Annotated in this window: 214 protein-coding genes and 4 tRNA genes (2 of these 218 only partly in view); 122 read left to right on the top strand and 96 right to left on the bottom strand. The window is 39.7% G+C overall.

Translation table 11 applies throughout. The features are described 5' to 3' along the window. Window positions 1-262, top strand: partial view of a TonB-dependent receptor domain-containing protein gene (locus KTV93_RS07305; protein ID WP_218248302.1) — the end only. Its footprint begins 2,411 nt before the window's first position; the window shows 262 of its 2,673 coding nt (coding positions 2,412-2,673); its start codon lies beyond the left edge, outside the window; its stop codon occupies window positions 260-262. A gap of 20 nt (window positions 263-282) precedes the next feature. Further along, window positions 283-756: a hypothetical protein gene (locus tag KTV93_RS07300; protein ID WP_218248301.1), complete on the top strand. Its 474-nt coding sequence runs from the start codon at window positions 283-285 to the stop codon at window positions 754-756. 51 nt (window positions 757-807) lie between these two features. Here the strand turns inward: KTV93_RS07300 and msrB are convergent, their stop codons facing one another. Then, window positions 808-1,338: a peptide-methionine (R)-S-oxide reductase MsrB gene (gene msrB / locus KTV93_RS07295; protein WP_218248300.1), complete on the bottom strand. Its 531-nt coding sequence runs from the start codon at window positions 1,336-1,338 to the stop codon at window positions 808-810. Window positions 1,339-1,411: 73 nt separating this feature from the next. Between msrB and KTV93_RS07290 the strand changes: the two genes are divergently transcribed. Further along, window positions 1,412-2,656 carry a DUF445 domain-containing protein gene (locus KTV93_RS07290; protein ID WP_218248299.1) on the top strand — a complete coding sequence of 415 codons (1,245 nt, stop codon included), beginning with the start codon at window positions 1,412-1,414 and terminating at the stop codon, window positions 2,654-2,656. Window positions 2,657-2,699: 43 nt separating this feature from the next. Then, the gene (locus KTV93_RS07285; protein WP_218248298.1) at window positions 2,700-3,200 is read left to right on the top strand and encodes a hypothetical protein; all 501 of its coding nucleotides are present in this window, start codon (window positions 2,700-2,702) and stop codon (window positions 3,198-3,200) included. A gap of 38 nt (window positions 3,201-3,238) precedes the next feature. Here KTV93_RS07285 and KTV93_RS07280 read toward each other — a convergent pair whose 3' ends face one another. After that, the gene (locus KTV93_RS07280; RefSeq protein ID WP_218248297.1) at window positions 3,239-4,249 is read right to left on the bottom strand and encodes a quinone-dependent dihydroorotate dehydrogenase; all 1,011 of its coding nucleotides are present in this window, start codon (window positions 4,247-4,249) and stop codon (window positions 3,239-3,241) included. Between the two features lie 202 nt (window positions 4,250-4,451). Between KTV93_RS07280 and KTV93_RS07275 the strand changes: the two genes are divergently transcribed. From KTV93_RS07275 to KTV93_RS07265, 3 genes are all read left to right on the top strand, one after another. Beyond that, window positions 4,452-5,993 carry a glycine--tRNA ligase gene (locus tag KTV93_RS07275; protein WP_218248296.1) on the top strand — a complete coding sequence of 514 codons (1,542 nt, stop codon included), beginning with the start codon at window positions 4,452-4,454 and terminating at the stop codon, window positions 5,991-5,993. 89 nt (window positions 5,994-6,082) lie between these two features. Beyond that, a complete protein-coding gene (locus tag KTV93_RS07270) occupies window positions 6,083-7,219 on the top strand; it encodes a serine hydrolase domain-containing protein (RefSeq protein WP_218248295.1) in 1,137 nt (378 codons plus the stop codon). Between the two features lie 67 nt (window positions 7,220-7,286). Further along, complete coding sequence (locus KTV93_RS07265; RefSeq protein ID WP_218248294.1) at window positions 7,287-8,507, top strand: aminotransferase class V-fold PLP-dependent enzyme; 1,221 nt, start codon at window positions 7,287-7,289, stop codon at window positions 8,505-8,507. A gap of 4 nt (window positions 8,508-8,511) precedes the next feature. On the opposite strand, the gene bcp is transcribed toward KTV93_RS07265, so the two are convergent. Together bcp and KTV93_RS07255 are read right to left on the bottom strand one after the other, a co-directional pair. Next, window positions 8,512-8,961, bottom strand: coding sequence for a thioredoxin-dependent thiol peroxidase (gene bcp, locus KTV93_RS07260; RefSeq protein WP_218248293.1), 450 nt, complete (start codon window positions 8,959-8,961; stop codon window positions 8,512-8,514). A gap of 110 nt (window positions 8,962-9,071) precedes the next feature. Beyond that, the gene (locus KTV93_RS07255; protein WP_218248292.1) at window positions 9,072-9,575 is read right to left on the bottom strand and encodes a hypothetical protein; all 504 of its coding nucleotides are present in this window, start codon (window positions 9,573-9,575) and stop codon (window positions 9,072-9,074) included. 155 nt (window positions 9,576-9,730) lie between these two features. Here KTV93_RS07255 and nth point away from each other — a divergent pair, with 155 nt between their 5' ends. After that, the gene (gene nth, locus KTV93_RS07250; protein ID WP_218248291.1) at window positions 9,731-10,351 is read left to right on the top strand and encodes an endonuclease III; all 621 of its coding nucleotides are present in this window, start codon (window positions 9,731-9,733) and stop codon (window positions 10,349-10,351) included. Window positions 10,352-10,354: 3 nt separating this feature from the next. On the opposite strand, the gene KTV93_RS07245 is transcribed toward nth, so the two are convergent. The 3 genes from KTV93_RS07245 to KTV93_RS07235 form a co-directional block, all read right to left on the bottom strand. After that, a complete protein-coding gene (locus KTV93_RS07245) occupies window positions 10,355-10,714 on the bottom strand; it encodes a response regulator (RefSeq protein ID WP_218248290.1) in 360 nt (119 codons plus the stop codon). Between the two features lie 9 nt (window positions 10,715-10,723). Beyond that, the gene (locus KTV93_RS07240; RefSeq protein WP_218248289.1) at window positions 10,724-12,967 is read right to left on the bottom strand and encodes a PAS domain-containing sensor histidine kinase; all 2,244 of its coding nucleotides are present in this window, start codon (window positions 12,965-12,967) and stop codon (window positions 10,724-10,726) included. Window positions 12,968-13,114: 147 nt separating this feature from the next. After that, window positions 13,115-14,908: a DUF885 domain-containing protein gene (locus tag KTV93_RS07235; protein ID WP_218248288.1), complete on the bottom strand. Its 1,794-nt coding sequence runs from the start codon at window positions 14,906-14,908 to the stop codon at window positions 13,115-13,117. Between the two features lie 174 nt (window positions 14,909-15,082). Between KTV93_RS07235 and KTV93_RS07230 the strand changes: the two genes are divergently transcribed. The 7 genes from KTV93_RS07230 to KTV93_RS07200 all read left to right on the top strand — a co-directional run bounded on the left by KTV93_RS07230 (window position 15,083) and on the right by KTV93_RS07200 (window position 20,757). After that, window positions 15,083-15,544 (top strand): hypothetical protein, encoded by a 462-nt coding sequence (locus tag KTV93_RS07230; protein ID WP_218248287.1) that lies wholly within the window; start codon window positions 15,083-15,085, stop codon window positions 15,542-15,544. 98 nt (window positions 15,545-15,642) lie between these two features. After that, on the top strand, window positions 15,643-16,323 hold the full coding sequence (locus KTV93_RS07225) for a MotA/TolQ/ExbB proton channel family protein (RefSeq protein ID WP_218248286.1): 681 nt from the start codon (window positions 15,643-15,645) through the stop codon (window positions 16,321-16,323). Then, the gene (locus KTV93_RS07220; RefSeq protein ID WP_218248285.1) at window positions 16,324-16,722 is read left to right on the top strand and encodes an ExbD/TolR family protein; all 399 of its coding nucleotides are present in this window, start codon (window positions 16,324-16,326) and stop codon (window positions 16,720-16,722) included. After that, window positions 16,722-17,564 carry a ferric siderophore ABC transporter substrate-binding protein gene (locus KTV93_RS07215; RefSeq protein ID WP_218248284.1) on the top strand — a complete coding sequence of 281 codons (843 nt, stop codon included), beginning with the start codon at window positions 16,722-16,724 and terminating at the stop codon, window positions 17,562-17,564. The genes KTV93_RS07220 and KTV93_RS07215 overlap by 1 nt, the downstream gene beginning before the upstream one ends. 172 nt (window positions 17,565-17,736) lie before the next feature. Beyond that, a complete protein-coding gene (locus KTV93_RS07210) occupies window positions 17,737-18,975 on the top strand; it encodes a bifunctional folylpolyglutamate synthase/dihydrofolate synthase (RefSeq protein WP_218248283.1) in 1,239 nt (412 codons plus the stop codon). A 53-nt stretch (window positions 18,976-19,028) separates the two neighbouring features. Continuing rightward, window positions 19,029-19,103 (top strand) — tRNA-Val (locus KTV93_RS07205). 118 nt (window positions 19,104-19,221) lie between these two features. Then, window positions 19,222-20,757 carry a YifB family Mg chelatase-like AAA ATPase gene (locus tag KTV93_RS07200; protein ID WP_218248282.1) on the top strand — a complete coding sequence of 512 codons (1,536 nt, stop codon included), beginning with the start codon at window positions 19,222-19,224 and terminating at the stop codon, window positions 20,755-20,757. Between the two features lie 20 nt (window positions 20,758-20,777). On the opposite strand, the gene KTV93_RS07195 is transcribed toward KTV93_RS07200, so the two are convergent. Next, the gene (locus tag KTV93_RS07195; protein WP_218248281.1) at window positions 20,778-21,884 is read right to left on the bottom strand and encodes a DUF3078 domain-containing protein; all 1,107 of its coding nucleotides are present in this window, start codon (window positions 21,882-21,884) and stop codon (window positions 20,778-20,780) included. 150 nt (window positions 21,885-22,034) lie between these two features. Between KTV93_RS07195 and KTV93_RS07190 the strand changes: the two genes are divergently transcribed. The 4 genes from KTV93_RS07190 to KTV93_RS07175 all read left to right on the top strand — a co-directional run bounded on the left by KTV93_RS07190 (window position 22,035) and on the right by KTV93_RS07175 (window position 26,306). Then, window positions 22,035-22,805: a rhomboid family intramembrane serine protease gene (locus tag KTV93_RS07190; RefSeq protein WP_218248280.1), complete on the top strand. Its 771-nt coding sequence runs from the start codon at window positions 22,035-22,037 to the stop codon at window positions 22,803-22,805. Between the two features lie 28 nt (window positions 22,806-22,833). Then, on the top strand, window positions 22,834-23,943 hold the full coding sequence (dprA, locus tag KTV93_RS07185; protein WP_218248279.1) for a DNA-processing protein DprA: 1,110 nt from the start codon (window positions 22,834-22,836) through the stop codon (window positions 23,941-23,943). Between the two features lie 185 nt (window positions 23,944-24,128). Beyond that, entirely contained in the window at window positions 24,129-25,487 is a 1,359-nt protein-coding gene (gene gdhA / locus KTV93_RS07180) for an NADP-specific glutamate dehydrogenase (protein WP_218248278.1), read from the top strand. Between the two features lie 207 nt (window positions 25,488-25,694). After that, complete coding sequence (locus KTV93_RS07175; protein WP_218248277.1) at window positions 25,695-26,306, top strand: YdeI/OmpD-associated family protein; 612 nt, start codon at window positions 25,695-25,697, stop codon at window positions 26,304-26,306. 10 nt (window positions 26,307-26,316) lie between these two features. On the opposite strand, the gene KTV93_RS07170 is transcribed toward KTV93_RS07175, so the two are convergent. Both KTV93_RS07170 and dinB read right to left on the bottom strand, forming a co-directional pair. Continuing rightward, window positions 26,317-29,385: a DNA polymerase III subunit alpha gene (locus KTV93_RS07170; protein ID WP_218248276.1), complete on the bottom strand. Its 3,069-nt coding sequence runs from the start codon at window positions 29,383-29,385 to the stop codon at window positions 26,317-26,319. Further along, entirely contained in the window at window positions 29,385-30,563 is a 1,179-nt protein-coding gene (dinB, locus tag KTV93_RS07165; protein WP_218248275.1) for a DNA polymerase IV, read from the bottom strand. Before dinB ends, KTV93_RS07170 begins: the two co-directional genes overlap by 1 nt. Window positions 30,564-30,624: 61 nt before the next feature. Here dinB and KTV93_RS07160 point away from each other — a divergent pair, with 61 nt between their 5' ends. From KTV93_RS07160 to KTV93_RS07150, 3 genes are all read left to right on the top strand, one after another. Next, entirely contained in the window at window positions 30,625-31,422 is a 798-nt protein-coding gene (locus KTV93_RS07160) for an XRE family transcriptional regulator (protein WP_218248274.1), read from the top strand. A gap of 65 nt (window positions 31,423-31,487) precedes the next feature. Beyond that, window positions 31,488-32,114, top strand: coding sequence for an energy transducer TonB (locus tag KTV93_RS07155; protein ID WP_218248273.1), 627 nt, complete (start codon window positions 31,488-31,490; stop codon window positions 32,112-32,114). A 24-nt stretch (window positions 32,115-32,138) separates the two neighbouring features. After that, window positions 32,139-32,570 (top strand): nucleoside deaminase, encoded by a 432-nt coding sequence (locus tag KTV93_RS07150; RefSeq protein WP_218248272.1) that lies wholly within the window; start codon window positions 32,139-32,141, stop codon window positions 32,568-32,570. Between the two features lie 36 nt (window positions 32,571-32,606). Here the strand turns inward: KTV93_RS07150 and KTV93_RS07145 are convergent, their stop codons facing one another. The 3 genes from KTV93_RS07145 to KTV93_RS07135 all read right to left on the bottom strand — a co-directional run bounded on the left by KTV93_RS07145 (window position 32,607) and on the right by KTV93_RS07135 (window position 37,012). Beyond that, the gene (locus tag KTV93_RS07145; RefSeq protein ID WP_218248271.1) at window positions 32,607-33,365 is read right to left on the bottom strand and encodes a type III pantothenate kinase; all 759 of its coding nucleotides are present in this window, start codon (window positions 33,363-33,365) and stop codon (window positions 32,607-32,609) included. A gap of 17 nt (window positions 33,366-33,382) precedes the next feature. Next, entirely contained in the window at window positions 33,383-35,227 is a 1,845-nt protein-coding gene (locus KTV93_RS07140) for a M1 family metallopeptidase (RefSeq protein WP_218248270.1), read from the bottom strand. A gap of 117 nt (window positions 35,228-35,344) precedes the next feature. Further along, window positions 35,345-37,012, bottom strand: coding sequence for a DUF6909 family protein (locus KTV93_RS07135; protein ID WP_218248269.1), 1,668 nt, complete (start codon window positions 37,010-37,012; stop codon window positions 35,345-35,347). A 200-nt stretch (window positions 37,013-37,212) separates the two neighbouring features. Between KTV93_RS07135 and KTV93_RS07130 the strand changes: the two genes are divergently transcribed. Both KTV93_RS07130 and KTV93_RS07125 read left to right on the top strand, forming a co-directional pair. Then, on the top strand, window positions 37,213-39,414 hold the full coding sequence (locus KTV93_RS07130) for a glutamine synthetase III family protein (protein WP_218248268.1): 2,202 nt from the start codon (window positions 37,213-37,215) through the stop codon (window positions 39,412-39,414). A gap of 301 nt (window positions 39,415-39,715) precedes the next feature. Further along, window positions 39,716-40,402, top strand: a complete 687-nt coding sequence (locus KTV93_RS07125; protein ID WP_218248267.1) for a C40 family peptidase — start codon at window positions 39,716-39,718, stop codon at window positions 40,400-40,402. 228 nt (window positions 40,403-40,630) lie between these two features. Here the strand turns inward: KTV93_RS07125 and rodA are convergent, their stop codons facing one another. From rodA to KTV93_RS07100, 5 genes are read right to left on the bottom strand one after another with little or no spacing between them, the layout of a single operon-like run. Beyond that, window positions 40,631-41,860 carry a rod shape-determining protein RodA gene (rodA, locus tag KTV93_RS07120; protein ID WP_218248266.1) on the bottom strand — a complete coding sequence of 410 codons (1,230 nt, stop codon included), beginning with the start codon at window positions 41,858-41,860 and terminating at the stop codon, window positions 40,631-40,633. After that, window positions 41,857-43,875, bottom strand: a complete 2,019-nt coding sequence (locus KTV93_RS07115; RefSeq protein WP_218248265.1) for a penicillin-binding transpeptidase domain-containing protein — start codon at window positions 43,873-43,875, stop codon at window positions 41,857-41,859. Before KTV93_RS07115 ends, rodA begins: the two co-directional genes overlap by 4 nt. Before the next feature lie 46 nt (window positions 43,876-43,921). After that, window positions 43,922-44,428, bottom strand: coding sequence for a rod shape-determining protein MreD (locus KTV93_RS07110; RefSeq protein WP_218248264.1), 507 nt, complete (start codon window positions 44,426-44,428; stop codon window positions 43,922-43,924). Then, window positions 44,425-45,273 carry a rod shape-determining protein MreC gene (gene mreC / locus KTV93_RS07105; protein ID WP_218248263.1) on the bottom strand — a complete coding sequence of 283 codons (849 nt, stop codon included), beginning with the start codon at window positions 45,271-45,273 and terminating at the stop codon, window positions 44,425-44,427. The genes KTV93_RS07110 and mreC overlap by 4 nt, the downstream gene beginning before the upstream one ends. 26 nt (window positions 45,274-45,299) lie before the next feature. Further along, the gene (locus KTV93_RS07100) at window positions 45,300-46,325 is read right to left on the bottom strand and encodes a rod shape-determining protein (RefSeq protein ID WP_031501539.1); all 1,026 of its coding nucleotides are present in this window, start codon (window positions 46,323-46,325) and stop codon (window positions 45,300-45,302) included. Window positions 46,326-46,579: 254 nt separating this feature from the next. Between KTV93_RS07100 and hemA the strand changes: the two genes are divergently transcribed. The 4 genes from hemA to hemE are packed head-to-tail and all read left to right on the top strand — an operon-like array spanning window position 46,580 to window position 50,505. Beyond that, window positions 46,580-47,854, top strand: coding sequence for a glutamyl-tRNA reductase (hemA, locus tag KTV93_RS07095; RefSeq protein WP_218248262.1), 1,275 nt, complete (start codon window positions 46,580-46,582; stop codon window positions 47,852-47,854). Beyond that, on the top strand, window positions 47,841-48,752 hold the full coding sequence (gene hemC / locus KTV93_RS07090) for a hydroxymethylbilane synthase (RefSeq protein WP_218248261.1): 912 nt from the start codon (window positions 47,841-47,843) through the stop codon (window positions 48,750-48,752). The genes hemA and hemC overlap by 14 nt, the downstream gene beginning before the upstream one ends. 54 nt (window positions 48,753-48,806) lie before the next feature. Then, window positions 48,807-49,448, top strand: a complete 642-nt coding sequence (locus tag KTV93_RS07085; protein ID WP_230259130.1) for a uroporphyrinogen-III synthase — start codon at window positions 48,807-48,809, stop codon at window positions 49,446-49,448. A 28-nt stretch (window positions 49,449-49,476) separates the two neighbouring features. Further along, window positions 49,477-50,505 (top strand): uroporphyrinogen decarboxylase, encoded by a 1,029-nt coding sequence (gene hemE, locus KTV93_RS07080; RefSeq protein WP_218248259.1) that lies wholly within the window; start codon window positions 49,477-49,479, stop codon window positions 50,503-50,505. 80 nt (window positions 50,506-50,585) lie between these two features. Here the strand turns inward: hemE and KTV93_RS07075 are convergent, their stop codons facing one another. Then, window positions 50,586-51,101, bottom strand: a complete 516-nt coding sequence (locus tag KTV93_RS07075; RefSeq protein WP_317206430.1) for a GNAT family N-acetyltransferase — start codon at window positions 51,099-51,101, stop codon at window positions 50,586-50,588. Between the two features lie 103 nt (window positions 51,102-51,204). Between KTV93_RS07075 and KTV93_RS07070 the strand changes: the two genes are divergently transcribed. From KTV93_RS07070 to KTV93_RS07050, 5 genes are all read left to right on the top strand, one after another. Continuing rightward, window positions 51,205-51,474 carry a SemiSWEET family sugar transporter gene (locus KTV93_RS07070; protein WP_218248258.1) on the top strand — a complete coding sequence of 90 codons (270 nt, stop codon included), beginning with the start codon at window positions 51,205-51,207 and terminating at the stop codon, window positions 51,472-51,474. 28 nt (window positions 51,475-51,502) lie between these two features. After that, window positions 51,503-52,717 carry a GTPase HflX gene (hflX, locus tag KTV93_RS07065; protein ID WP_218248257.1) on the top strand — a complete coding sequence of 405 codons (1,215 nt, stop codon included), beginning with the start codon at window positions 51,503-51,505 and terminating at the stop codon, window positions 52,715-52,717. Next, window positions 52,674-53,438 (top strand): DNA alkylation repair protein, encoded by a 765-nt coding sequence (locus tag KTV93_RS07060; RefSeq protein ID WP_218248256.1) that lies wholly within the window; start codon window positions 52,674-52,676, stop codon window positions 53,436-53,438. Before hflX ends, KTV93_RS07060 begins: the two co-directional genes overlap by 44 nt. A gap of 52 nt (window positions 53,439-53,490) precedes the next feature. Further along, the gene (locus KTV93_RS07055) at window positions 53,491-53,823 is read left to right on the top strand and encodes a DUF6122 family protein (RefSeq protein ID WP_218248255.1); all 333 of its coding nucleotides are present in this window, start codon (window positions 53,491-53,493) and stop codon (window positions 53,821-53,823) included. 79 nt (window positions 53,824-53,902) lie between these two features. After that, window positions 53,903-54,979: a calcium:cation antiporter gene (locus KTV93_RS07050; RefSeq protein WP_218248254.1), complete on the top strand. Its 1,077-nt coding sequence runs from the start codon at window positions 53,903-53,905 to the stop codon at window positions 54,977-54,979. Window positions 54,980-55,034: 55 nt separating this feature from the next. Here the strand turns inward: KTV93_RS07050 and KTV93_RS07045 are convergent, their stop codons facing one another. Beyond that, window positions 55,035-55,418 carry a group III truncated hemoglobin gene (locus KTV93_RS07045; protein ID WP_218248253.1) on the bottom strand — a complete coding sequence of 128 codons (384 nt, stop codon included), beginning with the start codon at window positions 55,416-55,418 and terminating at the stop codon, window positions 55,035-55,037. A gap of 214 nt (window positions 55,419-55,632) precedes the next feature. On the opposite strand from KTV93_RS07045, the gene KTV93_RS07040 reads away from it, so the two are divergent. Then, window positions 55,633-56,121, top strand: coding sequence for a YkgJ family cysteine cluster protein (locus KTV93_RS07040; protein WP_218250513.1), 489 nt, complete (start codon window positions 55,633-55,635; stop codon window positions 56,119-56,121). Between the two features lie 116 nt (window positions 56,122-56,237). Beyond that, window positions 56,238-56,510, top strand: a complete 273-nt coding sequence (locus KTV93_RS07035) for a hypothetical protein (protein WP_218248252.1) — start codon at window positions 56,238-56,240, stop codon at window positions 56,508-56,510. Window positions 56,511-56,619: 109 nt separating this feature from the next. On the opposite strand, the gene KTV93_RS07030 is transcribed toward KTV93_RS07035, so the two are convergent. From KTV93_RS07030 to KTV93_RS07015, 4 genes are all read right to left on the bottom strand, one after another. Then, entirely contained in the window at window positions 56,620-57,255 is a 636-nt protein-coding gene (locus KTV93_RS07030; RefSeq protein WP_218248251.1) for a 50S ribosomal protein L25/general stress protein Ctc, read from the bottom strand. A gap of 47 nt (window positions 57,256-57,302) precedes the next feature. Further along, window positions 57,303-58,241, bottom strand: coding sequence for a ribose-phosphate pyrophosphokinase (locus KTV93_RS07025; RefSeq protein WP_218248250.1), 939 nt, complete (start codon window positions 58,239-58,241; stop codon window positions 57,303-57,305). Between the two features lie 90 nt (window positions 58,242-58,331). After that, complete coding sequence (locus KTV93_RS07020; protein WP_218248249.1) at window positions 58,332-59,849, bottom strand: SGNH/GDSL hydrolase family protein; 1,518 nt, start codon at window positions 59,847-59,849, stop codon at window positions 58,332-58,334. Between the two features lie 14 nt (window positions 59,850-59,863). Beyond that, a complete protein-coding gene (locus KTV93_RS07015; RefSeq protein WP_218248248.1) occupies window positions 59,864-61,099 on the bottom strand; it encodes an OmpP1/FadL family transporter in 1,236 nt (411 codons plus the stop codon). A 387-nt stretch (window positions 61,100-61,486) separates the two neighbouring features. Here KTV93_RS07015 and KTV93_RS07010 point away from each other — a divergent pair, with 387 nt between their 5' ends. The 5 genes from KTV93_RS07010 (at window position 61,487) to KTV93_RS06990 (ending at window position 68,560) form a co-directional block, all read left to right on the top strand. Then, the gene (locus KTV93_RS07010) at window positions 61,487-62,791 is read left to right on the top strand and encodes a PSP1 domain-containing protein (RefSeq protein ID WP_218248247.1); all 1,305 of its coding nucleotides are present in this window, start codon (window positions 61,487-61,489) and stop codon (window positions 62,789-62,791) included. Further along, window positions 62,784-63,248, top strand: a complete 465-nt coding sequence (locus KTV93_RS07005; RefSeq protein WP_218248246.1) for a gliding motility lipoprotein GldH — start codon at window positions 62,784-62,786, stop codon at window positions 63,246-63,248. Before KTV93_RS07010 ends, KTV93_RS07005 begins: the two co-directional genes overlap by 8 nt. A gap of 8 nt (window positions 63,249-63,256) precedes the next feature. Beyond that, window positions 63,257-65,638 carry a penicillin-binding protein 1A gene (locus tag KTV93_RS07000; RefSeq protein ID WP_218248245.1) on the top strand — a complete coding sequence of 794 codons (2,382 nt, stop codon included), beginning with the start codon at window positions 63,257-63,259 and terminating at the stop codon, window positions 65,636-65,638. A 72-nt stretch (window positions 65,639-65,710) separates the two neighbouring features. After that, window positions 65,711-67,255, top strand: a complete 1,545-nt coding sequence (locus KTV93_RS06995) for a protein adenylyltransferase SelO (protein WP_218248244.1) — start codon at window positions 65,711-65,713, stop codon at window positions 67,253-67,255. 12 nt (window positions 67,256-67,267) lie between these two features. Continuing rightward, a complete protein-coding gene (locus KTV93_RS06990) occupies window positions 67,268-68,560 on the top strand; it encodes a DUF6080 domain-containing protein (protein ID WP_230259128.1) in 1,293 nt (430 codons plus the stop codon). A 48-nt stretch (window positions 68,561-68,608) separates the two neighbouring features. On the opposite strand, the gene KTV93_RS06985 is transcribed toward KTV93_RS06990, so the two are convergent. Beyond that, a complete protein-coding gene (locus KTV93_RS06985) occupies window positions 68,609-69,112 on the bottom strand; it encodes a superoxide dismutase family protein (RefSeq protein WP_218248243.1) in 504 nt (167 codons plus the stop codon). A gap of 155 nt (window positions 69,113-69,267) precedes the next feature. Between KTV93_RS06985 and KTV93_RS06980 the strand changes: the two genes are divergently transcribed. Both KTV93_RS06980 and KTV93_RS06975 read left to right on the top strand, forming a co-directional pair. Further along, the gene (locus tag KTV93_RS06980) at window positions 69,268-71,487 is read left to right on the top strand and encodes a TonB-dependent receptor (protein ID WP_218248242.1); all 2,220 of its coding nucleotides are present in this window, start codon (window positions 69,268-69,270) and stop codon (window positions 71,485-71,487) included. 112 nt (window positions 71,488-71,599) lie between these two features. Further along, complete coding sequence (locus KTV93_RS06975; protein WP_218248241.1) at window positions 71,600-72,241, top strand: hypothetical protein; 642 nt, start codon at window positions 71,600-71,602, stop codon at window positions 72,239-72,241. A gap of 48 nt (window positions 72,242-72,289) precedes the next feature. Here the strand turns inward: KTV93_RS06975 and KTV93_RS06970 are convergent, their stop codons facing one another. Continuing rightward, on the bottom strand, window positions 72,290-72,826 hold the full coding sequence (locus KTV93_RS06970) for a hypothetical protein (RefSeq protein ID WP_218248240.1): 537 nt from the start codon (window positions 72,824-72,826) through the stop codon (window positions 72,290-72,292). Window positions 72,827-72,885: 59 nt separating this feature from the next. Here KTV93_RS06970 and KTV93_RS12485 point away from each other — a divergent pair, with 59 nt between their 5' ends. Both KTV93_RS12485 and mnmA read left to right on the top strand, forming a co-directional pair. Beyond that, window positions 72,886-73,014 carry a hypothetical protein gene (locus tag KTV93_RS12485; RefSeq protein WP_256118423.1) on the top strand — a complete coding sequence of 43 codons (129 nt, stop codon included), beginning with the start codon at window positions 72,886-72,888 and terminating at the stop codon, window positions 73,012-73,014. A 102-nt stretch (window positions 73,015-73,116) separates the two neighbouring features. Continuing rightward, window positions 73,117-74,304 carry a tRNA 2-thiouridine(34) synthase MnmA gene (gene mnmA / locus KTV93_RS06965; protein WP_218248239.1) on the top strand — a complete coding sequence of 396 codons (1,188 nt, stop codon included), beginning with the start codon at window positions 73,117-73,119 and terminating at the stop codon, window positions 74,302-74,304. Window positions 74,305-74,366: 62 nt separating this feature from the next. Here the strand turns inward: mnmA and KTV93_RS06960 are convergent, their stop codons facing one another. From KTV93_RS06960 to KTV93_RS06945, 4 genes are all read right to left on the bottom strand, one after another. Next, the gene (locus KTV93_RS06960; protein WP_218248238.1) at window positions 74,367-75,110 is read right to left on the bottom strand and encodes a LytR/AlgR family response regulator transcription factor; all 744 of its coding nucleotides are present in this window, start codon (window positions 75,108-75,110) and stop codon (window positions 74,367-74,369) included. A gap of 14 nt (window positions 75,111-75,124) precedes the next feature. Then, the gene (locus KTV93_RS06955) at window positions 75,125-75,415 is read right to left on the bottom strand and encodes a 2TM domain-containing protein (RefSeq protein WP_218248237.1); all 291 of its coding nucleotides are present in this window, start codon (window positions 75,413-75,415) and stop codon (window positions 75,125-75,127) included. A gap of 3 nt (window positions 75,416-75,418) precedes the next feature. Continuing rightward, window positions 75,419-76,738, bottom strand: coding sequence for a 2TM domain-containing protein (locus tag KTV93_RS06950; protein WP_218248236.1), 1,320 nt, complete (start codon window positions 76,736-76,738; stop codon window positions 75,419-75,421). A gap of 135 nt (window positions 76,739-76,873) precedes the next feature. Continuing rightward, window positions 76,874-78,994: a carboxy terminal-processing peptidase gene (locus tag KTV93_RS06945; protein WP_218248235.1), complete on the bottom strand. Its 2,121-nt coding sequence runs from the start codon at window positions 78,992-78,994 to the stop codon at window positions 76,874-76,876. Between the two features lie 135 nt (window positions 78,995-79,129). Between KTV93_RS06945 and surE the strand changes: the two genes are divergently transcribed. The 3 genes from surE to KTV93_RS06930 are packed head-to-tail and all read left to right on the top strand — an operon-like array spanning window position 79,130 to window position 81,474. Further along, on the top strand, window positions 79,130-79,894 hold the full coding sequence (gene surE, locus KTV93_RS06940; protein ID WP_218248234.1) for a 5'/3'-nucleotidase SurE: 765 nt from the start codon (window positions 79,130-79,132) through the stop codon (window positions 79,892-79,894). Between the two features lie 45 nt (window positions 79,895-79,939). Further along, window positions 79,940-80,980, top strand: coding sequence for a GMP reductase (locus tag KTV93_RS06935; protein ID WP_218248233.1), 1,041 nt, complete (start codon window positions 79,940-79,942; stop codon window positions 80,978-80,980). A gap of 47 nt (window positions 80,981-81,027) precedes the next feature. Continuing rightward, window positions 81,028-81,474, top strand: a complete 447-nt coding sequence (locus KTV93_RS06930; protein ID WP_218248232.1) for a GNAT family N-acetyltransferase — start codon at window positions 81,028-81,030, stop codon at window positions 81,472-81,474. Between the two features lie 191 nt (window positions 81,475-81,665). On the opposite strand, the gene fabG is transcribed toward KTV93_RS06930, so the two are convergent. Genes fabG through KTV93_RS06905 form a run of 5 tightly spaced genes read right to left on the bottom strand, consistent with a single transcriptional unit; the run spans window position 81,666 to window position 86,457 of the window. After that, the gene (fabG, locus tag KTV93_RS06925) at window positions 81,666-82,409 is read right to left on the bottom strand and encodes a 3-oxoacyl-[acyl-carrier-protein] reductase (RefSeq protein WP_218248231.1); all 744 of its coding nucleotides are present in this window, start codon (window positions 82,407-82,409) and stop codon (window positions 81,666-81,668) included. A gap of 2 nt (window positions 82,410-82,411) precedes the next feature. Then, window positions 82,412-83,392: a tol-pal system YbgF family protein gene (locus KTV93_RS06920; protein ID WP_218248230.1), complete on the bottom strand. Its 981-nt coding sequence runs from the start codon at window positions 83,390-83,392 to the stop codon at window positions 82,412-82,414. Continuing rightward, window positions 83,393-84,067: a 16S rRNA (cytidine(1402)-2'-O)-methyltransferase gene (rsmI, locus tag KTV93_RS06915; RefSeq protein WP_218248229.1), complete on the bottom strand. Its 675-nt coding sequence runs from the start codon at window positions 84,065-84,067 to the stop codon at window positions 83,393-83,395. Next, window positions 84,067-85,449, bottom strand: a complete 1,383-nt coding sequence (locus KTV93_RS06910; protein WP_218248228.1) for a UDP-N-acetylmuramate--L-alanine ligase — start codon at window positions 85,447-85,449, stop codon at window positions 84,067-84,069. Before KTV93_RS06910 ends, rsmI begins: the two co-directional genes overlap by 1 nt. A gap of 12 nt (window positions 85,450-85,461) precedes the next feature. Further along, window positions 85,462-86,457 carry a hypothetical protein gene (locus KTV93_RS06905; RefSeq protein WP_218248227.1) on the bottom strand — a complete coding sequence of 332 codons (996 nt, stop codon included), beginning with the start codon at window positions 86,455-86,457 and terminating at the stop codon, window positions 85,462-85,464. Between the two features lie 59 nt (window positions 86,458-86,516). Between KTV93_RS06905 and KTV93_RS06900 the strand changes: the two genes are divergently transcribed. The 6 genes from KTV93_RS06900 to KTV93_RS06875 all read left to right on the top strand — a co-directional run bounded on the left by KTV93_RS06900 (window position 86,517) and on the right by KTV93_RS06875 (window position 94,956). Further along, window positions 86,517-87,107, top strand: coding sequence for a thymidine kinase (locus KTV93_RS06900; protein WP_218248226.1), 591 nt, complete (start codon window positions 86,517-86,519; stop codon window positions 87,105-87,107). Next, window positions 87,104-89,548 (top strand): bifunctional UDP-N-acetylmuramoyl-tripeptide:D-alanyl-D-alanine ligase/alanine racemase, encoded by a 2,445-nt coding sequence (locus KTV93_RS06895; protein ID WP_218248225.1) that lies wholly within the window; start codon window positions 87,104-87,106, stop codon window positions 89,546-89,548. The genes KTV93_RS06900 and KTV93_RS06895 overlap by 4 nt, the downstream gene beginning before the upstream one ends. Then, window positions 89,549-91,714 carry a patatin-like phospholipase family protein gene (locus KTV93_RS06890; RefSeq protein WP_218248224.1) on the top strand — a complete coding sequence of 722 codons (2,166 nt, stop codon included), beginning with the start codon at window positions 89,549-89,551 and terminating at the stop codon, window positions 91,712-91,714. It begins immediately after the preceding gene. A gap of 4 nt (window positions 91,715-91,718) precedes the next feature. Further along, window positions 91,719-92,126, top strand: coding sequence for an rRNA maturation RNase YbeY (gene ybeY / locus KTV93_RS06885; RefSeq protein WP_218248223.1), 408 nt, complete (start codon window positions 91,719-91,721; stop codon window positions 92,124-92,126). Window positions 92,127-92,218: 92 nt separating this feature from the next. Beyond that, window positions 92,219-94,081: a tRNA uridine-5-carboxymethylaminomethyl(34) synthesis enzyme MnmG gene (mnmG, locus tag KTV93_RS06880; protein WP_218248222.1), complete on the top strand. Its 1,863-nt coding sequence runs from the start codon at window positions 92,219-92,221 to the stop codon at window positions 94,079-94,081. 56 nt (window positions 94,082-94,137) lie between these two features. Then, entirely contained in the window at window positions 94,138-94,956 is an 819-nt protein-coding gene (locus KTV93_RS06875) for a class I SAM-dependent methyltransferase (protein ID WP_218248221.1), read from the top strand. Window positions 94,957-95,115: 159 nt separating this feature from the next. Here KTV93_RS06875 and KTV93_RS06870 read toward each other — a convergent pair whose 3' ends face one another. Next, window positions 95,116-96,306: a phosphoglycerate kinase gene (locus KTV93_RS06870; RefSeq protein ID WP_218248220.1), complete on the bottom strand. Its 1,191-nt coding sequence runs from the start codon at window positions 96,304-96,306 to the stop codon at window positions 95,116-95,118. 594 nt (window positions 96,307-96,900) lie between these two features. Between KTV93_RS06870 and rpiB the strand changes: the two genes are divergently transcribed. The 8 genes from rpiB (at window position 96,901) to tsaB (ending at window position 103,535) form a co-directional block, all read left to right on the top strand. Further along, on the top strand, window positions 96,901-97,332 hold the full coding sequence (gene rpiB / locus KTV93_RS06865; RefSeq protein WP_218248219.1) for a ribose 5-phosphate isomerase B: 432 nt from the start codon (window positions 96,901-96,903) through the stop codon (window positions 97,330-97,332). Window positions 97,333-97,361: 29 nt separating this feature from the next. Next, window positions 97,362-99,515, top strand: coding sequence for a ribonuclease R (gene rnr, locus KTV93_RS06860; RefSeq protein WP_218248218.1), 2,154 nt, complete (start codon window positions 97,362-97,364; stop codon window positions 99,513-99,515). A 173-nt stretch (window positions 99,516-99,688) separates the two neighbouring features. Then, the gene (locus KTV93_RS06855) at window positions 99,689-100,051 is read left to right on the top strand and encodes a hypothetical protein (RefSeq protein WP_218248217.1); all 363 of its coding nucleotides are present in this window, start codon (window positions 99,689-99,691) and stop codon (window positions 100,049-100,051) included. Between the two features lie 3 nt (window positions 100,052-100,054). Further along, on the top strand, window positions 100,055-100,738 hold the full coding sequence (locus tag KTV93_RS06850; protein WP_218248216.1) for a LysE family translocator: 684 nt from the start codon (window positions 100,055-100,057) through the stop codon (window positions 100,736-100,738). Next, window positions 100,735-101,664 (top strand): S66 peptidase family protein, encoded by a 930-nt coding sequence (locus tag KTV93_RS06845; protein ID WP_218248215.1) that lies wholly within the window; start codon window positions 100,735-100,737, stop codon window positions 101,662-101,664. Before KTV93_RS06850 ends, KTV93_RS06845 begins: the two co-directional genes overlap by 4 nt. Before the next feature lie 4 nt (window positions 101,665-101,668). Continuing rightward, window positions 101,669-102,040 carry a YraN family protein gene (locus tag KTV93_RS06840; RefSeq protein ID WP_218248214.1) on the top strand — a complete coding sequence of 124 codons (372 nt, stop codon included), beginning with the start codon at window positions 101,669-101,671 and terminating at the stop codon, window positions 102,038-102,040. 18 nt (window positions 102,041-102,058) lie between these two features. After that, window positions 102,059-102,811 (top strand): SDR family NAD(P)-dependent oxidoreductase, encoded by a 753-nt coding sequence (locus tag KTV93_RS06835; RefSeq protein ID WP_218248213.1) that lies wholly within the window; start codon window positions 102,059-102,061, stop codon window positions 102,809-102,811. 46 nt (window positions 102,812-102,857) lie between these two features. After that, entirely contained in the window at window positions 102,858-103,535 is a 678-nt protein-coding gene (gene tsaB, locus KTV93_RS06830) for a tRNA (adenosine(37)-N6)-threonylcarbamoyltransferase complex dimerization subunit type 1 TsaB (protein ID WP_218248212.1), read from the top strand. A 42-nt stretch (window positions 103,536-103,577) separates the two neighbouring features. Here tsaB and porW read toward each other — a convergent pair whose 3' ends face one another. From porW to KTV93_RS06810, 4 genes are all read right to left on the bottom strand, one after another. Next, the gene (gene porW, locus KTV93_RS06825; RefSeq protein WP_218248211.1) at window positions 103,578-106,067 is read right to left on the bottom strand and encodes a type IX secretion system periplasmic lipoprotein PorW/SprE; all 2,490 of its coding nucleotides are present in this window, start codon (window positions 106,065-106,067) and stop codon (window positions 103,578-103,580) included. A gap of 91 nt (window positions 106,068-106,158) precedes the next feature. Continuing rightward, on the bottom strand, window positions 106,159-106,716 hold the full coding sequence (locus tag KTV93_RS06820) for a Maf family nucleotide pyrophosphatase (RefSeq protein ID WP_218248210.1): 558 nt from the start codon (window positions 106,714-106,716) through the stop codon (window positions 106,159-106,161). A gap of 23 nt (window positions 106,717-106,739) precedes the next feature. Next, window positions 106,740-107,258: a KdsC family phosphatase gene (locus tag KTV93_RS06815; RefSeq protein WP_218248209.1), complete on the bottom strand. Its 519-nt coding sequence runs from the start codon at window positions 107,256-107,258 to the stop codon at window positions 106,740-106,742. Next, window positions 107,248-108,000 (bottom strand): Rossmann-like and DUF2520 domain-containing protein, encoded by a 753-nt coding sequence (locus KTV93_RS06810; protein ID WP_218248208.1) that lies wholly within the window; start codon window positions 107,998-108,000, stop codon window positions 107,248-107,250. The genes KTV93_RS06815 and KTV93_RS06810 overlap by 11 nt, the downstream gene beginning before the upstream one ends. Window positions 108,001-108,104: 104 nt before the next feature. Between KTV93_RS06810 and KTV93_RS06805 the strand changes: the two genes are divergently transcribed. The 5 genes from KTV93_RS06805 (at window position 108,105) to KTV93_RS06785 (ending at window position 113,837) form a co-directional block, all read left to right on the top strand. Then, window positions 108,105-108,656 (top strand): RNA polymerase sigma factor, encoded by a 552-nt coding sequence (locus tag KTV93_RS06805; protein WP_218248207.1) that lies wholly within the window; start codon window positions 108,105-108,107, stop codon window positions 108,654-108,656. 12 nt (window positions 108,657-108,668) lie between these two features. Then, window positions 108,669-109,211, top strand: a complete 543-nt coding sequence (locus tag KTV93_RS06800; RefSeq protein ID WP_218248206.1) for a hypothetical protein — start codon at window positions 108,669-108,671, stop codon at window positions 109,209-109,211. A 13-nt stretch (window positions 109,212-109,224) separates the two neighbouring features. Continuing rightward, window positions 109,225-109,737 carry a hypothetical protein gene (locus KTV93_RS06795; RefSeq protein ID WP_218248205.1) on the top strand — a complete coding sequence of 171 codons (513 nt, stop codon included), beginning with the start codon at window positions 109,225-109,227 and terminating at the stop codon, window positions 109,735-109,737. A gap of 250 nt (window positions 109,738-109,987) precedes the next feature. Next, the gene (gene lepA / locus KTV93_RS06790) at window positions 109,988-111,784 is read left to right on the top strand and encodes a translation elongation factor 4 (protein ID WP_218250511.1); all 1,797 of its coding nucleotides are present in this window, start codon (window positions 109,988-109,990) and stop codon (window positions 111,782-111,784) included. Window positions 111,785-112,142: 358 nt separating this feature from the next. Further along, complete coding sequence (locus KTV93_RS06785) at window positions 112,143-113,837, top strand: M14 family zinc carboxypeptidase (RefSeq protein ID WP_218248204.1); 1,695 nt, start codon at window positions 112,143-112,145, stop codon at window positions 113,835-113,837. A 45-nt stretch (window positions 113,838-113,882) separates the two neighbouring features. On the opposite strand, the gene KTV93_RS06780 is transcribed toward KTV93_RS06785, so the two are convergent. After that, window positions 113,883-114,764 (bottom strand): cupin-like domain-containing protein, encoded by an 882-nt coding sequence (locus tag KTV93_RS06780; protein WP_218248203.1) that lies wholly within the window; start codon window positions 114,762-114,764, stop codon window positions 113,883-113,885. A 166-nt stretch (window positions 114,765-114,930) separates the two neighbouring features. Between KTV93_RS06780 and KTV93_RS06775 the strand changes: the two genes are divergently transcribed. Together KTV93_RS06775 and KTV93_RS06770 are read left to right on the top strand one after the other, a co-directional pair. Beyond that, window positions 114,931-117,657: a carboxypeptidase regulatory-like domain-containing protein gene (locus tag KTV93_RS06775; protein WP_218248202.1), complete on the top strand. Its 2,727-nt coding sequence runs from the start codon at window positions 114,931-114,933 to the stop codon at window positions 117,655-117,657. A 6-nt stretch (window positions 117,658-117,663) separates the two neighbouring features. Next, window positions 117,664-118,536, top strand: a complete 873-nt coding sequence (locus tag KTV93_RS06770) for a GLPGLI family protein (protein WP_218248201.1) — start codon at window positions 117,664-117,666, stop codon at window positions 118,534-118,536. Window positions 118,537-118,597: 61 nt separating this feature from the next. On the opposite strand, the gene KTV93_RS06765 is transcribed toward KTV93_RS06770, so the two are convergent. Further along, on the bottom strand, window positions 118,598-119,095 hold the full coding sequence (locus KTV93_RS06765; RefSeq protein ID WP_218248200.1) for a DinB family protein: 498 nt from the start codon (window positions 119,093-119,095) through the stop codon (window positions 118,598-118,600). A 128-nt stretch (window positions 119,096-119,223) separates the two neighbouring features. On the opposite strand from KTV93_RS06765, the gene KTV93_RS06760 reads away from it, so the two are divergent. From KTV93_RS06760 to KTV93_RS06740, 5 genes are all read left to right on the top strand, one after another. Next, complete coding sequence (locus KTV93_RS06760; RefSeq protein WP_218248199.1) at window positions 119,224-120,120, top strand: GLPGLI family protein; 897 nt, start codon at window positions 119,224-119,226, stop codon at window positions 120,118-120,120. 135 nt (window positions 120,121-120,255) lie between these two features. Further along, window positions 120,256-120,510 (top strand): FeoA family protein, encoded by a 255-nt coding sequence (locus KTV93_RS06755; protein WP_218248198.1) that lies wholly within the window; start codon window positions 120,256-120,258, stop codon window positions 120,508-120,510. A gap of 38 nt (window positions 120,511-120,548) precedes the next feature. After that, window positions 120,549-122,585, top strand: a complete 2,037-nt coding sequence (gene feoB, locus KTV93_RS06750) for a ferrous iron transport protein B (RefSeq protein WP_218248197.1) — start codon at window positions 120,549-120,551, stop codon at window positions 122,583-122,585. Window positions 122,586-122,810: 225 nt separating this feature from the next. Next, entirely contained in the window at window positions 122,811-124,193 is a 1,383-nt protein-coding gene (glmM, locus tag KTV93_RS06745; RefSeq protein WP_218248196.1) for a phosphoglucosamine mutase, read from the top strand. Between the two features lie 96 nt (window positions 124,194-124,289). Next, a complete protein-coding gene (locus KTV93_RS06740; protein ID WP_218248195.1) occupies window positions 124,290-125,660 on the top strand; it encodes a tetratricopeptide repeat protein in 1,371 nt (456 codons plus the stop codon). A 70-nt stretch (window positions 125,661-125,730) separates the two neighbouring features. Here the strand turns inward: KTV93_RS06740 and KTV93_RS06735 are convergent, their stop codons facing one another. After that, the gene (locus KTV93_RS06735; protein ID WP_218248194.1) at window positions 125,731-128,250 is read right to left on the bottom strand and encodes an ATP-dependent Clp protease ATP-binding subunit; all 2,520 of its coding nucleotides are present in this window, start codon (window positions 128,248-128,250) and stop codon (window positions 125,731-125,733) included. 157 nt (window positions 128,251-128,407) lie between these two features. Here KTV93_RS06735 and KTV93_RS06730 point away from each other — a divergent pair, with 157 nt between their 5' ends. The 4 genes from KTV93_RS06730 to KTV93_RS06715 are packed head-to-tail and all read left to right on the top strand — an operon-like array spanning window position 128,408 to window position 131,164. Further along, window positions 128,408-128,626, top strand: a complete 219-nt coding sequence (locus KTV93_RS06730) for a uroporphyrinogen decarboxylase (RefSeq protein WP_218248193.1) — start codon at window positions 128,408-128,410, stop codon at window positions 128,624-128,626. A gap of 9 nt (window positions 128,627-128,635) precedes the next feature. After that, window positions 128,636-129,733, top strand: a complete 1,098-nt coding sequence (locus KTV93_RS06725) for a glycosyltransferase family 4 protein (RefSeq protein ID WP_218248192.1) — start codon at window positions 128,636-128,638, stop codon at window positions 129,731-129,733. 40 nt (window positions 129,734-129,773) lie between these two features. After that, a complete protein-coding gene (locus KTV93_RS06720) occupies window positions 129,774-130,193 on the top strand; it encodes a SufE family protein (protein WP_218248191.1) in 420 nt (139 codons plus the stop codon). After that, window positions 130,190-131,164, top strand: coding sequence for a glycosyltransferase family 9 protein (locus KTV93_RS06715; RefSeq protein ID WP_317206429.1), 975 nt, complete (start codon window positions 130,190-130,192; stop codon window positions 131,162-131,164). The genes KTV93_RS06720 and KTV93_RS06715 overlap by 4 nt, the downstream gene beginning before the upstream one ends. A 38-nt stretch (window positions 131,165-131,202) precedes the next feature. Here the strand turns inward: KTV93_RS06715 and KTV93_RS06710 are convergent, their stop codons facing one another. From KTV93_RS06710 to KTV93_RS06680, 7 genes are all read right to left on the bottom strand, one after another. Further along, on the bottom strand, window positions 131,203-132,285 hold the full coding sequence (locus KTV93_RS06710; RefSeq protein WP_230259126.1) for a mannose-1-phosphate guanylyltransferase: 1,083 nt from the start codon (window positions 132,283-132,285) through the stop codon (window positions 131,203-131,205). Between the two features lie 2 nt (window positions 132,286-132,287). Further along, entirely contained in the window at window positions 132,288-132,878 is a 591-nt protein-coding gene (locus KTV93_RS06705; protein ID WP_218248190.1) for a SprT-like domain-containing protein, read from the bottom strand. A 4-nt stretch (window positions 132,879-132,882) separates the two neighbouring features. After that, window positions 132,883-134,223 carry a TolC family protein gene (locus tag KTV93_RS06700; protein WP_218248189.1) on the bottom strand — a complete coding sequence of 447 codons (1,341 nt, stop codon included), beginning with the start codon at window positions 134,221-134,223 and terminating at the stop codon, window positions 132,883-132,885. A 47-nt stretch (window positions 134,224-134,270) separates the two neighbouring features. Next, window positions 134,271-134,657, bottom strand: coding sequence for a hypothetical protein (locus KTV93_RS06695; protein WP_218248188.1), 387 nt, complete (start codon window positions 134,655-134,657; stop codon window positions 134,271-134,273). A 9-nt stretch (window positions 134,658-134,666) separates the two neighbouring features. Further along, complete coding sequence (locus tag KTV93_RS06690) at window positions 134,667-136,070, bottom strand: nucleoside recognition domain-containing protein (RefSeq protein ID WP_218248187.1); 1,404 nt, start codon at window positions 136,068-136,070, stop codon at window positions 134,667-134,669. Window positions 136,071-136,156: 86 nt separating this feature from the next. After that, window positions 136,157-137,200, bottom strand: coding sequence for a PA0069 family radical SAM protein (locus KTV93_RS06685; RefSeq protein WP_218248186.1), 1,044 nt, complete (start codon window positions 137,198-137,200; stop codon window positions 136,157-136,159). Window positions 137,201-137,332: 132 nt separating this feature from the next. Beyond that, a complete protein-coding gene (locus KTV93_RS06680) occupies window positions 137,333-137,527 on the bottom strand; it encodes a hypothetical protein (protein WP_218248185.1) in 195 nt (64 codons plus the stop codon). 133 nt (window positions 137,528-137,660) lie between these two features. Between KTV93_RS06680 and KTV93_RS06675 the strand changes: the two genes are divergently transcribed. The 7 genes from KTV93_RS06675 to KTV93_RS06645 all read left to right on the top strand — a co-directional run bounded on the left by KTV93_RS06675 (window position 137,661) and on the right by KTV93_RS06645 (window position 144,903). Beyond that, the gene (locus KTV93_RS06675; RefSeq protein WP_218248184.1) at window positions 137,661-139,775 is read left to right on the top strand and encodes a prolyl oligopeptidase family serine peptidase; all 2,115 of its coding nucleotides are present in this window, start codon (window positions 137,661-137,663) and stop codon (window positions 139,773-139,775) included. Window positions 139,776-139,864: 89 nt separating this feature from the next. After that, the gene (locus KTV93_RS06670; protein ID WP_218248183.1) at window positions 139,865-140,584 is read left to right on the top strand and encodes a class I SAM-dependent methyltransferase; all 720 of its coding nucleotides are present in this window, start codon (window positions 139,865-139,867) and stop codon (window positions 140,582-140,584) included. A 72-nt stretch (window positions 140,585-140,656) separates the two neighbouring features. Continuing rightward, window positions 140,657-142,417 carry a DNA mismatch repair endonuclease MutL gene (gene mutL, locus KTV93_RS06665; protein ID WP_218248182.1) on the top strand — a complete coding sequence of 587 codons (1,761 nt, stop codon included), beginning with the start codon at window positions 140,657-140,659 and terminating at the stop codon, window positions 142,415-142,417. Between the two features lie 5 nt (window positions 142,418-142,422). Further along, a complete protein-coding gene (locus KTV93_RS06660) occupies window positions 142,423-143,154 on the top strand; it encodes a rhomboid family intramembrane serine protease (protein WP_218248181.1) in 732 nt (243 codons plus the stop codon). A 30-nt stretch (window positions 143,155-143,184) separates the two neighbouring features. Further along, window positions 143,185-144,144, top strand: coding sequence for an endonuclease/exonuclease/phosphatase family protein (locus KTV93_RS06655; RefSeq protein ID WP_230259125.1), 960 nt, complete (start codon window positions 143,185-143,187; stop codon window positions 144,142-144,144). Between the two features lies 1 nt (window position 144,145). Then, on the top strand, window positions 144,146-144,523 hold the full coding sequence (locus tag KTV93_RS06650; protein WP_218248179.1) for a hypothetical protein: 378 nt from the start codon (window positions 144,146-144,148) through the stop codon (window positions 144,521-144,523). A gap of 38 nt (window positions 144,524-144,561) precedes the next feature. Beyond that, complete coding sequence (locus KTV93_RS06645) at window positions 144,562-144,903, top strand: hypothetical protein (protein WP_218248178.1); 342 nt, start codon at window positions 144,562-144,564, stop codon at window positions 144,901-144,903. Window positions 144,904-144,932: 29 nt separating this feature from the next. Here KTV93_RS06645 and KTV93_RS06640 read toward each other — a convergent pair whose 3' ends face one another. The 16 genes from KTV93_RS06640 to mraZ all read right to left on the bottom strand — a co-directional run bounded on the left by KTV93_RS06640 (window position 144,933) and on the right by mraZ (window position 163,512). Then, complete coding sequence (locus KTV93_RS06640) at window positions 144,933-146,447, bottom strand: GH3 auxin-responsive promoter family protein (RefSeq protein WP_218248177.1); 1,515 nt, start codon at window positions 146,445-146,447, stop codon at window positions 144,933-144,935. A gap of 103 nt (window positions 146,448-146,550) precedes the next feature. After that, the gene (locus tag KTV93_RS06635; protein WP_218248176.1) at window positions 146,551-146,961 is read right to left on the bottom strand and encodes a BrxA/BrxB family bacilliredoxin; all 411 of its coding nucleotides are present in this window, start codon (window positions 146,959-146,961) and stop codon (window positions 146,551-146,553) included. 198 nt (window positions 146,962-147,159) lie between these two features. Further along, window positions 147,160-147,606: a GatB/YqeY domain-containing protein gene (locus tag KTV93_RS06630; protein WP_218248175.1), complete on the bottom strand. Its 447-nt coding sequence runs from the start codon at window positions 147,604-147,606 to the stop codon at window positions 147,160-147,162. Window positions 147,607-147,611: 5 nt separating this feature from the next. Next, window positions 147,612-149,453: a cell division protein FtsZ gene (ftsZ, locus tag KTV93_RS06625; RefSeq protein ID WP_218248174.1), complete on the bottom strand. Its 1,842-nt coding sequence runs from the start codon at window positions 149,451-149,453 to the stop codon at window positions 147,612-147,614. Between the two features lie 18 nt (window positions 149,454-149,471). Next, complete coding sequence (gene ftsA, locus KTV93_RS06620; RefSeq protein WP_218248173.1) at window positions 149,472-150,845, bottom strand: cell division protein FtsA; 1,374 nt, start codon at window positions 150,843-150,845, stop codon at window positions 149,472-149,474. 20 nt (window positions 150,846-150,865) lie between these two features. After that, on the bottom strand, window positions 150,866-151,840 hold the full coding sequence (locus tag KTV93_RS06615; protein ID WP_230259123.1) for a cell division protein FtsQ/DivIB: 975 nt from the start codon (window positions 151,838-151,840) through the stop codon (window positions 150,866-150,868). A 25-nt stretch (window positions 151,841-151,865) separates the two neighbouring features. Beyond that, window positions 151,866-153,224: a UDP-N-acetylmuramate--L-alanine ligase gene (gene murC, locus KTV93_RS06610; RefSeq protein ID WP_218248172.1), complete on the bottom strand. Its 1,359-nt coding sequence runs from the start codon at window positions 153,222-153,224 to the stop codon at window positions 151,866-151,868. A gap of 7 nt (window positions 153,225-153,231) precedes the next feature. Beyond that, entirely contained in the window at window positions 153,232-154,344 is a 1,113-nt protein-coding gene (murG, locus tag KTV93_RS06605; RefSeq protein WP_218248171.1) for an undecaprenyldiphospho-muramoylpentapeptide beta-N-acetylglucosaminyltransferase, read from the bottom strand. Window positions 154,345-154,361: 17 nt separating this feature from the next. Continuing rightward, window positions 154,362-155,591: an FtsW/RodA/SpoVE family cell cycle protein gene (locus KTV93_RS06600; protein ID WP_218248170.1), complete on the bottom strand. Its 1,230-nt coding sequence runs from the start codon at window positions 155,589-155,591 to the stop codon at window positions 154,362-154,364. Between the two features lie 18 nt (window positions 155,592-155,609). Then, on the bottom strand, window positions 155,610-156,935 hold the full coding sequence (gene murD, locus KTV93_RS06595) for a UDP-N-acetylmuramoyl-L-alanine--D-glutamate ligase (RefSeq protein ID WP_218248169.1): 1,326 nt from the start codon (window positions 156,933-156,935) through the stop codon (window positions 155,610-155,612). Window positions 156,936-156,968: 33 nt separating this feature from the next. Next, window positions 156,969-158,210 (bottom strand): phospho-N-acetylmuramoyl-pentapeptide-transferase, encoded by a 1,242-nt coding sequence (gene mraY, locus KTV93_RS06590; protein WP_218248168.1) that lies wholly within the window; start codon window positions 158,208-158,210, stop codon window positions 156,969-156,971. A 39-nt stretch (window positions 158,211-158,249) separates the two neighbouring features. Continuing rightward, window positions 158,250-159,710 carry a UDP-N-acetylmuramoyl-L-alanyl-D-glutamate--2,6-diaminopimelate ligase gene (locus tag KTV93_RS06585; RefSeq protein WP_218248167.1) on the bottom strand — a complete coding sequence of 487 codons (1,461 nt, stop codon included), beginning with the start codon at window positions 159,708-159,710 and terminating at the stop codon, window positions 158,250-158,252. A 5-nt stretch (window positions 159,711-159,715) separates the two neighbouring features. Then, the gene (locus KTV93_RS06580) at window positions 159,716-161,707 is read right to left on the bottom strand and encodes a penicillin-binding transpeptidase domain-containing protein (RefSeq protein ID WP_218248166.1); all 1,992 of its coding nucleotides are present in this window, start codon (window positions 161,705-161,707) and stop codon (window positions 159,716-159,718) included. After that, window positions 161,691-162,056 carry an FtsL-like putative cell division protein gene (locus KTV93_RS06575; protein WP_218248165.1) on the bottom strand — a complete coding sequence of 122 codons (366 nt, stop codon included), beginning with the start codon at window positions 162,054-162,056 and terminating at the stop codon, window positions 161,691-161,693. The genes KTV93_RS06580 and KTV93_RS06575 overlap by 17 nt, the downstream gene beginning before the upstream one ends. Before the next feature lie 31 nt (window positions 162,057-162,087). Further along, complete coding sequence (rsmH, locus tag KTV93_RS06570; RefSeq protein ID WP_218248164.1) at window positions 162,088-162,981, bottom strand: 16S rRNA (cytosine(1402)-N(4))-methyltransferase RsmH; 894 nt, start codon at window positions 162,979-162,981, stop codon at window positions 162,088-162,090. A gap of 63 nt (window positions 162,982-163,044) precedes the next feature. Beyond that, the gene (gene mraZ / locus KTV93_RS06565) at window positions 163,045-163,512 is read right to left on the bottom strand and encodes a division/cell wall cluster transcriptional repressor MraZ (RefSeq protein WP_218248163.1); all 468 of its coding nucleotides are present in this window, start codon (window positions 163,510-163,512) and stop codon (window positions 163,045-163,047) included. Window positions 163,513-163,764: 252 nt separating this feature from the next. Between mraZ and KTV93_RS06560 the strand changes: the two genes are divergently transcribed. From KTV93_RS06560 to KTV93_RS06540, 5 genes are all read left to right on the top strand, one after another. Continuing rightward, window positions 163,765-164,529, top strand: coding sequence for an alpha/beta fold hydrolase (locus tag KTV93_RS06560; protein ID WP_218248162.1), 765 nt, complete (start codon window positions 163,765-163,767; stop codon window positions 164,527-164,529). A 54-nt stretch (window positions 164,530-164,583) separates the two neighbouring features. Beyond that, entirely contained in the window at window positions 164,584-165,204 is a 621-nt protein-coding gene (yihA, locus tag KTV93_RS06555; protein WP_218248161.1) for a ribosome biogenesis GTP-binding protein YihA/YsxC, read from the top strand. Further along, window positions 165,204-165,665: a GNAT family N-acetyltransferase gene (locus KTV93_RS06550; protein WP_218248160.1), complete on the top strand. Its 462-nt coding sequence runs from the start codon at window positions 165,204-165,206 to the stop codon at window positions 165,663-165,665. The genes yihA and KTV93_RS06550 overlap by 1 nt, the downstream gene beginning before the upstream one ends. Window positions 165,666-165,800: 135 nt before the next feature. Then, entirely contained in the window at window positions 165,801-167,165 is a 1,365-nt protein-coding gene (locus KTV93_RS06545) for a T9SS type A sorting domain-containing protein (protein ID WP_218248159.1), read from the top strand. 109 nt (window positions 167,166-167,274) lie between these two features. Then, complete coding sequence (locus tag KTV93_RS06540) at window positions 167,275-169,413, top strand: S46 family peptidase (protein ID WP_218248158.1); 2,139 nt, start codon at window positions 167,275-167,277, stop codon at window positions 169,411-169,413. Between the two features lie 83 nt (window positions 169,414-169,496). Here KTV93_RS06540 and msrA read toward each other — a convergent pair whose 3' ends face one another. The 5 genes from msrA to KTV93_RS06515 all read right to left on the bottom strand — a co-directional run bounded on the left by msrA (window position 169,497) and on the right by KTV93_RS06515 (window position 176,071). Next, window positions 169,497-170,147, bottom strand: a complete 651-nt coding sequence (msrA, locus tag KTV93_RS06535; protein ID WP_218248157.1) for a peptide-methionine (S)-S-oxide reductase MsrA — start codon at window positions 170,145-170,147, stop codon at window positions 169,497-169,499. 326 nt (window positions 170,148-170,473) lie between these two features. Continuing rightward, window positions 170,474-171,442, bottom strand: a complete 969-nt coding sequence (locus KTV93_RS06530; RefSeq protein ID WP_218248156.1) for an ROK family protein — start codon at window positions 171,440-171,442, stop codon at window positions 170,474-170,476. Between the two features lie 104 nt (window positions 171,443-171,546). After that, window positions 171,547-174,618 carry a preprotein translocase subunit SecA gene (gene secA / locus KTV93_RS06525; RefSeq protein WP_218250508.1) on the bottom strand — a complete coding sequence of 1,024 codons (3,072 nt, stop codon included), beginning with the start codon at window positions 174,616-174,618 and terminating at the stop codon, window positions 171,547-171,549. Between the two features lie 107 nt (window positions 174,619-174,725). Continuing rightward, window positions 174,726-174,947, bottom strand: coding sequence for a DUF2795 domain-containing protein (locus KTV93_RS06520; protein WP_218248155.1), 222 nt, complete (start codon window positions 174,945-174,947; stop codon window positions 174,726-174,728). Between the two features lie 98 nt (window positions 174,948-175,045). Next, window positions 175,046-176,071 carry a GDP-mannose 4,6-dehydratase gene (locus KTV93_RS06515; RefSeq protein ID WP_218248154.1) on the bottom strand — a complete coding sequence of 342 codons (1,026 nt, stop codon included), beginning with the start codon at window positions 176,069-176,071 and terminating at the stop codon, window positions 175,046-175,048. A gap of 65 nt (window positions 176,072-176,136) precedes the next feature. Between KTV93_RS06515 and KTV93_RS06510 the strand changes: the two genes are divergently transcribed. Next, complete coding sequence (locus KTV93_RS06510; protein ID WP_218248153.1) at window positions 176,137-176,928, top strand: DUF2797 domain-containing protein; 792 nt, start codon at window positions 176,137-176,139, stop codon at window positions 176,926-176,928. Between the two features lie 69 nt (window positions 176,929-176,997). After that, a complete protein-coding gene (locus tag KTV93_RS06505) occupies window positions 176,998-179,646 on the top strand; it encodes a hypothetical protein (RefSeq protein WP_218248152.1) in 2,649 nt (882 codons plus the stop codon). Between the two features lie 15 nt (window positions 179,647-179,661). Here the strand turns inward: KTV93_RS06505 and KTV93_RS06500 are convergent, their stop codons facing one another. The 4 genes from KTV93_RS06500 to KTV93_RS06485 form a co-directional block, all read right to left on the bottom strand. Then, complete coding sequence (locus KTV93_RS06500; protein WP_218248151.1) at window positions 179,662-180,003, bottom strand: hypothetical protein; 342 nt, start codon at window positions 180,001-180,003, stop codon at window positions 179,662-179,664. A 105-nt stretch (window positions 180,004-180,108) separates the two neighbouring features. After that, window positions 180,109-180,192: transfer RNA gene (locus KTV93_RS06495), tRNA-Leu, on the bottom strand. A gap of 13 nt (window positions 180,193-180,205) precedes the next feature. After that, window positions 180,206-180,278: transfer RNA gene (locus KTV93_RS06490), tRNA-Gly, on the bottom strand. A gap of 8 nt (window positions 180,279-180,286) precedes the next feature. Further along, a tRNA-Leu gene (locus KTV93_RS06485) sits at window positions 180,287-180,368 on the bottom strand. A gap of 157 nt (window positions 180,369-180,525) precedes the next feature. Between KTV93_RS06485 and KTV93_RS06480 the strand changes: the two genes are divergently transcribed. The 8 genes from KTV93_RS06480 to KTV93_RS06445 all read left to right on the top strand — a co-directional run bounded on the left by KTV93_RS06480 (window position 180,526) and on the right by KTV93_RS06445 (window position 186,810). Next, window positions 180,526-180,906, top strand: coding sequence for a DUF3127 domain-containing protein (locus tag KTV93_RS06480; RefSeq protein ID WP_218248150.1), 381 nt, complete (start codon window positions 180,526-180,528; stop codon window positions 180,904-180,906). Between the two features lie 67 nt (window positions 180,907-180,973). Beyond that, window positions 180,974-181,621, top strand: coding sequence for a leucyl/phenylalanyl-tRNA--protein transferase (gene aat, locus KTV93_RS06475; RefSeq protein WP_218248149.1), 648 nt, complete (start codon window positions 180,974-180,976; stop codon window positions 181,619-181,621). Further along, window positions 181,611-182,495, top strand: a complete 885-nt coding sequence (locus tag KTV93_RS06470; RefSeq protein WP_218248148.1) for a DMT family transporter — start codon at window positions 181,611-181,613, stop codon at window positions 182,493-182,495. Before aat ends, KTV93_RS06470 begins: the two co-directional genes overlap by 11 nt. Window positions 182,496-182,666: 171 nt before the next feature. Then, entirely contained in the window at window positions 182,667-183,320 is a 654-nt protein-coding gene (locus KTV93_RS06465; RefSeq protein ID WP_218248147.1) for a CBS domain-containing protein, read from the top strand. 3 nt (window positions 183,321-183,323) lie between these two features. After that, window positions 183,324-184,190: an NAD kinase gene (locus KTV93_RS06460; protein ID WP_218250507.1), complete on the top strand. Its 867-nt coding sequence runs from the start codon at window positions 183,324-183,326 to the stop codon at window positions 184,188-184,190. Between the two features lie 70 nt (window positions 184,191-184,260). Next, window positions 184,261-185,328, top strand: coding sequence for a class II fructose-bisphosphate aldolase (gene fbaA, locus KTV93_RS06455; protein WP_218248146.1), 1,068 nt, complete (start codon window positions 184,261-184,263; stop codon window positions 185,326-185,328). A gap of 69 nt (window positions 185,329-185,397) precedes the next feature. Beyond that, window positions 185,398-186,246, top strand: a complete 849-nt coding sequence (accD, locus tag KTV93_RS06450; RefSeq protein WP_218248145.1) for an acetyl-CoA carboxylase, carboxyltransferase subunit beta — start codon at window positions 185,398-185,400, stop codon at window positions 186,244-186,246. A 51-nt stretch (window positions 186,247-186,297) separates the two neighbouring features. Beyond that, window positions 186,298-186,810: a DUF6973 domain-containing protein gene (locus KTV93_RS06445; RefSeq protein WP_218248144.1), complete on the top strand. Its 513-nt coding sequence runs from the start codon at window positions 186,298-186,300 to the stop codon at window positions 186,808-186,810. Window positions 186,811-186,856: 46 nt separating this feature from the next. Here KTV93_RS06445 and KTV93_RS06440 read toward each other — a convergent pair whose 3' ends face one another. Beyond that, a complete protein-coding gene (locus KTV93_RS06440) occupies window positions 186,857-188,089 on the bottom strand; it encodes a PQQ-dependent sugar dehydrogenase (RefSeq protein ID WP_218248143.1) in 1,233 nt (410 codons plus the stop codon). 61 nt (window positions 188,090-188,150) lie between these two features. After that, window positions 188,151-188,531: a hypothetical protein gene (locus KTV93_RS06435; RefSeq protein ID WP_218248142.1), complete on the bottom strand. Its 381-nt coding sequence runs from the start codon at window positions 188,529-188,531 to the stop codon at window positions 188,151-188,153. Between the two features lie 46 nt (window positions 188,532-188,577). Here KTV93_RS06435 and KTV93_RS06430 point away from each other — a divergent pair, with 46 nt between their 5' ends. Together KTV93_RS06430 and uvrB are read left to right on the top strand one after the other, a co-directional pair. Continuing rightward, a complete protein-coding gene (locus tag KTV93_RS06430; RefSeq protein WP_218248141.1) occupies window positions 188,578-190,068 on the top strand; it encodes a S41 family peptidase in 1,491 nt (496 codons plus the stop codon). A gap of 93 nt (window positions 190,069-190,161) precedes the next feature. After that, entirely contained in the window at window positions 190,162-192,150 is a 1,989-nt protein-coding gene (gene uvrB / locus KTV93_RS06425) for an excinuclease ABC subunit UvrB (protein WP_218248140.1), read from the top strand. Here the strand turns inward: uvrB and KTV93_RS06420 are convergent. The 4 genes from KTV93_RS06420 to KTV93_RS06405 form a co-directional block, all read right to left on the bottom strand. Continuing rightward, window positions 192,147-192,407: a DUF3820 family protein gene (locus KTV93_RS06420; RefSeq protein ID WP_218248139.1), complete on the bottom strand. Its 261-nt coding sequence runs from the start codon at window positions 192,405-192,407 to the stop codon at window positions 192,147-192,149. The genes uvrB and KTV93_RS06420 overlap by 4 nt on opposite strands. A 2-nt stretch (window positions 192,408-192,409) precedes the next feature. After that, window positions 192,410-193,492 carry an AI-2E family transporter gene (locus KTV93_RS06415; RefSeq protein ID WP_218248138.1) on the bottom strand — a complete coding sequence of 361 codons (1,083 nt, stop codon included), beginning with the start codon at window positions 193,490-193,492 and terminating at the stop codon, window positions 192,410-192,412. A 24-nt stretch (window positions 193,493-193,516) separates the two neighbouring features. Beyond that, window positions 193,517-194,251, bottom strand: a complete 735-nt coding sequence (locus tag KTV93_RS06410; protein WP_218248137.1) for a beta-carotene 15,15'-monooxygenase — start codon at window positions 194,249-194,251, stop codon at window positions 193,517-193,519. A 67-nt stretch (window positions 194,252-194,318) separates the two neighbouring features. Next, window positions 194,319-195,041: a hypothetical protein gene (locus KTV93_RS06405; RefSeq protein ID WP_218248136.1), complete on the bottom strand. Its 723-nt coding sequence runs from the start codon at window positions 195,039-195,041 to the stop codon at window positions 194,319-194,321. A gap of 110 nt (window positions 195,042-195,151) precedes the next feature. Here KTV93_RS06405 and KTV93_RS06400 point away from each other — a divergent pair, with 110 nt between their 5' ends. From KTV93_RS06400 to KTV93_RS06390, 3 genes are all read left to right on the top strand, one after another. Then, window positions 195,152-196,096, top strand: a complete 945-nt coding sequence (locus KTV93_RS06400) for an aminodeoxychorismate synthase component I (protein ID WP_230259122.1) — start codon at window positions 195,152-195,154, stop codon at window positions 196,094-196,096. Next, window positions 196,080-196,706, top strand: coding sequence for an aminotransferase class IV (locus KTV93_RS06395; protein ID WP_218248134.1), 627 nt, complete (start codon window positions 196,080-196,082; stop codon window positions 196,704-196,706). The genes KTV93_RS06400 and KTV93_RS06395 overlap by 17 nt, the downstream gene beginning before the upstream one ends. 163 nt (window positions 196,707-196,869) lie before the next feature. Then, on the top strand, window positions 196,870-199,323 hold the full coding sequence (locus KTV93_RS06390) for a DUF5686 family protein (protein WP_218248133.1): 2,454 nt from the start codon (window positions 196,870-196,872) through the stop codon (window positions 199,321-199,323). Here KTV93_RS06390 and menD read toward each other — a convergent pair whose 3' ends face one another. Then, the gene (menD, locus tag KTV93_RS06385; RefSeq protein WP_218248132.1) at window positions 199,324-200,988 is read right to left on the bottom strand and encodes a 2-succinyl-5-enolpyruvyl-6-hydroxy-3-cyclohexene-1-carboxylic-acid synthase; all 1,665 of its coding nucleotides are present in this window, start codon (window positions 200,986-200,988) and stop codon (window positions 199,324-199,326) included. It lies immediately after the preceding gene. Between the two features lie 90 nt (window positions 200,989-201,078). Here menD and KTV93_RS06380 point away from each other — a divergent pair, with 90 nt between their 5' ends. From KTV93_RS06380 to KTV93_RS06335, 10 genes are all read left to right on the top strand, one after another. Then, complete coding sequence (locus KTV93_RS06380) at window positions 201,079-202,026, top strand: isopenicillin N synthase family dioxygenase (protein ID WP_218248131.1); 948 nt, start codon at window positions 201,079-201,081, stop codon at window positions 202,024-202,026. An 87-nt stretch (window positions 202,027-202,113) separates the two neighbouring features. Further along, window positions 202,114-203,076: a YpdA family putative bacillithiol disulfide reductase gene (locus tag KTV93_RS06375; RefSeq protein ID WP_218248130.1), complete on the top strand. Its 963-nt coding sequence runs from the start codon at window positions 202,114-202,116 to the stop codon at window positions 203,074-203,076. Between the two features lie 412 nt (window positions 203,077-203,488). Beyond that, window positions 203,489-205,609 (top strand): elongation factor G, encoded by a 2,121-nt coding sequence (locus KTV93_RS06370; RefSeq protein ID WP_218248129.1) that lies wholly within the window; start codon window positions 203,489-203,491, stop codon window positions 205,607-205,609. Between the two features lie 148 nt (window positions 205,610-205,757). Further along, entirely contained in the window at window positions 205,758-206,192 is a 435-nt protein-coding gene (locus tag KTV93_RS06365; protein ID WP_218248128.1) for an RrF2 family transcriptional regulator, read from the top strand. 71 nt (window positions 206,193-206,263) lie between these two features. After that, window positions 206,264-207,622, top strand: coding sequence for a DUF2249 domain-containing protein (locus tag KTV93_RS06360; protein ID WP_218250458.1), 1,359 nt, complete (start codon window positions 206,264-206,266; stop codon window positions 207,620-207,622). Window positions 207,623-207,634: 12 nt separating this feature from the next. After that, the gene (locus KTV93_RS06355) at window positions 207,635-208,132 is read left to right on the top strand and encodes a hemerythrin domain-containing protein (RefSeq protein ID WP_218250457.1); all 498 of its coding nucleotides are present in this window, start codon (window positions 207,635-207,637) and stop codon (window positions 208,130-208,132) included. Further along, window positions 208,129-208,959, top strand: coding sequence for a DUF2249 domain-containing protein (locus KTV93_RS06350; RefSeq protein ID WP_218250456.1), 831 nt, complete (start codon window positions 208,129-208,131; stop codon window positions 208,957-208,959). The genes KTV93_RS06355 and KTV93_RS06350 overlap by 4 nt, the downstream gene beginning before the upstream one ends. After that, entirely contained in the window at window positions 208,959-210,230 is a 1,272-nt protein-coding gene (locus tag KTV93_RS06345) for a hypothetical protein (RefSeq protein ID WP_218250455.1), read from the top strand. The genes KTV93_RS06350 and KTV93_RS06345 overlap by 1 nt, the downstream gene beginning before the upstream one ends. Then, entirely contained in the window at window positions 210,227-210,556 is a 330-nt protein-coding gene (locus KTV93_RS06340; protein ID WP_218250454.1) for a metal-sulfur cluster assembly factor, read from the top strand. The genes KTV93_RS06345 and KTV93_RS06340 overlap by 4 nt, the downstream gene beginning before the upstream one ends. A 98-nt stretch (window positions 210,557-210,654) precedes the next feature. Continuing rightward, window positions 210,655-211,143 carry a hypothetical protein gene (locus tag KTV93_RS06335; RefSeq protein ID WP_031503114.1) on the top strand — a complete coding sequence of 163 codons (489 nt, stop codon included), beginning with the start codon at window positions 210,655-210,657 and terminating at the stop codon, window positions 211,141-211,143. A 309-nt stretch (window positions 211,144-211,452) separates the two neighbouring features. Here the strand turns inward: KTV93_RS06335 and KTV93_RS06330 are convergent, their stop codons facing one another. From KTV93_RS06330 to KTV93_RS06315, 4 genes are all read right to left on the bottom strand, one after another. Beyond that, complete coding sequence (locus KTV93_RS06330; RefSeq protein WP_218250453.1) at window positions 211,453-211,989, bottom strand: hypothetical protein; 537 nt, start codon at window positions 211,987-211,989, stop codon at window positions 211,453-211,455. 52 nt (window positions 211,990-212,041) lie between these two features. Next, window positions 212,042-213,418 carry a tryptophanase TnaA gene (gene tnaA / locus KTV93_RS06325; protein WP_218250452.1) on the bottom strand — a complete coding sequence of 459 codons (1,377 nt, stop codon included), beginning with the start codon at window positions 213,416-213,418 and terminating at the stop codon, window positions 212,042-212,044. An 80-nt stretch (window positions 213,419-213,498) separates the two neighbouring features. Next, the gene (locus KTV93_RS06320) at window positions 213,499-214,119 is read right to left on the bottom strand and encodes a DUF502 domain-containing protein (RefSeq protein ID WP_218250451.1); all 621 of its coding nucleotides are present in this window, start codon (window positions 214,117-214,119) and stop codon (window positions 213,499-213,501) included. 62 nt (window positions 214,120-214,181) lie between these two features. Next, the gene (locus KTV93_RS06315) at window positions 214,182-214,763 is read right to left on the bottom strand and encodes a MiaE family protein (RefSeq protein WP_218250450.1); all 582 of its coding nucleotides are present in this window, start codon (window positions 214,761-214,763) and stop codon (window positions 214,182-214,184) included. 155 nt (window positions 214,764-214,918) lie between these two features. Between KTV93_RS06315 and KTV93_RS06310 the strand changes: the two genes are divergently transcribed. Further along, window positions 214,919-215,167, top strand: a complete 249-nt coding sequence (locus KTV93_RS06310) for a hypothetical protein (RefSeq protein WP_218250449.1) — start codon at window positions 214,919-214,921, stop codon at window positions 215,165-215,167. 39 nt (window positions 215,168-215,206) lie between these two features. Here KTV93_RS06310 and KTV93_RS06305 read toward each other — a convergent pair whose 3' ends face one another. Further along, window positions 215,207-216,298 (bottom strand): acyltransferase family protein, encoded by a 1,092-nt coding sequence (locus KTV93_RS06305; RefSeq protein ID WP_218250448.1) that lies wholly within the window; start codon window positions 216,296-216,298, stop codon window positions 215,207-215,209. Window positions 216,299-216,498: 200 nt separating this feature from the next. On the opposite strand from KTV93_RS06305, the gene rplU reads away from it, so the two are divergent. The 4 genes from rplU to KTV93_RS06285 all read left to right on the top strand — a co-directional run bounded on the left by rplU (window position 216,499) and on the right by KTV93_RS06285 (window position 219,185). Continuing rightward, window positions 216,499-216,924 (top strand): 50S ribosomal protein L21, encoded by a 426-nt coding sequence (rplU, locus tag KTV93_RS06300; protein WP_088359220.1) that lies wholly within the window; start codon window positions 216,499-216,501, stop codon window positions 216,922-216,924. A gap of 26 nt (window positions 216,925-216,950) precedes the next feature. After that, window positions 216,951-217,208, top strand: coding sequence for a 50S ribosomal protein L27 (rpmA, locus tag KTV93_RS06295; protein ID WP_218250447.1), 258 nt, complete (start codon window positions 216,951-216,953; stop codon window positions 217,206-217,208). A gap of 83 nt (window positions 217,209-217,291) precedes the next feature. After that, a complete protein-coding gene (locus tag KTV93_RS06290) occupies window positions 217,292-218,227 on the top strand; it encodes a hypothetical protein (protein WP_218250446.1) in 936 nt (311 codons plus the stop codon). Between the two features lie 112 nt (window positions 218,228-218,339). Continuing rightward, window positions 218,340-219,185 carry a UDP-2,3-diacylglucosamine diphosphatase gene (locus KTV93_RS06285; RefSeq protein ID WP_218250445.1) on the top strand — a complete coding sequence of 282 codons (846 nt, stop codon included), beginning with the start codon at window positions 218,340-218,342 and terminating at the stop codon, window positions 219,183-219,185. Window position 219,186: 1 nt separating this feature from the next. Here KTV93_RS06285 and thiL read toward each other — a convergent pair whose 3' ends face one another. Both thiL and KTV93_RS06275 read right to left on the bottom strand, forming a co-directional pair. Further along, the gene (gene thiL, locus KTV93_RS06280; protein WP_218250444.1) at window positions 219,187-220,239 is read right to left on the bottom strand and encodes a thiamine-phosphate kinase; all 1,053 of its coding nucleotides are present in this window, start codon (window positions 220,237-220,239) and stop codon (window positions 219,187-219,189) included. A gap of 30 nt (window positions 220,240-220,269) precedes the next feature. Next, window positions 220,270-220,800, bottom strand: a complete 531-nt coding sequence (locus tag KTV93_RS06275; protein WP_218250506.1) for an acyl-CoA thioesterase — start codon at window positions 220,798-220,800, stop codon at window positions 220,270-220,272. A 251-nt stretch (window positions 220,801-221,051) separates the two neighbouring features. Between KTV93_RS06275 and KTV93_RS06270 the strand changes: the two genes are divergently transcribed. Together KTV93_RS06270 and KTV93_RS06265 are read left to right on the top strand one after the other, a co-directional pair. After that, on the top strand, window positions 221,052-222,260 hold the full coding sequence (locus KTV93_RS06270; RefSeq protein WP_218250443.1) for a BaiN/RdsA family NAD(P)/FAD-dependent oxidoreductase: 1,209 nt from the start codon (window positions 221,052-221,054) through the stop codon (window positions 222,258-222,260). A 66-nt stretch (window positions 222,261-222,326) separates the two neighbouring features. Further along, a complete protein-coding gene (locus KTV93_RS06265) occupies window positions 222,327-222,650 on the top strand; it encodes a bacteriophage spanin2 family protein (protein WP_218250442.1) in 324 nt (107 codons plus the stop codon). A gap of 51 nt (window positions 222,651-222,701) precedes the next feature. On the opposite strand, the gene KTV93_RS06260 is transcribed toward KTV93_RS06265, so the two are convergent. The 7 genes from KTV93_RS06260 to rsfS form a co-directional block, all read right to left on the bottom strand. After that, complete coding sequence (locus KTV93_RS06260) at window positions 222,702-224,831, bottom strand: cation:proton antiporter (protein ID WP_218250441.1); 2,130 nt, start codon at window positions 224,829-224,831, stop codon at window positions 222,702-222,704. 3 nt (window positions 224,832-224,834) lie between these two features. Beyond that, window positions 224,835-225,398, bottom strand: a complete 564-nt coding sequence (locus tag KTV93_RS06255) for a hypothetical protein (RefSeq protein WP_218250440.1) — start codon at window positions 225,396-225,398, stop codon at window positions 224,835-224,837. An 89-nt stretch (window positions 225,399-225,487) separates the two neighbouring features. Beyond that, window positions 225,488-226,141: a phosphatidylserine decarboxylase family protein gene (locus KTV93_RS06250; protein ID WP_218250439.1), complete on the bottom strand. Its 654-nt coding sequence runs from the start codon at window positions 226,139-226,141 to the stop codon at window positions 225,488-225,490. Window positions 226,142-226,147: 6 nt separating this feature from the next. Further along, complete coding sequence (locus KTV93_RS06245; RefSeq protein ID WP_218250438.1) at window positions 226,148-227,023, bottom strand: phosphatidate cytidylyltransferase; 876 nt, start codon at window positions 227,021-227,023, stop codon at window positions 226,148-226,150. Between the two features lie 57 nt (window positions 227,024-227,080). Continuing rightward, entirely contained in the window at window positions 227,081-227,662 is a 582-nt protein-coding gene (locus KTV93_RS06240; RefSeq protein ID WP_218250437.1) for an LUD domain-containing protein, read from the bottom strand. A 113-nt stretch (window positions 227,663-227,775) separates the two neighbouring features. Further along, window positions 227,776-229,782 carry an ATP-dependent zinc metalloprotease FtsH gene (gene ftsH, locus KTV93_RS06235; protein ID WP_425256095.1) on the bottom strand — a complete coding sequence of 669 codons (2,007 nt, stop codon included), beginning with the start codon at window positions 229,780-229,782 and terminating at the stop codon, window positions 227,776-227,778. Between the two features lie 39 nt (window positions 229,783-229,821). After that, window positions 229,822-230,184, bottom strand: a complete 363-nt coding sequence (gene rsfS / locus KTV93_RS06230) for a ribosome silencing factor (RefSeq protein WP_218250436.1) — start codon at window positions 230,182-230,184, stop codon at window positions 229,822-229,824. Window positions 230,185-230,272: 88 nt separating this feature from the next. Between rsfS and KTV93_RS06225 the strand changes: the two genes are divergently transcribed. Further along, window positions 230,273-230,686, top strand: the 5' portion of a protein-coding gene (locus tag KTV93_RS06225; RefSeq protein WP_218250435.1) for a biotin--[acetyl-CoA-carboxylase] ligase. Its footprint extends 303 nt past the window's final position; only the first 414 of its 717 coding nucleotides appear in the window; its start codon is at window positions 230,273-230,275; its stop codon lies off the right edge, out of view.

The following is a 230,686-nucleotide window of genomic DNA, read 5'->3' as shown; positions in this document are numbered from 1 at the left end:
ATTACCCAATTTAAATGCAAATCCTGCAGAATTCAGACTTCCTGAATATTCTGATTCCTTTGCGACTTTGAATGCACAGATTTCAAGAAACTTCAATAAAAATATTCGTGTATATTTGGGTGGAGAAAACCTGACAAGCTATACACAGGACCAGCCGATTATTGACGCGAAGAATCCATTTGGCGATTATTTCGACGGCGGAATGGTGTATGCCCCGATTATGCCGGCAAATGTGTATCTTGGTCTGGATGTTTCGTTTTAGAAAAAATTAAATCAATTCTTATGAAAAAAATATCATTATTGCTTTTTGCAGCCGCAGCTTTTACAGTTTCGTGCAAAAACACAAAAGCAACAGAATCTCAAACTAAAGCCACGTCAGAAGCAACTGCGGCTCCAGCGGGAGAAAATACTGCTGCAACTGATGCTACTGCCCAGAATTCTGCAACGGTAACCACTTCCACAGACGTAAACAGACCCGCATTAAATCCCGCTCATGGTGAACCCTATCACCGTTGCGACATTCAGGTAGGCGCACCGCTCGACAGTCCTGCACCGGTTCAGGCCGCAGCACCTCAGGTTGTTCCGCAGCAGGCACCGGTAAGTAATAATTTCAATACCAATCCTATTTCACCTTCAGCTGCACCGGCACCATCGGTTTCCTCAACGTCAGCTTTAGGGCCAAAACCGGCATTAAATCCGGCGCATGGTGAACCTCATCACCGATGCGATCTGCAGGTGGGAGCGCCTTTGATTTAAAGATTAATTGTTTAAAATAAAAATTGCGGAATCAAAAGTTCCGCAATTTTTTTATTTTTTCTCTGAATCCCCTACGAACTCTAAACTAACAGAATTCATACAGTATCTGGTTCCTGTTGGCGGCGGTCCGTCATTGAAAACGTGTCCCAAATGCGAATCGCAACGCTTACAAAGCACCTCTATCCTTTCCATTCCGTGGGACGAGTCGCGTTTATACGCTGTTCCTTCCTTATCAGCTTCAAAGAAGCTCGGCCATCCGCAGGTGGATGAGAATTTAGAATCTGAACGGAAAAGATGATTTCCGCAAACCGCACAATAATAATCGCCTAGTTCGTCAAATTCATTGTATTTCCCTGTAAAAGGTCTTTCTGTATCGGCTTCTCTTGCAATTGCATACAAATCGGGTGAAAGAATTTTTTTCCATTCAGAGTTAGAGATCTTCAGTTTACTTCGGTCCGTCCGGGAATAATATGGATTGTTTTTTGTTGTGGAATTTTCCATTACTTCGGTATTTTGAGGTTGTTTTACCTGAGAACACATTTGCAGTGAAATGAGCATCAGCATTGAAATTATAATTTTCATCTTTTAAAAACTCTTTTTAATCATAATTAGTATTTGAGATGAATTAGAATTCAAAATTAGTAAATTTGATACAATGAACGACGAAGAGAAAAAAAAACAGCTCTGGAAATACAAGACGTTTGCGACAGGACTTTTTGTTTTGATGGCTGTTATTTTTGTAATCATGACTATTCTTGAAAAGAAAAATCCGGCTCACTGGATCGGATATATCAGAGCTTTTTCCGAAGCTGCAATGGTAGGCGCTTTGGCCGACTGGTTTGCGGTTACAGCACTTTTCAATTATCCTTTGGGTTTAAAAATTCCGCACACTAATCTGATTGAAAACAGTAAAGAACGCATTGGCGACAATCTCGGCAATTTTGTGGTCTCCAACTTTCTTTCTCCACAAAACATCCGGCCATATATTCAGAAACTGAAAATTTCACATTTCGTTGGAGACTGGCTTTCCAAACAAAGAAATCAGGAGAATCTGGTAAAGGAACTTTCCAATATCGTTTTGGATATTCTTCATAAACTCGATGATACTGTAGTAGTAAATTTCATTGGAAATAAGGCAAAAGAAATGACTGACGATCTGAAAATTAACCAGATTGTAGGCAATGGACTTGAATACGTTCTTGATAAAAACGACCATCAGAGAATGATCACCAATCTTTCAAAACAGATCAAGGATTACGTCCTTCAACATCAGGAAATCGTGAAAGACCGCGTAAAAAAGGAAAGCTATTTCCTCATTCCAAAATTTGTAGATGATACGATCGCTGAAAAAATAACCAACGGCCTTTCAACATTTTTTGAAGAAGTTGAAATTGATCAAAACCATTCTCTGCGGACTGAGATCACTCAAAAACTCTATGCTTTCTCTCATGAAATTCAAACCGAAGAAAAATGGGCCGAAGAATTCCGCGGGATTAAAAATGATTTTCTGAAAGAAGACAAACTTCATCAGTATTCGAAGGACATTTGGAATTCTATCCAAAAATCGCTGTCGAAAGAGCTAGAAGAGGAAAATTCCACCTTAAAAAAATATATCAAGAAAAACCTGTCGGAACTTGCCGACAATCTCAAAACCGACGAAAAATTTCAAAACAAAATCGATCACTGGGTTCGCGTTACGGCATATAAATATATCCTGAAAAACACGCACCTCGCCGGAAACCTTATCAGTTCAACGGTAGGAAACTGGAAAGGAAAAGAACTCAGCGAAAAGCTGGAACTTGAAGTAGGAAAAGATCTTCAGTTTATCCGCGTTAACGGGACTTTAGTCGGCGGTTTGGTGGGATTAGTTATTTATACCATCGCGAATTTTTTTATTTAACTTTCACAGCTCAGAATTTTAACTATTTTAGTAAAAAAAATTCATGGTAAAAATATTTACTTTTTTCGCAGCATTACTATTCAGCTTTTCCTTCTCACAAGAGATCAAACTCAGTAAAAGCGCTAAGAAATTCGAAAAAGAAGGAGTAAGTTATAAGCTCTCCGAGTACAAAACCAAATTTACAAATCCAGTTGCTAAAAATTATATTCAGGAAGGACGAACTTACAGAACCATTGCAAATATTATGGGCTTTAGCGGTGGTTTACTCATCGGTGCCGGACTTCCGAACGCACTGACTCAGGAAAAAAGCGCAAACATTTACAATCCTAATACGGGTAATTTCACTAAAGTAAAAACAAGTAAACCCGGCTGGACGCTGGTAGGAGTCGGCATTGGCGTTGTGGCCGTTGCGATTCCACTTGCGGTGATTGGAAAAAACAAAGTAAAAAAAGGAGTTGAAACTGAGAATAAATTTGCTCCAAAAGCGCAGTATTATCAGTTTGATTTTACCAGAGAGGGATTAGCGCTCACCTACAATTTTTAATTTAAAGTTTTTACTGAACGTTTACAGTTCTTAAATTTCTATTTAATGGTCTGCAGCAGTTTTTTGTTGATATCATGAATCAGCTGCGGGCCTTCATAAATAAATCCGGTATAAAGCTGAATTAAACTTGCTCCGGCTTCCAGTTTTTCAAGCGCATCTTCCGCAGAATGAATGCCGCCCACACCGATGATCGGGAAAGCTTTTTCACTTTTTTCTGAAAGAAATCTAATGACTTCCGTGGAACGCTTCGCTAAAGGTTTTCCTGAAAGCCCACCCGTTTCATCTTTGTTATTGGAAACCAAACCTTCACGGGAAAGTGTAGTGTTTGTTGCGATAACTCCGGCAATTTTGGTATCGTTTACAATATCGATAATATCTAAAAGCTGTTCATCTGTTAAATCCGGCGCGATTTTCAGAAGAATTGGTTTTTGTTTTTCTCTTTTTGAATTGAGTTCCTGCAGTTCACTTAAAAGTTTCGTCAAAGGTTCTTTTTCCTGCAAAGCACGGAGATTTGGCGTGTTCGGAGAACTTACGTTTACTACAAAGTAATCAACATAAGGAAAAAGTTTTTCGAAACAGATGATATAATCGTTGACGGCTTCTTCGTTTGGCGTCACTTTGTTTTTCCCGATATTTCCGCCGATCAGCACGTTTTTATTTTTCTTTAATCTTTCTACCGCCGCGTCTACTCCGCCATTATTGAAACCCATCCGGTTGATGATGGCAGAATCTTCTTTCAGGCGGAACAATCTTTTTTTAGGATTTCCATCCTGCGGTTTTTGGGTTAAAGTTCCGATTTCAATAAAACCAAATCCAAGATCTGAAAGTTCACTGAACATTTTCGCATCCTTATCAAAACCTGCAGCCAACCCAACCGGATTTTTGAATTTCAGGCCGAAAACTTCTCTTTCCAGCCTTTTGTCTTCTAATGGTTTCGGGAAAAACAGTTTAGTGAGAAATGAGAAATTCTTTAATAATGAAAAAGTAAGATAATGAACTTCTTCAGGATCGAATTTGAAGAGAATCGGGCGGATGAAGGATTTGTACATGGAGAAAAGTTTAGCAAATTTAAGGATTTGTCAGCAAACTTTCTAACGAAATCTACACCCAAATAGCCCTGATCGCAGCGGCATCCTTTTTGCGGAGCGGAGCGGAGCAAAAGATACAGCGGAGAGCAGGTTCCCGGCTCCTGAATATTCGACCCAATTTTATGAGTAAAATTCACTATTTTTGCACAAATACTTAAAAACGATGGCTAAACAGGAAGATGTTTTCAAAAAACTGATTTCACATGCGAAAGAATATGGTTTTATTTTTCCTTCGAGTGAGATATATGACGGACTATCAGCGATTTACGATTACGGACAGAATGGTGCGGAACTGAAAAACAACATCAAGCAATATTGGTGGAAAGCAATGGTTCAGATGAATGAAAATATTGTGGGAATTGATTCTGCGATTTTCATGCATCCGACGATTTGGAAAGCTTCCGGTCACGTTGACGCCTTTAATGATCCTTTAATCGACAATAAAGATTCGAAAAAACGTTTCAGAGCCGATGTTCTGTTGGAAGATTACTGTGCGAAACTTGAAGAAAAAGCACAGAAAGAAATTGAAAAAGCCGCGAAAAGATTCGGTGATGCTTTCGATAAAAATGAATTTGAAACCACAAACGGACGCGTTTTAGAATACAGAGAAAAACAGAAAACCATCCTTTCGAGAATGGCAAAATCTTTGGAAAATGAAGATTTAGCGGATGTAAAAGCTTTAATCGAAGAGCTGGAAATCGCTGATCCGGATACAGGTTCTAAAAACTGGACCGATGTCCGTCAGTTCAACTTAATGTTTGGAACGAAACTCGGCGCTTCTGCAGATTCTGCAACCGATTTATATCTTAGACCGGAAACTGCACAGGGGATTTTCGTGAACTTCCTGAATGTTCAGAAAACTTCGCGTCATAAATTACCTTTCGGAATCGCTCAGATTGGTAAAGCCTTTAGAAATGAGATCGTGGCGAGACAGTTTATCTTCAGAATGAGGGAATTCGAACAGATGGAAATGCAGTTTTTTGTACCGCCGGGAACCGAACTTGGTTTCTACGAAGAATGGAAACAAAAACGTCTGAACTGGCATTTGGCTTTAGGTTTGGGCGCAGAAAACTATAAATTCCACGACCACGAAAAATTAGCTCACTACGCAAATGCTGCGGCAGATATTGAATTCAAGTTCCCATTCGGATTTAAAGAACTGGAAGGAATTCACTCCCGCACAGATTTCGATTTAAAAGCGCACGAGAAATTCTCGGGCCGGAAATTACAGTATTTCGATTCCGAAAGAAATGAAAACTACATTCCTTATGTGGTGGAAACTTCTGTAGGTTTAGACCGTTTGTTCCTTGCGATTTTCTCGAATTCACTGAAAGAGGAAGTTCTGGAAGACGGTTCGGAAAGAACAGTTCTTTCGCTTCCACCGGCTTTGGCTCCGGTAAAAGCGGCGATTTTACCTTTGATGAAAAAAGACGGTTTAGGTGAATATGGTGAGAAAATCTTTAACGATCTGAAATTTGATTTCAACGTGATTTATGAAGACAAAGACAGCATCGGAAAACGTTACAGACGCCAGGATGCGATTGGAACGCCTTTCTGCATCACGATCGATCACGATTCTTTAGTGGACAACACGGTTACTTTAAGAGACCGCGACACAATGAAGCAGGAAAGAGTTCCCGTAGCCGATTTGCGAAGAATCATTGACGAGAAAACGAATTTCAGAAATTTGCTTTCTAAGATTTAATCGTACTAAAAATATCAAGCTGAAGTTCCGGATTTAGTCCGGAACTTTTTTTGTTTTTTAATCTTAAATTTGTGATTAAAGATTTATAAATGTTTTTGAAAATTCTAAAAGGAATCCTTGTATTTTTTGCTTTGCTCATCGCACTTACGTATTCTTTCGGCTACGATTATCTCTTCAATGGCATCCGCCAGACCTATCTCCGGGGAGAATCGGGTTCTACGATTGATGACGGCAAATATTTTCCGTCGCATACCATCGCGAAAGGAAATACTGTTTTGTGGGAAAAAGACTCTCTTTACAATAAAAAAGCGTTGCCTAAAACTTTGGTTCAGGATCTTAAAAATTCAAATACTGCATCATTTTTAATCATTAAAAATGGAAAACTTCTTCACGAAGAATATTGGGACGGCTACAGCGCAACCTCAAAAACCAACTCCTTTTCCATGGCGAAAGCCGTGACGGTTTTGCTGCTTGGTAAGGCGATTGAAGAAAAAAAAATCAGCAGTTTACATCAGCGTTATTCCGTTTTTTTTGAGAATTATAAAAATGTTGAATTTGGGAAAGATTTAACGGTCGGCGATTTGGCAAAAATGGAAGCCGGTTTGAAATGGAGCGAAGACTATAAAAATCCATTCCTTCAGAATGCCAAAGCTTATTACGGAAAATCTCTGGAGGAAGCTGTTCTGCTACGTAGCTTTAAAGAGAAACCGGGAACCGATTTCGAATACCAGAGCGGCGCAACTCAATTGCTGGGTTTTGCTTTAAGAAAATCCATGAATCAAACAATTTCCCAATATGCCTCCGAAAAACTTTGGAAACCTCTAGGAATGGAGCATAATGCTGATTGGAGTACCGATGAATTTGGGATGGAAAAGACATTTTGCTGTATTCATTCTACCTCACGGGATTTTGCGAAATTGGGACAATTGTTTTTAAATGACGGGAAAGTCGGCGATCAGCAAATCATCAGCTCAGCGTTTTTAAATGAGATGAAAACTCCGACCAAACTTTCAAAAAACACTTATGGAATGGGACTTTGGATCAATAATGATACCGCCATCAAACATTATTATTTCTGGGGATTATACGGACAGTACATCATCATCATTCCTGAGAAGAATATGATAATTGTGAGAACCGGCACTTATAAAGACCAGCCAAAGGACGAAAAAGGAAGACCGGTACAGGTAGCGTTTTTGGTAAATGAGGTTGCGAATCATTATTAATACAATCAATCGGAATACATAGTATTCAAATATAAATTCCGTAAATTTGAAGCATTCTAAATAAGTTATGTTCGATTTACAAAATATCCGCAGCCAGTTCCCGATTCTGAATCAGCAGGTCAACGGCAAACCTTTGGTTTACCTCGATAATGCCGCAACTTCGCAGAAACCAATTAGTGTTTTAGATTCCTGGCAAAAATATTATAAGGAAATCAACGCGAATGTTCATCGCGGGATACATACTTTGAGTCAGCTGGCGACAGAAGAAATGGAACTTTCCAGAAGAAAGATCCAGAAATTCATTAATGCCAAAAATGATTTCGAAGTTATTTTTACGAAAGGAACAACGGAAGGACTTAACCTCATCGCCTACTCGCTCACGAACCTGATTAAAGAAAACGACGAGATTATTATTTCTTACCTCGAACATCACTCGAATATTGTTCCGTGGCAGATGCTTTGCGAAAGAACCGGCGCAAAACTGAAAGTGATTCCGATGGACGAAAACGGAATTCTGCAACTCGATTTCTTAGATGAAAACCTCAGCGAAAAAACAAAAATTGTTTCTGTTAATCAGGTTTCAAATGCCTTGGGAATTGTAAATCCGATTGAGGAAATTATCGCAAAAACAAGAGCAAAATCCGATGCATTTATTGTTATAGACGGTGCCCAATCTGCTCCACATTTTAAAATCGATGTTCAAACGATGGATTGTGATTTTTTCGTCTTTTCCGGACATAAACTTTACGCACCCATGGGAACAGGAATTCTTTACGGAAAAGAAGAAGTTCTGAATAGAATCCAGCCATTTCACGGCGGTGGCGAGATGATCGCGACCTGTTCTTTCGAGAAAACAACGTACGCAGATCTCCCTTTTCGTTTTGAAGCTGGCACACCTAATGTTGGCGGAAACATTGCATTGGGAGCTGCAATTGATTTTATTGAAAATATTGGCCACGAACATCTTCAGAATCACGAAAATGCATTGCTGGATTATGCCCAGAAGAGACTTTTAGAGATTGAAGGTTTGAAAATTTACGGCGAAAAAGCACACCGAACCGGCGTGGTTTCCTTCAATCTGGAAGGTGTTGGAATTTCTTCGGATGTCGGGATGATTTTAGACAAGCTGGGGATTGCCGTAAGAACCGGCCATCACTGCACTCAGCCTATTATGAATTTTTTCGATATTGCCGGCACAGTACGCGCAAGTTTTGCCATTTACAATACTTTCGAGGAAATTGATGTTTTAGCGGAAGGCGTAAAAAAAGCCCAAAGAATGTTGGGCTAAATAATCAGTTTTCTAAGATTTGTTTCGCGGCTTCCTTGGTTTTCACCTTCTCGATAACGCGGGTACAGATTCCGTTTTCATCGAAAATAAATGTGGTGCGCACAATTCCCATGAATTCTCTGCCCATGAATTTTTTCAGCTGCCAGACCCCGAATTTTTCGATAATATCTCTGTTTTCATCGGCAAGTAGAGGATACTGAAATCCATATTTTGCATGGAACTTTTTTTGATTTTTTACGGGATCGACTGAAATTCCTAATAATTGATAGCCTTCTTTTTTAAGAATCGTTAAATTATCATTCAAATCGCAAGCTTCCGAGATGCAACCCGGTGTGTTGGCTTTTGGATAGAAGAAAATCACGAGTTTGCTGCCTAAAAAATCCCCGGATTTTACAACCTCTCCATCCTGGTTAACACTTTCAAATTCGGGGAGTTTATCTCCAACTTTCAACATAACGCTTAGTTTTGCACAAATTTAACCTTAATTTGCTCAGGAAATATTAACAGCCACAAATAAAAAAGTCATTTCTTTACGAAATGACTTATCCTTTGTACCATACTGCATTATAAGGATCCTGCTGCGAGCACGGCCGCTACTACTAAGGCTGCACCACCTATAATCCAACCAATTCCTCCGCCCTTTTTAAGTTCCGTAGCCGGCTGAGTCGTTTCTGCTTTTTGAATAAAATTCGGTCTTACTTCAAGCACCTTAAGATCTTTCTCTTCTACCTGACGGAAGTTTTTATAAGTTGCAGCCCACCCATATACCGTTAATTCCGTTGTTCCGTTTTTCGTAGAAGAATCAAAAGTAGGTTCCACTAAGACATCAGCATCTTTCTCCTTTAATAATTCACGTACCACAGAATTTTTAGCAGTTTCTAAAGACTGTAGATTTGTAAAAGTCATTGTCCTGGAGACTTTCTCCTGACTAACGTTTAGATCAGCGATTACAGGCTTATGAATCACCCCCGTTCCTACTATATCCATTGTTTTGGAAGTTCCGGACTGCACTGTTGAGCACGAGATTAAGGATGCAGCAACAAAAGCTAATAATAAATTTTTTTTCATAACTATTAAAATATTAATGACGGGTAAAAATATATTTCCTTTTTCACTCTTGAAAAAGGAAAACCGTAAAACGATATATTTTAGGCTAAAAAAACATCTAATACTTTTTATATTTGCGAATCATAAAGACTTCCTCCCAATAATAAATAATCGAAATGACCAAAAAACAAAGAGCACAAACCGTGATGACAGAATTGGAAAAACTTTACCCCGTAATTCCGATTCCGCTTGATCATACCGATCCGTATACGCTTTTGGTCGCGGTAGCACTTTCAGCCCAGACAACGGATAAAAAGGTTAATCAAATTACACCCAAACTTTTTGAGGTTGCAGGTGATCCTTTTAAAATGAAGGATCTGGAGGTTGATGAAATACGATATTTAATTAAAGAAATAGGCTTGGCAAATACAAAAGCCAAAAACCTGAAAAGGGCCGCCGAAATTTTAGTGGAAAAACATAACGGAATTGTTCCCCAAACATTCGAAGAACTGGAAGAACTTCCGGGAGTTGGCCATAAAACGGCTTCGGTAGTGATGAGTCAGGCATTCGGTGTTCCTGCATTTCCTGTAGACACCCATATTCACCGGTTGATGAAACAGTGGAAACTGACGTCGGGAAAAAATGTAGTAGAAACCGAAAATGACGCTAAAAGACTTTTCCCAAAGGAAGTGTGGAACCGTCTTCACCTTCAGATCATCTTTTACGGCCGCGAATATTCCCCGGCAAGGGGAAATCAGGACAAAGATTTTTTAACGAAAATGCTGTTCGAAAAATAAGATTTAGGTGGTTTTTAAAAGCTCCTGAACTTTGTGAACCAAATCATCAATTTCGAAAGGCTTTGTCAGGAAATCATCTACCCCAATTGTTTCGCTGATTTTTGATGCGTCAGGATGTGCTGACATCAGCATGATTTTAATGTCCTGCGTTTGCGGATTCTGCTTGATGTCTTTGGTTAAAGTTCGACCGTCGAAACCCGACATCAGCATGTCGGTAATGATGAGTTTAGGTTTAGATTTTTCGATAATGGTATTAAAATCCTGAGGATTACAGCACGATTGCACGTTATAGCCTTCAGAAATAAGGATGTTTTCGATAAGCATACAGATGTCCCTGTTATCATCAACCACTAATATTTCCATAGTTTTTTCTTATAAATTCGTAAAAATTGGGAGGGAAAAATAAAATTTGCTGCCCTTATTCTTTTCACTTTCGACCCAGATTTTGCCGTCGTGGCGGTCCATAATATCCTTTACAATGAATAATCCGATACCGAAGCCTGGGAAAGTTTCTTCATCATCACCCGAAACCCTGTAAAATCGTTCGAAGATTTTCTTAAGTTCTTTACCGTCCATACCAATCCCGAAATCTTCAACAGAAACAACGGCATGATTTTTTTCTACATAAAGCTTAACATTAACGACAGTTGCCAGCGGTGAATATTTAATTGCGTTGGTCAGCAGATTATTAAGAACCTGAGTAATGCGTTCCTTATCGCCATAAACCTCAACATCGGTCGTGTGTTTCAGTTCAAAATTGATTTGGTGACTCTGTTCTGAAGCTTTTATATCTTCGATCGTTTCTGTAACCAGTTTCAGAAGGGAGAATTCCCGTTTGTTCAATGGAAGTTTGCCGGATTCCATTCGCGATATATCCAGAAGGTCCCCGATTAAGACCGTAAGTTTATTCACCTGATTTTCAATCGTGTTTAGAGAATTTACGAGAAACTTGTCCTCGGAATCTCCGCGCATTTTCTTCAGAAGCTGTACGTAACCTTTTATTGTCGTAACCGGTGTTTTCAGTTCGTGATTTGCCATTTTTATGAAATCGTTCTTCTGATTTTCCTGCCTCTTCATCTCATCAATATCGGTGCTGGTGCCCACCCATTTTGTCACATTACCCAGCTCATCCAGTTCCGGATAGGCGCGACTCATAAACCATCGGTATTCATTGTGTTTATTACGGAATCTGTGTTCGTAAGCGAAAGGTTTCTTTGTTTTTACGCTTTTTTCCCAGAGTCGTAAATTTTCTTTCTGCTCCTCGGGATGCACGATTTCGAGCCAACCGTTGCCATCAATAAAATGGTTATAATCCTTGCCTGAATAATCCAGGGTTGATTTATTGAAATAAGTAAGTTTCCCGTCGGGCTCACCAATCCAAACCATCTGAGGCATAGAATCGGCAAGGAATCTGTATTTTTTCTCGCTTGCGCTGATTTTCTCTTCGAAATTCTTCAAATCCGTGATGTCGCGGACGGTTCCCGAAATGTAAGCTTTACTGCCGTTGGCGGGAGGGAGAAGTCGGCCATAGAGTTCAATCCATTTTACACTGCCATCACGTAAAACAATTTTTGTCTGGTAATAAAGGTCACCGGTTTCTTTAGCTTCCCGCAAAGCTTCAGCGCGTGTTTTTATGAAGTTTTTATGAATGTGTTTCTCTAAAATATTGGAGCCTATGGTTTCTTTAGTAGCATCATACCCGAAAATCTCGAGGAATCTTGGCGAAAAATTGTATTTCTGCAGCGATTCCGGATCCATATCGAAAGTCCCAAGTTTGGTAGCTTCCATGGCGGTATTCAGCTGATGGTGGCTTTGCTTCAGCAAAATCTCACTTTTTTTTCTTTCACTAATATCCTGCATAACGCCTAACATTCTGGTAGGCTGTCCCAGGCCGTCAAAAAATACTTTCCCATTAGTCGCCACCCATTTTTCAACACCATTTTTATCGGTGATTTGGGCTTCATACTTGTAGATTCCCGTTTTCAGAGCTTCTTCAAAAGCTTTTTCCACAACATGTATGCGGTCGTACTCGGAAAGGTGGCTGCGTAACTGTTGGTGAGACACAAGTTCGTCACTTCCGTAGCCGAAGATTTCAGAAAGATAGTGCGAATGAATGACTTCCCTCGTTAACAGATTTAGCTCCCAGGTGGCTGTGTGGGAACTTTCTGTAGCGAGACGCAAACGTTCTTCATCTTCCTTAACTTTAGTTTTAATCTCAATCATTTCGGGAACTTCCATTGCAACGGTTACAAAACATTGAAAATTACCACTCTCATTGTATACTGGATGGTAAATAAAATTAAAATATACGTCCTGCAAAATTCCATTACGGACTAATTTGATGGAGAATTCGGGTGCATGAAAAGCATTACCTGTTTTTCTTACATTTTCACAATGCGGAATTATCTGTTCGCCAGTTTCAGGAAACAGATCGGAAAATTTTTTACCAATGACTTCATCACGGGTTTTATGAGCGATTTCCAGCCAGATATCGTTGGCAAATTCAACAATATACTCACCATTCATCAACGCAAAACCGAAAGGGGTTTTTTCCAAAACATTCGTAAGGAATCCTTCGGAAAGTGATGATGGTGAGATCGGAAAATTTACGCCCATGAACTGCTGATTAATATTTATAGTACTAAAATAACAAATTTACTAAAATTTTGTGTTAGCAGATGTAAATCATTAATCATAAATAATAAGGAGCACTATTTTAGCTTAATTTACATCCTTTTAATGAAAATAGTTAATTTAAACAACTTATTGCTTCTTTGCCCAGAGTTCCATTTTCCGGTCTAAAACGTCGAGGGGAAGACATCCCTGATTCAGCACTTCATCATGAAATTTCGCCAAACTGAATTTAGTGCCCAGCTCCTTCTGATATTGATCCCGAAGTTCACGGATTTTCAGTGCGCCAATTTTATAACTCAATGCCTGTCCCGGCATCGCCATATAACGCTCGATTTCTGCAGTTGCCGCAGCTTCATCGTACGAAATATTGCTCAGAAAATATTTAATGGCTTCCTCACGGTTCATGGTTCCGGAATGTAAGCCTGTATCAACTACCAGACGCACCGCACGAAGCATCTCATCACTAAGTGAACCCATTTTCTGATAAGGGTCTGTATAAAGTCCAAATTCTTTCCCAAGTGACTCGCAATACAGCGCCCAGCCTTCGCCATAAGCTCCGAACCAGCCGAACCGCATGAATTTGGGCAGTGAAGTGTTTTCCTGCTGCAGCGAAATCTGGTAATGGTGACCGGGAATAGCCTCGTGCAAAAACAGAGACTCCATGCCTGAAGTTACATTGAATTTTGTGGGATCCGGAATCGGGATATAGAAGATACCGGGTCTTTTACCGTCGGGAGTGCCCACCATATATTCGGCGCTTGCACTGGCTTCCCTAAATTTTTCGGTTTGGCGGATTTCGAAGGGTGTTTTTGGCGTTACTGTAAACATGGTTTTCAGCTTTGGTTCGATTTTCTTTAAAATACCGTTGAAGCCGTCCAAAACTTCTTTACTGGTTTTATATGGAAATGCTTTTGGATCGGTTTTAACATGGGCGATAAATTCGTCTAAGGTCCCGCTGAACTGTACTTTTTGTCTTACCAGTTCCATTTCGGCGCGTATACCCGCAACCTGTTCCAGACCTATCTTATTGATTTCCTCTGGGGTTTTACCGGTAGTCGTCCAGCTTTTTGCGTAGTAGGCATAGATTTCTTTTCCTTTTGGCAGCGCATTGATTCCATCTGAATTTCTGGCTTTAGGGAGGTACTCTTTCTCCAGGTAATCGCCCATCTTGGTGTATGACGGGATAATTTTTTTAGAAATTAATTCTTTAAATAATCCTGTTAATTTTTCTTTCTGAGCATCAGTAAAGTTTTTCGGGAAATTCTTCACCGGCCCGAAAAAAATATTCTTATCGAAATCTGTTGAAGTAATTTCCTCTGCACGCATCTGAGGAATCATTTTTACGACCAATTTCTTTGGCAGTACATAATTATTTGCAGTTCCTTCCCGGAAGTTTTCAATAGCGGTATCCATCCAAACCGGAAATTTTTCGGCTCTTTTCAGCCAGTCATCATAATCTTTTTCAGTTTTGAATGGCTGGCTTCCCTGCCCGCTTCCCAGCAAAGGAAAATCCAGCGGAAGGCCCCCAAACTGCGTGAAGGGAATGTATTCCGGATGGTAGGCATAGCGCTCTATTTTATCTTTCAACGTGTAATCTAACACATCATACGTGGTTTTATCTTCGTCGCTCAGGCTTTCATAATCAACTTTATCCAGTTGATTCTGCACCGTGTTATAAAAAGAGATTTCGCCGGAAATAAAATCCTTGTCAATATTGATGGGTAATTGGTCGTTATACCGCAAATCTCCCTGGGCAGTGGCTTCCAGCGGATAAAGCTTCAGATACTGCTCGTAGTAGTTTGCCGCAATTGAATCTATCTCGAGCGGCGTTTCTCTGGTGATGGGTGAATCGGATTTCTTGCAGGAAGCTAAACCGGCCGATATACCGATAATTATAAGTATTCTGTGAAAAATTTTATTCATTTCTTTTCTTTTTATGAATTGCTAAATTATAGTATTTTGTTTAAAAGTTTCAATTCAAAAAACCATATCTAGGGAAATTCAAAAAAGAAACAAATAATTTTGCGCAATCAATCAATTTTTTATCTTTGTTGGGTTAGATCACAAACAATTAATTAACACTATTTTCTTAAAGAAATGAAAGGGATTTTAAAAATCTACCACCCTGAAGAAACCCTTAAATATCACCTCAGAAGCACTTACTGCAAAGCGGTTTACAGCAACAAACAACATTTTCTGGAAGTGGAGATTATTACAGATGATTCGCTGGATCATGTAGATGATGATTCTCTGCAATATCCGTTTCCGCAGTTGTCGCTAAAGATCTTCGATTTTCTTATTGATGAGGCAGAACTTAACGGTAAAACCTTTGTGATCAATGATTCCGACGACGATACTTATACCGAGGTCGACCTGTTTGATGATGAAGACGCCTATCTCTACGATAACGAATTAAAATTCGATACGGATGCCGAAGGCGAACTGCAGCTTTACTGGAAAGGAAATATCGATGATTTCTACACCGGATCCGATGAACCAATTCCTTTCAAACTCAAATGTCATTTCAAGCCAGATGAAATCATTATAGAGGAAGAGTAATTTTCTGCGCTTGCTTTATCAATTAAACTTCTATTCATCGGCATTTTTACAATATTAATTTAAAATTGCCGTTCAACTTTATAATCAAGAATTAAAAAATGTTTTTACAAACTCCTACACAAGTCATTAATACCACGACCGAAAAACATGTGTTCTCTCTTTGGGAAATTCTTTTCAGTGGCGGACTGCTCGGTAATGCCATTATGATTTCAATCTTTCTGCTAGGGATTCTGGCGCTCTATATATTTCTCGAAAGATATTTTTTCATCAAAAGATCTTCCAAGGAAACCCCAAATTTTCTGGAAAACATTAAAGATTTTGTACAGGAAGGCAAAATACAGACTGCTGTAGATTACTGCAGAACCATCGACTCGCCAGAAGCAAGAATGATTGAGAAAGGTTTGGCAAGAATCGGAAGACCGATTTCTGACATTTCGAATGCGATGCAGAATCAGGGACAATTAGAGGTTTCGAAGCTTGAGAAAAACCTGAACATTCTGGCTTCCGCTTCGGGAGCGGCTCCCATGCTTGGATTCCTTGGAACAGTAGTAGGGATGATTATGGCTTTCTTCGAAATTTCAAATGTTACCGGTGCTGTGAGTCCTAAACTTTTGGCTTCCGGAATTTATACCGCGATGGCAACTACGGCTGTGGGTTTATTTGTAGGGATTCCTGCTTATTTCTTCTATAACATTTTGGTAACCAACGTTGACAGACTTGTTCTGAAAATCCAAACTCATGTTAACGACTTTCTTGATGCCCTAAACAAACCACTGTAAATGGAACTGAAACGCAGAAATAGAGTAAATGCTGAGTTCAGCATGGCATCGATGACAGATATTATTTTCCTGTTGTTGATCTTCTTCATGATCACCAGTTCGGCAATCAGCCAAAGCGCGATTGACGTGAAACTTCCGAAAGCCGACGCTACCAATCCCAGCGTTCAGGATCCGTCAACTGTAACCATTAAGGAAGATGGCAAATATTTTGTAAACGATAAGGAGATTCCGAAAGAACAGCTTGAAAATCTTCTGGTAACAGCACTGAAAGATGTGGCAAATCCCTCTTTCACTATTCGGGCAGATGAAAACACTAAGCACAAAGATGTGGTTTTTGTAATGGGAATCGCAGAAACGCATAAATTTAATTTAGCGATTGCAACCACTCAGGAGAATTAATGAATTACACCTTACAACATAAGAAAGCGGAAGAAAGAGACAGAAGGAACAGTGCGATCATTACTTTCCTTATTTCGCTGTTGGTTTTCCTTGGAATATTCTTTTATAAATTCACTAAAATTACCGAAAAGCCCGAGGAAATCACCACGATGCTGATTAATTTCGGTGATAACCAAAACGGCGCTGATGCCGAAGAACCTCCAAATCAGGAGGGAAGTTTAGCCGCAAATACTGAAGTTGCTATTCCAGAACCCGTTCAGGAAAATATTTCCGAAACCAAACCGGAAGCCAAAACCGTTGTTACAAAACCCGTGGTAAAAGAAAAAGTTATTACAGGAAATAGCACGAAAGTTTCAGCTCCCAAAGCCGAAAAGCCTGTGAAAGCAGCTCCAGCTACAACTTCAGCAAAAAAAGCCGTAACACCAAACTCCACTACCGGAACGGGCGACGGAAAAGGAACCGCAGCTGTCGGAAATTTAATTAAAGGGCGCGGTACCAAAACCGGCACTCAGGGAACAAACGGAACTACCGGAAACCAAGGCGACCCGCTGGGTGGCGATGGGAACGGCGACAGTAAAGTGGGTATCGACAGAAATCTCGTAGGTTTCATACCGGGAACTATGGGACGTGGCGGTGCTCAGCCTTCACATAACTGTTCTGCCAGCGGAACGATCAGCATTGCTTATACGGTAGATAAAGCCGGAAATGTTACTTCAGCGCGCAGATCTGGTGGGATTTCCGATCCCTGCGTCGCTTCGACTTCAGTAGCCTGGGTGAAACAGTATGTAAAAGCCGAAAGAGCCAGCACTTCATCAACAGGAACGTACCGAATTACCTTTTAATTTTTGGACGCTAATTCCCTGCTTTCACTACTCGCTTCCCTTATTGCGGAGAGCTCATACACGCCGTTCAATCAGGAGCATGTTCAGGATTTCACAAGATTTTTCAGGAATTTTAATGACATAAAATCCTTAAAAATTTCCTGAATTTAAAAACTTTAATCAAATTTACACCATGACAAATCAGGAATATCAGGAAGCGGTTGAATGGCTTTTTGTGCAAGCTCCGAATTACCAGATCGACGGAAAAAAAGCCTACAAACCCGGCCTCGAAAATATCACGAAACTCTGTGCGTTTTTCGGTAATCCACAGGATCAAATTAAGACCATTCATATCGGCGGAACCAACGGAAAAGGGTCTACAAGTAATATGCTCGCTTCAGTCCTTCAGGAATCGGGTTACAAAATCGGAATTTACAATTCACCGCACCTCATCGATTTTACCGAAAGAATCAAGGTGAACGGAAAAAACTGTGACCAGGAATTCGTCTACGACTTCATCCGGAAACTCAAAAAACTGCCTGCAGACATTCGACCCTCCTTTTTCGAATTCACAACAATCATGGCTTTCGAATATTTTGCGCAGCAAAAAGTAGATTTCGGCATTATTGAGGTCGGACTTGGCGGAAGATTAGACTCGACAAACATCATTAAACCTCTAGTTTCAGCCATCACCAATGTGGCACTAGATCATCAGAACATCCTTGGAAACACGATCGAAGAAATCGCAACAGAGAAAGCAGGAATCATCAAAAATAACATAACCATTATCAGCGGAGACGAAAATGAAACTGTAAAATCAATCATCAGAAATAAGGCTGCAGAAAATAATTCAGATTGGGTTGATGCAACTCTAATTAATGCCGAGTTACCTTCAGACTTAAAAGGGAATTATCAGCAGAGGAACATTAAAGTAGTTTTAGCACTTATAGACGAACTTAGAATTTTAGGAATGGAAATTCCACAGGAAAAGTTAAAAAGCGGCTTGCTGAATGTCCAGCAAAATACAGGTTTTATCGGCCGCTGGTTCGAGTTCTCAAAAGATCCGCTTATTATTTGTGACACCGGACACAATCAGGCAGGTTTGGAAGAGGTTTTTGCGCAGCTAAATTCTATTCCGAAATTCAAACATATTGTACTTGGCTTCGTAAAAGACAAAAAAATTGATGAAGTTTTAAAGATTTTACCCGAGAATTCGACCTTCTATTTTGCCAAACCTTACCTCAATCGTGGTCTCCACCCATCTTTTTACGAAGATCAGCTGAAAAAATCAAAAATAAATTACAAAATTTTTGATGAAGTGAACGGTGCGTATCTTTCTGCAAAACAGAATCTTAAAAACGGAGAGATGATTTTTATCGGGGGAAGCAACTTTGTAGTGGGAGAATTTCTTGAAAAAAATTTGCAGAAATAAAAAAAGCTTGTATATTTGCAACACCAAAATTTGAGACATCAAATAACGGATAAGGGCTCTTAGCTCAGTTGGTTCAGAGCATCTGGTTTACACCCAGAGGGTCGGGGGTTCGAATCCCTCAGGGCCCACAAACTCCTCAAGAAATTGAGGAGTTTTTTTTGTGCTTAACATCCAATATTCCGCTTCAGTATAAAATTTCCCAAAAACATCTTTTAATTTTTATTAATTTTATCTCAAAACACAGATATGCTAGTAAAAATTTACGGAAGCGCCATTTTCGGAGTTTCTGCGCAAACGATTACGATCGAGGTTAATGTAGATACTTCCGGCGTAGGCTATCATCTTGTGGGACTTCCCGATAATGCAATCAAAGAAAGCAGTTACAGAATTTCAGCAGCCCTGAAGAACGTAGGGTTTAAGATTCCCGGCAAAAAAATAACCATCAATATGGCGCCGGCGGATTTACGAAAAGAGGGCTCAGCATATGATCTCAGCATCGCCCTGGGAATTCTCTCCGCTTCAGAGCAGATCAAAGCCGAAGAAATAGGAAATTACATCATTATGGGGGAACTTTCTCTTGATGGTGGTCTTTTACCCATCAAAGGAGTGTTACCCATTGCAATAAAAGCACGGGAAGAAGGTTTTAAAGGAATCATTCTCCCGAAACAGAATATCCGTGAAGCTGCTATAGTAGATCAGTTGGAAGTTTACGGTGTCGAAAATATCAAAGAAGTTATCGATTTTTTTAATGAGGGAATCCCGCTGGAAAGAACTATTATTGATACCCGAAAAGAATTTCAGGATAAAATCAACTTCTTCCCGACCGATTTTTCTGAAGTGAAAGGCCAGGAAACCGCCAAACGCGCCATGGAAGTTGCTGCAGCGGGCGGACACAACATTATTCTTATCGGACCACCGGGAAGCGGCAAAACCATGCTTGCAAAGCGGGTTCCGAGTATTCTTCCGCCATTAACCCTGAAGGAAGCGTTAGAAACTACCAAAATACATTCTGTAGCCGGCAAAATTGGCACGGAAACTTCTTTAATGACGGTAAGACCTTTCAGAAGTCCACATCATACAATTTCAGATGTGGCATTGGTAGGAGGCGGGAGTTATCCACAGCCCGGGGAAATTTCCCTTGCGCACAACGGCGTTCTATTTCTGGACGAAATGCCCGAATTCAAAAGAACTGTACTCGAAGTAATGCGCCAGCCACTTGAAGACCGTGAAGTCACGATTTCACGCGCAAAATTCACCGTTAATTATCCTGCGAGTTTTATGCTCGTGGCGAGTATGAATCCAAGTCCCAGCGGCTATTTTCCGGATGATCCCAACAATACTTCCTCGCAGTTTGAAATGCAGCGGTATATGAATAAACTTTCGGGTCCTTTGCTCGACAGAATCGATATTCATATTGAAGTTCAGAAAGTGGAATTCGACCAGCTCTCTGACAGAAGAAAAGGCGAAAAAAGTGACGAAATCCGCACCCGTGTTTTAAAGGCGAGGGAAATTCAGACCAAAAGATACCACAACGCTGACATTCATTATAATGCCCAAATGGGTCCGAAGGAAATTGAAAAATACTGCGAACTCGATGAGACCTCGCAAAACCTCATCAAAACCGCGATGGAAAAACTGAATCTTTCAGCGAGAGCCTACGACCGAATCCTGAAAGTTGCCAGAACCATCGCCGATTTAGAACTCGCCGAAACCTTAAATTCGAGTCATATTGCCGAAGCGATTCAGTATAGAAGCCTCGACCGGGAATTCTGGAATGTTTAAATCTTTAGGAAATACGCCAGTTAATCTGCGAAAGGCTTAATCAACTTCTTGTTTTTCTCTCTGTTTTCGAAACCTAAATTGTACGAAAATCCGACACCCAGCGTCTGTTTCATCTGAAGTTTCTGAAGCTGGTCGTGATCATAAAGCAAATCAAGACTGATTACGGTGGAAATAAATTTGTTGAAACGGATGTTTAAAGTTCCGTTATATGCAATATCAACCCGTTCTGGGTGGGTTACATAGTTGCTGAAGAAGTTCACCTGATTTACCAGATTGATGTCTTTATAAATTTTCAGGCGGTAAAGAATGTTCACGAGCGCACCTAATTCCGAACGAACGCTTTGTCCGTCTCTTTCCAAACCATATTTCCCCGCTTTCTGCAGAAAAGGATCGGTAACGAAAGTGAATTTCCCGTTGACGGGTCTGAAAATTACCTGGAAATTTTCGTTCGGGTTGTAGGAGATACCGAGACCGGCATTTAAATAACCTGGTGACATAAATCTGGAAACCCTGTCTTCGAATTCAGGATTGGGCGTAACCGAATAATTGTAGCCGGGAGAAAACTGCGACAAAAACTGAAAACCGGTAGAGAGATAGAAATTCTTACCGATGTCATAACCGTAATTGGTCATGAGGTTGATGTAATCCTCAGTTTTTCGGGATGATTCTCCCTGTGTAGTCACAAAACCGTAACCAAGCTGAAGGTTGTTATCAAGAAAATGTTTGCGGTTCTTATAACTTAAATTATAATTGATTTTTCCGATAATGCCAATATTGTTATTCCCCCCGGAGTTCCAGTTCGAAAAAGATGATTGGTTGAACACCAGATTATTCTGGCCGAAGTAAAACCACCGTACCGGTTCTTTAAGTTTCAGGAGGTTATAAGGCGTGATTGGTATATCTTCTGTGATGTTGGAAATCACTACTTTATCGCGGATCACAATGGTATCTTTGAAATGCACATCGAAATTGACAAGTTTAGGATTGGCAAGACTGTCTAAATCCAAAGACACAGAATCCCATCGTCGCTGCGAAATCGAATCAATTTCCTTTAAAATATTTCTGCCTTCCTGGGAATAGGCAAACACCGACATCAACAATAAAAAAAAGGCAATAAACTGTCTCATAGGCTGCAAATTTAAGGCAAACATATAAAACCTTAAAACTTCAGCATCAATTGTTTATTACTTTTTGTCTTATTTTAGTTTTTCGATTGCTAAAGATTAGCCATATTTACTTAAAAATTATTTTGGTCACAGTTTTGACGAAAGAGAAGAATGCTAAAAGAATCCCTCAATTACAAGGCGGTAATTTACGCAGCCACAATGGTTTCGGCAATGTGGCTGGGATTTTTCCTGCAATATCTTGGCTTTTTTGATGGATGCAGCGGAGCCATTGTCCCGCTGAATCCCGACGGGTTGAAGGGTATTTTCTTCTCCCCTTTCCTGCACGGCAATCTCGAACATATTTTCGGGAATTCTGTTCCCATTTTCGTTCTCATCTTTCTGCTTTTTCAGTTTTATCCGTTCATTGCGAAAAAAGTCTTTTTCCTTGGCTGGTTGGCATCCGCATTTTTGGTTTGGCTGCTGCCTCCCATTGATATAATTACCGGCGAATTCAATTACGTGTGCATCATAGGCGCCAGCGGGATCGTATATGTACTTGCTTTCTTTCTCTTTTTCAGCGGCGTTTTTCGGTGGAATATGAAACTGCTTACCGTGTCCCTTATTGTCGCTTTGTACTATGGAAGTTTAGTTTGGGGCGTAATGCCAGAGGAATTATTCTCAAAGCTGGAAGAGCCCAGCAGAATTTCCTGGCAGTCGCACCTTTCCGGAGCGGTGGTAGGTATAATCATGGCGTTTGTTTTCAGGAAAACCGGCGAAAAGAACAAGCGTTTTATATGGCAGTTCCCGAACTACTATAGCGAGAAAGATGATAAACTTTGGCAGGAATACAAAGAAAACCATCCGGATGATTTTCAGGAGCTGCCTTATCTTAAAAAAGAAGATCCCTGGGATCATCTAGACAAAATCCGTAAAAATGAATAATTTTTAATAATTTTGAGAAAAATCGCCCATGTTCTCCGAAGAAACTCTCTATTCTGTTGCGCTTCGACACTGCCCGCTGATTGGCGACATGGTCTTCAGAAAACTGGTGAGCGAAGTAGGCTCTGCAAAGGAAGTTTGGGAATTATCGAAATCCGGGCTCAAAAACATTTACGGCATCGGCAGAAAAATTTCCCTGGAAATTGGGAATGAGGATCATTTAAAATTCGCTGAAAATGAACTCAAGTTCTGCGAAAAAAATAACATTCAAATCAACCTTCGGCATCTTGGAAACCTTCCCCATCAACTTAATGAATGCGAAGATGCACCAGCAATTCTTTACCAGAAAGGCTGCTACAACACCGCTCTCAAACCGGTAAGCATGGTGGGAACGCGCAACATCACTTCTTACGGAAAAAACTTTGTGCAGGATTTTCTGAATGAAGTGAAGGACAGAAAAATAATCACCATCAGCGGTCTTGCTTTAGGAGTAGATACTGAAATTCATGAAGTTTCAATCCAGAAAAATATTGCCACCGTTGCCATTTTGGCTCATGGATTCCACACGCTTTATCCAAGTAAGAACAGAAAACTTTCGGAAAGAATACTAGAAGACAACGGCGTTCTTTTTACTGAATTCAATTCCAGCCAAAAACCCGACCGCGAAAATTTTATCCAGAGAAACCGAGTTATCGCAGGTTTATCTCCCGCAACTATCGTGGTGGAAACTGCTTTCGGAGGTGGATCAATGAGTACAGCGACTTTTGCCAACAATTACAACCGGGAAGTATTCGCACTGCCCGGAAAGATTACAGATAAATACAGCCAGGGCTGCAATCACCTTATTTTTCAGAATAAGGCAGCAGCGATTTCTACGGTTTCGTCTCTCGTAGAGCAATTGGGGTTTTCTAATGATATCGAAAAAACAGGCGAACTGTTTCCGAGTTCAGAAATAAAGATTCAACTTCCTGAATTTCAGCAAACGCTTTTGCAATCGTTGGATAAAAATATTCCGCTTTCCCTTGATGAAATATCGGTGAAACTTCAGATCCCGTCTTATAAAATATTACCCGATTTACTTCAGCTTGAAATTTTAGGATACATCAAAGCACTTTCGGGAAGACAATATCTTGCCATTTAGCATTCAAGTGTTTTTAAAAATTTATTAATTTTCTGTTAACATTCAATAATTGATATTATAAGTGTTAAAATTATGAATTTAATAAAAATAAACTCTAATATCATTAATATTTTAGTAATTATTAAAATTTTTGTTGCAAGTTTTGAAAAAAAAATTAAATTTGTTGACAATATTAATCAACCCTTATGGAGAATTATAACGTAGACCAGAAAATTCAGGAATTCATGGCCAGAATTGAAGCTAAAAATCCGAATGAACCGGAATTTCTTCAGGCCGTAAAAGAAGTTGCAGTTACTGTAATTCCTTTCATTTCAACAAGAAAGCAATACACCGGAAAAAAACTTCTGGAAAGAATGGCCGAGCCGGAGCGAACAATAATTTTCCGCGTGCCGTGGGTTGATGACAAAGGAGAAATTCAGGTAAACCGCGGTTTCAGAATTCAGATGAACTCTGCAATTGGGCCATACAAAGGCGGAATCCGTTTTCATCCTACCGTAAATTTATCCGTTCTTAAATTTTTGGCTTTCGAACAGACTTTCAAAAACTCTTTAACAACATTGCCAATGGGTGGTGGAAAAGGAGGTGCAGATTTCGATCCACAGGGAAAATCTGATATGGAAATCATGCGTTTCTGCCAGGCTTTCATGACGGAAATGTGCAAACACATTGGTCCTGAAACTGACGTTCCTGCTGGAGACATTGGTGTTGGAGCAAGAGAAATCGGATATTTATTCGGTCAGTATAAAAAAATAAGAAACGAATTTACAGGAGTTCTAACCGGGAAAGGTTTGGCTTACGGTGGTTCATTAATCCGCCCGGAAGCAACAGGTTACGGTGTGGTATATTTTGCTGAGCAGATGCTTAAAACCATTGGTCAGGATTTCAAAGGAAAAACAGTTTGTGTTTCAGGTTTCGGGAACGTAGCCTGGGGTGTGGTTAAAAAAGTAACTGAATTAGGCGGAAAAGTACTTACCATTTCCGGTCCTGATGGATATATCTATGATAAAGACGGAATTTCCGGCGAAAAAATTGAATATCTACTTGAACTTCGTGCATCCGGCAATAACAGAGCCGAAGATTATGCGAAGAAATTCCCAACTGCAGAATTCCATGCAGGAAAACGCCCTTGGGAAGTAAAATGTGATGTTGCAATTCCTGCAGCAACACAGAACGAACTTAATTTGGAAGATGCAAAAAATCTGGTAGCAAACGGAGTAATCTGCGTTACCGAAGCTGCAAATATGCCTTCAACTTTAGATGCAATTAATTATTTCCTGGAGAAGAAAGTTCTTTTCTCCCCGGGGAAAGCTTCCAATGCTGGCGGCGTTGCAACTTCCGGTTTAGAAATGACCCAGAACTCTATCCGATTAAACTGGTCATCAGAAGAAGTTGATGCGAGACTGAAGGAAATTATGATCGGTATTCACAAAGCTTGTAGAGATTACGGTAAAGAAGAAGACGGCTATGTAAACTACGTGAAAGGTGCGAATATCGCAGGTTTCGTAAAAGTGGCTGAGGCCATGCTTGCGCAAGGTGTAGTATAAAATTAAAGCCGGATTGCCTCCGGCTTTTTTCATTAAATCCTGTCCCGGGAAAATGGGTAAAAAGTAAAATGAAAGGATAAAGAGCATTGAGTTTTCAATGCTTTTTATTTTGGTGCAAACTGAGCTGCAATTTCATTTCTGAGCTTTTTTCATGTGTTGTAAATTCTGTATTCCGAAAATTATTATTTTTACTTAAACATTTAAATCATGTCTACAGCAGATCCACGAATCGATGCCTATATTGATAATGCCCAGCCATTTGCAAAACCCATTCTCCATTATCTTCGTGAAATCATCCACGAAACCTGCCCCGATGTTGAGGAAGGCTGGAAATGGAGTTTCCCGCATTTCATGTATAAAGGAAAAATTCTCTGTGCTTTCACGGCATTCAAGCAGCATTGCGGCTTTGGTTTCTGGCTCGAAAAGGAAATGAAAACCATTACGGAACTTACCAAAGATGCCGAAAGAACCGGAATGTTTACGTTAGGAAAAATTACAAGCATCGACGACCTTCCATCGAGAGTTCTACTGAAAGCGGCGATTAAAGAAGCCATGGATCTTACCGATATGGGCGTTACGCTGAAGAAAGCTGCTCCCGAAAAGAAAGCAACAGAAGTTCCGGCCTATTTTTCTGAGGCACTCAATCAAAATACTGATGCTAAAAAAGTCTTCGGAAACGCATCGCCATCCTTTAAAAAAGAATACATCATGTGGATCACCGATGCAAAGACTGAAGCCACCCGCAACAAAAGAATGGAACAGGCGCTGGAATGGATTGCTGAAGGCAAAGGACGCAACTGGAAATACGAAAAACGCTGAGTTTTTTACTCTAGCTACTGAGTTTATGACGCGGTAAACCGATTTCGTGCTCCTGAGGATAAGGTTTCCGGAACGTCATGCTTACATCTTCTTTTAGCTGCCGGTGAATATCGTATTGTTTCTCTTTGTGATAAGCATAGCGCGGATCCGGAATCATGGGCATTTTAGCCATTTTGGTAATGGTAATCGTCGGGAAATGATAATCTACCTCAACCGTTCCCAACAGCAGATAACATCCGCCACCCATAAAATCGTAGTTTCTCAGGGAATCCGGAAAATGCGCCGTGTCGAAATAATCGCCGTTCACGTCGATCCAGGTGCCGAAATACATGGTTCCCTTTTTGGTCGGCACGTGTTTTCGGGAAATGAGATATGCCAACATCTTTACCTGTTTTTTATGATTTTTCAGCAGGTCTTTCACAAAAACCGAACCTCTGTACTTAGTTTCCAGAAGATCAAACGGCGTGCAGGAAACCGGGAATCCAAGGATTTCAATCTCATCAAAAGCGTCCTCAAAAAAATCCCTTTTCAGTTCCGGAAGTTGGTATTCCTGAACAGGTTCTTCAAACAGCATTTTACCTCTGTTTTCGGGTTTGAAATTGATCAACAGTAATCTTGCTTCAATCAGAAGTTCATTTTTCTGTTTTCCTGTAAACCGGAACGCACCGATAAATATCAGAATCTGTACTCCTTCAATCCCAATCGGGATGCGTCGGATAAAGTCTTCGAGTGATTTATAATTGCCGTTTCTCTCCCGTTCTTCGGAGATAAGCTGCGCAATTTTGGAATCAAGTGACTGAAGGTGCATAAATCCCAGAAAAATGTTTTTTCCTTTCAGTGAAGTCTGAAATTCGCTTGTATTCACGCACGGATTCTGAATAATTCCGCCCGACATTTTCGCTTCATGAACATAAACTTCAGTGCGGTAAAAACCACCCTGATTATTAATGACCGAAACCATAAATTCCAGCGGATAATAAACCTTTAGATATAAACTCTGATAACTTTCTACCGCATAAGAAGCCGAATGCGCTTTACAGAAAGAGTAACCGGCAAAAGACTGAATCTGTCGGAAAGCTTCGGTGGTCATCTGCTCCGAATGTCCTTGTTTTTTACAGGATTCAAAAAAGTTGTTTTTTACTTCATTCAGTTTCTGAATTGATCTTTCTTTCCCGCTCATGGCTCGTCTCAGAATATCACCATCGGCATGACTGAGTCCGCCAAAATATTGCGCAATTTTAATCACATCTTCCTGATAAACCATGATTCCGTAGGTTTCTTTAAGATTTTCTTCAAACACAGGATGAAAATATTCAAACTGATTGGGATGGTTGTGACGGAAAATATATTCCTTCATCATTCCGCTTTGCGCCACACCGGGCCGGATGATGGAAGACGCCGCTACCAAAGTTCTGTAATCACCGCATTTTAAACGTCTTAGAAGCCCGCGCATCGCCGGACTTTCGATATAGAAACATCCTATTGTTTTGCCTACTGCTAAATATTCATTACACAACGCTTCATCTTTAGAAATAGAAGTATCGCGAATGTCAACCTCGATTCCGCGGTTTTTTTTGATGAGTTCTACCGTGTCACTGATGGTTCCCAAGCCGCGCTGCGAAAGAATATCAAATTTTTCAAGACCGATGTCTTCAGCCACATTCATATCAAACTGAACGATAGGAAATCCTTTTGGAGGCATTTCCAGGGCAGAATAATTCGTAATAGGTTCTTCCGAAATCAGAATTCCACAGGCATGCATGCTTCTCTGGTTGGGAAATTTTTCCATCAGTTTGCCATATTCGTGAACCAGTTTTACCACTTTATTGCCGTCATGAGTTTCCATGGGCTTTGTCGCAAGATCATCTAGTTCTTCTTTGGGCAGGCCAAATGCTTTCCCCACTTCCCGGAATATCGACCGGTATTTGAATTCGACATTGGTTCCGCAAAACGCAACGTGATCTTTTCCGTATTTGTTAAAAATATATTCGAGAATAGTGTCTCGGTTTTGCCAGCTCCAGTCGATATCAAAATCCGGTGGCGAAGTCCGGTTGAGATTCAGGAAACGTTCAAAATAAAGATCCAGTTCTATCGGACAGATATCGGTAATCCCGAGACAGTAACTCACGATAGAATTGGCTCCGCTCCCGCGCCCAACGTGCATAAATCCCATGCGGTTGCTGTACTGAATGATATCCCAGGTGATGAGAAAGTACGCGGAAAATTTGAGATCGCCAATTACTTTAAGTTCTTTTTCAACTCTTTTTTGGGCAGCTTCATTATCGCCATATCTTTTCTGCAATCCTTCATAAGCCAGATTTGTCAAAAGTTTCATGTCTTCTTCCTGAGAACCGGTAAAATATTTTTTGTTTTTGTTTTCGGTGCTTCGGGGTTCCTTGTAGGTAAATTCAAAGCTGCATTCAGAAAGAATCTTCTTTGTGTTTCTGATGATTTCAGGATATTGACTGAATGATTTAATTACACTTGTTTCAGGTTTCAGATATTCTGATTTGCTGCAAATGTCTTCGTCAGAAAGTTTGGAAAGCAAAGTATTGTATTCAATTGCCCTTAAAACCCGGTGTAAATTATATTCTTTTTTGGTGCTGAAAGTTACCGGATGCAGAATTACCATTTTGTCGGTTCTGCTCTTAAACTCCGGACGGATCATTAAGTTCAATTCTTCTTCACGCAAACCTATAAATTCATTCTCATTAAGCGTTTCCGGGATGTTGTTGATGGGATAAATCACAAAAACCTGCTCAAACAACGGTGCTTTTTCAGTAAGTTCCGCGCCATCACAACTATGTGCGGTCAGCACGCGGTTGATTTCTCCTATCCCGCTGAATTCCTTCGCCACAGCAATGTAGAGCAGCTTGTTCCCTTTTCTTACTTCGACACCTGCGATTGGTTTGATTCCATATTCTTCGCACTTTTTTTTGAATTCATAGATTCCGGTAACGGTATTAATGTCCGTTAAAACTAATTCTTTAGTTCCTGATTCATAAGCCTGCTGCACCAATGCATCAATGGAGAGCGTGCCGTAGCGTAAACTGTGATATGAATGACAGTTCAGGAACATTATTTACACATTTTTTGAGCATCAACATTCCCCTCAGAGAAATCAAATCCCGAAGCCCGCCTAACCGCATCGGAGCCAAAGCGGTTTTTGAGACGGTCCATGGTTTGGTAAAGATTCATCAGTTCTTCGGTATCTTCGAAAAGATTCATCTGGTGATTCCCATGAACTAATCCGGTAAAACGTAAGCCAATCAAGCGCAGGCGCATTCTGCGGGTGTAGATTTTGTTAAACAGATCCAAAGCAATCCTGGAAAGGGTATGATCTGCTGCAGTATAAGCCACCTTGCACTGTTTGGTCTCCGTATCGAAATTGGCGTAACGGATTTTGATGACCACGGTGGAAGTGAGCCATTTTTCTTTGCGCAATTGATAAGCGAGTTCTTCTGCCATTCCTGAAATCAGGCTTCTCATTGCAAACACATCCATAGTATCATTAGAAAAAGTATGTTCTTTTGAAATTGATTTTCTCTCCGAATAAGGAATGACAGGTGCCTCATCGATTCCGTTGGCTTTTTTCCAGAGCTCTGTTCCGTTCTTGCCAATCATTTGCTGAAGGGCCAAAACCGGCATTTCTGAAAGGGTTTTGATGGTCCGGATTCCAACTCTGGAAAGCAGTTGAAAAGTCGCCTCTCCTACCATAGGAATTTTGCGGATGGATAAAGGGTTTAGAAATGGGCGGATTTCTTTTTCTTTGATTTCAAGTTTTCCGCTGGGCTTAGATTCTCCGGTTCCGATTTTGGAAACTGTTTTGTTGGTAGAAAGTGCAAAACTGATCGGCAATCCGGTTTCTTTGGTTACTTCAGCGGCAATTTCCTGGGTCCACTGGTAGCAGCCAAAAAATTTATCCATTCCGGTAAGATCCAGATAAAACTCATCAATACTCGCTTTTTCCATCACAGGGACACGCTGCTGAATAATTTCGGTGACGTTATGCGAGAGTTTCGAGAACATTTCATAATCACCTTTCACCACTTTTGCATCGGGACAAAGTTTCAGTGCCATTCTGATGGGCATCGCCGACCGCACCCCGAAATAGCGGGCTTCATATGAACACGATGCCACCACGCCACGCTCGCCACCACCGATGATCAGGGGAATTCCGTTCAACTCACTGTTGTGAAGCCTGACGCAGGACACAAAAAAAGCATCCAAATCCATATGTGCAATCGCATGATTCATGACGCAAAATTAGTTACGTTTTTAAACAATTTTCGTATTTTTGTTGTTACAAATTGTAACAATGTCGATTTTTTCAGATAACATCAGGTTTTTAAGAGGTAAAAAAGAAATCACCCAACAGGAATTAGCGGATACGTTAATCATCACGCGGTCGCGCTATGTTTCCTACGAAGACGGTCGCTCGGAACCGCCAATTGAAGTATTGGTGAAAATCTCGAAATTCTTCAACATCAGTATTGATCTTCTGGTTTCGGTTGATATCCGAAAATATCCGCTTGACGAAATTCTGCGATTACCCGACAACCGAATTGTGCTTCCAGTTGTGGTAGATAAATTAGGAAACAACAGCATCGAAATCATCCCTCAGAAAGCGTCGATGGGTTATTTATCGGGCTACAGTGACCCTGAATATATTGAAAGCCTGCAAAGAATTTCGCTCCCGTTCCTCACCAACGGAAAGTACAGGGCTTTTCCGGCGCAGGGAGATTCGATGCCGCCTTTTAAAGATGGTTCATATATTATCGGAAAATATCTTGAAAGAATTGATGATTTAAAAGAGAATAAAAGTTATGTATTTGTGACGCTGAATGACGGCATTTCTTATAAACGCTTCAAGTCCAAAAACGAAAAATCAATTACGGTAACCGCAGATAATTCTTTTTATGAACCGTATGAAATTTCTTTTTATGAAATTGTAGAAATCTGGCAGTATGCTTCCGGGATTTTTCCTGAAGATTTCGAACCTTATCATTTTGAAAATCACAACTTAAAAGATATGTTTCTGGAACTGAGAAAAGACATCCGCGATCTTAACATAAAGGTTTCCGGCCTCAAAGAGGAGCAAAACTCAATCGGGTAACAAATAAAATCTTTAAAAATTGTTATCGATATTTTTAACTATTTTTACATTATATATAAACACAAGTGAGTAAAAAATTAGTTTATCTGATGCTGTTGGTCTGCGCAAATTTTTTCTTTGCACAACAAAATGATGAGTTCAGAAGTGCGAAAGACTATTTCGATTATCAGAGGTTTATGCTGAATAATGAGTTCAAAAAAAAGTTTGATAACGAGAAAAATATAGAACAGAAAATCGCCATTAAAAGAGACTTTTCCGAATTTATGGTGAAACTCGACAGCATTCAGAATACCGCATTTATAGGAACTTTAATTAAAGTTAAAAACCGCGAGGATTTAGAAAAAATTACCGTTAAAAATCTGCCCGAACTCCATTTAAATCCGAAAAAAGAAGACCTGAATAAGGAAGCCCAATATCCGGGCGGATTCGAAACTTTAAGGAAACAGGTCGCTGATCTATTTTATACCGATTCGGTTTTACCAGATCAAAAACTTCTGAAAACCAATGTGGTTTTTGTTGTAGAAAGGGACGGAAGCATTGGAAATGTGCATGCAGAAGGCGATAATTTCACTTTCAACCGCCAGGCTGAAATCGCCATGTATCTTCTACCCGAAAAATTTTCTCCCGCAATCATCAACGGAACTGCGGTTCGGTACAGGTTTCGGTTGCCTTTATCCATGAATTTTGACTGATATTTAATAACGTATTTCAGAATTATGTTTACCGACGAATATTACATGAAAATGGCGCTTCAGGAAGCCCAGACTGCTTTGGAAAAAGACGAGGTTCCCATTGGCTGCGTAATTGTCTCCAACAACCGCGTGATTGCAAAAGCCCACAACCTTACGGAAACACTGAACGATGTTACGGCGCATGCGGAAATGCAGGCCATCACTTCTGCAGCTAATTATCTCGGCGGGAAATATCTGAGAAACTGCACCATGTACGTAACGCTTGAGCCCTGTGTTATGTGTTGCGGCGCGCTGAACTGGTCGCAGATTTCGAAAGTGGTAATTGGTGCGCGCGACGAACAGCGAGGTTTCATTAACAAACATCTAACGCTACATCCCAAAACGGAAATTGTGCTTGATGTTCTTGAAGGCCAATGCTCGCAAATCGTAAAAGATTTCTTCCAGAATAAAAGATAATCTCAAATTACCATTATACAAACTTCTTTGCGAAGTTTACAGATCTCTTCCTAAATAGTAAAGACCTTTCAGCGTGTGAAGGCGGTCCGCCACATGAATTTTTTCGGTAAGCGGCTTGTAAACATGCGAAACCCCACCCGTAGCAATCACGAAACAGTCTTCCTGAACTTCTTCGTTAATGCGGTCGATAAAACCTTCCACCATTCCCAAAAATCCGTACACCATACCGCTCTGCATACAGGAAACGGTATCAAGCCCTAAAACTTTTTTAGGCTTTACCAATTCAATTTCAGGAAGTTGCGCAGTGTCATGAATAAGCGAATTAAGCGAAGTGATGATTCCCGGCGCGATGATTACGCCTAAAGTTTCGCCATTTTCATCAATACAGCTTGCCGTTAAAGCCGTACCAAAATCGAAAATAATTTTCTTCCCATCGGGATAAAGATGATGTGCAGAAACCAGATTTGCGTAAATATCCGTTCCCATTTGTCTGGACTTCGGCTGAACTCCGGAATAGGTATTTCTGTCGACAATTACCGGTTTTTTACAATGAATTTTCTGAATCGCGCGGGTAATATCGTAAGTGAGTTGCGGAACTACCGAACCAATGATGATTTTATCGATATTCTCGGCATTGATTTTATGCGTCTGATACATCATCATAAACTGCATCTGCAGTTCGTCGCTGGTACGGTAAGGTTTTGTATTTAGAATCCAGGAAATATCGCAGTTTTCATCATTGAAAAGTCCAAATCTGATATTGGTATTCCCGATGTTAATTACAATTGAAGTCATTAAAACAGTTTTAAATATTACTTAACCTCAACAATATTATCTTCAGGATTTACATCGGCCATTCGCTGCGAGAAGTCGATTCCTACTACGGAAATCTGATCTTTTGTATACGGAACGGTGATTTTGTACTCTTTCTGCGTCCAAGGCCAGTAATTAAGCGTAGTGAAATTACCGTAGATATCTTTACTTTTCCAGACATGGGTCATATTTAACGGAATATGATAATTGATCACCTTTTTATCTTTAGTCATGACGGAGAAATCTACCGGCATTGGAATTTGCCCTTTATTTTCTAAGGTGATGGTTGTTGATGCTGCACCGTACTCGATATTTTTCACCGCATAGTCGATCGTATTAGTTGTATTGATCCAGTAATGGTGAAACCACTTCAGGTCCATTCCCGAAATTTTCTGTGCAACATGCATGAAATCGCGGTCGGTAGGATGTTTGAGTTTCCATTGGCTGTAGAATTCTTTCATTACTAAAGACAGATTCTGCTCACCCATGATATAACCTAACTGTACCAAAAACAAATCGCCTTTTACATAAGACGCAATGGAATATGCCCGACCATCGTCATGATGATCTGCCAGCCACACCGCAGGTTCCTCCTTTCCGGTTTTGGCAAAGTTTACATACGATTTTATGGACCCCACAAAAGGATTTGCCACTGGTTCTTTCGGCGGGAATAACTGGTGCATCACATAATCATCATAATAACTGGTGAAGCCTTCGTCCATCCACGGTCTCACACTTTCGTTGTAGGCCAAAATCTGTTGGTTATAAGAGTGTCCGCCTTCGTGAACCATTAATCCAACCAACCCTTCAAGCGATCTTCCTTCTCCTAAAATCATGGTGCACATTCCGTATTCCATTCCGCCGTCGCCGCCCTGAATGAAGGAATAAGACGGATAAACATACTGCCCGAAAGCTGCGTTCATCAACTGGAAAAATTTAGTAACGTAAGGCTTAGACTCTTCCCAAAGTTTTGTTTTTTCCGATTTTTGGTAAACATAATACACTTTGGGTCCATCCAGAATAGTGAATTCCTCCACTGTATAATCTCTGTCGGCAGCCCAGGCAAAATCGAGGAGATTTTTAGCGGTCCACCGCCATGTTGCTTTATTCTTGCTGTCGGATTTTATATTTGCTTTAGCATCGTAACCTTTAACTTCGAGCGGGTTTTCAAGCGTTCCGCCGGCGCCAATCACATAATCTTTGTCAATTTTAATGGAGACATCGTAATCAGAAAACGGCGCATGAAATTCCCTTCCGATATAATCGAAAGTTGCCCACCCATCGTAATCGTACTCAGCGATTTTCGGGTACCACTGTGTCATTGTCATATCAATTCCTTCGCGGTTGTTTCTGCCGGCACGACGGATCTGATGCGGAATCACTGCATCCCATTCCATCGTAAATGTTGTGGTGGAGTTTGGTTTTAATGGTGTATTCAATTCCACTTTCATAATGCTTTCCTGAATTTCAAATTTCAGATTTTTGCCATTTTGTTTGATCCAATGGATATTTTGGGCACCTTCTTCCTCCTTCGGAATTGAGGCTAATCTTGAGACCCCATTGACCTGCAGTCTCGAATCTCCGTTTTTGCCTTGGTTCTGAACCCGCTGATCCATCATTGATCCAGGCTTAAAAGCATTCCAGTAAAGATGAAAATACACCACTTTCAGTTCATCGGGTGAATTATTGGTATATGTTAAGGTTTGGTTTCCTTTATAAGTAAAATTGGGTGCGTCAACATCAATATCCATTTTATACTTCGCAAACTGCTGATAGTATGGTGATTGTTGTGCTGAAAGCATTCCGAAAATAAACGCGAAAACTACGATAAGGCCTTTGTTCATCTTTAATCAATTTTTAAAAGCGAAAGATAAGAATTTTTGATTTATGGGTGAAGTGACCCAAGTAAAAGCCCTCTCAGTTCGACTGAAAGGGCTTTTTTATTAAACTGTTCTTAAGCTTTAACCGTTTTTCAGGATTTTTTCGAGAATCTTCAGGGTAATAAGATAGGTCGGTTTCACGCCGGTAAGACCTAAACCACCAGAAGATAGCGTAGAACCGGTTTCCAGCGGGTTATCTGAAGCGTAGTAAGCATACATTACAAAAAGATCTTCCGAGATGTGATGACGGATTTTTGATGCTACCTGAATTGCTTTCTGATAGTGCGCTCCTTCCATTTCAAGGCCGATTGCTTTCCAGGAAGTATCCATGAAATATCTTAAAATATCCTTGTTCTGAAGCGAGGTTCCCAAAACGGTAACCATGCCACCTTCGAAAGCCTGGAGTTCATCATCTTCGAAATCAGCAAGTGTTAATGCATTTTCGAACGGATAATTATCGGCTGTACCTTCAAAAACGTGCGAAGTAGGGATCATAATATCTCCTTTTCCACCCATTAAAATTCCGGCTTTCCCCATGATGGAAATAGATTTCACTTTCATTGTGTAGATTTCGCCGTTGAAATCGTAAGGTCGAAGAAGTTCATCCATCACCTCAAATGCCTGCTCACCAAACGCATAATCGAAAACCATGATAACATCTTCACCTGAAAATTTAAGGCCTCCAAAAGGTGTATTTTTAAGATCGGTTTTTGCAAGATCAATAATCTGCACATCGATATTACTGCCGCTTTGGTCATCTATATAAATTAAACCGGCTTTCTGAGAATGTGCAAGCACTTTTTCCTGAAGCGATTTTTTATTGGAAATCTCTTCGTAGAGTTTGAAATCGACATCTTTTGTAGGTTTCTTCCCAATTGCATCATTGGCGTAAAGCATATTCTTCACGGAGTGCATATTCGCAGAAATGATGTGCAGAGGTCTCATCTGAAGATTGTTTTCAGCTAAAACTTCTTTTACTTTATTCGCCCATTTTTCACCGAAGAAATGGTGCCCAACTCTTTCGCGGAGAATCGCAGAGAAATGAACTTCGCGTTCTCTGATTTTTTTATTATCGTTGAAACTTTCGTTTCCAAGATGATAAATAATTTTGAAAAGCCTGTCCGGATTGGCATCGTCGCCAAAATTGTTATATGCGTTCAAAGTTTCATCGAAAGTTCTTCCCAAAAGTGAAGAAAGATGAATAAGCGCAACTTCTTTTTCTTTACGGCTGAATTTTTTCTCGCCTTTCGCTACTTCTTCGATGATTCTCCAGGCGCGTGTCGGCTTGTCGTTTTCATCAGAAATAAACGCAAGATTTCTAATTTTATCTGCTTCTATATATAAGAAGGTAAGGTGAGTAAGGATATCGTAGATTTCAGAACGGCCAAGCAGCACTTCGATATTCATCTGGTGTTGATCGATCCGGTAACAGTTTCTTCTTCTTTTCTTGGGAACAATAACTTCAAAACTTCCTTTTTCGAAACCCTCATCTGAAGTCAGGTGAATGAAAGAGCATTCTTCAATTCCTTCCGGTAAACGGTCCAGAACATAAAGAAGTCCATCGAGTTCAATTTTATTCGGAACGCCCATAGTTCCGTAAATTTCGGGATTAATTGTTGTTAGCAAGGAGCGAAGACTTTCGCCGGAGATCCCGGATGGTTTGAAAAAACCGCGATAGAATAAGTGTCTCATCGAAACATAAAGCCTTTCAATAGCTTCTGTTGTTTCCCGTGCACGTGAATTTACCATAGTGTATCTTTTGGCAAATATAATACATATCTGCCGAATTTCCGAATTTGTATTATTATGATAGGATTAACAGTTTATTAATTATCTCCGTAAAACAGGGCTTAAATCACTTTTATTTTACTTACACCCCATATTTTTCTCATTTTTCCTGTTTGTTTTCTATTTTTTTGTAATTTTACCCCATCAAAAAACACCCAATTATGTCATCATTAAGATTTAAGGCTTTAGAAATGTTATCTTTTAAAGATTTTAGAAAAGATAATGCAGTTACAGTTCCTGCAAAATTATCAGAACTTTTCTGCCAGAATGTGTTTTCCGAGGAAACCATGAGAGAGTATCTTACTAAAGAGGCGTTCACGTCTATTCAGAATGCGATAAAAAGAGGGACAAAAATCCAGCGTGATGTAGCAGACCAAATTGCAGTGGCGATGAAGGATTGGGCACTAAGCAAAGGGGTAACGCATTACACCCACTGGTTTCAGCCATTAACCGGATCCACTGCAGAAAAACATGATTCGTTTTTTACGCCATTTGAAAGCGACCGCGCTATTGAAAGATTTTCCGGAGGAATGCTGATCCAGCAGGAACCTGACGCTTCATCTTTCCCTAACGGAGGGATAAGAAATACTTTTGAAGCCAGAGGTTATACCGCATGGGATCCTACTTCGCCGGCATTTATTATGGGAACTACACTTTGTATTCCTTCCATATTCATCTCTTATACAGGCGAAACACTTGACTATAAAGCTCCTTTATTGAGAGCACTTCACGCAGTAGACGAAGCTGCTACTGATATCTGTAAGTCCTACTTTGATAAAAACGTAACCAAAGTAAGTCCGACATTGGGCTGGGAACAGGAATACTTTCTTGTAGATTCTGCCCTTTATCAGTCCCGTCCGGATTTGGTTATTACAGGCAAGACTCTGTTGGGACATTCCCCGGCGAAAGGCCAGCAGCTGGATGATCATTATTTCGGATCTATTCCTACCCGAGTAATGAATTTCATGAAAGAACTCGAAATCGAGTGTATGAAACTCGGAATTCCAGTTACCACAAGACATAATGAAGTGGCACCAAACCAATTCGAACTTGCGCCGATGTTTGAAGAGGTGAATGTTGCTGTGGATCACAACTCCTTATTAATGGATATAATGGCAAGGGTGGCACATAAGCATCATTTCCATATCCTTTTCCATGAGAAGCCGTTTGCAGGAGTAAACGGCAGCGGAAAACACAATAACTGGAGCTTAGCGACAGATACGGGTGAAAACCTTTTGATGCCCGGTAAAAATCCTAAAAAGAATTTGCAGTTCCTCACCTTTTTTGTGAATACTTTGAAAGCGGTTCATGATTATGCGGATTTATTAAGAGCAAGTATCGCCTCTGCGAGCAATGATCACCGCCTGGGTGCAAACGAGGCTCCGCCGGCGATTATTTCTGCCTTCATTGGGACCCAACTCTTCAGCGTGTTGGAAGAACTGGAAAAAGTTACAGACGGTAAGCTTTCCCCTGAAGAAAAAACGGAACTCAAATTAAATGTTGTGGGTAAAATTCCGGAAATTTTACTTGATAATACCGACAGAAACAGAACTTCTCCTTTTGCCTTCACCGGAAATAAATTTGAAATCAGAGCGGTAGGCTCTTCAGCAAACTGCGCGGAAGTAATGACCGTAATGAACTCTATCGTAGCAAAACAGCTGCAATCCTTTAAAGTAGAAGTAGATAATCTTATTTTAGAGAAAGGTCTTAAAAAAGATGAAGCAATTTTCAATATTTTAAGAGAGTATATTAAAGTGTCGAAAAATATCATGTTCGAAGGTGATGGCTATTCGGAAGAATGGGCAGAAGAAGCTGCGCAACGAGGCCTTAACAACTTGAAGACTACTCCGGAAGCTTTAAAAAAGGAACTCGACAAAAAGTTTGTGGATTTATATGAAGAGCTCGGGATTTATACTCACCGCGAAATTGAAGCGCGCAACGAAATAAAACTGGAAAAATACTCCACCGTTATCGCTATTGAGGGAACCGTGTTGGCAGATATTGCACGAAACCATATCATTCCGTGTGCTCTTAACTATCAGAACAGGCTTATTGAAAACGTAAAAGGTTTAAAGGAAATTTTCACTGAAAAAGAATTCAGGAATCTTGCGAAAGAACAGATGAATATGATTGCAGAAATCTCCGAACATGTTTCCATTATAAAAGTTGAAGCAGACGCCCTCCTTGCAGCGATTAAAAATGCCAAATCAATTGAAAATCCGCAGGAGAGTGCCGAACAATTCTGCAATGATGTTAAGCCACGTTTTGAAAAAATCAGAGATGCTTCCGACACGCTGGAAATGGTTGTAGACGATGAACTTTGGCCAATGACCAAATACAGAGAACTTTTGTTTACAAGATAGTATTGATAAGCCCTGACATTGTTCAGGGCTTATTTTTTCGGGACATACATTATAGAGGAATTTGATATCTATTATAGATATATTACATAAATGTTAAGAAATCATAAAAAAAATAAAACCGCAATCTCTAAAATAAAGGGATTGCGGTTTATTTTCCTTTAACATTGTAAAGAAAAGTGTTAAAAAGTGTTAAATAGGGATTTCAAAAAGGGTGTTTTCACCCCCCATCGAACTCGAATACCTAATTTTGCTTTGCATTTAAAAAGAAGTATTTCAATTTAACACAGATAATCAAATATATATGAAGAAAAGAGTCTTGTATTATTTAGTTGCTGTATCAGCTACATTTTCATTACAATCATGCGTAACCAACTATGTTGTTTCAACCCCAACAACTTACGCAAATCAATACAAATCAGATGCCAAACTTGCATCAATCGATAACAAAAAATTAGAAACCGCAAAATCTCAATTACTTAAGAGTTTTAACGACGAAAAACTCGCAGCAGCAAAAACTTTAGAAGCTACAATTAAGAATGAGGAAATTGCAAAAACCATCAGATTTACAAAGAAAATCGACGAGATTTTAACCGAAGCTGAATCTTACTTAGGTACTCCTTATAAATACGGAGGAATGACCAGAAGGGGAATTGACTGTTCGGCTTTTGTATTATCTGTTTTCGGCGCTGCAACCGGAATGACTTTACCACGAGTAGCAGCATCACAAGCTCAGGAAGGAGAGAAAGTAGATAAAAGCAACCTTCAGAAAGGAGATTTAGTATTCTTTTCACAAGGTAGAGGTAGAATTTCTCACGTAGGTATCGTAGAAAATGTAACAGAAGAGGGAGATGTGAAATTTATCCATGCCGCCACATCAAAAGGGGTAATGATTTCTTCACTTAATGATTCTTACTGGGGACCTAAATACAGGTTTGCCAAGAGAATAATTTCTCAGGATACCTTCAATACAAACTTTGCAAATAATTAAAATAAATAATTGATCATTTAAAGCTGCCTGTGGCAGCTTTTTTTGTGCGCAGAAATTACCAATAACAATTACCCGTTGTTAAATCCTTCACCGTAATAAAATGAGCCGAACTAGGGCTAACTGAGTTTGTTCTATATTACAACATTAAGACATGGCCATACATTAACCTGGCATCACCAGAAACAAATCAATTTTAGCTGTGAAGTTACTGGTTTTACAGCTCAGGTTTTAAACCAGACTGTTTCTGTCGGTATAATTCAGTTTAAAGAAGATGAATGTCATAATCGAAAAAGCCAACAGAGAGCTGCCGCCATAACTGAAATATGGCAAAGGAATCCCAACGGTGGGGAAAAGACCCATTACCATTCCGAGGTTTATCGCAAAGTGCATTAAAAGTATTGAAGCAAAACAATACCCGAAAACGCGGTTAAAAGCAGATTTCTGGCGTTCAGATAAGTAATAAATCCTGCCTATAAATATGGCATAGAAAATCACCAGCATAGAAGCTCCGAAAAAGCCCCATTCCTCGCCAACTGTACAGAAAATATAATCGGTTTCCTGTTCGGGAACAAATTTCCCCTGAGTCACCGACCCTTCCTTATATCCTTTACCGAAAAAACCTCCGGAGCCAATGGCTGTTTTCGAGTAAAGTAAATTATAACCGGAAGTATCGCGGAAGGCTTTTTCGCCTTTATATAAAACCTCAATTCTTTCCCGCTGGTGTTTCGGCATTTTTTCCAACGCTTTTGGTGAGCCGTAAGCAATACCGCACAATATAAGGAACGAGCCCGCTATGCCTGCAATAGACAGAACATGCCAGTGGATTTTATAATAATTCATAAGAATTACCAGACCATAAATCACAGCAATTCCAATAATCAAATATAGCGGATCGATTGCTAGTGCAGCTAAAAACACCGCAGCCAGAATCCCGCCTATGCCGAAAACCCATCCGTTGAGTCCTTCCCGGAAAAGAGCAATAAAAAAAGCAGTAAAAACGAGCAGTGAGCCAACGTCGGGAATCATTAGTACCACTACCGCCGGTATACCGATAATGGCCAGTGTTGTTAGCAGTGATTTACGGATTTTGAGATTAAAGTCGGGCCCGGATACATAATTTGCTAACATCAGCGAGACACCAATCTTGGCAAACTCTACCGGTTGCATTGTAATACCGCCGAATTTATACCAGTTCTTCTGTCCCAAAATTTCAGTTCCGAAGGGGAAAAGACCAATCAGTAACAGCACTCCAAACACATAGATGATGCTGGCAAAATTTTCAAAGAACTTAGTTCTCATGATAAAAATAATGAGCCCAACGAAGAGTGAGATACAGAAAAATATAAATTGTTTTGTTCCTAAACCTTCATCAACACTGTAAATATTCGCCACTGCAAAAAGTGAAATAGCGAGATACAGAAATATGCTCAGTTTATCAAGTCCTTCTGTCCACTTCATTTTTTCACAGTTTGGGTTTTTAATCTTGCGCGAAGCGAATCTCTTTTATAAATAAGTCTTGCCTTGATCTGATCGTTTTTGATAAACTTTAAGCTGTCTTCAATAGATTCAATTCTCATTGAATCTCTGTTGGGTTCTTTATAAAGGCCTTTCCTTTTCAAGTCAACGACCCATTGTCTTTTATACTCAGGCATGAAACTCGCGTTGACCAATTTATTGTATAGATGTTCGCGCTTAAGCTCTCCGGTTAAATACTTTTCTGCAATTGCAGTAGCTGCCGGCCCTGCCCATGTTCCTCCAAAACCAGCGTGTTCCATTACCGCTGCAATTACAATTTTAGGATTTTCCGCAGGTGCTGCTAAAACAAAAATAGAGTTGTCTTTCCCTTGCGGTACCTGTGCAGTACCAGTTTTAGCGAGCATGGTGAAATCATTTGATTTTAAACTTCTTGCTGTGCCACCAGTGACTACGGCTTCCATTCCCTTCATAATAGGTGCAAAATGTTTGGGATCGACCAGGGTTTTATGTTTTACTTTAAATCGTGGATCCGGATTAGGTTTCCCGTCTATTGATTTTACGATGTGAGGAGTGTAGTACCAACCTTTATTTACGATAGCAGCAGTTGCATTTGCCATTTGTAAAGGAGTGAGAAGTACATCCCCTTGTCCCATTCCGTTAAAGATTGATCCGTTCATGGTGTAAGCAGAACTCCAGTCCTTTTTTCCGCCACTTCTTTTTTCATAAAATGCGCCGCTAGGGATTCTTCCCCGGGATCCTACTGCAATATCATTGTTTAAAAATTCTCCCAACCCGAAACTGCTCATGATCTTTTTCCATTCGTCAACTCCTTTGCTCGGATTCCCGGGATATTTATTCATAATCGCAATAAACGCGTAGGAGAAATAACAGTTACTTGAAACCTGAATCGCCGGCACCAGCGGATCAGCGCCACCGTGACCTTTAACCCTCAACCCACGGTAATTGAAACCCCCACCACACGGGAAAATGGTATTTTCATCCATAACGCCCATCTGCATCGCTGCAGCGGCAGTTAGAAGTTTAAAAGTAGAACCGGGAGGATATGCAGCCTGAACGGAACGGTCAAAAGTTGGCCGGTTGTTATATACCGTATCCATTTGGAGCCTGTACAGATTTTTTGTTTTGTTGGGTCCGGTGAACAGATTAGGGTCAATATCGGGACCCGTGGCAAGAACCAGAATTTCTCCGTTGGTGGGATCCAATGCTACAATAGCGCCCTGCTTGTTTACAAGCATTTCTTCGGCCATCTTCTGCAAATCGTAGTCAATAGTCAGAGTTACATCTTTGCCTGTAACTACATCTTTATCTAAAGTTCCGTTTTTATAAGAGCCTATGCTGCGCAGGCGAATGTCTTTCTGGATATACTGTACGCCCTTTTCCCCCCTTAAATCTTTTTCATAAGATTTTTCTACACCGGTTTTTCCAATAAAATCTCCAGGAAGGTAATAAAGAGAATCTTTCTTAATGTCACGATCATTTACTTCATTAGTATAGCCCAAAAGATTTCCGGAGGTTGAAACTTCGTACTGCCGTTGAGGTCTCGACACAATACTGAACGCAGGATATTTAAATATAATTTCCTGAATTCTGGCAATCTCTTCACGGCTTAGATTTTTCATAAAAGTCATGGGAGTAAGCTTAGAATAGTATTTTTCGTTTTTGATGGCAGCTATTCTTTTAATAAAATCCGGTTTGCTGATCCGCATTAAATTACAGAAATCCAACGTGTCGAAATCTGGTTTTATTAAAGCTTCTGTAAAGGAAATTTCATAAGAAGGTTGGTTGCCCACTAATATCTTACCGTTCCTGTCGAAAATTACGCCGCGTTGCGGAATTATATATTCTGTTTTTATGGAAGTATTGGCTGCATTTAAGGCGTAGCGATCTGTGAAAAGCTGTAAATAAGCAAGCCTTGCTATAAAAATTATGGCAAGGAGCGCTAATAATACGGTGATTTTCAGATACTGTGATTTCATGTGTCTGTTAATAACCTTTTGTAAAGGTTTTTTTATTCAGGTGACGTTAAACTTTCTGCTTGATTTTAAAGGCCAGCGCGTACATCAGTATAAATATAAAAGAAATGGCACTCGTTGCCAAAATATTCACGAAGATTTCGAAAAAACGGCTGAATTTGAAAAATTCGATATACTGAACCAATAACTGATGCAGAAAAATACTCGACAGTATGAAGAACAGATACTGCGACCATTGCAAAGACTGGAAGGAAAAGAAATCCGTCGACGTATCTGTTGAAGTACGGAAGATCAACGTACGGAAATAAGCAATAACCGTCGTGGCAAATGCATTGATTCCCCAGGTGTAAAGAAATGCATCAATGCTTAACCCTAAAAGGAAACTCAATGCCAAAAACTGAAATTTGTTCCTGAAAAACGGGTAAAACATAATAAACACAGGATAAAGAACCGGTGTGTATTTCCCGAAAAGCGTAATGCGGTTCAATACAAAAATTTGTAATGCCACCAGAAAAACGATCATCAGGATATCTGTAAAAAGTGTTCTGCTTATCATTTCTCTCTTTTTATGGTGGCCTGTAAGGTATCCTGAATTTTCTGAACTTCCGCTTTCTTAAGGTTTTTCACCACGTAAATCTTGCTGAGGTTCCCCATTTTTTCGTTCAATTCCACAGAAATATCCCAGAAGCCTGTTTTACTGTCGACTTCATATCCGGATACTTTACCAATCATAATTCCCTGTGGAAATATCGCCGATTTACCGTCGGTTACAACCGTATCTCCAATTTGCAGCGGAACATATTTGGGAACATCAGCTAAATGCATGATTCGCGAATCATCGCCGCGCCAGGTTAATGTCCCGAAATAACCGGATTTTTTCAGCGACGCATTAATCTTGATTTTATTTAAACTCAGTACCGATTGTACCAAAGCATAAGAATCTGTAACGTTAATCACAATTCCGGCAATACCTTTCGGAGCCATTACGCCCATCTGAGGATGAACACCATCTCTCTTTCCGCGGTTGATGGTGAAATAATTATCCTTCCGGTTGATACTGTTGAACACAATCTCGCCGTCGACAAAAGTGTAGATCTGTCCTCCGCCAATGGTATCATGAACTTTTCTGAAAACCGGAACCCCGGAATTCTTACCGTACACCTCTTCCATCAGTAATTTGTTCTGGGCGACCAACTGTTCGTTGATTTGCTTCAGTTTCAGATAAGAGGCGCCTTCGTCAATATACCCAGAAACCTGAGAATTAAAGGCAGCCGTTTGACCTGCAATCCACGACTGCTGCATTGAATTTCTGCTGAAAATCAATACCAAAGCAATAAGCTGCAGAAATACAAAGAAGACGAACAGGCCGTTCTTCGAAAATAATCGCAGCAGAAATCCCATCAGTAAGTGTCGTAAAAGTTATAAAATTATTTAATCAGGAAGTTGAATTTATCCATGTTTTTAAGGGCGATACCTGTACCGCGAACTACAGCTCTCAGGGGATCTTCCGCAACGAAAACCGGCAATCCGGTTTTCTTGTGAAGCCTGTCTGCAAGTCCTCTAAGCAATGCGCCGCCACCGGCAAGATAAATTCCTGTTTTATAGATATCAGCAGCAAGTTCCGGCGGAGTAAGGGAAAGTGTTTCCATTACCGCATCTTCAATTCTGATGATCGATTTGTCTAATGCACGGGCGATTTCCTTATAGTTTACCATAATTTCTTTTGGCTTACCTGTAATTAAATCACGTCCCTGAACCGGAATATCCTCAATATCAACATCAAGTTCCTCTACGGCTGAACCAACTTCGATCTTAACTCTCTCAGCAGTTCTTTCACCGATGTAAAGATTATGGTGTGTTCTTAAATAATACGCAATATCATTGGTGAAAACATCACCGGCAATTTTTACGGATTTGTCACATACAATTCCTCCCAAAGCTACTACAGCGATCTCTGTGGTTCCGCCTCCTATATCGATAATCATGTTACCCTCTGGTTTCTGAACATCAATTCCAACTCCAATTGCCGCAGCCATTGGTTCGTAGATTAAGCGTACTTCTTTTGCATTAACTTTCTGTGCAGAATCTCTTACTGCTCTTTTTTCAACTTCAGTAATGCCTGAAGGAATACAGATTACAATTTTTAGAGTGGGCTGAAAAAGTTTTCCTTTTATTCCAGGAATCTGTTTGATAAACTCTTTGATCATGTGTTCAGAAGCATGAAAATCAGCAATTACGCCGTCTTTCAGTGGTCTGATGGTTTTAATGTCTTCGTGGGTTTTCCCCTGCATATGTTTTGCCTTTTCACCAACAGCGATTGGTTTTCCGCTGGACCGTTCTATGGCAACTATCGAAGGTTGATCTATGACAATTTTATTATTATGTATAATTAGTGTGTTCGCAGTTCCCAAGTCAATCGCAATATCCTGCGTGAACATATCAAATAAACCCATTTTTTTCGTGATTTTTTTAAGTGTACAAAGATATAAATTTAGAACCGTTCTAAAAATTAGATTCAGACTAAATTAGGTTAAAATTTTATTAAAGTTACAAGCTATTCTACAATAACTTTTTTATTTCTTAATTATTTCATTTTTAAATGAAAATTCGGAAAATAAGCACCAAATCTTCATATATTTTACTGATAATGTTCATCTTGTATAATCTTCGCCAATTCAATTTAAAGTCTTAAATTTGCCGTTGCTTTATGAATCAGGATACCAACATTCACAAAACCGCCAATTTTGCCGTCCTCAGCGTCAGTTTTGAAAAAGCCGATGCCGAGACCCGTGGAAAATTTGCGTTTTTTGACGAAAACATTAAAAACTTTGTCAGCGAAATTCATGATGAAAATCTGGGTGACGCATTTGTGGTTTCTACCTGCAACCGTACCGAGATTTATACCACATCGCAAAATTACCTCCTGATTGCCGAATTATACTGCAAAACCATCGGTGTAAGCCTTACGGAATTCATGCAGTACGTCAACATCCTGAAACACGAAGAAGCCCTGAACCACCTCTTCAGGGTTGCTGCAGGTTTGGAAAGCCAGATCATCGGTGATTTCGAAATCATTGGACAGATCAAGAACGCTTACCACCGTTTCAAAAAAGTTAAAAGAAATTCTAACCCGTTTCTGGAAAGAGCAATAAATTCTGCCATCCAGATTTCCAAGAGGATTAAAAATGAAACCGGAATCTCTAATGGGGCAGCATCAGTTTCTTATGCTGCGGTACACTATATCCTGAAAAACCAGACCCAAATTTCCGATAAAAATATCCTGCTTTTAGGAGTTGGAGAAATTGGCCAGAATACGGTGGAAAATCTGGTAAAACACGTTTATAAACCGAAAGTCAAAATCGCCAACAGAACCTCAGATAAAGCTGAGAAGATTGCTGAAAAATATAAGATTCCCCATATAGAGTTCGAGAATTTTCAGGAAGAACTTGCGCAAACTGACATTTTGATTGTTGCAACAGGAGCTCAGCATCCGATTATCAATAAAACTCATTTCCCAAACGGAAAAGAAACTTTAGTAATCGACCTTTCCATTCCGAATAATGTTGAAAAAGACATTACCGATAATACCAACGTAAGTTTGGTGGATGTCGACCAGCTATCTCTACACATCAGTGAAACGATGGTACAGCGGCAGAAAGAGATTCCGAAAGCCGAAGAAATCATCAGAGAAATGACGAAAGACTTTCTCGAGTGGGAAAAAAAGAGAAAGTTAGCACCCAATATTCATCATTTTAAAGCCGTTCTGAAAAATATGGAACGTAACGAAATGCACAATATCCACAAAAAACATAAATATGTGGAAGTGACAGATATGCAGCTTTCGGATAAAATGATCCAGAAAATTACCAACAGGTTTGCCAAATACATCATCGATAATCCCTGGAAAGCAGAGGAAATCAGCAAACTGATGCACGAGATTTTAGTCGAACAGCCCAATAATGAATTCAATGAGAAGCATTAAAATAGGAACCAGAAATTCGCCGCTCGCAATGTGGCAGGCGCGGGAAGTGGCAAGAAATCTTCAGAATCTGAATTATACTACAGACATCATTCCGGTACTTGCAACGGGTGATAAAAATCTTACCCAACCATTATACACACTGGGAATTACCGGTATTTTTACTAAAGATTTAGATATTGCACTTCTTAATAATGAAGTTGATATTGCAGTGCATTCGCTGAAAGATATTCCTACTGAACTACCGGAAAATATAGAAATTATCGCAGTTTTAGAACGCGATTATCCACAGGATGTCTTGGTGAGAAAGAAAGATGCGGAAACTTTAGAACTTCATGACCTGAAAATTGCTACAAGCAGCCTTCGCCGGCGCGCTTTCTGGCTTAAGGAATTTCCGGACACCCAGTTTTCAGATATACGAGGTAATGTACAGACCAGGTTAAACAAACTTGAAGAACTCGATTTTGATGCTACAATGTTTTCGCTTGCCGCAATCGAAAGAATGCGTTTGAATGTTGATTATGAGTATCTTCCGATCATGATTTCAGCGCCGGCACAAGGTGTTGTTGCCGTGTGCTCAAGACGTGATGACGCAGAGATTAAAGAAATCTTCAAGGATATTAACCACAAACCCACACAGATTTGTATTGAAATTGAAAGAAATTTCCTGAATACTTTAGAAGGTGGGTGTACCGCTCCCATCGGCGCTTTCGCTGAAATCAATGACAAAAACGAAGTGAGATTTATCGGAAGATTATGTTCTCTGGACGGAAAAAACTGTATCGAAACAGATGAGATTTTCGAATGGAATGAACATGAAAATTTCGGAAAAATGTTGGCGCAGAAAGTTCTTGAAAACGGTGGACGCGAGTTAATGAATCAGATTAAGCGCGAGATTTAGCTTTTTGAAGTATATAAAATGAGGATTATTTTCACTAAAAGAATAAGTAAAATAATGATTTCCAAAAAATTAGGGAGTCATTTTTCTTATGATTTCGTGGATGTGATCAGGATAAATCCGTTAACTGTTGAACCTTTTGATTTGAAAAACAAGTCATTGATTTTTACAAGTGTAAATGCGGTTCAGAGCTTTTTCGAAAACGGTTTTAATCCCGATGAAGACTTCACAAGCAAGAAATACAATAAAATTTACACCGTAGGAATTACCACAAAAAGGGAGTTACGGAAATTCGGTTACGGAACATTTAAAGTGACCAAACACGCCAAGGAACTTTCCGAATTCATTATCGACAGCAGTTCAAAAGAAAAATTTCTGCATTTCTGTGGAAACCTTGCACTCGATGTACTGAATAAAACCTTGCCGCTGCAGAATATTTCTTATAAAAAAATTCCCGTTTACGAAACCCAGCTTCTCTATCCCGAGATTACAGCAGACTATGATGCGGTGTGTTTTTTTAGTCCGAGCGGAGTTCGTAGTTTTGCGAAATTCAATTCCTTTGAGGACAAGAAGATTTTTTCTATCGGTGAAACAACCGAAAAAGAAATTAAAAAGTTCACCAAAAACCAAGTATTCACCAGTAAAGAAAGCAATCTTGATGATTTATTGAATGTTATTGCGAAACACAGCATGAAATAAACCATACATCAGGATTAAAAAGAATATTATGATTAAGAATGACCTATATTTAAAAGCATTAAGAGGAGAAACCGTTGAAAGACCACCAGTTTGGATGATGAGACAGGCCGGAAGATTTCTGCCGGAATTCCGCGCGCTTCGTGATCAGTACGATTTCTTCACCCGATGCCGTACGCCAGAACTCGCAGCCGAAATCACCATGATGCCCATCCGCAGATATCCGCTGGATGCCGCGATACTTTTTTCAGATATTTTAGTTGTTCCACAGGCAATGGGCATTGATTTCGAAATGAAAGAAGGTGTTGGACCATGGCTGGAAAACCCCATCCGAACCTTGGAAGATGTTCAGAATGTTATAGTTCCTGATGTTAATGATACTTTAGGTTACGTTTTCGATGCGATCGAATTGACGCTGCAGAAATTGCATAACGATATTCCGCTCATCGGTTTCGCCGGATCGCCGTGGACAATTCTATGCTACTGTGTTGAAGGGAAAGGTTCTAAAGCTTTCGAAATCGCAAAAACCTTCTGTTTCCAGAATCCTGAAGCGGCCCATTTACTGTTGCAAAAAATTACCGACACTACGATTGCTTATCTGAAAAGAAAAGTTGAAAAAGGCGTCTCTGCCGTTCAAGTGTTCGATTCCTGGGGCGGAATGTTATCACCTTACGATTACGAGGAGTTTTCCTGGAAATATATCAACCAGATTGTAGAAGCTTTGAGTCCGTTAACCCATGTGGTTGTTTTCGGGAAAGGCTGTTGGTTCGCACTGGAGGACATGACAATGTCTAAAGTTTCTGCACTTGGAGTAGACTGGACCATCAAACCGGAATTCGCCAGAGTTCTAACCAATCACACCATGACTTTACAGGGGAATTTTGATCCCACAAGACTACATTCTTCTCCTGAAACTATCCGTAAAATGGTTCACGAAATGATTAACCGTTTCGGCAAAGACCGTTATATCGTCAATCTGGGTCACGGGATTTTACCAAATATTCCTCTGGAAAATGCTGAAGCGTTTATCCGCGCAGTTGTTGACTGGAAACCGAATTAAAATAGTAGCGCGAGCGAAGCGAGCGTCAATAAGTTTAGTTAGAAAAATTAAAAAAGGAAATGCTTAATGTGTTTCCTTTTTTAGTTGATTTCCATTTCATAATACCTCAACTCCTCGTCATCATCAGGTAACCGAACGGTTTTCTGGAATTTTAGTCCCAGCTTCTCAATCAGTTTTTGGGATGATATGTTAGCGTCTGTAGTGATTGCGGAGAGTTTTTTCAAGCAAAATTCTTTCAAAGCAACTTTAATTAAAGCAGATGCGGCTTCAAATCCGTAACCTTTACCTTCAAATTCAGGAAGGAAAGAGAATCCGATATCGTGTACATCAAGTCCTTCACGTTCGAAAATGCCAACGCTCCCAATTTTTTGCCCGTCATCTTTACGCACAATAACATAATTCCCGTAACCCAATCTTTCAATTTGAGGAAGAAACCTGTTCATAATATAATCCCGTGCAGCATCCGTATTACGAATGTTTCTGTCTCCAATAAACTCAATAAATCGCGGCGAGTTATATAATTCGTAAATAAACGATGCATCATCAACCGAAACCGGTTTTAGAAAGAGGCGTTCTGTTTCAATATTATCTATCACTTTGGTAAAAACTATATTGTTGTAAGACTCAAAATTATGAAAAATCACGGCATAAAAATGGAATGTCTGTTAAATCAATGCTTTTTTTAAACATAAATTTAAAATGAACATCAACCCAGAAATTATCGGATTTATCGCCGGCGGGATGTCCTCGGCATTATTTATCCCACAAATCATAAAGATCATCAAAGAAAAATCTGCGGAGGAAATTGCGCTTCTTACCTGCATCATCGGAATCGTGAGTTCTGGGCTTTGGCTCTGGTACGGCATTATGCAGGAGCACATCTCTATGATGGTCACTAACAGCATTTCAACAGTTGCAACAGGGGTTTTGATTGTGTTAAAACTTATTTATGACAAAGAAAAAAACTAATTTTGTACTCATCAGAAAAAACTAAACTATGCTCGATAATAAAGAACACCTATACGAAAAAGCCGTTTTGGTAGGTTTGATCACCCAAAATCAGGATGAAGAAAAGCTTGTGGAATATATGGATGAATTAGAATTCCTCGCTCTAACCGCAGGCGCTACGGTAGTAAAACGTTTCACTCAAAAATTAACCCAGCCTGATTCCAAAACATTTATCGGAAGCGGAAAAGCTCAGGAAGTACGCGATTTTGTAAAAGAAAACGAAATCGGAACCGTGATTTTCGATGATGAACTTTCGCCTTCACAACTAAAGAATTTAGAAAGAGAAATTGAAGTTAAAATTCTTGACAGAACCAATCTGATTCTTGATATTTTTGCCCAGCGTGCGCAAACTTCTTATGCAAGAACTCAGGTGGAATTAGCTCAGTATCAATACCTTCTACCAAGACTTACAAGAATGTGGACCCACCTCGAAAGACAGAAAGGGGGTATCGGAATGAGAGGTCCGGGTGAAACAGAAATCGAAACCGACAGAAGGATTATCCGTGACCGTATCTCTTTGCTTAAAGAAAAACTCAAAACAATCGACCGCCAAATGGCGACCCAAAGAAATAACCGCGGAAAGGTAGTGCGCGCGGCGCTGGTAGGTTATACCAACGTAGGGAAATCTACCCTCATGAACGCCCTTTCCAAATCCGATGTTTTTGCTGAAAATAAGCTTTTTGCAACCCTCGATACCACGGTTAGAAAAGTAGTGATCGGCAACCTGCCTTTCCTGTTGACGGATACCGTAGGTTTCATCAGGAAACTACCTACACAGTTAGTGGAGAGTTTTAAATCTACGTTAGACGAGGTTCGGGAAGCTGATTTGCTTATTCACGTAGTTGATATTTCCCATGAAAGTTTTGAGGATCATATCGATTCCGTAAACAAAATTTTAATGGAAATCAACGCCCATCAGAAACCGATGATTATGGTTTTCAATAAGATTGATGATTTCAGCTACGAGAAAAAAGAAGAGGATGACTTAACACCAGAATCACGTAAAAATATTTCTCTGGACGAATGGGAAAAAACCTGGATGTCGAAATCTAAATTCCCTACCGTATTTATTTCGGCTTTAACAAAAGAAAATTTTGAGGAAATGAAAAAAATGATCTACGACGAGGTCCTTAAAATTCATATTTCAAGATTCCCGTACAATGATTTCCTTTTTGAGTATTTTGAGGAGGAAGAAGACAAATAAATTGCATGTAGTGGTAGATGAAATAAAATCCGCACTTCAAGATCTTGCACTTCCAGAGAAAGCTGCGTTTTTTCCCCGTTTTTTTAAAGCCGGAAAAGGCGGGTACGCTGAAGGTGATCGCTTTATTGGTGTTACGGTTCCTGACCAGCGAAAGATTGTTAAAGAATACTGGCAGAGAATTTCATTGCCGGAAATTGCTGAACTTTTATCTTCAAAAATTCATGAACACCGCCATTGTGCTTTATTAATGCTCGTAAATAAATTCGAAAAGGCAAGGAGTGAAAAAGATAAAAACGATATTGTCAGCTTTTATCTGAATTACAAAAAGTTCGTTAATAACTGGGATTTGGTTGATAATTCTGCGTATAAAATTCTGGGCAGGCACTCATTCGAAACCGAAAATGAGGATCTTTTAAGAACGTTGGCTGCCGAAGAAAATATGTGGAGCAAAAGAATGGCAATTGTCGCCACGATGTTCTACGTAAAAAAAGGGAAATTTGAACTCCTCAAAGAACTGGCACTGTATAACCTGCATCACCCGCACGATTTAATGCACAAAGCAAATGGCTGGCTCCTGCGTGAAATGGGAAACAAAAATGAAGCAGAACTTTTTAGTTTCCTGAAAACAAATTATCATACAATGCCCAGAACAACGCTACGCTATGCGATCGAAAAAATGGATGAAGATTTAAGACAGGATTTTTTGAAAGGCAGAATTTAATGGTAATTTTGCACCAATTGAATTGATGATCGCTGAAAAATAGAATTTTAGAATGAGTGAAATATTTTACGTTCGGGAAATCTTCCATTATTTTCTGCATTTTATTTTCCCGTTTTTCATTGCGAAAATGTTTTTTAAAGATCATTGGCGTAAAGCCTATCTTGTCATGATTGCTACCATGGCTGTAGATATTGACCATGTTTTTGCAGACCCAATTTTTGATCCTAACAGAGCGAGCATCGGATTTCACCCACTTCATACTTATCCTGCAATTGCAGTATATTTTTTAGGCACTGTCTTTTTTAAAGGATGTTATAAAATAGCATCTGTCGGACTTCTTTTTCACATGTTTACAGATTTTCAGGATTATTATTTTTGGCAATGAAAACACAGTTTCCGATTTGTTTTTTAAATAATTATTTCATTTTCAATAGATTTTTTGTATTTTGTAAAAAATTTTTTTTATGAAGTTAAAGAGCATTTTACACTGGACCATTCTGGTTCCTATCATCGCCGGCCTATTTTATCTCGGCGGATTTTTAGTGGATAATACAATATCTAATCTTGCCGGGGCGATCCTTCTTTTTGGGAGTGTTTTAGCTGCAGTACATCACGCAGAGGTGATTGCACACAAAGTGGGAGAACCTTATGGAACTATCATTTTGGCGATCTGTATCACAATCCTTGAGGTAGGCTTAATTATTTCTTTCATGCTTTCCGGCGGCGAGGGCGCTATGACTTACGCCCGCGACACGGTTTTTGCGGCGGTAATGCTTATTCTTAACGGTATTTTAGGAGCTTGTATCTGGATCGGTGCCGCGAAGTACAAAGAGCAGTTTTTTATGCGCAGCTCCGGAACAACTTATTTAGTAAGTTTAGTTGCCATTCTTGTGCTTACCCTAATATTGCCTAATTATACCTCCAGTGTGCGGGGGCCGTTTTATACTGAGGCACAGTTAATTTTTGTTTCCCTTGCCTGTTTGGTAATTTATGGCACCTTTCTCAGGGTGCAGACGGTACGTCACCGTAATTTCTTTGTTATTGAAGAAGAGGATCATACCACGCACGAAGCAGACCCACCAACAATGCAGAAGACTATACTAAGTTTAGCTTTATTGGTCGTTAGTTTAGCAGTAGTGATTTTTATGGCTAAAGGCTTATCTCCTGTCATCGAGCATTTTGTGGAAAATATAGGAGCACCACGCGCGTTGGTTGGGGTAATCATTGCATCTGTGGTATTGTTGCCTGAAGGTGTTGCTGCAATACGGGCCGCCAGAAATAACCAGATACAGACCTCTATTAATCTGGGATTAGGTTCAGCACTCGCAAGTGTGGGACTTACCATCCCAGCGGTATCAGTAGTATGTATCCTGTTCGATATCCCATTCGTTCTCGGCTTGGATATGAAATCCATTATTCTACTCGCTTTGTCGGTCTTCATCGTAATGCTGTCACTGAGTCGGGGCAAAACAAATATTATGTACGGCGCAGTGTTAATCGTGAATCTCGCAGCGTATATCTTTACCGTTATTATTCCTTAAAAAATAAAATGTGAATTTTCATCTTCCGAAAATTCACATTTTTTTCTTAAAACGTTTATCGCAATCTTCTTGCAACTTCCATTTTATACGCCATTAAATTAGCAATGTTGGATGCCTTGTGGATGGCAGCTTCCGCCAATTCACCTGTAAAATTCTCCTCAACAGTTTCAGTCCACAAACGGATCCAGTGCGCGAAATGATCTTTTTCTATCGCCACTTTCTCATTGATAGGGAAATGCATAGCCATAGGATTTCCTTTGTAAGAGGCTTCTCCGAACAGCAGGCTTTCCCAAAACGAATACATTTTCGGTAAATGGTGGCTCCAATCTACTTTTGCAACATCATTAAAAAAAAATCCAATTTTCTCGTCCTTACTGACTTTATCATAAAATGCGTTGACCAAAAATTCAATATCATCTCTTGACTCTAATTTTTTCATGCATCAAAATTAAGATTTTAAAACGATTGGTTTAATGGGTACGCTTGAAACTATTTGTTTTACGTGCGGACAATTCGCGCTATCCGCTCATACTCCTCACTCAGCCGCTCCACTCCATTCTGCGGTTTCGCTGTGGGGTAACCGCTGCTATCGCGGCCGCAAATCAATTTATTAAATGATTCCAGGTTTCGCGAATATCAGTTATTTTTGCATCATGAATCTCGACTTCTATAAAAACCAGGCAACTTTAAAACAGAAAGAACACAAAAAGTTTCTTGATAATTTAAAGAAGAAACCACCCAAAAATCTCGATTACACCGTTCAGGAAACCCATGACGAAGTTTTTGAAAAAATTGACTGCCTTAAGTGCGCAAACTGCTGCAAAACCACAGGACCGCTTTTTACCGAAAAAGATACCGAAAGAATTGCAAAGCATCTGCGGATGAAACAGGTCGATTTCGAAGCCAAATTCCTGAGAACCGACGAAGACAATGACAAAGTTCTGCAAAGCCTGCCTTGTTGGTTTCTGAATGCCGACAACACCTGTTCGATCTACGAAGTAAGACCTAAAGCCTGCCGAGAGTTCCCTCACACAGACCGAAGAAAAATTTACCAGATCAATCATCTCACCATTAAAAATACGCTCATTTGCCCTGCAGCATTCGAATTTGTAGAACGTTTAAAGAAGAATTTTGAGAAATAAACCACTCTCTAAATAAATCACAAACTTTAATAAATTGAGTTAAAGTTTTCTTTCGCGGATAATTACCTGCGCATTACCTGCGTTATAGCTTCAGCACTAACCTAAAATTTATTATTATGACAAAGTCCTTATTCGCAGTAGTATTATTGGCTGCAGGCGTGAGTTTCGCCACCGCTCAAACCACCGACAAGACAAAGAAAGTAAAAGCGGAAAAAGCTGCCAAAACCGAAGTGAAAGCTGAAGTAAAGGCAGATGCTGCTGTAGCACTTCCTGTAGAAACTTTGGAAGTGAAAGCAGCAGATGACGCGGCTGTAAAAACAGAAACTGCGGCTGAACTAAAACAGGAAGAAGTTGCAAAACCAACTCCAAAAAAACAGGAACCCATGTAAAGAGTAAAAAGTGAAAGAAAGAAGTCCTGCCGCCAATTGGCAGGATTTTTTTATGCAAAAAAAATCCCGCCACATAAGTGCCGGGATTTTCTTTTATATTTCTGGAATATTATTCTGCGCTTGTAGCTTCTGCTGCAGGAGCTTCTCCTTCTGCCGGAGTATCATCCTCATCATCTTCTACTACTGCTCCACCTTTCATTGCAGTTCTAGACATCTTAACAGCAACTACTACTGCATTGTCCGGGTGCATGAATGTGAAATTGTTTGTTTTGATGTCGCCAACATAAAGCTTGTTACCAATTTTCAGCGGAGTAACATCTACCACGATTTCGTCTGGTAAGTTTGCAGGCAATGCCTTCACTTTCAGCTTTCTGTAAGTCTGTCTCATAGCTCCACCGGAAACCACACCTTTCGCACGTCCTGTAAGAACCACAGGAACTTCCATTACTACCGGCTTGTCATCAGACAACTGGTAGAAATCCGCGTGCAGGATTTTGTCGGTAAGTGGGTGAAACTGGATGTCCTGAAGTACGGCAGGAATTGTTTGTCCGTCAACCTCAATAGATACCGTGTGTGCTTCAGGAGTATATACCAAACCTTTGAATGATCTTTCTTCAGCAGAAAAATTAAGGGTTTCGGCGCCTCCGTAAACAACACAAGGAACTAATTCAGCATCACGTAAAGCTTTAGTAGACTTTTTGCCCACGCTTTCTCTTTTTGTACCTTGAATTGTAATTGATTTCATTATAATGTATTATAAAATTTTAAGGGTGCAAAGATAGATAATTTTTATTAAATAATAAATTTATCACTGATTGATTTGTGTTCGTGAACCATTTTCATTACATCAGCAAAGAGTTCAGCACACGAAAGCACTTTAATTTTAGAAGATAATTCCGTTTTTACCGGAATGGTATCGGTAACAATTACCTCAGAAATTCTTGAGTTTTCGATGTTTTCATAGGCTTTTCCAGAAAGCACGCCATGAGTTGCCATTGCTCTTACGCTTTTCGCTCCATTTGCGATCAAGATATCTGCAGCTTTACAAAGTGTTCCGGCAGTATCGATCATATCATCGATAAGGATTACATTTTTGCCCTCTACATCTCCGATCAGGAACATTTCTTCGATCACGTTGGCTTTCTTTCTTTCCTTATAGCAGATTACAACCTCAGCACCGAGATGACCTGCATAATTCTTAGCTCTTTTTGCACCACCCATATCCGGTGAGGCAATGGTAAGGTTTTCAAGATTCAGAGATAAAATATGGTCAATAAACAGCGTTGATGCATAAAGATGATCAACCGGAATTTCAAAGAATCCCTGGATTTGGTCGGCATGCAGATCCATCGTCATTACTCTTGTAGCACCAGCTGCGGTAAGAAGATTGGCCACGAGTTTCGCTCCGATCGGGGCACGGGGCTGGTCTTTCCTGTCCTGTCTTGCCAAACCGTAATATGGTAGCACGACGGTAATGCTTTTGGCAGAAGCTCTTTTCGCAGCATCGATCATCAGCAATAATTCTAAAAGATTATCTGCCGGTGGAAACGTGGAGCCTATCAAAAAAACTCTTCCTCCTCTCACGGACTGATCCAGAACCGGCTCGAACTCACCGTCGCTAAAGTCCTGAAACTTGATTTTTCCTAAATCCTGCCCGTAATGTTGAGCAATTTTTTCTGCCAGAACCTTGCTGGTCCTTGTAGAAAAAAGATAACTTGCCTGATTAGCCATTTTTACTTTTTTAGATGGTGCAAATTTAAAAAAATAAAACCACCTGAAAGAGTTCAAGTGGTTTTAAGTTTATTTATTTCCGAATTCCTTTTACGGGAATTTTACTCCTGAATAGCTGTTTACATTAACCATCGGAAGTGTAGATTTATAAGTCGTATTAATCGCTTTGATAAATTCATTGGCAATTAATGCATATCCTCTACCGGTAAGATGAACTCCGTCCAGAGAGAAAGTTCCACCTGTAACGAAAGTAGCCGTATATTTCACCCCATCAAACTGGATTCCTGATGCTGCAGACAGTTCAGTCATTTTAGCATTGGCATCTACGAAAGCTAAGCCTTTTGAAGTGGCAATTGCTTTAAGTGATGCGTTGTATGCCGCTGTGGCTGTTAAAACTTTATTCTTCTCTGTTTTCGTCAGTATGTACTGATTTGCCAAAGGATAAGAAATTCCGTTTACATTAATGCTCGCCGGCGCGCCTGCAACCGGAGTACCGATTACTGAACTTGTTGATAAAAGAACCAAATCTTCAGCTGTAGCCTGTCTTGCCTGACCATAAATCTGCCCGAAAGCTGCTGCTGTAGGCGCTCCCAAAGAAGGCGTTAAAGCCAGGGTAAGTTGTGCAGAAAGATTGGTTAAAGAATTATCTACAATTAACAATGGGTTTGAAGCAGTTGCTGAAAGCAAATTGATTCTATCGCCCGCTCCGAAAGCGGTAAGTGCTTGTTTCAAAGGCCCGTACAAACCAGTGTTCAGCGCAGTAATATTAGATCCCAACAATGCCGGTGTTAAAGGATTATAAGGAACTCTTGTAAAAAACGGAATCGAAGTTACATTCGGGATATTTGCCATAACTCCCTTCGCACCGCCAGCCGTAAGCGCATTCACATAGCCGCTGATCACTGAAGCAAACACATTAGGATCTGTAATATCATTTGAGCCGTAAGTTGTTGGATCAACATTTCCAGTTTGGTCTACACCCGAGCCTCCGCTTGTGGCGTAAGAAAGAACGTCGTTATTTCCGATCCAAAGCGAGAAAAATGTAGGAGCCTGAGCTACTGCATCACCAATTACCGACGAAGTTCCGCTTGTTGCAAATCTTACATAATATGGGTTTGCTTTCCCTGTGGTTAATCCTGCCATGTTACCATAACCTGCAGCACCTAAGTGAAATGATTTTGCTCCCGGAACACCAAGGTTTTGATAAGGTCCACCTGCTGTAATATTATCCAGAGCCGCTGCCGGTGCTGATGGTACTGGCGATAAAGCTCCATTAACAACCTGAAGATTCAGTTTCCCTGCAAAACCAGGAAGATTGGTGAAACCACCTGTATTATTAGGCATCATAGGCTGCTTAAAAGCGCCTCCACCCGCAAGCTGCATCTGTGCTGCGATCATTGAAGGGTAAGATTCATTCTGTCCGTCAATATATAATGCATTGTCACGGTATCCGGAAGTAAGTGAATTTCCTAAAGCTACATATTTAGTAAAATCTGCATTTCCTTTAGAAACCACTATACTGCTTACGTCATGATCAAAATCTGTGTCGCAGCTGATATTAAATAATAAAGCTGAGACTGCTATTGTTGAAATTAATATTCTTTTCATAATTAAAATAATTCTTAAAATGCGTTGTAAGATAAACCTAAACCAAAGTAATAAGCTTTAGCTTTAGCCTGTCCGTAGAAATCGTAATAGCTGTTATCAACTTTTCTTGCTGTCTGGAAGTTATAAGCTCCGGATAAATCAATACCCAATCCTTTCCACTTGTAACCGATACCACCTGTAATTACGTTTGCGTCGAAAGATGGCGTTTCAGGGATGAAATCTTTATCTTCATACGGTGACTCATCATAATAATATCCTAAACGTGCTGCGAAATTATCCGTAACCATATATTGTGTTCCCACTCTCCATGTTTGGGTGCTGTGGAAATTTTTAGGAGACACTAATACCGTCGGATCACCTGCTTGGTTGCCTACCGGCGCGTTTTCGAAATCAAGAGTTAACTGCTGGTACTGATCCCACCCACTGTAATTGAAATCACCTGAAACCGACCATTTTGGTGTAATCTTATAAGTAACCCCAAGAGTATACTCATCCACCAAAGGTAAAACTGCTTTAAAGTTATCCTGTCCGCTGGCATTTAAACCGATTAGCGGATATAAACTCGGAGCTACATCAAATGTTGCTACACCTGCATCAGCTTTCATATCAACAGGGGAACGGTAAGCAATACTTACATCAAGTTTTTCACTTGGTTTAAAGTAAAATCCAAGACCAAATCCTGTTCCTGTCGCCTTTTCATCTTTAATGTTAAGGTTTCCTCCAAACTGTGTAAGCGATTTAGTCCAGTCTACACCACCTTTAGCGTAAATGAAACTACCTCCCAACGACACCCAGGGTGCAAGTTTGAAAGAGACCATCGGCTGGAAATAAAATGCCTGCAGTTTAATCTCCTGCACAATTTCCCGTCCTGCCCAATCGGTTGGCCACTTCACTGTGCTACCAAAAGGAGTCGCAAAGCTGAAACCAACAGAAACTTCATCCAAAACCTTATAAGCAACTGCTGCATAAATAGGTGTTCCCATAGGATTGTCGGTAGAAAATGATTCTAAAGTAGAAGCATTTTGATAAGTAATTTCAGAGTTGATTCCAAAACCACCTGCAGCAATACTTAATTTACTTGGAATAAAAGAAATACCTGCTGGGTTGAAAAATGCTACACTCGCATCTTCTGCGTGGGCACTTGTATGTGCCATAGCGAGTTGTTTCACGCCCTGTAATGACACTCTAAAGCCACCTGCCTGTGCAAGCATACCGGCTAAAAGTGCTGTTGTTACAACAATTTTTTTCATAAATTCATTATTAATGTCCCAAATATAAAATTATTTTTTAAACAAATGTTAATAAATCATAAATTATTTTAAACAACTTCAATTACGGCAGCACCGTTTAATTTCAATACTTTTAAAAAATACATTTAAACCCTTTAAATAAAGGATTTTTAATAGTTGTAAAAGAATCACCGATCTCTATATTTAAATTAAATATCACCATGGAAACCATAGTATTTCTTAAATTTAATCATTGTATGATTTGCATAATAATATTCTTATTATTGAATTATTCGCAAGTTCGGACGGATTTAAGCGAAAATTTAAAATTCAGGAGCAAAATAGACACCGCATTGTTTGCACAAATAAATTTATACTAAATTTGCATGAATATAATCAAAAATCAATATGAGTTGTGGATGTAAAACATCCGGCGATTCGTCCCATTCATGCGGAACTAAATCTGCGAATGGCTGTGAGAATGTAAATACCTGCGGAAATAGTTATAAACTAAGCGTTTTCGATTGGCTCTCGAATATTAACAATCCTTCCCAATCGCAAACCGATTTTGTGGAGGTAAGATTCAAGAACGATCGTAAATTTTTTTATAAAAACGTACATAATTTACCGCTTCATATGGGAAGCGTAGTCACAGTAGAATCCAGTCCGGGTCACGATATAGGTGTAGTGAGCCTTACCGGAGAGTTGGTAAAAATTCAGATGAAAAAGAAAAATTTTTCTGAAGACAACCCTTTAAAAATCTACCGTTTAGCTAATCAGAAAGACATTGAAGTCTGGCATGAATCGCGGGCCAAAGAAGAGGCCGTAAAAATTCAGGCACGCAAAATTTCTTACGCCTTAAATCTCGATATGAAGATTACCGATGTCGAATTTCAGGGTGATGGCGCAAAAGTAACTTTCTATTATACTTCGGATTCCCGAGTGGATTTCCGTCAGTTAATTAAAGAATATGCCTCTACTTTCCGTACGAAAATCGATATGAAACAAATCGGGTTCCGGCAGGAAGCGGCAAAAGTTGGCGGTATTGGTTCCTGCGGACGCGAATTGTGCTGCTCTACATGGCTTACCGATTTCCGGTCTGTAAATACCAATGCGGCACGTTATCAGCAGTTAAGCATCAATCCCCAGAAACTCGCGGGACAATGCGGTAAACTGAAATGCTGTCTGAATTACGAACTCGACAGCTATCTGGATGCACTCAGCGATTTCCCGTCGTCATCGACAACGATTGATACCGTGAACGGAAAAGCTTTCTGTATTAAAATCGACGTTTTCAAAAAAAGAATGTGGTTTGCGTATGTTGACCGTTCTATGGCATGGTATGATCTTGATGTTCAGGACGTAAAGAAACTGATCGCTCAAAACAAAAAAGGTGAAAAAGCCCTTCCGTTGGAAGAACTTCGCACCCAGCATGATATTCCGATGAAGTCTGTCGATCTGATTCAGGAAAATAATATGGACCGTTTCGAAAAGAAAAACCGAAACTCCGGTAAAAACCAGAACAGGAAAAAACCGAACAGTCCGAAAAATAATCAAACCCAGAGACCTGAGCAAAAAGCCACTACTGGTTCAACAGAACGGAGAAATGTTTCTGAGAAAAAACAGCAGCCTAATGCCAAGAATCAGAATCCCAATCAGCAGCCGAAGAAATTTAAAAAGAAGCCTCAGCCAAAACGAGATGACAATGCATAAGATATTAGTTGTTTTCTGCGTTTTGATAATGCTTTCGGGGTGTACAAGTGATTCCGAAACAGTTCACATGAAAAACCTGAACGGAATCTGGCCGAAAAAAGCTGAACAGAAATTCGATTTTGTTATTGAGGATGCACAGGCTCCAAAAAATATTATATTTGTTGTGAGGAATAATAACGAATATCCTTACAGCAACATTCGGTTTATCGTGAATTTCATGGAGGCTAAAACCAAAAAGAAAACCACCGATACCCTGAATTATATTTTGGCAAAACCAAACGGAGAATGGCTCGGAAAAGGATTCGGAGATACGAAAGAAACGCTGTTTCAATATAAAGTGAATTATAAATTCCCGCAAAACGGCAATTATTCGATTGGAGTTGTCCAGGCGATGAGAACCGACAGCCTAAAGGGGATTGAAGATATTGGTGTAAAAATAGAAACGGCAAAACCGTAACATCATTTATGGAAAACAAAAAAAACCAGGGGAGCAAGCCAAAGCCAACCTTTCCGCTTCCGCCCAAGAAACAGAAAAATACCGGCTGGAAAAAGTGGGTGAAATTTGTTTGGATGGGACTAATTGCTGTAATTCTAGGAATTGCAGCCCTATTTTTTGCAACTTCACAGGGATTTTTAGGCAATATGCCCGATGTGAAGGAACTCGAAAATCCTGACATTTATGTAGCCTCCGAAATTTATTCTTCTGACGGTAAACTTCTTGGCAAATTCGAAAAAGAAAAGACTCAGCCCGTTACCTATAAAGAACTCCCGCCTCATCTTATTTATGCTCTTCAGGCTAAAGAAGATGAACGTTTCAAAGAGCACTCAGGTATTGATTTACAGTCAGTTGCAAGAGCAGTAGTATATGGCGGCCAGCGTGGCGGAGGTTCCACAATTACCCAGCAGCTCGCGAAGTTACTTTTTACCGACAGGGTTTCACAGAACAAAATTCAGAGAGCTTTTCAAAAGCTTAAAGAATGGGTTGTGGCGGTAAGTCTGGAGAAAAGATACACCAAAGAAGAAATCATTACACTGTATTTCAACAAATTCGATTTCCTTTACAACGCAAACGGAATCGAAATGGCGTCCCGAATTTATTTCAACAAACCAACTTCAAAACTTACTCTTCCTGAAGCAGCAATGTTCGTTGCAATGCTCGAAAATCCTGTGAAGAACAACCCAATGAGAAATGAACAGCGGGCAAAAGCCAGAAGAGATGTAGTGTTAGATCAAATGGTGAAAACGGGTTATATTGATCAGCAAACTTTTCAGAAAGCTGTAGATACTCCTGTAGTTTTAGATTATCATCCTGTAAAATCTATCGATGAAGGTTATTCTGCCTATTATAAATTCTATCTTAGAAAAGAAATAGAGGGATATTTAAAGGATTACGAAAAGAAAACCGGTAAAACTCTTAATCTCTTTAAAGACGGACTGAAAATTTATGTGACCTTAGATTCGAAAATGCAGATTTATGCAGAAGAAGCCATTAGAGAACATTTAACAGATCTGCAGCAAAGATTTGATGCTGAACAGCGCGGCCGTAAGCAGAGACCATTCTATTTTCTTGATGACAAGCAGATCGAAGGTGTGATGATGCAGGCTGTGAAAAGAACCGGAAGATACAAGCAGCTTAAGAACGCAGGAGTACCTGAGGATTCTATTATGATGGATTTCCGAAAACCGATTAAAACTTCGCGTTTTACATGGAATGGCGAGGAAGAAGTAGAAATGTCTCCGTGGGATTCAATCCGCTATCATAAACAGATTGCGCAGGCAGGTTTGATGTCGATGGTGCCGGGAACAGGTGAAATTAAAGCATGGGTCGGCGGTATCAACTGGCAACATTTCCAGTATGATCATATCAAGCAAGGTAAACGCCAAGTAGGTTCTACGTTTAAACCATTTGTATATGCCACCGCGATTATGAAACTGGGAATGACACCTTGTTCAACGGTTTCTAACGCAACTTATAGAAAAGGAACATGGACCGTAGAAGGATCCGGCGGAATGCTCACGCTAAAAGACGCATTGGCTCATTCCAAAAACCCTGTTGCAGTACGACTAATTGAAATGACAACGCCGAAAAGTGTAATTCAGACTGCACGAGATTTGGGTGTTACAGAAGAAATCCCGAACGAGTATGCTGTTGCTTTAGGTTCCTCAGATATTACGATCTTCGAAATGCTAGGTGCTTACTCCACTTTCGCAAACTACGGTAATTATATCAAGCCTGAAATGATCTGGCGTATCGAAGATGCAAACGGAAGGGTAATAAAAGAAGTAAAACCGGTTCTCAAAGAAGTAATGAATGAACTTTATGCCTACACGATGATCGACCTGATGAAAGGCGTTGCCGATTTTGGTACCGCAGCAGGAGAATTAGGCAGAAGAGGTGTACAGAAAGGAATCGAAATTGCTGCCAAAACAGGAACAACCCAGAATAATTCCGACGGTTGGTTCATGGGAATTACTCCAAACCTGGCAACAGGAGTTTGGGTAGGTTGGGAAGACCGTGCTACCCACTTCCGCGGCACTGGCGAAGGTCAGGGGGCGAAAATGGCACTTCCGATCTGGGCAATTTTCATGAAAAAAGTCTGGGCAGATAAAGAAAGTGGTGTTACTATCGAGGATAAATTCATTAAACCTTCCAACTGGACCGGAAGTTGCTCAGACCTGCAGGGACTTGGTGGCTACGGCGACGAAGGCGGACTTCAAACCATGGATGAACTTACGAATCCTAAAGTTGAAGAACCCGTTAACACCCCGAAAAAATCGAACGGTAAGAAAGAAGAAAACGTCAACGAAAACATCAATACCGGCGACGAAATAGACTTCAACAAATAATATTTGAAAAACCAATCTACAAACATCCTTTCAATTTTTTGGAAGGATGTTTTTTTTAGCGAACTTTGAATCATGAATTTAACAGAAATAACTCAACAATACTATCAACTTTTTCCGGCAGATACCTCCCAAAATATTATGCAGAGGCAAACACCGGGCGTACTCCTGGCAGAGACTCCAATCTCGGGATTTACGGAATCAGAGCTCATTATTTTTAACGAAAAACTTTCCGAAGAAATAGGACTTGGCAAAATTGAAAATGACCAGGACTCCGCATTTCTTAATGCCGCTACAGTACCTCAACATTTAAAAACGTACGCTACTGCCTACGCAGGTCATCAGTTTGGGAATTGGGCAGGGCAACTCGGTGACGGCAGGGCAATTTTTGCAGGCGAGATTGCTGATAAAAATGGCAAAAAAACAGAACTTCAGTGGAAAGGAGCAGGTGCAACACCCTATTCCCGCCATGCGGACGGCAGAGCGGTATTACGGTCTTCGGTGCGTGAATATCTGATGAGCGAGGCGATGTTTCATTTGGGAATTCCCACAACCCGCGCTTTGTCCCTATCGCTTTCCGGCGAAAATATAGTCCGGGACATGTTGTATGACGGAAACCCACAGTACGAAAAAGGTGCAGTGATGATGCGGACTGCTGAAAGTTTTCTGCGCTTCGGGCATTTTGAACTGATATCAGCGCAAAACGCCATCAGTCTGCTGACCAAATTGGCCAATTTTACGATTCAAAATTATTTTCCCAAAATCGATCCCGAAAGTCCGACAAAATACGCAGAATTATTTGCACAAATTGCCCACAGAACCTCGGAAATGATTGTGGAATGGTACCGCGTAGGTTTTGTACATGGGGTAATGAATACCGATAACATGTCTATTTTGGGGCTCACCATTGATTACGGACCATTCTCATTTCTGGACGAATACAGTTTGAATTTCACTCCGAACACTACAGATTTGCCTGGCCGCAGATATGCATTCGGGAATCAGGCTAAAATTGCGCAGTGGAATCTCTGGCAACTTGCAAATGCATTATTCCCTTTGATTAAAGATGAAAAAATCCTGGAGAAAATGCTTAATGATTTCAGTACAGATTTCTGGAAAGAGCATGATAAAATGATGGCGGCCAAATTCGGTTTTAATGAAGTTCTGAATGGGGATGATCTGTTTTTCACCAATGTGCAAAATTTAATGGCAGAGTTAACAATAGATTATACATTGTTTTTCAATGCGTTAGAATCAATCACCGAAGACACAGAGCCGAAATCGCATTTTGAAAATATTTTCTATAACACAATTACTGATGAGCAGTTTGTGAACTTCAAAGACTTTATTTCGTCATATCTCGGGAGACTGAAACTGAATACCATTTCCAAAACAGAATCCAGAAAACTGATGCAAAAAAGTAACCCGAAATTCATTCTCAGAAACTATATTTTGTTTGAATGTATTAATGAAATTACTGACGGCAAAAAAGATTTACTGCATAAAATCCTGAACGCTCTGGAAAATCCTTACGAAGAACTTTTCCCGGAGTTTTCGCAAAAGCGTCCGCCGTTTTATGATGGACAAACCGGAAGCTCCACCCTTTCCTGCAGTTCTTAAAATTTCTTACTTTTGCCGAAATTTTTCACCTTGGTTTTTAAACAAAAAATTACTGATTTTTTTAAAACAGTTCTCCCATCTACAAAATTTGAACTTCTACTATTCACCATTTTCATTACCGTTTATGGTATTCTGGGAAGTTTCATTGCTCTGAATTACCGCATTATTTTTGACGACAGAATTCCTTGGGATGCTTACTTCAGTTTTGATAACCGCGCGATTGTAATGAATGGCGGCGGATTCGAAAGGCATCCTCTGGCCAATTATTATTTCGACTGGATCCGGGAGTTTGCCTATCTTTTTTCCGGCGGCAAAAAAGATGAAACTTTCCGTCTGGTTCTGGCGTGGTGCAGCAACTTTGCCATAAGTCTTAGTTTAATTCAGATTTACAAATATTTAAATAACATTGTAAGGTTACCAAAGAAAATCTCGCTGCTAATCCTCTTTTTCTTCGCCTCCTTTTCAACCAATATTTTGCTTTCTTTCACACCGGAAACCTATACTTACACTTTATTTTTCCTCATATTATTTAATTATTACGCAGCACTTAAATTAAAAAAGGAACAGAAAATACCAGCGGCGGCGCTTACTTTGGCGGTCGTTTCAGTTGGCGGTTTAACGGTTACAAATGCCGTAAAAATTTATATCCCGCTACTTTTTGAAAACAAAATATTCCGCAGCTGGAAAAAGTTAGGTCTGGCGTTCCTGCGTGTTCTTATTTCAGTTGCGGTGTTTGCACTTTTGTTTCTCAACCGATTGAATTTCAATTACATGAATTTCTTCAATAAGTCGGGCGAACAGTTAGAAAAATTCTCAAAACCGAAAATCACACCGCTTTGGGATATGATTACGTCCTGGTTTATCGGTGGGAATATGCTTTTCCCAGCTTTCGTTATCCGTGATTATCATAACAAAAAAGGATTTGAGTTTAAAGCAATATTTATGGATGTTTATGACTCATGGATTCCTTACGTTTTTGTTGCTGCAGTAGTGTTTTTGTCTATCTGGAGTTACGTAAAAAACTTTAAAAATAAATTTGTGCAGATTCTGATGGTTTCGTTTTTCGTAGATATCATCATACACTGCGTGCTGAAGTTCGGTCTTCATACTTCTTATATTTACGGCGGACATTTCGTTTTTGCGTTCCCGCTGCTCATCGGATGGCTGTTTTACGCCTACCGAAATTCCCCTAAAACGCTGTCAGTTCTCTACGTTTCAGTGTGGGGTTTATTTTCTTTTTTAGTACTGAACAATATCGTCAGGTTTCAGGAGTTTTTCGATTTCCTTAATGCCTATTACCAATAAAAAAACGCATCAGATGATGCGTTTTTGTCTGTATAAAGAGTTGAGTTCTTACTTAATTTCGATACAGCCTACTCTACCACCTGCATTTCCGGTTGGCTGTGTTTTGAAATCGTCCGGTCCGGCATGAATAATTAATGTTTTTCCTAGAATGTTTTTAGATTCATCGGTACAGCCAATACACCATTTATCGGTACTGAACTGTAATCTTGCAGTACCGTCTTTATCTGCATTCAGATTTCCAATGTCGCCTTTATGATATTCATCGTGTCCCCATTTTCCGTGCGATTCGGTTGTTGGGTTCCAGTGTCCGCCCGCAGAACTTGCATCAGCCGCAGAACAGTCTCCTTTTTCATGAAGGTGAACCGCGTGAATTCCTGGAGTTAACTTGTAGACATTTAGATCAAGTGCCACGTTTTTACCGGTTTGTACAAATTTGGCTGTTCCCTGAGTCTCAGTCCCACTTTTGGAATTGATCGTGTAATTCTTAGTAGTCGAGCAAGATACTGCTAAAAGCGCACTACCTGCAACGATAGAAAATTTAGCGATTTTCATAACGATTTATTTTAATGTTAAATGATTTCTTAAAGGTAAGCATAATTTCAAAATTTAGAAATGAAACCGCTCAGTACAGGAATTCCCCCTTTCAGTTAAAAAATATTTCAGCAAAACTCATTCCGCAATACATTTGCTTTATAAAACTATTGACCATGCCGACATTATTCCTTTCAAAAATTTTCGCACTTGTCTTGTTCCTGATGAGTTTCTTTGTGACTGCCCAAATCACCGTTTCCGGAAAAGTAAATTTTAAGAACAAAGGGGTTAAGGATATTTCTGTAACCCTTAAAGATACGTACGACGGATCCACGACCGATGAAAACGGTAATTTCTTTTTTCAAACTTCGGAAAAAGGAAAGCAGATTCTGGTATTTTCCAATCCTAAATTTGTGGAAGTTGAAAAACCTTTGCTACTTGAAAACGATGCAATCACTATCAATGCAGAATTAAAAGAGCAGATTTCAGAAATCGATGCGGTTGTTATTTCAGCCGGTTCCATTGAAGCCAGCGACAGGAAACGCGCAACTGTTCTTTTAACTCCCATCGATATTTACACCACCGCCGGAGCGAACGGACAGGTTTCCTCGGCGCTCGAAACGCTTCCCGGAGTACAGAAAATCGGGGAAACTGAAGGTCTTTTTGTGCGGGGCGGAACCGGCGCTGAAACTAAATTCTTTATGGACGGAAACCTGGTTAACAACTTCTTTGGAAATTCTGTTCCGGGAATCAAGGCGATGGACAGGCTGAACACTTCCTTATTTAAAGGCAATGTTTTCTCCAGTGGCGGTTATTCTGCGATGTACGGTCAGGCGCTTTCTTCTGTGCTTATCCTGGAAAGTATTGATTTTCCTGAAAGAAACTCTGTTGATATCGGAATTTCACCCATTTTTTTAAGCGGCGGCTTTCAGAACGTGAACGATGAAAAAACTAAATCTTTCGGTATTGCTGCCGCATACAGTAATTTAGGCCTGATGACAAAACTCCTCAAATTCAACAATACTTTTACGAAAGCTCCTGAAAGCTTCGGCACGAATTTCAATTTCAGACTTAAAAATAAAAGCGGAGGTATTTTAAAATATTACGGAAGTTTTGATACCAACAGACTTGGACTTCAGGACGAAAGCCTGGAACCCGAAACCGATTTCGACAATACTTCACTAAAAGGGAAAAACACCTTCCACAATATTTCCTACAGACAGAAACTGGGCAAATATCTTGTTAATTTAGGCAGTTCTTACACTTTCAATAATAACATGATTGATTTAAGCAACACTTATCAGGAATCGGAATTCAATCCCAACTCGATTGATATTACCGGGAATTATTTTAATGCTAAAGGAACTTTAGAGAGAAAAATCAATAAAATTTCAGCCATAAGAGGCGGAATAGAATTAAACCAAACACGGGAAAATACAGATGTCGCCATTTCACCTGTACCTTATTCTTTTCACGACCGCATCACCTCAGTATTTGCCGAAACTGATTTAGGTTTCAGTAATCATTTCTCCGCTAAAGTTGGGTTACGATCCGAATATTCAACTGCAGTAAATCAGTGGAATCTGGCGCCCAGACTTGCTTTCGCTTACAGAATTTCAAAGAACTGGATGAGTTCCCTGGCGTACGGAACATTTTATCAGAACCCTGAAAATCAATTTTTTGGAACTCACGATCTTAATTTTCAAAAAGCAGAACATTATGTTCTACAACTCCAGAAATCTGAAGAAGGAAGAAGTTTCCGCGTTGAAGCTTTTTACAAAAACTACAGAGATTTAATAAAAAACAAGGTTGAAAATTACAGACCAGTTGCAATCAGCAACAATGGAGACGGTTTTGCTAAAGGGATTGAACTTTTCTGGCGCGATAAAAAATCAATCAAAAATATAGATTACTGGATTTCTTATTCATTTCTGGATTCCGAACGAAATTTCCAGAATTATGACCAGAGTCTCTTTCCGAATTTTGCGGCAAAACATACACTTTCGTTAGTCGCAAAGAAATTTGTGACCGACTGGAAAACCGGCTTTAATCTTTCTTACAGCTACGCTTCCGGAAGACCTTATTACAATTTCCTTACGGATGACAACGGAAATTATTACCTGAACACGCAGGGTAAAGTAAAGGATTTCAACGCGCTTAATTTCAGCCTGAACTATCTGCCCAATCTGGGTAAAAAGGATTCTAAATCGTTTACGGTTTTGGTTCTCTCGGTCAACAATATTCTTAACCAGAAAAATATTTACGGGTACAATTTCTCAAGTGACGGACTGCGGAGCAAACCTATTCTGCCGTCTGCAGACACTTTTATATTCATTGGCGCCTTCATCAGTTTCGGTATCGACAGGACTCAGGATGCAATCGATAATAACCTCTAAATACTGTTCAGAATACAAAACCGACCTTTCAGGAAATAATATCCTGAGCATAAACAACTTATCATATACCTTTGATTCATCAAAATTGTAAAACCAACAAAAAATTATAACCATGAAAAAACTGTTATTCGCAATGTGTCTGATGACCGGAATAATTGCATTCTCTCAAACCGCTTACGATAAAGTAATGACTGAAAAAATCGCCAGCATTGAAAAACACCAGACTGCCGATGAATTTACCGCGCTCGCAAATGATTTCAAAAGAATCGGCGACAAGGAAAAAACACAGTGGCTGCCGTATTATTACGCCGCATTTTCCACCATTCAGAAAGGCAGAATGGCTATGCGCGAAGGAAAGGTTGCAGACCTTGATCCTATTGCTGCTGAGGCACAGAAATCACTGGATCTAGCCATGGATTTGAATAAAGACAATGCAGAAAACCTGATCCTGCAGAAGATGATTCATGGCCTGAAAATGATGGTTGATCCCCAGGCGAGATTTATGAGCGAAGGGATGCTTGCCGCTGATGCCTTATCAAAAGCCGAAAAAATAGATGCCGGAAATCCCAGAATAACACTCATGAAAGCGGAAGACACTTACTTCACTCCTGAACAGTTTGGAGGCAGTAAAGCCAGAGGTCTGGAACTGTTTCAGAAATCACTTGATCAGTTCAAAATCTATAAAACAAAATCAGCTTTAGATCCCAACTGGGGAAAGGGTGAAGCGGAATACTTTCTCGCCAATAAACCTTAAAATCACTGAAAAAATAAAATCTCCTGAAAATTACAGGAGATTTTGTTTTTAAAGTCCGTAAACAATCCCGATGCTTGGGATAAAACCGCTGCCGAGAAAGGATTTATTCTTATTGTAAAGCACATTATACATTCCGCCAATCTGCATATAGGTTTGCTCACCGAGTTTCTGCATATAACCGCCGCCTAGGTAAAGTGCAGCTTCATCAGCTGAATATTTAAGATTATCCACCTTGTTTTTCTGGGTGATAAAATATTCCTGAAACATACCGCTCAGGAAAAAGTTGCGGGAGAAATAGTAATTCACAAAAGGACCTACTCCAATCATTGTAGATGAGTAATAGTCAGTATTCGACCATTGCAAACTTCCTGCTAAACCGGTTTCCAGATTTTCAGTGACCTTGTATCCGACTCTGGGAGAAAGGTAAACAGAAACGCCGCCACCATTTCCGAAAGAACCACCCAGACCAGCGTAACCCCCAAAAGTCCATTTTGATTCGTTACCGCCGGTGTGTGCTGTTGTGGCGATTTGTGCATTGAGGCTGAAGGCCGCCAGGAGTAACATTAAAAGTGCTGATTTTTTCATCGTTGTAATACTTGAGTATAAAATTAAGCCTTTTTTTGAAATCGAAATTTTCAATAACGATGAAATCTTCAGAATTCCGGGTTTCTAAATCTTTGGGACAGGCACAAAAAGATGTTTTTAGCCCCGATGGAAGCGACATCCTTTATCTTTTTGACAGAAAAGATAAAGATACAGCGGACAGCGGGTGAAGTTTCCAGGAGAAATCCGCATTCTGTTGCTCCTGAAAATCTGCATTTAATGTCGTAAATTTGCCGCGTGAAACTTTCCCTTGACGAAAGTGTAACTTAAATATGAAAATAGTAGTAGGTTTATCGGGCGGTGTAGATTCCAGTGTTGCCGCCTATTTGCTGCAAAAACAGGGTCACGATGTGGTGGCGCTTTTTATGCGGAACTGGAATGATGCCTCCGTGACTTTGGAGGACGAATGTCCCTGGATTGAGGACAGCAACGATGCTTTAATGGTTGCCCAGAAACTGGGAATTCCGTTTCAGGTCATCGATATGAGCGAGCTTTACAAGGAGAAAATCGTTGATTATATGTTCGCTGAATACGAAAAAGGCAGAACCCCAAATCCCGATGTTTTATGCAACCGTGAAGTGAAGTTTGATGTTTTCATGAAAACAGCTTTATCGCTTGGTGCTGAGAAAGTTGCAACAGGACATTATGCACGCGTAAGTTCTGATTTTGATGAAAATGGGAAGGAGATTTTTCATCTTCTGGCGGGAAAAGACAATAATAAAGACCAGTCTTACTTTTTGTGCCAGCTGAATCAGGAGCAGTTATCCAAATCGCTTTTCCCGATTGGTGAATTGACTAAACCTGAAGTCCGGGAAATTGCCAGAGAAATGGGTTTGGTAACCGCGGACAAGAAAGACTCCCAGGGTTTATGTTTTATCGGCAAAGTAAGTTTGCCCACTTTTCTACAGCAGCAACTTAAACCAATAGAAGGTGAAATTGTGGAAATTTTCAATGATTTTGAAGGATTTCATCAAGAAAAACCTCAATTTTCTTCAAAATTAGAAGAATTACAGTTTCTCTCCAGAAAAATTAAATACCAAAAACCCGACGGAAAAGTAATCGGCAAACATCAGGGCGCTCATTACTTCACGATCGGACAAAGCAAAGGTTTGGGAATCGGAGGTCATAAAGAATCCTGTTTCATTATTTCGCGTGATATGGAAACGAATACGATTTATGTGGGTGAAGGAAGAAATTTCCCGGGGCTTTTCCAGACAGCGTTGAAAATTGACACGCCGGAAATCCACTGGGTAAGAGAAGACCTGTGCTTGCTGATCGGCGAATCGATGGAAGTGAAAGCAAGAATCCGGTATCGCCAGGCTTTGGAAGATGCCACTTTATATCAGTTTGAGGACGGACTTTATATCGAGTTCAAAAACCCGCAGTCTGCAGTGGCAGAAGGTCAGTTTGCGGCGTGGTATCTGGAGGATGAATTAATCGGAAGCGGAGTGATCAGTTAATCACACTTAAAAAAATCAATACAAAAGGCGGAAGTAAACTTTCCGCCTTTTTTTATTGGAATCTACTTCGATAGCCAATCCCTAAAATCCTTCACTCTGTCTCGGCTTACTGTAATTTCTTCGTCAGGCTGAAACTCCATTTCCACTTTGTAATAAGGCGAGGTGTGGATGTTTTTGATATAATTCGAATTGATGATAAACTGTCGGTTAACGCGGAAAAAACATTTCTCATCCAGAACTTCCTGAAGTTCGTCCAATGTAAAATCTGTCGGAAAACTCCGTTCTTTGGTCTGAAGATAAACGATTTTGTTTTCGCTGTAGAAACATGAAACCTCATCAGTCTGAACAATCTTTAAATTGTACCCAATCTTTACCAGAATCCGCGAAAGTTTTTGTTTCTCTTCTTTAATTAAAGACTTGATTTCCTTTAAGTTATAATTACTTTCTGAGGGGAGAAAGCTTTTATATTTATCAATCGCTCTCTGAAGATCTTCCTCCATAATTGGTTTTAAAAGATAATCGATCGAATTGAGTTTAAAAGCCTTCAAAGTGTACTGATCAAAAGCCGTGGTATAAATCATGAAGCTTTTGGTCGGAACTTTTTCAAAAATATCAAAAGACAAACCGTCGCCCAAAACAATATCTGAAAAGATGAGATGCGGATGCTCATTTCCGGAAAACCAACTGATTCCTTCTTCAACAGAATTAATCGTTGCAACCAATTCTAAATCAGGAAACAAACCTAACAGTCGCTCAAGTTTTCGGGCCGCGGGTTTTTCGTCTTCAATAATTACCGTTTGTATCATTTTAGAAGTGTAAATTATTTATACTTGTCCATCAATTCACGGGTTTTGCGGTCTTCCCAATCTTTTCCCAAAATGAAATTAGGAACAAAAACCCGCATCGCGTGACCCACTACTCCGATTCCCCAGAAAATTGCGGTCCAGTAATTATCAATATCCGCAAGGTTGTCGCCCTGCTGAACATTACGGGATATGATGAAAAGATTTACAATAATATAGACAAACAGATGGATGTAAAATCCCCTCAGTTCCTTAACTTTTCTTTTTGCCTCCGCATATTTGGCATCGCGGTTATTTTGTAATTCCATGGTTTAGTTTTTAAGATGTTTTTCTTTTTCTAAAATCTTCTGAATCTGTTTTTCTTCCCAGCTCCGGCCGATTCCGAATACCTGTAAGGCATGGGAGGCCAAACCTATTCCCCACCCTAACATCGGCCACCAAAACCAGTGGTACTGCGGTACGGTGTAGAGATTGACGAAAATAAGAAACGGGATAACGAGACAATAGGAAATTAAATTTCCGTAAAAACCTTTCAGTTCTTTTACTCTTTTGGAAGCTCTTTCGTAAGCCATCGATTCCTGGGTTGGCTGTGTAGTCATGGCGGTTATTTTTTGTGTTAATATGGGTATTTTGACACGGAAGAAATCCTCCGATTTTTCGATAAATACATTTTGTTTAGTCAGTAATGAATAACGCTGAACAATGTTGGCAAGTCCTATTCCAGCGCTTTCTTTCATCTGCTCGCGCGCCTGAAGATTATTTTCAATTAAAAGAAAGCCCTGTTCTGAATAAATTTTAATATTAAGCGGCTTCTGCGCTGTGGCATAATTATGTTTAATGCAGTTTTCCAGAAGTAACTGAAGGGAAAGCGGTACAACAAAAGATTTCATGTCGTTTTCATTCACCTTAAATTCAAAATTCACACTGTCTTCAAATCTTGTTTTTAATAAATCGCAATAAGTTCGGGCGAAATTAAGTTCTTCTTCAACAGTGACCAGCTCCTTGTCTTTCTGCTCCAACACATAGCGGTAAATCTTCGACATTGAGGCGGTAAAATGCTGCGCCTGATCAGGATTTTCATCGATAAGGGAACTCAGTACATTCAACGAATTGAAAAGAAAATGCGGATCGAGTTGGTTCTTTAAACTTTCGAACTGTGCGTTGGCAGATTTGGCGATCAGTTTCTGTTCAACCACTTCTTTTCGCGTTGATTTTTTCAATTCCGCAATAAAACCTTTGGCATGTAAAACCGCAGAAATCATGAGTGCAAAATTGATCATAAACCAGTTTACAAAATTCATTGTATCTGAAAAAAACTTAGAAGAATCTTCGTTTTTAATAACAATAAATACAATGTAATTGCAAAAGAGAACCATTATCACATTCCCTAAAACCGTAGCAATTATGCCGAATATGGTTCTCTGTCTGGTATTCTCAACCCAGGAAAATTTCCTGTTTAAAAAAGTATTGATCTGATGATTTCCGGTGGAGAGAACGACGGTATAAAACAGTGAAATTCCTAAAGTGAAGAAAAAATTCTGCACCGTCTTTTCACTATCGAAAAAGGTATAGAAAAACAACCCTGCGCCGAGCGATATAGTAAGGATGTTATAAAAATCTTTTCTGTTCATTGTTTAATTTCTTCAGTAAAACTATGTCAAAATAAAGATATACAAAATTATATCTTGCTGAAAGGCAAAATTCAACGACTGAGCTGTAAACAAAAACCACCGGATTAGGCGGTGGTTTTTTTTTTGTAATGGTGATTATTTCATCTGTGCGGCAATCGCAACCGCTTCCTGAAGATAAAGGTCGCGCTGTAGATTCTTCGTCCAGTTCTGCGACTTCTTAGCAAATGCCTCATCTTTTTTCTCCCGGACTATTTCATCCGGATTTAAAGTGAAAGTAAGCCCGTTATTGAATTTATCCAGAGCTTTGAATTTCTCAATCTGTGCTTTTCTGGTTTTCATCACTTCATTGAATTTGGTTTGATTGAGAGAAATGCTTTCTTCTTTATCCAGATTTTCCTTCCACTGCGCTGATTCCTGTACCAACTGGTAAGCTTTGTTGTTCATCAGCCGGGATTCCATGTCTTTCTGTAATGCCTGCGCTGTAAAGTAATTCATCGGCTGATAAGGAACTGCGGGAATTTTATCCCACGCCAAAGCATAATCATCATACCTTTCTCCAATCTCGGCGTAGGTAAAGAAATCCTTCATTTTAAAGTCGGATTCAATCCCTTTTCTTTGAGTAGATTCACCTGTTACGCGGTAAAATTTCTGAATCGTAAGTTTCAAAGATCCGAAATCATCATTTGTATTCAGAAATCTGTTCAGATCAACGAAGGTCTGCACTGTTCCTTTACCAAACGACTGCGGAGATCCGATAACCACCCCTCTGCCGTAATCCTGAACAGCTCCCGCAAGAATTTCTGACGCTGAAGCAGAAAGCTCATTCTGCATAATTACCAAAGGACCTGTCCAAAGTGGAACACTGTTTTTATTCTTCAGCGTCTGGATTTTTCCGTTCCCGTCTTTTACCTGAACATAAGGTCCGGTATTCATGAATAGTCCAAGAATATCTCCGACTTCGGTTAAACTTCCGCCACCGTTATTTCTAAGATCCAGGATAATTCCCTGTACATTCTGTGCTTTCAGTTTAATCAGTTCGTTTTTAATGTCGTCTGACGCATTTCTGCCTTTGTCATCTGCAAAATCAGCATTGAAACTCGGCAAATTAATGAAGCCGTACTTTTTACCGTCTTTAGAGTTTACGATGATGCTCCTTGCAAACGTATCTTCAATCGCAACTTCCTCGCGGATCATCGTAACTTCTTTAATCGTTTTGTCTTTTTTCTCAACGGTTAAAGTCACTTTTGTTCCTTTTTCGCCGCGGATTAATCTCACAGCTTCATCGGACAGCATCCCAACAACATTTACGGGATCTTCATTTGGTTTAGAACGGACTTTTAAAATCTTATCGCCTTCTGAAAGCTGTTTAGATTTCCAGGCCGGTGCCCCAATCGTAAGCGCTCCAAGATAAAGATAACCTCTTTTTTCCTGGATGATTGCGCCAATTCCGATTACCTTTCCTGTGAACTGTGTATCGAAATCCTCCTTGTTTTTCGGGGAATAATAGTTAGTGTGCGGATCGAAAACTTCGGTATAAGCATTCATATAAACAGTAAACCAATCCATCTTGTTTCTTTTCTTGAACCTTCTGAAAGTGTCGGTGATAAGGTCTTTAACCTCTTCTGTCGCTTTAACTCTTTTCTGTTCCGGAGTAAGGATTTCAAGTTTGATGGTGTCCTTCAAATTAAACTTCTGAACAGAATCTTTTTTCTCTTTCTGCATTTCTTCTTTAGCGCTTAAAGATTCCATTTCCTGAAGGATATTGTACTTAATGTATTTTTTCCATTCTGCCGAAAGTTCCTTCGCGTTTGTTGAATTCTTCTTGAGCTTAGGCTCAAGAACCAGCGTTTCGTCTTCCTCTAAATTAATAGGTTTACTCAAGATATCCTGAGTAATTTTGTCGATTTCATCAACCCTTTGATAAAGCCTGTCGATGGTGAGTTTATAAAAGGTCAAATCACCCTGATTCAGGTAATCATCAAGCTTTGTCTTATGTTTTGCAAATTCGTCCATATCAGACTGCAGGAAATATCTTTTAGACGCATCTACCATTTCGAAATAGTGCTTGTAAACGTCCTGAGAATAAGCATCATTGATGGGTTTCGGAGCGTAGTGAAGATAACTGAGCGTATTTTTTACGCTCACCATAATTGTTGACATTTTATCGTCATCATTTTTTGGGGAATTAAAGCAGAACACTAAGCTCGTAAGCGGAATGAACAGCAGTAAAGTATTGATTTTTAATTTCTTGAACATATAATTGTTTACTATTATCTGATTTGTTAATATTTTTACCGTTTTGTTACAGGATTTTACAAAGTATCAAAATTAATACCTTATTTATATTTGAACACTATATTTTAAGTAATTTTGTTCAAAACCCCTAGATATATGCACAGACCTTTGATATTAGTAACAAATGACGACGGAATTACCGCACCAGGAATACGGAATTTGGTAAATTTTATGAATGAAATCGGCGAGGTGGTCGTAGTAGCGCCGAATTCACCGCAAAGCGGAAAAGGTCACGCCATTACCATCAATTCTACCCTCACTTTTGAAGAAATAAACCTTGAAGGTCCACAGAAAGATTATTCTCTGAGCGGAACTCCCGTAGATTGCGTCAAATTTGCTCTTGACAAAATCCTTACAAGAAAACCGGACATTGTAGTTTCAGGAATTAATCACGGGGCGAATTCTTCAATCAATGTTATTTATTCAGGAACCATGTCGGCAGCGGTTGAGGCCGGTGTAGAAGGACTTCAGGCGATTGGCTTTTCGCTGCTTGATTTTTCCTGGGACGCCGATTTCACTCAGGCAAAAAACCATATTCAGGCGATCGTAAAGAAAGTTCTGGAAAATCCGATGCCAAAAGGTGTTGTGCTTAATGTTAATATTCCGAAACTGGCGAATGATGAAATAAAAGGCATCAGAGTCTGCAAACAGGCAGATGCCAAATGGGAAGAAAGTTTCGACCAGCGTGTAAATCCGCACGGGAAAACCTATTTCTGGCTCTCCGGATACTTCAACAATATGGATGCGAGTCCTGATGCAGATGAAGTGGCCCTGTCGGAAGGTTATATTTCAGTAGTTCCGGTGAAATTTGATTTAACGGCTTATGAATATATGAAAGATCTTAAAGGAATTCTGGAATAGCATCTTATTTGTTTCTTCAGGATCAAAATCTTTAAAAATTACAGAATGCGCATAGAATACGAAATAAAACTGGGCTTTAAGGATGTAATGATCCGCCCGAAGAGGTCAACATTAAAATCAAGATCCCAGGTTAGTTTAGAACGGAATTTCACTTTGGTGAATTCAAAGAAAAAATGGAGCGGCGTGCCGATTATCGCCGCCAATATGGATACGGTCGGAACTTTCGAAATGGCTGAGGCGCTGGCAAAAGAAAAAATTATTACCGCCATCCACAAACATTATACTCCGGAAGAATGGACTGCTTTTCTAAAGAATCAACCCGATTCGATTTATGATTATATCGCATTAAGCACCGGAACCGGGAATGCTGATGAGGAAAAAATCAAACAGATTATGGATGCCCATCCGCAGATTGAATTTCTCTGCATCGATGTTGCCAACGGTTACTCTGAACATTTTGTTGAGTTTGTAAAGAACGCACGCAGGAATTTTCCTAATAAAACAATTATCGCAGGAAACGTTGTAACCGGAGAAATGGTGGAAGAGCTAATTCTCGCCGGAGCCGACATCATAAAAGTCGGAATTGGCCCTGGTTCTGTGTGTACAACAAGAATTAAAACCGGCGTCGGTTATCCGCAGCTTTCGGCGATTATTGAGTGTGCGGATGCGGCTCACGGACTTGGCGGACATATTATTTCTGATGGCGGATGTAAAATTCCCGGAGATGTGGCAAAAGCATTTGGTGGAGGTGCAGATTTCGTGATGTTAGGCGGAATGTTTGCCGGACACGACGAAAGTGGCGGCGATATTGTGGAAGAACAAGGCAAAAAATTCAGACTTTTTTATGGAATGAGTTCGCAGACCGCGATGGATAAACACGCCGGCGGTGTGGCTGAATACCGTGCTTCTGAAGGTAAAACAGTGAAAGTTCCTTATAAAGGTCCTGTTTCTGAGACGGTGAAAGATATTCTAGGCGGCGTGCGGTCTACCTGTACGTATGTCGGTGCTTCAGAATTGCGCGAACTTTCGAAAAGAACAACCTTTATCAGGGTTGCCGAACAGCATAATGAGGTTTTTGGGAACTAATTTTTTTTTGCAGCCACAGCTATTTATGAAATATCAATCTAAAGCAAATGAAACTCATCAGAACAAACTCAGAAAACCAGGATTTTATACAGTTGGTTAAAATGCTGGATGAATATCTCGCCTATGTTGATGGAGATGATCACGCATTCTATGACCAATTCAATAAAATTGATGCCCTGCAGCACTGTATTGTTATTTTTGAGGATGAAAATCCTGTCGGCTGCGGTGCAATTAAACCTTATGACAAAACATCTGCAGAACTGAAACGGATGTTCGTGATTCCGGAATTCCGAGGAAAAGGTTATGCCTCAAAAATTGTTTCTGAACTGGAACGCTGGGCTAAGGAATTGGGCTATGAGAAAGTGATCCTAGAGACCGGAATTAATCAGCTGGACGCGATCAGGCTTTACGAAAAGACTTATGAACGCATGGAAAATTACGGACAGTATAACGGCGTCGAGAATTCTTTATGTTTCATTAAAGAACTTAAATAAGTTCTTTAACAAGTCTAAGTTAAGTTGCAGTAATACAAAAACCTTCTGTTCTAAATACAGAAGGTTTTATTTTTATGAAGTAAAAAGAGGTAATCTTTTAGCCCCGATTGTAACGGAAATCCTTTTTTGAAAAAAAAGATTGCAGTGAAAAGCGGGACGGGTTTTGATGATACAACAAATCTTGTTGCTTCCTAAGTCAGCATTCCGCCATCAACATTCAGCACCTGACCAGTGATGTACGCCGACATGTCGCTGCCCAAGAAAACACATGCGTTGGCCACATCTTCCGGCTGTCCGCCGCGTTTCAAAGGAATTCCTTCTCTCCAGCCCTGCACGGTTTTTTCGTCTAAAGCAGCAGTCATTTCGGTTTCGATGAATCCAGGCGCGATGGCGTTGCAACGGATATTTCTGGAACCCAACTCCAGCGCAATGGATTTGGAGAAGCCAATCACTCCGGCTTTGGAAGCTGCGTAATTTGCCTGTCCGGCATTTCCTTTAACGCCAACCACCGAAGTCATGTTGATAATAGAGCCGGATTTTGCTTTCATCATCGGTTTAATTACCGCTTTCGTAAGGTTGAATACGGAATCCAGGTTTACTTTGATGATGGTGTCCCAATCGTCTTTGGACATTCTGAGCATCAGATTATCACGTGTAATTCCTGCGTTATTGATCAAAATATCGATCTGGCCGAATTCTGCCATGACATCTTCTACGAGTTTCTGTGCAGCATCATAATCCGACGCATCAGACTGGTAACCTTTTGCTGTAGTAATTTTTGATAGTTCTTCTTCAAGCGCTTTGGCTTTATCAACAGAACCTGCGTAAGTAAAGGCAACTTTAGCACCTTCCTTAGCGAAAACTTCAGCGATTCCTTTTCCGATACCGCGTGTTGCTCCGGTAATTAAAGCCACTTTTCCTTCTAATAGTTTCATAATTATTCTATATTTATTTCGCAAAAATTTATTAAGTAATTTCTTACAGTGAAATTAGTTTTATCTCCAATACTTCTAAAAGTGGTACAGGCTTTTGCAATTTGATTTGTACCAAGATAGGAAATTCCCAGTTTTAGATTGGCTTGATCAATAGTTGTTTTAAAACGGTTCAAGCCTATATTAAGGTTTTGTATTTTTTCAAATTCCGCAATAGCCTTCTCAAACTGTTGTTTATTATAATACTGTTCCCCTTTTTCAATAATTTTAAAAAAGGATATGTCTTCTTTATTTTTCAGATCTTTGAGGTATCTCAAAAAATGTATTTCTCTTATAACTAAAAGGTTATGCGCGTAAGGATTATGAACAGCGTTTTCGGCTTCCCTGATGGCGGATAAAAATTCTGAGTCAAAACTTGAATCGTATCCATCTATAATCTTAATATCTCGAATTTTACTGTCTGTTGTTACAACGTACTCGGCCTTAAAGTATAAATCATCATTTTTTGATGAACGGAACATGCTGTTTGCAAGCAAATTCGTTGGGAAATGGTCCGATTCGTAACTTGGTTTAGTGACGTCGTCTGCAATCCACAAAATATCTCCGTTTCTAATTGCTTCTTTTGGTTTAAATTCCGGATATTTCTTTATAAAATCTTCACGTTTTAGAAAAGCATAAAGTTTATCTTCATCATTATCTCTGATCAGCAAATAGCCACTGCGGAGCTCATAATCGATTTTCCGGGTGGTCGTTTGTATTGATTTATCAGAGAATACCGCATCAAACGCCCGATCGTTAATTGTAATTTTATTATTACGGACCTCGTAGATCAGTTTATATGAAAACAACTCTTTATTCACTTCAATGTCTTTCCCATCCGCATAAATAACTTTATCCAAAACCCAAACTCCTAAAAGATTTTTGTTCTGAGAGTAAATGTTCGTAAATAGAAGTATAAGGGCAACGACAGAAAGGTTTTTAAACATTTAAATTGCATTATTGATCACCAAAACAATTTCTCCTTTTAAAGTTTTACTTTTAGAAAACTCAATTAACTCATTGATCGATCCGCGTTTAGTCTCTTCGAATTTTTTTGATATTTCGCGGCTTAAACTCACTTTCGTTTCTTCACCGAAGAACTCTTTGATCTGCTCTAAAGTCGTATTTATTTTATGAGGGCTTTCGTATAAAACGATGGTTTTCTTTTCTTCCGCAAGCTGTTTCAGTTTTGTCTGCCTGCCTTTTTTCTGGGGTAAAAATCCTGCAAATATAAACTCATTATTCGGTAAACCGGAAACTACCAAGGCCGGTACAAAAGCCGTTGCTCCCGGAAGACAAATCATTTCAATATCCTCATCAGAACCTGCTTTAGCCAGTAAATAACCAGGATCTGAAATGCCCGGTGTTCCGGCATCGGTAATGATGGCGATATTCTGGCCGCTTTTCAGGCCTTCAATCACCTTTTGCGTCATCTGATGCTCGTTGTGTAAATGATAGGATTTCAGAGGTTTAGCGATCTCAAAGTGCTTCAGCAAAACGCCTGAAGTTCTGGTATCTTCGCACAAAATATAATCTACTTCCTTGAGCACTTTTACTGCTCTGAAAGTCATATCTTCTAAATTCCCGACAGGTGTTGGAACAAAATAAATGATTCCTGACATTATAAATTTTCGAATAAAGTTTTACAGAAATCTTCGAGACCCGGATCCCGTGCTCCCATTAAAAGCAGCACTGTTCCTTCTTTTAATTCAGGGCGCAGCGCTTCAAGCAGATTATTTCTGTCTTCTACAAAATGGGCGTTTTTGCCTTTTGCCTGAATATCTTTAACTAAATCGTTCGCGGAGATATCTTTAACTGCGGTTCCGCCTGCGTAGAAGATTTCGCTCATCCAGATTTCATCCTGAGGCCTTAAAGCATCAGCGATTTCCTCCACGAAATCATTTTTTAAAAATCTTGTAGGTCCGTAACCATGAGGCTGAAACCAGGAAATTACTTTTTCTGCCAAAGGCTGACAGGCCCTGATGCTCGCGGCACATTTGGCCGGATTGTGCGCGTAATCATCGATAACCCAAACACCGTTTTTCTGTCCAAGAACCTGGTGACGGCGGTAAATGCCTTCATATTTTGACAGGCTAGCCGCGCATGTTTCTAAATCAACACCGATTTGATGGGCAACCGCAATTGCTGCGGCAGCGTTTTCAACACTGTGTCTGCCGAGTGAGGTCATCTGAAATTTCTGATGGCGAAGTTCAAATGTTAATGAAAGTCCGTTCTGGTCAAAATTCTGAGCCGAATATCCCGCATCTTCGTTTTCAAAACCAAAATCGTTCTGAGGATTTGCCGAAAGTGTTTTGGCAAGCATATTTGACTGGTTTACAATGAATAAACCCTTAGTATTGTTCTTAAATATCGTAAACAGTTCGATTAATTCATCAATTTCCTGATGGTCTTTATCGATGTTTAAAAGAAGTCCGATTTCGGGTTCATATTGTACAATTGAACCGTCGCTTTCATCAGCTTCAATGATGAGCCACTCGCCTTTGCCCACAGCAGCATTTCCTATTTTACCTTCTTTAATGATGGAAGTTAAACCCGCTCCGGAAATAATACTCGGCTCCAGATGAGCATCAAGTAGAATCTGATATAACATTGCTGATGTGGTTGATTTACCGGAAGTTCCGGCAACCGCGATTGTCTTTTTGCTTTTGGCGATTACTGATAAAAGCTCGCTTCTTTTGATGATTGGAATCCCCAGTTCTTTTGCTTTCTGAACTTCAAAAACTGTGTCTTCGATGGCCGTTGATACAACGATGAGATCAGTTTTTTCAGAAATCCCACTTCCGTCCTGAAGAAAACATTGTATGCCTTCAGTTTCCAGCTGTTCTTTTGTTTTGTTGTATTCGTTAGGATGAAAATAACGGTCGCTTCCGGAAACTTCTTTGCCGATTCCTTTCAGATATTGCGCAATGGCGCTCATGCCGACACCGGCAACGCCGATGAAAAAAACGTTTTGAAAATCTCCAATATTAATAATCTTACTCATTCAATCAAAACGTTATAAAAATTTATTTTCAACCAAGTTCCAAAGTCTTTGTGCGTATTCATCTACTTTTGCCCAGTCTTTTTGGTAATAGACTTCGCTTAAATACTGTTTGGCATCTTCAATATTATTAAAGGAATTGAGTTTATCAACGGTATTTTTCAATTCTTCAGCTTCACCATTAAAGAGAAGTTTTGTGAATGCTACTTTATCATTCAGATCCAATTTGAATTCGTTCTTCTTTTTCTCAGCCTCCATAAAATCTGTAGGAATATTTGTTTTCAAAATACTTCCGGATTCAGTTTTCGGTTCTGCAATATGATTTTTTTGTTCTTCAAGTCTTTCCAGCGGATCTTCATCGAAAAGGTTCTGTACTACTTTCAGGCCTTTTATATGGGCAAGTTTGAATTTTTTCTCCGAATGAAGCTGCTCTTCCTTTGTTTCCGAATGTAATGTTTCGTTTTTCGGCGGATGTATAATATCTTCCTTCTTGAAATCTACAATTTTTCTCCGGCGTTCTTCCAGTTCAAGAAATTCTCTTTCCTTCTGTGCTACCCTTTCTTCATAATTTTGTTCAATTTCAATTTCGGAGATCATATCTTCTTCGATTTTTTCCTCCACATTTCCTTCAGCTACTCCTGTCATTTCCGTGGATTCAACTACCGGCTCCTCATTTTCTATCTCATTAAGTTCATTGGTAAATATTACCTCTTCTTCAATGGTATTTTCAGATATCATATTGTCATCAAGCATGTCCAAATCAGGGCTCATAATCTCGTTGGCAGAAAAATTCTTTACGTCTTCATCATCATATTTTTCCGCAACCTCCTCAGCGATAAAACTATCTTTATTTTTTTCCAGAATCCTCAAGAAAGCAATTCTGTCGGTTATTTCAGCAAAAAGATCCTGTTTTCCGAGCAGCTCATCTTTTGAACTGATCCGGGAAAGCGTTTCGAGAATTGTCTTGCATTCAAAAAAAATTTTTTCCTGTAGATCTTGGAGGTTTTGCATAATAAAGTCTATTAAATTTCCTTATTTTTGAGCTTTGAATATTACGGCTAAATTAACAAATGTTTTTAGAAAATACAATTAATCACGCAAAACAGAGCGGCTGGATGGAAGTTATCTGTGGGTCGATGTTTTCAGGCAAAACTGAGGAATTAATCAGAAGGCTTCGGCGTGCTGAAATGGCCGGTCAGAATGTAGAAATTTTCAAACCAAAACTCGATACACGGTATGCTGAAGAAGAGGTTGTTTCTCACAATCAGAATAAAATCAGAAGCACCCCTGTAGAGAGTCCTAATGAAATACTTTTACTGGGTTCAACCTGCGATGTAGTTGGAATTGACGAAGCGCAGTTTTTTGATGAAAGCATTGTAGAAGTTGCCAACACATTGGCGAATAACGGCGTACGTGTTGTTATTGCGGGACTTGATATGGATTTTATGGGCAGACCTTTCGGACCCATTCCGAATTTAATGGCTACAGCTGAATATGTAACAAAAGTTCACGCCATCTGCAAAAGAACGGGAAATCTCGCAAATCATTCTATGCGAACAACTGCAAATAAAGATCTTGTACAACTGGGCGAAACCGAGAGCTACGAAGCAGTAAGCCGAAAAGTTTTCAATGAAGAATTTCTGAACAGAAAAAATAAATGAACTACACTACCAAACAACTTGCAGACCTTACCAATTCACAACTCATTGGGAACGGAGACCTGCAGGTAACAAGTATTTCCTTTGACAGCCGAAATATTTACTCTTCGGCGAACACCGCTTTCATCGCCATCAATACTAAAAAAAATTCCGGCGAAAAATATATTCAGTCCGCAGCTGAGAAAGGAATCAAAATTATAATTTCTGAGCATGAAGCTCATGATTTGGAGGACATCACCTGGATTATTGTAGAAAATTCATTAAGATTTATTCAGGCACTGGCAAAGCACCATCTCTCACTTTTTAATCTCAAGACAGTTGGAATTACGGGAAGTAACGGAAAGACGATCGTGAAGGAATGGCTTTACCAAAGCCTTTTTACTGATTTTAATACTGTTAAAAGCCCTAAGAGTTTTAATTCTCAACTGGGTCTTCCGCTTTCACTCCTTAAAATTGAGAATATTCACCAAGTGGGAATCTTTGAAGTGGGTGTTTCCAAACCTGGCGAGATGGAAATTCAGGAAAATATTTTTTCTCCCAAAATTGGTGTTCTTACGCACATCGGCTCGGCGCACTCCTCGAATTTCGTTGATGAAGAAGAACTGATCAATGAAAAAATTAAACTTTTCAAGCATTCGGAAACTATTATTTTTAATGGAGACAATGAGTTGGTTTATAATAAAATAAATAACCTTTATTCCAGTAAAAATTTAATATCCTATGGATTAAAAAACCATAACGATATTACCGTAACAAACGATCTCAGCAACAAATCTGAATCTTTACAGATCCGTAATTTTGACGAGATATTTCAACTTCCGGCTCAGCAAAGGGATGAGGCAACACTGAGCAATGCTTTATGTATTGTGGCGGTTCTGAAAGAGTTTGGATTCAACTTTAAGCAAATTACCGAAAAGATTAACGCCCTGAAATCCGTAGAAATGCGTCTGGAAAGTGTAAACGGACTCCGTAATAATCTTATCATCAACGATTCGTTTAATCTGGACCTAGATTCTTTAAAAATTGCTTACCAGTTCATAAAAGAATACAACAAACCTAAGAATACGCTTATATTGACCGATTTCATTGAGGGTAAAAATTCTGATGAGCTTTATCGTGAAGTCAGTGATATTACAAACCAGCAGCATTTCAGTAAGATTATTCTGATCGGTGATGAAATAATTAATTACCAAAATGATTTTAAAGGCGAATCTTATACTTTTAATAACGTGGCTGAACTTATTGGAAGTCATTTACTTAATCAGATAGAGAACGAACTGATTCTCTTAAAAGGGGCAAGAAAATTCGAAATCGAAAAAGTTAAAAATCACCTGGAACTTCAGAAACACGATACATTACTCGAAGTTAATCTTAATGCAATACTTCACAATATAAATGTCCATAAAGCTTTGCTGAAGCCCTCAACCAAAATGATGGCTATGGTTAAAGCCTATTCATATGGTCTTGGCGGTTATGAAATTGCAGAATTTTTGCAGCATCATCACATTGATTATCTGGGTGTTGCGTATGCTGACGAAGGTGTAGATTTAAGAAAAAACGGAATTACTACACCGATTATGGTGATGAATCCCGAACAGCACAGTTACAATATTATTATTGATTATAATTTGGAACCTGAAATTTACAGTTTCCGTGTATTGGAATTATTTAATCAGCAGCTTATTGAAAAAGGAATTCAGGAGAAATATCCTATTCATATCAAGCTGGAAACTGGAATGCACAGACTTGGTTTTAAGAACAATGAGATTGATGACCTCATTATGAAGTTGAAGGAGCTGAACGTAAAAGTGGCTTCTATTTTCAGTCATTTGTCGGTTGCAGACGTTCCGGAAGGAAAGGATTATACTTTGAGTCAGATTGAAATTTTCAGAAAAAATTCAGAACAACTTATTTCTGGACTGGAATATCAACCAATCAGGCATATTCTTAACACTTCTGGAATTGTGCATTATTCTGAAAATCAATTTGATATGGTAAGAATCGGAATTGGAATGGTGGGTATTTCTTCAAATGCCCAAATCAGCAAGCAACTACAGAATGCAGTTAGTTTTAAAACCGTAATTTCACAGATCTCTACGGTCAACGAGGGAGAATCGGTCGGTTATAACCGGAATTTTCAACCCGACCACTCCACGCAGGTCGCAACCATTCCTGTTGGATATGCTGACGGAATTCCACGGCTGATAGGCAACAAAGTTGGCAAAGTAGGCATAGGCAAAAAGCTTTACCCGATTGTAGGGAATGTCTGTATGGATATGATGATGATTGATATCGGAAATTCCACGGCTAAAGAAGGTGACGAGGTGATTATTTTTAACTCCAATCCAACTCTTGAGGATTTCTCAGCTTACTGTAAAACAATACCTTACGAGGTTTTAACATCAATTTCCAGGCGCGTTAAAAGAATTTACATCAAAAACTAAATGAAAAAAACACTGGTCTTCCTTCTTACAGTAGTACTGAATTTCTGCCTGAGCGCTCAGGTAAAAGAAGGATTTACCATACCTAAAAATCCAAAAATCGGATTATCACTATCTGGCGGCGGTGCCAAAGGATTTGCCCATATCGGTGTTTTAAAAGTTTTAGATTCCCTCGGAGTGAAGATCGATCATGTCTCCGGAACCAGTATGGGCGCCATTGTTGGCGGACTATATGCATCCGGATACACGGGCAAAGAAATTGAAAAAATAGTTCTGGAAACGGATTTCTACACCATTATTGCCAATGAAAAGACCCGAAAAGAGACTACTTTTTTCGATAAAGCAGTTGATAAATATATCTTAAGCATCCCGGTAAAAGACGGTAAAATAAATGTTTTACCTAAAGCGATTTCGACGGGACAGAAAAATATTTATCTCCTGAAGGAACTGTTTAAAAACGTTTCAACAATCGATGATTTTTCTAAGCTTCCAATTCCATTTATGTGCATTGCGACCAATCTTGAGAGTGGAAAAATCGAAATATTCGAGAAGGGTGATTTGGTGAGTTCCATTATGGCAAGTTCAGCATTTCCCTCGCTGATGGATCCGGTTAAGATTAATGATTCTCTTTATATCGATGGTGCGATGACCATCAACTATCCTTCTAAACCTTTGAAGGACAAAGGAATAGATATTGTGATTGGTGTAGATTTAAGTCAGGGTCTAGCCACCCGGGAAAAACTCTCAAGTGCAATTGATATTTTGAATCAGGTTATTGACTTTGGAATTCAGAAGGAAACTAAGAACCAATATCAATATACAGACATTAATATTCATCCTGATCTTACAGGTATGAGTGCCACAAGTTATGACGCTAAAGCAGCAATTCTTGATTCTGGATATGTAGAAGCACAAAAATATATAGAAACGCTTTCCTTACTTCCGCAGCGGAAAAAAGATCTTCTGCGCGCCCCACTCAATTCCATTTACTCAAATGTTTATAAAATAGATAGTCTTATCCTTCAGAACAACCATATTTTCGGAAAAAATTATGTTCAAGGGAAGATGAATCTTAGAGTTCCTTCACTTCAGACTTATGGGGGAATAAATAAAATGATAGACCGTCTTTATGCTACAAATAACTATCGGTTAATAAATTACGATATAATTCAGCAGGATGATCGTAATTATTTGAAACTTAATGTCACTGAAGATGATGCACGTTTTTTCCTTAAATTCGGACTTCATTATGATGAGATCTTTAAAACAGGACTTTTACTGAATCTTACTGCTAAAAGATTACTGTTCCGCAACTCTGCCATTTCACTTGATGTTGTTGTGGGTGACAAGCCACGATATTACCTGAATTATTTTATTGATAACGGTTATATACCAGGTTTCGGACTGTATGCATCGGGGATGAGCCTTGATTTAATAGACGCCGATTCCAATGTATCCGAAAAATGGAACTGGTTCCGAAATGAAGCCTTTATACAGTCTGTTTGGCGCGATAAATACGCTATTGGAGGCGGAATTAGCCACGATTATTACGAATCTAAGGTCTTCTGGGAAACAATTTATTCAAATGCTCATAACTACATTAATCCTTATGTCTTTATCAAAACCGATACGCAGGACGATACCAGTTTCCCCACTAAAGGACTGTTTCTATATGCAGAAGGTAAAGTTTTAGATCTGCTTAATGATGAATTAGAAGGGCGTACTGTACAGTTAAAAATATCTTCACAAATAAATTTTCCTTTTACATCGTGGTTTACTTACAGGCTAGGACTTTTTGGCGGGATTACCGTTGGTGAAAGTCTTTCTCCGTTCTACAATTACAGAATTGGCGGCATCTTTGAACAGAACATTGGGAATTTCGAGAAATTTCAGGGCTACGAATTTGGGCAGCTTAACTCCAAAAATATGCTTACTGCGTCTAATACATTCCAGTTTAATTTTTCAAAAAGTTATTATGTAGATGCCAATTTCAGCATAGCAAATCTTTTTGATGATATAAAAGTTGATGACATTCTACACCTATCAGAGTCTTCTGCAGGTGTTAGCGCTGGTTACAAATCACCTTTCGGACAGATAAAATTCAATTACAGCAGGTCATTAAACCGGAATAATAATATACTGAGTGTAATACTCGGACATTGGTTTTAAAAATATGATACAGTTTTTTTTCGAAAATATTGAACAAATAGAACTCAGTGGTAACACTACCAAATGGTTGGAAGATCTTATAGTTTCTGAGCAGAAAAAGCCGGGAGATATCAATTATATCTTCTGTGATGATGAATATCTTCTACAGATCAACCGGGAACATTTGCAGCATGATTACTATACTGATGTTATTACTTTCGACTATGTAAAGGGCAAAACCATTTCAGGCGATATTTTTGTATCTTTGCCCCGCATTTCTGAAAACGCTACCAATTTATCTAAAGATTTTGATTCTGAAGTACATAGAGTTTTAGCACATGGTGTTTTACATCTCTGCGGTTACAAAGATAAACTTGATACTGAAATAGCAGTAATGCGCCAAAAAGAGGATTTTTATCTGAATAAAAGGTAGTTTAAATGTAATTACTTTACGACAGTATTAAAAATCTATAGTCTTTAAATAATGTTTCACGTGAAACATTTCAACTTATTTCCCTAGAATAAATGATAAACGAAATATACGACGTGATTGTGGTCGGCGCCGGACATGCTGGATGTGAGGCCGCTGCAGCAGCTGCAAATATGGGTTCAAAAACCCTTCTCGTTACGATGAATATGCAAACAATCGGGCAAATGTCTTGCAATCCAGCGATGGGCGGGATTGCAAAAGGGCAAATTGTCCGAGAAATTGATGCACTCGGAGGTTACTCAGGCATCATAGCAGACAAGTCTGCCATCCAGTTTAAAATGCTAAACCTTTCCAAAGGTCCGGCAATGTGGTCTCCGCGGACTCAAAACGATAGAATGCTTTTCGCTGAAGAGTGGAGAATTGCCCTGGAAAACACTCCAAATCTTGATTTCTTTCAGGATATGGTGAAGAGTTTAATTGTAGAAAATAATAAAGTTACAGGTATAATAACCTCATTGGGAATTCAGATTAAGGGCAGAGCAGTAGTACTTACTAACGGAACTTTTTTGAATGGCTTAATCCATGTTGGCGATAAACAGCTGGGCGGGGGAAGAATGGGTGAACCTAGAGCTTTCGGAATCACCGAACAATTGGTATCACTGGGTTTCGAAGCTGGTAGAATGAAGACCGGTACACCACCCAGAGTAGACGGTAGAAGCCTGGATTATTCTAAAATGGAAGAACAGAAAGGTGACGAAAAACCTCAAAAATTCTCTTATTCAAATACCCCAAAGCTTACCAAACAGTTAAGCTGCCATATCGTATATACCAACGAAACTGTTCATGATATTCTACGTGAAGGATTCGACAGAAGCCCAATGTTTAATGGTACTATACAAAGTATTGGACCGCGTTATTGTCCAAGTATTGAAGATAAAATTAACCGATTCGCAGAAAGGGAAAGACACCAACTTTTTGTAGAACCTGAAGGTTGGAGAACTGTTGAGATCTACGTAAATGGATTCAGTTCATCTCTTCCCGAAGATATTCAGATAAAGGCAATGCGTCATATTCCAGGGTTTGGAAATGTAAAAGTTTTCCGACCAGGTTATGCGATCGAATACGATTACTTCCCTCCTACTCAACTACATCACACCCTAGAGACAAAATTGATTGAAAACCTCTATTTCGCAGGCCAAATCAATGGTACAACAGGGTATGAAGAAGCTGCAGGACAAGGACTAATGGCGGGTATTAATGCTCACAATAAAGTACACGAAAAAGGAGAGTTTATTCTTAACCGTGATGAAGCCTATATTGGAGTTTTAATTGATGATTTAATAACCAAAGGTACAGAAGAACCTTACCGTATGTTCACCTCACGAGCTGAGTACAGATTGCTGTTAAGGCAGGATAATGCAGATATAAGGTTAACAGAAAGATCTTTCAAAATAGGACTTGCCAGTGAGGAACGGATGAAAAATGTAACCACTAAAATTACTGCAAGTAATGAATTAGAGGAATATTTAAAATCAACTTCACTAAAACCGGGTATAATCAATCCAATCCTAAGCAGTATTGAATCATCACCTGTTGATCAGGCTTACCGCGCATCTCAAATTCTTACGAGACCGAATATGACTTTAGATAAGTTGAGTGAAATTGATTTCATTAAAGAAGTAACAGAAAATATTTCTGAAGAAGTAAAAGAACAGGCTGAAATCAATATCAAATATAAGGGTTATATCGAAAAGGAAAAAGAAAATGTGGCTAAATTAAACCGTCTCGAAACAATCCGAATTCCTGAAGATTTCGATTTTTCTAAAATCGGTTCTTTATCCTCAGAAGCAAAACAAAAACTTAATAAAGTTCAGCCAAAAACTATTGCTCAGGCAGCAAGAATAAGCGGTGTATCTCCTTCGGATATTAATGTTCTACTAATCTATCTCGGACGCTAATTTTTATATGTTTCACGTGAAACATTAAAGGTATTCCACTATACGTTTTATAATTTATGATAATTAAAGATCACTTTTTAACTCAGGAAGAATTTACTCTAACTGACACATCCATTGCAGGTATTTATAAAACTGAACCTATTCCTGAAAATCTCAGCAGGTATTATGAGAGTAAAGAATATATTTCACACTATCAGGATACCGAGTCGATCAAGCAAAAGGTTTACAAATTTCTACAGGGTTTCAATCTGAATTTTAAAAGGAATATTCTCGCGAAAGAACTTCATAAGAATGCTAATGTTCTGGATTATGGTTGCGGTGCAGGAGAATTTTTAAAATTTATCGAAGAGGATTTTACTACATTCGGATATGAACCTAATCCTTCTGCTAGAAAGTTTGCTTCTGAAAAATTGTCAAAAACAAAGCTTGTTGATACACTTGATTCCGTAGAAAACGGAAGTTTGGATGCCATTACTCTTTGGCATGTTTTGGAACATATTGAAAATCAGCAAGATATATTAAATATATTTTATAACAAGTTAAAAACCAATGGATTACTTGTAATTGCTGTTCCTAACCATACCTCTTACGATGCTAAAAGGTATAAAGAATTTTGGGCCGCTTATGACGTTCCCCGACACATTTATCACTTCTCAAAAACGGGAATGGAAAAATTAATGAACAATGATCAGTGGAACATTAAATATATCAGACCTCTCCTACTCGATGCCTTTTATATTTCTATGCTCAGTGAAAAATACAAGAAATCACCAATTTCCTGGCTTAAAGGATTCGTTTTTGGAGCAATTTCTAATTTTAAAGCACTAAAAAACGACGAATTTTCAAGCTTGATATACGTGATCGAAAAAAAATAGATTTTCAATTTTTGATAGGTTTCTGAAGGTCAATTTCGAGTCGATTTCTTCACTTTTTAGAATTTTCTAAACTGGAATTTCAATTTAAGCTTTACTCATAAAAAAAGTTTCCGGCTAATCCGGAAACTTTTTTTTATCTCGATGACTTGAAGTATAAAATTAACTGTTGATTGCTTTTACACCTGGAAGTTCTTTTCCCTCCAAACTTTCCAACATTGCACCTCCGCCGGTAGAAACATAGCTCACTTTATCATCGTAACCGAATTTTTTAACAAAAGCCACGCTGTCTCCACCTCCAACAAGGGAAAATGCACCCATTTTGGTTGATTCCGCAATACTGTCGCCTAAGGCAACTGTTCCTGCCGAAAAGTTAGGCATCTCGAAAACACCAATAGGCCCATTCCATAAAATAGTACGTGAATTCATAAGAACATCGTGGAACAGCACTCTCGTGCGTGTTCCGGCATCCATTCCCATCCAACCTTCCGGTATATCATAAATATCAACTTCTTTTTTTTCCGCATCGTTACTGAACTCATCGGCGATTACGGCATCAGTAGGTAAAAATACTTTCACATTCTGGGCCTTTGCTTTTTCCAGAATTTCCAGTGCCAGAGTCAATTTATCTTCTTCCAACAAGGACTTTCCAATATTCCCGCCCAAAGCGCGCACAAATGTAAACGCCATACCACCTCCAATAATCAGATTATCAATCGCCGGTAAAATATTTTCTATAATAGTAATTTTTGTCGAAACTTTTGATCCTCCTAGAATCGCGGTTACAGGTTTTTCGCCGCTGCCAAGCACTTTATCAATCGCTTCAAGTTCCTTAGCCATCAGTAAACCGAAAAATTTAGTTTCTGGAAAATATTCAGCTATAATTGCTGTGGAAGCGTGCGCACGGTGTGCTGTTCCGAAAGCGTCATTCACATAAGCATCAGCATATTTAGAAAGTTTTTCAGCAAATTCGCGATCACCTTTTTCTTCTTCATTATAGAATCTCAGATTTTCAAGAAGCAATATTTGTCCGGGTTGCAAATCACTACTCATTTCCTTTGCATCAGGCCCGATACAGTCTTCACAGAACTTAACCTCTTTGCCTAAAACTCCCTCTATTTCGTCAACAATGTTTTTTAAAGAAAACTCTTCTGTAACCTTTCCTTTTGGCCGACCCAAATGAGTCATGAGGATTACAGAACCTCCGTCATTCAATATTTTATCAATCGTTGGTTTCACTGCCTGAATCCTCGTATTATCTGTAACTTTTAAATCTGCACTTTGCGGCACATTAAAATCAACGCGCACCAACGCTTTTTTATCTTTAAAATTAAAATCGTTTACTGTTTTCATACAAATCCCTTGTTTTAAGTTTCACAAATTTAAGATTTATTCACCTGAATAAAAATTTTATTCAACTTAAAATTCCACAATCCCCAATGCCTCATTTTATCTACATTATATTTTTCTTTTAAAAAAAAGAAATGATAGTTGTTGTTGTAGCAGACGGATTTGGGGAGAAATAAAGCGCAAATATTTTGACACATGTAGTTGAAGTTAAATTCATAAATCATTAACATTACAAGTGGCTGATTGTTAACATTTTTTAACGCTTCCCAACATATGTTAATAAATCTTAAATATATTATTTATTGAAAATGTCTTCATGGAAAACTTCCCGAATTACACCCGGAAACTTTCTTCAATATTTACATTGAATATCTCCAAACATTTTCCATTAGGAATTAAAAACGGATTATAAAAGTAAATCTTTTGAGGAGTTATCAACATGATTTAACACTTATCCTCACAATGCTTGTTAACTAGTTAAAAAGAAAACTGCAGCGTTCAATTTTGAGGCGTTTTGCAGGATTTAATAGCTTAAAATAATCTGTTTATATTAATAGTAGTAAATTTGTAATAAATCTGCAACTTAATAATTCAATCATGAAAAAAATAGCCATTGCCTGCGATCATGCAGGTTTCGATTACAAAGAAAGTATTAAAAAACATCTGGAAGCCAACTTCGTGGTAAAAGATTTTGGTACTTATTCCAAAGACGCTGTAGATTACCCGGATTTTGTACATCCCACGGCGACGTCGGTTGAAAATGGCGAAAGTGACTTTGGAATTTTGATTTGCGGCAGCGGACAGGGCGTTTCCATTACTGCAAATAAACATCAGCAGATACGTTGTGCATTATGCTGGATGCCCGAACTTGCTGAACTAGCGCGTAAACATAACAATGCGAACATGGTTGCAATCCCGGCAAGATTCATTGCACAGGAGCTTGCAGTGGAGATTATTGAGAAATTCCTCGGCACTGATTTTGAAGGAGGTAGACATGAAAACAGGGTTAATAAGATCCCGTTCTGTTAATCCTCACTACACAAAATAAACTATACTATATGGCAAAAAAAAGCAAATTTATATCTCATAAAAACCATCAGAAACTCCAGGAAATAGGACGTTTAATCTTGAAATTTATGAACCAGAAATCCACTAAAATCTACAATTACAAGCAGATTGCAGATGGAATTGATTATAAAAATCCGCGACAGCGGGAACTTGTGATTCAGTCACTCCACAAATTACTTTCTGACGAACGGATTAAAGAAACCGAGAAAGGTAAATATATCATTAACCTAAAGATTGAGGGAACCCTGACAGGAATCATCGATTTTAATCAGGCAGGCAACGCTTACGTAAAAGTGGATGATTTGGATGACGACGTGTTCATCCACTCCAAAAATGTGAAAGATGCACTTCAGGGCGACAAAGTTCTTATCGTAACTTATCATTTTAAGGGAAAAAAACTTGAAGGTTCTGTTCTTGAGGTAATTGAAAGAAACCGCGACGAGTTTGTAGGAACTTTCCAACTGATTAAACACAAAGATTTTGGGTTTGTAGTTTGTGATAAAAAAACGATCAATACAGATATTTTTGTTCCCAAAGGTAAAATTGCCGGCGCTGAAGATGGTGATAAAGTAGTTGTAAAAATGACCGACTGGAAAGCTGGTGAGAAAAATCCCGAAGGCGAAATCATTAAAGTTTTAGGAGCTCCCGGCGAGCATGAGACCGAAATTCACTCGATTTTAGCAGAATACGGCTTGCCGTACACTTTCCCTGAAGAAGTTGAAAGAGAAGCGGAAGAAATTGACCGGCAAATCCACGATAGCGAAGTTGCAAAACGTCGCGATATGCGTAAAATCTGCACTTTTACGATAGATCCTAAAGATGCTAAAGATTTTGACGATGCCTTATCAATCCAGAAATTAGAGAACGGAAACTGGGAAATCGGCGTTCATATTGCCGACGTGTCTCATTACGTGGTTCCAGGAACGATGCTCGACGATGAAGCGTACGACCGTGCAACATCAGTTTATTTGGTAGACAGAGTGGTGCCGATGCTTCCTGAAGTTCTCAGTAATGATGTCTGTTCTTTGCGACCAAATGAAGATAAATATACTTTTTCTGCCGTTTTTGAACTTGATGAAAATGCAGATGTTGTGAAGGAGTGGTTCGGCAGAACCGTAATTCATTCCGACAGAAGATTCAGTTATGAAGAAGCTCAGGAAAGAATTGAAACCAAAGAAGGCGATTTAGCTGAAGAAATTCTGGTTTTGGATAGACTTGCTAAAATTCTAAGAAAAAACAGAATTAATAATGGCGCAATTACTTTCGATCGTAGCGAAGTACGCTTTAATTTGGATGAAAACAGCGAACCGATTGGTGTTTACTTTAAAGTAAGCAAAGATTCCAATCATTTGATTGAAGAATTTATGCTTTTGGCAAACCGAAAAGTTTCGGAATTTGTTTCCCTGAACAGAAAAGGTGATCCTACCGGAAATACCTTTATTTACAGAATTCACGACGATCCGGATCCTACAAAACTTGAAGCACTTCGAGAATTTGTATCCACCTTTGGTTATAAAATGGATCTGGCAAACACGAAAAAAGTTGCTGAATCACTCAACCGTTTATTAACGGATGTAAAAGGCAAGGGCGAAGAAAATATGATCGAGACTTTAGCAATGCGCTCGATGAGTAAAGCAATATATTCTACAAATCCAATCGGACATTACGGTTTAGGATTCGAGTTTTATTCGCATTTTACTTCCCCGATCAGAAGATATCCGGATTTAATTGCTCACCGATTGCTTCAGCATTATCTTGATGGCGGCAAATCACCGAATAAACAGGATTATGATGAAAAAAGCAAGCACTGCAGTGCGATGGAACGGTTGGCAGCCGATGCTGAAAGAGATTCCATTAAATTCATGCAGGTTAAATTCATGGAGAAACATTTGGGCGAAGTATTTACCGGCGTAATTTCCGGTGTTGCAGATTTCGGGTTCTGGGTACAGATCCCGGAAAACGGCGCGGAAGGTTTAATTAAACTCCGTGATCTGATGGATGATTCTTACCAATATGATGCTAAGAATCATGCAGTAATAGGTTCCCGAACAGGAAATCAATATCAACTGGGTCAGGAAGTAAAAATTAAAGTAATGAAAGCCAATCTCATCCAGAAACAGTTGGATTTCAAGATTGTGGAATAATGTCTCCGCATTATAGCGCTTTTCTCTCCGATCTAGTAAAAGTGTTTGGATTTATTCTGAACGCTTTTCTGTTTTTCAGGATCGTTACATACACCTTTGTAACTGTAAAAACACTGTTGATAAGCTTTATATTTCTCGTCTTTTTCGGGGCTATTTCGTATCGATTTCTAAAGTTGAAAGTCACTAAACAGGTCTTTTTTTTAATTTTATTACCTTTACTTTTTAATTGTTTCTTCCTGGTTAATTATGTTTTCTCTAAGCGCCCGCAACAGGAAACCTACAGGTATGCATACGGAATTACTGATATTCAGGGAAGTAGAGGCAGATATTCTACCCAGAAAGGCAGATCAACTACCATTAATCTGGAACGTGGGATTTATAAAGAATTCTACCTGCCCCGAATGTTTTTTGATTATGAAAAAATGAAAGATAAAAAACTGATAACATACGATATAGAAGACGGATTATTTGGTTTTCGTGTGGTGAAGGATTATAAATTTTCGGAGGACAGAACGAATTATATATTTCAGTATTAAAATATGTTTGAACTTATAATTTCGGCAATTGGTTTGGGAATTATGCTCAGCCTCGTGTTCATAGGACCCATTTTCTTTCTTTTGATTGAAACCAGTTTTTCGCGTGGACCGAAACATGCATTGGCGCTTGACTTAGGAGTAATTTTCGCTGATATTTTGTGTATTACCGCAGCATTTTTTGCAAGTGCCGATTTAATACAGCTCATTGATAAACATCCGGGTTTTTACCGTATAACCTCTTTTATTATTTTAATTTATGCGGTTTATATGGTGGTTTCTAAAACAAGGATGCATCTTGCCGGCGAGGAAAAAATGATTGGTCAGAACTATTTTAAGACTTTTCTCAACGGATTTTTCTTCAATATTTTAAATATAGGTGTTGTGCTGTTCTGGCTTGTAACAGTAATTTCTGTTAGAAATGCCTACCCAAAGCTGGACGAATTTCTTCTTTATATGGCATTGGTAGTCGGTACTTATCTCGCCATCGACTTCTTTAAGATTTATCTCGCAAAGCAGTTTCATTACAAACTTACCGAAAGACTTGCCAATCAGATCCGCAAAGGTGTTGGTTTTATTCTCGTGGGATTCAGTATCTTTATCTTTCTCCAGAGTTTCAAGAAATTTAACCAGTTCGACCGGCAATTGGAAGAAGCAGAAAGAACAGGGCAAAAACAGATTAAGAAATGAAATCCATCATATTTCCGGAATCTCTTAAAAAAGGCGACAGAATCGCGGTGATTTCTCCGGCAGGTTCTGTAGAGGAATCCCAGCTTGAAACAGGTTTAAATCTAATTCGGGCTAAAGGTTATGAGCCGGTTGTAGGCAAGCATCTTTATTCCAAATTTTCAAAGGGTTACAGTTATGCGGGTACGGAAACAGAAAGGATTTCCGATATGAACTGGGCGCTGAACGACGCTGATATTTCGGCAGTCTGGGCTTCCAGAGGAGGGTACGGCTGTCAACATTTGGTGGATTATTTAAAACTTTCAGAATTTAAAAAGAGGCCGAAATGGTATATAGGATATTCCGATAATACCGTGATTCAAAGCTATTTACTGAAAAATAATTTTGCCTCAATTCATGGCCAAACGATTAAAACATCAGGTTTTGGAGTAACGCCCGAAGGATATGACCTCACTTTTGATATTCTTAAAGGAAAATTTCCAAAATATTCCATCCAAAATAATTCTTTCAACAAATCAGGAAACGCCGAAGGTGAATTGGTTGGTGGTAATTTAGCTTTGATCTATGCACTTTTAGGAACAAAATATTCCTTTGATTTCAAAGATAAAATCCTTTTTATTGAAGATATCGGTGAAAAATTCTATGCTTTGGACAGAATGCTCATGTCGCTTGAACTTGCCGGAGTTTTCCGCAAAATTAAAGGGCTTATCGTTGGTGGAATGACCTTAATGGAAGACGAAAAAGAGAACATGAACTACGAAGAAAGTTTTGATGAATTTTCTTATAAACTTATCGCAGAACGGATTTCCCAATATGATTTTCCGGTGATTTTTGGATTTCCGAACGGTCATATATACGATAACAGACCGCTGATTATTGGAGCAAACATTTCAATGACCGTCGGTAAAAAGGTTGAAGTAAAATTTTGATGTCATGGCAGACCACAACGATTTCGGGCAACTTGCTGAAGATCTTGCAGCTGAATTTCTAGCCAAAAAGAACTATAAGATTCTTGCCAGAAACTTCCGCTATCAAAAAGCAGAAATCGATATTGTTGCAGAATTTGAAGGGATCATCGTTGTTACGGAAGTGAAGGCGAGAAGTTACAATACGCTAATCGAGCCTCAGGAAGCCGTTACCAAAAAGAAAATAAAATCCATCGTAATGTGTTCTGATTTTTTCATGAACGAAAGAAAAATCGATAAAGAAGTAAGGTTTGATATCATTACCGTTCTTCCCGATGAACAGGGAATTCTACAGCTTAATCATATCGAAGACGCGTTCCAGAGTTTTGATGCAAACTAAATTATAAAAATCCATACAATGAAAACAGCGCTGATCACCGGAGCAACTTCCGGAATTGGTAAAGCCACCGCGCAATTGCTTGCTGCAAAAGGATTCAGATTGATCCTTTGCGGTAGAAGGACCGAAGTTTTGGAGCAGATTAAAACTGAACTAACGGCCAAAACTGAAATTTACACCTTAAACTTCGACCAAAGATATCTTACTGAAGTAGAAAACGCATTCACTTCCCTACCCGATTCCTGGAAAAATATCGATGTTCTGATTAATAATGCTGGGAATGCACATGGTCTGGAGCCACTTTCAGACGGAAATACAGAAGATTGGGATGCAATGATCGACGGAAATGTGAAAGGATTGCTGTACGTTTCAAAATGCGTAATTCCCGGGATGAAGCAAAGAAAATCCGGTCATATTGTAAATATTTCCAGCGTTGCGGCGAGACAGACTTACGTCAACGGCGTGGTGTATTGCGCATCGAAAAAAGCAGTGGATGTTATTTCCGACGGAATGCGACTCGAACTTACTGAATATGGAATTAAAGTCACCAATATTCAGCCCGGCCTGGTAGAAACTGATTTCTCGAAAGTCCGTTTTAAGGGCGATGAAGAAAGAGCGACTACCGTTTATCAGGGTTATAAAGCCTTACAGCCGGAAGATATTGCAGATGCCATCTCCTACTGCATCACCGCTCCGCAGCATGTTGCGATTTCAGATTTAACGATTTATCCGAGTGCCCAGAGCGAACCAAGAACCGTTTATAAGAATCTCTAAAAAATAAATCTTCGGAAGATTGGTTTTTGATTATTAAATTTGCCGAATGAAAATCCTCCATATCGAAACTTCCTCCAAAAACTGTTCTGTCGCGATTTCTGATGGCGAAAAATTGCTTTGTGTTTGCGAAGAAGTTTCAGAAAATTATAAACAGTCCGAGAGTCTTCACGCTTTTGTTGAATGGGCTTTGGAAGGCGCCGAAATTACTTTGAAAGATCTGGACGCAGTTTCTTTAGGAATGGGTCCTGGTTCGTATACAGGTCTCAGAATCGGTGCTTCATCTGCAAAAGGATTCTGCTATGGTTTGAAAATTCCGCTTATTGCAGTAAATTCTATGGAGACAATGATTGAGCCCTTTTTAGATCAGAATTTCGACTATATCATTCCATTGCTCGACGCAAGACGAATGGAGGTTTATACCGCGGTCTTTGATGGAGATTCGGGCAAGATGCTGACCGAAACCGAAGCAAAAATTTTAGATGAGACTTCTTTTCAGGAATTCAAGGATAAAAAAGTGATTTTTGTAGGTGACGGCGCTTCAAAAGCAAAAGAAATTCTTCAGCTTCCCGAAGCAGAATTTAACGAAAAAATTTACCCTTCTGCTAAATATTTAGTTAAAAAAGCGACCGATAAGTTCAATAACAGTCAATTTGAAGATGTCGCCTATTTCGAACCTTTTTACCTGAAAGAATTTCAGGGCGTAAAGAAAAAGAAAGCAGAATAAACTCGACAGTAACTAAGAAAAAAGCGAAGATTAATCTTCGCTTTAAATTTTTATTTCCATTTGCGCAGGACTTTCAACCTGCTGTGTATCCTGTGTGCGGCGTGGCCTCAATGGAGCCGGCTCGTTCATTTTTCCGGGAACAGGTGGCGCATCCATATCTGTTGGTGGCACTGGGGTAGAAACTGGTTTCTCCATTTTGTTTCCGGATTCATCTGTAATTTCTATTTCAAGTTCGCTTTTGAGATACTTCAGCATTTCTTCAGCTTTTTCACCTTCCGGTGTTCTTGCATAATTTAAGGCAATCTGTTCCAGCTGGAGGATCATAATCTCTTTACCGGCGGTCTTACCGGTATTGAATGCATTAAGGAGCGCAAATTTCGGTACCAGTGCATCTTTGGGATATTTTTCTAAAGAGGACTGTATGAGTGTTTTGCTTTCTTCATATTTCTCAGTTGAATAAAGGTCAAAAGCCTGTGCATAAGCTTTCTCGACTTCCTCTGAAGATTTAGAAAAAGAATTGTTTTTAGGATTCTTTACAAATTCTGCGTAGGACGTATAAGGAAAATCCGTTAGAATCATCTGTTTAGCGCGTTCCGCAGCGGATGGATTTTTCTCGTAATTAAAGGCGAAAATATTGTAAAGTGCCAGAAGTTTTGTTTCTTCTTCCGGATTGGCATCCACCAAATCATAAAGCGTTTTCGTAGCCAGAGGGGTATCAGAGAAATACGATTCGTACATCCTTCCCAAACCTAAACTCGCGGTATCTCGGGCTTTTTTCAGCGCTAAGATATCTTCTGAAGCCGTTGGTATTTTTTCAATATAGAAAGCAGGTTCAAGTCTTCTAGGGTCGGGAGCAGACGCAATTCCCATCGCTTCATTTTTTAAATCCTCAATGGAGCTCCCCCTTGCGGAAGTCCGCCAGTTATCGCTGAGGGCGCGGTTTCCCCACAATTGTTTAAAAGACGATTCTCCTTTCGCTACTGTGCTTTGGTTCGCGAAGTAGAAGCCACCTTTGCTACCGCCAAAATCCTGGAAACCGCCGGTATTTCCTGAAAACACAGAATTAGCATCGTAATCTCCGGTATCAAATCCTTTGGAGCGTTCTGCTTTTTTCCTTTCCAGTTCTTCCTTGGCTTCTTTGGCTTTTATCCCGTCAATGTATTTGTTGAAATAGGCGATTTTTTCAGCTTCGGGCATTCTGGTGAGCGCAAGGATACTGTCGTTTTTTCTGATCAGATAGTAATTTGCGGAAACCTGTTTAATGTTGCTTGATTTTTCTGTCAGGAGTATTTTCGAAGGTTCATAAGTCATTACTGTAAGCGCGGAATCGTAATAAGCTCCTGCAGACAGATAGTCGCTCTCTTCGAAAAAACCTTTTCCGATCTCGTAATAATTAAGTCCGCGAATCTGCGGATCAGACATTTTTTCCGTCAGTGACTTCGCAAAAAACGCTTTGGCTTCATCTTTCTTACCGGCTTTATTTGCCATGAGACCCAATGCATAGTAGAATTCGTTTTTTCTGGAACCATAAGTACCTTTTTTGCTTATTTTCTCCAAATACTCCTTTGCCCCTTCATAATCATCATCTTTTCCATTAAAGGTTTTGGCGATTTCAATTTGAGATTTAACTTCAAATTCAAAACTATTGGCATTTTTATATGCAGTAACAAAACTTTCCCGAGCTTCTTCATTCCTTTCGAGATTTGCTAAAATCTGCCCTCTTAGAAAAGCAATTCTGCTGCGCATTTTGCGGTTTTTATTCACTGCGTATGCATTTTCCAACTCGTCTACTGCGGCTTCTTTTTTTCCGGCTTGAAGCAGCATTTCTGAGTAATAAACGCTCAGCAGTTTTTTATAATCTTTTTTAAGTTTTGAATCTTTTGATAAATCGGCAAAAACCTCTTCGGCTTTGTAGAAGTCGCCCATTTTGGAATAAGCCAGCCCCTGATAAATGCGTGCAAGCGGAATTCTTTTGTCATTCCGCATATTTGCGAACACATAATTTAATCCGTCCAGAGCTTCCAATGGTTTATTGCGGTAAATTCTGGATTGGGCCAAAAGTATATTTGCATCAAAGATTTTCTTGTTCTTCTCTTCCCCACCCTTCATTACAGAATATTTGGAAATTGCCTTAAGTGCTTTAGCTTCAGATATTTCTAAAACCGAAGCTCCGTTTTTAATTCCCGGATTAGAAGAATTCTGGAAATTACTCCGGCCACCCGGAACGCCCGGACCTTCGGAATTCATACTTCCCGGCGGCACCGGATCTTCACCAAACATACCACCCGGCTGTAAATCGGTTCCCAAAGGCTGTTCTTCGTAAGTGAGAAGCTGGATGTAAGGCGCATAAAAATTATCTACATGAGCCTGGTCGCGGTTTTTCAGTTCAGTCTCCAGCGCATCTTTACTATTGAAAAGCGTATTGTAGTAAGAGAAAAATCCTTTCATAAAGGTGGAATCATCGGTTTTTTTCCGTGAAGAGCACGAATTAAAAACCACGATTGCTGAAAGGAAAAGTATAGTTTTTTTCATTATTTCATAATAACTTTCAAATTAGCATTTTATTATGAAAAATGCCTCTTTATTTCTGTAAAAATAATGAATTTTTATAATTGTTAGCAGCTTACCGGAAATCTTTTAGGATCCTGTAAAGCAAATGAGTGGGCAAACCCATTACCGTGTAATAGCTGCCGGCTATACGGTTGATTTTTGCCATGCCGAACCATTCCTGAACGCCGTAACTGCCTGCTTTGTCGAAAGGTTTATATTGGTCAATGTAAAAATCGATTTCATCATCGGTCAATTGATCAATTTCAACATGAGTAACATCGGTTTTAGAAATGCTTTTTTCTGAATTTCTAATTGTAATTCCTGTAAAGACTTCATGGGTTCGTCCTGAAAGTTTTCTAAGCATTTTCTTGGCATGAAGAGCATCCTGGGGTTTTCCCAACACTTCGTTTTCTATTGCTACAATCGTGTCTGCAGTTATTAAAACTTCGTCTTCTTTTAAACCGCGGAAAGCGTTTGATTTAAGATCAGAAAGATATTCTGCGATTTTTTCAACTTCTAAATCCTGTGGATATATTTCATCGCAATCCACAGAAACCACTTCAAAATCGAAACCTAGACTGCTTAAAAGTTCTTTTCTTCTGGGCGAATTGGATGCTAATAATAATTTCATTGTAATTTTTTAGATGATGGGAATTAAACGCTTTTGGTGTTATCTTCAATCCAGTTTCCCTGCACTTTCATAACCTGTTCAATTACATCGCGGACAGCACCTTTTCCTCCTTCGATATTTGATATGTATTCCGAAATCTCTTTCACTTCCGGAACTGCATTTTTTGGACATGTTGAGATTCCCGATGCCGTCATGATTTTCATGTCGGGTAAATCATCGCCCATCGTCAGAATTTCGTCGTTTTGCAGGTTATACTTTAATCGGAATTCTTCAAATTTCTCCAATTTGTCTGAAACCTTTGCGTAATATTCTTTAATCCCAAGATAATGGATGCGGTTCCGAACCGCCGGATCGTCCCCGCCGGTAATCACACAAATCTTATAGTTATTTTTTACAGCTTTTACCACAGCGTAACCGTCTAGAACATTCATTACCCGGCACATGCTCTTGTCGGGCATCAGATAAACACTTCCGTCGGTAAAAACCCCGTCAACATCAAATACGAACGCTTTTATATTTTTAAGTTTCGATTTATAACTCATACATTTTCTTTATAGATTCGTTCATCGTTTTATAAATTTTCATGTGTTCCGCGTCCGTGATTAATGCTTCATGAAGTTCTAAAACCCTTCCGTCATTTCTCACCGCCGGTCCGGTTTGGGCAGATTTGGGATCAATTTCATGAATTTTCTGGACGGTTTCATCAATTAATGGCAAAAAATAATTGAAGGGAATGTCTTGAGCATCAGAAATTTCCTTGGCTCTTGAAAAAAGATGATTCACAAAATTGCAGGCAAAAACTGCAGTCAGGTGAATGTATTTTCTTTTTTCATAATCAGAAATCATTACGTTTTCCGAAATTTTCAACGCCACATTTTTCAGGATTTCCAGATCGTCTTCGTTTTCCGCTTCAACAAAAAAAGGAATTTCGGCATAATTGAGGTTTTTTGATTTGGAGAAGGTCTGCAAAGGATAAAAGCTGGCTTTTCGGTAATTTCCCTGCAGGATTTCCTTTGGCAGCGAACCGGAGGTATGTGCTACGAGACAGTTTTCTTTTGAAATTTTCTTCGAGATATTGGTTACCGAGTCATCACTTACAGAGATCAGGTATAAATCAGCATCGGGAACTTCTTCGGTAGAATACGGAATACTGAATTTTTCTGAAATCTCTTTCAGCGCAATTTCATTCCGGCCGAAAATTTGTGATACAGCGATGTTTTTTTCCTTGAAAGCCTTTGCCAGATGAAAAGCTACATTCCCCGAACCCAGAATTACAATCTTCATGAAAATAAATATGAACAAATATAATTATTTTGCTTTGGACTGAAAATTGAAATACTTATTTAACTTTTAATTAAATTTACCATCAAAACCCTGAAAGCATCTCAATGAAGATTAAGGAAGAAGAAATTATCCGGCTGATGTCTGGCGAGAAATCCCGTGAAAAAGGAGTTCGCCTGATGATGGATGCTTATCAGAGCAGGTTATATTGGCATATCAGAAGAATTATCGTAGATCACGATCTGTCTCAGGATGTACTGCAGGAAACATTTATAAAAGCGTATCAGAATTTTCATCAGTTTAAGCAGGACAGCCAGCTTTATACCTGGCTTTACAGGATCGCAACTAATGAATCGCTGCAGCAGCTTAACAAACTGAAAAGAATGCAGAAATCGGATGAAGACTCCGAATATTATCTGCAGAATCTGGTTGCCGACAATGTATCTGCTGAAGCCGAAGAAATTCAGATCTTACTGCAGAAAGCCATTCATTCGCTGCCTGAGAAGCAAAAACTGGTATTCAACATGCGGTATTATGAGGATTTACCTTACGAGGAAATCTCGAAAATACTGGACATGTCGGTAGGTACTTTAAAAACCAATTACCATTACGCGAAACAGAAAGTAGAAGATTATATCAAATTAAATTACACAGAATAAATTTTTTCAACAATGAAAAATTTGGATATTGAGAAATTAGAACGTAAAAATATTTACACCGCCCCGGATCATTTTTTTGATGACATTCAGGCCAGAGTTTTGCAGGAAACTCTTCCGAAGAAGCAGGCGAAGGTGATTAAAATGAACTGGGCTTATGCAGCAGCGGCCGCTGTCGCACTGATTTTTGGAGTTACCTTTTTTGTAACACAGGATGGTGAAAGTATTAATACAATCAGTAAAGAGCAGTCTTTAACAGCGGTTAACAACACCGAAGCAAACGCTTTATCAGAAAGCGAATCACATACAGAAGCTAGAATTGCTTATCAAACTTTGGAAAACGATTTAACTTCTGTAGCAGCAGTTAATCAAAGAGAAGACAGGGAGCCATTGGCAGTTTCAGCAAAAACAGGAACAAGCGCAGCAGTTCAGAATAAAGTAAACGCTCCAAACCCTGAGGTTCAGGTCGACCAGATTCTTGCTAATTTTACTTCAGCAGAATTGGCAGATTTAGGAAAAAATACAGAACAGGATATTTATCTCGATTTGTATTATTAAAAAGGAAACCAACATGAAAAAGATTTTATTTATACTCATCACTGTAATTACCGGCTCGCAGCTAAGTTATGCGCAGGAACAGAAATACGACTGGAAAAAGATGAAACCAGAACAGCGAAAAGAAATCATCCAGAAAATGAGCCCGCAGGAAAAAATGTCACTTTTGAAACAGTTCCGCGAAAATATGATGGTTTCAGAATTAGATGTTCCGCAAAATGACCAGACCGAGTTCAAAACCCTTTATGCTGAATATCAGGATAAGCAGAACAACATTAAAAGCAGATTTAAGCCAAGTGAAGATTACGACAACATGAGCGATGAAGAAGCTACAAAACAGCTTAATGAAAGTTTCGATGTTGGCCAGCAACTTTTAGATAACAGAAAAATATATGCGCAAAAATTCCTTAAGGTTCTAAAACCACAACAGGTTTTGCAAATGTACCAGACGGAAGGTAAAATGCGAAGCAAAATATTAGACAAAAAACAAGACGGGCGCTCCAACAGCCCGCAGAGCAGGCGACCATAATAGTTTATTTTTTTAATGTTTGAGCGACCTCTACAAATTATTTTGCAGAGGTCGTTCTTTTTTGGGCGATCCCCTCGCCACCGCAAAACCCACTTCCCGGGTCGGGCTATACGCTGCAACTCCTCACGCCAATGCAATCCCAATGCTGTTGCGGGGTTTCCGCTGCTATCCCTATCGCGAAATACCGGTCGAAATCGTAAGAAAAATTCCGGTAAAAAACACTAAATTTGCCAACTATCTAGAATATTCAATGAAAAACATACGAAACTTCTGCATTATTGCACATATCGACCACGGAAAATCAACACTGGCAGACAGACTTTTGGAATATACTAACACGGTAACCCAAAGAGAACTGCAGTCGCAAACGCTGGATGATATGGACCTGGAGAAAGAACGAGGGATCACCATTAAATCCCACGCCATCCAGATGGATTACGAACTCAATGGCGAAAAATATATCCTGAACCTTATCGACACTCCCGGACACGTAGACTTTTCTTACGAAGTTTCCCGTTCGATCGCTGCTTGTGAAGGTGCGCTTCTTATCGTAGATGCTGCGCAAAGTATTCAGGCTCAAACAATAAGCAATTTATATTTAGCGTTGGAAAACGATTTAACCATCATTCCGATCCTTAATAAAATCGATTTACCATCCGCAAATCCTGAAGAAGTTACCGATGAGATCATGAACCTGATCGGCTGCGAGTACGAAGACGTTCTGCGTGTTTCCGGAAAAACCGGTGAAGGCGTTCACGATCTTCTGGAGCAGATTGTAAAAAGAATTCCGGCTCCGGTGGGCGATCCTGATGCACCTTTACAGGCTTTAGTTTTCGATTCTGTTTATAATCCTTTCCGAGGAATTGAAGCGTATTTCAAAGTTGTCAACGGCAGCATTAAAAAAGGCCAGCGAATTAAATTCATGGCGACGGGAAAAATGTACGAGGCTGATGAAGTAGGAACTTTAAAACTGAAACAGGCGCCCAAAAAAGAAATTCTGACCGGCGATGTAGGTTATATTATTTCAGGAATTAAAGACGCCAGAGAAGTAAAAGTAGGAGATACCATCACCACTTTCGAGAACGGTGCACCCGCTGCGATTGAAGGTTTCGAAGAGGTAAAACCCATGGTTTTTGCCGGAATTTATCCTATCGAAGCCGAAGATTTCGAAGAACTGAGATTTTCCCTGGAAAAATTGAGACTCAATGATGCTTCGCTGGTTTTCGAACCGGAAAGTTCTGCAGCATTGGGCTTTGGATTCCGTTGTGGTTTCCTTGGGATGCTACACATGGAAATTGTACAGGAAAGACTAGACCGCGAATTTAATATGGACGTGATTACCACGGTTCCCAACGTTTCTTATCACGGTTATACCAAGAAAGATCCGGACAAAATGATCCTCATCAATAACCCGTCGGAAATGACAGATCCTATGATGCTGGACCGTGTTGAAGAACCCTTTATCAAAGCTTCAATCATCACCAAATCCGATTTTGTAGGTGCGGTAATGACCTTGTGTATCGAAAAACGCGGCGAAATCGTTAACCAGAGTTATCTGACTTCAGAAAGAGTAGAACTGGTTTTCAACATGCCTTTGGCGGAGGTTGTTTTCGATTTTTATGACCGTTTGAAATCTATCTCAAAAGGGTATGCATCGTTTGATTATCATCCGATTGGGTTCCGTGCATCCAAACTGGTGAAGATGGATATCCTGATCAACGGAGACATGGTAGATGCACTTTCGTCCTTAATTCACGATTCCAACGCGTATTACATCGGTAAAAGAATGTGCGAAAAACTTCGGGAACTGATTCCGAGACAGCAGTTTGATATCGCTGTTCAGGCAGCTTTAGGAGCGAAAGTTATTGCAAGAGAAACCATTAAAGCCTTAAGAAAAGACGTTACGGCGAAATGTTACGGAGGTGATATTTCCCGAAAGCGTAAACTTCTTGAAAAGCAGAAAGAAGGAAAGAAAAAGATGAAACAGATCGGTAGAGTTGAGGTTCCGCAATCGGCATTTATGGCGGTGCTGAAACTGAATGATTAATTTTCAACCCCCGAATGTAAACCTCTGAAAATAACTAAATCCGCAGAATTTTTCTGCGGATTTTTAAGATATTGCAGTAGTATGAATGCTAAAGTAATTTTTAACTTCGCTATACTTTTATATATAATTTTTTATAAAATAGCCGTGAGATTATTTCTAAACGTGGGAATTGTTACTGGCACTTTGATGGAGTTTTCTGTAATTCCTTTACTGATCTTGACATCAGCGCAATTAGTCATACTGCCTTTCCTTTGGAAAAAAGAAAAATTTGGATTGAATTCTCCCAATTTTTATGCAATAATTATCAATATGTGTTCCTTCATACTGCTGGCTTTAGAATTCTAATAAATTATTTTTTATGAAAAAACTCACCTTATTTTTTCTTTTACAACCTCTATTTTTTTCTGCTCAAAATTTTCAAACTCCTTACGAAAAAGGCAACGGCAACCAAACCGTAACTTATGAGGAAATGGTGAATTATTATGATGATCTCAACCGGAATTTCGAAAGCATTACGGTAGAAAATTTCGGGAAAGATGATAACGGAGAACCGATTAAAGTGGTCGTTTTTAATCCTTCAAAAAACAAAAACAATCCTGTCATCCTGATCAACAACGGAATTCATCCGGGTGAACCCGACGGAATTGACGCCGCGATGATGCTCATGCGCGATCTGGCCACCGGAAAAGCCTCTGCTAAAAATCTTAAAATTGCTGCCATTCAGTCTTATAATATTTCCGGCATGCTGCGAAGAGGAAAGTTCAGCCGCGCCAACCAAAACGGCCCGGAGGAATACGGGTTCCGGGGAAATGCGAGAAATTACGATCTGAACCGCGATTTTATTAAAAACGATACGGAAAATGCGAAAGCTTTCCAGCAGATTTTTCAGCATTTCAAACCTATTTATTTTATTGATAATCATGTGAGTAACGGTGCAGATTACCAATATCTTTTCACCTACATTTCTACCAGTAAAGAACGTTTAGGCGATAAACTGGGCAGCTACTTCAATGAAAAAATGCAGCCGGAAATTCTGCAGAACATCCAGAAAAAAGGAATTCTCACAACGCCTTACGTCAATATCCACGGTGATTCACCGGATGAAGGTTTCCCTGCCTTTATGGATTCACCCCGCTACGCCACAGGTTATACCACACTCTTTAATACCTTGGGAACCGTCGCAGAAACACACATGCTGAAACCTTATAGCGACAGGGTTCGCGCTACTTACGAATATATGCTGAGCTCCATTAACCACACCCAGAAAAACGCAAAAGAAATCCAGAAGAAAATGGCGGAAAGTTTTGCGGAATATCAGCCCGGAATGAAATACGCTCTGCAGTGGAAATTGGATGAAACCAAATATCAGCTTATTGATTTCAAAGGATATGAAGCCGGAAAAAAAACGAGCGGAGTTTCCGGAAAACCTCGTCTGTACTACGACCGAACGAAACCCTTCATCAGAAAAGTTAAATTTTTTAATGCGTATAAACCGACGAAATTCGTGACCATTCCGAGATATTATGTCATTCCGAAATCTGAAAATAAGGTAATTGAATATCTGAAAAGAAATAATATCCAGATGACAGAAATTGCAAAAGATTCAACCATCAATGTCGAAATCTACCGCATTGCGGATTTTAAAACGGTGAAAAAACCGTACGAAGGTCATTACCTGCATTATGAAACCAAAACGAAATCAGAGTTTAAAAACGTAAACGTAAGAAAGGGAGATTTTCTGGTTTCTACGAAACAGGAAGGTGTGAAATATCTGTTAGAAACTCTGGAACCGGAAGCGACAGACTCGTTCTTTAACTGGAATTTCTTTGATGCAATTCTCGGGCAGAAGGAATATTTTTCAGATTATGTTTTTGAAGACACGGCGGCCGAGCTTTTAAAAAACGACCAGGTTTTAAGAACTGCTTTTGAACTTGAAAAAATTTCAGATCCAGAATTTGCAAAAGATGGAAATGCACAGCTGGAGTGGATTTACCGGAATTCCGAGTATTATGAAGGATCTGTTGGATTATATCCAATTTTCCGGATTAAGTAAATAGAAAGGTAAACTTTTTTTAGTTTGCCTTTTTTAGTATTATATTTATTTTGGAAGTCCTTTTTTCAGTGCGTAATTTGCTCTTTCTACAGCTTTTTTTTCTTTCCAGTCCATGTATCTTTTCTTGAATCTTCCTTTCATAAAGTTGTCGAAGTTTCTTTGAACCGTTAAATTCCAAAGCGAATGTGCTTTCACTGCCCAGGACTTATCCCACGCTCTGAGTGAGATGGAAAAGCTTCCGTCCAGATATTTCATCCAATGCCACCAGCCTGTAGGCATGAACAGCGTGTCGCCATGTTCCAGAAAACACTCAATTCCCTCAACACCGTTTAATGCAGGGAATTTTTCAAAATCGGGATTCGCAATATCGTAATCTTCCAGCGCATAGGTGGCGTAAGGAATTTGGTATAGCCTGTCTTTCCATTTATAATCGAATAGAAGAACATGTTTTCTACCGTTAAAATGGGTATGGAAAATATGCGCCATATCAATATCATAATGAAGGAATGTTACTGAGCCTTTTCCGCCGAAAAACATATTGGGATACTTATCGAGAAAACCGCCCATCAATTCTTTAGGAGAGAGATAATCTGCTAAAAGTTTAGGCGCAGATTTAATGGGATCAAAGAGAAAAATCCGCAGATCGGTAGGCTCCCTTTGTATAAGATCGATATAATCACCGAATTTCATTTTCGCAGCGGAAGCATTAATGGGCGCAGACGGATCAGCTTTGGAAGAATCATACAGCGGAACTTCAACATCGCCAACGGTTTCCTTCATATACTCCATGGTCCATTTCTGGTAGGCGGGCCAGTTTTTAGCCATATTGCGAATGACTACCGGCTTGCGCGGAAGCAGATATTTTTTTCGGAAATCTTCCTGAGAAATGTCTTCTACAACATCTATAGGCGTTAAATGTAATCCCATATAAGGCGTATTTTAGTGAGCAAAATTAGGTAAAAAGAAGTCTAAATATGAAAATAGTGCGATATTTTATTCAATACATGTAACCGCTTATTGGTTGATCCATACCTGACAGTTTCTAAATTTGTAACAAAAACTGTGAAAGGAATACTAATTTTAAAAAACTTTCATGAAATTTTACGCTTCCCTTTTTCTCATTTTTGTATTTTCAGCAGTCGCTTTTGGCCAGACAACCGTTTCCGGAAAAATTACTGATTCCGACGGACAGCCGGTTCCCAGTGCCAGTGTAACCATTGAAGAGCAGGGAAAAGGTGCGATTATGGCTTTCTCGATCTCTAATTCCAAAGGGGAGTATAAAGTAACGTTTACTTCAGCTGACGGAAATGTTGATTTAAAAATCAAGGCCTTTAACCAAAAGCCGCTTTTAAAATCGATTAAAAACGAAAATCAAAACCTGAACTTCAGTATGGAATCAGATGCGACCGAAATTAAAGAGGTAAAACTGAAAACCAAACTCATTACCAAAAAAGGTGACACCATTTCATATGATTTAAAAGCATTCGAAAGCAAGGCCGACAGAACATTAGCAGATGTATTAAAGAAAATTCCCGGAATTGAGGTGAATGGGGACGGCTCAGTTCTTTATCAGGGCGAGCCCATCAATAAATTTTATGTTAATGGTAAAGATTTGATGGAAGGAGGTTACGGTACTGTAAACAATTCTTTACCTAAAGATGCTGTTCAGAAAGTTGAAGTAATGGAAAACCACCAGCCCGTAAAAATTCTTCAGGATAAAGTTCCGTCTGAGAATGCCGGTTTGAACGTAGTTTTAAAGAAATCGGTGACGATGACCGGGAGGGGAGAGGTAGGCGTAGGAATGGACCCTCTACTCTGGAATGTAAAACTCACGCCGATGTTTTTCGGGCAGAAAAACCAGTGGGTCGTAAACTATAAAGCCAACAATAATGGCGAAAGCGTGGAAAAAGAGGGCAATCTTTTAGGTTTTGGCAACCGTTGGGAAGGCAGAAGAGGTCAGGCAACCCCAAAATCATGGTTACGAGTGGAAACTGCCGATGTACCTGACGTTCCGGAGAAAAGATATTTAATGAATAATGTTCATTTCTTTTCTGCGAACGTTTTAACAACGCCTTTCAAAAGCAAAGACTGGGAACTGAAAGCAAGTGCGAGCTATACCAACAACGCAATTGAAAGAACAGACAGTAAAACCGAAATCTACGAACAGGGCTCATCAATAGTGCCAGCAGGTGGGACATATCTGTCAGAATCTGCCAATCATTTCTATACCAATGCCAGCAAAGGGGAATTAATTTTCACTAAGAATGCTAAAAAAGGATTCTTTAAAAACACCACAACCTGGAACGGCTCCTGGAATGATACCAATGCAACAATCAACAACCTTTTGCCGCCAGCAACTGGGACAAATACCCCAATAACCAAGTTCGGTAACCAGTTTTTGGATTCACCTTCGGGGGTTTTCCAGAACTCATTGAGTACAATTTTGCCGTGGAAAGAGAAACTTTTCAACGTGATGAGTTACATCAGTTACCAGAAAGACCGCCAGACTATGGATATTCTACCGGCCAGTTATGTAAATGCGAACGGTAATTTTCCGCAAGCCGGGGGTTTTGAAACACTGAGACAAGATGCTGAGTCAGAAACTTTCATGGCAAATCATTCTGCTTCCGTTGGCTTCAGTTATAAAAAATGGACGTTTACACCGGAAGTCGGTTTAAATTTAGGATTTAACAATCTTCAGTCTCTTCTTTCCGGGTCAAACGGAACAGCTTATACCGGATTGGGACAAAGTTTTCAGAATGATACAGACTGGAATGAAATTCAGCCTTATACGCAGGTTGGCATCAATTTCAAATCAAACAGTTTTAATCTGAGCCTTAATTTGCCTTACAATTTCTACGATATCACTTACAGGGATAATTTGCGCGGCAACAGTCTTCATACGACTAGATCTGTGCTGGAACCAAGTTTGTTTGCAAGTCTGGATTTTGCTTCGTTCTTTAAAATTTGGGCATTTGCGAGTCAGAGCAATGATTTTGGGAATTTCGGGTTCCTGTATGAAGGTAAAATGCTTACATCACCTTTAGGACTTACACAAAGGTTTAATTACGAAAGCCCGATGATCATGCCGGAATACAGAAACAGCAATCTGGGATCGAGATTAGAGTACCGTAACCCGCTGAATAATTTATTTTTCAATGTTCGTTACAGTTATTCAGTGAACAAAAGAAATCTAATAGAGAGGTTTTCTGGCGACGGTTTCAATTCATCATTGACACTACTTGCTTTAGATAACACTTCCGAAAGTCAAACCGAAAGCGCAGAAATCGGCAAATATTTTCCGAAATTTAAAACCAATACCTCGTTGAGTTTTTCAAATTCTGATTCTAAATCGTTCTCGTTTTTTAATCAGCTGCAAGAGTCGAAAATCAGCCGCCAGAATATGGGAATTAAATTCAACAACACTTACTTCTCGTGGCTAAGCGTTGATTATACAGCCACGCTTAACTGGGCGACACAAAAAAATACAAGTCAAAATTCTGAAAATAAAACTTCGGGCTGGAATCACAATCTCGCAGCCTATGTTTATCCTTTCGAAAACCATACCATTGGTTTCTTCTGGGACGAAATTAATACCGAAGCCAAAAACCAGAGTTTTACAAATGCTTTTTACGATATTTCATACCAATACACCTGGGCAAAAAAGAAAATCGATTTTGAGATTAAGTGGCTTAACATTGCTAATACTGATGTTTTCGAAAGAATTACTTATGATCCGCAATTTTTGCTGACTTCCGTTAGCTCAATTAGAATCCGCCCGAGCCAGGTGATGTTTACGGTAAAATTCAACTTTAAATAGTAACTCATGAACAGATTAGCCGCTTTATTTTTATTGGTTGGTTTGATGCTTTCGGCGCAGAATAACCGAGTGATCTATGAATATAAATTTGCACCGGATTCTACCAAAACCGACAGTCTGAAAACTGAATGGATGTATCTCGACATCAGTAAAAAAGGATCGAAATTTTACAGCAAAAGCACTTTTGAAAGCGATTCTATTGTTCAGGAAAGCATAAAGAAACAGTTGGCTTCCGGAACGAGAAATGTTTCAATCTCAAGACAGCGTCAGGGTGGGGAAATTAATTATGAAGTGGAGAAAAATTATCCGGACTATAAAACTTATTTAATTGCCAACATCGGAAACGATGCTTACAAAGTTTTAGAGGACCGCAAAATAAACTGGAAAATTTCGCCCGAAAAAAAACAGCTTGGTGAATTTAAAGTTCAGAAAGCAACCACAGATTTTGCCGGAAGAATGTGGACCGCCTGGTTCACTACAGATGTTCCGATTCAGGACGGACCTTACAAATTTTCGGGTTTGCCGGGTTTAATTGTTGAAATTTATGATCAGACAGGGAGCCACAAAATGGAACTTAAGGGATTAAAGAAAATTCAGGAAATTAAAGCGGAAGAACTTAACACTCAAGGGAAAGATATTCCGTTCACCAGGAAAAAACCGCTTGAAGTAAACCGCCAGCAGTATGTGAAACAGCTGAAACAGTATGAAAATGATCCCGTGCAGGGCATGCGCGAATTACTTTCGCGTCCCAATTCGAAGGTAAAAATTAATATGGGTGGGAAAGAAATTTCTGATCCTGCAGAGATCCTGCGCGCAATGGAGCAGAATGCAAAAGAAGAAATGGCCAGAAACAATAATAAAATTGAAAAGCAGCCATAAAAAACCGTTCTGTTTTCTGCAGAACGGTTTCCATCAATTTACTTAACGTATTAAAACTTAACTAAAAGTTCTGTTCGTCTGCGCTTGGGCCGTAACTTGCGGGAACGGGAATGTCATTTAATCGGTAATAAACGCCCAGCTGCGCCCGGTGGTGGGTAAGCTGATTCAAAGCGTGGCGTATTGCGCTGTATTTGCTGTAATCTGCCAAAAGCTGATCGCCCATGTACATTGCCCATTTACCGCTAAGGCTGTCTTCCGAAAGTTGATTCATCGCAGCATTACTTTGGGCGTAAAATTCTTCTAGTTTTTCCTTCAGTTCTTCCCCCGAAGTCAGATTTAGAGGTTTGTAATCACCTGCTGCGAAATCGAGTTTTTCTGTGTTCAGGATAGTCTCCGGCCAACCTACAATTTCCACGATATGGGTGGCCAGCGGCATCATTTTCATGCTTTTTTCGTGAGGCGCGTAATCATTTTTACCCTCAGGAAATCGGTCTATAAAACGTTTAGTAGTTTCATATTCCTGCTGGAGCTCATCTTTCAAATTTTGTAACGTTTCCATATTATTTATTTTTTCAGGAATTAAAGTTAAAACGAAATGAAGAAGTTCTGGTCACAAAAAAATATAATTTATTCTTAAAATTCTGTAACAAATTATCAAGACCACGCACTAATTATTAAAATCAGAACATGAAAAAATTTGCAAGCCTGTTTTTACTGACTTTGTTTTTTGCCGCAAATGCGCAGGAAACCGCCAACAGATTCTTCTATGAACTCAACTTCAAACCGAAGAAAGATTCTGCAAGAACTGAAAAAGTAATGATGATTCTCGATATTACAAAAGAGAAATCAATTTACCGGGATTATACCATGGTTGCGCAGGATTCAATTTTGAAAATTCAAGTGGAAGCGATGCAGAAATCCGGTGTTTTCAAGGATTTCTCGAAAATGGTAACGATGCCTAAATTTTCAGAAAAAGTATATAAATTCTATCCGGACATGAAAATCCAATATGTGGAGCGCATTTCAAGCGGTTTTACGCCCCTAAATATAGGATATAACGACGATACTAAACTGAACTGGAAAATATCTAACGAGAAGGCAAAAATTGGCAGTTACAATACCCAGAAAGCCACAACCGAATTCGGTGGCAGAACATGGAATGCATGGTTTACACCAGATATTCCGCTGCAGGACGGACCTTATAAATTTCATGGTTTGCCAGGTCTTATCGTAAAGATCGAAGATGATGGCAAAAATTATTCATGGGAGCTGAAAGGAAATAAAAAAGTAGAAAACTTTAATGAGGTTACTTATCTGGAAACCCTTTCACCCGGCGGAAACGGTGGAAAAGTACAGGAAGTGAGCCGTGAAAAATTCACTAAGACTTTCACCGATTTTAAGAAAGATCCTTTTGCATCCGCAAGACCAATGTTAAGACCCGAGATGCTTTCTCAAAAAATGCCCGGAAGCGATATGACCATAGGAGATATGGTAAAACAGCAGGAAAAAATGCTGAAAGATTTTTACGGAGCAAACAACAATCCGATAGAAATTGAGGTTGCCGCAGCTAAGGCAAAAAAGTAGTCATTCATAGCTAAATTATATTTTTGTAAACCTTGGAACATATTTATGTTTCAGGGTTTTTTTATGACTCTTTTCACCTGGAAAGCTTATTTAGATTAAATTTAAATAGCGTATATTTGCGATAAATTTTTAGTGTTGAGAAGAGATAATTCAGACAAATTATGTTGTTTCCCGAAAAACGAGTTAGGGAAAATCGTAGGTTACGAAAATGACGACCTTAAGATGCCGAATAAAATTATTGAAATGGGACTTCTGCCCGAAACGGCCTTCAGAATTCTCTACCAGGCTCCTTTCAGCGGGCCGCTGTACGTAGAGTTCGGTGATGAAAAAAGCAGAATTGCGCTTCGTGAAGAGGAAGCACGGTTTATCATCGTAGAAGCTTTAAATTAAATTTCAATCATTTTCTTCGGAAATAAGCCGAATTAGCAATGCAAAACATCTTAAAAAACAAACAAATTCTTCTCGTAGGGAATCCTAACGTTGGTAAATCCACCGTATTTAACCTGTTATGCAACAAAACGCAGAAAACAGGAAATTATGCCGGAGTTACCGTAGCGAGTCATTCGGGAAACTATGAGTACAAAGGTGAAGAGGTGGAGGTTATCGATTTGCCGGGTTCATACAGCGTTTATCCCACATCAGAAGATGAAGCCATCTTTTCTAAATTTTTAGTAGAGGAACAGCAAAATTATTCCGGTGTCATTTATATTCTTGAAGCCTTAAGTATTAAAAGAGGTCTGCTTCTGTTTCAGCAGATTCAGGATTTGGGTATTCCTGTTTTACTCGTAATCAATCAGATTGACCAGGCAGAAAGAAGAGGAATTAATATTAATGTTGATGAGCTTTCCAAAGAGTTGGGAGTAACCGTTTTGCAGACCAATGCGAAACAGAATCAGGGAATCGAAGAATTGCGCGAGGAGATTTTCAAGAATAATTTTTCAAGATCAGAGAGTGTTTCTTTTGAAATTCCGCTGGAACAAAAGGGTCTTGTATTCAAAATTTTATCCGAAACCAAAGAAAGCAATCAGTATAAAGTCTGGACATTACTCTCGTCCGACACATATCTGGGTAAACTCGAATCTGTAAAGGATCAAATGAATCAGGACGAGATTAAATGTCTTGTTCCCAAGAGATTACAGACACAGGAAACCATCAGGCGTTACCAGAATATCGACCGTATTATTACAAAAGTTTTATCCAAAAAGCCGAATTTTAAGGAATTGCTTACGGAGAAATTAGATAAAATTCTGGTTCACCAGTTTTGGGGTTATGTGGTCTTTGCATTTATTCTGCTGATCATTTTTCAGAGTGTGTTTTTCCTCGCAGAATATCCCATGAATTGGATTTCAGATGCTTTCTTCTGGATGTCTTCCTTTACTTCGGAACATTTACCGGCAGGTCCGCTTAACTCATTAATTTCTAACGGTATTATTCCGGGAATTGGCGGTATTGCAATGTTTGCACCCCAAATCGGTATTTTGCTTTACTTCTTATATCTTCTCGAAGATTCAGGTTATATGGCAAGGGTGATATTTTTAATGGACCGTTTTCTGAAACCTTTCGGCCTGAACGGGAAAAGTATTGTTCCTTTAGTTTCGGGTACGGCGTGTGCGATCCCTGCAGTAATGTCCACGAGAAATATCGAAAACGTAAAAGAGAGACTGATCACGATTTTGGTTACACCTTTTATGACTTGCTCGGCGAGACTTCCGGTTTACAGTATTATTATTTCCTTAGTAATTCCCGACCATTATTTCCTCGGAATCAGTTATAAAGCGTTGGTGCTGATGGGAATGTATTTTCTTGGATTCTTTGCCGCCTTATTTTCCGCACTTTTACTTAAAACCCTAATAAAAAACAAGTCGAAATCTTTCCTTGTTATGGATTTGCCTTCGTATAAAATGCCGCTTTTCGGGTACGATTTTAAACTAATGCTGAGCAAAGTATGGGAATTTATCACCGGAGCAGGTAAAATTATTTTCTTCTTCAGTATCATTATTTGGGCATTCAGTTATCTCGGACCAAAACAAAATGAGAATGAAATGGTTGCAACCGATGTGAAGTTAGAGCATTCTTATCTTGCCAAGGCCGGTAAATTTATTGAGCCTGCAATTGAGCCATTAGGATACGACTGGAAAATGGGTGTTGGCGTGCTGACAAGTTTTGTGGCCCGTGAAGTTTTTGTAGGAACACTTTCAACACTGTACAGTTTGGATGAAGAAGCTCCTGAAGAACGAATCATCGATAAAATGAGGAATGATACAAAACCCAATGGGGAAAAGGTCTTCAGTTTTGCTACAGGAATTTCTATCCTGATATTTTATGCGTTCGCAATGCAGTGCGCATCTACCTTGGCCGTAGTTTACAGAGAAACAAAATCCTGGAAATGGACGCTGGCTCAGCTTTTTGGAATGTCGGGATTGGCTTATATCGCTTCATTTATAACCTATCAGATGCTTAAATAATGGAAACCGAATTAATTCTGCAGTATGTTCTTGTCGCGGTAATCGTATTGTTTGCGGCGTATTCGATTTACAGAATATTAAAAAAAACATTCTCTCCTGGGAAGTTCAAGAAAGGTAAAACCGGCTGTGATTCAAACTGCTGTTCATAATCTGTTCACCACGCGTAGTTATTTTATTCGTAATTTTGCAGCAGTTTAAATCAAACGTTTAAAAATCAATTATTCAATGGCTTTAATTAAAAGTATATCAGGGATCCGCGGCACTATTGGTGGAAAAGTGAACGAAAATCTTACGCCGCTTGATGTGGTGAAATTTACTTCCGCATTCGGAACCTGGCTTCAAAATAATAAAAACAAAAAGAATTTAACTCTTGTGGTTGGCCGCGATGCGCGGATTTCCGGCGCGATGGTTAATTCTCTGGTTACAGCAACATTGCAGGGACTGGGAATTCATGTGGTGGATTTAGGACTCTCTACAACGCCAACTGTTGAGGTTATGGTTCCTGAACTGAATGCTGACGGAGGAATCATCTTAACCGCTTCTCACAACCCAAAACAGTGGAACGCTTTAAAACTTTTGAATGAAAAAGGAGAATTCATCACTGGAGAAAACGGTGCGGAAGTTTTAGCGTTAGCGGAATCCGAAAATTTCAATTTTGCTGAAGTTGACGGTTTAGGGAAGTATGAAACACGTGACGACGGTTTTGCAATCCATATTCATAAAATTCTGGATTTACCGATGGTAAATGCTGAAGCCATTAAAGCAAAGAAATATAAAATTGTAGTTGACGCGGTAAATTCCACTGGCGGAATTGCAATCCCGGAACTTTTGGAGCATTTAGGCTGCGAAGTGATTAAACTGTATTGCGAACCCAACGGACATTTTCCGCACAATCCCGAACCGTTGAAGGAGCATTTGGGAGATATCTGCGAACTCGTGAAAAAAGAAAAAGCAGATCTCGGAATCGTTGTAGATCCGGATGTTGACCGCCTGGCGCTGGTTGATGAAAATGGTGAACTTTTCGGCGAAGAATATACCTTAGTTGCTGTGGCTGATTATCTCCTGAAAAATAAAAAAGGAGTAGCAGTCTCAAATCTTTCTTCAAGCCGTGCTTTGCGGGATGTTGCTTTGAAACACGATTCTGAATACTTCGCAAGTGCAGTGGGAGAGGTGAATGTAGTCACTTTAATGAAGGACAGAAACGCCGTGATTGGTGGCGAAGGAAACGGTGGAATTATTTATCCGGATCTTCACTATGGAAGAGATTCTCTGGTAGGCGTAGCGTTATTTTTAACACATCTTGCCAATAAAAACAAAACAGTTTCCGAGTTGAGAGCAACGTATCCGTCATATTTCATGGGTAAAAAGAAAATTGAGCTTACACCGGATATCGATGTAGACTCCCTTTTAACTAAAATGGAAAAGGAATATCAAAATGAAGAGGTTTCCACAGTTGACGGTGTAAAGATTGATTTCGAAAAAAATTGGGTACATTTAAGAAAATCCAATACAGAGCCAATTATCAGGATTTATACCGAAGCTTTTTCGCAGGAAGAAGCCGACAGTTTGGGAGATCAAATGATTGCTAAAATAAAAAGCCTGATTTAAGATCACTTTTTATTAATTTTAGGAATACTAATAAAATCGTTTTTCCGAAGTTTGTAAGCAGGCTTCAAATTTTGGAAATAACATCGAGAAAATAAATTGGAAGAATTTTTTGAAAACGAACTCATTAGGAAGTTCGAAGAAATGGTAGAAAATAATGATGAACTCTACTTCGAAACCGAAGAATACGAGGACATCATTATTTACTATCTAGAAATGGGCGACATTTCCTTCGCGGAGATGGCGACCAATTATGCGCTGAAACTTCATCCCAATTCTTTAGAACTGAAAATAAAAAAGTTTGAGGTTTTACTTGAACTCGAAAATTATACACAGGCCAAAGAACTGATGCAGGAACTGCAGGAAGCTTCTATGGAAAGCACCGATTTCCTCGTGTGCTGCGCGAAGTACTATTCGAATCTGGGTAATCCGAGACGTGCGATTACTTTTTGTGAAAGAGCCCTGGAACTGGACGAGGAGGAAAACTTTCTGCACAATTTCATTGCAGATGAATATGTGAATCTGGAAGATCCCTTCAACGCATTGAAACATTATAAACTGGCTTTAAAATTTGATCAGCAGGACGAATACTCTTTAGAAAACGTGATGTTCTGCTACAATCAGCTCAGCAGAAGCGACGAGGCTATTGAATTCCTTAACGGATATCTGAACGAGTTCGCGTTTTCTGAAACAGCCTGGTACGAATACGGACAGTTCTATTTCAACCGCAAAAACTATGAGGAAGCGATTCGCGGGTTTGATTATCTTTTGGCTATAAATCCACAATCTGTTGGGGTGTATGCAAATAAAGCGGCATGTTATGAAGCGATGGGAGAGTGGCCGAAAGCAATTGCTGTTTATGAAGAAATGCTCGAACTGGAGTATACGAAGTCTTTTACTTTCTACAAAATCGGTTTGTGTTATAAAGAGAACAAGCAGCCGGTTTTAGCGCTGAATGCTTTCCAGAAATCTTTGAGAGACGATCCGCAGTTTTATCTGTCAATGATGGAGCAATCCTATATCTACGAAGAAATGGGCGGCATGAAAGAAGCACTTCATTTTGCAAAAGAAGCCGTATCGATGAATGATAACAATTTAGATTATCAGAAAAGGCTTGCGTTTCTTTACATCGATTCCGGAAGTTTTGAGGAAAGTTTAATTTGTCTTAAGAAGCTTGTAGATTTCGAACCTAACCGGTTTTATAACTGGTATGCGTACTCAGAAGTTTTAATGCTGATCGGCGAATTTGAAGATGCGATCACTGTTTTAAAGCAGGCAACTAAAATCCATAACCGCGCAGAAATCTATTATCAGTTGAGTAACTGTTATTTCCATCTGAACAGCCAGAAAGAAGGCAGAAAAGCCTTGGATGTGGCGTTAGATCTGGATCCAAATCTTCTGGAAGATATGAAACAGAAATATCCATTCATCAAAGATGAGGTTGAAAAGGTAAAAACAAAGAAGAAATAATTGTAATCTTTGTACAGATAACAAAAAACCCCGGTCAAATTTGACCGGGGTTTTCTTATGATATTGAATATTATTTAGCGCTCTGCTTTTTCTTTACAGTTTCGCCTATAAGTCCGTCTTTCTCTTCATTTAATTTCAAAATGATGGTTTCGCCTTCGGAAAGCTGTTTGTTTACCAGCATTTCTGCCAACAGATCTTCGATGTATTTTTGGATCGCACGTTTAAGAGGCCTTGCTCCAAAATCTTTGTCCCAGCCTTTTTCTGCAATAAAGTCCTTGGCATCCTGAGAAAGGTCCACATGATAATTGAGTTTTTCAAGTCGCTTGTACAGTTTTGCCAGTTCCAGATCGATAATTTTCGTAATATGCTCTTTTTCAAGGGAATTAAAGATTACGATGTCATCAATACGGTTTAGAAATTCAGGTGCAAATGCTTTCTTAAGCGCGTTTTCGATCGTACTTCTGGCTCTCGCATCGGTAGTTGATTTCTTCGCAGAAGTCCCGAATCCTACACCGTCACCAAAATCTTTAAGATCTCTCGTTCCGATATTGGAAGTGAGGATGATAATTGTATTTCTGAAATCGATTTTTCTACCTAAAGAATCTGTTACAAAACCTTCATCAAGAATCTGCAGCAGAATGTTGAAAACATCCGGATGCGCTTTTTCAATCTCGTCGAGAAGTACAACTGCATAAGGCTTTCTACGAACAGCTTCTGTAAGCTGGCCGCCTTCTTCGTAACCGACATATCCAGGAGGCGCTCCAACCAGTCGTGAAACAGCGAATTTCTCCATGTATTCACTCATATCGATACGGATCAGTGCTTCATCTGAGTCGAAAAGTTCACGGGCCATCACTTTGGCAAGTTCTGTTTTACCTACACCTGTGGTTCCGAGGAAAATGAATGTTCCAATCGGTCTGTTCGGGTCTTTCAGTCCGGCGCGATTTCTCTGGATGGCTTTCACCACTTTTTTCACTGCATCTTCCTGACCGATAACTTTACCGTTCATCATGGCATCCATCTGCGAAAGTTTGTCAAGCTCATTCTTACCGACTTTCGTCACCGGAATGCCGCTCATCATTGAAACTACTTCAGCCACACTTTCTTCGGTTACGACTTCTTTTTTCTCCTTCACATTTTTATCCCAGGTTTCCTGCGCGAGATTCAGTTCAATCTGAAGCCTTTCTTCTTCATCTTTCAGTTTTCGGGCTTCCAGATAATCCTGAGCTTTCACGGCTTTCTGCTTGAGATCCTTGATTTCTTCAATTTTCTTTTCGTGCTCGATGATTTCTGTAGGAACCTTCATGTTTTTAATATACACTCTGGAACCTGCTTCATCCATTGCATCAATTGCCTTGTCCGGCAGAAAACGATCGGTGATATATCGTGCAGTAAGATTCACACATGCCAAAACCGCTTCTTCGGTATAAGTTACATTATGGTGATCCTCATATTTGTCTTTAATCTGATTTAAAATCTGAATCGTTTCTTCAACAGTCGTCGGTTCCACCATTACCTTCTGGAAACGACGTTCCAAAGCACCATCTTTTTCGATATACTGTCTGTACTCATCCAAGGTTGTCGCTCCAATGCATTGAATTTCACCCCTAGCCAAAGCAGGTTTGAACATATTGGATGCATCCAGACTTCCGGTAGAACTTCCCGCACCGACAATAGTGTGAAGTTCATCAATGAAAAGGATGACATCGCGGTTTTTCTCGAGCTCCGTCATGATTGCTTTCATTCTTTCCTCGAACTGTCCGCGGTATTTTGTTCCTGCAACCAAACTCGCTAAATCAAGGGTAATAACCCTTTTTCCATAAAGAACACGGGAAACTTTTTTCTGCTGAATTCTTAAAGCAAGTCCTTCTGCAATCGCTGATTTACCAACGCCTGGTTCACCGATCAACAGTGGATTGTTTTTCTTTCTTCTGGACAAAATTTGTGAAACCCTTTCAATTTCTTTTTCCCGGCCGATTACAGGGTCCAGTTTTCCGTCTCTTGCAAGTGAAGTTAAATCACGTCCAAAATTATCAAGTGTCGGAGTTTTGCTTTTACCTGTACCGATGTTTCCGGTTGGCTTACGCATCTGCCCGAATTCTTCTCTCTCTTCATCATCGTCGTACGCGCTCATTTTAGGACTCTGACCGGAATTTTTAAGCATTGTTTGATATTCCTTTGTGACTCTTTCATAATCGATATCATAAGAACCCAAAATGTTGGTAGACGGGTCATCAGATTTATAGAGTATCCCCAAAAGAAGGTGCACTGTATTAATTTCTGAACCTTGGTATTGTCTGCATTCGAGTTCTGATCGTTTTACGGCCTGATCTGCCATTTTTGTGAAAGAAATCTTGTCGCCATCAGCAGTAAAAGGGTTTAATCCCGATACTGCCATAGTTTCAATCTTTCTTCTGATCTGAGTTAAATCTGCACCCAAATTCTGCAAAATGTCCTTAGCGGAATTCTCAGTTTTAATCATTCCCAAAAGGAAATGTTCTGTATTGAGAAACTCGCTTTGCAAACGCCTTGCTTCGTTTTTACTATGTTGGAAAACCTGATCCAAACCGTTTGAAAATTTATGATCCATATTATTGTTTCGTTGTTAAGTTTTAAAGATTGCTGCAATCTTTAATACTCAATCAAAGTTACAAATACTTTACCAAAATTAAATAATGACTTTATGGCAGGAAATATTTTCTCATTTCACTGAAAATGACTAGGTTTGTTTCCCTAAAAAATTAACTATGAGCCCTGATATTACTAACTTTATTGGTTATGCCGCTTCATTTTTTGTTGTGTTGAGTTTTGTGCTGAAAGACATCAAAAAAATTAGAATTGTAAACCTTATTGGCTGCATTTTCTTCGTTATTTATGGAATTTACAGCGATTATCTTTGGCCCATTATTATTCCAAATGCCATTCTGTGCTTTATACAAGGGTACCATTTGGTAAAAAAGGACTAAATTTCTGTCATGAAAGTTCTGGTAAGCGTTTTTAATAATTTATATACAGACCAACGTGTTGATAAGGTTTGCAGAACATTATCCGAAAACGGCTTTTCCATTGAACTTATTGGAAATAATTGGGGAGGCTTGCCTGAAATGGCCCGTAGCTACTCCTTCTCAAGAATCATCCTCGAATCGACTGTTCTGCGGTATGCTTATATAGAATTCCAATGGAAATTATATAAAAAGCTGTTGAAAAGCGCTGACAGCGAGACAATTCTTCTTGCTAACGACTTAGATACGCTGCTTCCTAACTATTTGGTTTCCCGCAAACTGAATATTCCGCTTGTTTACGACAGTCATGAGATTTTCACAGAGATGCCTTCCGTAAATGGGCGTTTTACCCAAAAAATATGGCGCTCACTGGAATCTTTTATCGTTCCGAAATTAAATTTTATGATGACCGCGAGCGAAAGTTATGCAGACTGGTTTCGGAAAACTTATGAAATAGAACGTCCGGTCGTAGTGCAGAATTTTCCGCTCAAAACAGCGAATCCGCAACGCTATTCCAATATCAATTCGAAGAAAATTATTCTTTATCAAGGAGTTATCAATCCATCCCGCGGTTTGGACAAAATGATCCCGGCAATGCAGGAAATTGAAAATGCAGAATTTTGGATTGCGGGCGACGGACCCAAAAAAGCAGAACTCGAAGTTTTGACTAAAGCTTTAGGACTGAACGATAAAGTGAAATTTCTGGGAAAACTCTTACCCGAAAAACTCCGGGAAATCACCCATAAAGCAGATGTGGGATTGAGCATTGAAGAAAATAACGGACTAAGTTACTATTTCTCGATGCCCAATAAAGTTTCAGACTATATTCAGGCAAGAGTTCCTGTTGTTGTTTCAGATTTTCCGGAAATGAGAAAAGTTATCGATAATTTCGGAGCGGGTGAAAAGATCCACAACCACACGGAATTGGCTGAAAAAGTAAAGATAGTGCTGGAAAACGGTAAGCAATTCTATGAAAATTCACTGAACAGTGCTGCAGCACATCATTGCTGGGAGCAGGAAGAACCTAAAATTATTCAGCTTTTCAAAACGATCAAATCGCATAACTCCTAAACGCGAAATCCTTACCTTTGCACAAATTTGAAACAGCAAGATGACGATCAAAGAAAAACAGAATGAAATCGTAGAAGAATTTGCATTTCTGGAAGATTGGGAACAGAAATACGAATACATTATTGATTTAGGCAAAGAACTTAAGGGTTTTCCTGAAGATAAAAAAACGGATGCCAATTTAATTAAAGGCTGCCAGTCTAAAGTTTGGATTGATGCCGAGTTTAATGATGGCATGCTGTTTTTTAATGCAGATTCCGATGGGATTTTACCAAAAGGAATTGTTTCGCTGCTGGTTTCTATTTACAGCGGTCATTCCACTCAGGAAATTCTGGATTCAGATTTCGAGTTTATTTCGGAAATAGGGCTTCAGGAATTTCTTTCACCTTCCCGCGCCAATGGTTTGATGGCGATGACAAAGCAGATTAAGTTTTACGCAGTCGCATACCAGCTGAAAAAGTGAGAACAATCCTAGCATACCGTTTTTCAGCTTTTGGTGACGTTGCAATGACGGTTCCCGTTGTCACAGAATTTCTGGAACAGAATCCCAACATACAAATCGTTTTTGTAAGCCGTAAAAACTTTGGTGATTTATTTAATGGCATTCCGAATCTTGTTTTCAAAGGCGTAAATATTGATGATTACAAGGGCGTTTTCGGAATGAGAAAACTTGCTCAGGAACTTACAGATGAATTTAAGCCTGAGTTTGTCGCAGACCTTCACGATGTAATCAGAACGAAAATACTCAGCAAAATCTTTAAGCGTAAAGGATTTAGGGTTTCAATTATCAATAAAGGCAAGAAGGAAAAGGAACATCTTACCGATATATGGAATCTGGAAAAAGCACCGCTCAAAAAAAACACAGAACGTTACGCCGATGTGTTGCGGGAATTGGGATTTTCGCTGACTTTATCGCATCATTACAGAACTTATTTGTCACAAAAAAGCGGAATCGGATTCGCGCCTTTTGCCCAGCACGAAGGAAAAATGCTGCCTCTGGAAAAGTCTTTTGAGCTTGTAAAACATCTTTCGGAAAAACATAGAATATATTTTTTTGGCGGAGGAAAGAATGAGGTAGAAACGCTGGATAAGTGGGTTGCTCAAATTCCTAATACCGAGAACGTTGCTGGCCAACTTACTTTAAAACAGGAACTCGCAAAAATAGCTGAACTCGAAATCATGATTTCTATGGATTCTGCAAACATGCATCTTGCAAGTTTAGCCGGCACCCGATGCATATCGGTGTGGGGCGCGACACATCCTTTTGCAGGCTTTCTAGGTTACGGACAGAAAGAAGAAGATGTGGTACAAATAAAAGATCTGACCTGCAGGCCGTGTTCGGTTTTTGGTGACAAAAAGTGTTACCGTGGCGATTGGGCCTGTCTGCATGAAATTAATATTCAGCAGATTATCAATAAAATTTATAAGGATTAACAAAAAAATCTTTCAGATATTGAAAGATTTTTTGTTTTTTATAAAAACTTGTCGCTTTTTTTTAGCGTTTTTAAATCATGAATATATTCCTTGATGAGCTGATCGTTATCGCGCGGACATATTAAAAGTGCTTTATCGGTATCCACAACGATATAATTCTTGAGACCGTCGATGATAGCAGCTTTGTTTTTATTTTTGAACTGAACGATGTTTCCCTTCGCATTATACATAAGAATGTGCTTGGGTTGCAATGTGTTCTTGTTTTCGTCTTTATCTAAGGTTTCGTAAACCGATGTCCAGCTTCCCAGATCACTCCAGCCCAGGTCTGCAGGGATTACATATACATTTTTAGCTTTTTCGAGAATACCGTTATCAATAGAAATTTTGGTGACTTTAGGATAAATCATTTCAATGCAGCTCGCCTCGCCATCGGTGTTATAATCGCAACTCACGAACTGCTGAGACATTTCCTCGAGATAAAGATCGAACGCCGAAAGAATAGATTTTACGTTCCAGATAAAGATTCCAGCATTCCAGAGGAAATCGCCGCTTTCCAGAAAACTTTTGGCAATTTCCAGAATGGGTTTTTCAGTGAAAGTTTTCACTTTAAAATGGTCTGCATTTTTTTTCTCGATGAACTGAATATATCCGTAACCCGTATCCGGACGGGTAGGAGTGATGCCTAAAGTAATGAGATAATCGTTTTGGGAGGCCAGATTAAAAGCCAGTTCCACTTTTTGGAGAAAGGTGTTTTCTTTCAGAATCAGGTGATCTGCAGGCAACACAATCATGTTGGCATCTGGATTTTCAGCAGCAATCTTCTTTGCCATATAAATATTGCAGGCCGCCGTGTTTTTCATCATAGGTTCGCCTACGATATTCTTCGGTTTTAGTTCCGGTAACTGCTGTTCCGTCAACGAAACATATTCTTTATTGGTGATTACATAGATATTTTCTTTCGGAACAATCTGGCTGATTCTGTCATAGGTCTGCTGAATCATTGTTCGGCCCGTTCCTAAAATATCCTGAAACTGTTTAGGGAATTTCTGTGTGCTCATTGGCCAGAATCGGCTGCCGACTCCTCCTGCCATAATAACGCAGTAATTGTTTGATTTAGACATGCTTAACTTAATTTTTCTACTCTTGCTAAGGGTTTGAAAATATACCTTTTCCCGTTGTCGAGATTGAGGCAAATATAGTTCTTTTTGCGTTTACCTTCTATGATATAAGTCTCTTTACGGTAAATAAAACGGGTGTCGGTCTCTAAATCTTCGATGTAGGAAGTTTCGTCTTCGTAATTTTCTATGTGGAAGTATTTTACCAAATCCGGACTCGACATGAAGTTGGCTTTCGGGGATTTAGAGAACTTGAGAATAATGGGTTTTAAATCTTCAGAATAAACCGAGATGCTTTCTAAAAGCATTGTCCGGAACGTACTTTTCCATTCTGCGCCATGGGGAGAAATACGGTTTCCGAAGTTCTCAAAAGCCAGCAGATGTGCCAGTTCATGGGTTAAAACAAAAAAGAAAAGTTGCGGCTGCAGGGTAGAATTTATCGTAATCTGGTGCGATTTATCCGGCATTTTCCGGTAATCGCCCAATTTTGAATTCCGTCCTTTCGTGATTTTAATGTGAATATAATGTTCGCCAAACCAGGTTTTCAGGAAAGGCAAAGTATTTTCAGGCAAATATTTCTGAAGGTTGGCAACAGACATTTTATCACAGACTCAATGGGATTCCGGCATAGAAATTAAGCAGTTTCATGCTGAAAAGGTAATTGTATTTTGCCTGTGCAACGGAGCCCTGCGCATTGGCGAAATTATTTCTGGCACTGTTGAGATCATAAACGGTGGAGCGTCCCGCCGCAAAACTTTTCTCGGCAAAATCCAGCGCCAGTTTCGCGCTTTTTTCAGCCTCAGTTGCCGCAAGATAGGCTTCGTAATTACTTTCTGCGTCAAACTGTGCCTGCTGAACATTTTGCAAAACCTGCTGTTTTTGCTGCAACAAAGTGGTTTTTGCTATGTCTTCATTGATTTTCGACTGCTCTACCTGTAGTTTGGTAATCCCTTTATTGAAAATCGGGATATTGGCTGACAGGCCTAATTGCTGTCCGAAATTGTCTTTGTACTGGGTAAAAAATTGTGACTGCTGAATTGTATTTCCATTGAGGTCTTTTGCTGGACTAAGGAGATAAAAGTAAGAACTTCCCAATCCGGCATTTGCAGTAACTGTTGGCCAGAACGCAGTTCTCGTCACTTCGGTTTGTGCCTCTGCAGATTTTATTCTGTTTTCAGCGGCTTTAATCTGCGGCTGATTATCGTAAGCTTTGGTGATAATGTTTTCTGCTGTAAAAAGCGGCGCATCCAAAATCCCGTCAACCGGAACCTCCTGAATATCAAAATTCTTATACTCCGGCAACTGTAAAAGCATTGCAAGTGCGAAAAGACTTCTGCTGGTGTTGATTTCTGCGGTTTTTACATTTTGTTTTTCCCGCGCCAATGCCGCCTCAGCTTCTGCAAGAACCGTTTGTGGTGTAGTTCCGACTTCGGTAGTAATTTTTGCTCTTTTATAAAGTCTGTCCGCGTTTTCTAGAGCACTTTCAGAAATCTTCACAATTTCGCGATTAAGTAAAACCGATAAATACTGCTGTGCGATCTGCAGTGAAATATCGTTTTTTATTCTTTCCAGGTCAAATTTGCTGGCTTCAACGTCAAATTCCGTTCTTCTGATATTTTTCTCAAGTCTTCCGTTGTTATAAACGAGAATATCGGCGCCTACACTTGCGCTGTTGCTGAAGTTATCGTTTCGGTTAGTGTTTCCAAAAACATCCCGACCCTGTCCAAATGATGCGTTATTATTGATATTTCCTGAAACAGACGGTAAATACTGACGCTTCGCTATTTGCAGCGAATTATCCTGAGTTTTGGTATTTAATGTATTCTGAATAACCTGCAGATTATTTTCGACCGCGTAGTTTACACACTCCTGAAGCGACCATTTCTTTTGGGAAAAAGCTACAAAAGACACAAAGCTGAGCAAAAGGACCGCAGTTTTTTTCATGGAAAAATTTTAAAGAATAAGACGCAATTTTTATAATTTTGTTACACTTAGGCCTTCAATTCGTTTATTCTTGAGACAATCTGCATAGAAAAAATTCCGCTTTTCTGCAGGTAAATTTCATAAAAAGCCTTTGCTTTCGACGCGTAATCCGGACTGGGATTTTCTTTGTTTTTAAAATAAAACAAATGACCTAAAAGTTCAAAATAAGGAATATGGTGCGCCGTATCTTTTGTTCCCACCAAATCAATCATTTCGGCGCTTGATTTGAGTGCAAGTTCTTCAAAACTCATTTTAAAAGTATCTCTCATATTGGTGTCGAAAACACGATCGAGTTCACTGAGATCGCCTTCGTTTTTTCCTCCTAAAATCATCTTCGAAAGGAATTCTGAAAACTGTTTTACAATTCTGATGATGTAATCTTTATCGTGTATCATATTGAATTTTTAAGCAAAGAAAATATAAGCCAAAATCACGGAAGTAATGATCCCCACCAGATCGGCTAAAAGCATCGCCGTTACGGTGTATCTTGTGTTTTTAATCCCAACCGCTCCGAAATATACTGCGATAACATAAAAAGTGGTATCTGAGCTTCCTTGTAAAACGGCCGCCAATCTTCCCTGGAAACTGTCTGCTCCGAAAGTCTGCATCGTATCGACCATCATTCCGCGTGCACCGGAACCGGAAAGCGGTTTGATCAGTGCCGTTGGTAATCCGTCAACAAATCGTGTGTCGAAACCTACAACGGCAGCAACCCATTTCATCCCGTCAATAAGCACATCAAAAACCCCTGAAGTTCTGAGCAGAGAAATCGCAATCAGCATTCCAACCAAATAAGGAATGATTTTCACGCAAGTCCAAAAACCTTCTTTTGCTCCATCAATAAAAGCATCGAAGACATTAATTTTTTTGTAAACTGCCCCAAGAACAATGGCGAAGAAGATCAGCAGAATTATTCCGTTGCTCAGCAGCATACTGAAATTATCCAGACCTTCTTTGGTCAGCTGCACCAGATAAACCACCAATAGTCCGACAATTACGGATATTCCGCCGACGTATGCGATTACAGCAGGCTGAAAAAGATTGATTTTCTGGTGAATAGAAACGATTATCATCGCGGCCATTGTGGCTGCAAAAGTTGCGATCATGCAGGGCAGAAAAATATCCGTCGGCGTTGCAGATCCCATGGAAGCACGAATTGCAATGATTGAAACAGGAATCAATGTTAAACCTCCGGCGTGAAGACACAGAAACATGATCTGGGAATTGCTGGCCCTTTCTTTATCAGGATTTAAAGTCTGCAGACTTTCCATCGCTTTCAGCCCGAAAGGCGTTGCGGCATTATCAAGACCTAGTAAATTGGCACTGAAATTTAGCAACATATGACCAAAAGAAGGATGGTTTTTTGGAATTTCCGGAAAGAGTTTCGAGAAAAACGGCTGTATTAATCTCGATAGTAAATTAATTCCGCCGGCTTTTTCAGCGATGCTCATGAAGCCCATGAAAAGCGTCATAATTCCAATTAAACCAAGACAGATTTTCACAGCGGTTTCTGATGTTCCAATGACTCCGTCGGTTGCCTGAACACGATAGATTTGAACCCCAGATTTTGCAGAATCAGTTTTGTAATGAACCCGATTTTGATCAAAATCAGGCTTTGTAAGCAGTTGTTTCTGGATTTCAGGATTTAAGTCAGACATTTTTTTTGAAGCAATCTGCACGGTGTCGCCGCTTTTACCGACCACCATGTCATTGTAAATTGCTTTGTAATTATCTGAAAATAAATATTTTATACTTGCAACCAATATGGCCACAATTATAAATGCGCTCCAAATTCTGCTTAAAACCATTGCTGAAAATTTTGTTAAAAATAACTAAAAAGTTTATGCAATTGGTTTGAGGAGGCGAAAAATTTCGGGACAGGAGATGTAGTCCGTTAAAAAAGTTTCAGTTGCTGGTCTTTACTGCCCGTGAAATTCTCCGTAGAAAGTGGAGTGATTTCTTTGTCTGCGAAGAATTTTCTTCTGCCCAAAGCAAAAGTATCGTGAATCATTTCAGCAATATTTCCCTCGCCTTTATAGCGTTCGTGAAATCTTTTATCGCCAAGTTTTCCGCCGCGCATGGAACGGATGAGGTTCAGGACTTTTTCTGCTCTGTCGGGAAAGTTGGCGTTAATCCAGTTGATAAAAACCGGTTCAACCGTATCATTCAGTCTAACCAAAACATATCCGAATTTTTGCGCGCCCGCTTCAGAAACAGTTTTTAATATGTTAAGGCTTTCGTCGCTTGTCAAGCCCGGAATTACTGGCGCAACCATAACGCCGACAGGGATTTTATGTCCGCTTAAAATTTCGATGGCTTTTAGTTTATTTTTTACAGAGGAAGTTCGCGGCTCCATTTTTCGGCGGATCTCTTCATTGATGGTCGGAATGCTGAACGAAACAGAAACCAGATTCTGTTCAGACAAAGGTTTCAGAATGTCTAAATCTCTCAAAACCAAAGCGTTTTTCGTTAGAATAGAAACCGGGTGCCGGTAATCCAAGCAAAGTTTCAGAATTTTCCGCGTTATTTCAAATTCCCTCTCCGCGGGTTGATAACAGTCGGTATTTCCTGAAAGGGTAATGGTTTTCGGAACATAATTTCTTTTCTGAAAGAATTTTTCAAGCAGGTCAGGAGCATTTTTCTTGACCATGATTTTTCGCTCGAAATCTGTGCCGGCGGAATATCCCCAGAATTCGTGCGTGGGTCTGGCGAAACAGTAAGAACAGCCATGCTCGCAGCCCTGATAAGGATTCAGCGAATATTCCATCCTTATGTCCGGACTTTTAACCTCGTTCACAATTGTTTTGGGAAAAACTTCTGTGAAAGTGGTTTTTGTCTTAAGAAAATCATCTTCCTCAGGTTCAAAGGTGTATTTTTCGAAACGGTTGATTTCGTTCCGCTGTGCGCCCTGACCTTTAATGAAATTTTCACTGGACATTACATTGTTTTTGAAGTTGGTTACAAAAATAATTTCTGTTCCCAATTATTTGATGAGTATTTAAGACTTCACTTTTCCACAAAAAATCCCGAATTCGAAGAACTCAGGATTAATGTTTATGAAGATGAAGAATTATTGCATTGCTAAATATTCTACACCATGATGCCCATCATCTCTATATCGTTTTTCAAAGTGGCGGTGAAAATCAGAATAGTAGTCGTGGTAGTCTTTATGTTTTTTGGCAAAAAACTTTTTAACACCAAATATGCCGAGACCAACTATCACTCCGAGGCTTCCTGCCAATAATACTCCTGTTTCTTTTCTCATTTTAATACTTTTATTTTTTAAAGTTAAGCAAATCCTATTCCTTTTTAGCAACAATTACTTTTAAAGTTTGTTAATATTGGAGCGCTGTAGTTTAATACAGTTTTAATTTTATAAATTTGAAAAAACTGTTTAAATGAAGACCAATTCAATTATTATGCTGACAGGAGCCTTGTTTTTTGCTTCCTGTACAAGTCAAAAAATGAACAATTCCCTCAATTATCCGGAAACAAAAAAAGTGGTCCATACCGACGAGTATTTCGGTACGAAGGTGGAAGATCCTTACCGTTGGTTAGAGGATGACATGGCTGCGGATACCAAAGACTGGGTTCAGCGCGAAGTAGCTTTTACCAATACTTATCTTGCCAACATTCCTTTTCGGGAAGAACTCAGGTCTCAGCTCAAAGACATCTGGAACTACGAAAAAATCGGCGCGCCGTTTAAAGAGGGAGACTATACTTATTTCTACAAAAACGATGGTCTTCAGGCGCAATCTGTACTCTATAGAACCGATAAAAACGGAAAAACTGAAGTATTCCTCGATCCCAATAAATTTTCTGACAAAGGAACGACTTCTCTTGCCGGAGTTTCCTTCAATAAAAAAGGAAATCTTGTAGCATACAGAATTTCGGAAGGTGGAAGCGACTGGAATAAAATCATCATTATGAATGCTTTAACCAAAGAAATCATTGATGAAACTATTGTAGACGTGAAGTTTTCCGGAACATCGTGGTTGGGTGACGAAGGTTTTTATTATTCAAGTTACGACAAACCGAAAGGCAGCGAACTTTCCGCAAAAACAGATACTCATAAAGTATATTTCCATAAACTGGGAACAAAACAGTCTGCCGACAAGTTAATCATTGGTGGTGAAGATTTCAAGCGCAGATACATGGGAATCGGTGTTTCCGACGATGAAAGATATGAGATTTTAAGTGCTTCTGAAGCCACCAACGGAAACGAACTTTATATTAAAGATCTTAAAAATAAAACCGATTTTATTCCTATACAGAAAGGATATGAATTCAACACCGATTTTATCGATTCCAAAGGTGATGTTATTTATGCATTGACCGATAAAAACGCTCCGAATATGCGTTTGGTGAAATTCAACATCAACAATCCGAATGTTTGGACTGATGTGATTCCTGAAACTGAAAACGTGTTAAGCGTGTCCACGGGCGGAGGATATATTTTCGCCAGGTATATGAAAGATGCGGTTACGAGCATGAAACAGTTCGATTACGACGGAAAGCTCATCAGAACAATTGAGCTTCCTGGAATTGGCACAGCGTCCGGCTTTGGCGGTAAAGAAAAAGAGAAAGATCTCTATTTTTCTTTCACCAACTATATTACGCCGGGAACAATTTATAAATTCAATACCGACAGCGGGAAATCTGAAGTTTATCAGAAACCGAACGTAAAATTCAATCCAGAAAATTATGTTTCCGAGCAGGTTTTTTATACTTCGAAAGACGGAACCAAAATTCCGATGATGATCAACTATAAAAAAGGAATAAAACTCGACGGTAAAAATCCGACGATTTTATATTCTTATGGCGGATTCAACATCAGTTTACAGCCGGCATTTTCTGTGGTAAACGCAATCTGGATGGAAAATGGCGGAATTTATGCCGTTCCAAACATTCGTGGTGGTGGCGAATACGGAAAGAAATGGCACGATGCCGGAACCAAAATGCAGAAAAAAAATGTATTTGATGATTTTATCGCTGCCGGGGAATATCTTCAGCAGAAAGGCTATACTTCCAAAGAATACATGGCGCTTTCGGGTCGTTCAAATGGCGGATTATTAGTGGGTGCTACGATGACGATGCGTCCTGATCTGGCAAAAGTTGCGTTCCCTGGCGTGGGAGTTTTAGACATGCTACGATACAATAAATTTACGGCAGGCGCAGGTTGGAGCTACGATTACGGAACAGCTGAAGACAGCAGAGAAATGTTCGAATATCTGAAATCATACTCACCGGTTCACCAAGTAAAAAAAGGAGTTTGCTATCCATCAACCATGATTATTACAAGCGATCACGACGACCGGGTTGTTCCTGCGCATTCATTTAAATTTGGTGCAGAACTTCAGGAAAAGCAGTCCTGCGACAATCCCGTTTTGGTAAGGATTGAAGTGAACGCAGGTCACGGAGCAGGCAGAAGTACAGATCAGGTCATTGGCGAAAATGCTGATTTACTGAGTTTTGCACTTTTTGAAATGGGAATTAAAGCATTAAAAAAATAATTTTAAAAAGTTGACTATTCTAAACTTCCTGAATTTTCAGGAAGTTTTTTTAGATATTTAAGCAAAAAATAAATCATTATTTTTACGCAATGAAACAGAATGAAATCTCTGATTTTTATGATGAATATGTTCAGAGACAGATAAAAACAGGTGCCAACGAAAGACTTATTTCCCTTTATAAAAGGCTGCTGAACGGCGGGTTAAATGCCGATTCCAAAGTTCTTGAATTGGGTTGCGGCGTGGGAATTTTCACTAAGCTTTTGGCAAAAAAAGTCAAGAACGGGATTATTGAAGCGGTGGATCTTAGCGAAAAAAGTGTGGCCGTTGCGAAGAATGAACTGAAAGACAGGAAAAACATTTATTTTGATGTTGCTGATGTAGTAAAATACCAGCCCAAAAATTCTGATTTTGATATGGTCACTTTGATGGATGTCATCGAACATATTCCTTTGGAACATCACGCCGAACTTTTCGCAAATTTATCTAAAATCGCTACTGAAAAAACAAATATTCTTATCAATATTCCGAACCCGCAATATATTGGTTATGCACGAATTAACCATCCTGAAAGTCTCCAGGTAATTGACCAGGAAATCGAACTTTTTACCCTGATGAAACATCTTGAAAAAAATGGTTTAGAACTTGCATATTTCGAGAAATATGGAATTTGGGAACAGGATGATTATCATTTTATGGTCATCCGGAAAAAGAGAAATTTTGAACTGAAACATCTTTCTGATCAAAGGAACTTCTCCGAAAAGATATTTCATAAACTTACCACCAAAATCGATGCAGTTAAATACAAATAATTGCAGAAAAGTATTCATTTTTAAATTTACAAAACCCCGAATCTAATCGTATTTTTGTCGGAGAATAAACAAATGTCAGATATTATAAAACTTTTGCCGGATCATGTCGCCAACCAAATCGCTGCGGGCGAAGTGGTGCAGCGGCCTGCTTCAATCGTAAAAGAACTCATGGAGAATGCCATCGATGCAGGTGCCACTAAGGTTGAACTCATCGTTCGGGAGGCAGGTAAAAATTTAATTCAGGTGGTAGATAACGGCAGCGGTATGAGCGATACTGATGCGCGGCTTGCCTTCGAGAGGCACGCAACTTCAAAAATAAGTACAACTGAAGATATTTTCCGCATTTCCACTAAAGGTTTTCGTGGAGAAGCTTTGGCGTCAATCGCAGCAGTAGCACAGGTTGAACTTAGAACCAAAACCAGGGATTCCACAACCGGAACCAATATTTATATTGAAGGTGGCGGGTTTCAGTTTCAGGAACCTATACAGACTACAGAAGGTTCTAACTTTTTAGTCAAAAATCTATTTTATAATGTTCCTGCGAGACGCAAATTTCTCAAAAATAACAACGTAGAATTCCGCCATATTATTGATGAGTTTCAAAGAGTTGCTTTAGCTCACGAAAATATCGATTTTGAACTTTTTCATAATGATGATATTATTTTTCGGCTCAGGAAATCGAGTTTGCTTCAGCGAATTGTAGAAATTTTCGGGCGCAAACTTCATTCTATTCTCGTTCCGATAAAGGAAGATCTTGGGTGGGTAAAACTCCACGGATTTGTTGCAAAACCCGAAGGTGCCAAAAAAGTTCGCGGCGAACAGTTTTTCTTTGTCAACGGAAGGTTTTTCCGGAGCGCTTACTTCAACAAAGCGGTACAGGAAGCTTTCGAAGGCTTGCTTCTGCCGGGATATATCCCTACATTTTTCCTGTTTTTAGAACTTGATCCCGAGAAAGTTGATGTCAATATTCATCCTCAGAAAACAGAAGTTAAATTTGAGGATGAAAACCTGATTTTTGCCCTGGTCCGTTCTACAATCAAAAAATCTCTTGGAATTTATAATGTTGCGCCAAGTCTGGATTTCGAGAGGGATGCAAGCATTGATGCATTTGTTCATCAGACGAGTAAAAGTGGAACTTTGAGGGCGCCGGAGATCACGGTAGACCGCGATTACAATCCTTTTCTTGAAGAAAGAGCTTCTGCGGGCGACCGAACGGCACTCACTGAAATGTACCAGCAGACTATTCAACCCGAACCTTCTAAAATTAATCTGTTTGAAGATGAAGATTTCGATGAGGATTTGATGCGGCTTCCGAACGGATATTGGCTTTTCAACAAAGGCGGAAAAACCCTGATGCTTGATTTGGGTCGTATGCAGCGCCTGGTCATCAGTGAAAGGAATGCAAAGAAAAAACGCAGCAGCGAAAAACATACCCTGCTTTTTTCTCTGGAATATCACATGAACGAAACGGAGAAAAACAAATTCCGTTCGATTAAGAAATACCTGCCGGAACTCGGTTTCGAAATGGTAATCGCCAATGATAATGTTCTACGGATAGACGCCATTCCCGAAGGACTGAAAGAAACACAGGTCATGAAATTCATGGAAAACCTTTTCGAAATCCTTGAATACAGGACAGAAGAAGAGTTTTTGAATTTTTACCAAAACCAGTGGAATAAAATACAGAGTAAATCGCGCTTTGATTTCCTATACAAAGTTGATGCAGAACAGGTTATAAAAGATTTTACTGCGCTTGGTTTTCCCGAATATCTGCCTTCCGGGAAAAGGTGTTTCACTGAGATTCCGTTAGACGAATTAAAAAATAAATTTTAAAGTACATGTTCAACAATATACCGCCAATTACGCGAAATATCATTATCATCAACGTAATCGTCTTCATCCTGACGTACGTTCTGCAAACCGATTTAATGTACCAGTATCTGGCCGCATTTTATCCTTTTTCACCCTTTTTTCACTCGTGGCAGATCATTACGCATATGTTTATGCATGGCAGTTTTATGCATATTTTATTTAATCTCATGACGCTTTACAGTTTCGGGCCTGTTCTGGAACAGGTTCTGGGAGATAAAAAGTACGTGATCTTATATTTTGTAAGTGGATTGGGTGCGTTTTTCCTTTTTAACCTTTGGAATTTCGTTGAAGTCGAACAGATAAAAAGCAGTCTGCAAAGTTTAGGGTTTGATTTGGCGGGTTATATGGATGGCGAAAGTGTTTCATTTAAAGGAAATTCTGCAGCGATACTTGAACAGCAGAATTTAGTAAACCAATTACAGTCTATTATTTCGGTTCCGATGGTTGGTGCGTCAGGCGCGATTTTCGGCGTTATAGCAGCATTTGCGACATTATATCCTGATGCTAAAATTATGTTGATGTTTATTCCAGTGCCGGTTAAAGTTAAATATCTGATGCCCGTAGTTATCGCGGTTTCGGTGTATTTGGGAATTTCTGGGAATGTTGGCGGCATTGCACACCTTGCACACGTTGGGGGGGCACTTGTTGGGTTTATTCTTGCCAAAATCTGGAAAAAGCATTTGTACCGGTTTAATTAAGGTGTGATTGTGGGAATAATCTTTTTTTTATTGACAGTATTTCACTCTTTAGTCATTGTTCTTTTATTGGGAACTTTGCTGAATGCCTATGTTCCACCAAGAATTTTCCCCTGGTTTAACATGCTTTCTCTGGCTTTTCCGGTCTTAATGATTCTGAATGTTGGTATGATTCTACTGTGGATCGTTCTCTGGAAGAAGCGCGCGGTTGTATTCTTACTGCTTTCTCTATTTTTGATTAATCCTGTAAAAAGATGGATTAACTTCAGCACCACAAAGGAGCAGCGCGGTAATCTGAAAATTGTGTCTCTCAATACGAAAGGGGGCCTACTTTATGGGTACGAAAAGATTTATGACTATCTGAAAAATACAGATGCAGATATAATATTAGCTCAGGAATACAGCACGGAGTTTAATGTTCAGGGTTACCAGTACCAGACCGATTCTTACGAAATTGTAGCATTAAATTCAAAATATAAAATCATTCGCCAGGGTAAAATTGCAACGGTTGGAAACGGAAACTCTTTTTTTGCTGATGTGGAAGTTCACGGGAAAACTATTCGCCTGATCAATGTATATTTAAGTCCCTTCTCGTTTGAAAAGGGCAAAGTTAAACCAACAGAGGATCTTGATCAGAATAAAGTAAAACTGCGATACGTCATCCGCAAATTGGTGCCCACGTTTAAAAATCATCAGGATGAAGTTGCCGACATCAAGAAAGCAATTGCAGAATCACCATATCCGGTTATTTTAGCGGGAGATTTCAATGCCGTTCCCAATTCTTATGAATATTACCAAATCGGTAAAAATCTGAAAGATGTTTTTGTAGAAACCGGTACGGGAAGTGCTACGAGTTTTCACGATTATAAATTTCCGATAAGAATTGATTATGTTTTCTGTTCTCCGGAAATAAAACCAGTTAGCTACAAAGTCGACCGAAGCGTTAAACTTTCGGATCATTATCCCGTTATTACAGAATTTAAAATTGATTAAGATGAAAAGAATCTTTTTATTTACAACTTTGGTGTTAATGATTTCCTGTGGAAAAGAACCAGGGAAAGCGGCGGCTACTGTTCAGGAGAATCCCGTTGCGCCATATGATACAGCAGCTGTGGACTCATTTTCTGTAGGAGCAACTTCTATAGATGTCGCTCGGAGAATACGGATTTCTTCACTCAAATATCAGGATTCGATTAAGAAAATTTCTGCCCAGATTGAAGAAGAAAAAATACTGAAGAAAGCCAAAGAAGAGAAGGAAAAGGCAGATAAAAAATCAGCAGAAGAAATGAAAAAAAGGGAATCTGAAAAAGCTAAAAAAGAGAAATCTGCGTCTCAATCTGAAAATTCGGCATCCGAAACACCAGTTCAATAATATTGTTTTAATTTTATCGGTCACCAATACTTATTATTATGAAAAAATATTTTTTAATTGCTGTAGCAATTTCAGTGTCAGTTATAAGTTGCAAACAGTCAGAAACCAAAATAGAAACTACCGAAAATCCCGACGGTACCGTTACTACTACGACACTGGAAACCGAAAAATCAACTGCGTTTGATTCCGCGACGATCAATGCTACCGTAGACAAAGCGAAGGAAAAGTTGAATGTAGCAGGCGAAAAGATCGATGAAGTCGCTGACCGTGCCGGAACTGAACTTAAAAAAGCCGGCGAAGATGTGAAAGATGCCGCTTCGAAAGGTGCGGAAAAAGTCGAAAAGGGTGCCGAAAATGTAAAGGAAGACCTCAAAAAATAAAAAAATCCGCTGATTTACAGCGGATCTTTTTATTGGTTCATTTGGAGCAGAGGATCGATATATTCGCGGTCGTTGCTCAGTCTCGGGACTTTGTTCTGTCCGCCCAGTTTCCCGCGGGCCGACATCCAGTTATAGAAAAGCTGCGGTTTGGCAACGTGAACAATCGGTTTTTTCAGCGTCATATTATTATAGCGTTTAGCTTCGTAATCTGAATTTACAGATTTCAGATAATTGTCAAAAACTTCAGTGAAGCGTTCCAGATCTTCAGGTTCCTGAGTGAATTCAAAAATCCATTCGTGCGCTCCGCTCTCACCGTCTTTCATGAACACGGGTGCTCCGGTAAAATCTGAAACCGAAGATTCAGTTACTTCGCAGGCTTTAGTAAGCGCTGTTTCTACATTATCGATCATCAGTTCCTCGCCAAAAGCATTAATATAATGTTTGGTACGCCCCGAGATTTTAATCCGATAAGGATGAAGCGAAGTGAACTTAATGGTGTCACCGATTAAATATCGCCACAGTCCGCTATTGGTAGTGATAACCATTGCGTAATTTTTCCCGATTTCAACATCCTGCAGCGGAACGGCCTGCAGATTATCGGGATTGAATGCATCCATAGGAATGAATTCATAGAAAATTCCGTAATCCAGCATCAGCAGCATTTCGTCGCTGCCGGGCTGATCCTGTATCGCAAAAAATCCTTCTGAGGCGTTATAAATCTCGTAATAATTAATGTCTTTACCGATAATCTTTCTGTACTGGTCGCGGTAGGGTTTAAAGCTGATTCCGCCATGAAAAAACACTTCCAAATTAGGCCAGAGATTAGATATGGTTTCTTTTCCGGTGTCGGCAAGTGTTCTTTGGAGCAGAACCATCATCCAGCTCGGCACGCCGGTCATGCTTCCTACATCTTCGTTTTTCACTTCTGATACAATGGCTTTCAGCTTGCTTTCCCACTCAGACATCAGAGAAACCTTTTTGCTGGGAGTGGTGGTAATTTCAACCCAGAACGGAAGGTTTTCAATCATTATGGCAGAAAGATCACCAAACTTGGTATTGAAATCTTCGTAAAGCTCTGAACTTCCGCCCAGTCTTAAATTTTTATTTGAAAAAAGTGAATTGTCCGGATGATTGTTCGCGTAAATCGAAAGTAAATCTTTACCTGCCTTGAAATGACAGTCTTCTAAACTTTCTTCAGAGATCGGAATAAATTTACTTTTCGCGTTAGTAGTGCCAGATGATTTTGCAAATTTGCGGATGTAACCCGGCCAAAAAACATCGGCTGCTCCCTGACGTGCTTTTTCGATATAAGGTTCGAAATCTTCGTAGGTTACAATGGGAACATTTCTACGGAAATCATCATAACTGGAAATAGAACTGAAGCCGTGAATCTTCCCGTAGTCAGTATTCTCCGCATGATAAAGCTGAGAAAACAGGACGCCGTTTTGGGTTTCAATGGGGTGATTAATGAAATTCTGAATCTGATCGATTCTCTGGCGGATAAACCAGTTTACAACCGTATTAAAAAGCGCTTTTGTTGCCATTGATACAAATATAATATATTTCGGCTAAAGACACGAGGCAGATTTTCATATAAAAAAATTCCGCCAAAAAAAGCGGAATTCTGTTTGTAACTAAATGTTTCGTTTAGCAGTATTCTTCATAGGCAGCCTGCAGGTTGGCAGCAATTGCTCCGGCAGGATTTCCTTCAATATGATGTCTTTCAAGCATGTGAACTAGCTCACCATCTTTGAAAAGCGCTACACAAGGGGAGCTTGGTGGGAATGGCGCAAGGAATTTTCTTGCTTCGGTTACCGCATCTTTATCAAAACCTGCAAATACTGTGGTTAACTGATCAGGTTTTTTATCTCCTGTCAAAGAGAAAATAACTCCCGGTCTTGCAGCTCCTGCCGCGCAACCGCAAACCGAGTTGATCATTAACAGGGTAGTTCCCTCTTTTTTAATAGCTGTTGTTACTTCTTCAGGAGTGGTTAAATCCTGGAAACCTTTATCGGTAAGCTCAGCCTTCATCGGCATTACTAATTCTTCTGGATACATATAAAAACTTATTTATGGTTAAAAATGAGACTTTTCTCTTGTGCAAAATTAATGAATTTCGATCATAAATTCTTATTCAAATTAAGTATCAAAATCATTCCGAAAATCAATTTTTGTCTTTTTGTCAGAAAAAACCCGGCGCAAAACTGCTCCGGGCTTCAAATCAAATCGATATGCAAAGGTTGAATATCCTTGTTGTTAGGAAAGTAATTTCTTCGCCATTTCGGAAATACTTTTTCCATCGCTTTTTCCGGCGAGTGCTTTACCTGCCATTCCCATTACTTTTCCTAAGTCTTTGGCACTTTGTGCGCCGGTTTCGGCAATGATTTTTTTCATTTCTGTCTCTAGTTCTTCCGAAGAAAGCTGCTGAGGTAGAAATTTCTCTATGACCTTCATCTGTGCTTCTTCCACTTCTGCCAAATCATTTCTGTTTTGGGCGGTAAACTGCTCATAAGAGTCTTTCCGCTGCTTAATCATTCGCTGCAGAATGGCGATTTCCTGTTCGGCGGAAACTTCCGCACCTTTCGCTTCTGTTTTCAGGAGTAATATCTGTGATTTTACAGCGCGCAGGGAATCGAGCGCCACTTTGTCCTTCTCTTTCATGGCAGTTTTAATCGCCTCGCTGATGGTAAGTTCTAAACTCATAATTATTAATCTACGTCTTTGTTTAAAAATCTGTTCTCGCGAACCTGCATTCTGCCGTTGTTTTCAGCAAGAAAACTATTGATTTTCTGCTCAGATGCGTTGCCGCTTTCAATCGCGATATTTTTTCTGCGGAAAGCAGGTACAGTTTCGAAATCGTTTTCTGCTTCTGAAGTTTGATATCTTGAATTGAATTCTCTGAGCTTATTTCTTCGTTCCACCACTTTATCATTCGGAGTAACTTTACTGATGAAAGTGAATTCATTAGAGGTTTCTACCTGCGTTGTGGTTTTCGGTTCTTCTATGTTTTGCGACACCTTAATTTCGGTTTTCTGAACCGGTTCTTCCTTGATTTCAGCTTTGGGTTGAGGTGTTTCAACTTTGGGCTCCTCAATCGGTTCGTTTACGAAAAAACTGAATTCCATTGGCTTTTCTTCAGTAAAAGGGGTATTCGATTCAGTGGTTTTTTCCTCTACCGTTTCTTCGGTTTCAAATTTGAATGACTGAACTTCAAGTGCGTCAGTAGGATCGTCTTCAAAAGAGAATAAAGAAAGTTCCTGAGGAGCTTCATTGATATTAAAAGTCTGGTCAGGTTTTGATTCCTCGTTCAAGTCGAAGAAACGCATTTCTGAAGTAGTATCTCTTTCAATTACTGTTTTCTTCTCAACTGTTTTCGTAGAGAACTGAGGCTGCTGGAAGTCATCTTCATCATCTAAGACAAAAAGGCTTTCTCTCACAAAATCTTCGCGGGTGATTTCCTCTCTTTCCGTTGTTTTCTGTTTGAACGGTGATTCCTGTTTTGCAGGGCTCGTCATGGTATCGGTAAGGGCAAATTTGATTTTTTCTGAAGTTCCTGAATGTTTGTGGTGATCCTTAGCAAATCCTGTTGCAATTACAAGAACACTCACTGCATCGCCTAATTCTTCATCAGTTCCCACACCGAAAATGATGTCAGCCGTGTTTCCAGCTTCTTTCTGGATATGATCCATGATTACGCCGATTTCATCCATGGTAACTTCTTCAGAACCACTTCTGATTAAAAGCAATACGTTTCTTGCGCCGGTAATTTTGTTGTCATTCAACAATGGCGAATCAAGCGCTTTTTTCACTGCTTCTTCAGCTTTGTTTTCGCCGGAAGCAATACCGTTCGACATCAGAGCTGTTCCGGAGTTAGCCAAAACAGATTTTGCATCACGGAAGTCGATATTTACGTCGAAATATCCTGTGATTACTTCTGCCATTCCTTTTGCGGCATTGGTTAACACTTCATCAGCTTTGGAGAACCCTGATTTGAAACCAAGATTTCCGTACTGCTGGCGTAATTTATCATTGTTGATAACGATTAATGAATCGACATTATTTCTTAATTTTTCAAGACCTAAATCAGCCTGCTCCAGCCTTCTTTTTCCCTCAAAACTAAAAGGTACGGTAACAATTCCTACGGTAAGAATTCCCATGTCTTTTGCCACTTTTGCGATCACGGGAGCCGCTCCGGTACCGGTTCCACCGCCCATTCCGGCAGTAATGAAAACCATCTTGGTATTCTGCCCCATTGAAGCTTTAATATCCTCAATACTTTCGATTGCTGCTTTTTCGCCAACTTCAGGATCTGCGCCTGCGCCCAAACCTTCGGTAATGGTTACCCCTAACTGCACTTTATTTGAAACCGGATTGTTATCCAAAGTCTGGGAATCTGTATTGCAGATCACGAAATCAACGCCGTGAATTCCTTTTTCGTACATGTGTTTCAGCGCGTTGTTTCCGCCGCCGCCAACTCCGATTACCTTTATAATTGATGAATTTCCCTTTGGCAAATCAAATGAGAATCCTGGTGTGTTCATATTTTCCATATTATTTGTATTTTTTATTTATTCAACTTCTTCAAAGAATTTTTTTACGCTTTCCATAATTTTCTGTCCGATGGTAAGTTTGTTCCGTCTTTTGTCCGCGGATTCTTCAACGACCTGTTCTTCTGTTCGGAATTCGGGTGTTTCTACAGGCAGATCTGCTTTTTCAACTTTCACTGGAATTTCATTTTCCGCGGGCTCGGCTACAGGATGCTCATGACCGTTTTTCTTATCGCGGATTTTAAGACTCTCCATTAATAAACCAATGGATGTTGCGTATTCCGGACCTTTAAGAAACTGATTCTTATCGTTGGCCACATATTCGTTAGAGAAACCAATTCGCGAGTCGAAACCTGTGGTGTAATTGGCAAGCTGACGAAGGTGACGAAGATTTGACCCGCCGCCCGTCAATACAATTCCTGCGATCAGTTTTTTCTTCTGCTCGAAAGCGCCGTAAGCTTTCAGTTCGGTATTGACCATCTCCAGAATTTCCTCAACTCTTGCGTTGACAACATGAGCTAAAGTTTTGAGAGAGATTTCTTTGTCAGGCCTGCCGTGAAGTCCCGGAATCGTAACAAATGTGCTGTCTTTTTCCATTTCTGGCATTGCAGAACCGAATTTTACTTTCAGTTGCTCAGCATGTTTTTCGATGATAGAACAGCCTTCTTTAATGTCATCAGTAATGATTCCGCCACCGTAAGGAATTACGCAGGTGTGACGGATGATATTGTCTTTAAAAATAGCGATGTCTGTTGTTCCGCCGCCGATATCAACAATGGCAACGCCGGCTTCTTTTTCTTCCTTTGTCAGTACAGATTCGGAGGATGCTAATGGTTCCAGAGTTAACGATTCCATTTCCAAGCCAGCTTCTCGAACACATCTTGCGATGTTTCGGATGCTTCCCATCTGTCCTACTACGACGTGGAAGTTTGCTTCAAGACGTTTCCCATGCATGCCGATGGGTTCCTGAATTTCTCCTTCAGAATCTACCTTGTATTCCTGTGGTAGCACGTGAATGATTTCTTCGCCTGGGAGCATTACCAGTTTTTTTACCTGGTCTTTCAGCTTTTCAATATCATCTTCGGTAATATATTGGTCGGGATTGTCCCTCATAATATAATCAGAATGCTGTAATGAGCGGATGTGTTTGCCTGCAATTCCTACCGTAACCTTGTGAATCGGGACGCCTGAACTGGCCTGTGCTTCGGCTACTGCGGCTTTGATGGACTGTATGGTCTGGGAAATATTGTTCACAATTCCCTTGTGAACGCCCAGGCTCTTCGCCTTTCCTACGCCGAGAATTTCAATTTTGCCGTGGGCATTTCTTTTACCGACAATCGTCACAATCTTGGTGGTTCCGATGTCGAGGCCTACTGAATACTCGTGATTTTTCATTTATATGTCGATTTGATTTTTTACTCTATTTTAACTTTTGCTTTCGGCTTTGCTGCCGGTTTGGGGGTTGAAGTTTTTGGCTTCGGGTTTTCTTTTTTTACAGCAGTTTTTACTTCTGCTTTTGGTTTGGAAACGGCGACCTTAGGTTTCTCTCTGGGCTTGGTTTCCGGTTTTGCAACTGGTTTAGCTGCTTCCTTTTTAGCAATATTTGCTGCTGTAGGAGCTTTTGCCAGTTCTTTACTTCCTATATTGATTAAACTGTCGTTTTCTTTGAAATAAGGATTCAGTGTCGTGACGATCTGATTGTCGTATTTCACCGATATTTTGCTGTATTTGTCAGGTTCCTGATAAACCAGATGCTTTTCAACAAAAGTCTTAAAACCTTTCACCTTCAGGTTTATCTTATCTAAATCTCCGATTTCAACCTTATAATTTCCCTGGCTGGTCAATAAATTATAGCCGCCGTTTTCTTTTGTAATTCCGATGAAGTATTTTTTACTGAATTCATCACGGTCAATTTTATCGACAAGTTCTGCCAGCTTTACATATTCAGATTTGTCAACATTTCCTGTCACCAGCATGCATGGGAAGGAATAATTTTTAGAAATCGGGAATTCGGTGCCTTTTTCATCAACATAAAAATCCCGTCCGTTCTTATTAAGACGGAAAGCCGGTACTCTTTGTTTGATGTCAAGATTCAGATTTCCATTTAAATTGAGATACACATTTGCGCTGTCAACCGCCGGAAGCATATTTATTCTTTTTTCTAAATCCGGGATATCGATGTCGCCAATCCTTTTATCTGGATTAGATTTTTTTACAATGTCCCTGATGTCTTTCTCATCAATAAAATAAACCGGATGCTTGGTCTGTGTAAGCTGCACCGACACTTTTTCCATGGGTTTATTATTGAATCTTTTCAACGAAAAACTCAGCAGAAATCCGAAAATGATTACTGTAATTAAAATTTTTAATATTCTGAATTTGTTTTTCATTAATTATTTTAAAGCGCTTATCAATTTATCTGGCCGAAAGCCATTCTATAATTCCGTCGTACAGCGTATCAATATTCCCGGCGCCTACCGTTAATAATACATCGAAATCTTTTTCTTTAATTCTGTTGAAAGCTTCACTTAAAGAGGAAACCTCACTGTTTTCTAATTTTAGTTTTTCTGCAAGCCATTTTGAGGTTACGCCTTCAAAATTTTCCTGTAATTCACGCGCCGGATAAATATCCAGAAGAATGAGCTCATCAGCTTTATCTAAACTTTCAGCGAAGCCATCGGCAAAATCCCGTGTTCTGCTGAAAAGATGCGGCTGGAAAACCACCAACAATTTTTTACCGGGATAAAAGGTTTTAATGGAACCAATCACGGCATTCAGTTCTGTCGGATGGTGCGCGTAATCGTCGATATAAATTTTGCCGTTTTCGAAACGGTGTTTAGTATATCTTCTTTTAATTCCTTTAAAGTTGGCAATTGCGCGTTTTAAGGTTTCGAAATCCACACCTAAATTGTGCAGGATCGCAATGGCAACCGTAGCATTCTCTACATTGTGAATCCCGGGAATTTCCCATTCGAAATTATCAATCTCCTCCGTCGGAGTATGGAAATCAAAGTAAATTTTATCGCCGATTTCTCGGATGTTGTCTGAATAATAATCTGCTTCCTCGTTTACAGCGTAAGTCCTTGCGCTTCGACCGATATTGATACCTTTTCTTATAAAAAGCTGCTTGTCTTCGGGAACCAAATCTGCAAAATCCCGGAAGCCCTGTTCAATTGTTGCCTTATCGCCATAAATATCAAGATGATCGGCATCGGTTGACGTAATCACTGCCCAATCAGGGGAAAGGTTGAGAAAACTTCTGTCGTATTCATCGGCTTCAACAACCGAAATGCCGTTTCCGTTGTAAAGGAAATTCGATTTGAAATTCTCTGCAATTCCACCCAAAAAAGCTGAAAACGAAAGATTAGCTTCTTTACAGAGATGTGCCACCAAAGAAGAAGTTGTTGTTTTGCCATGTGTTCCCGCAATGGCAATACAGGCGGTGTTTTCGGTAATTAAACCCAGAACTTTCGCTCTTTTCAGGACAGTGAAACCATTATCATTTAAATGATTTAAAATATCGAGTTTTTTAATGGCCGGAGTAAAAATCACCAGCGTATTTTCCGGATTCAACTGCTTAATTTCTTCTGAAATAACATCATCAAAAGTAATATCAATTCCCTCTGACACCAAAGCAGCCGTAATCTTTGTTCCGGTTTTATCGTAACCCATCACTTTTTTTCCGGATGCGTTGAAGTAACGAGCCAAAGCGCTCATTCCTATGCCGCCGATTCCTACGAAGTAGAAGTTTTGATATGTTGATAAAGCTTTCATTTTTCGCTTACGATTTGATGTTTAATGTGGTTAGGATTTCAGAAACAATTTCCTGTGCTGCGTCTGGTTTGGCAAAGAATTCCATGTTGGTGGACATTTCTTTCCTGAGGTTTTCGCTTTCGCAGATTTCTATCAGTGTGGACCAAAATTTCTCTTTCATCTCGGTATCTCTTACCATTCTTGCCGCATTTTTTTCAACCAAAGTCAGCGCATTTTTAGTCTGATGATCTTCGGCAGCAAATGGGAAAGGTACCAGAAGAACGGGTTTCTTCGCTACCGCAAGTTCAGAAATAGCAATCGCGCCGGCTCTGGAAACAATTACATCAGCTGCAGAATATGCCAGTTCCATATTTTTTATAAATTCTAAAATCTGAACATTTCGGTGTTGCTTAGTCTCTGTTTCTGACAAAATATTCTGGTAATCGGTTTTGCCGGTTTGCCAGATCAGTTGGTAATCTTTTTCTATGAACTTATCTAAATGGTCTTTCCAGGCATTGTTCAGGGTTCTGGAGCCCAGAGATCCTCCCACGGAAATAATCGTAAGTTTATGTTTGTCGAGCCCAATTTTTTCTTTTGCAATCTCGCCATCAATTAAGTTGGTAATGATGCTGTTCCGGATTGGATTTCCAAGAAAAAAAGTTTTGGTTCCGCTGAAGAACTGATCCATATTCGGATACGCTGTGAATACTGCTTTAGCACGTTTAGCCAGAAACATATTGGTTTTACCCGGAAGGGAATTCTGTTCCTGAACAAAAATCGGTACGCCAAGCACCGAAGCCATAAATAATGCAGGACCGCTGGCAAAACCGCCGGTTCCTACAGCGAAATCGGGTTTAAAATCTTTAATCGCTTTTCTTGCTTTTGTCAGGCTTGAAACGACTTTGAAAGGCAAGCCGACATTTTTCAGAAGGTTCCCCCGGTCGAAACCGGCGATATTTAAACCGATAATTTTATAACCCGCCTGCGGAACTTTTTCCATTTCCATTTTGCCGTTTGCGCCTATGAACAAGAATTCAGCTTCCGGAAATCTTTTTTTGATTTCGTCGGCAATAGCGATAGCCGGGAAGATGTGTCCACCTGTTCCGCCGCCGCTCATTAAAACTTTTATCTTTTTGTTCATCTTCTTAAAACCGAATTTTATGCGATATCATTTATTTCTTCGAGATCCTGTTTTTTACCCATTCCTTCTTCGTCATAAACCTGAATTCTTGAACTCACATTGAGGATAATTCCCAGCTGTATGTAAGTTACCAACATTGATGTTCCACCGTAACTGATTAATGGTAAAGGCTGTCCTGTAACCGGAATAAGATTTACCGCGACAGCAATATTCACTGACAGCTGTACGAAGATCATAATTCCGAGACTCAGCACAAGTAAACTGCCGAAAAATGCAGGCATTTTACTAGCGATCATCACGATTCTGATGATCATAATGAGATAGAGTGATATTAACGCCAAAGCACCAAAAAACCCGTATTCTTCTACAATAATTGCGAAGATAAAATCAGACGCTGACTGTGGAAGCATTTGTTTAAGAGCGCTTTTACCAGGCCCCATTCCGGCAATTCCACCGTGAACGATGGCTGCTTTTGCCTGCATGACCTGATAATTTTTAGCCTTGTCAATTTCATTTTCGATCTGGTTCTGCTGCTTAGAATCCATGAAAACTTCCACGCGGCTCATCCAGGTGTGCACACGGTTGTTTTCGATCATATCGGTTTTCAGCGCAAGGAATATAAAGATCCCAATTGCTAAGGAAGAGATTCCTACGAAGCCAAAAATGTATTTTTTACTCAGTTGACCAATAAGCATAACCGCTAGCGAAACAATTAAAATCATTAATGCTGTAGATCCATTATCCTTTGCTACCAGACCAAACACGAGGAGAACCGGCCCGAAAATAAAGAGAATGTTTTCCCAGGTATGGCGTTCCCTTTTGATCTTTTTGGTTAAATATCTGCACAAATAAATGATGAGCAAAAGGTAAGCGAAAGATGAGGGCTGGAATGAAATTGGTGTACCAGGAATCTTTAACCACCGCGATGCTGAAGCCCCGTCTATGGTTTGCCCTGCAAACATTGTTAAACCCAGGAGGAGAACCATAAATGCCAACAGAATACTGCTGAGTTTGCCAATATACTCGTATTTTACGACCCCAACGAATCGCATAATAGCCAAGCCCAATACCACAAAAAAGGTATGTTTGATTAAGTGAGACGTAGTGGTACCGCTGTTAACGATATATTCCAGATTCGAACTTGCGGAATAAACAGGGAACACCGAAAAGAACGAAATCAGTAAGATCACGCTCCAAAGGACTTTATCGCCTTTTAATAATTCGAATTTGTTTTCTGTTTCCTGCATTTTTATGCCCCGAAGGGTTTATTTTAAAACTTCTTTTTTAAATTTAGTACCGCGGTCTTCGTAGTTATCGAATAAATCGAAACTTGCACAACATGGCGAGAGCAATACAGTATCTCCGCTTTTTGCGAGTGATTTCGAAATTTTTACCGCTTCTTCCATACTTGATGTGCTGTAAATCAGTTCTTTTTTGTCTTTGAAGAAATCGAGGATTTTCTGGTTATCGATTCCCAGACACACAATTGCTTTTACTTTTCTTTTTACAAGTGCTTCGATTTCGGTGTAATCGTTGCCTTTGTCAACTCCACCAACAATCCATATGGTCGGCTGTTTCATGCTTTCCAGTGCATAATAAGTAGCGTTTACGTTGGTCGCTTTGCTGTCATTAATAAATTTTACACCATCAATTTCTGCGACCTGTTCCAAACGGTGTTCTACAGCCTGAAAGGTCATTAATGAATTCCGGATGCTTTCGTTGCTTATTTTCAGTATTTTACCTGCAATTGAAGCGGCCAGACTGTTGGCAACATTGTGGTTTCCCACCAAGGCTAATTCATCAATTTTAATGGAAAAATTTCCATCCAGTTTTATGGTCATTTTATCTTCGCTAAGATAACCGCCTTCGTTGAGGTTTTCTTTCAGGGAGAAAGGAATCATCTTGGCTTTGATTTCGAGTTTTTCGAGAAGATTCATGCTCATTTCGTCATCCTTGTTGTAGATGAAAAAATTATCATTCTCCTGATTTTCTGCAATCCTGAATTTTGCCAGAGCATACTCTTCGTAATTGTAATTATACTGGTCCAGATGATCCTGACTCAAATTCAGCAACATAGAAATATAAGGTCTGAAATTCTGAATATCATCTAGCTGAAAGGAGCTAACTTCCAGAACATAGTAATCAAAATTCTCGTCGGCAACCTGTTTTGCAAAACTTTTGCCGATGTTTCCGCCCAGACCTACTTTAAGATCATCGTTTTTCAGAATGTGGTAAATCAACGATGTTGTTGTGGTTTTACCATTGCTTCCTGTAATGGCGATGATTTTGGCATCGGTAAATTCAGAGGCAAATTCAATTTCAGAGGAGATCCTGATTCCTTTTCTGTTGATTTTTGAAATAATCTCAGCTTTCTTGGGGATTCCGGGGGATTTGATAATCCAGTCTGCAGCGAGAATTCTTTCTTCATCATGTTTTCCTTCCTCAAACTCAATTCCGGCGTCGATCAAGAGCTTCTTGTACTCATCCTTGATAAGACCTTTGTCCGACAGGAAAACCTCCAGGCCTTTTCTCTTTGCCAGGTATGCCGCGCCGAAGCCACTTTCTCCGCCTCCTAAAACAACTATTTTCATTTTTATGTTTTTAATGACAAGCCGTGCCTGCCGCTATCTCACTTTTAAAGTAATTAAACAGATAATCGCAAATAAAACCCCCATAATAATCATCCGGTTCACAATTTTGCTCTCGTGGTAACCTTCTTTCTGATAATGATGATGAAGAGGCGACATTTTGAAAAGTCTGTTGTTCTGGGCATATTCCAGCCCGTATTTTCTTTTTCTGTATTTGAAAACTCCGACCTGAAGCATTACAGAGATATTCTCAATCAGGAAAATTCCGCAAAGAACTGGAATCATGAGTTCTTTCCTCAAAATAATTGCTAAAACCGCTATCACGCCGCCCAACATCAAACTTCCGGTATCGCCCATGAAAACCTGCGCAGGATAGGTATTGTACCAGAAAAACCCGATTACCGCACCCACAAGGGCGAGGGCAAAAATGGTAGTTTCACCCATATTAGGAAGGAACATAATGTTGAGGTAATCTGCAAAAATGATGTTTCCGGAAATGTATGCAAAGAACGCCAGTGTAAGCAGGATGACGACGCTGGTTCCCGCCGCAAGACCATCAATCCCATCGGCAATATTGGCGCCATTTGACACCGCTGTTACGATGAAAATTACCATTGGAATGAATACAATCCAAGACCACTCGTGTGCTTCTTCGGGGCTCATCCAGAACAGGATTCCGCTGTAGTCAAATTCATTATTTTTAACGAAAGGTACGGTGGAAACGGTAGCTTTCTCAGTCGGCATAAAGTTCTTCTCGATGTTATTTCTGTTGATCTCCTTTGCGTCTGCATATTTTCGTTTCACCGTAACATCAGGATGAAAATACATGAGAACTCCAACGATCAGTCCCAAACCAACCTGTCCGATAACTTTGAACTTTCCGCTTAAGCCGTCTTTATTTTTTTTAATCTTCTTTAAATAATCATCAATAAAACCGATGGCGCCCATCCAAACTACCGAAATGATGAGTAAAATGATGTAAATGTTCAGGATTCTGGTGAAAAGTAAAACGGGGATCAATGTCGCAAGAATGATGATTAAACCACCCATTGTAGGTGTTCCTTCTTTTTGCTTCTGACCTTCTAAGCCCAAATCACGAACCTGCTCACCCATTTGTTTTTTTCGGAGGTAATTGATGATTTTTTTTCCGTAAACCAAAGCGATAATCAGAGAAAGCAACACGGCCATACCTGCACGGAAAGAGATAAATCTGAACATACCAAGTCCCGGAACGTGAATCCCGATGCTGGTGAAATATTCGTAGAGATAGTATAACATTTTCTTTGGTTTTCGGTTAATATTTGAGGTTCTCGAAAATTATTTCGACATCAGTTTTGCTAATTCCACAATGGTTTCTTTATCATCAAAATGGTGTTTTACGCCATTAATTTCCTGATAATCTTCGTGTCCTTTTCCGGCAACGAGGATAATATCTTTGGGTTCCGCGAATTTAATCGCCATTTTCATTGCCTCTTTCCGGTCAGGAATTGAGGTGTATTTGCTGAAGTTCTGCGGTTCTACGCCGGCTTCAATTTCTTTAATGATGGCTGCCGGATCTTCACTTCGCGGATTGTCGTTTGTGATGATTGCCAAAGTAGATTTTCTGGTTGCAATTTTCCCCATTTCCGGGCGCTTGGCATGATCCCGGTCACCGCCGCAACCGAAGATCGTAATCAATCTTTCGTTTTTTGTACGGATATCGTTGATGGAATCTAAAATATTTTCAAGCGCGTCTGGCGTATGCGCATAATCGATGACAAAGAAGATTCCGCTGTCGGATTTCAACGTTTCAAATCTTCCTTTTACTCTTTTCAGTTGCGACATTGCTTTCAATACATCTTCCTCATGAAAACCGGTTTCGATAGCCACAGCATAAGCCAAAAGCAGGTTGTATACATTGAATTTCCCTGTTAAAGTGGTCCAGAATTCTTTGCCGCCAAAATTCAGTAACATCCCGTTGAAGTCTGCTTCCAGAATTCTTCCGTGGTAATCTGCCATTGTTTTGAGCGCGTAAGTTTTTTGCGTTGCTTTGGTGTTCTGCAGCATCACAGTTCCGTTTTTGTCATCACTATTCGTGATGGCAATTGCTTCCGGATTGAGTTCATCGAAAAACCTTTTTTTGGTTTTAATGTATTCGCTGAAGGTTTTATGATAATCTAAATGATCATGAGTAATATTGGTAAATCCTGCGATTTTGAAATTCAGGCCTTCCGTTCTGTTCTGGTGGATTCCGTGCGAAGAAACTTCCATAAAAGCATATTCGCAACCCATTTCAACTGCTTTAGCCAGCATTTGATTTAAGCGTACAATATCCGGCGTTGTGTGAGTTGACGGAATAATTTCGTCCGCAATCCTGTATTCCACCGTCGAAATTAAAGCAGATTTAAATCCTAAATTTTTAAAAATATCAAATAAAAGGGTAGTCACCGAAGTTTTTCCGTTCGTGCCTGTAATTCCTATTAAATTAAGTTTTTCTGAAGGATTTCCGTAAAAATTTGAAGCCAACTGGCCCAAGGTTTTTGAGGCATCTTTTACCTGAATGTAAGTGATATCTGCATTACTGTTTTCAGGAAGAACTTCGCAAACAATTGCTTTCGCACCTTTTTCGATGGCAGCATTAATAAAAGAATGTCCGTCGGAAACCGTTCCTTTCACCGCTACATACAGCGAATTTTCCACAGCTTTACGGCTGTCGAAAACGATTTCTGAAATTTCTAAAGTTTTACTTCCCGAAATTTCGAGTACTGGGATTCTATTTAATAATACTTCTAAAATCATTTTTTTTAATTCTGTAAACTCAGGTAAATTCTCTGGTTTTTACTGATGGTAGTTCCTTCCAGAGGAAACTGTTCTCTAATTCGTCCTACGCCTTTATAATCAACTCGATATCCTTGGTTTTCAAGTTGGGGAATTACGTTTTTACCGATTAGTCCAACAACTTTCGGCATCTGTTTTCCTCTTACGGCAATTTTTTCAGTTGGTTCAATCATTTTGCTGAGGTCAACTTTTTTATCGACCAACATTTCCCTCTCGATATTTTGTGGCGTCTTAAGGAAAGTCTTTCCGGCAATTTCCTTGAAAACTGGCGCTGCAACAGTAGATCCGTAGTAACTTTTAGAAGGATCTGGCTGGTTAACCATCACAATGCACGTATATTTTGGATTATCGGCGGGATAAAAGCCTGCGAAACTCGCCTGATATTTTGCGGGTCCGGGTTTCCAGTATTCGAATCTTGCGGTTCCCGTTTTCCCGGCCATTTTCAAATTTGGTGTGAAAATACTTCTGGCGGTACCTTTTTCAACAGCTTTGGTCAGAGCGTTGGTCATCATAGTAATCGCCTTTTGCGAAGCCATTTTATTGACCATAATTTCGGGTTTCGCACTGTAAAGAACCTGACCATCTTTCATGATTTTATCGATAAATAGAGGCTTCAGCATTTTACCGTTGTTAGCAATTCCGTTGTAGAATGTGGTAAGCTGCAGAAGATTGAATCTTGATGAATAGCCGTAAGACAGCGATGCCAACGTTGCAGCATTCCATCTTTTATTTTCAGGAGTTACAACGAAAGGTTTTGTGATTCCGGGAAGTTCGATATCCATTTTTTCGAACATTTTCCATCTTTTCAGGTGATCGAGGAAAACCTGAGGCTTGTCTGCATAATATTGGGTAATCAGCTTGGCTGAACCGACGTTGCTTGATTTTGCCAAAACATCAGCGATTTCATAAGTTCCGCCTCCGTGGCCGTCCGAAATTCTCTGCTTCGCATAGGTCCATACACCGTTTCCAACATTTACTGTTGTGTTTTCATCAATGAAACCATCATCCATCGCAGCTAAAAGAGAAACTGTTTTGAAAGTTGAGCCCGGCTCGGTAGCATCTTTCAGTGCGTAATTGTAGGAATCTACATAAGTTCCAGGTTCAGTACGCTTGAGATTTACCATTGCTTTTACCTTTCCGGTAGCCACTTCCATCACCAAGACAGAGCCGTGATCTGCATCGAAATTGATGAGCTGTTTTTCAAGGGCAGAATGCGCAATATCCTGAATTCTTAAGTCAATTGTGGTGTAAACGTCCTGTCCGTCAACAGGTTCCTTAACTTTCCAGTAATCAATGGGTTTCCATTGGCTGGAATTCACACGCTGTTCCAGACGTGTTCCGTTGATTCCTGTCATGTATTTCGAGAAAGCGCCTTCCAAACCTGATTTGGCAACGCCGTTATCCATTCCGATTGTACCTGCGCCGATTTGTGTTGTGGCAAGTTCTCTTTTAAAGTTCCGGTCTACGATAAATCCGCCGCGGTTTTTTCCTTTCTTGAAAATCGGGAATTTTCTGATACGGTCGTATTCGTCGAAATCAAGACCTTTTACCAACGAGTAGTATTGGTTGTTTGCTTTTTTCTGCTGATCAAGGCGGTCTCTGAAATAACTTCTAGGCTTCCCAAACATTTTAGATAAGGAATCTGTTAAAGCGCCAATATTGTTTGAATAAACGGTATCTTTTATTGTTTTGAAGTCGAGGTAAACATCGTACCGCATTACAGTAGTAGCCAAGATGGATCCATCTGCTGCATAAAGATTTCCGCGTGCTGCTTTTAAGGTTGCTTCACGATAATTTTTATTAATGTAATCGTCTTTAATTTCCTGAACGTTAGTATTCTGCAGCATGATGATACGACCTAAAAAAACGACAAAAAGGATGAATGCTGCCCCGGCAAAAAGGTAGCCCCATCTCAATGTTTTTGAGCGCTTATTTTCGAATTCATTTAGTACTGCCATCTGTACTGTCCAGTTTTATCAATAATTTGTGTGGGTGGTTTTCCAGTGATAAAAGGGAGTCTTCCACCATTTCTTTACCCAGTTCCGATTCAAGTTTTACTTTGATTAAACGACTTTGGGCATATGCGTTCCGGGATTTATATTCCTCGGTTTGTTCTTTCAGTTCATTTACCAGTTCTATCTTTTTACTGACCTGGTGGTTGCTGTAAATCATAATCATCAGCAACAAAAAAACAAGCATAAAATACTTGTAATGAATTTTTACTTCATCACGGTTCAGGAAATTCCCTTTAATTATATCAATAAAGGTTAATTTTTTCTGAGGGCGATATGTTTGTTTTTTAGCCATTTATATGATGAATGCGATCACTCATCTTTGATTATATTTTTATTCCCACACGCATTTTTGCACTTCTTGCACGGGAATTTTCTTCTATTTCAGCCTGATCCGGTACGATTGCCTTGCTTTGAAGGAGATTGAATGCCTTCGAATAATTCCCATAAATATCTCGTGCCGGTTCTCCTTCGAACATTCCGTTTTTGAGGAAGCGTTTTACCAGGCGGTCTTCCAGTGAATGATAGGAAATCACAACTAGTCTGCCGTCGGATTTCAAAATATTATACGACTGCATCAGCATTTCCTTCAGTACTTCGAGTTCCTGATTCACTTCGATTCTAACTGCCTGAAAAACCTGCGCGAAAAATTTGTTCTGTTTAAATGCCGGAATGTAACTGAACAACTTCTTGAGATCCTCCGTGGTTTCAATAGGTTTAATTTTTCGGTGATGAACAATTTCGCGGGCCAGTTTTCTGGATTCGCGTAATTCGCCGTAATAGTAAAAAATACCTGCGAGCTGTTCTTCTTCGTATTCGTTGATGATTTTTTTTGCGTCTAAGCCCTGCATCACATTCATTCTCATGTCAAGCGGAGCGTTGCTGCGTGTTGAAAAACCGCGCTCGGCTGCATCAAACTGGTGAGAAGAAACACCCAGATCTGCTAAGATTCCATCAACTTTGCTGATTCCATAAGCCATCAGCGAGTTTTCCAGAAACCTGAAATTCTGGTTGATGAGCGTGAATCTTTCGTCTTCAATGGTATTTTTAAGAGCATCCAAATCCTGGTCAAAGCTGTAAAGTCTGCCTTTGGATGAAAGTCTTTTCAGGATTTCTCTGGAATGTCCGCCGCCGCCGAAAGTTACATCCACATAAATCCCGTCAGGATTTGTTACCAAATCATCAACACTTTTCTTCAACAAAACCGGATTGTGATACATTCTATATTATATTAAGGAGAAAGACTTCCCGACTAAAACTTTATTGCAATTTTTCTGCAACCGTTATTCTTCATCATCAAAATTGATGTCGCCCATCACTTCTTCTGCAAGTTTGGCAAAATCTTCTTCTGAAGTAGCTATTACCGATTCGTACGCCTCTTTGTCCCAAATCTCGAACAGTGCTCCGGCGCTTGTGATGACGATTTCTTTTTTCAGATTTGCGAAGAATGTTAAGTCCTTAGAAATCTGGAGTCTGCCAGCGTTATCGGGTTCCACCGTTTTCAATCCTGCGGTAAACTGCCTGATAAAGTCTGCATTTTTCTTTTGGAAACGATTCAGTTTATTAATTTTTTCCATCAGTTTTTCCCATCCCGTCATTGGATAAACTTCCAAACACGACTGGAAAACGGAACGCTTTACCACAAAAGAGTCACCGCCAAAATTCTCCATCTGTTTTACCAGTGATGAAGGAAGTTTTATGCGACCTTTGTCGTCGATTTTGCATTCGTATGTACCGATGAAATTCTTCATTTGGGACAAATTTATATAAAAATTTCTAATACTTCCCACTTTTTCCCACTTTTTGACTTATTGTTAATAAGTTTTGAATAATCTAATTAAATGCTTGATTAAAAAGAAGTTATCTCTAATGATATTTTTTAGAAATATTTCAAAAAAGCAGTCAGTTTTTTCCTGAAAATTTTTATTTTTATTGAAAATTCGGTCATCTAAATAATAGTTGGTCTTTAATTTGTATTTTTGCAGGGCTTAGTAAGCATTCCTATGAGATTTATTACGAAAAAAGAAAAAAAATACTCTTTCATTGAAGCTGGAGAAGGGCATCCGTTGATTCTATTACACGGACTAATGGGAGGATTAAGCAATTTTGACAAAACGGTAAAATTTTTTTCAGAAAGAGGGTATAAGGTTTTTGTACCTGTACTGCCTATTTATGAATTGCCTGTTTTACACACCAATCTTACTACGATCGCGAAATATGTAGCGAAATTTATTGAAGAAAAAGCAGATCAGCCTGTAACTGTTGTAGGGAATTCAATGGGTGGGCATATTGGCCTGATCCTCACTCTTGCCAGGCCGGAACTTGTTGCGAACTTGGTTCTTACAGGAAGTTCAGGATTATACGAAAGAACTTTTGGTGACAGTTTTCCGCGTAAATCCGATAAAGAATACATCAGAAAAAAAACCCAGGAAGTGTTTTACGATCCAAGCGTCGCTACAGACGAGTTGGTAGATGAGGTTTTTTCGGTCGTTAACGACAGAATGAAGGGTATTAAAACGGTTATGCTTGCAAGAAGTGCTATTAAACATAATATGTTGCACGATTTGCCGAAAATTACAAAGCCGGTATGTCTCATCTGGGGGAAAGAAGATAATGTTACGCCACCGGAAGTTGCGGTAGATATGAATAAATTCCTGCCTAATTCAGATTTGTTCTGGATTGAAAATTGTGGACATGCCGCGATGATGGAAAAGCCCGATGAATTCAATGAAATTCTGTACAGTTGGCTGCAAAAATTAGAAAAATAAGGTGGGAGTTTTTAACTTCCATTTTTTATTTAATTAAATTTGAAAAAAAATAAAATGGTTATCAAGACAGCAGAGTTTGTAAAGAGTAGTGGGAGATGGCAGGATTGCCCGGAGGCTAACTTGCCGGAGTATGCATTCATCGGCAGGTCGAATGTGGGAAAATCATCGCTGATCAATGCGATGCTGAATCATAAAGATCTTGCTAAAACGTCTCAAACTCCGGGAAAAACACAGCTAATTAATCATTTCGTCATCAATGAATCCTGGTATCTTACGGATTTGCCCGGTTACGGCTATGCCCGAGTATCAAAAAGTATGAGAAAGGATTTTGAAAAACTGATTACCAACTATATATTGAACCGGAAAAATCTGGTTAATCTCTTTGTGCTTGTAGACGCAAGGCATACCCCGCAAAAAATCGATATTGAGTTTATAGAATGGTGTGGCGAAAATGGAGTGCCGTTTTCAATTGTTTTTACAAAGGCAGACAAAGTAAAACCCAATACAGTTATTACTAACGTAGGAAACTATAAAAACGAACTTCTTAAAACCTGGGAAGACCTGCCCGAAATTTATGTTACTTCTGCTGAAAAGAAGGAGGGAGGCGATGCGATTCTTAAATTCATTTCTGATACCAATACTTTTTTAACTAATAATAAAGTCAATTTTCAGTAATGAAAGAATTGATCTGGAAAATTAAAACCTTTGATGAACTTTCCACAAAAGAATTATATGACGTTCTTAAAATCCGTCAGGAAGTATTTATTGTAGAGCAAACCTGCTATTATCTGGATGCAGATGGATACGACGAGATGGCGGTTCACATTTGGGCTGAAAGAGAAGGAAATGTATTGGCGTATTGTCGAATTTTTGATCTCGGAATAAAATATGCGGAAGCCTCCATCGGCAGAGTGCTTACTCATCCTGACCACCGGAAATTAAGATTAGGCAAAATATTAGTAAAGTTGGCGCTCGGTACAATTGAGTCCCGCTTCAGAACCAATGAAGTTAGGATTTCGGCGCAGGATTATCTCTTGGCTTTCTATTCGGAATTTGGATTTGTTGATACAGGAAAAAAATATCTCGAAGATGATATTCCACATACCGAAATGTTAAAGTCTCATCAGCTTATTTGATTCATATTTATTCATACTCAATCTAATTCTTTAATTTACACCAAAATCATCTCTAAGCTAAAAAAACGACAATATAGTTTGTGTATCGTTTAGGATTTATATACTTTTACAGAAAATCATTAAACTTTAAAGATTATGAAAAAACTTTTACTTACTGGCTTTGTACTAGCCGCCATGGTGTCTCAGGCTCAGTCTTGGGTGCCGCAAGGGACAAAATTCCCCGCTAATTTCGGGGTAGACGAGATCGATATTGTTGACGCCAACACTGTTTGGATTTTTGCTTACGATGGATCGGGAGCGGGGACTTATCCTAAAATTGTTTCACGTACCACTAATGGCGGAACTACCTGGACTGCTTCTAATATTACAGGGCCTGGATCAAATGCATTAGTTTCTGATTTATCAGCGGTTGATGGCAACACTGCCTGGGTGGTTACAGCTCCTTTTGCTGCAGGTACCAATGCCAACAGAATCTGGAAAACTACAAATGGTGGGACAAGCTGGACTCAACAAACTGTTGGATATACTTCAGGCTCCTTTGCCAACCATGTATATTTCTGGGATGCCAATAACGGCTGGACGAGTGGTGATCCGCTTAACGGAAAATTTGAAATGTTCAAAACTTCTAACGGAGGAACAACGTGGACTGCAGTTGCTGGTGCACCAACCCCGGACAATGGGGATGATTTTACTTATGTAGGCCTTAAGGAAGTTGTAGGAGACAATATTTGGATAGGAACAAGTATTGGCCGTATTTTACGTTCTACAGACAGAGGAAATACCTGGACAGGAAGTTATAGTCCGGTACTTGATTTTGGAGGTGTAATAACTTCCGGATCATCTGGCTCCTATGCTTTCAAAGATGCTAATAATGGCTTGCTGCTGGCTGTTGACGGAGCAGACTCACCTGCTACTACTACGGCAGGACTATATGCTTCAGATGATGGAGGCGCGACCTGGGATCTTTTGACTCCAAACGGAACCTGGTTTTTTGGAGATATAGCCTATGTGCCTGGAACAGCAAATACCTACGTAAGTACCGGGATTAGTTCGAATGCACCACAAGGTGTTGGTTCTTCCTATACTACAGATGGCGGTTTAAACTGGACAATCATTGATAATATTCCAGGAATTGACGGCGGACAGAGAGGTAAAGTATCATTCTTAAATCCTACTACCGGTTGGGCAGGTTTCTTTTCAGATGGACCTACTGGAAGTGAGGGAATCTTTAAGTTCAGCGGTAATTTAGCACTTGGAGTTTCTGATAACACAGTAAAATCTAACCTGAAAGTTTATCCTAACCCTGCTACCGATATCGTTAATGTTTCTTCCAACAAGAAAATCGAGAACATTACCGTAATTGATATGACAGGTAAGAAAGTTCAGTCTTTCAAAGCGGGTAACCAGATCAATGTCTCTTCTTTACCAAAAGGAACTTACATTCTTCAGGTATATTACGGCGAAGGTGCTGTAGAAAACACGAAGCTTATCAAAAAATAATTTTTGATATATATAATAAGGAATGGATGAGGCAACTCATCCATTTTTTTTGTAGAAAAGCTGTATTTCAAATGATTTTCATAAATTAGCCTATTAAATAATTTTATAAATGAAAAGAATATTTTTACTGCTCACATTCATGCTGAGCTTTGTACAGTTGAGAGCCGATGAAGGGATGTGGCTGATGACGATGATTAAAAGACTTAATGGAGTTGATCTTAAAAAACAAGGTCTGAAACTTACACCGGAAGAAATTTATTCCGTGAACAACTCCAGCCTGAAAGACGCAATTGTGCAGTTTGGTGGTGGGTGTACCGCAGAGATGGTATCTAAAGAAGGTTTGTTATTTACCAATCACCATTGCGGATATGGAAATATCGCAGCACTTTCCACACCTGAAAAGGATCATCTGACTAACGGATTCTGGGCAATGAAAAAAAGCGAGGAACTTCCTGCGAAAGGCCTTTCTGTTAGGTTTTTAGTAAGAATGGATGACGTTACCAAACGCATCAACGCTAAACTAAATAATAGCATGTCTGCAGACGAGAGAAAAGCAGTAATCGATGCTGAATATAAAGCAGTACAAGCCGAAAATTCTGAAAACGGAAAATACAGTGTTGTAGTAAGAGATTTCTTTAACGGAAATGAATTCTATTATTTTGTATATCAGGATTTTAAAGATGTAAGATTGGTAGGTACGCCTCCAAACTCCCTGGGTAAATTTGGTGGCGATACCGATAACTGGGAGTGGCCAAGACATACTGCAGATTTTTCTGTGTTCAGAGTGTATGCTGATTCTAACGGAAACCCGGCAGAATACTCTCCGAACAACGTTCCGATGAAGCCTAAACATGCGCTTCCTATTTCGCTTAAAGGATACAAACCTGGCGATTTTGCGATGATTGTTGGCTTTCCTGGAAGAACTAACAGATACCTGACTTCTTTCGGGATCGAACAAATGGTGAATAAAGACTATCCGGCTTGGGTAGAAGCCTCTAAAGTAGCAATGGATGTAATGAAGAAACATATGGATGCTGATCAGGCAACCAAATTAGATTATGCTTCTCAGTACGCATCTGTGGCAAACTACTGGAAAAACAGACAGGGAACTATCGATGCTGTGAATAAAAATGGAACCATCGCTGACAAAAAAGAGTTAGAAGCAAAATACATGACCTGGGCACTTCTTCCAGAAAACCAAGCAATGTATTCAGGCGTTTTAACAGATATTAAAGCAAATTATGCACAGTTTTCTAACAGAAACGTTGAGAGAAACTATTCTTCTCAACTTCAGAGAAATGCCAAATATATTCCGGTAGCATATCAGCTGGGTTCACTATTGAAAACTTATGCAGATCAGGATGCCAATGGTAGAGCAGCAATGAAAACTAAGGTTACAGATGCTATCGACAGAATGTATGACGGATTTAATGTTAAACTGGAAGGAGAAATGCTTAATTCCATGGTAAATCTTTACCAACAGAGAGTAAGCAAAGGCGACTCTTCACCCACCCTATTGGCTGCAGATGCTAAAAATCTTTCAACGATGGCATACTCATCAATTTTCGCAACGAAAGAGTCGGTAATGAATTTTGTTGAAAATCCGGACCGTCTTAAAATTGATGCAGATCCATTGCTTAAGCTGGCTAACGGATTTGTTGAAGATCAGAAATTGGGTGCAGAAAAGTATGCTAAAGTTGACGAAGCATTCGCTAAAAACAGCAGAATCTTCTTAGATGGTTTAAGAAAATCACAACCGGAAAAAGCATTCTACCCGGATGCGAACTCTACGATGAGACTTACAACCGGTTCTATTTCTACCTTACCTGTAAGAAGCGACCGTAATTACGCAGGAATCAAAGCGAAAAACAATTATTACACAGAGATTAACGGAATGGTAGCCAAATACAAAAAAGGCGACGAAGAATTTGATCTTCCACAGGATTTCCTTGATTTGGTGAAAAGAAAAGACTTTGGCCAGTACGCTGACAAGAAAGGCTTTATGCCGGTAAACTTCCTCTCTAATAACGATATTACCGGTGGTAATTCAGGTTCACCGATTTTAGACGGACAAGGCAACCTTCTTGGTCTTGCATTCGACGGTAACAGTGAAGCACTGAGCGGTGACATCATCTTTGATGAGAAACTTCAAAAGACCATCAATGTTGACGTAAGAATGGTTCTTTGGATCATCGAAAAGTACGGTAAAGCAGGTCACCTAATCAGTGAAATGACTTTAGTAAAATAAAAACATCATAGTAAATGTAAAGCCCGCTGATTTCAGCGGGCTTTATTTTTTATACTAAAAAATCGGAGAATTTTCTCTGTCTTTTATTCGGTCTCCGGTTCCAGCATGCCAAGTTCGCCGTAATGCTTTTTGAACTTCGCTATTTTAGGTCCTACTACCGCACTGCAGTAAGGTTGGGTTGGATTATTGTTGTAATACCCCTGATGGTACTGTTCTGCTGGCCAGAATTTTTCGAATTTCGCCAGTTCTGTCACATATTTTCCGTTCCATCTTCCGGAAGTTTCTGATGCTTTTAACGCGGATTCTGCTTTATGTTTTTCTGCATCGTCTTGATAGAAAATTACTGAACGGTACTGCGTTCCGATATCATTTCCCTGTCTGTTCAATTGTGTGGGATCGTGCAGGAAAAAGAAAACATCCATCAGCTGTTCGTAAGAAATAATTTTCGGGTCGTAGGCAATCTGTACTACTTCCGCATGACCGGTTTCTCCTGTGCAAACCTCTTCATAAGTTGGGTTGACTTTATGTCCGCCAGAGTATCCTGAAATTGCTGCATCCACCCCTTTCAGCATATTGAAACAACTTTCTACGCACCAAAAACAGCCGCCACCGAAGGTGATATATTCTAAATTCTGTTTATCCATTTTTACATTTTTTGTTAAAGGTTTCTTCGTCTCCTGACCATTGCAAGAGGTCAACATTAGACCCATCAAAAATACTAAAATCTTATTCATTTTTTAATAACGCTTTTCTATGATAAAAATTTTAATTCATAATGATATTTAATTGTGAATGCCGGATAAATGCCAGTTCTGGTGAATTGATTAGGCTCACATTTGAGGCTAAATATCTCAAGGATGAGCTTCTAAGCCTCAAAGTTGAGCCTCTGAACCTCAATTTTAAGGCTCCGAACCTTAAGTTTGAGGTCTATAACCTCAAATTTACGGCATACACCCTCAATCATAAGCGATTGGACCTCAAAAATTGGTTTGGTAAGCAAAATTAAAAAGAACACCCCCTTATTGAGATGTTCTTTTATTTATTTTAATACAAAGCTATTTTACTTTTCCCATACCAATGCACTTGCGCCAAGAATGGCCGCGTCTGCCTCGTCTAATTCACTGAAAACAAGTCTGACTTTGTTTCTGAAAATCGGTAATAGGTTGCGCTCCATGTGCAGTTTTGTAGGTTTCAAAATGAAATCACCTGCTTTAATCACACCACCGAAAAGAAGGATGGCTTCGGGTGAAGAAAACATCACGAAATTCGCCAACGCTTCACCTAATTTCTGTCCGGTATATCTAAACACTTCAATTGCGGTAGGATCGCCTTTTAATGCGCATTCGTAAACCACCTTAGAATCTATTTCCTCTTCAGGATAAGAGTTCAGCATAGAATCGGGGAATTCTGCACGCATTTTTTTAGCGGTGATCGAAATTCCTGTGGCAGATGCGTAAGCTTCCAGAGAACCTTCAGAACCCGTACTCCAGTGTTTTCTTCCTCCGGGTTTTACAATGGTATGGCCAAGCTCTCCCGCAAATCCGTCGTGTCCGTAAATTAAGCTTCCACCGGAGATAATTCCGCTTCCAACGCCGGTTCCCAGAGTAATCATGATAAAATCTTTCATCCCTCTGGCAGCCCCAAACATCATTTCACCTAAAGCTGCGGCATTGGCATCATTGGTCATGGTACATGGAAGACCGAACTTTTTCGTCATTAATTCTGCAAATGGAACAATACCTTTCCAGCGAAGGTTAGGTGCCTGTTCAATGGTTCCGGTATAGTAATTTGCATTGGGTGCGCCCACGCCAATGCCATCAATCTGTCTCTGGCCACAGTGCTTTTTCATCAGCGGTGAAATGGTGGTGTAAAGTGCATCGATAAAATCTTCTACTCTTTCGTATTCATCGGTTCTGATACTGCCTTTTTCAAGGATTTCGCCACGGTGATTTACAAAACCGTATTTGGTGTTTGTTCCACCGATATCGATTCCTAATGCAACCTGTTTAGACAAATCTATTAATGCCATTCAAAAATAATTTAGACATTAAAAATACAACAAATTCACATTAGGTTAACAAAAAAACTTCCCCAATAATGGAGAAGTTTAATGATATTATTCAGTATAAACTGTTATGCCGGGATCTCGCCTTTGTACAAAAACGATACAATTTCTTTGTTCACTTTTTCTACCATTTCGCTGAAAAGATAGAAAGATTCCTGCTTATAAATTACCAATGGATCTTTCTGTTCGTAAACAGCACCTTGTGAGGAACGTCTTAAATCATCCATTTCTCTGAGGTGAAGTTTCCAGTTTTCATCAATAATTGCGAGTGAAATGTTTTTCTCGAAATCATTGATCAAAGAATCACATTTTGTTTCGTATGCTTCTTTTAAGTCGGTAACGATGGTCATTGTTTTTACTCCATCGGTAAACGGAACCTGAATCATCTTGAACATAGAGCCCTGATTCTGGTATACATTCTCAATGATTGGGAATGATTTTTCTTTAAGAAGTTCCAGCTTCATTCTGTAATCTTCTGTAGCCGCCTTGAAAAGAATATTGGTAAGTTCTGCAACCTGTTTGGTTTTGAATTCGTTCTCGGAAACCGGAGCTTCCATGGTGAAATGCTTGATGATTTCGTACTCGAATTCTTTATAATCGTTTTCAAGCTTGGTTTTGCTCACGATCACCTGCGAAACATCGAAAATCATGTTTGAAATGTCATATTTCAAGTGATCTCCGAAGAGTGCATTCTTTCTTCTTTTGTAGATTACATCACGCTGTTTGTTCATTACGTCATCGTACTCCAAAAGTCTTTTTCTTATTCCGAAGTTGTTTTCCTCTACTTTTTTCTGGGCTCTTTCGATGGATTTTGAAATCATTCCGTGCTGAATTACCTCACCTTCTTTATGACCCATTCTGTCCATCATCTTGGCGATTCTTTCAGAACCGAAAAGGCGCATCAGATTGTCTTCCAGAGAAACATAAAACTGAGAACTTCCCGGATCTCCCTGACGTCCGGCTCTACCTCTTAACTGGCGGTCAACTCGACGTGAATCGTGTCTTTCAGTACCGATAATTGCCAAACCTCCGTTCTGTTTTACTTCGCCCTGAAGTTTAATGTCGGTTCCTCTACCCGCCATGTTGGTTGCTATTGTTACAACGCCAGGTCCACCAGCTGATGCTACAATTTCCGCTTCCCGGGCGTGGAGTTTCGCGTTAAGTACGTTGTGCTGAATTTTTCTTAACTGCAGCGCTCTTGATAATAATTGAGAAATCTCAACCGAAGTTGTCCCAACCAATACCGGTCTTCCGGCGGCGGTTAATCTTTCAATTTCTTCGATTACTGCGTTATATTTTTCGCGGTTGGTTTTGAAAACCAAATCCTGTCTGTCATCTCTCTGGATCGGTCTGTTGGTAGGAATTACCACTACATCCAGTTTATAAATCTGCCAAAGTTCGCTCGCTTCAGTTTCCGCTGTTCCGGTCATCCCCGCAAGTTTATTGTACATACGGAAATAATTCTGAAGCGTAATGGTTGCAAAAGTTTGGGTTGCAGCCTCAATTTTTACATTTTCCTTAGCTTCGATCGCCTGGTGAAGTCCGTCGGAATAACGTCTTCCTTCCATAATACGTCCGGTTTGCTCATCTACGATTTTTACTTCGCCGTCGATAACAACATACTCATCGTCTTTTTCGAATAAAGTGTAAGCCTTTAGTAACTGACTTAACGTATGTACTCTTTCAGATTTTACAGCAAACTCGCTGAAAAGTTTTTCCTTCGCTTCGAATTCTTCTTCTTTGGTCAGGTTTTTTGATTCAAGTTCTGCGATTTCAGTTCCGATATCATTTAAAACGAAGAAATCTTTGTCTTCGTTTCCGGCGGACATATATTCTACCCCTTTATCGGTAAGATCGATCTGGTTGTTTTTTTCGTCGATAACGAAGTAAAGGTCTTTATCAACCTTTGGCATATCTCTGTTGTTATCGGCCATATACTGTCCTTCCGTCTTTTGAAGAAGGGCTTTATTTCCGCTTTCGGAAAGGAATTTAATTAATGGTCTTGATTTAGGTAAGCCTCTGTAAGCCTGAAGTAATTTGAAACCGCCGTCTTTTGTATTACCGTTGGCGATAAGTTTTTTCGCTTCGTTAAAGATTGCGGAAACGGTTTTTTTCTGAATTTCAACGATTCTGTCAACAGAAGGTTTCAGTACATCAAATTCCTGACGGTCTCCCTGTGGAACCGGTCCGGAAATAATCAGCGGAGTTCTGGCATCGTCTACCAAAACAGAATCTACCTCATCAACAATCGCGAAATTTAGTTCGCCCTGTACAAGTTCTGTAGGCGAAGTAACCATATTATCTCTAAGATAATCGAAACCGAATTCGTTATTGGTACCGTAAGTAATGCTCGATTGATAAGCCTTTCTTCTCGAATCAGAATTGGGCTGATGAAGATCGATACAATCGATAGTTAAGCCATGAAACTGATAAAGAGGTCCCATCCATGCGGAGTCACGTTTTGCAAGGTAATCATTCACGGTAACTACGTGAACACCTCTTCCTGGCAGCGCATTTAAGTAAATCGGTAAGGTTCCTACTAATGTTTTACCTTCACCGGTTGCCATTTCGGCAATCTTACCGCTGTGAAGCACAACTCCACCAATGAACTGTACATCGTAATGTACCATATCCCAAACTACAGGAGTTCCGGCAGCATCCCATTTATTCTTCCAAATAGCAATGTCGCCCTGTACTTCAACGAAGTCCTTAGTTGCGGCAAGTTCACGGTCGAGATCGGTTGCTGTGACGCGGATTTCGCCGTTTTGGGCAAGTCTGCGCGAGGTTTCTTTAATTAAAGCAAATGCTTCCGGAAGGATTTCACTCAGAACTTTTTCTTCAACCTGGTAAGAATCTTTTTTAAGCTGCTCTACCTTTGTGAAGAGTTCTTCTTTCTCATCAACATTGGTAGCGTTTTTAATCTGCTCCTTAACTTCTTCTATCTGGGAAGTAATATTGGCTGTGGCAGTTTTTATTTTTTCTTTGAATTCTGCAGTTTTTTCTCGCAAACCGTCATCAGTAAGTTCCTGAATTTTTGGCTCTACTGCCTTTATTTTACCAACCACTTTTTTTACTTCTTTCAGGTCGGTCGTATTTTTATCACCAAGAAAACCTTTAAGAACTTTGTCTATAAAACCCATAGTATTTGCTTTCGGCTGCATGCGCGGGCATTCAGCCATTTTAAGATTTTAATTTTTAGAATTTTTCTAAAATATAAAAACCGGCTGCAGACAGCCGGCTGCGTTTTTTAATATTCGTCTTCGTTCCAGAGATAGTCATCATCTGTAGGATAATCGCTCCAAATCTCGTCAATAGCGTCATAAACCTCTCCTTCATCTTCGATGGCCTGAAGATTCTCTACCACCTCCATTGGTGCGCCGGTTCTAATTGCGTAGTCAATAAGTTCAGACTTGGTCATCGGCCAAGGTGCGTCGCTTAAATATGAAGCCAGTTCTAATGTCCAATACATATAATAATTTTTTGCAAAAGTATAAAATTAGGCGACATAAAAAAGGTTTTTGTCGCTGAGTTTCAATAAACTTTGATTTTTATTTCAAAATTTTTTCATCAACCATTTCTCAAAAACCATTCCACAAACTTTTTTGTGCCATTTTGGAAATGAGTGGTGGGATGATAGCCTATTAAAGCCCTTGCTTTGGTAATATCTGCATTGGTTTTGTCTACATCGCCGGGTTGCGGTGGCAGAATTTTTTTTATTGATTTTTTTTCTAAATGTTCCTCCAGAGTTGCGAGCATTTCATTCAGGGTAATAACTTCGTTTTCACCGAGATTGATGATTTCATAAACCTTTTTATTTCGATGTAAATATTGAATTGATTTCATAATTCCATCGATAATATCATCGATATAAGTGTAATCTCTGGAGGTAGATCCATCACCATAAAACGGAATTTCCGTATTGTCATTAATCAGTTTTGTAAACTTGTGAATCGCCAGATCCGGTCGCTGTCTTGGCCCATAAACAGTGAAAAACCTCAGCTGTATTATATCGATTCCGTAAAGATTATGATACACATGACCCAGAATTTCAGTGCATTTTTTGGTTGCTGCGTATGGTGAAATGGGTTGATCTACATTGTCGGTTTCAGAAAAAGGAATTTTAATATTGTTTCCGTAAATACTTGAGCTGGAAGCATTAATGAATTTTTTAATTTTATATTCCCGGCAAAGTTCCCACAGATTCATTGTGCCTTTCACGTTTACTTCTTCATATTCCAAAGGTTTTTCTATCGAAGGTCGCACGCCCGCCAAGGCTGCCAAATGAATTACAGCATCAATTTTATGTTTGGCGAATATTTTTTCAAGGCCGTCTTTGTCGCGAATGTCCTGATAATAAATGTGATAGTGTTTCTTTGAAGTTTCGAAAACGAGTTTTTCAATGTCATGCTCCTTATTATGAAACGAAAATTCGAAAGGTTTTCCTACGGACTCCAAAGTATTTCTGATTTTTATCCTGTAATCATAAAAATCATCAAAATTGTCAATATTAATGACAGAATGTCTGTTTTTCAGTAAATGTTCTACCAGATGCGAACCGATAAAGCCGCTTCCACCGGTAACTAAATATTTCATCTTTGTTTTTTAGTCTTACAAATTTAATTAAATTCAAATCATTATTTTTACTGAAATATTCAAATATGCAGTTCTCCGGACAAATCCTGAAAATGACAACGCAAAACGCGAAACCCATTCAATATTTCCTGAATCTTTCCCATGACCTTATTAATATGAATCAGCTCATCGGGAAAACTCTAAAATTAAAACATATCGGTTACGAATGCGTAAACTGCGGCAGCGGAGAAAAGATTTACCGCATGGGATTTTGTAAGAAATGCTTTTTTGAAAGTCCATATGCAAGTGATACGATCATCCGTCCGGAACTTTCAACCGCGCATTTGGGTATAGGAGAGCGAGATTTGGCAGTAGAAGAAGCAATTCAGTTACAGCCCCACATTGTGTACCTGGCTTATACAGGAGATGTAAAAGTAGGAGTTACCCGCCATTCCCAAATTCCGACCCGGTGGATTGACCAGGGTGCTACTTTCGCGCTTCCGATCGCTAAAACCGACAACCGTTACGAAGCTGGAATGATCGAGGTCGCGCTTAAAGAGCATCTTGCGGATAAAACCAACTGGCGCAAAATGTTGGAAGATGATTTCGAAGATGATTTGGATCTTGCCGACTTCCGCGAAAAGATAAAAGATTATTTCCCGGATAATTTCAAAAACTTCTATTCAATGGAACATGAAATGCTCCGCCTCGATTATCCTTATGAGGCTCCTGAAAAAATAAATTCATTCACCCTGGACAAAAAACCTGAATTCGAAGGTGTTTTAAAAGGAATAAAAGGACAGTATCTTTCTTTTGAGGGCGGCAATTTTATAAATGTTAGAGGACACGAAGGGTATGTGATTGATTTGGAAATTTAAGATTACAGTTTTTTAAATTTCCTTTGTTTACCTGCGAACTGATTGGCACAGAATTTAATCTTCAAAAAAATGAAGAAAAACTATTTTAGGATTTTACTGAGGATCTTAGGAATTCTGTTTCTGCTTATTTTAGTGGCAAACTTCGGAATTAATTTCTGGCTGAAAAGCAAACTGCCAGGCTATATTAAAAACAATTCCGATTACAAAATTTCTTACCATTCGCTCGACGTGGATTTAGGTACCGGAAATATTTTTGCTTCGGGAATTACGGTGAACAATAAAAATCCTGAAAACCAAAATGTAATAAGAATACAGGGAACGGTCGATACGTTATCGGTTTCTAGGCTGGGGATTTATGACGCCCTGTTCAACAAACGCATCAACAGCTCTAATCTGCTGCTTCGAAATCCTAATCTCAACATCATTCTGGCGAAACCAATTAATGATAAAACAGGGAAAAAATGCAATCCTGTAGTTTTTCAAAATCTTAAAATCAGTGGCGGCACCCTGCAGGTGTTCAAACATACCAAACAGAAATTTTTATCGGTTCAGGATCTTAACCTTAATGTAGAAAATCTGCAGATGACTGAAGAATCAGTTGAAAACAAACTGCCTGTGGTTTTTGACCAGTACGATATCAATGGGAAGAACTTCTTTTTCCGTCCTGATCCTGTTTATGCAGTCACCGCTAAACATATTACGACGAAAGAGCGGAAAATGAGTCTTGTAGATTTTACGGTAACTCCGCTGCTTTCACAAAGAGATTTCATTAGGTTTTATCCGGCGAAAAAGAATCTTTACGATTTCAAAACCTCTGAAATGCAGTTTACAGATATCGCTCTGGAAGGCAATAAGGTAATGCTGGCCAATGCGGTTTTTAGTAATCCCGAATTACAGATATTCACTACGAACGCAAAAGCCGCTGCCCAGAAAGATTTCACCTATGATGTTAACATGAAGCAGGTTTTAATGAAGAATGCAAAAATAACTGTTCTGAAACCCAATGGCACTCCCCGTTTAAATGCTGAAAATATCAGTCTTGATATTAGTAAGTTCCTTATGAATGGTGATACTTCTAAAGATCCGCTTCCATTTCAGTATGCAGATTTTAAAATTTCAGGAAAAAACATAGGTTTCTCCTCAGAAACAGAAAGTATGCAGATTGCGGCAGTTTCTCTAAGTCCGAAAGCGGTTGATCTCGGAAATATCTCGATAAAGCCAACTCAGTCAAAATCTGATAAAACACTGATGGATTTAAATGTGCGGAGAATTAATCTTAAGATCAATGAATTCAAATTTGTAGAAAATAAGCTTAAACTCAATGTAGAAAATGTTTTGGTAAGCACTCTAAACGGTAAGATTTCGGCTGCAGACAATCCTACAAAGAAGCAGGCAGATTTTAAGGGAATTCATTTTCCTTTGATTATTAAAAATATTGCGATTCAAAACTCCAATTTGGTTTACGATAAAGGTGGCCGTCCGTTGGTTTTTAATGATTTGAATGCGAAAATCCAAAACCTGGAAATGAATGCAAAGACTGCAAAAAAGGAATTTCCTTTCAAAACCGGTTTTTACAGTGCCACAACAAGAAACTTCAGTTACAGAACGCAGTTCTACAATTTATCAGCTTCGTTATTGAAATTCAGTAAAGACGGAGCGCAGATTTCTAATTTTGTGATGAAGCCGACGGTTTTCCGGGCTCAATATATCCGTATGGTTCCGACGGAAAAGGATTTATACGATCTCAAAGTTAACCAGATTTCATTGAAAGGAAACTGGGATTTATGGTCGGCTCAAAAATTCATCGATGCCTCCCAGCTTACGCTGACGGGGATGAATGCGAATATCTTCCGCAGTAAAATTCCCAAAGATGATTTAACTGAAAAACCACTTTATTCTAAATTACTGAGAACCATTAAGTTTCCTTTATATATACAGAATACAGAGGTCAAAAATTCGGTTCTGGAATATGAGGAAGACACAAAAAAGTCGGACGGACCGGGCAAACTTACTTTCAATAATTTCAACATGAACGTAAAAAATCTGAATTCAGGAAAGATGAAAGGCAAACCGACTCAGGTCCCGATAACTATAAGCTGTCTATTTATGAACGCGTCGCCAATGAATGTGAGGTGGGATTTTGATACAGCAAACATGAGCGACGTTTTTAGCATTGCAGGAAATATTGCCGATCTGCCTGCCTCGCGTGTTAATCCTTTTATTGAACCTTATCTGAAAATCCGTGCAACAGGATTGATCTCGGATCTGATTTTTAATTTCAAAGGAAACAATAAAGGTCTGAACGGAATTTTAAATATGAAACATCAGGATTTACGGGTTTCGGTATTAAAGGAAACAGGTGAGAAAAACAAAATATTATCCGCAGTAGCTAATATTTTTGTGAAGACAGATTCAGGAAAATATCCAGAGTCGGTTCCTGTTGATAATATTATAAGAGATCCCTCTAAATCTTTTTTTAATCTCTTCTGGAAAGGTATTGAAGAAGGTTTAAAGAAAACGCTGATAGGGAAAAATGTTGAAAATACAGAGAAAAAAGTGAAGACTACTGTTGAAAATACAAAAACGGCACTTGAACAGAATAAGACCGATATTAAAGAAACAAAGCAGGAAGTAAAAGAAAAAGCGCAGCAAACAAAGGAAAAAATTAAAGAGAAAGGGGTTCTCCGAAATATTTTCAAGAAAAAATCCGAAAACTGATTTCGGATTGAATTTTTAATCGATGTCAAAATCTTCACGTTCTTCCACCGGAATTTCTCTCAGAAAATTATCAAATTCTTCTCCTGAATAATTGCTGTCAGCTCCGTAAGAGTCGATGATCAGGGATTGAATTCCATCTCTGTCCTGCGTTACATAAAGCACCGCATTATCATCCGGGCTGCTGTCGCCCTCAAAACGATATGATTTTACGATGCACAAATCGCTGGGCTTGTAAATAGTATCTGTGCCTTCCAGAACAAACTGCTTTTGCTCGTTCATGCAGATTTCCTTTGTGATTCCCCGTCCGCGCAGGATATTAAGCACTTGGGAAAGTGTTTTTAAATTGTGATTTGCCATAACATGTTGTATTTTTTATACAAATAAAGTTACAAAATGTTTGCCGAAGCGTTTGGCACAAAACAAAAAACGCTGAAAATCAATGAAGATTAACAGCGTTTAAAGTACCTCGGACGGGACTTGAACCCGTACATCCTTGCGGATACAGGATTTTAAGTCCTGCGTGTCTACCAGTTCCACCACCAAGGCAGGTAGATTGTTGAGCGAAAAACGGGATTCGAACCCGCGACCCCGACCTTGGCAAGGTCGTGCTCTACCAGCTGAGCTATTTTCGCAATAAAAGTGCGGATGGAGGGACTCGAACCCACACGCCTCACAGCACCAGATCCTAAGTCTGGCATGGCTACCAATTACATCACATCCGCTAATTAACTTCTTCTCTTTTTTTGTGAGTGCAAATATATATACTTTTTCCCTTTTAATGCAAGAAAATTTTAGAAATTTTAATTTTTTTAAACTTTTTAAATCCCATCTTCTTTTTCTATCCTTTATTTATTACTTTTACACCTTTAACAATCAATTATGGAATTACAAGGGATTATAAAGAAACTAGGTGACGTTCAGACTTTTGCGAGCGGCTTTCAGAAAAGAGAAATGGTTATTGTGACCGAAGAGCAGTATCCGCAGCCAATCAGCATAGAATTTCTAAAAGAAAAAGGAGATTTGCTTAATGTCTATAAAGAAGGTGATAAAGTAAAGGTTTCTATCAATATCGGAGGAAGAGAATGGACTTCTCCACAAGGCGAGGTAAAATATTTCAATTCCATAACCGGCTGGAGAATCGAAAAAGTTGACGGAGCAGGTGATTTTAATGAACCAGTTCAGGCAAGAAATGCAGATGCAAAACCTGCAGCTTCCAATACAGATGTTTTCGCTGAAGATGATGACGATTTACCATTCTAAATTTCACGGAATAAAAAATCTATAAAAAATCCTGCTTTTTTCAAGAGCAGGATTTAATTTTTGAAAAATGGTTTTACTTGACCCTCATGAAATTTCTTTTCCTGATCCGGAATTAACCGATTCCGAAAGCGGTTTGCTTGCCATCGGGGGCGATCTGTCTCCTGAGCGGCTTTTATTTGCCTATCAGCTCGGGCTTTTTCCGTGGTTTAATGAGGGGGAGGAAATTCTCTGGTGGTGTCCTGATCCCCGATTTGTGCTTTTTCCGGATGAGGCTAAGATTTCGAAATCCATGAAGAAGATTTTGAAAGACGGTATTTTTACCTTTACCGAAAACAAATGTTTCAGCGAAGTAATGACCCAGTGCAAAAACGCGTACAGAAAGGATCAGGATGGAACCTGGATTTCCGGTGAATTAATAAAATCTTTTACAATACTTCACGAATATGGCTTTGCCAAAAGTTTTGAAGTCTGGCAGAATGGTGAATTGGTAGGCGGGTTTTATGGGATGCAGATCGGTAAAGTTTTTTGCGGCGAAAGCATGTTTGCCAAAGTGAGCAACGCATCGAAAGCCGGATTTCTTAATTTTATCTTACAGAATGAGGATCTTGAACTTATAGATTGTCAGATTCATTCCCAACATCTCCAAAGTCTGGGTGCGCGAATGATTCCTAAAAACGATTATTTACATATTTTAAAAAGAAACAATGAATCCTGAAAAAGAAAAATGGATTTTACTCGTGCTGCTCTCCGTGATTTGGGGTTCATCTTTTATACTCATTAAAAAATCGCTTGAGCATTTTAATCCTTACGAAGTAGGAGCGCTGCGGGTTTTAATTGCAGGAATTATTCTGCTTCCTTTTGCACTAATGAATATCCGCAAGTTTCCCACGAAACATTTGAAGTGGCTTATTTTGGCTGCAGTAACAGGAAATTTCATCCCGATGTTTCTTTTCCCGATTGCTGAAACAGAGGTCAGCAGCAGCATTGCGGGAATCATCAATTCGATGATGCCGATTTTCGTGATTATCGTCGGAGCGTTGCTTTGGAAATTTCAAACAACTAAAAGGCAGATTATTGGAGTCGTCATCAGTTTTAGCGGTGCGTGTATACTTGCGTTTTCCGGCGGCGAAGGCGGGCAGTTTAAACTTATCCCTATTTTGCTTCTTCTTCTTGCAACCTTATGTTATGCGGTTAGCACCACGACGGTGAAATCGAAGTTAAATGATATTCCTGCCAAAATCCTTTCTGCATTTGTATTTTCATTCGTTTTGATCATTCCGTCCATGGTCGCTTTAGTGTTTGCCGGATTTTTTAATAATCTGCAGATGAACACAAGTTTATGGGAAGGTTTGGGTTTTGTAAGCCTCCTTTCGATTTTTGGAACGGGTTTGGCGATGATGCTGAATTACAGGCTTTTGAGTGTTTCTACTCCGCTGTTTGCCTCTACTGTAACCTTGTTAATGCCTGTTGTGGCAATCATTTGGGGGGTATTAGATGGCGAAAAACTTACAATGATGCAGGGGTTCGGTGCGCTGATTATTCTAGGAGGATTAATTTTCCTTCGGCAGATGCCTACAGTGAAAAAATAAAAAACTGCAAAGCCCAATGGACAGTGCAGTTTGAAATAAATCTAATAAAAAGTAAAAATGAAAGGCGACAAAGATATATTTTTGTTTCCATACAAAGCAAACTATTTTTCAATAATCTTGAAAAATTTGTAAAACAGCATTCGTTTTTTAATATTTTCCTAAATTAGCATTATGTTTATCAAAGATTACATTTCTAAAGATTATCCGGCTTTTAATTCCAGCGACTCGATAGATGATGCTAATGAAATGGCGAAGGAATTTGGGTATTCTCATGTATTTGTAAAGAAGAAAGGGGTCTATCAGGGCGCGATCAGTCAGTCGTTTTTAGATGAAAGTCCGGAAGGAATATTAGGATCACTCGAGATTCACTTTGAAAAGTTTGCGATTCTTGATGACGGTAATTTACTCGATTCCATCAAATTGTTTCACACGTTCAACTGCAATGTGGTTCCTGTGATCTCAAAAAACGAAAAATACGTAGGATATCTCTCTTGCGATGATATCTTTAACGAATTTTCAAAATATCCGCTGTTCTCAGAAAATGGCGCGATCATGATTGTTCAGACGAACGGAAGACATTATTCAATGACGGAAGTAGCAAGGATTGTTGAGTCCAATAACGGCAAAATTTATGGCTGCTTTATTAATCTGATTACAGAGGATTATATACAGATTACACTGAAGTTTCACAGTGACAATACGAGTTCTATAGATGAGACGTTCGAAAGATATGGCTACAGCGTAGTGCATAAATATTATGATGATGAAAAAGAAGACCTGCTGAAAGACAGATTCGGTTTCTTCCAAAAATTTCTCGAATTTTAAATGATGAAGGCAGCAGTATATTCTCAAAAAAGCGATTTAGATACTTTTCTGTACCTGAGTAAATTTGTTTCAGAACTCGAAAAAAGAGGGGTGAAAGCGGTTCTTTATGAAGAAATGGCCAACGCCATGCAATTCTCAAAGATTTTCGAAACCTTTTCCGGCAAAGAAGATTTAAAGGAGAAAAAAGTAGATCTTTTTTTTACCTTCGGAGGCGACGGTACTATTGTAAATTCTCTACTTTTTGTGCAGGATCTCGAGATCCCAGTAGTGGGAGTAAATACCGGAAGACTTGGTTTTCTTGCAAGTTTCACTAAAGAAGAAGTATTTCTGGAACTCGATGAAATCCTCAAAGGAGAAGTGAAAATCAGCCGACGCTCTGTCATCGAAATCGTTTCGCCGGGTAAATCGATGTTTTTTCCCTACGCCTTAAACGACATTACGATTTCGCGCAAAGAAACCACCGCAATGATTACGGTAGAATCGTATATTAATGGCGAATTTCTCAATATTTTCTGGGGCGATGGCGTTATAGTGTCAACTCCCACCGGTTCTACGGCATACTCATTAAGTTGCGGCGGACCAATTATTACCCCGACCAATGCTAATTTTGTAATCACTCCGATTGCACCGCATAACCTAAACGTTAGGCCATTAATCGTAAACGATGATGTAGAAATACGCCTGAAAGTAGAAAGCCGGGTTCCTCAGTACTCTCTGTCTCTGGATTCCAGACTGATTCATATGGAAACCGATGTGGAAATTATCCTGAGAAAAGCCAAGTTCCAGATCCTGCTGATTCACCCTAATAACTTAAGTTTTTACGAAACAATCCGCCAGAAATTGCTCTGGGGAAAAGACAAAAGAAACTGATATCTTTCGCATAAAATTATTAACTTTACACACCTAAAATTCAGGTTAAAAATCTATTAAAAACTATATTATGAGCAGACGTTTTCCGGCAGGTGTTGCCACAGGTCAAATGGTTACCGACATTTTTGAATATGCTAAAGAAAATAATTTTGCGCTACCGGCAGTAAACGTTATTGGTTCCAGTAACGTAAATGCTGTTTTGGAAACTGCAGCAAAATTGAATTCCCCGGTAATTATTCAGTTTTCTAATGGTGGTGCCGCTTTTAATGCAGGAAAAGGTTTAACTAATGATGGGCAGAAAGCTGCAATTGCAGGTGCCGTAGCCGGTGCAAAACATATCCATACTTTGGCAGAAGCTTACGGCGCGACTGTAATTCTTCATACCGACCACTGCGCGAAGAAATTATTGCCTTGGATCGACGGATTGATGGATGCTAACGAAGAATTTTATGCACAGACCGGAAAATCCCTGTACTCATCTCATATGTTGGATTTATCTGAAGAGCCGATAGAGGAGAATTTGGATGTTTCATGCAGATATTTCGAGAGAATGGCGAAAATGGGAATGACTTTAGAAATAGAACTGGGCGTTACCGGCGGGGAAGAAGATGGTGTTGACAATTCCGGAGTAGATTCTTCTAAACTGTACACTCAACCCGATGAGGTGGCTTACGCTTATGAAAGATTAAGCGCTATTTCTCCGAACTTTACGATCGCAGCAGCTTTTGGTAATGTACATGGTGTGTACAAACCGGGTAATGTAAAACTGACGCCGAAAATCTTAGATAATTCTCAGAAATACGTTCAGGAAAAATTCAATCTTGGTGAGAAGCCGGTAAACTTTGTATTCCACGGTGGATCGGGCTCTTCTGTTGAAGAAATCAGAGAAGCAATCAGCTACGGCGCAATAAAAATGAACATTGATACAGATCTTCAGTTCGCTTATACAGAAGGAATCAGAGATTATATGGTGACCAATGTGGAATATCTGAAAGCGCAGATTGGAAATCCGGATGGAGACGACAAACCGAACAAGAAATATTATGACCCAAGAGTTTGGGTTAGAAAAGGTGAAGAAACTTTCTCTACGAGATTGGTTCAGGCGTTTGAAGACCTTAACAACGTAAATACTTTATAAAAATAGAATTTTAAACCATGTATTATCCAATGGTAATACATGGTTTCTTTTCAAATAAATACTCAGCAAATGGCATTCGACTGGTTTAAAAGAAAAACAAAAAACATCACCACGTCTACAGAAGATAAAAAAGATGTGCCTAAAGGACTTTGGCATCAGACGCCGACAGGTAAAATCATTGAACATGAGGAACTTAAAGCTAATAATTACGTGTCTCCGGAAGACGGTTTTCATGTAAGAATCGGCAGTAACGAGTTTTTCTCCATTCTTTTTGATGACAATAAGTACCAGGAACTTAATGCGGATGTGGAAAGTGTGGATATGCTTAATTTTAAGGATACCAAATCTTACACAGACCGTTTGAAAGAGGTGAAATCCAAAACCAAATTAACCGATTCCATCCGGAATGCTGTCGGAACAGTAAACGGTGAAAAGATCGTGATTTCATGTATGGATTTTGCATTTATCGGCGGGTCATTAGGATCTGTGATGGGCGAAAAAATCCGTCGTGCTGTTGATTACTGCATTGAGCACCGACTTCCTTATATGATCATCTGCCAGTCAGGTGGGGCAAGAATGCAGGAGGCTACTTATTCCCTGATGCAGTTGGCGAAAGTACAGGCAAAATTGGCGCAGCTTTCTGAAGAAGGATTGTTGTATATCGCCTATCTATGCGATCCCACTTTTGGAGGAATTACCGCTTCTTTCGCAATGACTGCCGATATTATTATGGCTGAACCCGGAGCGCTGATCGGCTTTGCAGGTCCACGGGTAATCCGCGAAACGATTGGTAAAGATTTACCTGAAGGTTTCCAAACTTCTGAATTTTTACAGGAGAAAGGTTTCGTAGACTTTATTGTAAAGCGTAAAGAAATCAAAGAGAAGGTTTCAAAAACAGTGAAACTTCTTGTTCACTAAGTAATATTTTAAAAATAATAAAAATCTCTCCTCTTCAGGGGAGATTTCTATATGAAAAGGATAACTGTCATATTATTAAACACATTGCGGACACTGAGTTTCACAAAAGTTCTAAAACTTCTGAGGCTTACTGTACCGCATCCGTTGTTCTCTTTACTGGCTTTTTATGCAACGGTAAAAAGCTTCTCACTTGCACAGCAGCATTTTCCTAAAACCAACTCCAACAGCGGAATCGGAAATGCTTACCGCCATGCACTTTGGACGTGTTTAATCATGATGTATTGCTGCAAAATATCCTCTCCGGAAAAATCTTTGGATTTCTGCAAAAGGATGACCGACCTGCACGAAGAACTCTTCCCCAACAAGCCATTGGAAAAGAAAATGGATCTCCATAATAATCAAGTGGGAATGGATCTTTTCATGGAATTACTTCCGGGGATTCATCGACAATTCTTCGAAACTAATTTTTTCGTTGAGAAACTTTTCGTTAAAACCAAAACAGCCAAACTCCTTACCAGCTTAGAGGAGAATTTCGGACCGGAGCTCGTTTATTTAGAAAATTAAAAAACCCTGAGCAGAAGTCAGGGTTTTCTAATATTGAAAAGTCTATCTATTTCTTTGAAATCCTGTAAAGTTTTCCGCTGTCGGAAACTGCATACAGATTTCCGTCCTGTCCGTTCAGTACGTCTCTTATTCTGTCATTTTTATCGGTAAGCAACCATTCTTCGCCAACTACTTTATTATTCTCGATCACGAGTCTGATGATTTTTTCTCCGCTGAGGCATCCAATCATCATATTGTTTTTCCACTCTTCGATATTGCCCGTGTAGAAAGTGATTCCGCTCATCGAAATTGAAGGATCCCAATAATACACAGGTTGCTCTGTGCCGGCTTTTTGTGTAGTTCCGTTATTGATTTTTTTGCCGCTGTACTCGATTCCGTAAGTCACATCACCCCAACCATAATTTTTTCCGGGCTGAATTAAGTTGATTTCGTCACCTCCGCGCGGTCCCATCTCTGCATCCCAAATCTGTCCTTTTACATCGATCGCCATTCCCTGAGGATTTCGGTGTCCTGTAGAATAAATCTCAGGTTTCCATCCCGCAATTTGTGGATTTCCGGGAGCAGGTTTGCCGTCTTTGGTAATTTTTAAAATTTTCCCTAAGTAAGAATCCTGTTTCTGCGCGTAAGGCCTCGTTTCCAGATCCGAACGTTCGCCCGTACTTACAAAAAGATGGCCGTCTTTATCGAACTCCAGGCGGCTTCCGTAATGCTTATCACCATCATAAGTTGGTGTCGCGCGGAATATCACAGAAGGGTTTTCAATCCGTTTCTCATCAGCAGAAAGTTTACCCTTTGCGACAGCGGTATGATTTCCGCCTGAAACGGGTTCCGAAAATGTCCAGTAAATCATTTTGTTATTTTGAAAATCAGGATCTAAAGCCACATCTAATAAACCTCCCTGACCTTTAGCATCAACTTTAGGCAGTCCCTCAACTTTTGAGATTGTTTTTCCGTCTGCGGACACAATGTTAAGGTGACCTGTTTTTGAGGTAATCAGAAATCTTCCGTCAGGTAAATTGATAATTCCCCATGGCTTATGTAAATCTGAGTTGATCACTTCTACATTATATGCTGTAGAGGTTTTTACTCCCTGAACCCTTGTCTGCCCTTCGAAGGCAGGCTGATATTCCGGAGAATTTTTATCTGCGGTTTCGGGGTTTGCTAATGTTCCGTTGACGGAGGTTTCCTGTGCTGCTACCGTTGTTTTTGAATTCCCACTACACGAGACCAAGAGGATGGCACTCAGTAATGAAAGGGTTTTAATGGATAAATGTTTCATAATGGTGATGTTTGTTATTGTATTTTATGCTTCAAGATAAAGAATTACGCCTTCGAAATGGCTATTTCTGCCGCAGTTTAAAATCTACCGGTTTGAAAATTTCAGCGGTGTCACTCCGGAAAAAAATGCCGTTTTCCTTATCTGTAATCATCGGTTTGAAACCCAGAATCTTTCTGGATTGTGAAATCACGTTGATCCTATATTTTAATCCGACTTTATCGTCTGCCGAAATTTTCTGTTGAATTCTGTTAATAACGATGGAAGTTGCTGGAATAGAATCATGAGATAATCCGAAACTTACATCATAGCCTTTCTCACCCGCGGAATCATAAGACTGATACATTGGCTCAGTAACTTTTGGCAGCTGGTTTGCAGTACACGACATTGAAATTAGACCAGATATACTTACTAAAATTGCCGGGGCTAATATATTGATTTTCATATTTATCCGTTTTAGGTTTAACTCAAAAATATTAATAATAAAACAAATGAACACTAAGATATTATCAGGATTTACCTTTGTTACTTTACTTCTTGTATCGTGCTCCCGCGATAACGATCGTGTGCCCGCACCCAATACAGAAACGAATTCTGTAAATGATTTTGTATGGAAGGCCATGAATTCATGGTATTATTGGCAACCCAATGTTCCTAAATTAGCAGATAACTTCAAAAACTCTGCCGAATATTTACCTTTTATCAACTCGAAAACTCCCGACGGATTGTTCTACAGTCTGTTATACGATTACGGCAATACCGACCGTTTTTCGTGGATCGAAAATAATAATACGATAATGCAGGCATCGCGGGTCGCAGAGGTAGAAAAGATTTCGGGATTTGATTATGCCGTGTATCCGAAAGACAATACCAATACCTCGGCTGTAGCCCTCGTAAATTACGTCGTTCCAGGGTCTCCGGCGGCTAGTGCAGGAATTATACGTGGAGATATCATTACTAAAGTGAATGGCGCCCCTTTAACATTGAGTAACTACTCGCAGCTTTCGCAGGATCAATTCACGCTTACCAGGGCAGCAACTGCGGTGATGACATCTTCGGCTTTGGTCACAACGGACAGAGCGGAGAACATCAGTATCACCAAAACAAATATTGATGAAAACCCTGTTGCTTTCTATAAAAAATATAATTACGGCGGGAAAAATATAGGATACCTCGTTTATAACGGTTTTAAATCAGATTACAACGATGAGCTGAACGCTGCTTTTGCGACAATGAAAGCCGACGGAATTACAGAATTGGTACTGGATCTGCGCTACAATGGTGGTGGATCTCTGGAAACCGCAACAGCGCTCGCGCAGATGGTAAACGGTAATTATACGGGCCAACCCTACGTTTATTTGGATTTTAACGCGAAACATAACGATGAAGACGGAATGGATTATTTAACCAACACCGTGAAAACATATAATGTGGTCAACGGTCATCCCGAACAGACTGGGCAGCAAAACGTAAACAGTCTCAACCTGAGCAGAATTTATGTTTTGGTTTCTTTTCAAACAGCTTCAGCAAGTGAACTTACGGTCAGCAGTCTCAACAAATATGTTCCTGTGACTACCATCGGTAACGAAACTTACGGGAAATTTGTCGGTTCTATAACGCTTTATGACTCGCCCGCATCAGATTTTACATCATACGCCACCAGAAATACTTCGCACAACTGGAAGCTTCAGCCTATTACTTTTTCTTATTACAACAAGGACAGGGACCCAAATCCATCAGGTGGAATTCTACCGACGTACGCAATAAATCCTTTCCAGGCCATTAATAACATCAAGGAATTCGGAAATGTATCAGATCCCGAACTTAAAAAAGCTCTGGAACTGATTAGTGGGCAAACAATCTCAAAAATCGCGGAAATTCCTGTAATTTACAGTAACAGAAACATTCGCTTTCAGCCTGGAAATGAAGGTAATGGACTCGTAATTGAGGACTTTGAAAGCTTTTCAAAAAACAGAAAATAATTTGCATCATAATTAATAGAGCAGAATTCCTGCTCTTTTGTTTTTTGTATTTTTGTAAATCACATTATTAGATGTGACATTCATATCCAAATTATGCAGTTCAAACTTCAATCAGAATATAAACCGACCGGCGACCAGCCACAAGCCATTGAAAAACTGGTCAAAGGCATTGAAATTGGCGAAAAGTACCAGACACTCCTTGGTGTTACCGGTTCTGGAAAGACCTTTACCGTTGCCAATGTTGTGCAGGAAGTTCAAAAGCCCACCATCGTATTAGCGCATAACAAAACTCTGGCGGCACAGCTTTTCATGGAGTTCAAAGAATTTTTTCCTGAGAACGCGGTAGAATATTTTGTGAGTTATTACGACTATTACCAGCCCGAAGCATTTATCGCTTCGACGAATACTTATATTGAAAAAGACCTTTCGATTAATGAAGAAGTGGAGAAACTCAGACTTTCTGCTTCAGCGAGTTTGCTTTCAGGACGGAGGGACGTTTTAATCGTGGCTTCGGTTTCGTGTATTTACGGCATCGGAAATCCGACGGAATTCAATAAATCCCTGATTGAAGTTCAGAAAAATGCAAAAATTACCAGAACCGCTTTTCTTCATAAACTGGTTAATGCATTATATGCAAGGACTTTAAATGAATTTACCCGAGGTACGTTCAGAGTGAAAGGCGATGTAATCGATGTGTATCCCGCGTATGCCGATAATGCTGTCCGTATCCAGTTTTTCGGTGATGAGATTGAAAGAATCCAGAGTTTCGATCCACTTTCAGGGAACGTGATGGCCGAGTTTGAAGAGATAAATATTTATCCAGCAAACCTCTTTGTAACGTCCAAAGAAACACAGATCAACGCAATACGCGAGATCCAGGATGATATGGTGAAACAGGTTGATTTCTTCAATGAAATCGAAAAACCATTTGAAGCCAAACGCCTTCAGGAAAGAACCGAACTCGATCTCGAGATGATGAAGGAACTCGGTTACTGCAGCGGAATTGAGAATTATTCCAGATATTTCGACGGAAGGTTGCCGGGTTCCCGACCGTTCTGCCTTCTTGATTATTTTCCAAAGGATTTCCTTATGGTTATTGATGAGAGTCACGTAACTGTTCCCCAGGTTCATGCGATGTATGGGGGCGACAGAAGCCGTAAAGAAGTTCTGGTTGAACACGGTTTCCGGCTTCCGGCAGCGATGGATAACCGTCCGCTGAAGTTTGAGGAATTTGAAGCCATGCAGAATCAGGTCATTTATGTTTCGGCAACTCCCGCAGATTATGAACTTGAAAAAAGCGGAGGCGAGTATATTGAGCAGATTATTCGCCCGACAGGACTTCTTGATCCTGTCATTGATATAAGACCATCATTAAACCAGATCGATGATTTAATTGAAGAAATCCAGAAACGGACCGAGATTGATGAAAGAGTTCTGGTAACCACTTTGACGAAGAAAATGGCTGAAGAACTCACCAAATATTTCACCAGATTCGGAATCAGAACGCGTTATATTCATTCTGATGTAGAGACACTGGAAAGAATTCAGATTATGCAGGATCTACGGGTCGGATTATTCGATGTTTTGGTCGGCGTAAATTTATTGAGGGAAGGTCTCGATTTACCCGAAGTTTCACTCGTTGCTATTTTAGATGCCGATAAAGAAGGAATGTTGCGGTCGAGGAGATCACTGGTTCAGACAATCGGTAGAGCTGCAAGAAATGTTAATGGAAAAGCCATTCTGTACGCTGATAAGATTACCGGTTCTATGCAGAAAGCCATTGACGAAACCAATTACCGCCGCGAAAAGCAGATGGAATACAACGAAAAACACGGCTTGGTTCCGACAGCTTTAAACAAGAAAATTTCAGAAATTCTGGTCGGAAGATCGAAAGATTTCCCGGATCCAAAATATACCCAGAAAGAAATCCTGAAACAGGTTGCCGAAGAAAAAGCCAATTATGGTAAGGATGCCGAAGTTTTAATCGCCGAAAAACAAAAAGCGATGGAAGCCGCAGCCAGAAATCTTGATTTTATTAAGGCCGCAAAATTACGTGACGAAATTGCAGCATTGAAAGCTTAAAACTTATAAACCCGCTTTTTCGGTTTTTCAAAATTCACTTTCCCACGAATTGGCGTGAGTAGATCCATTAGACCATTGATTTTAATTTCATAAATGGTAGAGAGCTGCATCCCGAGTTTACCGGGTGGCATTCCCTGCCGGTGAAACCACTCGAGATAGCTGATCGGCAAATCCGCGATTATTGTGTCTTTGTATTTACCGAAAGGCATTCTTGCGATGCAGATTTCCTGCAGGATTTCTGGTTTTAAACCTTCCATTTTTAAATACTTAAATCAATTTTCTTCTCGATTTCTTTAGGTTCGGGCATAATAAGTTCGCGGTCGTCATCAGAAAATTCATCTCTGTAAACCTGAATTAAAAGCACCGTGATTGAAATAAGAATCGGCCCAAAGATGAGTCCCATAAACCCGAAAAGATTCATTCCCATAATAATTCCGAAAACAGTATTCAACGGATGGATATTTTCTAACCTTTTTAAAAGGGTAAACCTTAAAAGGTTATCGGTTAAGCCCACCGCGATAAGGCAGTATGCCGCCAAACCAAGCCCCGCGCCCATATTTCCTTCAGCAATCATAAAAATACATACAGGAACGTAAATAATTGCGGCGCCAACGATAGGAATCATGGAGGCAACTGCAGTTAACGCAAAGAGAAGAAGCGGACTCGGTGCTCCAAAAATCCAGTATCCAAGAATAGCTACAATTCCCTGTCCGATAGCAACTACAGGAATTCCAATTGCATTGGCCACTACCATCTTCTGAATTTTTTCGCCCAATAAGTTAATGTTGGCTTTCTTCAGTGGGGCAGAACTTCTTACAAGCCTTTCAAAAAGCCTCGGTTTTTCCAACATAAAATAAAGGATAAAATACATCGATAAAACTACCGTAAGCGTATTGAAAGTACTGCTTACTGCAGTTGTAGAAAAACTTCCCACCTTGTCTTTCAGCTTGTTTAAATTCTCTTTGCTTAAAATGTCTACCCGGGTTTTAGAATAAACATAATCATGAATTTTATCGACGAAAATGTTGAATTTCTGCATATAAACAGACGCATTTCCTAACTTCTCAATCAGCATATCTGCGATAAAATAAATGGGCAGAATTAAAATGATGAGCGTACCGAAAATAATTACCGTGGAAGCCAGCCAGGGTTTCCACTCTTTTTCTTCCTGAAGATACAGGTTATATTTCCGGGTAATAATATATAAAGTGATAGCCCCCAAAACGGAGGGAATAAACAGCGCAAGATTAAAGCATATCAATCCCGCAAGCACAAGAATAACGGCCAGCAGAAAGATCTGCTTAATTTTTACCTCGCTGATTTGATGTTTTTTGTTGGGCATAATATACTTTATAATCAGTTCCGGTTAATTGTTGAAATTCAACTGTTTTGGTCTTCCGCAAAATGCGATATATGCGGAATACATTACCACCATATAGAAAGGAATTGTTGCCACGATTCCGATTCCGCAGAGCAGAATTCCGGCGATGCTGATCAGTAAACCGAGAAATGATGCTCCCAGAAAAACCATATAGTTTTCTTTGGCAATCTTGAAACTCTTACTTAGAGCCTCAGAGAACGTAGCATTTTCGAAAAGTAAAATCGGGTAACCCAAAAGCAACAGCGGAATTACAAATAAGACAGGTAAAATACACATTCCGATAGAAATTGCTATAATCACAGAGGAAATCAAACTGTAAATAACGATATTAAGAAAATTCTGTCTGTAACCGATAAACAGATCAGATACCTGCAAACGCTGCTTGAAATCGTATTTGTTTGCGAGATAGATAATTCCCACATATAGAGGTGTCAAAAGCAGGCTTGCAATTCCCGATAGCCCGGAATAAAGCTTCATACCAGGAATCGCCCAAATATTAATTGACGAAAAATCTCCATCTGCGGACGTAATCTCTTCCGAAAAACTTCTGCTGTCCAACCCCGAAAGCGGCTGAATAATCATAGAAACCACAGCGCCAATTACCAGTGCCAGAATAGCGTAGAGAAAAATTCCCTTATACATATCAAAAGCGTGAGAGATAATTTCGCCCCAAGTTCTGTTGGGTACATTACTGCTGTCCATTTCCTCAAAAGTTTCCATAGTTTTAATTTTTAATGTTTTTCAAATTTAAATTTAAAATCGGAAAAAACAGCATTAAAGTTAGCAATTACCCAACTTCTTTATAATACTGCTGGTAAAGTGCATAAATCATTGCATTCAGGAAAGGGAATGTGAGAAGGAAACCGACTCCGCAAATTAAAATTCCCGTGAGGCTGAAAAGAAACGCGACCAGCATTGCCGGAACTATCGTACTGAAATTTTTCCGCAGAACTTTAAACGTAAGCGATATTCCTTCAAAGGTTTTTACATTCATAAAATACATCAGCGGAACACAGAAAAGCGTCACAAAAATCCAGAAAACTCCCAGTAACAGAAGAGCATTGCCGTAAGTGAAAATAATAATCCAGAACAGATAAAACCCAAAAAATTTGAAAAAATCGAAGCCGATATATCCTGCGAAAAGATCATTCAGTGTTACAGTTTCTTTAAGGTCAATTTTACGGTAAACCTTATAAAGCCCAACATTCAGAGGATTTATGAGTGCCAGAAGTACAAAAAAGCCCAGCGCAAAATTACGGGCTTGCGGTAATCGTGCGATTTCCTCCATCTTTTTATTGAAAGCAGGCAAATCTGTTCTTATTAAATCCTGATACTTCGTAAACTCATCCCAAAGCCCGAAATATTTGAAAAGGTAAAAATATCCAAGAAAAAACAGTGAAAAATATAAAATACTGAAAACCAACTGGTAGAGAATTGTTTTGTTCCAGTAAGTAAAAGCGTTCTTTAAGATCTGTCCAAGGCTTGCCTGTTGCGTGTAGTTACTTTGCATGCCGCAAAAATAGGGTTTAAGATTTAAATTTTCTGTTTTAATATTAAGCGTGCGCTCTTTTCAGTATTTTTGCCGCAATGTTAAGCGCATTTCACCCAAATTTCGATAAGATGGATGAACTTTCTCAGGCAAAAGTTCCCTTCTTTTTTACAACAGATTTCTTAATGGAAAATGTTGAGGTTTTTCAGGAAAACCAAATTGAAGATTTGGGTTTATTGATTGATTTTGAAGGATTTAAAAAACTTGATAAACTGCATCACCAGCCTGATGAATTTCAGTTTGAAGCCTTTCCACAAAGTCTGGAATCTTACAGAAAAGGATTTGATCTCGTACAGGATAACCTGAAAGCGGGCAATTCCTATCTCGCCAATTACACCTGCAGAACCGAGGTGAAAACCAATCTTTCTTTGAATGAAATTTTCTATCTTTCAACCTCAAAATATAAAGTTCTTTATCCCGAAAAATTCGTGTTTTTTTCCCCTGAAACTTTCGTTGAGATTGTTGACGACAGAATTTTTACCCATCCGATGAAAGGAACAATAGATGCTGATCTGGAGAATGCAGTTGAAGTTTTGAAGAACGATGCGAAAGAAAAAGCCGAACATTATACAGTCGTAGATTTACTCCGAAACGATTTAAGTATGGTAGCGGATGAGGTGCAGTTAGATGAATTTCAGAGGATCGACCTTATTAAAACGCACAATAAGAATCTCTACGCCATGAGTTCCGAAATTTCCGGAACGCTGAAACATGAGTTTCGGGGAAAAATCGGAAGTATAATGAAAACGCTTCTTCCTGCCGGATCTATTTTAGGTGCACCCAAACCAAAAACTCTTGAGATCGTTCTGGAAGCCGAAACATATTCCCGCGGTTTTTATACGGGAGTCTGCGGTTGGTTTGATGGGAAAAACCTTGATTCCTGCGTAATGATCAGGTTTTTAGAGAAAGAAAACACGAAACTGTATTTTAAAAGTGGTGGCGGAATTACCCATTTAAGCAAACTGGACGATGAGTACCAGGAAATGAAAAATAAAATTTATGTCCCGATTTATTGAAAGTATTAAAATAGAAGACCAGAAAATGTTTCTCCCGGATCTTCACCAAAACAGAGTTAATGAAACCTTTGCGCATTTCGGCGTGGAAGGATCAATCGACCTGCTGAAGATTTTTAAGGATTTGCAGCACGATGAAGATGGACTTTATAAGCTGAGAATCAGTTATGATCTCACTAAAAATTATCGGACGCAGATGATCCCGTATGCCATTTCAGAGATCGATAATTTTCAGCTGGTGGAGAATAATGTGTATGATTACTCGTTCAAGTTTGAAGACCGCAAAGAATTTGAAAAAATGCTGCAGAAAGCAAAATCCGACGAGATTATCATCGTAAAGAATAATCATATTACTGATACCTCGTTCTCCAACATTCTCTTTAAGATGGGAAAAGACTGGTTTACGCCAACCACATATTTGCTTAACGGAGTGCAGCGGAAAAACCTGCTGAAAACTAAGAAAATCAAAGAAGCCGAAATAACCATGCAGAATATTAATGAATATTCTCATTTCCAGTTAATTAACGCAATGAATGATTTCGATGATATGTTTATTTATCCGATAGCGAAAATAACCAATCTCCCCGGCCAGTCTGCTTATCTTGAATTATAATGTTGAGGCTCACAATTGGTCTGTTTTTCGCTTATACTGTCTTTTTAATGGGAAATTTGCTGCTGTATTCATGAAGAATTCCAATCTTTTTTATCATTTCTTGCACAAGGTCAAACTTGTTCTTTTTTTGCTTTTTGTTGTTTTAATCAATTCTCAGACTAAGATGTCGGGGAAAATTGTTGATGCCAAAACCAGCAAACCACTTACTTCCGTAGAAATTTTTATAAACGGTAAAGAAAAAGCAGCCCTGACATCGGGCAATTCTGAGTTCTTAATTGAGTCAGATTCAGGAATCTCAACTGCCACATTTATCAAAGCCAATTATAAGCCTGAAATCCTGAATTTCAGTGATCTGCGTTTTGAAAATCTACTTGTGAAACTTCAGCCGGAGAAAGTCGAGCAGATTAGTGAAGTGGTGATCACCGGAGGCACCAAAAAGAAATACAAAAACAAAAAAGAAAATCCGGCTTATGCGATCATGCAGGAAGTCTGGAAGCGCCGCAAAACCAATGGTCTAGCCAATTACAATGATTATCAGTTCAAAGAATACGAGAAAATTGAAATCGGATTAAACAATATAGACAGCGCCTTCATGAAGAAAAAAATCTTCAGTAGTATGGAGTTTATCTTCGACTACGCAGATTCGGCGAATTTCGATAAAAAGCTCGCTTTGCCTGTATTTTTCAATGAAACCATTTACAAAACCTACGGGCGTAACGCTCCTGAAAAAAAAGAAAACAGGATCATCGTCGCCAACAAATTTTCTGGATTTAACGATAATGAACTTATTGCTTCAACCGCTAAAAATCAGTTTAAAGAAGTTAACATTTACGACAACACGCTGAATTTCTTTAACATCGGTTTTCCAAGTCCGGCTGGAACAGATGGTTTCAATACTTACGAATACGAGCTGACCGATTCGGTTTCCGTGGACGGAATCGAGGCTTACGTCATTAAATATTTCCCGAGAAATAAAGAAATTCTAGCCTTTCAGGGAAATCTTCTGATCTCGAAAGACACCTACAATATTGTAAAAGCAACGCTTAGATCAACCAATAAAATCAATGTGAATTTCGTCAACGGGATTTATCTTGAAACCGAATACGAAAATCTGGATGAGAATGTATTTCTGCCCAAAAGAACATATACCGAACTGGAAATGTCGGTTTTGGGAAAGAAAAAAGATGCGAAAAGTATAATTTTTAAAAGAACCGGAATTTTCAGTGACTATGAATTCAATAAAAATTTTAGTGAGAATTTCCTTGCCGATAAAGGCCAGACTTTAAGTGATGATAATCTGCAAAAGGCAGATGATTTCTGGGAAAAACAAAGAACAGAACCGCTTTCCGAAACAGAGCAGAATGTGTACAAAATGGTTGGCGAACTGGAGCAGGTTCCGAAATTCAAAAGAATTGTAAAATTGGTAGAAGTCCTGGAATCCGGATATATCAACGCCTGGAAAGCGATTGACTTTGGTGATATTTATTCGGTTTACGGAAATAACGAAGTCGAAGGCGACAGAATTCGCGTGGGTGCCAGAACTTACTTTTCACCAAACGATATGTGGCGTGTCGCAGGATATACTGCTTATGGCTTTAAAGACCGGAAACTGAAATACGGTCTGGAGGGACGCTACATGTTCAATCGCGAAAACCGTGCTACAGTTGGTTTCGGAAGCCGGAATGATGTGATTCAGCTCGGCGCACAACTGATGAATGACGACGGAATTATGACGAGATCTTTCGCTTCATCATCAGTTTTTTCGTCGGGAACCAATGCTTCTTTAAGTCTCGTGAAACAGAACAGTTTTTTCTTTTCTCTGGAACCCGTGAAGAATTTTGAGGTAAGAATGGATGCTTCTCTGCAGAACATTAAATCAGCCAATCCGGAAAAGTTCAACCTCGGTTTTTATAAAAACAATCAGTTGAAATCTGAACTGAACGATTTCCACACGACTTTCAGTCTCGTTGCGAGACCTGGCGCAAAATATTCTCAATATGGGGTAGACCGTTATGCCTTTACCACGCTTTCACCAACATTTGTGCTGAAATTTACGCACGGATTTGAAAATGTTCTGGATGGAGATTTCGATTATAATAAACTTCAGTTTCTGTATTCCCAGCCTGTGGTGGTGGGAAATTTAGGCCGTTCGGTCATTAATTTCGAAGCCGGAAAAAATTTCTCTGCTGTTCCTTTGGCGTTACAGAATATTATTCCCGGAAACCAGTCTTACAGCTTGGTCCCCAACACTTTTGCGCTTTTAAAATATTACGAATTCGTTGCGGACGCTTATACGACTTTGAACTACGAGCATCATTTCCAGGGAAAAATTCTTGCCCATATTCCTTTGATTAAAAAGTTGAAATTCAGGGAATTGATTTTCCTCCGCGGCGCATACGGAACTTTAAGTGATGACTCGAAAAACATTAATTTCGAAAACTTAAAATATTCCGCGCCCGATCAGCAGATTTATTACGAATACGGTTTCGGACTCGAAAATATCGGTTTTGGGAATCTTAGAATTTTACGTGTAGATTTTAACTGGCGCGGGAATTACCTCGACAGACCTGATGTTTCTAAATTCGGCGTAAAATTCGGATTGCAGATGAATTTCTAATTACTTCAGAAATTCAAAATACTGTTTCAGAACCGCTGAATTTTCAATCGCCGACGTATCAACCTCCAGAATTTTTGCTTTTTCATCAGGTTTAAAGAAATTATCAAGAATGCGCGAAAGTGTGTCTTCTTCATCCACTTTCGTGTATGCAAAACCGAAATGCTTTGCCAGATATTCCGCTTTTTTGTGATGCTGCGTCAGGATAAATTCATCCAGGGCATTGGTAGAATCCGGTCCCGGAATGATTTTGAAAATATCGCCGCCGCCATTATTGAAGACAATAATTCGGGTGTAAGGCGGTATATAATTGTTCCATAAACCATTGATGTCGTAAAAGAAACTCACATCGCCCGTAACGAGAACGGTCTGTTCTTTCGCCTTCATCGCAAATCCCATCGCGGTAGAAGTACAGCCGTCGATACCGCTCGTACCACGGTTGCAGTGTATGCTGTTGGTTTTGAACTCGAAAAGCTGTGCATACCGTATTGCGGAAGAATTACTGAAATGAAGGTTGACGGTGTCCGGAAGTTTATCAGCAAGAATTTCAAAAAACTTAAAATCCGAAAAAGAAGTTTTAAGGCAGTATTCCTCATGTTTCAGATCTCTCTTGTCACGCAGAACATCCCAAAGATTAAAGTAGGGCTGTGGTTCCAGCGTAATGAATTTCATTAATTGAGAAAAGAAGATCTCAGGTTTTGTTTCAATTTTTTCTGTCAGCGCAAAGAAAGTGTCTGGCTGCCAGACTTCATGAATATGCCAGTGGTTTTTTGGCTTTGCTTTTCTCAGAAACTGCTTGATTTTCTTGGAAACCACATTCTGACCAATCGTAATCAGTAAATCAGGCGCGTAGGTTTTGAAATCCTCTTCAGAAAAATTGAAGATATACCGGTCGATATGATTAAAGAACTTCTGGTGTTTTACATTAGAATTGGCTTCCGTTAACACCACAACACTGTGGTTTTTTACCAACTGGGTGAGCTGCATCTCCAGTTCTTCGCTGTAATCACGTGTGCCGACCAGAATCATGATTCTTTTAGAAAGATTCCACTCTGCGGCAAGATTTGCAGGAAGTTCATATGCTTTTTTCTGAAATGTCTTTTCAACCGGCGGAAACGCAGGGAGTTCTGAAACCAGATGATAAAGCGGTTCAGCCAGAGGAATATTGATATGGACCGGGCCCTGTTTCTCAATACAGAGTTCAATGGCTTTTTTTATTAAACTGAAGTTTTCGTCTTCCGCATTCTCCTTATCATCTTCAAGAAGCTGAAAATCACCGTATGAATGCTGCTGGAAAAGTTCTTTCTGACGAATGGTCTGCCCATCAAAAATATCCACAAAATCCGTAGGGCGGTCTGCGGTAAGCACAAGAAGCGGAATGTTCTGGTAAAAGGCTTCGGTAATGGCGGGATAGTAGTTTGCCGACGCAGAGCCGCTGGTACAGGTTAATGCGACAGGTTTTTTCTCGCTTTTCGCCATGCCTAAGCCTACAAATCCTGCGCTCCTCTCATCCACAATACTGTAACAGTTCAGTTCATCCGTTTCAGAGAAATGAATGGCAAGCGGTGCATTTCTGGATCCGGGTGAAATTACAACGTTGAAGATTCCGTATTCTTTTAAAAGGTGTGCTAAAATCTGTATGCTTCTTTTCGAAGAGAACTGTTTCATGGGAAAATTTGGATAAACGCAAATTTACTCATAATTAAAATTCTAATCTAAAAAATCTTATTTTAGCAACACAATTTTTAATCCAATAAAATGAAACTAGTTCCAAGTGTGGATTTGCGTGATTTCCTTTCGGGTGACCCGGAACGCAAACAAAAATTTGTAAATGAAATCGGAAAAGCATACGAAGAAATCGGCTTTGTCGCCCTGAAAGGTCACTTTCTCGACGATAATCTGGTGAACGAACTGTACGGTGAGGTGAAGAATTTCTTCGACCTGCCGGTAGAAACCAAACAGAAGTACGAAATCCCGGGCATTGGAGGCCAGCGCGGTTATGTGGGTTTTGGGAAAGAGACAGCCAAAGGTTTCAAGAAAGGAGATTTAAAAGAATTCTGGCATTTCGGTCAGTATCTTGAAGACGGCTCTAAATATTCCTCCGTTTATCCGGATAACGTGGAAGTATCTGAGGTTCCTAATTTTAATGAGGTTGGTAAAGAAGCCTATAAAATGCTGGAGAAAACCGGCGTTTATGTGTTAAGAGCTTTGGCGTTGCACCTGGGTCTGGACGAATTTTACTTTGATAAATTCGTAAGCGAAGGAAATTCTATTTTAAGACCGATTCACTATCCGCCGATTACAGAAGAACCTGATAATGCGGTTCGTGCAGCGGCACATGGTGATATCAACCTCATTACGCTTTTAATGGGCGCGCAGGGCAAAGGTCTTCAGGTCATGAACCACAACGGCGAATGGATCGACGCCATCGCTGAGCCGGATGAACTGATGATCAATGTTGGCGATATGTTATCCCGTCACACCAACAACAAACTGAAATCTACCATTCACCAGGTGGTAAATCCGCCGCGTGAATTATGGGGAACGTCAAGATATTCCATTCCTTTCTTTATGCACCCGGTAAGCGAAATGCCGCTTAATGCTTTGGAAGGAACTTACGACGAAAACAATCCGAAATTGTATCCGGACACTACAGCCGGAGAATTCCTTCACGAGAGACTCGTGGAACTGGGATTGATCAAGTAAAACTTATTAAAAGTAATATAGCGGACAGATATTTTTTTCTGTCCGCTTTTTTATTTCCGGTGCAATTTTGATTCGTAATTTTGTGAGATGGAAATTTTAGATGTATTGATTATCGGCGCGGGACCAATCGGTTTGAACTGTGCTTTGGAAGCCGAAAACAACGGTTTAAATTATCTGATCATTGAAAAAGGCACCATCGTCAATTCACTCTATCATTACCCATTGTACATGCGTTTTTTTTCGACAGCAGAGAAACTGGAAATCGCCGAAATTCCTTTCATCACAACTTCGCCAAAGCCCGGCAGACAGGATGCGCTCGAATATTACCAGGGAATTGCCCGCCATCGGAACCTGAAAATCAATCTTTACGAGAAAGTTGTGAAGGTTTTAAAAAAGGAAATCTTTGAGGTTGAAACATCGAAAGGAAAGTATCTCGCAAAAAACGTCATTATCGCAACCGGCTTTTATGATATCCCGAATATGCTGAAAGTTCCGGGCGAAAACTTACCCAAAGTAAAACATTATTATGCCGAACCTTATCCTTACGCCAACCAGCAGGTTGTTGTTATCGGCGCCAGCAATTCGGCCGTCGATGCAGCTTTAGAAACCTTCAGAAAAGGAGCGGAGGTCACGATGATCATCAAAGATTCTGAGATTTCCAAATCCGTGAAATATTGGGTAAAACCGGATATTGAAAACCGTGTCGCGGAAGGAAGCATTAAAGCATATTTCAATGCTGAAATGATCGAGATTAAAGACAACTCCGTTGTTTTTAAAGATGAAACGGGTAAGATTCACGAGCTTGAAAATGATTTTGTTCTGGCGATGACAGGCTATCTTCCGGATTTTCATTTTCTCAAAAACTCAGGGATTGAATTAAAAGGCGAAAGTCTTGTCCCGGCTTACAATCCCGAAACCATGGAAACCAATGTAGAAAATCTATATCTGGCAGGCGTGGTCTGCGGCGGGAAAGACACGCACCTCTGGTTTATCGAAAACTCCAGAATTCATGCGGAAATTATTATAAAGCATATTGCGGAGAAGATTTAATAGCGCTCCTTGAAATTTTTGATTAGGCAAAATACTTTTTTTCCTTAATTTTTTGTATTTTTATAATCATCTGTATTACAGATGAGCAACTCGCGAATTGTTATATCGAAAGTGCACTTTTCACGAGATTAAATCTCTCTTAATCCTTTACAGAAAACACTTATCGAAGGTTGAGCCGTAGTCGGACCGTACCAAAGTGTAGTCAAAGCAATATCAGACCCACTGCATCGGTTAGAATAAGCCATATGAAATTATAGTAAAAGGAATCGCCGCCTTTACTGCCAAATATCATCTGTTCATTTCAAGAAAAACAGAAAACCAATATAAATCTTTTGTAACTTTAACTACCTAAAAATCAAATGCAGGTCATTTCCTTTTTAGCATTCCCATAGAATAATTAAAACTATATATTATGAGTGCTAATACCAAAGATTTACGAAATGTGGTTTTACTCGGTCATTCCGACAGTGGCAAAACCACGCTTATAGAAACCATGCTTTACGAAGGCGGAGCGATTAAGCGCCGTGGATCAGTCGAAGGACAGAACACGGTGAGCGACCATACAGACCTCGAGCACGAAAAAGGGAAAACCATTTTCTCACACCAAATGTTCGTAAACTGGAAAAACAACAAAATAAACATCATCGATACCCCAGGATTTGACGATTTCGTTGGCGAGGTCGTTTCTTCATTAAAGGTAGCTGATACCGCAGTTATCGTCCTTAATGCTGCAAATGGTGTGGAAGTAGGTACGGAATTGGTTTGGGAATATGTTGAAAAATACCAGACTCCTGCAATCTTCGTTATCAACCAGCTCGATCATCCAAAAGCGGATTTCGAGAAAACCCTGGAACAGGCCAAAGAACGTTTTGGTTCGAAGTTGGTTCCCATCCAGTATCCGTATAATTCAGGAGCCAATTTCAATGCGATCATTGATGCTTTAAGAATGGTGATGTACGAATTTCCAGCTAACGGTGGAAAACCTGAGAAAAAATCAATCCCTGAAAGCGAAATGGCAAGAGCCAATGAAATGCACAACGCATTGGTTGAAATCGCTGCGGAAAATGAGGAAGGCTTGATGGAAAAATACTTTGAAGAAGGCAACCTTTCTGAAGAAGAACTCGCCAAAGGAATTACCATCGCATTGGCAAAACAGCAGTTCTTCCCGGTATTTGTCACCAGCGGACTGAAAGATATGGGCAGCGGCCGTTTGATGGGCTTCATCGATGACATTGCTCCCTCACCAGCCGAAAGACCAGCAAGAAAACTGGAAAACGGAGGTGAAATCACTTACGACCCTAATGACAAAACCACGATTTTTATCTATAAAACACTTTCTGAGCCTCAGGTCGGAATGGTTTCCTACTTTAAAGTCCTCAGCGGAAAACTGAAAGCCGGTGATGAACTCGTAAATGCCAATAACGGCGAAACTGAAAGGATTTCCCAACTCTTTGTTGCAGAAGGAAAAGAAAGAATTCCTGTCAATGAGCTGGTCGCAGGTGATCTGGGCGTTACCGTAAAACTGAAATATGGTCATTCCAACAACACTTTGAATACAAAAGGTTTAGACCGAAAAGTGCGTCCGATGGAATTTCCTGAAAGCCGCATCAGAAAAGCAGTTTCTACAGATTCCACCGCGGATATGGAGAAACTTGTTACCGCTTTGCACAAAATTGAAGAAGAAGATCCTACCTTGAAAGTAGAACAGTCTGCAGAACTGAAACAGACGATTCTTCACGGTCAGGGACAGCTGCATCTTGATTTGGTGAAACAGCGGCTTCAGAAGGAATTCGGTGTGAACATGAATTTCGATAACCCTAAAATCCCTTACCGCGAAACCATCACAGGGAACGCTGATGCCGATTACCGTCACAAAAAACAGTCCGGTGGATCCGGTCAGTTCGGCGAAATCCACATGCGGGTTGAAAATTTCTATGACGACATGCCGGAACCAACTGGATATAACATCCGCCAGAAAGAGATTGAAGATTTGCCATGGGGCGGAAAACTTGCGTTCTACTGGTGCATCGTGGGTGGTGCTATCGATAACCGTTACATTGGCGCTATTAAGAAAGGTATTATGCAACAGATGAAAGAAGGTCCGTTGACCGGCTCCCACTGCCAGAATATCCGTGTAATTGTTTACGACGGCAAGATGCACAGCGTGGATTCCAATGATATTTCCTTCCAGTTGGCGGCTTCGGGCGCGTTCCGTGAAGGATTCCACAATGCGAAGCCACAGTTGCTGGAACCTATATATTCAGTGGAGATTCTATGTCCGGACGAAGATACCGGCGACGTAATGGGCGATTTACAAACCCGCCGTGCCATGATCTCCGGAATGGATTCCGAAGGACATTACCAGAAAATCCTAGCGGAGGTTCCTTTGGCTGAACTGCACGATTACGGCTCTACGCTGCGCTCTATCACAGGTGGAAAAGCGAAATTCACGATGAAATTCTCAGCATACCAGCTCGTACCTTCCAACGTACAGCAGGAACTGGTGAAACAGCATACGGCAGAACTCGTATAAAAAGTGTTATAATTCAATGAAAACCCAATCAGATTTACTGGTTGGGTTTTTTCTATGTTAAAACTCATAAAATAAATTGCTCAACTTAATTAAGACTAATTTGTCCTGATTAAAAATAATACATAACTTTGCCGGAGAAATACACAGTATGCTTTCAAAAACATGTGAATATGCATTAAGAGCAATGATCTACATCGCCCAACAATCCAGAGACGGAAACATGGTGAATATCAAAGAAATTGCTGACAATATTAATTCACCACAGCTTTTTATCGCTAAAATTCTTCAGAATCTCAGCAGGAAGGGTTTTCTCCAAAGTTCAAAAGGCAGGTACGGCGGATTCTGCATTTCCGATAAGGAGGCAGAATTTTCACTGGCAGATATTGTGGAAGCCATTGATGGCGATAAAATGTTTCATGGCTGCGGGCTGGGGCTTGAATTCTGCTCAGAAACAAATCCCTGTCCCATTCATAACCAGTACAAAGAGGCCCGGGACAAGCTTTATTCAATTTATGGCGAAGTGACTTTAAGTACTTTCCGGAACGGAAATGCCGCCGATATCCTTCAGCTGAAAAGAATGTAAAAAAAATTTTAAACAATAATCAGACAAATCAGTCTTAATTAAAAACAAATCTTAAACCTAATTTAAATAACATGGCAACACTCCAGACACTGAACGTAACCCTTTTAGAACCCAGATTGAAACACCCTACTGTTTTCCGATATTTCGATGCGTTGGCTGCCGGTGAAAATTTCATCATTGAAAACGACCACGATCCTAAGCCTTTGTATTATGAATTGCTTGCCGAACGTGGAAACATTTTTACCTGGGAATATCTGGAAAAAGGTCCGGAATGGTTCGTTGTTCAGATCGCAAAAAATCCTGCAGAAGAAACTAGGCATATAGAAACATTAGACGTTACCCAACTTGAGCCGCGCATGAAACACCCTACTGTTTTCAAATATTTCGACGCGCTGTCTGCCGGTGAAGCTTTCATTATTGAAAACGACCATGATCCGAAACCGCTGTATTACGAACTGCTTGCTGAACGTGGAAATATTTTTACCTGGGAATATACGGAGCAGGGACCGGAATGGTTTAAAGTAAAGATCTCCAAAAATCCTGTTGAAAAAGAAATGGAAACATTAGATGTAACACAGCTCGAGCCGCGCATGAAACATCCGACTGTTTTCAAATATTTCGACGCGCTGTTGGCTGGTGAAGCTTTCGTTATTGAAAACGACCATGATCCGAAACCGCTGTATTACGAACTGCTTGCTGAACGCGGCAATATTTTTACCTGGGAATATCTGGAACAGGGACCTGAATGGTTTAAAGTAAAAATCGCCAAAAACCCGGATGAAAAAACTCCGCAAAACGGCTCGATTCCTGAAAAAGACCTGAAGAAAGCAGCATATTTAAAAGAAAAAGGCGTGACTTTCGGCTGCAGCGATTCCGGAACCAAATTCCCGGACAATAAAGATTACGACGAATGGGAACTTGGCATGCTCGCAGATTATATCGTTCAGACGCACCACCGCTATATAAAAGACAATGCGGAAAGCCTGAACGGGCTGGCCATCAAAGTTGCCGAACATCACGGTGAGAATCATCCGGAACTTCACCGCGTGGCGACAAGTACGCATCATTTCCTGCAGGATCTGCTCAATCATATCACGAATGAAGAAGAAGTGCTTTTCCCTGTGATCCGACAGTTACTGATTAAAAAAGACATTCCGACAGAAGAATTAAGTTACGACGCCGGAACCCTGGATCACCCGATCCGCATCCTTTTAAAAGAACATGAAATCGCTGGCGAAGACCTTAATTTCCTGAGAAGAATCACGAATAATTTCGCACCGCCGAAAAACGCGTGCAACTCTTTTACTTATCTTTATGAAAAACTGAAAGAGTTCGAAAACGATCTTTATATCCATTTGCGCATCGAAAACGACTACCTATTCCCAAGAGCCTTAAATCTGGATGAAGAGATTGCCGCGACTCATTCATAAAAAAATCCAACAATGGAAAAAAAACCGATCAAACGCAACGAAAATCTGGTTCCCGTTTCCCGCGAACATCACGCCACGCTGCTTTTCTGCTGGAAACTGCGCACCGGTGTAAAAGGAGAAACAGAACCCGAAAGAATGATCCGTTACACCAACTGGTTCTGGCTGCATCATTTGCAGAGCCATTTTGCAACGGAGGAGAAACTGCTTTTCATCGATACAGAAGATGAAATGGTGAAGAAAGGTTTGGCCGATCATCAGAGGATTTTGGCAAAAATCAATGAGATTAATTTAAGGTCAACTGCTAAAACCTATCCGCTTTTGCTTGATCTTGCCACGCTGATTGATGACCACACAAGATACGAGGAGCGGCAACTTTTCCCTTACCTTGAAGAAAAATTTTCAGATCAGGAACTTGGGAAGATCGGTGAAGTTCTTCATGGTGAAGACCACGACGCTGTGGAAGATTATGATGATGAATTCTGGGCAAAGGAAAAAAAGAACCACCTATGAAAACAATTTCAGTAAATACAAAAATCTCGGAGCTTATCAAGGAAAACCCAGGCAGTGTTGATGCCATTGCTTCCATTGCAAAACCGCTGGAGAAACTGAAGAATCCTATTCTCCGAAAAATCATGGCGTCACGCGTTACCATTGCTGAAGCTTCAAAAATGACCGGAACTAAAGTGGATGATTTCAAACGCGTGCTGTCGCCGCTGGGATTTATTTTTGAAGGCGAAGAATCTGCAAAGGAAGAGTTATCGGAAACTCCCAAACCTTCGTGGCTGAAAGATGCTCCAAAAGAAATCATTGATTTTTACGATGTGCGCCCGATTATCGACGACGGTGCCGATCCGCTGAAAGAAATCCTTCACCGTTTCAAAGAAGTGAAACCGGGGGAGATTCTCTGCGTGATCAACGGTTTTGTGCCTATACCTTTAATCCATCTTCTGAAACAGGAAAAAGCCGAAGATACGTTTGTGGAAACCATCAGCGACAAAGAATTCCATACCTATTTCCTTAAGAAAAAGAAAGATGCTGAGGTTGCCCCACTGGCCGGAAATAAATTACAGATAAATGGCAGTGACGAATTCAGTGAAATCCTTGCCAAATTCAGTGATGATCAGCTTCGCCGGATTGATGTCCGCGAACTTGAAATGCCCGGCCCGATGCAGGCTATTTTGGGCGAGCTCGAAATTCTCCCTGAAGGCAACGCGCTGTTTATCGATCACAAAAGAGTTCCGGTTTATCTTCTGGAAGAACTGGCAGACAAGGATTTCGAAGTTCATATCAATAACGTGGCAGAAGGCGATGTAAAAATGTTGATTTTCAAAAAGTAATGGCACATATCCACATTGGCCGGGCGCCCGGAAACAAAGCAGTACTGCCGTTTTATGCAACGGGAGCCGTTGCGTTTCTGGTCCTTTGTATCGTGATGCTTTGCACGCCCCAGTCTTTTACCCAGCACTATTTCAATCCGCATTTGCTCACCATTGTGCATATTGCTGCGCTGGGTTGGGGAACCATGATTATCTTCGGGGCCGCGCACCAGCTTTTACCCGTGATCTGCGAGCGGGACCTCTATAGCGAGAACATGGCAGCGGCGAGTTGGTACACCTTAACCCTTGGAATCATCTTGCTTACCTGGAAATTCTGGAACCTGGATACCGGTTGTGTGATGATTGCCGGCGGATCGCTGATTGTATTTTCCGTGTTGCTTTTCGTGATTAATGTTTTGAAGACGACAAGAATTTTCAGGAAATTCACCACCCAGAAACTCTTTCTCATCAGTTCTTCGCTGTGGCTGCTTTTTACGGTTTCGGTCGGGCTGTTACTCGCGATAAACCTAGGTCTCACGTCGCCCATATTTCGGGTAAGCCATCTGGAAATTCTGAAGCTTCATGCGCACATGGGTATCGCGGGCTGGTTTCTGCAGCTCATCGCCGGTGTAAGCACAAAGCTGGTTCCCATGTTTCTGCTGGGGAAATCGGAGAAGGAACATCTGCTTAAAAAAGCCTTTATCTTTCAGAACCTTGGGCTCATCTTATTCCTGGTTGACGGTTTTTTCTTTGAGGTAACGGCGCGCGTGATGATTTACGCTGCGCTGGTTTTAACAGGAATTGTGTTCTGGCTGCTTTTTCTTTTTGATGTTTTCAGAAACCGTTTGAGAAAAAGAATCGAACTGCTCATGAAGCACACCTTTCTTTCTTTTCTGAGTTTAATGCTGGCCATGCTGCTGATTCCGGTGGTGTATTATTCCGAAGGTTACCGGTGGACGATGGTGTACGGCACCCTTATTTTCCTGGGCTGGATCACGAATATCATCCTCGGCAAAACCTTCAAAACGCTGCCCTTCATCATCTGGAACACCCATTATAAAGATCTTACAGGGAAGGCAAAAATTCCTTTACCGAAAGACCTTTTCAACGCGAAACTCACCATCTGGCAGTTCAGGCTTTTCATTGCCGCGTTCCTGGTTTTTGCGCTGGGGTTGGCGCTTCAGCAGTTAACAGTGATCAGAATCGGACTTGTTTTATGGCTCGCCGTAGCGGTGATCTACTGTCTGAATGTTTTTAAATTAATCTTTCACCAATCAAAAAAATCAGCATGATATTCAACGAAAACGATAAAACCTACGATATGCAGCGCCGTGCCGAAATGGCGCTTTACGAAGTGATAGACCCCGAACTGATGGTCAACATCATCGATCTGGGCCTGGTCTACGAAATTAATTTCCCCGAAGAAAACAAAGTGCAGGTCGTGATGACGCTTACTTCCCAGTTCTGCCCCATGGGTGATGCCATAAAAACCGGTGTACAGAACGCGTTGGAAACAGAATTCCCCGGCATCGAAGTAGAAATTGAACTCACCTTCAGCCCCGCCTGGAATTACGACTGTGTGTCGCAGGAGGGAATGATGCAGCTGCAGAACAGGTAATTTGCGGATTAGGAAGAGAATAAAAAGGGTTTTTTAACGGTGGTTGAAAAGCCCTTTTTCTATTACTTTAGTTGCACTAACCATAAAAACACAATGTTATGCCCATCAACAACCTGAACAATGCGCACCTTACTGAAGCGCAGATGAACGAAATTAAAACCGCGCTTACTACGCTGGAAACTGCACTCGCACCTCTTACTGCAACCCTCACCCCGGATGAACGCAGCACTTACGGCAGTGTGAACGAGCAGAACAAACTCCTCATCAACAAGGTGTGGGATTACCGCCAGAACAGCGCCCACCTTTCGCAGCCTGATCTCGACTGGGCCGAATTTGAGAACGATCTGAAGAGCCGGCAGTTTATTGAAAACATCGGGCACCGCGTAGCTGCACTTGATGAAAGGCTGAAGAACTCGAAAATTCTGCACGATTATGATAGCTACCAGGCAGCCCTCGATGACTATGCCTACACGAGTTACAAGGCCGGCTCCAATGCCGCGGGCTACGAAACCAAGATGAACGAGCTGAAGCAGTTTTTTCCGCGAAGCGGCAAACGTCCCGCGCCTGCTCCTGAAGGAGAAGAGTAACTGATTTTCACTAAATCAGAGACAGCCTGTGGCTTCCGCAGGCTGTTTTCTTTTGATTTACAGAAGTGTTTCGGTTGTTTTGAGAACCGTTTCGGTCAAAAGGCTAAAATTTTAGGTTCTCTGGCTAAACGATTAGGTTCCGGACCTAAAGTTTTGCGTTGCTGAGTTAAAAATTTGGCTTGGGGATATAATGGTTTGGGTAAAGGACCGAAAGATTGGGTAAAATGACGTAATGGAGTGGGTTGGGGTGAGGAATTTAGGTTTTAGGAGTGTAAAGTGGGGCGGGTTTGGGTAAAGGGTTGGTCCGCCTCAGTCTAGTGGGTAATGTATAATCTGAAGTTGGTTAATTCTATTTATAATAGCTTGCCGCACAGGCTCTCTTAAGCTTAAATTTTTCTCCATTTTAGGGTATTCATATATATACCTTACTTTCACAAATAAATCTGATAGTTGTTCTAAACTTTCTTCAAAAGAGATTTGAGAGTAATTGTTTTCACCAAAAAAACTACAATTATCAATTAAGTATTGTTGTGTAGAATTTTCAAAAGATTCCTTGATAGAAGTTTTTGATTCACTTCCTAATTTCTCATAGAGTTTAGGAATTTCATGTCCACATGTTGGTTTGCCATTTTCATGTAAAAAAATTGCTTTTAAGTAAAGCTCCAAAGAAAATCCGAATAGTGCAAGTGATGGTTCTATGTAACCATCTGTGCTTTGCCTCTGAATTGAGACAGGATTAGTACTGTTTTGTAATTTGGTCATTTCTATTGTTTTTTGTTCTAACAGTAAACTTGCTTCTTCAAACTTTCTTGCTTGTGTAATAATATTTTTCGCAGTGTAACCCATAATGTAAAGTAACAAAAAATCCGTTCAGCAATGCCGAACGGATTTTGTTGTTTTAAGCTTGTTCCAGTTTCACCGTGAAGTGGCGCAGGATTTCGGATTCCCAGGTAATGTTGTACCCTTTCTCTATTTCTTCGCGTCTGTCGTAAACGTTTTTAATGGCGGCAGCGATATAATCCATGTGATTGTTCGTGTAAGTTCTTCTCGGGATGGCGAGCCTCACGAGTTCGAGTTTCGGGTAGCGGTTTTCCCTTGTCTGCGGATCGCGGTCTGCCAGAAGCGTCCCGATCTCTACGGTGCGGATGCCGGCTTCTTTGTAAATTTCGTTTGCCAAAGTCTGTGCAGGATATTCTTCCCTCGGGATATTCGGCAAAAACTTCAGGGAATCTACGAACACGGCATGTCCGCCAATGGGTTTCTGCACGGGAATTCCGAACTCGATAAGTTTGTTTCCGAGATATTCCACCTGGGAAATACGGCTTTCGAGATATTCGAATTCTGTAGCTTCATTCAAACCGACCGCCAGCGCGGCCATGTCCCGGCCCGCCATTCCGCCGTAGGTGATGAAACCTTCGTAAATAATGGTCATGTTGGAAGCGGCCCTGAAAATATCTTCGTCATTCAGAGCGATAAATCCACCGATGTTTACAAGACCGTCTTTCTTCGAACTCATCGTCATCCCAACGCCGTAGGAGAAGACTTCTTTTGCAATGTCTTTGATGCTGCGGTTTTCCTGGCCGGCTTCTCTTTTTTTGATGAAGTAAGCGTTCTCTGCAAACCTCGCGGAATCGAAATAAATCGGGATTCCGTAACGGTCGGAAAGTTCTTTCACGGCCTTCATGTTTTCCAGTGAAACGGGTTGTCCGCCGGAAGAGTTACACGTAATCGTAATGAGGCAGAACGGAATTTTTTCTTTCGGATAGCTTTTATAAACTTCCTCGAGTTTTATGAGGTCGATATTTCCTTTGAAAGGGTGAAGGTTTTCGATATCGAATGCTTCATCCACGGTACAGTCGATGGCATGGGCTTTCCGGATTTCGATATGTCCTTTCGTTGTATCAAAGTGGGAGTTACCGGGAACCACATCGCCTTCTTTCACCAAAACGGAAAACAGAACGTTTTCCGCGGCGCGTCCCTGGTGTGTAGGTAAAAGATATTTATAACCTGTAATTTTTTCTACTGTGTTATGTAGCAGTTCGAAACTTTTCGATCCTGCGTAACTTTCGTCTCCGGTCATGAGGGCGCCCCACTGCCGGTCGCTCATCGCGCCGGTTCCGGAATCGGTTAACAGATCGATAAAAACCTGCGAGGATTTTAAGTTGAATAGATTATAGTTGGCGTCTTTCAGCCACTGTTCTCTTTCTTCAGGCGTGGATTGGCGGATTTCTTCCACCATTTTAATACGGTATGGTTCTGCGTAAGGAAGTTTCATTAAAGTTCAAGTTTAAGGTTGAGGTTGAGCGGAGAAGATATCTTGAGATTAAAAGCTTAATCTGTAACTTAACCTCAAACTCATTCCGGTGCCTTAAAGATATTGTCATCCGAATGGAAGCCGGCAACGCCGCCACTGACTGCGAATTTCATCGCCTGTGCAGCGCTCACATTTTCGAGGAGTACAATATTTTCTGCCAGCACGAAAACCACCCAACCCGAAACCGCGTAGGAATGCGGCAGATAAACCGAAACATAATCGGGAAAACCTACCGAGGAAAGATCTTTCTGCGTAAGGAAACCAATGCGCCATACTTCGGGATCGTCTGTAGTCTTGATGAGAACCGGCTGGTTGAATTTCTTTTTATCGCCCACGAAAGAAGTCATAACATCTTTCAGCGAAGTATAAATGAATTTAATGCCGGGCGTATGTTCTAAGAGATAGTCGAAACTGTCGACCACTACACGCCCGATAATGAATTTGTTGCCTAAATATCCGATTAATGCCGTTCCTAAAATCACGATGAGAAAAGTGATGCCGGGATACAGTTTCTCTGAAAGTGCAGGGATGATATTATCGATACTCGAAACAATATACCAAATGATCCAGATCGTAACTGCAAAAGGCCCGATAATCAGCAAGCCCTGGAAGAATGATTTCGCAAGGGTGTTCAGAATCTGTTCAAGGCGGTTACGGTCCATTGGGTTGAATTAATTGTCGGCGGTAAAAATACTAAAATTCTGAGGACGGCCATTAAAAAATGCTATCCGTGAATCGTTTCTTTTTTACCGTAGGATTTGATGATTTCTGCTTCATAATCCAGCCATTCTTCCCACCGTTTATTTACCGTTTCGGGGTCGCCGAGCTGCCTCGCAAAACCAATAAAAGTGGTGTAATGATTCGCTTCGGAGATCATGAGTTCCTTATAAAAAACTTTCAGCTCCTCGTCTTTAATGTTTTCGGTAAGGACTTTGAATCGCTCGCAGCTTCTGGCTTCAATCATCGCTGCGAAAAGCATACGGTCTATAATTCTTTCGTACCTCGTTCCGCCGTGGCGGATGAATTTAATGAGTTCACCAACATAATCGTCTTTCCTTTCGCGTCCGAATTCGAAACCGCGTTTTTTGATGATTTCGTGAACCATCTGAAAATGTTCGAGTTCTTCCTTTGCGATATTTAAAAGTTCAGTAATGATTTCGGGATATTCCGGAAGCATCGTGATAAGCGTGATGGCGTTGGTTGTCGCTTTCTGCTCGCACCATGCGTGATCGGTAAGGATTTCCTCCAGATTTCCTTCTGCAATATTCGCCCAGCGTGGATCGGTAAGAAGTTTCAGTTTAAACATGCTAAAAAGTTTCGGTAAAAATACTCAATATTTTCCTCAGTTAAAACCTGTGAAATCTTTAACATAACAGAGTGATTTTTAAATTTAGCGAAAAAGAATGGCAAATTATGGCACAAATCTTGAACACAGAAATGATAACATTAAAAATTTAAATTATGAATACGCAATTATTAACCAGCAAATTAGAAAAATTCGGAATTCTTGTTCTTACGTTTTTCTTCAGTGTAATGGCATTTGCTCAGGATGCAACCAAATCTCCGGATCTGAATGTTGATGTAACAACAACCAAAACCACGAGCACTACAGAAGAGTGGTTCACAAATCCGATTTATTGGGTAATTGGTGCATTATTGTTAATTATTATCATTGCAGTTGTTGCAAGAGGTAACAGAACTACAGATTAATTATTATACTTCAGGTATAGTATTTGTGGCCGCTTCAGTTTATGCTGAAGCGGTTTTTTTGCGGAGAAATTCCAAAATCTTCCAGCCGGCAGCGTCGAGTTTTTTAAGTACTTCAGCAATGAGTACGGCCAAAACAATATTGATGAGGTAAATAAGAATCATTAAAATCCACCACGGCATCGCATCCTGCAGAGGAACGACAAGAAAGTAAACCAGCGAAGAACTCATACCCTGCGCAAAATAAAAGAAAATCGCATTTTTCCCGATATAGGTGATGAAGCTCTCTTTGGTGATTTTCAGTCGGTTATAAAGAACGAAAAGCGTAACTAATGAAAAGCATGACCAGAAGATATAAAGCAGTTTCGGCGGGAATTTGGCCTTATTCATTTTCAGGAAAATATCTTTCCCGTAATTCCAGAACAGGATGATCAGAATGATCGCCAGTATTCCGTATAAAACCGGAATCCATTTTGTGGGAATCTTTTTTCCCTTTAACTGATGCGCTGCAAGGAATAATCCTAAGTAAAATGCAACGTAACCAACCTGCCCTGTCGGATAATAGTGGGGTAACAGATTGAAAAGTAAGGTTAAACCAAAGCACACACCGATAAACCAGTTGATGTGTTTCGGGAAGAATCTTAAGATGAGAACCCCGAAAACCGTGAGAATAAAATATACTTTCAGGTACCAGAAACTTCCCATCACCACAGGGAATGTATCTGCATTGGTATATTGATGAAGATACCAGTTCCCGAGATTCTGCCATTGCGGAACATCAGAAATATTCTGCGGAACATACTTCGCCCCGAAAGTGGAGTAGAAGTCTTTCATCAATTCCAGACCGAAAACATTCAGGCCGAAGACCTTGAAAAGGTAGTCGAGAAAGAAAAGAAAGGTTACAAAAATCATGAAGGTGATCTGCAGTTTCAGAAGCCTGTAAAGGGTTTTCTCTACATTTCCGCCCGAGGTTAATCCGCTTAAGGCGTAAAATAAAGGCACATCAATCAAAAGGGACAGAACCCGCATTTCAGTAGGAACATAAAACTGTCCGGACCAGAAAACGGTATGGATAAAAATAATGGCTAATGTGGCAAAACCTTTGGCAAAATCAATGTATAAATCTCTTTTCATGGTATAAGGAAAAATCAAATTTAATTTAAAAATACACGAAATCGTCTTCGGGGTATTTATTTTTTTATTCTTTTGCGGCTATAAATGTAATTTTCAGGTTTTTAAGTAGAAAAATATTCAAAAAATATTGCATCATTGTGGATAAATCAGAAATATTTCTTACTTTTGCACCTCGAATTAACTAACAAAATTTATAAACAATGTTTGCAATTGTAGAAATAGCAGGGCTTCAATACAAAGTTGAGCAAGACCAGAAGTTGTTTGTGAACCGTTTAAAAGGAGATAAAGGAGGAAAAGTTTCTTTCGATAAAGTTCTTCTTACTGTAAACGGTACTACAACAATCGGCGCCCCGGCTGTAAGCGGTATCACTGTTGATGCTGAAATCTTAGATCACGTGAAAGCGGATAAAGTAATCATCTTCAAAAAGAAAAGAAGAAAAGGTTATGAAAAGAAAAACGGTCACAGACAATCTTTAACTCAAATCGTTATTACAGGAATCACTGGTTTCGATAACGGTAAAAAAGAGAAAAAAGCTGAGCCAAAAGCAAAAAAAGAAGCAGTAGCAACTGAAGAGAAGCCTGCTAAAAAAACAACCAAAAAAGCAGACAGCGAAACTGCTGAGTAATTTTAACCCAAAAACCTTAAAATAAAATGGCACACAAAAAAGGAGTTGGTAGTTCCAAAAACGGTAGAGAATCGCATTCCAAAAGATTGGGTGTAAAGATTTTCGGAGGTCAGGACGCTATTGCCGGTAACATCATCGTGAGACAGAGAGGTACTACACACCACCCGGGTGAAAACGTGGGAATGGGTAAAGACCACACGCTTCACGCATTAGTTGACGGAAAAGTAGTTTTCAGAAAGAAAGCAAACAACAGATCTTTCGTATCTATTGAACCAAACGCATAATTAGTTGCGTTGATAATATCAAAACCTGACTGTATTCCCAGTCAGGTTTTTTTTATATTTTTATGGCCCAAAATAAAAAATCTATGAATTTGAGATCTACCGTTTTTGCTTTACTGCTTTCTTTGCTTGTTTTTATGGGATGTTCCAGGGATGAAGGTGAATCTTCACCATCAAACAACTGCGGAAAAGTGACCAATGTAAACTTTCAGACTTATGCGGGCAGTGTCGTATTGAATTTTGCAGGAGGAAACGGGACTAATTCTTATAAAGTTGAGTACGGTCCTAGCGGTTTCTCACAGGGCACAGGAAAATCGGTAACCACTTCAAATACAACTTTAGAAATTACAGATTTAAGTTCTTCAACCACTTACGATTTCTACATCACCGGAATCTGCAGCAGTTCAGAAAGTAGTGCGCCGTACAAATTATCCAGCGTTACAACACAGCTGAGCCAATGTAACGGAACGACAACCGCTCAGTTCTATCAGTATGATCCTATTCAAACGATTATACAGATTGCGTACACCGGCGGAAGTTTTTCGTATCACGAGGTTGAGTTCGGACCAGCGGGTTTCACCTTAGGAACCGGCACCAGAATTAAGGGCGGAAACAGCGAAAGCAATCTCTATTTTAATAATTTAGACCTTAATAAAACATATGATTTCTATGTAAGAACGACTTGCCTTATAGGGGATTCCAATATTTTTAAGAAATTTACTTACACCGCGACTCCGACCTGTCCTAAACCTTTCAATTTAAACAGTTATGTGATTTCGGGAAGCTGTAATGTAGGTTTGGGCGCCACAAGAGGTTTTTCCTGGAGTTCCTACGGTTCCCCGCAGAGCTATACCATCTCCATTGTTCAGGGAGTTACCGATCCGCCGGGAGGGCAAACCTTTACCACTTCAAATACATCCATCGCGATCAGCAATATGTATTGTAACTGGAAAGCTTTTTATGTTAAGGCCAATTGCTCCAATGGTACAGGTGGCGAATGGGCAGGACCATTTGTTTTCTAATAAGATATCGTTGCCATAATGTTTTTTCAACTTGAAAAGAAGTTTTTTTGCTCAACCTTAAACTTCCATTCACTGTTATTTAACATTCAATTGCTAACTTTGAGAAATACTCATGGAAAAAAGAGAAGTAGAAATCGTAGTCCTTTCGGACATCCATTTGGCAACTTATGGCTGTCACGCTACCGAATTGGTTGCCTACCTGAAATCGGTCAATCCGAAACTCCTGATCCTGAACGGCGACATCATCGATGGCTGGGCATTCTCAAAGAAATATTTCCCGAACTCTCACATGGCGGTATTAAGTGAGTTTTTCCGGATGATGAAAAGTGAGACCCAAATAATTTACATTACAGGAAACCACGATGAGTTTCTGAGAAAATATTCGGATTTAACCATGGGAAACCTCTTTCTTACGGATAAGTACCTGGTGGAAATTAACGGTCAGAAGCACTGGTTTTTTCACGGCGATATTTTCGATCATACCACAAAAGGCGGTGCAAAATTTATCGCTAAAATTGGCGGAATCGGTTACGACTGGCTTATTCTGGTGAACCGGGCCATTAATTTCATGCTTGAAAGTATAGGACAGAAAAAAGTTTCGCTCTCAAAAAGAATAAAAAACTCCGTAAAAAATGCCGTGAAATTTATCGGTAATTTTGAGGAAAAGGCTATTGCACTGGCCATCGAAAACAAATACGATTACGTGATCTGCGGCCACATTCACCAGCCCGCAGACCGTATCGTTACCAAATCAGATGGCAGCGTCCGTTACCTGAATTCCGGCGACTGGATCGAAAATTTATCTTATCTGGAATACAGCAACGGCGGGTGGAATCTCCTTTTTTTCGATGAAACAAAATTTGAAAAACCCGAAATTGAAACCAACGACATTTCTGTGAATGTCGAAGAGCTCATCCATCCTAATGTTTTTGCAGCCTTTGTAGGAAAGAAGGTTTGATTTATTTTTTCAGGAATGCATCCCAACCCTGGGCATTCAGCGCAATAAGTTCGTTACTTCCTCTTGCTACCAGATAATTCCCCTGGTCGGCTTCCACCGCATGACCTACAATACTGAAATCCGGATGATTTCTGATCTTTTCGAAATCTTCAGGTGCAATTGTGAATAGCAGTTCGTAATCTTCCCCACCGTTCATCGCACACATTGCAGGGTTTAAATTCAGTTCGTCTGCTGTAGAAATCGTAAGCGAATCCAGCGGAATTTTTTCTTCATACAAACGGAAACCAACCTTGCTTTGGTCTGAAAGATGCAGAATTTCCGAAGACAAACCATCGGAAACATCAATCATAGAAGTTGGTTTTACGCCCAGTTCATCCAAAATTTTCTTCACATCGGTTCTTGCTTCGGGTTTCAGCTGTTTCTCCAGAATATAATCGTAGCCTTCCATTTCCGGCTGCATATTCGGGTTCGCAAGAAATACGGAATGTTCTCTTTCCAGGATTTGCAAACCAAGATACGCGCCGCCTAAATCTCCCGTTACCACCAGCAGATCATTAGGTTTTGCGCCGCTTCTTTTCACGATATTTTCGGAGTTCTCAATACCGATAGCAGTAATGCTCATCACCAAACCAGAGGTAGAACTCGTAGTATCGCCGCCAACCAGATCAACTTTGTAGCGTTTACAGGCTAAAGCAATGCCTGCATAAATTTCTTCCAGCGCTTCTACGGGAAAGCGGTTAGAAATTGCGAGTGACACCAGAATTTGGGTAGGAACAGCGTTCATCGCTGCAATATCGCTCAGATTAACTACAACGGCTTTATAACCCAAATGTTTCAACGGAACATACCCCAGATTAAAGTGTACGCCTTCAGCCAGAACATCGGTCGTAACCACCACTTTCTGATTTCCCGGATTGATTACCGCAGCATCGTCGCCGATCGAAACTTCAGTAGATTCGTTTTCGAAACTAAAATTTTCGGTCAGGTGTTTGATGAGACCAAACTCACCGTAAGCGGAGATCGGAGTCAGTTGCGGAGCTTTATCTTCGAGCATAATTATATCGTTTGTCGCTAATTGATTCGGTTAGTTTTCTTCTTTATCTTTTTTCCAGGTAAAAGTTCCTCTCTTATGAAAAGCTTCCACATTTTCAGGCTTGAAAGGCAGATCTCTAAGGTCTTCTCTGGTAAGAATTTTTGTGTTTTCCGTACTGAACTCCTTCATAACTTCCTCAATTTCTTCAGGAGGAGTGGTGGTTTTTCTCAGCATCATGTCGATCCAGATTCCTGTTGCTTCAGATGTTGCGCAGTGCGTTCCATCAGGAAGATAAAATTTATGGATGAACTGATAAATACTTGCGTCCTCCGACATTCCGGCGATTTCCAGACTTACGTAAACCGTTTGATCTGCAAAAATTTCTTTGAAGAACGAATATCTTTCGTGTAGGATCACTGGCCCGATTCCCCATCGGCTGAGTTCCTTCAGGCCCATTTTATGGGTATTCATAAAAGCCATTCTCGTTTGCGCACAATACTGAACGTAAGACGAGTTGGCAAGATGTTTATTGGCATCAATATCGCTCCAGCGAACTTCGAATTTGTAATGGTATACCGACATTTTTTCTAGATTTATTTTGGGCAATCCCCTCGCCCCGCTTTGTCCCTTCCTCGGGTCGGGCTTTACATTCCAATCTTTTTCCGGCGCTGCCAAAAAAAGGATTTTCATTGCAATCCCTATTGCGGTTCTGGATTTATTACCCCCTTTATTGCAGCCACAAAATTAAGCATTAATCATGGGGTGGAAAAATTGTATTTTTGCATCACCGCGAATATCATTCCAAGAAAAATGATTCAGGACGTTATAAAAAGATGAGCAAAAAGAAAATTATCATTATCGGAGGCGGAGCAGCAGGATTTTTCTGTGCCGCAAATCTCGATGAAGCCAAGTATAGTGTTACCATTTTAGAGCAGAATTCGGATGTACTGCAGAAGGTGAAAATCTCCGGTGGCGGTAGATGCAATGTTTCGCACGCCTGTTTCGATCCGAAAGAACTCGTTAGCTTTTATCCGCGTGGCAACAAAGAACTGCTCAGCGTTTTTCATAAGTTTCAGCCTGGAGATACCATGGATTGGTTCGATAAAAGAAATGTTGCCCTGAAAATTGAAGGCGACAACCGAATCTTTCCGGAAAGCAATTCGTCGCAAACGATTATTGATACTTTAGTTAATGAAGTGGCTAATAAGAGGTTTGAAGTAAAAACCCAGTCTGTAGTTCTGGATATTAAGCAACAGGACGCAAAGTATGTGGTTAGCACAAATACTGCTGAGTATGTTGCAGATTACGTTATTTACACCACCGGAAGTTCGCCTAAATCGCTGAAACTGATAAAGAACCTCGGGCATAATATTGTGGAACCGGTTCCATCGCTTTTTACCTTCAACATTAAAAATGATACTTTAAAGGATTTAATGGGCACAAGTTTTCCCCACGCAGAAGTATCGATTCCGAGCCTGAAAATGGAGGAATCCGGGCCGATGCTGATTACGCATTGGGGATTGTCCGGACCTGCAATCCTGAAAATTTCTGCATGGAAAGCCCGGGAACTTGCGGCACAGCAATACAGATTCAATATTGTCGTTAACTTTTTAGGAACCGATAGGGTTGATGCAGAAGAAACTTTTAAAAGTTTCAGAAATGATAACCCTAAAAAGACGGTTGGCGCCTCCAAAATTTTTGATATTACAACTCGGTTTTGGCATCGCATTTTGTGGCTTTCAAAGGTTGATTTGGATAAAAACATCTCTAATATTACCACAAAAGAACTTCAGAAGATTACTGAAAATCTCTGCGAAAACCAAATGACTGTTACAGGAAAATCTACTTATAAGGACGAATTTGTGACGGCAGGCGGTGTAGAATTAAAGGAGATCGATTTCAAAAATATGTCGTCTAAAATCCTCACTAACTTTTACCTTTCGGGCGAAGTTCTTAATATTGATGCAGTTACCGGCGGATTTAATTTTCAGGCGTGCTGGAGCGCAGCGTGGCTGATGGCCCAAGATTTGAATTCCAAATGATATAACGGCCCCGAAATGATTCAGTAAAGATTTATTTTATTAATTTTGGGACAATAATTTTAAAAAATGAAGAAATACTTTTCAATACTCACTCTATTAATCATCCTTATCTTAACATCTTGCCAGACAAGAGTCGTGAGCGTACAGAAACCAATGCAGAAAAATTCTCTTGAATTGTACCAGAAATATACCGTGCAGACCAATGATGGAAAAATGACGAAAATGGAGGTTCTGAAGCAGGATGAAACCACTATTTACGGAAAAACAAAAACGGGAGAAGATATAGCGATTGCGAAATCAGACGTACGTGAAGTAAAAAAAGTGGATATTTTCTCGTCAATTATTTTGGGATTGGCAGCAGTAGCCGCTGTAGTTTTCATACCGATTTAAAAATATAGAATTCAGATAAAAAAAAAGACTCAGATATACCTGAGTCTTTTTTTATTTAAATATTCTACCGACGATGTTTCCTATTTCTACAAAATCATCGGCATTGGCTATATCGCGCGTTTGCTTTTCGAACTCTGTTTCGTTTTTGCGGGACGGGAAAATCAAGAGATAGTTGCGGTATCTGAAATGATCATTGAGATATTTCGGAACCTGCTGCATTTGTGGCAGGAATGACACCATTTCGCGGTTGGCCATAAACAGGATAAGCGCATCGTTTTCCTTCATCTTTTCGAAAATCTTACGCATCTCATTCCAATCATTGAAGATGATAAACGACGCATCGATATTAACTTTCTTCCTTATTTTTTCAATGACTTTTATGGTTTTCTCATTTCCGTAAAATTCAATTTTCGAGCCTGAATTTCTAGCAATATTCCATACTTTCAGCAAAGAATGGAAGAATCCGGCTTCTAAATGAGCATTCTCCGGCAGGATTACAAAATACTTCTGTATCGTGCTGACAGGTTGCGAGGCGTGATAAACCAACAGATTTACCGAAAAATTATTGAGGTAGCCACTATAAAGGTTATAGACGAAACTTGGCGAGAAGCCTTTGTCAGGATCTATTCCAATCATCAGGTCAGTTATCTGGTATACCTTGATTTCGTTACTTACCCCTTTAATGATATCGGCATCATATCTCGTAAGTGGCGTAATTTTCACGTCTGCTGCTGCACCGATATGCTGTGCCTGATTCAAAAGCTTTTCTGCATTTTTTCTGGAAGATTCGTTTTTTTCTTCGTTAATAATGTTTAATGCGTAAATGTTTTCTTTATTGCTTTTGGATTTCAGTAAGAGCGCAAGATTGGTCATCGGTTCCACGGTAACCGGATGGTTTACCGCCAGTAAAATATTTTCTTCTTCAGGATTGTTATCAGTAATCGGATTTTCATTCTCCGATTTTACAAGTTTCTGCGCATTCTTCTGAGTGACAAAAGATGAAACGGTACAGGATACCAAAATCAGTAGAATACTGCCGTTCAAAACACTCTCATCGAGAAGACGGATGGGTTGGCCGGCTTCGGTTTCCCCAATGATGATATTATATCCAACCATCACGATTGCTAATGTTGCTGCGGCATGAGCTGCACTCAATCCAAAAATAATTCCGCCCTGTTCTTTCGTAAGTCTGAAGGTTTTCTGAGTGGCGACCGCAGCCAGATATTTGGCGATGACCGCAATTACCGTCATTAAAACTGCTACTTCTATAGTTTTGCTGTCTTTGAAAAAGATTTTAAAATCAATCAGCATCCCGACACTGATCAGGAAAAACGGGATAAAAATAGCGTTGCCGACAAATTCTACGCGGTTCATTAATGCAGAGGTATGAGGAATCAGCCTGTTGAGTGCCAGACCTGCGAAAAATGCACCGATAATCGCTTCCACACCGGCCAGTTCTGCCAGAAGTGCTGCCAGATAAATCATTACCAATACAAAAATATACTGCGAAATATGATCATTTACTTTCTTGAAGAACCACCTCCCAACGATGGGGAAACCGAATAACACCACTGCACTGAACAATACCATAGAAACTGAAAGCTTGGTCCAGAAAGCTGCATTTACTTCGCCTTGTGTAATTCCCACACAAACCGCGAGTACCAGTAGCGCAAGAATATCAGTAATCATTGTTCCGCCTACCGTAATATTGACCGGCAGCGTTTTAGAGATACCAAGCTTACTGACAATAGGATAGGAAATAAGGGTATGCGATGAAAATATACTGGCAAATACGATGGAAGTAAGCCAAGTGAAATTAAAAAGAAAGTGCGCACTCAGAATACCGATAACAAAAGGAATAGCGAAAGTGTATAGCCCGAAAGTGATGCTCTTCCATTTGTTTTTCTTGAATTCAGCGAGATCAATTTCGAGTCCGGCCAGAAACATTATGTAAAGAAGTCCGGTAGTTCCCGTAACTACGATGCTGCTGTCGCGTGAAAGCACGTTGAAACCATTGGGACCAATTATTGCACCGGCGATAATTAACCCGAGAAGATGCGGAACTTTTATTTTGTTCAGAAGAATTGGCGCGGATAAGATGATAATCAGGACAACCAGAAACTTCAGAACGGGGTCTTCGAGTGGTAAGGAGAGATTGGCAATACTTAGAACCGTAATCATAACTTATTTTTTTGCTTTTTCTAACTCGAGCGTAAATTTCGCGACACAGTTGTTATTTGCCGTAACCTTGCGGGTTCCTTTCAGATTATTTATTTGGAGTTTATTCCATATCAGGTTGATTTCTGTTTTTCTTGTCGCTGTAGAATCTTCATTCGAATTAAGGTTGAGTTCTGAGCCGCTGTAATTTCCGCTGTAGACTTTCAGGTTTCCGGATCGGTCAGTAACTTTTGCCAGTACTGTTTTGCCGTTTTCAGAAAATTCCCAGATATCATTTCTCTGGTCACCAATTGCGTGCTCAGCACAATTAGATTCGGTACAGATCATCTTGCCGTTCCATTTTCCCAATATATCGGCAGGCAGTGTATTGATGACGACAGAGTCAGTCTCTTTTATGATGCTGTCCCGCATTGCAAGAAGATTTTGGTATTCACTTTCTTTTGCTGCGAAATCCTTTTCTTTTGCAATAAGGCTGTTTTCTCTTTCTTGAAGTTGTTTTTCCTTTTCAGAATCCGAGCAGGAAGTTAACATTGAAATCAAGATAATACAGATAAGTGACAAAATCCTCATTGGTAAATATTTTTGGTGTTTTTAAAAATAACAAAAAAAGCCAAGACTGAAAAATCCCGGCTCCTGTATTTTATTTTAAGGCGAAGGTTTTACGCTTGCATTTTGGCGATCACATCAATTCCACCTTTGGTTTTATCACCAATTTTACAGGTGATTTCAGTGTCCAGCGGCAAAAATACATCCATTCGGGAACCGAACTTAATAAATCCGAACTCATGGCCCGCCTTTGCAGTATCACCTTCATTACAATAGAAAACAATTCTTCGGGCTACATAACCTGCAATCTGCCGGAAAACTACTTGATGGTGGGTAAGACTTTCGACAGCAACAGTTGTTCTTTCATTTTCGGTGGAAGACTTTTCGTGCCAGGCAACAAGATATTTCCCGGGATGGTATTTTTTATAAATTACTTTACCGGAAACCGGATATCTGCAGATGTGTACATTAAGCGGCGACATAAAGATGGAAACCTGAATGGCCTTTCCCTTGATGAATTCATCTTCTTCAACCTCTTTAATCATCACTACTTTTCCGTCAACCGGTGCAATTACATTTTCCTTGTGATCCTGAATGTCGCGGTTTGGAACTCTGAAAAACCAGAATACAAGGCCATAAATAACGAGAATAGGAACAATAATCAGCAGCGACCATTCCCGCAGGTAATAAACCGACAGAAATGCGGCCAATGCGAAAACGATGCTCGCAACAATAATAGTTCCTTTTGATTCTTTATGTAATTTCATGGGGGATTATATAAATTTTTCTAAAATAAAGTACAAATATACGACAGGTGCGCAGATAATAAAACTGTCTAGACGGTCTAAAATTCCGCCGTGTCCCGGAATCACATTTCCGGAATCTTTAACCCCGAAAGTTCTTTTCAGTTGGCTTTCTACTAAATCTCCAAACGGTGCAAATACCGAAACCAGAAATCCGACAACAATCCAATTCCCGCGGAGATCCGGGTGAAGCCTTTCAATGAAAAAAGCAACCACCAAAGTCAGCAGAACCCCGCCCGCAAAACCTTCCCAGGTTTTCTTTGGTGAAATTTTGGGCGCCATCTTATGTTTTCCGAAAAATTTCCCAGTGAAGAAGGCAAAACTGTCGCTGCTCCAGATGAGGGCAAACAGAAAGAAAACCTCTAAAGTAAAAGTTTCATTTACCGCAGAAAATTTCGGTAATCCCAATGCGAAACCGAATGGAAGTGCAGTATAAATAACAGTGAAGATCAACTTTCCGTTATCGTAATATAATTCTTTGGAAAATTTGAATAAAGTAATGACTGCAATAAGAATAAGCGAAAGCGCTAAGATTTCAGATAAATTGAAATCGTAATAAAATCCGTGCTGAAAATATCTTTTAGAAAACCTATAGAATACAAAAACTATAATCGGAAAAACAACCCACTTTTCCCAGCTTTTATGGTTGAATTTCATAATTTTCACACATTCCCAGGCGCCCAAAAAAAGGAAGAGGGTAATTAAACCATAATAAAGATTGTGCTGCTGAATGAGTCCCGGCGATATTTTATTGATAAGCTCTGCGCCCAGTGGTGTCGTACAGAGAATAACAATTAAGCCATAAAGCAAGCCCCCGAAAATACGTTGAACTAGATTTTTATCCAAGATTGAGTGATTATGAGTTAAGAAGACTAAACTTTGAAATTAAAAAACTCAAAGAAATTAATCTTCGAGCAAAAGTAAGAAAAGTTTTGTATTGTCCTTGTTCGGGGTGTCTAATTTTGAATTTCCGCCGCTGATCGAGGTTAGATTGCGAATATTGCCGTTGCGTTTTATCTTACCCATAGCATCGTTCAGATTAGTGACAATCTGTGATACATTCGCCATTACAATAATCTTCTGCGGAAGTCTGGAAGAATGATAATGCAGGATATTATTATGCGAGAGCATAATTCTGCCGTCGTAAGCAATTAAATATTCGCAGGTAATAAATGCACAGTCGTTGAAAAGTTCCAATTCTGTAGTGTAAGGAACCTTTACCACATCGAGAAAGTTTTTCAAATCATAATCCCAGCAAAATACTGATTTAATGTCTTCGATCTTGATGATGTGATTGAGTGTCTGCAGGGCTTCAGCCTCATCAGCACAATAATTAAAAAATCCGCCGGAGTGGGTAAAAAGCTGTGCAAACTTGTAATCGAGGTCAGCGTTTTTCAACTGATCTCCAAGTTTAATCAAATCCTGATTTTCATCGTCCTCAGGTTGATTTAGAATTTTTCCGACAATTTTTTTGAAAAGGCTCAATTTCTATTGGTTATGCAAATGTTAAAACAAAAATAGAAAATATTTGTTCAGGGAATAAATTTAATAAAAAAATCCTGATAATACACCTAAGAAGGCAATTATCAGGATTTTTTTTATAGTTGAGTATTAGATTCGGGTGCCTGAACAGTTTCAGGAGTTTCACTTTCTGTTGAATGGGTAGTTGAGACCGGGTGTTCGGTTAACTCTGGATCCCATGCTCGCTGACCGAAAACTTCCTCTAAATCTTCCCGGAAAATAACTTCTTTTTCAAGCAATTTAGCAGCCAATGCGTCCAATTTATCCCTGTTTTCGGTTAATATCGTTAAAGCCCGTTGATATTGCGTTTCAATAATTTTAGAGATTTCTTCATCAATCATTTTCGCAGTCTGCTCTGAATAAGGTTTACCGAAATTGTATTCAGACTGGCCTGAACTGTCGTAGTAGGAAATATTCCCAACTTTTTCGTTAAGACCATAAATGGTAACCATGGCCTGAGCCTGCTTAGTAACTCTCTCCAGGTCAGAAAGTGCGCCCGTGGAAATATTGCCGAAAACAGCCTGTTCCGCAGCTCTTCCTCCTAATGTAGCACAAAGTTCATCGTGCATCTGTTCAGTCGTAGTCAACTGTCTTTCTTCCGGAAGATACCATGCGGCTCCTAGAGATCTTCCTCTTGGGACAATGGTAACTTTAAGAAGTGGAGCGGCGTGTTCTACCAGCCATGAAATGGTCGCGTGACCCGCCTCATGGTAAGCAACTCTGCGTTTTTCTGAAGGTTTAATTGCTTTGTTTTTCTTTTCGAGTCCGCCGATGATTCTATCGATTGCATCTAGGAAATCCTGTTTGGTAACGGTTTCGTGATCATTTCTTGCTGCAATTAAGGCTGCTTCGTTACAAAGGTTCGCAATATCAGCACCGCTGAATCCAGGAGTCTGTTTTGCCAGGAAATCCCGGTCGATATTCGGCTCAAGTTTAATTTTTGCCAGGTGAACATCGAAGATTTCTCTACGTTCGTGAAGTTCGGGTAAGTCTACATAAATGGATCGGTCGAATCGGCCGGCTCTCATCAAAGCTTTATCAAGGATGTCAGCTCTGTTGGTCGCAGCCATAATGATTACGTTGGTGTCGGTACCAAAACCGTCCATTTCTGTAAGAAGCTGATTCAGTGTGTTTTCGCGTTCGTCGTTGCCGCCTGTGAAATTTCCTTTTCCTCTTGCTCTACCAATCGCATCAATTTCATCGATAAAAATAATTGCCGGAGATTTTGCTTTTGCCTGTGCGAATAAGTCACGAACTCTGGATGCACCAACTCCAACAAACATTTCCACAAAGTCTGATCCTGAGAGAGAGAAGAACGGAACTTTGGCTTCACCTGCGACAGCTTTTGCCAATAAGGTTTTACCGGTTCCCGGAGGGCCGACCAATAATACGCCTTTTGGAATTTTACCGCCTAACTTAGTGTATTTGTCTGAGTTCTTCAAAAAGTCTACAACTTCCTGAACTTCCTCTTTAGCACCTTCAAGACCTGCTACATCTTTAAATGAAACCTGAATTTTATCTTTTTCGTCAAAGAGCTTTGCTTTGGATTTTCCGATGGAAAAGATTTGGCCGCCTCCGCCGCCGCCGCCTCCGCCCATCATTTTGCGGAAGATTACGAAATAGAATAAGGCCATGATTCCAATCCAAAATAATGCTGTGAAAAGCAGTTCTGTCATTGGGTTTTTTCCGATTCCATAGTCTTTTTTAGTCGCCAGTGCAGGATTATCCTGTTTAATTTTATCGAATTTTTCGAGGAAGAGCTGTAAATCACCGAAACTTAAGCTGTAATCTGGCTGTGGAGCGAAGTCAAAAGCCGAAAACGGACTTTTTTCCTTCGACACCTGCTTGTTTGCCAATTCTGTTTTAGCAGCTTTCGTCAGGAAGACGTCTGCTTTTTCCGTGTCTTTATAAATTAAAACATTCTGAATTTTCCCCTGCTGTAATAACTGATAGAATCCCTCTTCATCCAAAGCGTTTGAATTGGAGTCGCTGTTCATATTCGTAAAGAAAATGAGCAGCACCGCAGTAATTACAATCGGAAAAAACCAGTTAAATCCTTTATTTTTATTCATATCTTTTTTCATAAAAATTTTGACGAAAATGGTATTCCGTCAAAGTATAAATTAATTTTCTATTTTGGTGATTTTCGCATCGCCCCAAAGCTCTTCGATATCATAGTATTCTCTGGTTTCTCTCTGGAAAACGTGAACCACAACGGAAACGTAGTCAAGCAGAACCCAAAGCGAATTTTCTGTTCCTTCCACATGCCAAGGCCTGTCCTGAAGTTCATTTCTTACCTTCTTCTGAATATTTCCCGAGATTGCAGAAACCTGCGTATTAGAGTTTCCGGTGCAGATAATAAAAGTTTGCGCAACTGAATTTTCGATGGTTGAAAGGTCAAAAACCATAATGTCCTCGCCCTTTGTATCTTGTATTGCTTCTACGATTTTGTCGGTAAGCAACTGTTTTTCTGTAATTATATTCATTAAAATTTTTGTATAATCTGCAAATTTATTGTTTTTTTATTTAATTTGGGTCACCTTTACCCCGTTCTAACTCTTAAAGTTTTCATAAATGCCTGCCTTAATTTTCTTAAAAGAATGCAACTCCACCAACGATGAAATCCTAAACTTTCTTGATGCTTCAAAAGAAAAAACTCAGGCGGTTTATACTTTCAATCAAACGCACGGAAAAGGCCAGTATGGGAATTCGTGGCAATGCAACGAAAATCTTAATTTAGCTTTCACCATTGCGCTTTCTGCAGAGCAATATGCAACACACCTTCATTTATTCAATTTCCGTACCGCCCTTTTGATGGCTGATTTTCTTGCCAATATGACAAAAACGTACGTTAATGTTAAGTGGCCGAATGACATTATCATCAATAATAAAAAGGTTTCGGGAATTCTTACAGAGAAAAAAAGCGTTTCCGGAACGCCATATTTTATCATCGGAATTGGCCTGAATATCATTCAGGAAGATTTTGAG

The organism is Kaistella faecalis, assembly GCF_019195395.1.
In the GTDB taxonomy this organism is placed as follows: domain Bacteria; phylum Bacteroidota; class Bacteroidia; order Flavobacteriales; family Weeksellaceae; genus Kaistella; species Kaistella faecalis.
This window is presented reverse-complemented; position numbering and strand designations above follow the sequence as displayed.

Bases quoted from the DNA above. Each gene is read 5' to 3' on its own strand.
- KTV93_RS07300 (WP_218248301.1), top strand. From the start codon at position 283: ATGAAAAAAATATCATTATTGCTTTTTGCAGCCGCAGCTTTTACAGTT.
- msrB (WP_218248300.1), bottom strand. From the start codon at position 1,338: ATGAAAATTATAATTTCAATGCTGATGCTCATTTCACTGCAAATGTGT.
- KTV93_RS07290 (WP_218248299.1), top strand. From the start codon at position 1,412: ATGAACGACGAAGAGAAAAAAAAACAGCTCTGGAAATACAAGACGTTT.
- KTV93_RS07285 (WP_218248298.1), top strand. From the start codon at position 2,700: ATGGTAAAAATATTTACTTTTTTCGCAGCATTACTATTCAGCTTTTCC.
- KTV93_RS07280 (WP_218248297.1), bottom strand. From the start codon at position 4,249: ATGTACAAATCCTTCATCCGCCCGATTCTCTTCAAATTCGATCCTGAA.
- KTV93_RS07275 (WP_218248296.1), top strand. From the start codon at position 4,452: ATGGCTAAACAGGAAGATGTTTTCAAAAAACTGATTTCACATGCGAAA.
- KTV93_RS07270 (WP_218248295.1), top strand. From the start codon at position 6,083: ATGTTTTTGAAAATTCTAAAAGGAATCCTTGTATTTTTTGCTTTGCTC.
- KTV93_RS07265 (WP_218248294.1), top strand. From the start codon at position 7,287: ATGTTCGATTTACAAAATATCCGCAGCCAGTTCCCGATTCTGAATCAG.
- bcp (WP_218248293.1), bottom strand. From the start codon at position 8,961: ATGTTGAAAGTTGGAGATAAACTCCCCGAATTTGAAAGTGTTAACCAG.
- KTV93_RS07255 (WP_218248292.1), bottom strand. From the start codon at position 9,575: ATGAAAAAAAATTTATTATTAGCTTTTGTTGCTGCATCCTTAATCTCG.
- nth (WP_218248291.1), top strand. From the start codon at position 9,731: ATGACCAAAAAACAAAGAGCACAAACCGTGATGACAGAATTGGAAAAA.
- KTV93_RS07245 (WP_218248290.1), bottom strand. From the start codon at position 10,714: ATGGAAATATTAGTGGTTGATGATAACAGGGACATCTGTATGCTTATC.
- KTV93_RS07240 (WP_218248289.1), bottom strand. From the start codon at position 12,967: ATGGGCGTAAATTTTCCGATCTCACCATCATCACTTTCCGAAGGATTC.
- KTV93_RS07235 (WP_218248288.1), bottom strand. From the start codon at position 14,908: ATGAATAAAATTTTTCACAGAATACTTATAATTATCGGTATATCGGCC.
- KTV93_RS07230 (WP_218248287.1), top strand. From the start codon at position 15,083: ATGAAAGGGATTTTAAAAATCTACCACCCTGAAGAAACCCTTAAATAT.
- KTV93_RS07225 (WP_218248286.1), top strand. From the start codon at position 15,643: ATGTTTTTACAAACTCCTACACAAGTCATTAATACCACGACCGAAAAA.
- KTV93_RS07220 (WP_218248285.1), top strand. From the start codon at position 16,324: ATGGAACTGAAACGCAGAAATAGAGTAAATGCTGAGTTCAGCATGGCA.
- KTV93_RS07215 (WP_218248284.1), top strand. From the start codon at position 16,722: ATGAATTACACCTTACAACATAAGAAAGCGGAAGAAAGAGACAGAAGG.
- KTV93_RS07210 (WP_218248283.1), top strand. From the start codon at position 17,737: ATGACAAATCAGGAATATCAGGAAGCGGTTGAATGGCTTTTTGTGCAA.
- KTV93_RS07200 (WP_218248282.1), top strand. From the start codon at position 19,222: ATGCTAGTAAAAATTTACGGAAGCGCCATTTTCGGAGTTTCTGCGCAA.
- KTV93_RS07195 (WP_218248281.1), bottom strand. From the start codon at position 21,884: ATGAGACAGTTTATTGCCTTTTTTTTATTGTTGATGTCGGTGTTTGCC.
- KTV93_RS07190 (WP_218248280.1), top strand. From the start codon at position 22,035: ATGCTAAAAGAATCCCTCAATTACAAGGCGGTAATTTACGCAGCCACA.
- dprA (WP_218248279.1), top strand. From the start codon at position 22,834: ATGTTCTCCGAAGAAACTCTCTATTCTGTTGCGCTTCGACACTGCCCG.
- gdhA (WP_218248278.1), top strand. From the start codon at position 24,129: ATGGAGAATTATAACGTAGACCAGAAAATTCAGGAATTCATGGCCAGA.
- KTV93_RS07175 (WP_218248277.1), top strand. From the start codon at position 25,695: ATGTCTACAGCAGATCCACGAATCGATGCCTATATTGATAATGCCCAG.
- KTV93_RS07170 (WP_218248276.1), bottom strand. From the start codon at position 29,385: ATGTTCCTGAACTGTCATTCATATCACAGTTTACGCTACGGCACGCTC.
- dinB (WP_218248275.1), bottom strand. From the start codon at position 30,563: ATGAATCATGCGATTGCACATATGGATTTGGATGCTTTTTTTGTGTCC.
- KTV93_RS07160 (WP_218248274.1), top strand. From the start codon at position 30,625: ATGTCGATTTTTTCAGATAACATCAGGTTTTTAAGAGGTAAAAAAGAA.
- KTV93_RS07150 (WP_218248272.1), top strand. From the start codon at position 32,139: ATGTTTACCGACGAATATTACATGAAAATGGCGCTTCAGGAAGCCCAG.
- KTV93_RS07145 (WP_218248271.1), bottom strand. From the start codon at position 33,365: ATGACTTCAATTGTAATTAACATCGGGAATACCAATATCAGATTTGGA.
- KTV93_RS07140 (WP_218248270.1), bottom strand. From the start codon at position 35,227: ATGAACAAAGGCCTTATCGTAGTTTTCGCGTTTATTTTCGGAATGCTT.
- KTV93_RS07135 (WP_218248269.1), bottom strand. From the start codon at position 37,012: ATGGTAAATTCACGTGCACGGGAAACAACAGAAGCTATTGAAAGGCTT.
- KTV93_RS07130 (WP_218248268.1), top strand. From the start codon at position 37,213: ATGTCATCATTAAGATTTAAGGCTTTAGAAATGTTATCTTTTAAAGAT.
- KTV93_RS07125 (WP_218248267.1), top strand. From the start codon at position 39,716: ATGAAGAAAAGAGTCTTGTATTATTTAGTTGCTGTATCAGCTACATTT.
- rodA (WP_218248266.1), bottom strand. From the start codon at position 41,860: ATGAAGTGGACAGAAGGACTTGATAAACTGAGCATATTTCTGTATCTC.
- KTV93_RS07115 (WP_218248265.1), bottom strand. From the start codon at position 43,875: ATGAAATCACAGTATCTGAAAATCACCGTATTATTAGCGCTCCTTGCC.
- KTV93_RS07110 (WP_218248264.1), bottom strand. From the start codon at position 44,428: ATGATAAGCAGAACACTTTTTACAGATATCCTGATGATCGTTTTTCTG.
- mreC (WP_218248263.1), bottom strand. From the start codon at position 45,273: ATGGGATTTCTGCTGCGATTATTTTCGAAGAACGGCCTGTTCGTCTTC.
- KTV93_RS07100 (WP_031501539.1), bottom strand. From the start codon at position 46,325: ATGGGTTTATTTGATATGTTCACGCAGGATATTGCGATTGACTTGGGA.
- hemA (WP_218248262.1), top strand. From the start codon at position 46,580: ATGAATCAGGATACCAACATTCACAAAACCGCCAATTTTGCCGTCCTC.
- hemC (WP_218248261.1), top strand. From the start codon at position 47,841: ATGAGAAGCATTAAAATAGGAACCAGAAATTCGCCGCTCGCAATGTGG.
- KTV93_RS07085 (WP_230259130.1), top strand. From the start codon at position 48,807: ATGATTTCCAAAAAATTAGGGAGTCATTTTTCTTATGATTTCGTGGAT.
- hemE (WP_218248259.1), top strand. From the start codon at position 49,477: ATGATTAAGAATGACCTATATTTAAAAGCATTAAGAGGAGAAACCGTT.
- KTV93_RS07070 (WP_218248258.1), top strand. From the start codon at position 51,205: ATGAACATCAACCCAGAAATTATCGGATTTATCGCCGGCGGGATGTCC.
- hflX (WP_218248257.1), top strand. From the start codon at position 51,503: ATGCTCGATAATAAAGAACACCTATACGAAAAAGCCGTTTTGGTAGGT.
- KTV93_RS07060 (WP_218248256.1), top strand. From the start codon at position 52,674: ATGATTTCCTTTTTGAGTATTTTGAGGAGGAAGAAGACAAATAAATTG.
- KTV93_RS07055 (WP_218248255.1), top strand. From the start codon at position 53,491: ATGAGTGAAATATTTTACGTTCGGGAAATCTTCCATTATTTTCTGCAT.
- KTV93_RS07050 (WP_218248254.1), top strand. From the start codon at position 53,903: ATGAAGTTAAAGAGCATTTTACACTGGACCATTCTGGTTCCTATCATC.
- KTV93_RS07045 (WP_218248253.1), bottom strand. From the start codon at position 55,418: ATGAAAAAATTAGAGTCAAGAGATGATATTGAATTTTTGGTCAACGCA.
- KTV93_RS07040 (WP_218250513.1), top strand. From the start codon at position 55,633: ATGAATCTCGACTTCTATAAAAACCAGGCAACTTTAAAACAGAAAGAA.
- KTV93_RS07035 (WP_218248252.1), top strand. From the start codon at position 56,238: ATGACAAAGTCCTTATTCGCAGTAGTATTATTGGCTGCAGGCGTGAGT.
- KTV93_RS07030 (WP_218248251.1), bottom strand. From the start codon at position 57,255: ATGAAATCAATTACAATTCAAGGTACAAAAAGAGAAAGCGTGGGCAAA.
- KTV93_RS07025 (WP_218248250.1), bottom strand. From the start codon at position 58,241: ATGGCTAATCAGGCAAGTTATCTTTTTTCTACAAGGACCAGCAAGGTT.
- KTV93_RS07020 (WP_218248249.1), bottom strand. From the start codon at position 59,849: ATGAAAAGAATATTAATTTCAACAATAGCAGTCTCAGCTTTATTATTT.
- KTV93_RS07015 (WP_218248248.1), bottom strand. From the start codon at position 61,099: ATGAAAAAAATTGTTGTAACAACAGCACTTTTAGCCGGTATGCTTGCA.
- KTV93_RS07010 (WP_218248247.1), top strand. From the start codon at position 61,487: ATGAGTTGTGGATGTAAAACATCCGGCGATTCGTCCCATTCATGCGGA.
- KTV93_RS07005 (WP_218248246.1), top strand. From the start codon at position 62,784: ATGCATAAGATATTAGTTGTTTTCTGCGTTTTGATAATGCTTTCGGGG.
- KTV93_RS07000 (WP_218248245.1), top strand. From the start codon at position 63,257: ATGGAAAACAAAAAAAACCAGGGGAGCAAGCCAAAGCCAACCTTTCCG.
- KTV93_RS06995 (WP_218248244.1), top strand. From the start codon at position 65,711: ATGAATTTAACAGAAATAACTCAACAATACTATCAACTTTTTCCGGCA.
- KTV93_RS06985 (WP_218248243.1), bottom strand. From the start codon at position 69,112: ATGAAAATCGCTAAATTTTCTATCGTTGCAGGTAGTGCGCTTTTAGCA.
- KTV93_RS06980 (WP_218248242.1), top strand. From the start codon at position 69,268: ATGCCGACATTATTCCTTTCAAAAATTTTCGCACTTGTCTTGTTCCTG.
- KTV93_RS06975 (WP_218248241.1), top strand. From the start codon at position 71,600: ATGAAAAAACTGTTATTCGCAATGTGTCTGATGACCGGAATAATTGCA.
- KTV93_RS06970 (WP_218248240.1), bottom strand. From the start codon at position 72,826: ATGAAAAAATCAGCACTTTTAATGTTACTCCTGGCGGCCTTCAGCCTC.
- KTV93_RS12485 (WP_256118423.1), top strand. From the start codon at position 72,886: ATGAAATCTTCAGAATTCCGGGTTTCTAAATCTTTGGGACAGGCACAA.
- mnmA (WP_218248239.1), top strand. From the start codon at position 73,117: ATGAAAATAGTAGTAGGTTTATCGGGCGGTGTAGATTCCAGTGTTGCC.
- KTV93_RS06960 (WP_218248238.1), bottom strand. From the start codon at position 75,110: ATGATACAAACGGTAATTATTGAAGACGAAAAACCCGCGGCCCGAAAA.
- KTV93_RS06955 (WP_218248237.1), bottom strand. From the start codon at position 75,415: ATGGAATTACAAAATAACCGCGATGCCAAATATGCGGAGGCAAAAAGA.
- KTV93_RS06950 (WP_218248236.1), bottom strand. From the start codon at position 76,738: ATGAACAGAAAAGATTTTTATAACATCCTTACTATATCGCTCGGCGCA.
- KTV93_RS06945 (WP_218248235.1), bottom strand. From the start codon at position 78,994: ATGTTCAAGAAATTAAAAATCAATACTTTACTGCTGTTCATTCCGCTT.
- surE (WP_218248234.1), top strand. From the start codon at position 79,130: ATGCACAGACCTTTGATATTAGTAACAAATGACGACGGAATTACCGCA.
- KTV93_RS06935 (WP_218248233.1), top strand. From the start codon at position 79,940: ATGCGCATAGAATACGAAATAAAACTGGGCTTTAAGGATGTAATGATC.
- KTV93_RS06930 (WP_218248232.1), top strand. From the start codon at position 81,028: ATGAAACTCATCAGAACAAACTCAGAAAACCAGGATTTTATACAGTTG.
- fabG (WP_218248231.1), bottom strand. From the start codon at position 82,409: ATGAAACTATTAGAAGGAAAAGTGGCTTTAATTACCGGAGCAACACGC.
- KTV93_RS06920 (WP_218248230.1), bottom strand. From the start codon at position 83,392: ATGTTTAAAAACCTTTCTGTCGTTGCCCTTATACTTCTATTTACGAAC.
- rsmI (WP_218248229.1), bottom strand. From the start codon at position 84,067: ATGTCAGGAATCATTTATTTTGTTCCAACACCTGTCGGGAATTTAGAA.
- KTV93_RS06910 (WP_218248228.1), bottom strand. From the start codon at position 85,449: ATGAGTAAGATTATTAATATTGGAGATTTTCAAAACGTTTTTTTCATC.
- KTV93_RS06905 (WP_218248227.1), bottom strand. From the start codon at position 86,457: ATGCAAAACCTCCAAGATCTACAGGAAAAAATTTTTTTTGAATGCAAG.
- KTV93_RS06900 (WP_218248226.1), top strand. From the start codon at position 86,517: ATGTTTTTAGAAAATACAATTAATCACGCAAAACAGAGCGGCTGGATG.
- KTV93_RS06895 (WP_218248225.1), top strand. From the start codon at position 87,104: ATGAACTACACTACCAAACAACTTGCAGACCTTACCAATTCACAACTC.
- KTV93_RS06890 (WP_218248224.1), top strand. From the start codon at position 89,549: ATGAAAAAAACACTGGTCTTCCTTCTTACAGTAGTACTGAATTTCTGC.
- ybeY (WP_218248223.1), top strand. From the start codon at position 91,719: ATGATACAGTTTTTTTTCGAAAATATTGAACAAATAGAACTCAGTGGT.
- mnmG (WP_218248222.1), top strand. From the start codon at position 92,219: ATGATAAACGAAATATACGACGTGATTGTGGTCGGCGCCGGACATGCT.
- KTV93_RS06875 (WP_218248221.1), top strand. From the start codon at position 94,138: ATGATAATTAAAGATCACTTTTTAACTCAGGAAGAATTTACTCTAACT.
- KTV93_RS06870 (WP_218248220.1), bottom strand. From the start codon at position 96,306: ATGAAAACAGTAAACGATTTTAATTTTAAAGATAAAAAAGCGTTGGTG.
- rpiB (WP_218248219.1), top strand. From the start codon at position 96,901: ATGAAAAAAATAGCCATTGCCTGCGATCATGCAGGTTTCGATTACAAA.
- rnr (WP_218248218.1), top strand. From the start codon at position 97,362: ATGGCAAAAAAAAGCAAATTTATATCTCATAAAAACCATCAGAAACTC.
- KTV93_RS06850 (WP_218248216.1), top strand. From the start codon at position 100,055: ATGTTTGAACTTATAATTTCGGCAATTGGTTTGGGAATTATGCTCAGC.
- KTV93_RS06845 (WP_218248215.1), top strand. From the start codon at position 100,735: ATGAAATCCATCATATTTCCGGAATCTCTTAAAAAAGGCGACAGAATC.
- KTV93_RS06840 (WP_218248214.1), top strand. From the start codon at position 101,669: ATGGCAGACCACAACGATTTCGGGCAACTTGCTGAAGATCTTGCAGCT.
- KTV93_RS06835 (WP_218248213.1), top strand. From the start codon at position 102,059: ATGAAAACAGCGCTGATCACCGGAGCAACTTCCGGAATTGGTAAAGCC.
- tsaB (WP_218248212.1), top strand. From the start codon at position 102,858: ATGAAAATCCTCCATATCGAAACTTCCTCCAAAAACTGTTCTGTCGCG.
- porW (WP_218248211.1), bottom strand. From the start codon at position 106,067: ATGAAAAAAACTATACTTTTCCTTTCAGCAATCGTGGTTTTTAATTCG.
- KTV93_RS06820 (WP_218248210.1), bottom strand. From the start codon at position 106,716: ATGAAATTATTATTAGCATCCAATTCGCCCAGAAGAAAAGAACTTTTA.
- KTV93_RS06815 (WP_218248209.1), bottom strand. From the start codon at position 107,258: ATGAGTTATAAATCGAAACTTAAAAATATAAAAGCGTTCGTATTTGAT.
- KTV93_RS06810 (WP_218248208.1), bottom strand. From the start codon at position 108,000: ATGAAGATTGTAATTCTGGGTTCGGGGAATGTAGCTTTTCATCTGGCA.
- KTV93_RS06805 (WP_218248207.1), top strand. From the start codon at position 108,105: ATGAAGATTAAGGAAGAAGAAATTATCCGGCTGATGTCTGGCGAGAAA.
- KTV93_RS06800 (WP_218248206.1), top strand. From the start codon at position 108,669: ATGAAAAATTTGGATATTGAGAAATTAGAACGTAAAAATATTTACACC.
- KTV93_RS06795 (WP_218248205.1), top strand. From the start codon at position 109,225: ATGAAAAAGATTTTATTTATACTCATCACTGTAATTACCGGCTCGCAG.
- lepA (WP_218250511.1), top strand. From the start codon at position 109,988: ATGAAAAACATACGAAACTTCTGCATTATTGCACATATCGACCACGGA.
- KTV93_RS06785 (WP_218248204.1), top strand. From the start codon at position 112,143: ATGAAAAAACTCACCTTATTTTTTCTTTTACAACCTCTATTTTTTTCT.
- KTV93_RS06780 (WP_218248203.1), bottom strand. From the start codon at position 114,764: ATGGGATTACATTTAACGCCTATAGATGTTGTAGAAGACATTTCTCAG.
- KTV93_RS06775 (WP_218248202.1), top strand. From the start codon at position 114,931: ATGAAATTTTACGCTTCCCTTTTTCTCATTTTTGTATTTTCAGCAGTC.
- KTV93_RS06770 (WP_218248201.1), top strand. From the start codon at position 117,664: ATGAACAGATTAGCCGCTTTATTTTTATTGGTTGGTTTGATGCTTTCG.
- KTV93_RS06765 (WP_218248200.1), bottom strand. From the start codon at position 119,095: ATGGAAACGTTACAAAATTTGAAAGATGAGCTCCAGCAGGAATATGAA.
- KTV93_RS06760 (WP_218248199.1), top strand. From the start codon at position 119,224: ATGAAAAAATTTGCAAGCCTGTTTTTACTGACTTTGTTTTTTGCCGCA.
- feoB (WP_218248197.1), top strand. From the start codon at position 120,549: ATGCAAAACATCTTAAAAAACAAACAAATTCTTCTCGTAGGGAATCCT.
- glmM (WP_218248196.1), top strand. From the start codon at position 122,811: ATGGCTTTAATTAAAAGTATATCAGGGATCCGCGGCACTATTGGTGGA.
- KTV93_RS06735 (WP_218248194.1), bottom strand. From the start codon at position 128,250: ATGGATCATAAATTTTCAAACGGTTTGGATCAGGTTTTCCAACATAGT.
- KTV93_RS06730 (WP_218248193.1), top strand. From the start codon at position 128,408: ATGAGCCCTGATATTACTAACTTTATTGGTTATGCCGCTTCATTTTTT.
- KTV93_RS06725 (WP_218248192.1), top strand. From the start codon at position 128,636: ATGAAAGTTCTGGTAAGCGTTTTTAATAATTTATATACAGACCAACGT.
- KTV93_RS06720 (WP_218248191.1), top strand. From the start codon at position 129,774: ATGACGATCAAAGAAAAACAGAATGAAATCGTAGAAGAATTTGCATTT.
- KTV93_RS06710 (WP_230259126.1), bottom strand. From the start codon at position 132,285: ATGTCTAAATCAAACAATTACTGCGTTATTATGGCAGGAGGAGTCGGC.
- KTV93_RS06705 (WP_218248190.1), bottom strand. From the start codon at position 132,878: ATGTCTGTTGCCAACCTTCAGAAATATTTGCCTGAAAATACTTTGCCT.
- KTV93_RS06700 (WP_218248189.1), bottom strand. From the start codon at position 134,223: ATGAAAAAAACTGCGGTCCTTTTGCTCAGCTTTGTGTCTTTTGTAGCT.
- KTV93_RS06695 (WP_218248188.1), bottom strand. From the start codon at position 134,657: ATGATACACGATAAAGATTACATCATCAGAATTGTAAAACAGTTTTCA.
- KTV93_RS06690 (WP_218248187.1), bottom strand. From the start codon at position 136,070: ATGGTTTTAAGCAGAATTTGGAGCGCATTTATAATTGTGGCCATATTG.
- KTV93_RS06685 (WP_218248186.1), bottom strand. From the start codon at position 137,200: ATGTCCAGTGAAAATTTCATTAAAGGTCAGGGCGCACAGCGGAACGAA.
- KTV93_RS06680 (WP_218248185.1), bottom strand. From the start codon at position 137,527: ATGAGAAAAGAAACAGGAGTATTATTGGCAGGAAGCCTCGGAGTGATA.
- KTV93_RS06675 (WP_218248184.1), top strand. From the start codon at position 137,661: ATGAAGACCAATTCAATTATTATGCTGACAGGAGCCTTGTTTTTTGCT.
- KTV93_RS06670 (WP_218248183.1), top strand. From the start codon at position 139,865: ATGAAACAGAATGAAATCTCTGATTTTTATGATGAATATGTTCAGAGA.
- mutL (WP_218248182.1), top strand. From the start codon at position 140,657: ATGTCAGATATTATAAAACTTTTGCCGGATCATGTCGCCAACCAAATC.
- KTV93_RS06660 (WP_218248181.1), top strand. From the start codon at position 142,423: ATGTTCAACAATATACCGCCAATTACGCGAAATATCATTATCATCAAC.
- KTV93_RS06650 (WP_218248179.1), top strand. From the start codon at position 144,146: ATGAAAAGAATCTTTTTATTTACAACTTTGGTGTTAATGATTTCCTGT.
- KTV93_RS06645 (WP_218248178.1), top strand. From the start codon at position 144,562: ATGAAAAAATATTTTTTAATTGCTGTAGCAATTTCAGTGTCAGTTATA.
- KTV93_RS06640 (WP_218248177.1), bottom strand. From the start codon at position 146,447: ATGGCAACAAAAGCGCTTTTTAATACGGTTGTAAACTGGTTTATCCGC.
- KTV93_RS06635 (WP_218248176.1), bottom strand. From the start codon at position 146,961: ATGTATCCAGAAGAATTAGTAATGCCGATGAAGGCTGAGCTTACCGAT.
- KTV93_RS06630 (WP_218248175.1), bottom strand. From the start codon at position 147,606: ATGAGTTTAGAACTTACCATCAGCGAGGCGATTAAAACTGCCATGAAA.
- ftsZ (WP_218248174.1), bottom strand. From the start codon at position 149,453: ATGGAAAATATGAACACACCAGGATTCTCATTTGATTTGCCAAAGGGA.
- ftsA (WP_218248173.1), bottom strand. From the start codon at position 150,845: ATGAAAAATCACGAGTATTCAGTAGGCCTCGACATCGGAACCACCAAG.
- KTV93_RS06615 (WP_230259123.1), bottom strand. From the start codon at position 151,840: ATGAAAAACAAATTCAGAATATTAAAAATTTTAATTACAGTAATCATT.
- murC (WP_218248172.1), bottom strand. From the start codon at position 153,224: ATGAAAGCTTTATCAACATATCAAAACTTCTACTTCGTAGGAATCGGC.
- murG (WP_218248171.1), bottom strand. From the start codon at position 154,344: ATGAACAAAAAGATAAAAGTTTTAATGAGCGGCGGCGGAACAGGTGGA.
- KTV93_RS06600 (WP_218248170.1), bottom strand. From the start codon at position 155,591: ATGCAGGAAACAGAAAACAAATTCGAATTATTAAAAGGCGATAAAGTC.
- murD (WP_218248169.1), bottom strand. From the start codon at position 156,935: ATGAAAATAGTTGTTTTAGGAGGCGGAGAAAGTGGCTTCGGCGCGGCA.
- mraY (WP_218248168.1), bottom strand. From the start codon at position 158,210: ATGTTATACTATCTCTACGAATATTTCACCAGCATCGGGATTCACGTT.
- KTV93_RS06585 (WP_218248167.1), bottom strand. From the start codon at position 159,710: ATGATTTTAGAAGTATTATTAAATAGAATCCCAGTACTCGAAATTTCG.
- KTV93_RS06580 (WP_218248166.1), bottom strand. From the start codon at position 161,707: ATGGCAGTACTAAATGAATTCGAAAATAAGCGCTCAAAAACATTGAGA.
- KTV93_RS06575 (WP_218248165.1), bottom strand. From the start codon at position 162,056: ATGGCTAAAAAACAAACATATCGCCCTCAGAAAAAATTAACCTTTATT.
- rsmH (WP_218248164.1), bottom strand. From the start codon at position 162,981: ATGTATCACAATCCGGTTTTGTTGAAGAAAAGTGTTGATGATTTGGTA.
- mraZ (WP_218248163.1), bottom strand. From the start codon at position 163,512: ATGAAGAATTTCATCGGTACATACGAATGCAAAATCGACGACAAAGGT.
- KTV93_RS06560 (WP_218248162.1), top strand. From the start codon at position 163,765: ATGAGATTTATTACGAAAAAAGAAAAAAAATACTCTTTCATTGAAGCT.
- yihA (WP_218248161.1), top strand. From the start codon at position 164,584: ATGGTTATCAAGACAGCAGAGTTTGTAAAGAGTAGTGGGAGATGGCAG.
- KTV93_RS06550 (WP_218248160.1), top strand. From the start codon at position 165,204: ATGAAAGAATTGATCTGGAAAATTAAAACCTTTGATGAACTTTCCACA.
- KTV93_RS06545 (WP_218248159.1), top strand. From the start codon at position 165,801: ATGAAAAAACTTTTACTTACTGGCTTTGTACTAGCCGCCATGGTGTCT.
- KTV93_RS06540 (WP_218248158.1), top strand. From the start codon at position 167,275: ATGAAAAGAATATTTTTACTGCTCACATTCATGCTGAGCTTTGTACAG.
- msrA (WP_218248157.1), bottom strand. From the start codon at position 170,147: ATGAATAAGATTTTAGTATTTTTGATGGGTCTAATGTTGACCTCTTGC.
- KTV93_RS06530 (WP_218248156.1), bottom strand. From the start codon at position 171,442: ATGGCATTAATAGATTTGTCTAAACAGGTTGCATTAGGAATCGATATC.
- secA (WP_218250508.1), bottom strand. From the start codon at position 174,618: ATGGGTTTTATAGACAAAGTTCTTAAAGGTTTTCTTGGTGATAAAAAT.
- KTV93_RS06520 (WP_218248155.1), bottom strand. From the start codon at position 174,947: ATGTATTGGACATTAGAACTGGCTTCATATTTAAGCGACGCACCTTGG.
- KTV93_RS06515 (WP_218248154.1), bottom strand. From the start codon at position 176,071: ATGAAATATTTAGTTACCGGTGGAAGCGGCTTTATCGGTTCGCATCTG.
- KTV93_RS06510 (WP_218248153.1), top strand. From the start codon at position 176,137: ATGCAGTTCTCCGGACAAATCCTGAAAATGACAACGCAAAACGCGAAA.
- KTV93_RS06505 (WP_218248152.1), top strand. From the start codon at position 176,998: ATGAAGAAAAACTATTTTAGGATTTTACTGAGGATCTTAGGAATTCTG.
- KTV93_RS06500 (WP_218248151.1), bottom strand. From the start codon at position 180,003: ATGGCAAATCACAATTTAAAAACACTTTCCCAAGTGCTTAATATCCTG.
- KTV93_RS06480 (WP_218248150.1), top strand. From the start codon at position 180,526: ATGGAATTACAAGGGATTATAAAGAAACTAGGTGACGTTCAGACTTTT.
- aat (WP_218248149.1), top strand. From the start codon at position 180,974: ATGGTTTTACTTGACCCTCATGAAATTTCTTTTCCTGATCCGGAATTA.
- KTV93_RS06470 (WP_218248148.1), top strand. From the start codon at position 181,611: ATGAATCCTGAAAAAGAAAAATGGATTTTACTCGTGCTGCTCTCCGTG.
- KTV93_RS06465 (WP_218248147.1), top strand. From the start codon at position 182,667: ATGTTTATCAAAGATTACATTTCTAAAGATTATCCGGCTTTTAATTCC.
- KTV93_RS06460 (WP_218250507.1), top strand. From the start codon at position 183,324: ATGAAGGCAGCAGTATATTCTCAAAAAAGCGATTTAGATACTTTTCTG.
- fbaA (WP_218248146.1), top strand. From the start codon at position 184,261: ATGAGCAGACGTTTTCCGGCAGGTGTTGCCACAGGTCAAATGGTTACC.
- accD (WP_218248145.1), top strand. From the start codon at position 185,398: ATGGCATTCGACTGGTTTAAAAGAAAAACAAAAAACATCACCACGTCT.
- KTV93_RS06445 (WP_218248144.1), top strand. From the start codon at position 186,298: ATGAAAAGGATAACTGTCATATTATTAAACACATTGCGGACACTGAGT.
- KTV93_RS06440 (WP_218248143.1), bottom strand. From the start codon at position 188,089: ATGAAACATTTATCCATTAAAACCCTTTCATTACTGAGTGCCATCCTC.
- KTV93_RS06435 (WP_218248142.1), bottom strand. From the start codon at position 188,531: ATGAAAATCAATATATTAGCCCCGGCAATTTTAGTAAGTATATCTGGT.
- KTV93_RS06430 (WP_218248141.1), top strand. From the start codon at position 188,578: ATGAACACTAAGATATTATCAGGATTTACCTTTGTTACTTTACTTCTT.
- uvrB (WP_218248140.1), top strand. From the start codon at position 190,162: ATGCAGTTCAAACTTCAATCAGAATATAAACCGACCGGCGACCAGCCA.
- KTV93_RS06420 (WP_218248139.1), bottom strand. From the start codon at position 192,407: ATGGAAGGTTTAAAACCAGAAATCCTGCAGGAAATCTGCATCGCAAGA.
- KTV93_RS06415 (WP_218248138.1), bottom strand. From the start codon at position 193,492: ATGCCCAACAAAAAACATCAAATCAGCGAGGTAAAAATTAAGCAGATC.
- KTV93_RS06410 (WP_218248137.1), bottom strand. From the start codon at position 194,251: ATGGAAACTTTTGAGGAAATGGACAGCAGTAATGTACCCAACAGAACT.
- KTV93_RS06405 (WP_218248136.1), bottom strand. From the start codon at position 195,041: ATGCAAAGTAACTACACGCAACAGGCAAGCCTTGGACAGATCTTAAAG.
- KTV93_RS06400 (WP_230259122.1), top strand. From the start codon at position 195,152: ATGGATGAACTTTCTCAGGCAAAAGTTCCCTTCTTTTTTACAACAGAT.
- KTV93_RS06395 (WP_218248134.1), top strand. From the start codon at position 196,080: ATGTCCCGATTTATTGAAAGTATTAAAATAGAAGACCAGAAAATGTTT.
- KTV93_RS06390 (WP_218248133.1), top strand. From the start codon at position 196,870: ATGTCGGGGAAAATTGTTGATGCCAAAACCAGCAAACCACTTACTTCC.
- menD (WP_218248132.1), bottom strand. From the start codon at position 200,988: ATGAAACAGTTCTCTTCGAAAAGAAGCATACAGATTTTAGCACACCTT.
- KTV93_RS06380 (WP_218248131.1), top strand. From the start codon at position 201,079: ATGAAACTAGTTCCAAGTGTGGATTTGCGTGATTTCCTTTCGGGTGAC.
- KTV93_RS06375 (WP_218248130.1), top strand. From the start codon at position 202,114: ATGGAAATTTTAGATGTATTGATTATCGGCGCGGGACCAATCGGTTTG.
- KTV93_RS06370 (WP_218248129.1), top strand. From the start codon at position 203,489: ATGAGTGCTAATACCAAAGATTTACGAAATGTGGTTTTACTCGGTCAT.
- KTV93_RS06365 (WP_218248128.1), top strand. From the start codon at position 205,758: ATGCTTTCAAAAACATGTGAATATGCATTAAGAGCAATGATCTACATC.
- KTV93_RS06360 (WP_218250458.1), top strand. From the start codon at position 206,264: ATGGCAACACTCCAGACACTGAACGTAACCCTTTTAGAACCCAGATTG.
- KTV93_RS06355 (WP_218250457.1), top strand. From the start codon at position 207,635: ATGGAAAAAAAACCGATCAAACGCAACGAAAATCTGGTTCCCGTTTCC.
- KTV93_RS06350 (WP_218250456.1), top strand. From the start codon at position 208,129: ATGAAAACAATTTCAGTAAATACAAAAATCTCGGAGCTTATCAAGGAA.
- KTV93_RS06345 (WP_218250455.1), top strand. From the start codon at position 208,959: ATGGCACATATCCACATTGGCCGGGCGCCCGGAAACAAAGCAGTACTG.
- KTV93_RS06340 (WP_218250454.1), top strand. From the start codon at position 210,227: ATGATATTCAACGAAAACGATAAAACCTACGATATGCAGCGCCGTGCC.
- KTV93_RS06335 (WP_031503114.1), top strand. From the start codon at position 210,655: ATGCCCATCAACAACCTGAACAATGCGCACCTTACTGAAGCGCAGATG.
- KTV93_RS06330 (WP_218250453.1), bottom strand. From the start codon at position 211,989: ATGGGTTACACTGCGAAAAATATTATTACACAAGCAAGAAAGTTTGAA.
- tnaA (WP_218250452.1), bottom strand. From the start codon at position 213,418: ATGAAACTTCCTTACGCAGAACCATACCGTATTAAAATGGTGGAAGAA.
- KTV93_RS06320 (WP_218250451.1), bottom strand. From the start codon at position 214,119: ATGGACCGTAACCGCCTTGAACAGATTCTGAACACCCTTGCGAAATCA.
- KTV93_RS06315 (WP_218250450.1), bottom strand. From the start codon at position 214,763: ATGTTTAAACTGAAACTTCTTACCGATCCACGCTGGGCGAATATTGCA.
- KTV93_RS06310 (WP_218250449.1), top strand. From the start codon at position 214,919: ATGAATACGCAATTATTAACCAGCAAATTAGAAAAATTCGGAATTCTT.
- KTV93_RS06305 (WP_218250448.1), bottom strand. From the start codon at position 216,298: ATGAAAAGAGATTTATACATTGATTTTGCCAAAGGTTTTGCCACATTA.
- rplU (WP_088359220.1), top strand. From the start codon at position 216,499: ATGTTTGCAATTGTAGAAATAGCAGGGCTTCAATACAAAGTTGAGCAA.
- rpmA (WP_218250447.1), top strand. From the start codon at position 216,951: ATGGCACACAAAAAAGGAGTTGGTAGTTCCAAAAACGGTAGAGAATCG.
- KTV93_RS06290 (WP_218250446.1), top strand. From the start codon at position 217,292: ATGAATTTGAGATCTACCGTTTTTGCTTTACTGCTTTCTTTGCTTGTT.
- KTV93_RS06285 (WP_218250445.1), top strand. From the start codon at position 218,340: ATGGAAAAAAGAGAAGTAGAAATCGTAGTCCTTTCGGACATCCATTTG.
- thiL (WP_218250444.1), bottom strand. From the start codon at position 220,239: ATGCTCGAAGATAAAGCTCCGCAACTGACTCCGATCTCCGCTTACGGT.
- KTV93_RS06275 (WP_218250506.1), bottom strand. From the start codon at position 220,800: ATGTCGGTATACCATTACAAATTCGAAGTTCGCTGGAGCGATATTGAT.
- KTV93_RS06270 (WP_218250443.1), top strand. From the start codon at position 221,052: ATGAGCAAAAAGAAAATTATCATTATCGGAGGCGGAGCAGCAGGATTT.
- KTV93_RS06265 (WP_218250442.1), top strand. From the start codon at position 222,327: ATGAAGAAATACTTTTCAATACTCACTCTATTAATCATCCTTATCTTA.
- KTV93_RS06260 (WP_218250441.1), bottom strand. From the start codon at position 224,831: ATGATTACGGTTCTAAGTATTGCCAATCTCTCCTTACCACTCGAAGAC.
- KTV93_RS06255 (WP_218250440.1), bottom strand. From the start codon at position 225,398: ATGAGGATTTTGTCACTTATCTGTATTATCTTGATTTCAATGTTAACT.
- KTV93_RS06250 (WP_218250439.1), bottom strand. From the start codon at position 226,141: ATGAAATTACATAAAGAATCAAAAGGAACTATTATTGTTGCGAGCATC.
- ftsH (WP_425256095.1), bottom strand. From the start codon at position 229,782: ATGAAAAAAGATATGAATAAAAATAAAGGATTTAACTGGTTTTTTCCG.
- rsfS (WP_218250436.1), bottom strand. From the start codon at position 230,184: ATGAATATAATTACAGAAAAACAGTTGCTTACCGACAAAATCGTAGAA.